A 221,094-nucleotide genomic window follows, 5' to 3' on the forward strand; every position below is an offset into this window, starting at 1 on the left:
CTGCGGCTGAATCCGCAGCTGTCCCAACCCAACCATCTGACTCCGGGGACCCTGGTCTATGGCTACGCCAGCTAATCACACCGTCAGCCTGCAGATAGGCGGCCGCCAGCACGGCGACTGGACCCACTACTCGGTCGACTCCGACCTGGTCGTCGCCGCCGATGCCTGGCAGGTGTCGCTGGGCCTGCCCGGCGGCATCTTCCCGCCCGACGTAGAGCCGGGCGCGCTGGTCAAGGTGCTGGTCGGCGACGAAACGGTGCTGATGGGCCGCATCGACGACATCAGCCACAGCGTCGCTTCCGGCAGCCACCAGCTGGCGCTGTCCGGCCGCGACCTGGCCGGCATGCTGCTCGACTGCAGCGCGCCGCTGTTCACCGGCAAGGGCATGACGCTGCAGGACGTGCTGGACAACGTGGTGAAGCCGCTGGGCATCGCCAGCATCCGCGTCGACGCCAAGGCCAAGGGGCAGATCGAGAAGATCAACGTCGACCCCGGCAACAGCGCCTGGGACGTGCTCACCCGCGCCGCCCAGGCCAACGGCCTGACCGCCTGGTTCGACCCGGACGGCACCCTGGTGGTGGGCGGCCCGGACTACAGCCGGCCGGCCAGCGCGCGGCTGATCCTGCGCCGCGACGGCAAGGGCAACAACGTGCTCAGCCTGGCGGAGACCCGTTCCCACGCGCAGCGCTATTCCGAGCTGACGCTGCTGGGCCAGGGCCACGGCCAGTCGCTGACGCCTGGCCGCCACGCGATGCAACACCACGTCTTCGATTCCGACGTCTGCTACCACAAGCCGCGCATCCAGGTGGAGCCGGACGCCGCCAGCCCGGCCGAGCTGGCCGCCCGCGCCGACAAGATGCTGGCCGACGCCCGCCTGGCCGGCTACACGCTAACCGCCACCGTGGCCGGCCACCGCGACAGCCAGGGCGCATTGTGGACGCCGGGCCAGCGCATCGAGGTGGAAAGCGAGCCGCACGGCATCAACGGCACCTATTTCCTGATGTCCCGCACTTTCGAGGGCGGCCGCGGCCAGGGCAGCGTCACCCGGCTGACGCTGAAGGAAGACAAGTGCTGGATTCCGGTGATGCGCGCCGGCAAGCAATAAGGAGAAAACACATGTGGCATGAAGTAGACCAACGCATCCGCCGCGCCTTCAGCAATGTGCGCCAGGGCTTCCGCGCGGTGCTCACCCACGTCGACAGCGACGGCGGCGTGCAGGCGGTGCAGGCCGACGCGCTGGCCGGCGAGCGGCTGCAGGACGCCGAGCTGTTCCAGCATTACGGCTACACCTCCAACCCGCCGCCGGGCAGCATGGCCATGGTGCTGCCGCTGGGCGGCCGCACCACCCACAGCGTGGTGATCGCCACCGAGCACGGCAGCTACCGGCTGCAATCGCTGCAACCCGGCGAAGTGGCGCTGTACAGCGACGAAGGCAGCAAGATCGTGCTCAAACGCGGCAGGATCATCGCCGTCGAGTGCGACACCTTCCAGCTCGACTGCAAGACCTGGCAGGTCAATGCCAGCGAACAGGCCAGCTTCGCCACGCCCAAGCTGAACGCCAGCGCGCAATTCATCGCCCAGGGCCAGATCAGCGGCAACGGCGGCCTGGCCATCCAGGGCGGCAGCGGCGCCAGCGTCAACGGCGACATCAAGTTGTCCGGCTCGATGAATGCCAGCGGCGACGTCAAAGCCAGCGGCAAGAGCCTGGCCTCCCACACCCATGACGCGCCGAATGGTCCCACCAGCCCGCCCAAGTAAGCCGCGCCACTGACCGGCGTCCTCTGATCCTCCAACCGCCAAACCCGGAAAATAACGCCATGGACCCACTATTGGACCCCATCACCGGCGACTACGCCGGCGGCTCCACCGACACCCTCGCCAACGCCGTCTACCTCCGTCTGATGACCCCGCTGGGCGGCTGGTGGGCCGACCCGACGCTGGGCTCGCGCCTGCATGAGCTGTCCCGCAGCAAGGACAGCAGCCGCATCGACCTGTTGGCCTGCCAATACGCCGAGCAGGCGCTGCAGCCGCTGCTGCAGGACGGCCGCGCCAGCCGCGTCCAGGTGTCGTCGCAACGGCAAGGCCCCGGCCGGCTGCTCCTGAACATCGAAGTCGCCGAAACCGGCGGCCACATCCGCCATTTCCAACACCAAGTGAGGATAGCCTGATGCCTCTGTCCACTCCCGATTTCGCCAGCATCCGCGACACGCTGCTGCGCGACCTGCAAAACCTGCGCGCCGATGCCGACATCGCGCCGGACAGCGATTACTTCGTCCGCGCCAGTTCGGTGGCCAGCGCGGTGGAGGGCCTGTACCAGCACCAGAGCTGGATCGCCCGCCAGATCTTCCCCGACACCGCCGACAGCGAATATCTGGAACAACACGCCCGCCTGCGCGGCATCGTGCGCAAGCCGCCTACCGCGGCCAGCGGCACGCTGCGCATCAACGGCACCGCCGGCGCCGTCGTCACCGGCAGCTTGCAGCTGCGGGTGGGCGAACAGCTGTACGCCACCCCGGCCACCAATCCCGACGGCAGCCCGTACTCGGTCCGGCTGGACGACAACAAGCAGGCCGAGCTGCCTGTCTTCGCCAGCCAGGCCGGCAGCGCCGCCAATCAGCCGGACAATCTGCCGGTGGAACTGATGCAGGCGCCGTCCGGCGTCGGCGCCAAAGCGCTGCTGCTCAGCATGCGCAACGGCGTGGACGTGGAGGACGACGCTGCCCTGCTGGACCGGCTGCTGGAACTGATCCGCCGCCCGCCGGCCGGCGGCAACAAGCACGACTACCGCCGCTGGGCGATGGAAGTGAAAGGCGTCTCCGCCGCCTACGTCTACCCGCTGCGCCGCGGCCTGGGCACCGTGGACGTGGTGATCACCGCCAACGGCGACCTGCCGTCGCAGGAAATCCTCGCCAATGTGCAGAGCCACATCGAAGACCTGCGCCCGGTCACCGCCAAGAGCTGCCTGGTGCTGGCGCCGACGCCGCGCCCGGTGGACATCGACGTGGCGCTCAATCTGGGCGGCGCGAACCTGGACGCGTTCACGCCGCTGTTGCAGCAAACGCTGCAAGCCTACTTCGCCGGCCTCGCCCCGGGCGAGCGGCTGGTCAAGAGCCGGATCGAAGCGCTGATCTCCGACCTGCCCGGCGTGCAGGACCGCCAGCTCAACGGGCCGGCCGGCAATGTCGATCCGATCTCCGATGAGAAGGTGGTGGAATGGCTGCGGCTGGGCAAACTAACCGTGGGGCCGCTGAAATGACGCCGCAACCACCCTATCAGGATTTGCTGACCCGACTGCTGCCGCCGGTCAGCTACAGACCGGACGGCCCGCGGCTGCAGGCTGAACTGGCCAGCGAGGGCGCGGCGCTGGACCGTACCCAGAACTCCGCCCGCCAACTGGCCGGCGCCGTCACCCCTCAGCAGGCCGAAGCCATGCTGCCGGACTGGGAGCGGGTATGCGGGCTGACGCCGCCGCCCGACGCGCCCTACCAGCAACGCCAGCAGGCGGTGCTGGCCAAGCTGGCCGAAACCGGCGGCCTGTCCATCCCCTACTTCACCCGGCTGGCCGCCGGCATGGGTTACAAGATCCAGATCGCCGAGCCGCAACCGTTCCGCGCCGGCGTCAACCGCGCCGGCCAGCAGCTGTGGAGCGCCGACATCCCTTGGGTATGGCAGGTGACGGTGTTCGGCAGCAAGGTGCGCCCCTACCAGTTCCGCGCCGGCCAGTCGCTGGCGGGCGAGCGCTTGTGCGCCTTCGGCGACCCCAGGCTGGAAGAGCTGTTCAACGATCTCAAGCCGGCTCATACCTTCGTCTACTTCGCCTACCAGCCGTAAACCGTCTCCCGACGCGCGCCTCCCGCGCGTTTCTCCCCGCCTTTTCCCTCCCCGGCGCCGATCCTCAATCGGCCGTCCCTGTTCCATCCTTTTCCAGGAGCGCCTCATGCAAGACCCGATCAAGCCCGTTCCCACGCCGGACCAGAAGTTCCACGACGGCAACCCCTCCACCGGCGAGCTGGGCACCATCGTCTCCGCCAGCTGGCTGAACACCGTGCAATCCGCCATCCAGGCCACTCAGCAGGAAGTACTGTCCGTGATCGGCAGCAACAACGGCCAGCCAGCCGATCCGGCGCGTCAGGACCAGCTGCTGCAGGCGATCAAGCAACTGGCCTGGGGCGGCAACGCCAAACCGACTACCCTGGCGGGCTACGGCATCGCCGACGGGCTGGCCATGCGGCCGCAGCTAGGCGACAAGGTCGACTTGAACAACATCACCGACGACGGCCTGTATCACAATCCCGCCAACGCTTACGCCGCCAACGGCGCCAATTACCCGGCGCCGTACGCCGGCTTGCTGTTTGTCTTTGCCGATGGCGAGATGGTCTACCAACAGTATCAGTGCTACAACAACGCCGGTTGCTGGTACCGCTGCCGCTACCGCGGCAACTGGAGCCAATGGCAGAAGCTGGCCGACGCCGCCACCACGCTGGCCGGCTACGGCATCACCGACGGCGCGACCAAGGCCGAGCTGAAGGCGGCGGTGGACGGCTTGGTCAGCGGCGCGCCGGGCGCGCTGAACACGCTGCAGGAACTGGCGGCGGCGCTGGGCAACGACAACAACTTCGCCTCCACCATCACCAACAAGCTGGCCGGCAAGGCCGACAAATCCAGCTCGCTGGCCGGCTACGGCATCAACACGCTGGCGCTGTCCACCGCGCAAACCTCGCAGATCATCAAGACCACGCCCAACGTCTACGACAACAATCTCTACACCAGCGGCACGCTGGAACTGCGCTCCACCGGCACCGACTTCCCATCGCTGGGCCTGCATCGCCCCGGCAACAGCGCGGTGGCGCTGGTTCATAAGGGCTATGGCGACGATACGCTGATGCTGAAGGAAGCTACCGGCGGCGAATATCGCGTCTGGCATTCCGGCAACGATGGCTCCATCATCAAGAAACGCCGCTATCGCATATGCGTCGACGACAAGACCTCTCTCGACAACGATGTCACCGCCGGCGAGATGGGCTTCAATTACGCCACCTCCAGCGGCGTCAACGGCCCCTATATCGCCTTCGGGGGCTTGGGCGGCAATAGCGACTACTCCTGCCAGTTGACTGCCGACTACATCAACGGCTACGTGATGCGCTTCCGTACCCGCAACGATGATCAGGCAAAGCGCTGGAACCCCTGGTATACGCTGATCCATGAAGGGCATCTGACCGGCCAGGTCGCTTTCTTCGCGATGTCCGCTCCGCCGCTGGGCTGGCTGAAGGCCAACGGCGCGGCAGTGAGCCGCAAGGACTACCCGTCCCTGTTTGCGGCGCTGGGAACCTACTATGGCGCGGGCGACGGCTCCACCACCTTCAATCTGCCGGACCTGCGCGGCGAGTTCGTGCGGGGCTGGGATGATGGACGCGGCGTGGATGGCGGACGCGGCTTCGGAACTCGGCAAAACCCCACCGCCATTCGCCATCTGATCGATAGGCTGAGCGGGCCCTATGCTCCGGGAACCTCCGCCATTGGGGCATGGAACATCGAGCCAGACTGGACCAACATGAACATAGAAGGCAATAGATCCCCTACCGATCTAAATAACTCTATCTTTTTTGTAGCCAATGCCACGTCTACAAACGGCGCAGGAGATAACGGTGCCTTCTCCACCCGCCCCCGCAACGTCGCTCTGCTCGCCTGCATCAAATACTGAGGAACCCGCCATGTCTGACAACAACAAAACCGTCTACGCCTACCACCCGCAAACCGGCGAATACCAGGGACCGACTGCGGCCGATCCGTCGCCGCTGCAACCCGGCGTCTGGCTGCTGCCCGCCTACAGCACCGAGCTGCAGCCGCCGGTCGCCGCCGAGCGCCAGACCGCCGTCTTCCGCGACGGCGGCTGGACCGTGTCGCCGGACTGGCGCGCCGTCAAACTGTGGAGCATCGACACCGCTCAACCCATCCAGGCGCGCCTGGGCGACACGCCAGACAGCCTGCGCGCCACGCTGCTGCCGCCCTGCGAATTCCCCGCCTGGGACGGCAAAAACTGGAGCATCAACAAAACCGCCCAGGCCGCCGCGCTGGTGGAAAAGACCAACGCCGCATTGAAGCAACGACTGGCCGATGCCTACTCCGCCCGCCGGCCGCTGGAAGACGCCGAGTCCATCGGCATCGCCACCGCCGACGAGCTGCAAAAACTGGCCGCCTGGAAACGCTACTGCGTCGACCTGTCCCGCCTACCGGACCTGGCGATGTGGCCGCGGCTGGTGGACGCCGACTGGCCCAAGCAACCCGGCTAAGCGCAGTTCCAGCCTCCCCCCGAAACGGCAGCCCCGCGCTGCCGTTTTTCGCGCTTGCCACACTGACATCCGTCCACTGAGCCACCGCGCCCGCCTGCCGCACAATCACCGTCATTCCGAATCAGCGACATCTGTCATCGGCCCCGGCGGCCGATTTCTCTTTACCAGCGGGAGGCGCCTCACATGCAAGACCAGCTCAAACCCATCAATAGCCCGGACGGCCTGTTCCACGACGGCAACCCCTACACCGGCGAACTCGGCACCGTGGTCACCTCCGAGTGGCTGAACGGCATGCAGTCGGCGGTACAGTCCGCCCAGCAAGAAATGCTGACCCTGCTCAAGACCAGCGGCCAAAGTCCCGACCCCACGCGCCAGGATCAGCTACTGCAGGCTGTACGCAACATCGCCTGGGGCGGCAACAGCAAGCCCACCACGCTGGCCGGCTACGGCATCGCGGTCGCCAGCCAGGCCGAGGCCGAAGCCGGCACCGACAACATCAAGGCGATGACGCCGCTGCGCGTCGAACAGGCGCTGAACGCCGCCGGCCTGTCCGGCTACGCCAAAAACATCACCAGCGGATCGCTGCAAACCGTGCGTCCCAACGGCATCTATCACGTCGACGCTTTCGGTCAAGTCAGCGGCGCGCCGGAAAAAAGCAACGGCATGCTGCTGGCCAGCTTCCTCAGCGACAAATGGGGCAGCCAGGTCTACTGGATGTGGGGTGGCGCCACTTACGAACAGCGGCTGCAAGACGGCAACTGGCAGCCGTGGGTCAAACTGCTGAAAACAGGGCAGCAAAGCACCCTGGCCGATTACGGCATCACCGATGGCGCCAGCAAAACCGACCTGCAAATCGCGGTCAACAATCTGGTGGCTGGCGCGCCCGGCGCGCTGAACACCTTGCAGGAACTGGCGGCGGCGCTGGGCAACGACCAGAACTTCGCCGCCACCATCACCAACCAGTTGGCTGGCAAGGCAGGCAAGGCCACCACGCTGGCCGGCTACGGCATCGCCGATGCCGCCGCCAAGAACGGCGACGCAAGCCAGGCATTCAATGTCGCGCCTGCCACTCAGGGCCAGCATGCGGTTCAGATGAGCCAACTGTTCGGCGGCCTCAGGGGCATGCAGCAGTTTGCCAACAGCGGCACATTCACCGTGCCGCCTAGCGTGACGCGGATATACGTGACACTGGTCGGCGGCGGAGGCGGCGGCGCAGGGGCAATCTCTGGCGCGCCCTATACCCCCGGCGGCGGCGGGGCTGGAGGCGTCCTTTTCAGAAACCCGCTCACCGTCACCCCGGGACAGGCCATTCCACTGACGATAGGCGCCGGCGGGGCCTGCGGCATCGGCTCCGGCAACGGCGGCACCTATGCCAATAGCACGGGCGGAACCGGCGGCACCACTACCTTCGGCAACCTGAGCATTGGCGGCGGCGGCGGCGGCGCTTGCCAACCCTCTCACTCAAACGGAGGTGCCCCCGGCAGCGCATCGCTGGCCGGCTATGGCGGCCCCGGCAGCGATCTGCCGAATACACGGCCCGACGGCGGCGCGGGCGGCTCCAATATCTTCAGCGCGCCGTCATTTGCCGGCCATGGGCCGCAACCCAGTGTTTTGTATGGCGGCGGCGGCGGCGGCGGTCGAGCTGCCACATATAACTACAATGGCCAGATCGGCGCATCCGGCTTAGTCATCGTTGAATGGTAGGAGGAATCATGAACAACGCGCAGCGCTATATGCTGATCGACCAAAACAGCAACGTGGTCAATGTGGTGATGTGGGACGGTGGCGATGGCTGGCAGCCTCCCAGCGGACTCCAAGCCATACCTTCGGATAACGCCGGCCCTGGCTGGACCTACAAAAATGGGACATTCACGCCTCCCACCCCGCCGACACCTAAGGCTCTGACCGCGGAACAAACCTGGGCCATATACCAACTTCAAGCCCAGTCGGCCCTTGCCGATTCAGACAAAACCATCCTGCGCTGCTATGAGGCCGGCGTATCGGTTCCGTCTCCATGGGCAAGCTATCGCAAAGCTCTGCGCAACATCATCAGCGCAGGCGCAGGCGATGCATCCAAACCGCTTCCCGCTCGGCCAGAGTATCCCGCCGGGACATAGCTTGGCCCCACAAGTAATCGCCTGGCCCGTCACATGGGCTAGGCGGATGCGGCCCGGCGGTTGGACGGCATCAAACAACGACATACAAGTTGGCATTTGATGCAGAAAAACCAACGGGCTGCATTGCCTTCCCCCTGCCATACCACATGCCTTCCCTGACGGAGCCCACTGAAATCCGTCCACTGATTCGATCATGCGAGCTCCCGCACAATCACCGTCATTCTCAAACAGCGACATCCGTCATCGGCCCTGCGGCCGATTTTTCTTTACCCAGCGGGAGGCGTTTTCCATGCAAGAACAACTCAAGCCCATCAATAGCCCGGACAGCCTGTTCCACGACGGCAACCCGGCCACCGGCGAGCTTGGCACCATCGTCGCAGCCGATTGGCTGAACAGCATGCAGTCCGCCATGCAATCCACCCAGCAGGAACTGCTGGCCGTGATCAACAGCAACAACGGCCAGAAAGCCGACCCCGCGCGCCAGGATCAGCTACTGCAGGCTGTGCGCAACATCGCCTGGGGCGGCAACAGCAAACCCACCACATTGGCCGGCTACGGCATCGCCATCGCCAGCCAGGCCGAGGCGGAAGCCGGCACGGACAACGTCAAAGCGATGACGCCGCTGCGCGTTGAGCAGGCGCTGAACGCCGCCGGCCTGTCCGGCTACGCCAAAAACATCACCAGCGGCTCGCTGCAAACCGTGCGCCCCAACGGCCTCTACCACGTCGACAGCAGCCTAGTCAGCGGAACCCCGGATAAAAGCAACGGCATGCTGCTGGCCAACTTCCTCAGCGACAAATGGGGCAGCCAGGTCTACTGGATGTGGGGCGGCGCCACTTATGAACAGCGGCTGGAAAACGGCAACTGGCAGCCCTGGGTCAAGCTGCTGAAAACCGGACAACAAAGCACGCTAGCCGATTACGGCATCACCGACGGCGCCAGCAAAACCGACCTCCAAACTGCGGTCAACAATCTGGTCGCCGGCGCGCCCGGCGCGCTGAACACCTTGCAGGAGCTGGCGGCGGCGCTGGGCAATGACCAGAATTTCGCCGCCACCATCACCAACCAGTTGGCTGGCAAGGCAGGCAAAGCCACCACGCTGGCTGGCTACGGGATTGCTGACGGCGCAACCTCGACTCAGGTCAACGCCGCCGCGCCGGCCGGCATGGTGGCCTACTTCGCGATGAAAGACGCGCCTGCCGGCTGGTTGATCGCCGACGGGCGGCCCGTTGCTCGCAAGGATTACCCGGCGCTGTTCGCCGCGATTGGCGGCCTCTATGGAAATGGCGATGGCTCGACGACGTTCGGATTGCCAGATCTACGAGGGGAGTTCCTGCGAGGATGGGACGCTGGCAGAGGAGTAGATACTGTCAACCGATCTTTTGGTTCTTGGCAAAAACCATCAGCCATGGCTCATGAACTAGGCAATGGCAATCTGGCCTACGGCATCGATGTAGCTCCTGGCAACCTTGAAGCAGCCGGCCTTGAGCCTGCGACTAAAAATGGCTACACCAATCAGTCGACCGGATTTGGCGTTATCGGCACATGGGATAACCAAAACAATGGCGCAGTCATCAGCAATGGCTTTGCGAATGCGCATCCGAGCCTACCCAGCTCCAATTTAAATCAATGGGCAGGAGCAATCGACTCTTGGCTAGCAACTATCCGCCCCCGCAACGTCGCCCTGCTCGCCTGCATCAAATGCTGATGTGACCATCTGCCACGTTCCACGTGAAACCGTGCCCTCAGGCGCGGTTTTTCATGGCTCAGCGCAACACCACCAGCGCGGTGCCAGCGCAGCTGACCGCCGCGCCCAGCCAGGCCAGAAGCGGCGGCGGACGGCGCAATACCACCCACAGCATGGGCAGGATCAACACCGGGCTCAGCGCCGACAGAATGCCCACCGTCGCGACGTTCGCATGCTGCAAGGCCAGCATGATCAGCGTCATGCCCAGACCCAGCGCCACCAGTCCATTGAGCGCGGTTTGGCCCAGCATCCGCGGCGTGTACGGACCACGGCTTTTCGCCAGCCTCCAGCCGCTGAGCCACAGCAAGTAATGCGCGCCGCAGCTGACGCCCATGCGCAGGGCCGACGCGGTCACCGGCTCCAGGCCGGCCGCCATCGCCGGCTTGGCGAAGAAAGTGCCCAGCGCCTGGCACAACCCAGCGGCGAGGCCCAGCGCGACACCGGCGGTCAGCTTGTCATTGCGCTCCCACACATGGGCGTCCACCTCGCGCCGGCCGAAGGCCACCGCCAGCAGCACGCCGCCGAACACCAGCAGGCTGCCCAGCATCGCCCCCGCGCTCAAGCGCTCCGCCAGGAACAGCACGCCCAGCAGCACCGAGAACACCGAATGGGTGGCGAACAGCAATCCGGTGCGGCGCGGCCCCAGCCGGTTCATCGACGCGAACATCACTGTGTCGCCGAGGAAAATGCCGGCCAGCCCCGACAACAGCGCCGGCCACAAGCTGGCCGCGCTGATGGAATGCCAGCCGCCGGACAGCAGGCTGACCCCGCCCAGCACCACGGTCAGCAGCGTCAGCCGCAGCCGGGTGAAAGCGAAGGGACCGAAATGGCGGGAAGGCGTGGCGCCGAGCAGTCCGCCCAGCGCCCAGCAGCCGGCGGCGCCGACCGCGGCAAGGTCATACAGCATCATTGATCCAGTAAATAGATTTCCACCCGTTCCTTGCCCTTGCCGATGTTGCGGCGCTTGAGGGCGATCCGTCCCACCTCGCCGCTGCGCTTGAGATGGGTGCCGCCGCAGGGCACGCGGGCGAAGCCGGGCAGTTCCCAGTAGCGCCGCCCGGCCGCTTGGTCGGAAAAAGCGCTGACGATGGGCAGGTCGTCGTCGATCAGCCGCTGCGCGGCGGCGGCGATATCGGCCAGCAAGGGCGTGATCGGCAGATCCAGCGCGAAGTCTATCCGCGCCTTGTCCTCGGCGATGTGGGCGCCGATCTTCTCCGCGTCTTCCATCTGTTGGCAGATCACTTCCAGCACCAGTTCGGCGGCGAAATGCAGCCGCATCAGCCGGTAGCGGCGCGGCCAGTCTATCTCCACCGCCACCGCGTCGCCGGCGCGCAAGCCGTGATCCGCGTCCAGCGTGTAGACGATGTCCGCCCCCTGCTTCTCCGCCAGCCGCACCGGATGGCCGGCGATACGGCCGCTGTCGCTCTCCTGGCCGCCGGAAAAAGCGTAGAAGATGGTTTCCTCCAACCACACCCGCTCGCCGTCCACCCGGCTGACGCGGGTGGCGAGCTCAGTCTGGTAGGGATCATCCCAAAACCGCTTGCGCGTCACCGCCCGCCGCCTTTCGCAGATACACGTCCTGATCCAGCCTCTCCATCATCCGCTCCGGCCGGTTCAGCGCGGTGAAACCGTATTGCGCGTACAGGCCGTGCGCGTCGGCGGTGGCCAGCATCATCCGGCGCAGGCCGGCCAGGTCCGGATGCGCCATCGCCGCCTCCACCAGCCGCTTGCCCACCCCTTGGCCCTGCCAGCCTTCCAGCACGAACACGTCCGCCAGATAAGCGAAGGTGGCGCGGTCGGTGATGGCGCGGGCGAAGCCGATCAGCTGGCCGTCGTCGGCATAGGCGCCGAAGCACAGCGAATGATCCAGCGAGCGCTCGAATACCTCGCGCGGCAAACCGCGCGCCCAGTAAGACTCGCCCGACAAATATTGGTAAATCCGCTCCCGGTCCAGCCTCGCCGGGTCGCTGTCTATCGCCACCGCCATCGCTATTTCTCGCCCCGATGAAAGTCCCAGCGTAAACAAATAGCCGCCGCCAAACAAGCGTTTGGCATATAAACGGCAAGCAAATAGCCGATGCGGGACGATTTATGGCATTTTCCGCCAGCATCTCGCGCATCCTCCCGTTGCCAGCCGCGGCAAAAACTCGCAGGATAAGGGTTTGTCCACGCTAAGCCGCGCCATGTCCCTGCCCTTGCTGAGAAACCTGCTGTTCGCCTTGTTGCTGACCGTGATCGCGCTGTGGTGCGCCGGCAGCTGGGGCCAGATGCCGCTGTTGACGGAAATCGCCATCTGGCTGGGCGACGCGCTGGTGATGGGCGGGGCCTACCTGCTGCCCACCGTCACCGCCGCGCTGGTGAAAAGCCCGCGGCTGAAGCTGGTGGCGCTGGTCAACGTGCTGGGCGGCTGGCTGATCGTGCCGTGGATCGCGGCGATGGCGCTGGCGCTGAAACGCGACGACCTGGCCTGATTTCAAGGCGACCCGCCGGACTACAGCGCGGGCGCCCGCAAACCAAGAGGAGAAGACTGTGTTCCAACATGTAGACGCCTACGCCGGCGATCCCATCCTGTCGCTGGTGGAAGCCTTCGGCAAAGATTCCCGCGAGACCAAGGTCAACCTCAGCATCGGCCTGTATTACGACGAAGCCGGCCGCATTCCGCGCCTGAAAGCGGTGGAACAGGCCGAGGCGCTGCTGTCCGGCCAGCCGCAGCCGCCGTGCACCTACCTGCCGATGGACGGCATGCCGGCCTACCGCAGCGCCATCCAGACGCTGCTGTTCGGCGCCGATCATCCGGCGGTGACAGGCGGCCGCATCGCCACGCTGCAGACGCTGGGCGGCTCCGGCGCGCTGAAAGTAGGCGCGGATTTCCTCAAGCGCTACTTCCCGGCATCCGGCGTCTGGGTCAGCGATCCGACCTGGGACAACCACGTCGCCATTTTCGAAGGCGCGGGCTTGGTTGTGGACCGTTATCCCTACTTCGACCCGGCCACCCGCGGCGTGGATTTCGCCGCCATGCTGGCCAAGCTGCAAACGCTGCCGGCCAAGAGCATCGTGCTGCTGCATCCGTGTTGCCACAACCCCACCGGCGCCGACCTCACCGAGGCGCAGTGGGACCAGGTGGTGGAAGTGGCCAAGGCCCGCCAGCTGATTCCCTTCCTGGACATCGCCTACCAGGGCTTCGGCGCCGGGCTGGAGAAAGACGCCTACGCGATCCGCGCGATGGCCGACGCCGGCATCGCCTTCCTGGTCAGCAACTCCTTCTCCAAGATCTTCTCGCTGTACGGCGAGCGCTGCGGCGGCCTGTCCGTGGTGTGCGAAACCGCCGCCGAAGCGGCGCTGGTGTCCGGCCAACTGAAAGCCACCGTGCGCCGCAACTACTCCAGCCCGCCGACACACGGCGCCAAGGTGATCGCCACCGTGCTGAACAATCCGGAGCTGAAGGCGCTGTGGGTGTCCGAGGTGAACGAGATGCGCGAGCGCATCCAGGCGATGCGCGGCGTGCTGGTGCAGGTGCTGAAGGAAGCGCTGCCCGAGCGCGACTTCGGCTACCTGGTGAATCAGCGCGGCATGTTCAGCTACACCGGCTTCAGCCAGGCGCAGGTGGACAAGCTGCGCGAGCAATTCGCCGTCTACCTGGTGGGCAGCGGCCGCATGTGCGTGGCCGGCCTCAATGCAGCCAACGCGCCCTACGTGGCCCAGGCCTTCGCCCAGGTGCAGTAAGCGCCGCGTCGCCGGCCCGCATCGCGGGCCGCGCGTTCCGGCACGGCGGGCCCGTCGCGATGCGGCGGCCCGCCGTTTTTCATTCAGGCCGCCACCCGCTCCGGCCAGCCATGGACCGCCACTTCGGTGGCCAACTCCAGCCAGGCGGCGTCGCCTTCCAATTCCGCCAGGCGCATGCAGCTGAGCGCCAGCTTGACGCTGTGGTCGTCCCGTTGTTCCCGCGCCAGCCGGCGGATATCGGCCAACGGCGGCAGAGAGTCCCGGCGCAGCGCCGGCAACGCCGGGCAGCCGTGGTAAATGAACGCCCCCAGCAGCGCCATCTGCATCTGCAAGACCGCGCAATCCGGCACTTCGCTCAAGCCTTGCCCGCGCGCCAGGCTCAGGCCGGCCTCCCAGGCAGTGAGCAGATGCAGGATATTGAATTTGCGCCTGGCCAGAAACAGCAGGCGGCACACGCGGCGCTGCTCGCGCGCTCCGGCCAGCAAACCGGGCGGCAGCCGCCACGGCAGCACAGACGCGGCCAGCGCGTGTTCGATGTCGTCGGCGATCAGCCTGCCCTCCTCGCCCGGCGGAATCGGCGCGCGATGCCAATCCCGCAGCAGCTCCGGCAAGGTCAGCGGCACCGCGCTGCGGCCCGGCGACGGCAGCAGCCGCCAGTTCGCCAAGGCATAGGCCAAGGCGGCGTCGATCTCAGCCGCCACCCCGCCGCGCGCCGCATAAGCCAGCCGGATCACGCCATGAAACGACGCCGAAGCCGGCGCCTCCAACACCAGCCGCAGCCGATGCGGCCAACAACGCTGCCATTGCTCGCTCTGCCGCTCCCAGGCCAAACGACGCCGCCAGGCGGCCTCGCTGGCCGAGTCGCCCAGCCAGCCGCTGGTCTCGGCGATGTCGCGGCCATCGTCGACCAGCGGCTCCAGATGCGCGCATGAGGCGGCGCGCCGACGCAGCTCGGACTCGTCCGCCCCCAGCTCGGCCAAGGCCTGCAAGGCCATAGGCACATGATTGGACAAGCCTTGCCGGTAACTGCCGGAATAGGCCAGCAATGGCGGCAGCAACTCTTGCAGCATCCGGGTCTCCTTCACGATGGGTTCCCCTCCACTCTGCGTGGAAGCGACACGCAATGCCAATTGGATTTCAGGATGCCGGCGATAGCAGATCGCTATCTGCCCGGCACGCGCGCGCCAGGACGGAAACAGCTGGCGCGGCGGCACACAAAAAACCGGCCCCGCGGGGCCGGTTTTTCGCTGAATCAAAGACTTACCACACCTCGCCGGGCCGCCAGTCGGTTTCCAGAGACGCGCTGATGTCCAGCGCCGACGGCGTATGGAATAAGCGATAGATCATGACCTCCTCCTCCGGCGTTTCCACCAGGCCTTCCCGGTCCTGGTAGGCCAACGGCCCCAGCCACAGTTCCCAACCGCGGCGGGCGTAGAAATCGGCCTCGGACGGCGACAGCGCGGCGATATCGTAGTCATCGCCGATCAAGGCCGGAATGGTGGAGAGCACCGCGCAGCCATAGCCCTTGCCCTGCCGCTCCGGCAGGGTGGCCATCGCCTCCACATAGGCGGAACGCAGCGGTGGCAGGCCTTCGGCGCGCAGTTCGCGCGGCAGCCAGGCGGCGTGGCTGACCAGCTCGCCCTCCTCGCTGACCATCAAGTGAGTGGCGTCGCCCAACAACTCCATATACGGCGAAAAATCCTCTTCGTAGGCCTGAGAGCACAAACTCAGGATGCGGTCGCGCTGCTGCGCGGTCAGATCGCGGTTGGGCACAACCGTGAAGCTGAGCGTGGACATATCGGTCATGGTGGGCTCCTATCGTCGAAATACAAGAGCGGCTGACGCAAACCTCCAAACCCGGCGCGCCGACGCAGGCAACAGCCTGCAACGAAGGCGACACGGCATCGGAATGTCTGGCCGGCCTCTCGAAAGAGGGCCAGGGGCACCAGCGGCTGAGACCCCGCCGCGCCGGCAGGGTTCAGCCCACCTGCCCTTCCATCCAGTCCGGCGGATACCGCCCGCCGGCCACATGGCGGTGGAAAGACGAGTACGGCCAATCCCGCACCCGCGCCGCCCAGCCGTGCCGGACCGGGCTGTAATGCAGGAAATCCAGGTGGCGGGCCAGCTCCTCCGCCCCGGCCACCCGCCGCTGTTCGTAGCGTAGTTGCCAGAGCGCGTCCCGTTCTCTCGGCCGCCCGTCCGCGCGCAGATAATGCGCGCCCACCAGCCGCGTCACCCGGCGCTTGATCTCGCGCCAGCGCGCGCCGTGATCGGCGTCGCCGGCCGGCAGCGTCCAGATCGCGTGCATCCGGTCCGGCAACAACACCCAGCCCTCGATCCGGAACGGCCGCGCCGCGCGCACGGCGACGATGGCCCGCCGCAAAGCGACGCGGACCATCTCGTCGGTGAGCACCGCATGCTGGCGCGTGGTGGCCACGGTGAAGAAGAAGCACGCGCCCGCCACCACTCCTGGCGGAAGGGGAGACATTCCTCGCCCCTGGCAAAAGAAGCCAGAGTAGCGGAAACCGGGAGATCAGGGGACCGGCCAAAAGCCGGGGGAAACAGCTTGAACCGGCAGACAAGCCGCCGACCCAGACTTCCCCCGCCATGCACACGCTACAATGGACGCACTCCATCCACCCAAGCCGCAATGAAGCCACGTTTCCCCTCAATCCAAACTAAGCCAAGCCGCCACATCCAGCTCGTCAGCCTGCTCGCCCTCGCCGGACTCAATGCCCCGGCCATGGCGGAAACGTTGCCTCTGATGGTCGACATCCCCGCGGGAGAATGGACAACCGACGCCTGCCCGGGAGTGCCGAATGGGCGCGTCTGCCCGCCGGAAACATACCTGCGGCAGACCATCCAGATCGCGCCGTTTCAACTATCGGCCACCGCGGTCACCTTCGCGCAATGGGATGCCTGCGTCGATGATGGCGGCTGCCAGGAGGCCGACACCGGCTGGGCATACCAAACTCGGCCGAACCAGCCGCCCTGCCAAGCCGACGCCCCTTGCAACTACCCCTATGACGAGGGTTGGGGACGTGGCGATCGACCGGTCATCCACGTTAGTTGGAACGACGCGCAACGCTACGTCGACTGGCTCAGCCAAAAGACCGGGCGGCGCTACCGGCTGCCGACATCGGAGGAATGGGAATACGCAGCGGCGGCGGGCTCCCCCGCCCGCTTTTCCTGGGGCGCCAAGCTGGGGAAAAACCGCGCCAACTGCAACGGTTGCGGCAGCCGCTGGGATGGCAAGCAAACCGCGCCGGTCGCGTCGTTCGCGCCCAACCGCTTCGGCCTCTACGACATGGTAGGCAATGTCAGCGAATGGGTGTCCACCTGCGTGCCCATCCGCTCCAAACGGGGCGAGGACAACCAGACCTGCATGGGTTACCTATATCGGGGCGGCGCTTGGTCGTATGACGCCAAGTCGGTGGGTATCGATACCTACAACTGGATATATCCGGATTTCCGCGCCAATTACATAGGTTTCCGCGTCGCACGCTGAGCATCCGGCACACGCCATGCAGACAAAAGGGCAAGCCTCCCGGCCTGCCCTCTCGATCCATCATTTGACGGTGCGTCGCCCTTTCGGGTGACGCACCCTACCCATCCACGTTACAGCGATGGCAACGCCTCGCCATCGATCAGACCGTTGAAGCGGCCGCTGGCCACCAGCGCCGCGGCCTTCTCGATATCCGGCGCGAAGTAGCGGTCTTTGTCGTAGAACGGCACCTGCTCGCGCAGCATGCCCTTGGCCGCCTCCAGCTTGTCGCTGGACTTGTTCGGCGCGCGGAAGTCTATGCCCTGGCAGGCCGCCAGCAGCTCGACGCCCAAGATGCCGGCGGTGTTGCCGGCCATGTCCTTCAGGCGGCGGCCGGCGAAGGTGGCCATCGACACGTGGTCTTCCTGGTTGGCGCTGGTGGGCAGGCTGTCCACCGAGGCCGGGTGGGCCAGCGACTTGTTCTCGCTGGCCAAGGCGGCCGACGTCACCTGGGCGATCATGAAGCCGGAGTTGACGCCGCCGTTGTTGACCAGGAAAGGCGGCAGCTTGGACAGATTGCTGTCGATCAGCAGCGCCATCCGGCGTTCGGACAGCGAGCCGATCTCGGCGATGGCCAGCGCCAAGTTGTCGGCGGCGAAGGCCACCGGCTCGGCGTGGAAATTGCCGCCGGACAGGATGTCGTTGTCGCCGGCGAACACCAGCGGGTTGTCGGACACCGCGTTGGCCTCGACGCGCAGCACTTCGGCGGCGTTGCGGATCTGGGTCAGGCAGGCGCCCATCACCTGCGGCTGGCAGCGCAGGCTGTACGGATCTTGCACCTTGCCGCAGTTTTCATGCGACTGCTCGATCTGGCTATGCGCCAGCAGTTCGCGGTACAGGCGGGCGGCGTCGATCTGGCCCTGATGGCCGCGCACCTCGTGGATGCGCGCGTCGAACGGAGTCCGGCTGCCCAGCGCGGCTTCCACCGACAGGCTGCCGGCCACGGTGGCCGACACGTACAGGTCTTCGGCGGCGAACAGGCCTTCCAGCGCGAAGGCGGTGGACGCCTGGGTGCCGTTCAGCAAGGCCAGGCCTTCCTTCGGCGCCAGCGTGATCGGTTCCAGGCCGGCGGAACGCATCGCCACCGCACCCGGCACCCGCACACCGTCGACAAAAGCCTCGCCCTCGCCGATCAGCACCGCGCTCATATGCGACAGCGGCGCCAGGTCGCCGGAGGCGCCGACCGAGCCCTTCTGCGGAATCACCGGGTAGATCTGGCGGTTGAACAGCGTCACCAGCGCGTCGATCACTTCGCGGCGGATGCCGGAGAAGCCGCGCGCCAGCGAGTTGATCTTCAGCGCCATCACCAGGCGCACGCTGCTGTCTTCCATCGGCGCGCCGATGCCGGCGGCGTGCGACAGCACGATGGAGCGCTGCAGCAGCTCCAGCTCGTCGGTGGCGATCTTGGTGCTGGCCAGCAGGCCGAAGCCGGTGTTGATGCCGTAAACGGTGCGGCCTTCGGACAGCACGCGCGCCACGGTGGCGGCGGAGGCGTCGATCTCCGCGTAGGCGGATGGATCGATCTTCAATTGCAGGCCGGTTTCACGTGAAACGCGGCGCAGGTCGGCCAGCGTCAGCCGGCCCGGTACGATGTTGAGGATGCTCATGGCTTCTGTCTCTCTATGCTTCTTATGTTCTTGCTGATGGGCGCTTACCGGTCACAAACGCGACCAGATCAGCGTCACCTTTTCTTTCAACCCTTGGCCGGACAGCTTCAGCCGCCCGTCCGGCAGCCGCTCCACTTCGCGGCGCATGGTCTGGCCGATTACCGCCGGCGCGTTCGACTGCAGCGCGGTGTGGTAGACCACGCCCGCCTCCTCGCCCAGCCGCCAGCGGCCGGTGTAGAAGTTGGACACCCGCTGCGCGTCTTCCGGGCTGGGATTGGCCAGCGGCTGGCGGTTCTGCGCGACGCTGACGTAGCCGCCGGCGGTGTAGATCAGCGTGCCGCTTTGCTCGCCGGGCCAATGAAAGGCCTCGCCGTTTTCGCGATGGACGATGAATTCGTCCAGCTTCCATTCGCCGATCAGATCGCTTGCTTGCACTTCCAGCTCTCCCATAACGAGGCAGGCGGAACGCCCTCGGGGGCTCCCGCCCTACGACGCTTACTTCAGCATCGGCAAATCCAGGCCCTGCGCTTTGGCGCAGTTCACCGCGATGTCGTAGCCGGCGTCGGCATGGCGCATCACGCCGGTGCCCGGATCGTTGCGCAGCACGCGGCCCAGGCGTTCAGACGCGGCGTCGCTGCCATCGCAGACGATGACCACGCCGGAGTGCTGCGAAAAGCCCATGCCCACGCCGCCGCCATGGTGCAGCGATACCCAGGTGGCGCCGCCGGCGGTGTTGAGCAAGGCGTTCAAGAGCGGCCAGTCGGACACGGCGTCGGAGCCGTCGCGCATGCTTTCGGTTTCACGATTGGGCGAGGCGACCGAGCCGGAATCCAGATGGTCGCGGCCGATGACGATGGGGGCCTTCAGCTCGCCGTTCTTCACCATCTCGTTGAAAGCCTGGCCCAGGCGGGCGCGGTCTTTCAGGCCCACCCAGCAGATGCGCGCCGGCAGACCCTGGAAGGCGATGCGTTCCTTGGCCATGTCCAGCCAGTTGTGCAGGTGCGGATCGTCGGGGATCAGCTCCTTCACTTTCTGGTCGGTCTTGTAGATGTCTTCCGGATCGCCGGACAGCGCTACCCAGCGGAAGGGGCCGATGCCCTCGCAGAACAGCGGGCGGACATAGGCCGGGACGAAGCCGGGGAAGTCGAAGGCGTTCTGCACGCCCTCTTCCAGCGCCATCTGGCGGATGTTGTTGCCATAGTCCAGCGTGGCCGCGCCGCGCGCTTGCAGCGTCAGCATCGCGCGCACTTGAACGGCCATCGATTTCTTGGCGGCAGCGGTGATCTCGGCGGCGGCGGTCTTCTGCTTGTCACGCCACTGGGCCACGGTCCAGCCTTGCGGCAGATAGCCGTGCACCGGGTCGTGGGCGGAGGTCTGGTCGGTGACCACGTCCGGCGTGATGCCGCGCGCCACCAGTTCGGCGAACACGTCGGCGGCGTTGCCGAGCAAGCCCACCGACACCGCGCGGCCGCTTTGCTTGGCGTCCTCGACGATGGCCAGCGCCTCGTCCAAGGTGGTGGCCTTGCGGTCCACATAACGGGTTTTCAGGCGGAAATCGATGCGGGTTTCATCGCATTCGACGGCGATCATGCTGAAACCGGCCATGGTGGCGGCCAAGGGCTGCGCGCCGCCCATGCCGCCCAAGCCGCCGGTCAGAATCCAGCGGCCTTGCGGCTTGCCGCCGAAATGCTGGTTGGCGACGGAGAAGAAGGTTTCATAGGTCCCTTGCACAATGCCCTGAGAGCCGATGTAGATCCACGAGCCGGCCGTCATCTGGCCGTACATCATCAGGCCTTTTTTATCGAGCTCGTTGAAGTGCTCCCAGTTGGCCCAATGCGGCACCAGATTGGAGTTGGCGATCAGCACGCGCGGCGCGTTTTCGTGGGTCTTGAACACGCCGACCGGCTTGCCGGACTGCACCAGCAGCGTTTCGTCGTCTTCCAGCCGCTGCAGGGTTTCCAGAATCTTGTCGTAGCATTCCCAATTGCGGGCGGCGCGGCCGATGCCGCCGTACACCACCAGGCTTTGCGGGTGCTCGGCCACTTCGGCGTCCAGATTGTTCTGGATCATCCGGTAGGCGGCTTCGGTCAGCCAGCTTTTACATGTGAGCTGGTTGCCGCGCGGCGCGCGGATGTGGCGGGAAGCGTCAAAACGCGGGTCGGTCATGGTTCTCTCTCCTCTGTTTTCCTTGAATCGCGCGATCGTCAACGGCGCAGGTGGCGGCTCAGGCTCCAGGCCAGCCGCGCCGCCGCCTTGGCGCCATGGCTGTCGATATCGAATGCGGGATTGAATTCCACCAGGTCGGCGCCGGCGAGCTTGCCGCTCTTGGCGATGCGCGAGGTCAGCGCCTCCACCACGGCGATGTCGACGCCGTAGCCAGCCGGGGCCGACACCGCCGGCATCTGCGCCGCCGGCAACACGTCCAGATCGATGGTCAGGTAGACGGCGTCGACGCTGTCGAGAAACTCGGCCAGCTGGCCGCGGATGTCGGCCAGCTGCCAACCATTCATGTCGGTGTCCAGCCGCCATTCGGCGTTCAGCGCGCGGGCGGTGTCGAACAGCGCCTGGGTATTGGCGGTTTCGGCCACGCCCAGGCACAGATAGCGGAACACGCGGCCGTGGCGGGCGCAGTCGGCGGCGATCTGCGCGAACGGCGTGCCGCTGGTAGCCTCGTCGGCTTGGCGCAGGTCGAAGTGGGCGTCGAAATTGATCACCCCGATGCGTTTGTCCGGATGCGCGGCGGACAGGCCCAACCAGTGGCCGTAGGCGGTTTCGTGGCCGCCGCCCAGCACCAGCGGCAGATGGCCGGCGGCGATCACTTGCGCCACGCGCTCGCCCAGGCGCTGCTGCGCGGCGGCCAGATCGCCGTCGGCGCAGGCGACGTCGCCTGCGTCGTACAAGGGCAAGGTCGGGTGCCAGGCCAGATTGGCCAAAGCCTTGCGCAGCGCCTGCGGGCCGCCGGCCGCGCCGACGCGGCCCTGGTTGCGGCGCACGCCCTCGTCGCAGGCGAAGCCGATGATGGCGATGCCGGGCGCGCCGCTTTCAGGCAGCGGCTGCACCGCCTGGTGCCAGCGTTTGGCCGCCTCGCCCTCGGCCGCGTCCACGCGGCCGGTCCAGATCTTCATGTCCACCATGAGCATGCTTCCTTTATTGCCGTCCCGGCCGGAAGCGCGCTGGCGTCCGGCGGGCCGAACGGTCATCAGTCGATATGTTGCGCCGCGCCGCGGAACACCCGCCGCTTCAACAGCGGCACGCCGACGCTGTAGGCCAGCTCGGCCGGATGGGCGATGTCCCAGACCAACAGGTCGGCGACGCAGCCGGCGGCCAGCCGGCCGTGAGTGTCGCCGCGCCCCAGCGCCCGCGCCGCGTGACGGGTGACGCCGGCCAGCGCCTCTTCCGGCGTCAGGCCGAACAGCACGCAGGCCTGATTCATCGCCAAGCGGATCGACGCGAACGGGCTGGTGCCGGGATTAAGGTCGGTGGACACCGCCATCGGCACGCCGGCGGCGCGCAGCTTGTCCACCGGCGGCTTTTGCGTCTCGCGCAGGAAATAGAAGGCGCCGGGCAGCAGCACCGCCACAGTGCCGGCGCGCCGCAACGCTTCCACGCCGGCGTCGTCCAGATATTCGATGTGGTCGGCCGACAGGCCGCCGAACTCCGCCACCAGCTCCGCGCCGTGGAGGTTGGACAGCTGCTCGACATGGCCCTTCACTTTCAAGCCATGCGCGCGCGCCGCCTCGAACACGCGGCGGGTCTGCGCCGGGGAAAAGCCCACGCTCTCGCAGAACGCGTCCACCGCCTCGGCCAAGCCCGCCCGCGCCGCCACCGGCAGGATGGACTCGACCACCAGATCGATATAGCCGTCGGCGTCGCCGGCGTATTCCGGCGGCACCGCGTGGGCGGCCAGCAGCGTCGTCGCCACTTCCACCGGCAGCGACGCCTCCAGCCGCCGCGCCGCGGACAGCTGCTTCAGCTCGTCGGCCTGGGTCAAGCCATAGCCAGACTTGATCTCCACCATGGTCACGCCCTCCGCCATCAAGGCTTTCAGCCGCGGCAGGCTGGCCAGCGCCAGCTCCTCCTCGTCCAGCCAGCGGGTGGCGCGGACGGTGGAGACGATGCCGCCGCCCTCGGCGGCGATCTGCTGGTAAGGCACGCCGGTCAGCCGTTTTTCCCACTCCGCCGCGCGGCTGCCGCCGTACACCAGATGGGTGTGGCAATCGATGAAGCCCGGCGTGACCCAGCGGCCTTGCAGATCGAACACTTCGCCGTCGAAAGCAGCGGCGTCGATGCCGGCCTGCGGCAGCACCGCCTCGATGTGGCCGTCGCGCAACAGCAACGCATGGCCTTCCAGCGCGCCGTAGGGCGCGTCATGGACCGGGTCCATGGTGGCCAGCCTGGCATTCAGCCATAGGCTGGGGCGGTGGGAATGGGGAGCGTTCATGGTCGTCCTGCCGGATTATTTGTATATACATTTAATCGCCCGGACTGCTGGTGTCAAGCGCAGGGGAAAATCTTTTCCCGGACTGTCTCATGCAAGGTACTGATGTTGCATGGCAATAAAAAGCGGCCGCTTGTCAGGCGGCCGCTTTTGTCTGCGATTGTCGTCTAATTGTATATACCGTTTACTTCTTCACTCGCGTCTGCGAACGCAGCTTGTAACGCAGCCCCGGATGGGTGAGCCGGGCGAAGCTGACCAGCTTCTTGTGCGACCAGGTGCGCCGCAGCACCAGCAGGCAGGGCTCGGCGGCGGCGATGCCCAGCAGCGCCTGCTCCGCTGCCCCCGGCAGCACCGCTTCCACGCTATGCTCGATATCGGTGAGCGGGCAACTCTGCATCAGGTAGTCGTTGGGCGTTCGCTCGGAGAAATCCTGCCGCAGATAATCGGGCGCGAAGGCCGGGTTGACGTAGCGGTCCTCCAGCTGGATCGGCACATCGTCCTCGCAATGGACGATCAGTGAGTGATAAACAGCGCCGCCGGCGCGCATGCTGAGCCGCAGCGCCACCTCTTCGCTGGCCGGCGCCGCCTCCAGCAGAATCACGTGGGCGGTGTGGCGATGGCCGCGCGCCTCGATCTCGGCGGCGATATTGTTGATGTCCAGCAGCGGCGACTCCGCCTTGCGCTCGGCGACATAGGTGCCGTCGCCGGCGAAGCGCAGCAGGATGCCGGCCTCGGCCAGATCGCGCACCGCCTTGTTGACCGTCATGCGCGACACGCCGAACTGCCGCGCCAGCTCCAGCTCCGGCGGAATCTTGCAGCCGGGCAGAAAGTGGCGGTCGCGAATGCCGGACAGGATGTAGTCCTTGATGCGCTGGTAACGGGGTTGGGCGGCGTCTGACACCTTGGCTCCAGTCTTGACGGGAATGAGCGATTGTAGCGCGAGCGGCCGCATCGCTGGCTGATCCAGCGCAGATAAAGGGAGGCGAACCATGATGACCCTGCCGCAATGGCTGGCGGCCTACGACGAAAGCCACCGCCATCCGTTCAACATCGCCATGCACAAGCTGTGCGTGCCGCTGATCGCGCTGTCGCTGCTGGGCATGCTGATCGTGCTGCCCGGCCCGCTGCCCTGGGCCTGGCTGGCGGCGTTGGCCGCCGTGGCCTGGTACTGGCGGCTGTCGCGCGCGGCGGCGCTGGTGATGGCCATGCTCGGCGGCCTGGCGTTGCTGCTGCTGACCATCGCCCAAAGCCAGGGCCTGCCGCTGGGCCTCGTCTCGCTGCTGGTGTTCGCCGTGGCCTGGGCCGGCCAGTTCGCCGGCCACGCGCGAGAAGGCAAAAAGCCGTCGTTCACCCAGGACCTGCAGTTCCTGCTGATCGGCCCGCTGTGGACGCTGCGCTCGCTGTGGCGGCGGCTGGGCTTGATCGAATGACGCGCTGAACCGTCCCGCCGCGCGCTATCATCGGTCTTTTCCCGATTCCGATGGAGCGCGCGATGTTCCTCCCGCAAGGCCTGAGCCTGGCCCCCCTGGCGCCCGGCGTCGACCAGATACTGCTGGCCGGCGACGGCTTCTCCGCCCGCATCGCCCTGCTGGGCGGCCAGTTGATCGACTACCGCCGCGACGGCGAGCCGCCGCTGCTCTACCTGTCGCCGCAAACCGCCTGCCAGCCGGGCAAGGCGATACGCGGCGGCGTGCCGGTGTGCTGGCCGTGGTTCGGCCCGCATCCGTCCGATGCCGGCCAGCCGGCGCACGGCGTCGCCCGCCAGCAGCTCTGGACGCTGCGCGACGCCAGCCGCGACGGCGAAGTGTTCCACGTGAAACTGGATGGCCCGCGCCACGGCGATCTGGCCGCCGAGCTGGATTTCCGCATCGGCCCCGACGGCGCCGCCATCGCGCTGGCCACCACCAATCATGGCGATGCCGCGCAAACCGTCAGCGCCGCGCTGCACAGCTATTTCGCGGTGTCCGACATCGACAGCGTCGAGCTGCTGGGCCTGGAAAACGCCCCGGCGCACGACAAGGTGGCCGACGCCCGCACCGCCCTGCCGGCCGGCCCGTTCCGTTTCGACGGCGAAGTGGACCTGGTGGTGTATTCCCGCCAGGCCGCGACGCTGCGCGACGCCGGCTGGCGACGCGACATCGCCATCCAGCCGGAAGGCTCGGCCAGCGCGGTGGTGTGGAACCCGGCGCCGGCCAAGGCGCGAAAGCTGGCCGATCTGCCGGACGGGGACTGGCGGCGCTTCGTCTGCGTGGAAACCGCCAACGCCGGCGACGACGCGCGCGCGCTGGCGCCGGGCGAGCGCCACCGGCTGGCTTGCCGCCTGCATTTCTCTTGTCACGGCTAGGGGTTATAATCCCCAGTTCGAGACGGCCGCCGCGACCCTCCGGTCCGGCGGCGCTTTCCAGGCTATCCGGACCTCAGCAATGGCACGACCAGACAAGATTTCCCGCTTCCTTCCGCTGACCTTCGCCAACGGCAACAGCGTGCGCCGTTTCGGCAAGCACTGCCCGCAGTGCCGCGCCATGGTGGGCGCCGAGCACATGGAAGGCCTGGCCAGCCTGATGCACGGCAAGATCTACCTGTCCGCCGAAGCCTGCTGTCCGCAATGCGAGCAGCGCTTCCCGGTGGCCTGCGTGATCACCGACGACAAGCGCGTGCACCGCGTGCTGCTGCCGCTGTGGATGTTCCGCCTGTGGATGAAGTCCGCCACCCGCCACGACCCGCAGCCGATCAACAATGACAAGTGGGACCTGGAGCAGGCCGACAGCGCGCCCAAGGGCCTGATGCTGCCGGCCGACGCCGACGTGCTGCGCTCCGAGGAAATCCTCGGCCGCTTCCAGGGCGAGCCGATCAGCGCCTGGATCGAATACCAGGGCCAACGCTTCGTGTTCGACCGCGCCGCCCCCGGCAACAATCTGGCCCTGGCCGCCAGCGAACTGCTGCTGGAAGGCCGGCTGATCTACCGCCAGCAATAAGGCCGAGCGCCGCCAAGCAGGCGCTAAAGCTTGTCCATGCCATTCGCGGTCCGGCCCATGCCTGGGGCCGGCGGCGGATTCGGCTGCTTCGGCTCCGCCGCGCCGCAGGCCAGCGCCAGCTTGTCCAACGCCTCCAGCACCTCCGCCATCGCCCGGTGCGAATCGACGGAACCCGCCGCGCCGCCGCCGGCCTGGCGCTTTTTGGCGTCGGCCCGCCATTTGCGGGTGATCAGATCGAGCCTCTGCCGCTGCGCCTGCAGAATCTCCAATACCTGCTCATCCGGCAATGCCCCCTCACCCTGCAGCATCGCCTTGTACGCCCGAACGCTCCTCACTTCGCTCCCGATCTGGCTCATTGCTCCTCCATGGCGCATTCGATGCCGGAACACGCGTTCCAGCAATCCAAAGGTCAATCATCCGTTCCGCTCCTGCCCGCCAGCCAATCCCGCAGCGCCGCCGCCTGCGGCGACGCCATGCCGGAAGCCGCCAGCGCGAAACGCCGCGGCGGCGCGCCCTCCAGCGGAAACACCCGCAAACCATGCCGCTTGTCCGGCAGCACCGACTCCGGCGCCACCGTCACGCCCAAGCCGCCCTTCACCATCGCCAGCGCGCTGTCCCAATCGCGCAGCCGCAGCCTGACATTGGCCGGCGCCGCGCCCAGCGCGCGCATCACGCTCTCGCCGTTCAGCTCGCAGCCGCCGCTGGCGGCGATGAAGGGTTGATCGGCCAATGCCGCCGGCGCCAGCGGCAGGCTGCTGGAGCGGCTAGCCAAGGGATGGTCGCCAGGCAGCGCCGCCACCCAGCCATCCTCGCCCAGCAGCATCGCGTCGCGCCCGGCGGCCGGATTCAGCACGATGCCCAGGTCCACGCGGCCCTCGGCCAGCCATTCTTCTATCTCGGCGTCGCCGCCCTCCAGCCACAACACGTCCATCCCCGGATGCAGCAGCCGGAAATCGTCCAGCCGCCGCGCCAGCCCCTGAGCAAACACCGATGGAAAGCCCGCCACCACCACCTTGCCCTCGCACAGTCCCCGGCCCTCGTTGGCCAGCCTCCGGATGGCGTCCAGTTCTTCCAGCATGCCGCGCGCGCGGCGCAGCACCCGCTCTCCCAGCGCCGTCGGCCGGGTGCGGCGGCGATCGCGCACGAACAGCTCGGCGCCCAGCGTCTGCTCCATCTGCCGGATCACCTGGCTGGCCCCGGACTGGGTGATGCCATGGCGGCGCGCGGCCTCGGTCACCGTGCCGCACTCCGCCACCGCCAGCATCAGCCGCCAGTGCATCAGGTTCATCATCGATCGTCCCCTCATGAAAACTACGCGCTGCAACCATTAGTACAGCTAATGACAGAGTGCTGAAATTCTTGTTTTACCGCAAGCGCCGCCAGGCGGCAGCATGGAAGCCTGAATCGCGTAGACATTGGCCGCCGTGAGCCATGCCGAACGCGGCACCACAATGGAGAACCTGATGAAGCTGTATTTCGCCCCCATGGCTTGCTCGCTGGCGCCGCACATCGCGCTGCGCGAACTCGGCCTGCCGTTCGAGCTGGTCCGCGTCGACAACCAGACCAAGCGAACCGGCGACGGCCGCGACTTTCTCGACATCAATCCCAAGGGTTATGTCGCCGCGCTGGCGCTGGACAACGGTGAGGTGCTGACCGAGGGGCCGGCCATCCTGCAATACCTGGCCGATCTCAGGCCGGACGCCGGGCTCGCGCCGGAAAACGGCGGCTGGCCGCGGGCCCGGTTGCAGGAGATGCTGAACTTCATCGCCACCGAGCTGCACGGCGGCAGCGCGCCGCTGTTCCGCTCCGACCTGCCGGAGGCCGCGTTGCAGATATTCCGCGACAAGCTGTTCCGGCGGCTGGACTGGCTGGAGGACAGGCTGCAAACGCAGCCCTGCCTGTTGGGCGACCGCTTCGGCATCGCCGACGCCTATCTGTACGCGGTGCTGGGCTGGCTGCCGCGCTTCGGAATAGACATCGCGCTCTGGCCGGCGCTGCATGCCTACTTCCAGCGCATCGACGCCCGGCCGTCGGCGCGGGCCGCGCATCAAGCCGAAGCGGCCGCGGCGCCGGCGCGCTGAGCCGGTTCCACCATGAAAAACGGCCGGGGAAACCCGGCCGTTTCGCGCCCCGGCAAAAACTCAGTGCACGCTGGCCGGGTAATGGCCGGCCACCCAGCTCTCGAAGCGGTCGAACATCGCCGCGTCGCCGGCCGCGTTGTCGGCGATCAGCTCCGCGCCGTGCACCAGGCGGATGCGCGCGTCCAGCGCGTCCGGATACTGCGCCGGATAGTCGCGGGCGGCGGCATCGGCGATCAACTTCTGCGCGCCGGCCCAGGCCTCGTCCACGCTCTGGTTGCAGCTGTCGGCCAGGTAGCGGGCGTTGAACGGCTCGCCGGTCAGGCTCAGCAGCGTGGCGTTGTGGTTGATGCTGTTGCCCGGGCCCCAGTAGTGCTCGGCCAGCAGCGGACCGATGGCCGGGTTGTCGGTCAGGTAGCCGAACTTGCCGATGAAGTAGGCGCGGGTCTGGTACACCGCCATATTGGCCAGCAGATAGCCGTGGTAGGCGGCGGCCGATTCCTGGTTCAGCAGGTGCGGAATGGCCAGCAGCGGGCGCGGGCTGACGGCGATGCCCAGAATGCGCCGCTCGCTGTCGCGCGCCAGCTGCAGAATGCGTTCGGCGGAGAGCTCGCTTTCCGGCAGCGCGTACAGCGCGCGCTCGAAATACGCGACCACGGCGATCGAGCGCTCGGCGTAGGCGGCGAAGGGCTGCGTCGCCTCGATGCGGGCGCGGATCAGCTCGTCCGGAATCGCCTCGCCCTTGCCGTTGCGGGCGTAGCGCTTCATCCAGTCGGCATCGTCCAGCAGGCTGTCGCAGAACATGCTCTGGGTTTCGGCGTAGGCCATCGACGTCGGCGCGAACTCCTGCGAGAAGCACGGCGCGTTCTGCGTGACGTTGGCGAAGTGGGCGGCGTGGCCGCCCTCGTGGAACAGCGTGTTGATCGCGCGCGCGCCGCTGCCCACCTGGTCCGGCTTGGCGTCGGCGGTGAAGTTGATCTGGCCGGCCACCCAGGTCTCGCCGTCGAAGAAGGACGGGATCGGACCGTGGCAGAAGCCGTTCTGGTACTTGCCCTGGCGCTCGACCAGGTCCAGCTGCATCGTCGCGCCGCGGTACTGGATGCCCAGGCGACGGAAGCTCAGCACCCAGCGCTCCACCGCCTTGGCGAACGGCAGGAACGGGTCCATCTGGCGGGTGACGTCGCCGCTCATGTGGAAGCGCAGATTGTGCGCCAGCAGCGCGCCGTCGCCGTGCCTGGCCTTCAGCTGGTCCAGCGCGCGCTGGTTGGCGTCGCGGGTGCGGGCCTCGAAGTCATCCAGAATCGCGAACAGCTGATCCGGCGTCATCTGCTCGTTCTTCTTCACCTTGTATTCGAAGTAATCGGCGTAGCCCAGGCTGCGGGCGAGCGCGTTGCGCTTGTTGACGATGGCGATGAAGCCGTTGTCCAGCGCCCAACGCTCCAGGCCCATCAACGCGTCGTGGGAGCTCTTGCGCGCCGCCTCGTCGCGGTTGGTGCCCATATTGGTGGACAAGCCGCTCAGCGTCGCCTCTTCCAGTTCGCCGGCCTCGTTGATGTGGCGCATCGTGTAGCCGCGGCGCTTGGAAAACAGCTCGGACTCCAGCGCCACCAGCTCGGTCATCAGCTGGCGCGCTTCGTCGCTTTCAATGATGTTGCTGTCGAACAGCGCCAGCCAGCCATTGAAGCCGTGCAGCAGCGCGTCGCGCTCGGCGCCGGCCGGCAACGCCTCCAGCCGGGCGATGGCGGCCTTGGTCCGCGCCAGCCGCTCCGGGCTGGAAATGAAATCCTTGAACGCGCCCTCGGCGCGGGCGAAGCCGGCGTCGTCGTCGGACACCGCCATATAGGTGTCCCAGAACAGGTCTTCCTTGGCCTTGTGGATGGCCAGGTAATCGCGGTTGAGCGCGTCGAACTCGCCGCGCAGCGCTGCCAATGCAATCATTTCCATTTTCTCCCGGGGATGTCGCCGCTCTATCGGCGGCATGGTTTGAGCGATGAATATCGCCACGTCATGGATGATTAAGTCTCATACCATATCCCCGCAAGGTCAAGATATCTCAATGCTATTTCACATGAATCCCCATTTTTTGCATGAGTAAATCAAAACTCGCGCCGTTTAAGGCAGCATCCGCCGCCGGTTCTCTGGCGGCGTGGCCGCAAACCGCTAGAACATCGACAGCGGGTAGGCGGTATTCACCCGCCATACCCCGCCGATCAGGTTCAGATAGCCGGCGATGCTGAACACCGCGCCGTTTTCGCCGGTGCAATAACCGGCGGCATTGATCGCCGGCGCCGACGGGCCGACGAATTGCTGGTTGCCGGCGTTGAAACTGGCGATATGGGTATAGGCGTAGCGGACCGACGCCACGATCTGCGCCCGGTTGCAAGCATCGGGATAGAAAGTGGAGCTGGCGGCCCCGCCCTTGGCCACCCATGCGCCGGCCGCCGCGTCATACACCTGGATGCCGCCGCCGACATAGCGATATGGCCCTGGATGGGCCGCGCCGGGCAGCACGATATAGCTCACGCCTGCGGTAATGCGGGCAGCCAGCGGCGCGTCGGGCTCGGGACCCAGCTGCGGATTGTGTCCGCCCGGCTGGGCATGAAAACCGACGGCATTGCCGGCGCCGTTGATCTCGCCGCAGAAGATATGCCGCAGATTGATCTGCGGGTTAAGCCGGCTATTGGCGGCAGGCGGAACGGCGTCTTGCGCCGGAACCGGCGCGACATCCGCCGATCCCGGCGCGCAATTGACCGCGGCGACGGACGGCAGCGCCGCGGCCAGCCCCAGCAGAAGCAGCAAAAAGGAACGCATGGGAAACTCCTTGCCTGACAGACAGCACATGCTGCCTAGCAGGCAAGACGAAACGGCTTCCCCTTTGTGAAAACCGTCTTCTCTCGCCGCAACCGCCCGGCCTCAGGCCGCAAACAGCAGATCCAGCCGACGGCCGTCGCGCAGCGGCTGCATGTCGAAGCCCAGCTTCTGCGCCAGCAGCAGCATCGCCACGTTGCCGGGCGCGCAATGCGCGCGAAAGCGCCGGCAGGCCAGACGCTCGCGGCCGAAGGCCAGCATCAGCCGGGCCGCCTCCCGCGCGTAGCCCTGCCGCCAGGCGGTCTCGGCCAGCTCGATGCCGAACTCGGCCTCGCCGCCGCCCGAGTCGCGCAAGCCGACCGAACCGATCAGCGCGCCATCGTCGATGCGCTCGATCGCCAGCTGCCAGTCGCAGCGCGGCGTCCGCCCTTGCTGCGCCAGAAAGTTTTCCAGCAGCCGCGCGCTGAAATCCGCGCTCATCTGCTCCGGCGCGTAATGGCGGCCGAAGGCCGCGCCCTTGCGCACCGCCAGATAGGCGTCGAGATCGGATCCGCGAAAATCGCGCAGCCTCAGCCTGCCGTCCGGCTCGGCCAGGATCAGCATGAGCAAACCTCCAGCCGGCGCTGATCGGCGCGCTGTTCCAGCCGCGATCGGCGCAAATGGTCGTCGTCGGCCAGCAGTTGCCGCGGCGGCGCTTCTGAGGAAAGTATGGATGGGAAAACGGGCTCGTCGCCGAGCATGTCGCGCAGCAAGTGGCGCGACAGGATAAAGATCGATGCCATGATGGCGGTACCTGTAAAGAGCGATGAAAGAGCGAGGAGTCCGATGCGCCGGGCGGCGAAACGGCTCCGATAATTCCCGCGGATGATGCGTTTTCAGGATGCGCAACGGCGGGAGCGCGAAGTCTGCTCCCGCCGCGGGCCATTCGTCAAGCATAAGGCCGCAGACGCGGCCTTATGCTCACCAGCGCCGGCTTGCCTGCCTGACCGGCGCGTGCGCCGCGCGCCAGCGGCCAAGTCCGGTGCGCAAGGCCGCATCCATCAGTCCCAGCTGCAGGCCGACCATCACCGCGTACAACAGCATGCCCCAGCCCAGCGGCATCCATGGCACCGCCCAATCGCTCAAATGCGGATACAGCAGCCAGGCCAGCAGCAAACCGGCCACCAGCGTCAACTCCACCGCGCGCCACGATCGAGTGCGCAACGCCAGCCGGACGCCGATGTCGGTCAGAAAGAAAACCAGGCAGAGCAGATAGAGTTCCATGATGAATTCCCCGCGACAAGGACAGCGGCGCCGCGGGCTGGCTCCAATTGTCCGACATTATACGGCGCTGGCAGCCGCCCGCGATTTCTGCGCCCTGCCCCCCTTTTCTTAAGGGGTTATAGCCAAACCCGTACCAAGTGTCAGGTACGTCTTTTATGTTTATGGTCTAGCCCCGCCGGTCAGATCCATTACATTGTCAGACAACATACATAAGGAGTCGGGTTTTATAGCGCTTCAGTACAATGTTTTTCTGGGTGGCGCGCCGCTATCCTGCTGAAATCAGCAAACTGTCATAAGGATTTCCATCATGGCCACCAGCACCCAGGGACAGGTTCTCTCGCTGCAAGGCAGCGTCAAGGCGATCGGCGTCGACGGCAAGGTACGCATCCTGAAAGTAGGCGACATCCTGCAGCCCGGCGAGCAACTGCAGCTGGAAAACGGCGCCGCCGTCAGCATCAGCCGCGCCGACGGCGAAGTGATGCACCTGGACGGCGACCGCCAGGTGACGCTGACCGAGGAGGTGCTGCACGCGCAGCATGCCGACGCCGCGGAGGCCAGCATCGCCCCGCTGGCGCCGGAAGCCCAACAGATCCTGGCGGCGCTGGACAATCCGGCGGCCAACCCCGGCAATCCTTTTGACAGCCTCGACCCGGCAGCGGCCGGCCTGAACGACGCCGGCGGCGAGAACAGCGGCCACTCCTTCGTCCGCATCGGTCGCATCTCGGAAAGCCTGACCGGGCTGCAGCTGGAGGCAGCGCAGGCAAGCGCGGCGCAAGTGCCCGAAAACCGGGCCGCCGATGTCCCGGCGCAGAACTCGCCGCCGTTCTTCACCGCCGCCAACGGCGCGCCGTTGGGCAGCGACATGAATGTCACCACCGACGAAGACACGCCGGTCAGCGGCACGCTGACCGCCAGCGATCCCAACGGCGACCCGCTGACCTTCGTCAAAGGCGCCGACCCGCAGCACGGCACCGTCACCGTCAATCCGAATGGCACCTGGACCTATACCCCGGCCCAGGACTACAACGGCAGCGACAAATTCACCGTCACCGTCAGCGACGGCCGCGGCGGCACCGCCACCGTAACCGTCAATATCGGCATCAATCCGGTCAACGACGCTGCGGTGATCACCGGCAACGACCAGGGCGCGGTGACCGAAGACGCCAATGTCTCGGCGGCGAATACGCTGGACTACAGCGGCAAGCTGAACGTGTCCGACCCCGACCAAGGCGAGGCGGTATTCAACACCACCCGCGTCGACAACAAGACCGCCAACCTGGGCAGCATCACCATCGACGCCAACGGCAACTGGCATTACAGCGTCGACAACAGCAAGGTACAGTACCTGGGCCAGGGCGACACCCGCACCGAGGTGTTCACCGTCTACTCCAAGGACGGCACCGCCCATGACATCACCGTCGTCGTCACCGGCGTCAACGACGCCGCCGCCTTCTCCGGCAACGACCAGGGCGCCGTCACCGAAGACCTCAACGTCTCCGCCGCCAACACCCTGGACTACAGCGGCAAGCTGAACGTGTCCGATGCCGACCAGGGCCAATCGGTGTTCAACACCAGCCGCATCGACAACAAGACCGCCAACCTCGGCACCATCACCATCGACGCCAACGGCAACTGGCATTACAGCGTCGACAACGCCAAAGTCCAGTACCTGGGCCAGGGCGACACCCGTACCGAGGTATTCACCGTCTATTCGCAAGACGGCACCGCCCACGACATCACCGTCGTCATCAATGGCGTCAACGACGCCGCCGCCTTCTCCGGCAACGACCAGGGCGCCGTCACCGAAGACGCCAACGTCTCGGCGGCGAATACGCTGGACTACAGCGGCAAGCTGAATGTGTCCGATGCCGACCAGGGCCAATCGGTATTCAACACCAGCCGCATCGACAACAAGACCGCGAATCTGGGGTCGATCACCATCGACGCCAACGGCAACTGGCACTACAGCGTCGACAACGCCAAGGTCCAATACCTGGGCCAGGGCGATACTCGCACTGAAGTCTTTACCGTCTACTCCAAAGACGGCACCTCGCATGACATCACCGTCGTCATCAATGGCGTCAATGATGCCGCCGACGTCGGCCACGGCGCCGGCGACATCGGCTCCGGCATCGTCAAGGAAGACACCGCGGCCCAGACCGTCGCCAACGGCAAGCTGACCGTGGTGGATGTCGACCAGGGCCAGGCCCAGTTGCAGCCTTACCAGCAGGTGACCGACTACGGCACCTTCCAGGCCAACGCCGACGGCACCTGGACCTTCACCATCGACAACAGCAGCGCCAAGGTTCAGGCGCTGGGCGAAGGCGACAAGGTTCCGCTGCAGTTCACCGTGTGGTCCAAGGACGGCACCGCCAGCTCGGTGGTCTCCATCCAGGTGCTGGGCACCAACGACGCCGCGATAATCACCGGCAACGATCACGGCGCGGTGACCGAGGACCTCAACGTCTCCGCCACCAACACCCTGGACTACAACGGCAAGCTGAACGTGTCCGATGTCGATCAGGGCCAGTCGGTGTTCAACACCAGCCGCATCGACAACAAGACCGCCAATCTGGGGTCGATCACCATCGACGCCAACGGCAACTGGCACTACAGCGTCGACAACGCCAAGGTGCAGTACCTGGGCCAGGGCGACACCCGCACCGAAGTGTTCACCGTCTACTCGCAGGACGGCACCTCGCACGACATCACCGTCATCGTCACCGGCGTCAACGATGCCGCGGTGATCACCGGCAATGACCAGGGCTCGGTGACCGAAGACACCAACGTCTCCAGCTCCAAGACGCTGGACTACGTCGGCAAACTGAATGTGTCCGATGTCGATCAGGGCCAGGCGGTGTTCAATACCAGCCGCATCGACAGCAAGACCGCCAACCTCGGCAGCATCACCATCGACGCCAACGGCAACTGGCATTACAGCGTCGACAACAGCAAGGTGCAGTACCTGGGCCAGGGCGACACCCGCACCGAGGTGTTCACCGTCTACTCGCAGGACGGCACCTCGCACGACATCACCGTGGTCATCAACGGCGTCAACGACGCGGCCATCATCGGCGGCACCGACCACGGCGTCGTGGTCGAGGACGATATCACCCAGGTGAACGGCACCCTGCTGGTCAAGGACGTGGACCAGAACCAGTCCGCCTTCCAGCCGATGGCCGACGTTCAAGTCGACTACGGCACCTTCCATTTCGACAGCGCCACCGGCCAGTGGACCTTCACGCTGGACAATGCCAAGGCACAGGAACTGACCAGCGCCGACCGCTTCGACCGCACCTTCACCGTGCACTCCGTGGATGGCACGCCCCACGTCGTCACCATCACCATCCAGGGCAAGGATGATCCGGCGGTGATCACCGGCAACGACCAGGGCGCCGTCACCGAAGATCTGAATGTGTCGGCGGCGAATACCCTGGACTATGCTGGCAAATTGAATGTCGTCGACCCAGACAAGGGCCAGTCGGTGTTCGATACCAGCCGCGTCGACAACAAGACCAGCAACCTCGGCAGCATCACCATCGACGCCAACGGCAACTGGCACTACAGCGTCGACAATGCCAAGGTGCAATACCTGGGCCAGGGCGACACCCGCACCGAAGTCTTCACCGTCTATTCGCAAGACGGCACCGCCCATGACATCACTGTCGTCGTCACCGGCGTCAACGACGCCGCGGTGATCTCCGGCAACGACCAGGGCGCGGTCACCGAAGACCTCAACGTCTCCGCCGCCAACACCCTGGACTACAGCGGCAAACTGAACGTGGCCGATCCGGACCAGGGCCAGTCGGTGTTCAACACCAGCCGCATCGACAGCAAGACCGCCAACCTCGGCAGCATCACCATCGACGCCAACGGCAACTGGCACTACAGCGTCGACAACGCCAAGGTGCAGTACCTGGGCCAGGGCGACACCCGCACCGAAGTCTTCACCGTCTATTCGCAAGACGGCACCGCCCACGACATCACCGTCGTCATCACCGGCGTCAACGACGCCGCGGTGATCTCCGGCAATGACCAGGGCGCCGTCACCGAAGACCTCAACGTCTCCGCCGCCAACACCCTGGACTACAGCGGCAAGCTGAGCGTGGTCGATCCGGACCAGGGCCAATCGGTGTTCAACACCAGCCGCATCGACAACAAGACCAGCAATCTGGGTTCAATCACCATCGACGCCAACGGCAACTGGCACTACAGCGTCGACAACGCCAAAGTCCAGTACCTGGGACAGGGCGACACCCGCACCGAAGTCTTCACTGTCTATTCGCAAGACGGCACCGCCCACGACATCACCGTCGTCGTCACCGGCGTCAACGACGCCGCCACCTTCTCCGGCAATGACCAGGGCGCGGTGACCGAAGACCTCAACGTCTCCGCCGCCAACACCCTGGACTACAGCGGCAAGCTGAACGTGGCCGATGCCGATCAGGGCCAATCGGTGTTCAACACCAGCCGCATCGACAACAAGACCGCCAACCTCGGCAGCATCACCATCGACGCCAACGGCAACTGGCACTACAGCGTCGACAACGCCAAAGTCCAGTACCTGGGCCAGGGCGACACCCGCACCGAAGTCTTCACCGTCTACTCTCAGGACGGCACCTCGCACGACATCACCGTCGTGGTCACCGGCGTCAATGACGCCGCGGTGATCACCGGCAATGACCAAGGCGCCGTCACCGAAGACCAGAACGTCTCGGCGGCTAAAACCCTGGACTACAACGGCAAGCTGGATGTCAGCGACCTCGATCAGGGCCAGGCGGTGTTCAACACCAGCCGCATCGACAACAAGACCGCCAATCTCGGCACCATCACCATCGACGCCAACGGCAACTGGCACTACAGCGTCGATAACAGCAAGGTGCAGTACCTGGGCCAGGGCGACACCCGCACCGAAGTCTTCACCGTCTACTCTCAGGACGGCACCTCGCACGACATCACCGTCACCATCAATGGCGTCAACGACCCTGCCATCATCGGCGGCACCGATCACGGCATCGTGGTCGAAGACACCATCCTGCAGGTCGGCGGCACCCTGCTGGTCAAGGATGTGGATCAGAACCAGTCCGCATTCAAGCCTATGGCCGACGTTCAGGTCGACTACGGCACCTTCCATTTCGACAGCGCCACCGGCCAGTGGACCTTCACGCTGGACAACGCCAAGGCACAGGAGCTGACCAGCGCCGACAGCCTGGACCGCAACTTCATCGTGTACTCGGTCGATGGCACAGCTCATACCGTTACCGTCACCATCCAGGGGCAGGACGATCCGGCAGTCATCACCGGCAACGACCAGGGCGCCGTTACCGAAGATCTGAATGTGTCGGCGGCGAATACGCTGGACTATGTTGGCAAATTGGATGTCGTCGACCCTGACAAAGGCCAATCGGTGTTCGATACCAGCCGCGTCGACAACAAGACCAGCAACCTGGGCAGCATCACCATCGACGCCAACGGCAACTGGCACTACAGCGTCGACAACGCCAAGGTGCAGTACCTGGGCCAGGGCGACACCCGCACCGAGGTATTCACCGTCTACTCCAAGGACGGCACCTCGCATGACATCACCGTCGTCGTCACCGGCGTCAACGACGCCGCCACCTTCTCCGGCAACGACGCCGGCGCGGTAACCGAAGACGCCAACGTCTCCGCCGCCAACACCCTGGACTACAGCGGCAAACTGAACGTAACCGATGCCGACCAGGGCCAGTCCTCGTTCGACACCTCCCGCGTCGACAACAAGACCGCCAACCTCGGCAGCATCACCATCGACGCCAACGGCAACTGGCACTACAGTGTCGACAACGCCAAAGTGCAGTACCTGGGCCAGGGCGAGACTCGCACCGAAGTCTTCACCGTCTATTCGCAAGACGGCACCGCCCACGACATCACTGTCGTCGTCACCGGCGTCAACGATGCCGCGGTGATCTCCGGCAATGACGCCGGCGCGGTAACCGAAGACGCCAACGTCTCGGCGGCGAATACGCTGGACTACAGCGGCAAGCTGAACGTAACCGATGCCGACCAGGGCCAGTCTTCGTTCGACACTTCCCGCGTCGACAACAAGACCAGCAACCTCGGCAGCATCACCATCGACGCCAACGGCAACTGGCACTACAGCGTCGACAACGCCAAGGTGCAGTACTTGGGCCAGGGCGACACCCGCACCGAGGTGTTCACCGTCTATTCGCAAGACGGCACGTCCCACGACATCACTGTCGTCGTCACTGGCGTCAATGACGCCGCGGTGATCTCCGGCACCGATCACGGCGTCGTGGTCGAGGACGATATCACCCAGGTGAGCGGCACCCTGCTGGTCAAGGATGTGGATCAGAACCAGTCCGCCTTCCAGCCGATGGCCGACGTTCAGGTCGACTACGGCACCTTCCATTTCGACAGCGCCACCGGCCAGTGGACCTTCACGCTGGACAATGCCAAGGCACAGGAGCTGACCAGCGCCGATCGCTTCGATCGCACCTTCACCGTACTGTCCTTGGACGGCACGACCCATACCGTCACTGTCACCATCCAGGGCAAGGACGATCCGGCAGTGATCACCGGCAACGATCAGGGCGCCGTCACCGAAGACCTCAACGTCTCCGCCGCCAACACCCTGGACTACAGCGGCAAGCTGAACGTGGTCGATCCTGACAAGGGCCAGGCGGTGTTCGACACCTCCCGCGTCGACAACAAGACCACCAATTTGGGCTCGATCACCATCGACGCCAACGGCAACTGGCATTACAGCGTCGATAACAGCAAGGTGCAGTACCTGGGCCAGGGTGACACCCGCACCGAAGTCTTCACCGTCTACTCTCAGGACGGCACGTCCCACGACATCACCGTCGTCGTCACCGGCGTCAACGACGCCGCCACCTTCTCCGGCAATGACCAGGGCGCGGTGACCGAAGACGCCAATGTCTCGGCTACGAATACCTTGGACTATAACGGCAAGCTGAATGTGACCGATGTCGACCAGGGCCAGTCTTCGTTCGACACCTCCCGCGTCGACAACAAGACCGCCAACCTGGGCAGCATCACCATCGACGCCAACGGCAACTGGCACTACAGCGTCGACAACGCCAAGGTCCAATATCTGGGACAGGGCGACACCCGTACCGAGGTATTCACCGTCTACTCCAAGGACGGCACCGCCCATGACATCACCGTCGTCGTCACCGGCGTCAACGATGCCGCGGTGATCTCCGGCAATGACGCCGGCGCAGTGACCGAAGACGCCAACGTCTCGGCGGCGAACACCCTGGACTACAGCGGCAAGCTGAACGTAACCGATGCCGACCAGGGCCAGTCTTCGTTCGACACTTCCCGCGTCGACAACAAGACCAGCAACCTCGGCAGCATCACCATCGACGCCAACGGCAACTGGCATTACAGCGTCGACAACGCCAAGGTGCAGTACTTGGGCCAGGGCGACACCCGCACCGAGGTGTTCACCGTCTACTCCCAGGATGGCACCTCGCACGACATCACCGTCGTCGTCACCGGCGTCAACGATGCCGCGGTGATCTCCGGCAATGACGCCGGCGCGGTGACCGAAGACGCCAACGTCTCGGCGGCGAACACCCTGGACTACAGCGGCAAGCTGAACGTAACCGATGCCGACCAGGGCCAGTCTTCGTTCGACACTTCCCGCGTCGACAACAAGACCGCCAACCTCGGCACCATCACCATCGACGCCAACGGCAACTGGCACTACAGCGTCGACAACGCCAAGGTGCAATACCTGGGCCAGGGCGACACCCGCACCGAGGTGTTCACCGTCTATTCTCAGGACGGCACCGCCCATGACATCACTGTCGTCGTCACCGGCGTCAACGACGCCGCCACCTTCTCCGGCAACGACCAGGGCGCGGTGACCGAAGACGCCAATGTCTCGGCGGCGAATACGCTGGACTACAGCGGCAAGCTGAACGTCAGCGACGTTGATCAGGGCCAATCCAGCTTCGATACCAGCCGCATCGACAACAAGACCGCCAATCTCGGCACCATCACCATCGACGCCAACGGCAACTGGCACTACAGCGTCGATAACGCCAAGGTGCAGTACCTGGGCCAGGGCGATACCCGCACTGAAGTCTTCACCGTCTACTCGCAAGACGGCACCGCCCACGACATCACCATCGTCGTCACCGGCGTCAACGACACCGCCGACGTCGGCCACGGCGCCGGCGACATCGGCTCCGGCATCGTCAAGGAAGACACCGCGGCCCAGACCGTCGCCAACGGCAAGCTGACCGTGGTGGATGTCGACCAGGGCCAGGCCCAGTTGCAGCCTTACCAGCAGGTGACCGACTACGGCACCTTCCAGGCCAACGCCGACGGCACCTGGACCTTCACCATCGACAACAGCAGCGCCAAGGTTCAGGCGCTGGGCGAAGACGACAAGGTTCCGCTGCAGTTCACCGTGTGGTCCAAGGACGGCACCGCCAGCTCGGTGGTGTCCATCCAGGTGCTGGGCACCAACGACACCGCCACCTTCTCCGGCAACGACACCGGCAGCGTGACCGAGGACCAGAACGTCTCCTCGACCAATACCCTGGATTACAGCGGCAAGCTGAACGTGTCCGATGTCGATCAGGGCCAATCGGTGTTCGACATCACCCGCGTCGACAACAAGACGACCAATCTCGGCAAGCTGACCATCGACGCCAACGGCAACTGGCATTACAGCGTCGACGACGCCAAGGTCCAATACCTGGGCCAGGACGTCACCCGCACCGAGGTGTTCACCGTCTACTCCAAGGACGGCACCTCCCACGACATCACCGTGACCATCAAAGGCGTCAACGATCCCGCCGTGTTCGGCGGCACCGACGGTGCCACCCTGGTGGAAGGCACCTTCCCGTCGGCCACCGGCACCTTGCTGGTCAGGGATGTGGATGCCGGCGAGGCTGGCTTCCGCCCGCAAGCCGACGTGCTGGTCAAATACGGCACCTTCCATTTCGACAGCGCCACCGGCCAGTGGACGTTCACCCTGAACGACGCGGCCCAGGAGCTGACCAGCCAGGACAAGATCAACTACACCTTCCCGGTCCAATCGCTGGACGGCACCTCGCACAACGTCAACATCACGGTCTACGGCACCGACAACTTCGCCGTCATCACCGGCAACGACAAGGGCGCCGTCACCGAGGATGTCGCCGTCGGCGCCGACGGCATGCTGGTCCACAGCGGCAAACTCGACATCGCCACGCCGGACAAGGGCCGCGCGGCGTTCGACACCGGCCGCGTCGACAGCCATGCCGGCAATTACGGCACGCTGACGATAGACAAGGACGGCCACTGGCAGTACCAGGTCGACAACGACAAGGTGCAGCACCTGGGCCAGGACGAAACGCGTACCGAGGTGTTCACCGTCTACGCCAAGGACGGCACCGAGCACAAGATCAGCGTCGACGTTCACGGCGCCAACGACGCGCCGGTCTTCGTCGGCGACCAGACCCACGGCTTCGCCAAGGACGGCGGCATTCAGGTCACCACCGCCGAGGACACCCCGGTCAGCGGCCAGCTGCACGCGCAGGACGTGGACGCCAACGACCAGCTGAGCTACGCCGCCAGCGGCAACCCGCAGCACGGCACCCTGTTGCTGGGCAAGGACGGCAGCTGGACTTACACGCCGAACCAGGACTACAACGGCAGCGACAGCTTCAAGGTGACGGTCACCGACAAGGCCGGCGCCACCGACACCATCACCATCCACGTCGGCATCACGCCGGTGGACGATCCGTCGGTGCTGAAGCCGGACAACGGCAACGTCGTCGAAGACAAGCCGCTGGCGGTCGACGCCGCCCACGGCCTGCTGGCCAACGACTACGACGTGGACAGCAAGCTCAGCGTGCAGAGCGTCACCGTGGCAGGCCAGACCTACCAGCTGGGCAAACAGGGCGTGGACGTGGCGCTGGACGGCAAGGGCGTGCTGCACGTCAACGCCGACGGCAGCTACAGCTTCGCCCCGGCGGCCCACTACGCCGGCGAGCTGCCGCAGATCGGCTACACCACCAATACCGGCAGCAGCTCGACGCTGACGCTGACCATGACCCCGGTCGCCGACGCGCCGATGGTCGGCGTGCAGATCGGCCAGGGCAGCTTCCAGCCGGGCAGCCCCTATGTCGGCGGTCGCAACTTCGAATCGTGGGAAAAGACCGCGGCCGAATACGGCAAGAACGCGATCACACTGGACGACGGCAACAACTCGTTCGCCGACCTGCGCGGCAAAACCGACACCGGCTTCGCCGTGCGCGGCATGGGCGGCAACGACGCCATCTATCTGGACACCAGCAAGGCCGACAACGTGCTGATCGGCGACGACGGCAACCTGAACCAGCTGAGCGGCAAGCCCAACGAAGTCAACGACACGCTGTACGCCGGCAAGGGCAACGACATCCTGATCGGCGGCAAGGGCGACGACAGCCTGTACGGCGGCGACGGCGTCGACACCGCGGTCTACGCCGGCAACTTCAAGGACTACACCGTCACCCGCCCGGTCATCGGCGCCGGCGGCAGCGTGTTCTTCGAGGTCACCGACAAGCAGACCACCGCGGCCAACCCCTACGCCGGCGAAGGCCACGACAGCCTGTACGATATCGAGCGGCTGCAGTTCAAGGACGGCACCTACTACTGGAACGGCAAGGACTGGGCCAAGGAAGGGCCGGACCTCACCCGCTACCCGATCGACATCAGCGCCTCGCTGGTGGACCGCGACGGCAGCGAAGTGCTGGACAGCATCGTCGTCCGGCTGGACGCCAAGTACGCCGGCTCGCAGCTGTTCGACAACCAGCACAACCTGATCGGCACCATAGGCAAGGACGGCTCGCTGACCATAGCCCAGGCCGGCCATTGGGACGCCAAAGCGCTGGACGTGAAGCTGTCCGGTCTGCAGCTGGAAGTGCCCGGCAACGTCAAGGGCGCGCTGTCCATCGGCGTCGACGCTGTTTCACGTGAAACCGGCAACGGCGATACCGCGACCGGCCATGCCGGCGCCAACGCCGCCAATATGGCGCCGGAGACCTTCGACGTGTCCGCGTCCGGCCAGGAAGACCAGCCGCTGATCAGCGTCGCGCTGTCCGGCAAGGACGGCGACGGCAGCGTCTCCGGCTTCGTGATCAAGGATCTGCCGACCAACGGCACGCTGTACAGCGACGCCGCCGGCACCCAGATCGTCAAGGCCGGCGACACCGTGGGCGGCGCCGTCTACTTCAAGCCGGCGGGCCACTGGAGCGGCGACACCGGCTTCGGCTACGCGGCCAAGGACAACCAGGGCGCGGTGGACGCCAGCCCGGCCAAGGCCTCCATCCACGTCGAAGCCGTGGCCGACGCGCCACAGCTGTCGCTGGGCGGCTACTCGTCGCTGGCCTCGCTCAACTTCGAGGACGTCAATCTGAACGGCCGCGAATGGCGGCAGGACGTGGCGGTCAACAAGATCGGCGGCGCCAACACCATCGGCGTGTGGAATACCGACAACGGCCGCGGCCTGATCGAAGTGGGCACCGAACGCACCTACACCGGCGGCAGCTCGACCAACAAGGTGCTGGAGATCGAGAACGGCCCCGGCGACCGCACGCTGTACACCGACATCCAGTGCGAAGCCGGCCGCTTCTACCAACTGGGCTTCGACATCGCCGCGCGTCCCGGCTGGGTCGCCAGCTCGCAGCTGCAGGTGAAGCTGATCGCGCTCGACGCCAGCGGCCACCCCACCGGCAAGGCCACGGTGCTGTACGACTTCAACCCGGCCAGCACCGGCTGGCTGCGCGACCAGCAAGTTGCGCTGCCGATCGCAGAAGACGGCAAATACCGGCTGATGTTCGAGGCCAAGGATGGCGACTCCTACGGCGCCATTCTCGACAACCTCAACTTCAAGGCGATGGACAACGCCGGCTATGAGGGCAACTTCATCAAGCTGAGCAGCATCAGCGCCTCGCTGGTCGACCGCGACGGCTCGGAAACGCTGAACGTCTCCCTGTCCGGCTTGCCCAGCGGCGCGGTGCTGAAAGACGCGTCCGGCCACCAGGCGACGGTGGACGGCTCCGGCCGGCTGGACGTCAGCAACTGGAGCCTGGACAGCCTGCAGCTGAAGGGCCCGGCCGGCTACCACGGCCAGCTGAACCTGACCGTCACCGCCACGGCCACCGAGCAATCCAACCACAGCCAAGCCAGCAGCAGCCAGAACCTGAGCGTTTCCATCCAGGCGGTAGACCATCCAGTCACCCTGTCTGGATTGCACGCGCTGGACGGCGGCGGCGACGCCATCGTGCTGGAAAGCCATCTGGCCGCCGGCACCGCGCCGGACGCCGCCCAGCTGACCCAGCAGGGCAGCTTCGTGGTGAACGCGCCGGACGGCGTGGCCAGCATCCGCATCGGCGGCGTGGAAGTGGTCGGCGCCGACGGCAGGCTCACCGGCAGCATTCTGAACACCGCCTACGGCGCGCTGAAGGTCACCTCCTTCGACGCCGCCAGCGGCAAGCTCGGCTACCAGTACACGCTGGGCCACGCCGGCGCCAACCCGGGCGAGCGCTTCAGCGACAGCCTCAACGTGGAAGTGCGCGACCGCGACGGCAGCAGCGCCAGCGACAAGCTGAACGTGGCCATCGTCAACGACGCGCCGCTGGCGGCCGACGACCGCGCCAGCCTGGCGGTGCTCAGCGGCGATCTGAAGATCAGCAGCAACGGCATCGTCGGCAACTGGGTGGACTGGGACGGCGGCCACCGCGTCAGCACCTTCAACCAGGGCGGCAACGACGACGGCCGGAACCAGCTGCGCTGGGGCGATACCTACGGCCAGCAGTCCGGCTACAGCTTCCGCGACAACGACCTCCAGCTGAACAACACGCTGCCGCTGAACCAGACCTTCAAGCTGGGCGATCTCACCCACCTGAACTACGAGATCAGCGGCAACTCCGGCATCAGCAACGCCACGCTGGGCCTGTCGTTCATGCTGGGCGTCCAGCCGCAGCAGTTCTTCGTCCACCTGAACCACCAGGAGACGCCGAACAGCCGCGACTACGAAGCCAGCAAGGACATCGTCACCATCGACAACGCCAGCCAGACCTTCGAGTACAACGGCCGGCAGTACATCCTGCAGATCCTGGGTTTTGACGATGGCAAGGGCCATATCGGCAACGAAATCCACACCGCCGAGAACGCCAACTCCACCTTCGGCATCATGGCGCGCATCGTCGAAGGCAGCGACTTCCACCATCCGGCCACCGGCGGCGACGTGCTGCAGAACGACGCCGCCGGCGCCGACGGCGGCCTGAAGGTGGTGGCTTGCGCCAGCGGAAACCAGGCCGGCAACGGCGGCGTGGAGGCCATCCTGCACGGCCAGTTCGGCGACCTGCTGATGCACGCGGACGGCAGCTACAACTACACCTTCACCGGCGACAGCAAGCTGCTGGGCAAAGGCCAGACGGACATCTTCACCTATACGGTGCGGGATGCCGACGGCGACTTGTCCAGCGCCAGGCTGCACGTCGACCTGTCGACGCTGGATCCGAACCAGCGCCTGATCCAGGGCGACGCCGGCGACAACCGGCTGACGGGCACCGACGCCAGCGAGCTGATCCGCGGCGGCGCCGGCAACGACATCCTGACCGGCGGCGCCGGCGTCGACACCTTCAAGTGGTCGTTGGGCGATCAGGGCACCGCGGCCAAGCCGGCGCGGGACGTGATCACCGACTTCGGCCAGCATGGCGAGAAAGACGTGCTCGACCTGAAGGACCTGCTGCAGGGCGAAAGCCACAACGCGGCCAGCCTGGAGGGTTACCTGAACTTCCACAAGGAAGGCGCCAACACGGTGATAGACGTCCATCACCAGGGCCAGGGCACGCCGGTCACCCAGCAGATCGTGCTGCAGAATGTCGATCTGACCCAGGGCGCGACGCTCAGCGACGCGCAGGTGCTGAAGAACCTGCTGAACCACGGCCAGCTGCATACCGATTGAGGCGCGCAGCCCGATGTCGGCAGCCCCCCGCCCGCGCGGGGGGCTTTTTTGCGTCCACGGCGGCATGACGGGCAGACGCCATCCATGTCCGCGTCGGCGGAGCGCGGCGCTGCCGTCCCCTGGCGGACCCGTGGAATGAAAGAAGAGGAAGGGAAATGTCGCGCCGGCAGAGATGTCCGGCATGAAAACGACCCGGCTGGCGGCGGCTGTCCGCCGCTGAACAGCGGCGGACGTTGCCTATCGCCCCGGCCGGAAAACCGGCGTCACGCCACGGCGGGACCGGTCAGGCCATCGACGCGCAGCTCCAGCAACCGTTTCGCGTCGGCTTCGCTGACCACGCCCTTGGCGATCAGCCTGGCGCCCATCAGCGATGTCATCCGCTGCACGCCCTTGACCAGCACCTGCCGGCCTTCGTCCTGATGGATGCCGCGCGTCAGCGCGCCGTCCAGCACCAGGTAATCGATGCCGGCCTGGTTCAATCGGGCGACCAGCTCCAGCCTATGGCCGCGGATCTCCACCGCCAGCCGGTGGCCAGCGCCTTTCACCGCCTCGCCGAAGGCCAGGAAGGCGTCCCAGTGTTCGTCCAGCCCCGCTTCGTCGAACTCGAACGACACCGTCGCCCGGCTGCCGCCCAGCATTTCCATCACCTGCGGCTGAAAGCCTTGGGCCGCCAGCGAGGCCGGCGACAGGTTCACCGCCAGCGCGAGGCCCGGCGCGTCGGCCAGCGCCAGCCGCAGCGCTTCCAGATCGGGCAGATGGCTCAGGCCCAGGCGCAAGCTGTGCGACACCAGCCGCATCGCGTTGATCGCCGGCAGGCCGCCGGCGGCCGGCCGATACAGCATGCCTTCCTGCCACAGCGGCGCGCGCTGCGCATCCACCACCGGGAACCAGCGCAGCCGTAAGCTGCGCTCGCGGCAGCTGGCTTCGATCAGCTCGCGCCAGTCCCATTCGCTGCCCACCTCCGGGCCGGCGCCGTCATCGACCCGCCACTGGTTGTCGCCGGCCGCCTCCGCCTCGGCCAGCGCCTGGCTGGCGCGCGCCAGCAGGCTGGCCAGCTCGTCGCCCTCGACAATGCCGCACACGCCGATGTGGCCGATGCCGTCCCGGTCGCTCAACGCCATCTGCCGGTACAGCGCCAGTTGCTCGCACAGCGTCTCCGCCAGTTGCCGGCCTCCGTCCATCCCCAGCTCCGGGCAGAACACGGCGAAGTCGGCGCCGCGCAGCCGGGCCGCCATCCAGCCCTTGCGCCGCGAAGCCAGGTCTTCCAGATCCGCCGCCAGGCGGACCAGCAGCGCGTCCGCGCGCTCGCCGCCCAGACGCTGGTTCAGCTCGGCCAACCCGGCCAGCCTCAGCAGCAGCAGGCAGCCGCGGACATCCTCCTCCTCGGCCAGCGTGCTGGACACCGCCTGCTCCAGCGCTTCGCGGTTGGGCAGGCCCGTCACCGGATCGGTATGGCGCTCGCGCCGCAGTTGCTCCACCTCCGCCGACTGCTCGCCCAGATAAGACTGCAGCCGCTCCACCATGTGGTTCATCGCGCCCACCATCCGCGCCAGCTCCGGCACCTTGGGCTCGGTCATGCGCTGGAAACGGCGTTCGCTGATCGCCCGCGCCTGGTTCACCACCCGCTGCAAATCGCGCCGCAGCTTGAAGATGTCGATGGAGCCCAGCAGACCGGCCAGCAAGCCGGCCCCCAGCAGCCACAGCATGGTCTGCAGCGCGCCCATCCACAGCGACTCGTAGGCGTAGCCCAGCGCGGCCTCGACGCGTATCTCTCCGGCCTGCAGCCAGCCTGCGGTGACCAGCGCGCTGCCCGGCTGCGGGGACAGCGGCAGCAAGGCCCGGAACCAGTCCGGCGCCGCCGGGAAAACCGCCTGGTTGACGCGGTCGACCACTACCTTGCCGTCGGCCCCCTGCCAGCGGATGTGATGAAAATATCCCTGGTCGAAAGTCGCGTTGATCAAGGTTTCGGCCATCGCCTTGTCCGCCTGGTTCTGGGTGATCATCAGCGCCAGCGAGTTGGCGGCATTGGCATTTTGGCCAGTCAGCTGCTGTTCCAAATAACTGCGGGCGTTGTACAGATTGGCCAGCAACGCGCCCGACAGCGACATGAACACCAACAGCAACAGCAATAGCCACAACCGCTGGATCAAGGAAAGGTTTTTCATCGCGTCGCCCATCTCAAAAAGTGAAGCCCTCGTTTTTCATCTTGTCCATCACCTGGCGCCAGCGGGTCAGCTTGGAGACATTGCTGCTGCGGTTGCCCACCCACAGGCCCTGGGCGTTGAAGCTGAACACCGGCAGCAGGTCGGTTCGCTGCGAAGCCGGCTCGATCGAGGTCACCAGGCTGTCCAGAATCTGCGGTTCCGCGCTGGGCGTGGGATAATAGGCCAGCACCATGTGCGCCTGGCTGATCGTGCTGTCCGGCCCGCCGATCCGCGCCTTGACGTAAGTGATGCGCAGCTTGTCCGGCGACACGCCGAGCACCAGCAGCGAGATGTACTTGCCTACGCTGAAGTCCTCGCAGTCGCCCGCCCCCTTGCCGAACATCTCCAACGGCGTCGCCCAGTAATCCTGAACGCCCCAGTTGTCTATGTCCTCGCGGTACAGGATGCGCCGGTTGAAAAACTGGTTAACCTCGGCCAGCTTTTGCCGCTCGTCCACGCCTTGCAGCCTGCCCAGCAGCTGGTTCCATTCGCGGAACAGCGCGACCGCGCGCGGGCCGTAGCGGGCGGCCGAACGCTCGGTCGGCAGGCTGGCGGCGGTGACGCACAAGCCGGCCAGCAACAGCACGACGGACATCAGGCAGCGCCGCAAACGCCGTCCCGAAACGAGCGAGGCAAGCTTCATGGTCATTCCATGCCGATCAATGATCGCAACTGTAGCAGATTGACGAATGATATTCGCTTGGCGCGGAATATTCACTTGCCATTTAAAGAAAAATTGTTTAATCTATTTATTGAAATATTTAATAATATCAGCCCCTTGCACCCGGAGACGATTAACCATGAAACGCTTAAAAAAATGCAGCGTTCGCCTGACCGTGGCCGCGTTGATGAGTTTAGCGGCCACATCGGCGCAGGCCACCGACCTGCGTCAAGTCGTGGAAAAAACCATCGCCAACAACCCAGAAGTCCGCTTCCGCTTCCATGAATTCCGCTCGTCGGCGGAAGAGGTCGGCATCGGCCGTTCCGGCTACCTGCCGACCGTGGACGTCTCCTACACCCACGCCCGCGAAGACAACAAGGAGCCGCTGGTCAATTACGGCCCGCAGATCACCAGCGACTTCAACCGCAAAGGCTGGTCCGCCGACCTCAGCCAGAACCTGTTCCAGGGCTTCCAGACCATGAACACGGTCAAGCAGCTGGAATCTGGCAAGCGCGGCAAGTACTACGAATTCGTCGACGCGTCCGAGCAGCTGGGCCTGGAAGCCACCCGTACCTATCTGGACGTGCTGCGCTACCGCCAGCTGCTGGATTACGCCAAGGAAAGCTACGGCGTCCACAAGGGCATCTACGATCAGATCGAACAAAAGGTGAAGGCCGGCGTCGGCCGCCGCGTCGACCTGGAACAGGCGGCCGGCCGGCTGGCGCTGTCCGAAACCAATATGATCAACGAGTCCTCCAATCTGCACGATGTGTCCGCCCGCTACGCGCGGCTGATCGGCGAAGAGCCGCCGACAGACCTGGCGCCGGCGCCGGCGATGCAGGACAAGCTGCCGCGCGACAAGGACCTGCTGGTCTCCGCCGTGCGCAGCAGCCCCGCCTACCTGGCCGCGCAGGAAAGCGTGCGCGCCGCCCAGAGCGACCTGAAGGTCAAACGCGGCGCCTTCTCGCCGACGCTGGATCTACGCGCCCACGCCGAGAAAACCGACAACCTTAACAGCGTCTACGGCACCCACGACAAGCAGTCGGTGGCGCTGGTGTTCAACATCAACTTGTTCCGCGGCGGCGCCGACAAGGCCCGCCTGGGCGTGGCCGCCGAGCGCTACAACTCGGCGCTGGACCTGCGCGACAAGGCCTGCCGCGACCTGCAGCAGACGGTGCGCATCGCCAGCAACGACGCCCACAAGCTGAGCGAGCAGATGGGTTATCTGCGCCAGCACGCGCTGTCCACCGAAAAGGCCCGCGACGCCTACCTGAAGCAGTTCGACATCGGCCAGCGCACCCTGCTGGACGTGCTGGACAGCGAGAACGAGCTGTACGACTCCAAGCGCGCGCTGGCCAACGCCGATTACGACAACAAGCTGGCCCAGGCCCGCGTGCTGGCCGCATCCGGCCTGCTGCTGCCCAGCCTGCAGCTGAAGCCGATCGAAGAGCAAAGCTTCGAATCCGACAGCGACGACTCGCAGCGCGACGCCTGCAATACCGCCTACACGCCGCCGCAGCCGTTCAGCACCGCCGGCATCCCCATCCATCCTTATGTGTCCACCACGATGGCGGAAGACGCCGCGCCATCGAAGAAGACTGGCAAGGCCAAGCGCTAAAACACCGGCCGCCGCAACCAGGCAAGACCCGCAATGCGGGTCTTTTGGCCATTGTGGCGCCTTGCCGGCGCCGGGGCTCGCGCGGAACGATGGCTGATCGCCGTTCGCGCGTCCCTGCGACGGACCGTACATAGTCAGACCCGGCACGATTGCCGACAATATCCATGGGAGTGGAAGCATGGCTTCCGAAATATCCAATCCTGAAACCGCGCAGCCGCTGAGCGAGCAAGCGACCCATCTCGACCCTCTTCTCGACTGCCTGTTCTCGCTGGCCCGCGGCTACGGCATCACCGCCACCCGCGAATCGCTGGTGGCCGGCATTCCGCTGGTGGACAACCGGCTGTCGCCGTCGATGTTCGCGCGCTCGGCGCGCCGCATCGGCCTGTCCACTCGCGTGGTGCGCCAGCCGCTGTCCAGCCTGCGCCAGCAACTGCTACCCGCCGTGCTGCTGCTGGAGAACAACACCGCCGGCATCCTGCGCGAGATCCGCGACGGCGTCGCCTTCCTCAGCATGTCCGAGCTGCCGGACGCCGTCGTCGAGATTCCGCTGGAAGATCTGGACCACAGCTTCGAAGGCATCGCCATCCTGGTGAAGCCGCGCTTCCAGTACGAGAAGCGCGCGCCGGAGCTGGCCGAGATCCGCGCGCGCCACTGGTTCTGGCGCACCATCTACGGCAGCAAGTCGCTGTACCGCGACGCGCTGATGGCCGCCTTCCTGATCAATGTCTTCGCGCTGGCGATGCCCATCGTGTCGATGGCGGTCTACGACCGCGTGGTGCCGAACATGGCGCTGGAAACGCTGTGGGTGCTGGCGATAGGCGCCGCGCTGGTGCTGGTGTTCGATTTCCTGCTCAAGCTGACCCGCGGCTATTTGATAGACCTGGCCAGCAAGCGGGTCGACGTCGCGCTGTCGGCGCTGATCATGGAGCGGGTGCTGGGCATCCGGATGGAGGCGCGGCCGGCCTCGGTCGGCGCGTTCGCCGCCAATCTGCGCGCCTTCGAAACCGTGCGCGACTTCATCGCCTCGGCGTCGATCACCGCGCTGATCGACGTGCCCTTCGTGCTGATCTTCCTGGTGGCCATCCTGTGGATTTCGCCGCTGATGGCGGTGCCGATGGTGATCGCCATCTTCATCATGCTGGCTTTCGCCCTGCTGGTGCAGGAGCGGATGCAGGCGCTGACCGAGACCACGCTGCGCGCCAGCTCGCAGCGCAACGCCTACCTGGTGGAAAGCCTGTCCGGGCTGGAAACCGTCAAGGTGCTGGCCGCCGAGGGCGTGCTGCAGGGCAAATGGGAGCAGGCCACGCTGTTCCTGGCCCAGGTCGGCTCGCGGCTGAAGATCCTGGCCGCCTCCACCATGAACTTCGCCGGCTTCATCCAGCAGCTGCTGTCGATCGCCATGCTGGTGCTGGGCGTGTACGAGATCATGGCCGGCAACGTGTCCATGGGCGGCGTGATCGCCGCGGTGATGCTGTCCAGCCGCGCGATGGCGCCGCTGAGCCAGGTGGTCAGCCTGCTGACCCAGTACCACAACGCCAAGACCTCGCTAGCCTCGCTGGACGGCTTCATGAAGATGCCGGTGGAGCGCGAGAAGGACGCCGCCTTCTTCCACCGCACCAGCTTCAAGGGCGAGATCGAGTTCCGCAACGTGTCGTTCAACTATCCGAACAATCCGATGGTGGCGCTGCGCGAGGTGTCGTTCAAGATCCGCGCCGGCGAGCGCGTGGCCATCATCGGCCGCGTCGGCTCCGGCAAGACCACCATCCAGAAGATGATCCTCGGCCTGTACCAGCCGACCGAGGGCGCGATCCGCATCGACGGCATGGACATCAAGCAGATCGACCCGGCCGAGCTGCGCCGCCAGATCGGCTACGTGCCGCAGGACCCGGTGCTGTTCTACGGCACCATGCGGCAGAACATCTCCATGGGCTCGCCGCACGCCTTCGACGCCAGTATCGCCGCCGCCGCCGAGCAGGCCGGGCTGACCGAGTTCGTCAACAGCCATCCGCAGGGCTTCGACATGCTGATCAGCGAGCGCGGCGAATCGCTGTCCGGCGGCCAGCGCAAGGCGGTAACCATCGCCCGCGCGCTGCTGAACGCGCCGCCCATCCTGCTCTTGGACGAGCCGACCAGCAATATGGACCACAGCAGCGAAGGCCAGATCCGCCAGACGCTGGCCCGGGCGTCGTCCGGCAAGACCATGCTGCTGGTCACCCACCACAACGCGCTGCTGGACCTGGTGGACCGGCTGATCGTGGTCGACCACGGCGCCATCGTCGCCGACGGTCCCAAGCAACAGGTGATCGAGGCGCTGCAACAGGGCAAGATCGGAAAGGCGGGCGTCTGAGATGGAAATGAACTGGAAACAACGCGTCAACGGCTGGGTGGAGCGCGGTCAGGAGCGCACCGGTCCGTACTGGGACAAACTGATGGACTGGGCCTCCGCCCGAGACCTGGCCGACCGCAACGACTTCGCCGCCGACGCCGACTGGGCGATCCTGCAGCAGAGCCCCGGCCGGCCCCGCATCTTCGTCTGGAGCATGCTGGGCGTGTTCATCGTCGCCTTCCTGTGGGCGGCCTTCGCCAAGGTGGACGAAGTCTCGCGCGGCGAGGGCAAGGTGATTCCGTCCAGCCAGAACCAGCACTTGCAGAGCCTGGACGGCGGCGTGGTATCGCAGATCCTGGTCAAGGAAGGCCAGGTGGTGCAGAAAGGCCAGCTGCTGCTCAAGGTGGACAACACCCGCTTCGTCTCCTCGCTGGAGGAAAACCAGGCGCAGTACCTGGCCTTGCAGGCCAAGACCGCGCGGCTGAAGGCGCTGGCCAACGGCACGCCGTTCACGCTGCCGCCCAAGGTGCTGGAGCTGGCGCCGGAGATCGCCAAGCAGGAAATGGACCTGTACAACTCCAAGCAGATGGAGCTGAACGCCAGCGTCGGCATCGCCCGCCAGCAGCTGGCGCAGCGCAGCCAGGAACTGAACGAGGTGCGCGCCCGCTATGCCCAGGCCCTGTCCAGCTACGATCTGACGATGAAGGAACTCACCGTCACCCGGCCGCTGAAGGAATCCGGCGCGGTGTCCGACGTCGACCTGCTGCGCCTGGAGCGCGACGTCGCCCGCTTCCGCGGCGAGCGCGACCAGGCCGCCGCCCAGATGCCCAAGATCCAGGCCGCCATCGGCGAAGCGCAGCGCAAGATCCAGGAGGTGGAGCTGACGATGCGCAACACCGCCAGCGCCGAGTTGTCGGACACCATGGCCAAAGCCAGCAGCCTGTCCGCCGGCAGCGTGGCGCTGGCCGACAAGGTGAAGCTGTCCGAGATCCGCTCGCCGGTGCGCGGCCAGATCAAGCGGCTGTTCATCAACACCATCGGCGGCGTGGTGCAGCCGGGCAAGGACATCATCGAGATCGTGCCGATCGACGACTCGCTGCTGCTGGAAACCAGGATCACCCCGCGCGACATCGCCTTCCTCCATCCCGGCCAGCGCGCCGTGGTGCGCTTCACCGCCTACGACTTCACCATCTACGGCGGCATGGAGGGCAGCGTGGCCGAGATCGGCGCCGACACCATCACCGATGAGAAGGGCAATGCCTTCTACATCGTCAAGGTGAAGACCCAGGGCTCGCTGCTGGGCAAAGAAAAGCTGCCCATCTTCCCCGGCATGGTGGCCCAGGTGGACATCATGACCGGCAAGAAGAGCATTCTGTCCTATCTGCTGAAGCCGGTGCTGCGCGCCAAGGCCGAAGCGTTGCGGGAGCGCTGACATGGTCCACCTGCTGTTCTCCGCCAGCTCGGTGCTGGCCGGCTACTGGCAGGAGGCGCTGGGGGAGGCGCGCCGTTGCGCGCGCCTGCCGCCGCCGGAGCGGGACGCCGTGCTGTGGCTGGATCTGGCCAGCCTGGACGCCGGCCAGCGCGACGCCGACTGGCCGACGCTGTGCCGCCACTACCGGGTGGTGGCGCTCAGTTCCTCGCCCAACGACGCCGAAGGCATGCACTGGCTGCAGCTGGGCGTGTCCGGCTACGCCCACGCCTACGCCGCCGCCGACGAGCTGCGCCAGATCGCCGCCAGCGTCGCAGCCGGCGGCACCTGGCTGGGCCGCAGCCTGCTGCTGCAGCTGTGCCAGCGCTTCGGCGCGCTGGTGCCGCCGCCCGAGCAGGCCGGCTGGCGCGAACGGGTGTCCGGCCGCGAGGCCGAGGTGATCGCCATCCTCAAACAGGGCCGCTCCAACAAGGAGATCGCCCGCGAGCTGGACATCACCGAGCGCACGGTCAAGGCCCATCTCACCGCCATCTTCCAGAAGTTCGGCGTCGAGGACCGTTTCCAGCTGCTGCTCAAGCTGACCCAGCCCGCGCACTGAAACAGCGCGTCGCGCATGAAAAAAACGGCCATCCTTCGGGATGGCCGTTTTGCTTTGATGGACCAGGCGGCTCAAGCCGGCTGCCGGCGCCTGCCGCGCCACAACTCGCGCGCGCCCACCGCCGAATACAACGCCAGCGCGCCCCAGATCAGCGCGAAGCCCAGCGCGCGGTCGGCGCCGAAAGGCTCGTTGTACAGCATCACGCCCAGCGCCAGCTGGATAGTGGGGCCGATGTACTGGATCAAGCCGACGGTGGCCAGCTTCAGCCGGCGCGCGCCGGCGGCGAACATCAACAGCGGCACCGCCGTCACCACGCCGGCGCCGATCAGCAAACCGTTGCGCAGCGCGTCGACATGGCCGAAAGCGCCCTGCCCGCTCCATTCGAACCACAGCAGCGCCGCCAACGCCAGCGGCGACATCAGGAAGGTTTCCACCGCCAGGCCCGGCAGCGACGGCAGCGGCGCCATCTTGCGCAGCAGGCCATAAAAACCGAAGGTGGCGGCCAGCGACAAGGCGATCCACGGCAGCGAGCCTGCGCTGAAGGTCAGCCAGGCCACGCCGGCCGCCGCCAGCCCCACCGCCAGTTTCTGCGGCCGGCTCAGACGCTCGGACAGCACCAGCCGCCCCAGCAGCACGTTGACCAGCGGATTGATGAAGTAGCCCAGGCTGCCCTCCACCACGTGGCCGGCGTTCACCGCCCAGATGTAGATCAGCCAGTTCAGCGACAGCACCGTCGACGACAGCGCGAAAACGCCCAACTGGCGCGGCTGGCGCAAGGCGGCGCGCACGTCGCCCCATTGCCTGAGCGCGGTCAGCACCAACGCGACGAACAGGGCCGACCACACGATGCGGTGGCACAGAATTTGCAAAGCCGGCACCTCGTGCAGCGGCTTCCAGTACAGCGGAAACAGGCCCCAGCAGATGAAGGCGCCGACGGTGTACAGCACGCCGCGGCTGTCGCCGGCGGAAGATGAGGAAGACATGCGATTCTCTGCGACACGGAATATTCCAACATCCAGCTTACCCGCTTTATTCCGCCGGAAAAATCATCATTACCTATACAGTCGGTTTACAAACACTTAACAAGCAATATTTTGCTGCACTGGCACATAAACCGCACCCGGACATGCCTTGTCGCGATCCCTTTGACGTTGACGTAAACGTAAACTATAGTCGGCGGCATTAGGGTTAACACTCTAAGCTGCGACAGCCGCGCATACCCAGGGCACAAGGTATAAAAATAAAGTGTCCCCGGCGCCCGCCAGCACAGCAAGCGCCCGGAACCAGCCGCCCACAAGGCAGCCGCGGGCTGATCGCCACAAGCGAGCACGACAGGAGGAGAAACCATGTCAATCCGCCACGCAGACCTGGAAGAAAAATACACCGCCCCCACCGGCCAGGTTCTGATGACAGGCATCCAGGCGCTGGTGCGCCTGCCCATGCTGCAGCAGGAACTGGACCGCGCCGCCGGCCTCAACACCGCCGGCTACGTCACCGGCTATCGGGGATCGCCGCTGGGCAATGTCGACCAGACCATGATCAAGGCCAAGAAGCATCTGGACGCCCACAACGTGGTGTTCCACCCCGGCCTCAACGAAGATCTCGCCGCCACCGCGGTATGGGGCACCCAGCAGGTCAATATCTTCGAAGGCGCCAAATACGACGGCGTCTACTCGCTGTGGTACGGCAAGGGTCCGGGCGTCGACCGTTCCGGCGACGTGCTCAAGCACGGCAACGCCGCCGGCACCTCCAAGCACGGCGGCGTGCTCTTGGTCTGCGGCGACGACCACGCCGCCAAGTCGTCCACCTTCCCGCACCAGTCCGACCACATCCTGGCCGCCAGCATGATCCCGGTCTTGAGCCCGTCCGGCGTGCAGGAAGTGCTGGACCTGGGCCTGCACGGCTGGGCGATGAGCCGCTATTCCGGCTGCTGGGTGTCGATCAAGGCGATCACCGACACCGTCGAGAGCTCGGCCATCGTCGACATCACGCCGGAACGGCTGGAATTCAAGATTCCCAAGGATTTCCCGCTGCCCGAGGACGGCCTCAACATCCGCTGGCCGGACACCCCGCTGGCGCAGGAAAAGCGCGTGCTGCACCACCGCTTGTACGCGGCGCTGGCCTACGCGCGCGAAAACAAGCTCAACCGCATCACGCTGGATTCGCCCAAGCCGCGCCTGGGCATCATCACCTGCGGCAAGAGCTACCTCGACGTGATGCAGGCGCTGGACGACCTGGGCATCAGCGAAGCGCAAGCAGCCGACATCGGCCTGCGCATCTTCAAGGTGGGCATGGTGTGGCCGCTGGAGCCGGAAGGCGTGCGCCAGTTCGCCCAGGGCCTGGAAGAAATCCTGGTGGTGGAAGAAAAGCGCCAGATCATCGAATACCAGCTGAAGGAACAGCTGTACAACTGGCGCGACGACATGCGCCCGCGCGTGGTGGGCAAGTTCGCCGAGAAAGGCGAATGGGCGCTGCCGCACGGCGACTGGCTGCTCCCGGCCGCCGGCGAGCTGACCCCGGCGATGATCGCCCGCGCCATCGCCAGCCGGCTGGCGCTGATCTTCGACAGCCCGGTGATCCACGACCGGCTGAAGTTCTACGACGATAAAGAGGCGCAGCTGGTGCAGCCGCGCGAATCCATCGCCCGCGTGCCGCACTACTGCTCCGGCTGCCCGCACAACACCTCGACCAAGCTGCCGGAAGGCAGCCGCGCGGTGGCCGGCATCGGCTGCCACTACATGGCGCACTGGATCAGCCCGGAAACCACCAAAACCTTCACCCAGATGGGCGGCGAGGGCATCACCTGGCTGGGCCAGGCGCCGTTCACCACCACCAAGCACATCTTCACCAACCTGGGCGACGGCACCTACTTCCACTCCGGCATCCTGGCCATCCGCGCCGCGGTGGCCGGCAAGGTCAACATCACCTACAAGATCCTGTACAACGACGCGGTGGCGATGACCGGCGGCCAGCACGTCGACGGCTACCTGGACGTGCCGATGATGACCCGCCAACTGGCGGCCGAGGGCGTCAAGCGCATCGTGATCACCAGCGACGACCCGGACAAGTACCAGAACGCCCAGGGCCTGGCGCCCGGCATCGACGTATTCCACCGCCGCGAGCTGGACCGCGTGCAGCGCGAGCTGCGCGGCATCGAGGGCGTGACCATCCTGATCCACGATCAGACCTGCGCCGCCGAAAAGCGCCGCCGCCGCAAGCGCAACGAGTTCCCGGACCCGGCCAAGCGCGCCTTCATCAACGAGCGCGTGTGCGAAGGCTGCGGCGACTGCAGCAAGAAGTCCGGCTGCCTGTCGGTGCTGCCGGTGGAAACCCCGCTGGGCCGCAAACGCAAGATCGACCAGTCCAGCTGCAACAAGGACTACTCCTGTGTCGAGGGCTTCTGCCCCAGCTTCGTCACCGTGGAAGGCGGCAAGCTGAGGAAGCCGGCCGGCGCCAGCGCCGACCTCGCCAAGATGCCGGCGCTGCCGATGCCGAAGATCCCGGAACTGCACGAGCCGTTCGGCATCATGGTCACCGGCGTCGGCGGCACCGGCGTGGTCACCATCGGCCAGGTGCTGGGCATGGCCGCCTACCTCGACAACAAGGGCGTGACGGTGCTGGACATGGCCGGCCTGGCGCAAAAGGGCGGCTCGGTATGGTCGCACGTGCGCATCGCCGACTCCCAGGACAAACTGCACGCGGTGCGCATCGCCGCCGGCGACGCCAACCTGGTGCTGGGCTGCGACCTGGTGGTGACGGCGGCCGAAGAGGCGCTGGCCAAGATGCGCGACGGCTTCAGCCACGCCATCGTCAACAGCTACGAATCGCCGACCAGCGGCTTCCTGAAGAACCCGGACCTCCGCTACCCGGCCAAGGCGATGAAGGACGCCATCGTCGAGGCGGTCGGCGCCGGCCGCTTCAGCGAAGTCAACGCCAACAAGCTGGCCACCGCGCTGATGGGCGACGCCATCGCCGCCAATATGTTCATGCTCGGCTACGGCTGGCAAAAGGGCCTGGTGCCGGTGTCGCTGGAGGCGATCATGGAAGCGGTGCGCTTGAACGGCGCCGCGGTCAAGTTCAACCAGGACGCCTTCACCTGGGGCCGCCACGCCGCCCAGGACCTGGCCCGCGTCGAAGCGCTGGTCAGCCCGACCGCTGTGGTGGCTTTCGTTCCACGTGAAACCCCGGACGCCGTGGTCCACCATCGCTCCACCCTGCTCGCCGCCTACCAGAACGGCGCGCTGGCCGAGCGCTACAAGGCGCTGGTGCAACAGGTGCGCCAGGCCGAGGAAGCCGCCCAGCCAGGCAGCACCGCGCTGACGCTGGCCGCCGCCCGCGCCTACCACCACCTGCTGGCCTACAAGGACGAGTACGAAGTGGCGCGCCTGTACAGCGACGGCGAGTTCCAGCGCGAAGTGGCCGCCCAGTTCGACGGCGACTACAAGCTGCGCTTCCACATCGGCGTGGCCTGGCTGACCCGCGGCCAGCCGCGCAAGATCGCCATCGGCTCCTGGCTGATGCCGGCGATGAAGGTGCTGGCCAAGCTGCGCTTCCTGCGCGGCACCGCGCTGGACCCCTTCGCCTGGCAGGACGACCGCAAGCTGGAACGGCAACTGATCGCCGAGTTCGAGCAGGAGCTGCCGGCGCTGCTGGCCAAGCTGTCGCCGGACGCGCTGCCGCGGGCGGTGGAATGGATGAAGACCTGGGAAGGCGTGCGCGGCTTCGGCCACATCAAGCTGGCCAACTACCGGCAAGCCAAGACCCGCCAGGCCGAGCTGCAAGGCGGTCCGGCCCAGGCCGGCAAGCCCGCCGCCAACGCCGCCGTGGCCTGATCACGATTGTTTCCGCAGCTTTGGGCGTCGACTCCGGTCGACGCCTTTTTTCCGTCCGCAGCTGAAAATGACATGCGTATCAACTATGTTTTCCAGTATGCGAACCGCTTTTCCACCGACTGGAGACTCGCCATGTCCGCCCTGCTGCGCCGCGCCGCCGTCGCTTCGTTCAGCCTGATCCTGATCGCCTGCTCCACCCCTCCCGCCAAACCCGGCCTGTCCGCCAACGGCTGCGTCGGCGGCGTGCTGCCGCCGCCGGCCGGCATGAGCGCGGCGCAGAATCCTGAGCTGCTGGCCAAGGCAGTCGGCGCGCCGGGCAAGGGCGGCCTGTGCGAGGGCGCGGTCTACCGCCAGGACGCCGCCGCCGACGTCATCGTCTACCGGGTGTGGGACAACGCCAAGCCGGGCTCCCGCCTGGGCCGCTGGTGGTCGTTCAGCCAGCCGCAGGGACCGGTCGCGCAATACCAGGCAGCCAACGCCATCTGCCCGGCCTGGAGCCAGCTCAACAGCGTGGTGCGCTGCCAGCTGAAAGCCGGCGTCCAGGTGGCGGTGGGCCCGGGCCAGAGCGCCGACTGCGCGCCCGATCCCGACTTCCCGCCGTCGCCGGTCAACCAGGTCTACGTGCCCAATACCAGCCCGGACGACATCCAGGTGGAAAACTGCGAAGACCAAGGGGCATTTCCGCCGGCGATGTAATGGTTTGCCGCGGAAGACCGCGGCGGGGCATAATCGAGAATTTTGCAAATAATTCTCATTACAATGCACCGCTTCGCCCGCACCTTCGCCTCCGCCCTGCTGCTCGCCGGCTGCGGCGGCGGCCCCGCCGCCTCGCCGCCGCAAACCGGCCGCTTCATCGACAGCGCCGTCAGCGGCCTGGATTACGAAACCCCCACCCGCGCCGGCAAAACCACCGCCGCCGGCGAATTCCAATACCTGAGCGGCGAAACCGTCGCCTTCCGCATCGGCAAACTGGAGATCGGCGCCGCCGCCGGCTCGCCGGTGCTGACGCCGCTCAGCCTGGCAGGCGCGCAAGACGCCGGCGATCCCGCCGCGCTGAAGATCGCCCGCCTGCTGCTGACGCTGGACAGCGACGACAACCCCGCCAACGGCATCCAGATAGCCCCGGCCGACGCCGCCCGCTTCCAGCAGCCGCAAAAACTGGCCGAGATCGGCGACGCGCAAGCCCTGCTCGACCAGCTGGGCATCGGCCGCAGCCTGGTCAGCGCCGAATACGCGCAGGCCCACCTGCAGCTGAGCCTGGCCGCGCTCGACGCCAAGCAAACCGCCCGCTTCCAAGCCCGCGACGCCGCCGACGGCCGCCCGCTGGCGTCCGGCGATGCCGCCGGCTGCGCGGACGACAGCCAGACCGGGCTCAGCTGGGAAGTGAAGGCGGAATCCGGGCTGCGCAGCCGCCTGCACAGCTATTACGCCAGCGCCAGCCGCGAAACCGAGCGCCCGGCCCAGTGCGAGCCGGGCCAGGAAGACTGCCTGGCCGTCACCTATGTCGACGCGGTCAATCAGCAGAAGCTGTGCGGCCACGACGACTGGCGGCTGCCCAGCGAGCGCGAGCTGAAAACGCTGCTCGACTGGAGCCAGCTCGACCCGCAACGCAATCTGCCCGCGATCGACCGCCACGCCTTCCCCGACGCCGAGCCGGCGTTCTACTGGACCGCCACCAGCCGCCAGGCGCGGGGTTCGCTGGCCGTCGCCTTCGACGACACCCACCGCACCCTGCCCCACGTCAGCCTCAGCCTGGGCATGCCGGCCAAGATACGGCTGGTGCGCGGCCCCGCGCTGCCCGACGCGCCCAATCCGGAAGACCTGCCGCAGACGATTCCGCCCTACATCCCGGTGGACCGCGCCGGCGAGCTGGCCAAGCCGGGCGACGCCGCCGCCTGCGTCGACGACGGCGAACATCCGGATGCCTTCCTCAATGTGGTGCTGTGGCAGGCGCGCCCGCGCGACATCCAGCCCGGACAAATCTCTTCCGCGCTAGGCGAGGCCAACGGCCAGGCCTGGTGCGGCCAGCGCGATTGGACCTTGCCCAATGCCGTGGACGGCAGCCGCTGGCTGCAGCTGCGCCTGGCGGGCGACGCCGCGTTCCGCGCGGCCTTCCCAACCGCCGCCGCGACGCAGGCGATCTGGGTGCGGGACAATGCCGGCAAGGCGCGCATCCTGCGCGCGGACGGCCAGTTCGCCGACACCGGCGCCGCAGCCTTGCTGGCCATCAGCAAACGCGCGGCCAAGCCGCCGATGCCGGACAACGACGACACGCCGCCCGACGCCGCCACGCTGGCCGACTGGCGCCAGCGCTACCTGCGCTACCGCCCCGGCCAGGCCGCGCAGCCGGATTGGCCGGCGCCGACGCTGGAAGCCGCCGCCCGCGACGGCTTCCGCGATCTGGGCCTGCTGCCGGCGATGCCGTTCCCGGCCGACAATCCCTATTCGCCGGCCAAGGCGGCGCTGGGCGAGAAGCTGTTCTTCGATGCGCGGCTGTCGCGCAACAACCGCATCGCCTGCGCCAGCTGCCACGATCCGCAGCATGGCTGGGCCGATCCGCGCGAAGTCTCCTCCGGCCACGTCGGCCAACTGGGCGGCCGCAACGCGCCGCCGGTGATCAACAGCGGCTACTTCGCCCGCCTGTTCTGGGACGGCCGCGCCGCCAGCCTGGAACAGCAGGCGCTGGGGCCTATCGCCAATCCGCTGGAGATGCACCAGCCGCTGGCCGCGGCGGTGGCCAAGATCGCCGCCGCGCCGAAGTACGCGCCGCTGTTCGCCGCCGCCTTTGGCGACGCCGCGGTGGACAGCGGACGGCTAGCGCAGGCGCTCGCCACTTTCGAGCGCGCGCTCATCAGCCACGACAGCGCCTTCGACCGCTTCCTGAAGGGCGATGCGCAGGCCTTGAGCGACCAGGCGCTATGGGGCCTGCAGCTGTTCCGCACCAAGGCGCGCTGCCTCAACTGCCACAACGGGCCGGAGCTGTCCGACCAACGCTTCCACAATCTGGGCCTGCACTTCATCGGCCGCGATCGCGAGGATCGGGGCCGCGGCACGATCACCGGACGCGCCGAGGACATGGGCGCCTTCCGCACGCCGGGCCTGCGCGAGCTGCTGTACACCGGCGGCTATATGCACAACGGCGACATGCCACTGTTCGCCGACGACGGCGGCGGCGTGCTGGAGTTCTACAACAACGGCGGCAACGAGGTGGCCGCGGCCGGGCTGGACAAATACACCCAACCCAAGCCGTCGCCGCTGCTCAAACCGCTGGGCCTCGGCGAGGCGGAAAAACAGGCGCTGCAAGCCTTCCTGCGGGCGCTGTCCGGCCCGCCGCGGCTGAAGCCGGCGGGGCTGGACGAGCTGTCGCGCCGCTGAGCGCCCGGCCAGGCCGGCGCCCTCAGCCCCGGCCTGGCTTGGCGGCGAACCACTGGGCGCAGAAATCGATCAGTGCCCGGGACTTGGCCGGCTGCGGCGTTTTCTTTGGATAGACGAGATAGACCGGCCGCGCCGGCGTCTCCCAGCCGGCCAGCACCCTGACCAGCCTGCCGCCGATCAAGTCGGCCTCGGCGACGAAATCCGGCAGCCGCGCGTAGCCGGCGCCGGCTTCGGCCAGCTTGCGGTTCAGGCTGTAATCGCTGACCTGCAGCCAATGCGGCACCTCCACCTCTTCCACGCGCCCCTCGCGCTCAAAACGCCAGCGCCCGCCGCCGTGGTAGCGGCTGTGCACCACGCACGGCAGCCGCGCCAGATCGGCCGGTTCGGCCGGCGCGCCGCGTTCGGCCAGCAGCGACGGCGCCGCCACCACCCAGTCGCGGGTCTGGAACAACGGGCGCGCCACCAGCTGCGGCGGCAGCTCCCGGCTGGAGCGGATGGCCAGATCGAAGCCGTCCTCCTCCAGGTCGCGCTCGGCCACGCTGACGTCCAGCTCCACCGAGATGCGCGGATACTGTTGATGAAAAGCCAACAATAGCTCGGCGCCGAACGCGCCGGCGAACATCTGCGGCACCGTCAGCCTCACCGTGCCGTCCGCATCGCTGCTCAGGCCGCGCACCGCCGCGGCCGACTCCCGCAGCAGCGTCCGCAACCGCCGGCAGTAGCCGAGATAGGCGTGGCCGGCCTCGGTCAGCGTCAGCTTGCGGGTGCTGCGAAACAGCAGCTGCGCGCCCAATAGCGCCTCCAGCCGGCTCAGCTGCTTGCTGACCTGCGACTTGGACGTGGCCAGCCGCTCGGCGGCGGCGGTGATGCTGCCGGCCTCCGCCACTTCGAGGAAGACCAGCGCCAGTTCGGATGAGGGTTCGATTGTTTCCATATTGGTTCCAATACTTCCACGTTTGCCCGGTTTTTCCAAGCCGCGCGCGCGCCTAAGCTGACGACTCCTCCACTCAAGCTGCAAGGAAGACGATATGAAAATCCTGCTGATAGGCGCCAGCGGCAACATCGGCCGCGCCATCGCCGCCGAGCTGTCCGGCCGCCACGAAATCATCGCCGCCGGCCGCCATCACGGCGACATGCGCGTGGACATCGAGGACGAGCAAAGCATCGCCGCCATGTATCAACAGCTGCCCCGGCTGGACGCGGTGGCGGTGGCCACCGGCGGCCGCAACGGCCACGTCGGCCCGCTGGCCGAGATGAACGCCGAGCGCTACCGCGTCGGCCTGGACTCCAAGCTGATGGGCCAGGTCAACCTGGTGCTGCGCGGGCTGGACCAGTTGGCCGACGGCGGCTCGTTCACGCTGGTGGGCGGCGCCTGGCAGCCGCAGGCCATCGTGCCGCTGCTGAGCAACGTCTACATGGCCAACGCCGCGCTGGAGGGCTTCGTCAACGCTGCCGCGGTCGAGCTGCCGCGCCGGCTGCGCATCAATCTGGTCAGCCCGCTGCTGCTGGCGGAATCGGAGGCCGAATACGGTCCGCTGTTCCGCGGCGTGCCGCTGGTGGAGGCGCGCCAGGTGGCGCGCGCCTACAGCCTGAGCATAGAGGGCGCGCAGACCGGCCAGACTTACCGGCTGGGCCGGCTGGATTAACCCTGGCGCACCACCATCGCCTGTTCCGGCGTCGGGAAGCCGGCCGCGCCCAGCGTCTCGCGAATCGCGCGGTTGGCGTCGAAATACACCTGCCAGTAGTGCTCCGGCGCGCAATAGGGACGCACCGCCAGCACCGGGCCCAGCGCGGTGAATTCCAGCAGGCCGATGTCCGGCGCCGGCGCGGCCAGCACATTGGGAATGCGGCCGATCGCGTCGCGCAGCAGGCTCATCGCCTGGGCGTGATCGGCGCTGCTGGCCAACTGCGCTTTCAGATCGACGCGGCGCACGGCGTTGGCGCTGTAGTTCTGGATGGTGTCGGAAAAGATCTTGTTGTTGCCCACCAGCGTCTGCACGCCGTCCGCCGTGTCCAGCGTGGTGGCGAACAGGCCGATCTCGCGCACCTGGCCGGTGACGCCGGCCACCGACACCGCGTCGCCCACCTTGAACGGACGCAGCACCACCAGGAAGATGCCGGCGGCGAAGTTGGCCAGCAAACCGCTCCAGGCCATGCCGACGGCGACGCCAGCAGCGGCGATCACCGCGGCGAAAGTGGTGGTCTGCACGCCGAAGAAGCCGAGGATGCCGATCACCAGCACCACGGTCAGCGTCACCGACAAAAAGGAATGCGCGTAGCGGCGCAGCGTCGGGTCCAGCTGGCGCGCGCTCAGCTGCTCGTCCAGCATCCGGGTGGACAGGCCGATCAGCCAGCGGCCGATCAGCCACAGCAGAATGGCGGCGACGATGTTGCCGGCGAAACCCGCGCCCAGGTCCAGCCAGTGATTCCAATTGATGCGATCCATTGCCTATCCCCTTGAAAGCCGCAAACGGCGGCCTTCTCAAAATAGGCGCTGGCCCGGAATCATGCCAAAGGGATCAGGAACGCAGCTGGCGGCAGGTGTCGCCGATGCCGGCGTGGACGCACAGATCGAACAAGGCGTCGAAACGGGTGGGCGTGTAGTTGATCAGCGCGCAGGGAATGCCGGCCCGCGCTGCCTCCACCGGGATCAGGTTGACCGGCGACACTTCCAGGGACGAGCCCATCACCAGCAGCAGCTCGGCGTTCAGCGCCGCCTGGAAGGCTACGTCTATCATCGGCACCGCCTCGCCGTACAGCACCACGTCCGGCTTCAACGCCGCGCCGCAGCGGCGGCAGGCCGGAAGCTCATGCCGCTGCACGTAATCCAGCGGATGCGGCGTGCGGCAATCGGGGCAACTGGCGGTCAGCAGCGTGCCGTGCAGCTCCAGCACGCGGCGGCTGCCGGCCCGGCCGTGCAGGCCGTCGATGTTCTGGGTGAGGATGGTGACTTCCTTTCCCTCCGCTTCCAGCGCGGCGAGGAAGCGGTGGCCGTCATTGGGCTGGTAATCGCCCACCAGCTTGATATGGAAGATGTCGCGGAAGGCCCGCCAGAAGGCGGCGGGATCGCGCCGGAAGTAGTCCACCGATACCGCGTCGGCCAGGCTCATGTCCCTGGACCACAAGCCGTCGGCGGAGCGGAAGTCGGGGATGCCGGATTCGGTGCTCATGCCGGCGCCGGTCAATACCGCGATGCGCCGCGCGCCGTCCACCAGTTGCCGCAGATACTGCAATTGCCTTTCCGTCACGCTCATCCACCGCTTCCTTGCCGCCGGGCCATGCCCCATGGCCACTATAGCGTAAGGGTCAAGACGCAGGATATTTTATTGCATTCTTGACCATCTTATCCCGAACCGCCTCGTCCAGATCGACGCCGGTCACCATCGCCAGCCGCGTCAGATACAACAGCACGTCGGCGATCTCTTCCTTCAAATGGGTGAACTTGGCCGGATCTTCGCGCAGCCGCATCGCCGCGTCGTCGTCCAGCCACTGGAAGATCTCGGCCAGCTCGCCCACTTCGCCCACCAGCGCCAACAACAGATTGCGCGGCGAATGATGCCGGTTCCAATCCCGCTCGTCGGCGAAACGCTGCAAGGCGGCGGTCAGCCCGCCGACATCGATCAGCTTGTCTTGAGTCATCGTCACTTTCTCGTTTCACGTGGAACGCCAGCCGCTGCCCGCGGCCGGCAAAACCGGGTTCGCGACCGCCTTACTCCGCCAGCTCCAGCGTCACCGAGCCGTCGCCATTGTCCCGCGCCAGCTTGAACTGCTTCTGCTCCGGCAGATAGCGCATCGCCCCCGCGCCAGTGGTAAACCGCAAGCCGACGCCGGCCACCGGCAGCACGCGCCAGTTCCGGCCCTGTCCCAGGTCGATCACCTTCTTGCTGGCGAGATAACTCGCCAGCGCGGCGCGGTTCTCGTCCGGCGCGTCCACCACGATCTTGTCGGCGGTGATGCCCGGGAAGTTGCCGCCGCCGCTGGCGCGGTAATTGTTGGTCACCACGATGAAGCGCTGGGCGGGGTCGATCGGCTTGCCCTTGAAGCTCAGGTTGACGATGCGGTGGCTGTCCGGCGCCGCCAGCTTGCCGTCGCCGTCGTAGCGCGCCGGCTGGGTGACGTCGACCTGATAGCTGACGCCGTACAGGCTGTCGAAGTTATAGGAGCGGAACTCCGGATTGATCAGCGCCTGCGCGGCCGGGCCCTTGGGGTCGATGCGATTGAACTGGCCGGCCGACATCTCCAGCCACTCGCGCACGTCGGCGCCGGTGATCTTCACCGCCTTGATGGTGTTGGGGTAGATGTAGAGGTCGGCCAGGTTGCGGATGGCCAGCTTGCCGGCCGGAATGTCGGTGTAGTAGTTCCAGCCCTGGCGGCCGCCGGCCTTGAACGGCGCGGCGGCGGACAGGATGGGCAGCTTTTCGTATTCGGTGCCCTGCAGCGCCCGCTGCATATACCAGCGCTGCGCCTCGGCGACGATGGCCACCGACGGGTCGTCGGCCACTTGAGCGAAGTAGCTGTAGATCGGCCGGCGGGTGGCGGCCACCTCGCCGCGCACGTAATCCAGCGTCGCCTGGTGCTCCGACCCGATCAGCGCCTTCACCCGCGGATCGATGTCCGCCAGCGGCTTCTTCGCCTGTTTGTCGAAAATGGGCCTGAGCGTCGCCCGCTTGCCGACCACCCGCCACTTGCCGTCCAACTGCTCCAGGGTCAAGTCGATCACGCCCAAGTGGTCGCCCCAGCGGCCCGGCATCGCCGCCGGCACGCCATGGATGGTGCCGGCCTGCAGGTCCACGCCGGGATAGCCGGCGAAAGCGGCGGACGGAAACTCGGCATGCGCGTGGCCGAACAGGATGGCGTCGATGCCCGGCACCTCGGCCAGCCCCGACACCGCGTTTTCGGCGAAGCGCGGCAGCTCGCCCTTCTCGAAGCCGGAATGCGGCACTGCGATCACCAGGTCGGCGCCGGCGGCGCGCATCTTGGGCACGTAATCGCGCGCGGTTTCCAGAATGTCCCGCACCGTGGCCTTGCCCTGCAGATTGTTCTTGTCCCACTGCAAAATCTGCGGCGGAGCGAAGCCGATCACGCCGATGGTCAGCGCATGGGCCTTGCCCTCGGCGTCCTTCACCTCGCGCTTGAGCAGGACATAGGGCGTGAACAGCGGCTGCCCGCTCCTGGCGTCCAGCACATTGGCGTTGACGTAGGGGAAGGCCGCGCCCTTCAGCGATTGCTGCAGGAAAGGCAGGCCGTAGTTGAATTCGTGGTTGCCCAGATTGCCGGCGTCGTACTTCAAGGCATTGAGCACCTTGTAGGCCGGATGGGTGTCGCCGGCCTTCAGCGGCTTGATTTTGGCCACCAGATCACCCATCGGGCTGCCCTGCAGCAGATCGCCGTTGTCGATCAGCAGGCTGTTGGGCGACTCGGCGCGCGCCGCGGCGATCAGGCTGGCGGTGCGCTCCAGGCCGAAATCGGCCGCCGGCTTGTCCTGGTAATAGTCATAAGCCAGCAAATTCATGTGGACGTCGGAGGTTTCCAGTACCCGCAGTTGGACCGGAGCGGCCCAGCCAGTGGCGGCGAACACGGCGGCGAGAGAGGCGAAAAGCGGCGCGGATTTCATCACGGGAGGCCTTTTGAGTGTTTTTATCGCGTCCGCATTATACGCCCGGCCGGGCTTGCTCCAGGTAGCCGGCCCCCCACTCGCACATCGCGTCGATGATGGGCCGCAGAGAGCCGCCCAGCTCGGTCAGCCGGTATTCCACCCGCGGCGGCACCTCGGGATGCACGGTGCGCGAAACCAGGCCGTCGCGCTCCAGCTCGCGCAGCTGCTCGGTCAGCACCTTTTGCGACACGCCGTCCAACAGCCGGCGCAATTCGCCGGTGCGCAGCTCGCCGCCGTCCATCAGATGGCAAAGGATCGCGCATTTCCACTTGCCGCCGACCAGCCGCACCGTCGCGTCTATCGGAAAATTCAGTCCCGCCCGCTCCCGCATAGATTACCTTCAGGTTCCCATGAAACAAAAAAGTGCTTACTTATCAACCAATTGAAAAAACTCTAGCATGGCGGCTCACTTCTAGGAGATGCCATGAAAACGCTGATCATCGTCGCCCATCCCGACCTCGCCCTGTCCCGCGTCAACCGCCGCTGGATCGAGGCCTTGGAAAGACATCCCGAACGCTACGCCGTTCACTCGCTATACGGCGCCTATCCGGATGAGCGCATCGATGTCGCGCGCGAGCAAGCGCTGCTGGAGGCCCACTCGCGCATCGTGCTGCAGTTCCCCTTCTACTGGTTCAGTTCTCCGCCGCTGCTGAAAAAATGGCAGGACCTGGTGTTGGACGAGGGCTTCGCGGTGGGATCGCGGCCGGAGGACCGGCGGATGGCGGGCAAACGGATCAGCGTGGCGGTATCCACCGGCATCCGCGGCAAAGACTTCGCCGCCGACGGGCGTTACCGCTACCAGATGGACGAACTGTTGCGGCCATTCGAACTCACCTGCCGCTACATCCGCGCCCGCTGGCTGCCGGCGTTCACGCTGCACGGCGCGGAACATGATCTGAGCGACGCCGAAATCGATGCCAGCGCCGACGCCTATCTGCATTATTTGGATCAGGCAGCCTGAGCGGCGCGCCAAACAAAATGCCCGGCGCGGGCCGGGCATTGCGGCGAAACCAAGCCGGCTTACTTGAGCAAGCCTTCCGCCTTCAGCGCCTGCTGGGTCGCCGGCAGCTCGGCCACCCGCTTCAGGAAGGCCAGCAGCGCCGGATAGGCCGCCAGCGAGCGCTGCAGATATTGCGCCCAGGACAGGCAGGTGAACAGATAGGCGTCAGCCACGCTGAACTGGCCGCCCAGCAGATAGGGCGTCTTCTCCAGTTGAGCCTGCAGCAGCGCGAACCGCGGCTGCAGACGTCCCCAGGCGTCTTCCTTGATCTCGTCGGTCTTGCCGAAGAAGATTGGCGAGAAATTCTTGTGGACCTCGGTGGAGATGAAGTTCAGCCATTCCTGCAGCCGGTAGCGCGGCAGCGTGCCGTTGGCCGGCGCCAGCTGCTTGTCGGGAACCTGGTCGGCGATGTACTGCATGATGGCCACGCCCTCGGTCAGCAGTTCGCCGTTGTCCAGCTGCAGCGCCGGCACGTAGCCCTTGGGATTGATGGCGGAAAAATCGGCGCCGCCGGCGGTGGTGTGCGGCACGTCGCGCAGGCTGACCGACTCCGCGCTGAACGGCAAGCCGCTGGCGAACAACACGATGTGCGAAGCCAGCGAGCAGGCTCCGGACGAGTAATACAGTTTCATCGCAATGCTCCTGTGGGAAGGATGGGACAAACCGCAATCGCGCCAGCCTGATCCAAAACCATGCCGATTGCAACCCCCTTCCCGCCAGGGTTTCGCCGTCAGCCCAGCAGGCCGATCAGCCATTCGATGCGCAGGTTCCAGCCGGCGAAACCCGCCAGCCAGAACAGGATGCCGAGGGCGCCGAAGCCCCAGGACGCGAACAGCGGCAACAGGTTGGCCGACAGCGCCGCCACCGCCGCGCAAGCCACCGCGATCGACAAGCCGGCGTCGCTGATGTCGAACAGATCGTGCCGCGCGTTCAGCGGCTCGATCGAGCCTTCCTTGGCTTCGGCCTTGCCGCGCAGCGCCTCGCTCTCCGTCTTGTAGCGCGCCAGCTCATGCCGCAATTGCTCCTGCTGCGGCTTCAGCGCCGCCGCGCCGGCCGGGTTCGCCGCAGCCAGCAGCTCCGCCTGGCGCAGGCCGGCCTCGGTCAGGTGCAGCTTGATCTTCTTGGCCTGGTATTCGGACCAGGCGTCCGCCGCGTCGGCCTTCAGCAGCTGGCGCGCCTGCACGATATTGTCGTCCTTCAGCTTGCCCAGGCCCATCAGCACCGACAGCACCACCACGGTCAGCGCCACCCAGCTGTTCAGGCGCTTCTTCTCCGCTTCCACGCTGATTTCGACTTCCATATTGTTCCCCTTGGCCGGCGCCGGACCATCCGCCGCCTTGTTCAACATAACGCGGCAAGGGGCGATCGGATGTCAGCCGGCCTTCTTGCCGAACAAACGCGGCCGGGAATCCGCCGGCCGGCTCTTCATTTCGACGAACAGCGCCTCCACCTGCGCGCGCGCCCATGGCGTGCGGCGCAGGAACACCAGGCTGGACTTGATGCTGGGATCGTTGCGGAAGCAGCGGATGTCGACGCGCTCCGCCAGCCCTTCCCAGCCGTAATGCGCGTGCAGCTGGTTCAGCATCATTTCCAGCGTGACGCCGTGGGTGGAGTTATTGGCCTGGCCGCTCATCGAAAACATCCTGTAAAAGCAAAAGCGGCGAGTGTAAGCCGCCGCCCGTCCGCTGGCAAAGCTACTTGGCCGCCGTCTTCTTGCGGCTGCGCGTCGCGCGCGGCTTTTTCAGCACCACCGCCTCGCCGGCGTCCGGCACCTCGCCGGCCGTCACGCCCATCGCCAGCGCCACCCGGCCCAACCGCTGCTGCTTCTCCACGCTGATCGGCCCGGCCGCCGCCAGCAACAGCATCACCAGCTCCAGCGCCATCGCCCGCTGCGCCTCTCCGGGCAACAGGTCCTGGATGGTGGCCAGCGCGCGCTTCTCGTCGTTGCGCACCAGCCAGGTCTGGCGCCGCACCGCCTGCTTGAAGGCCTCCAGCGTCAGCTCCTCGCCCAGGCCGGTGTCCTGCATCACCCGGCGTATCGCGTTGAACGGCCGCACGTCGACCACGCCGTTGCCGATGGCGACGTAGATCAGCAGGCGCAGGAAACCGTCCACCGCGCCGCCCTCGGAATAGTGCTCCTCCAGCTCGCGCCGCTTCAGGCGCAGCATTTCTTCGCGCTCCCAGCCGCCGCCGTGGCTGCGCACCCGGTAGGGCCGGCGCGGATCCAGCCCCACCAGCGCGGCGGTCAGCGGCGCGTCGTAAACGGCGCGGAAGGTCATTTCCTTCATCGCGTCGCGTTGGTCGCGCCAGCCGTCCAGCATGCTGGCGGTCCAGTCGGACACGGTCTGCTGCCATTGCCAGAACGGGTTGTCGCCATCCACCGGCTTGCGCGCCTCCCTCACCTTGCCGGCCCAGTCGGACAGGCTGTTCAACAAGGGGTTGCGGCTGGAGAACCAGCGCCGCTCGAAGCGCGACGGGTGCATCTCCCGCATCAGGTGCGCGGTCCACGGCGTGGTGCAGGCCTGCAGCCAAGGCGACACGAAGCTGTCGTACAGCTGCTGGTTGATCTCCGCCACCCGCTTCACCACCTGGAACGCGCGCTCCCCGTCGCGGCCGTCGCCCAGCGCCAGGATGTCCGCCACCTCGCGCGGCTCGAAGCGGATCACGTAGCGGCCCTGCAGATACTGCAGGCCGGGCATTTCCGGGTAGGTGTCGGTGATCACCGCCTCATAGAGGCCGGGCGGCAGCACGTCGATCAGGTCCAGCGCGCTGGCCAGCTCGCTGTGCTCCTTGTTGGCGACGCCGGCGGACACGAAGATGCCGAGGTGGCCGATCTGCTCGTGCAGGCAGTAGACGATGGTCTGCTCGTTGCCGCGGATTTCCTCCACGTCCCGGTACAGGTCGGCGATCCAGTACAACGCCTGCTGCGGCGGCGTGATGTTGTCGCCCCAGGACGCGAACACGATGATGGGCGAGCGGATCTGCCTGAGGTCGATCCGCACCGCGCCGTCGTCCAGATACACCTCGCCGCGGCTCAGCCGGTTGCCGACGAACAGGTTCTGGCTGATCCACTCCATCTCTTCCTTGTTGAGCAGGTAATGGCCGCCCCACCAGCGCTCGAACTCCAGGAAGCGGCTGCGCTCCTTGTCGATGTTGGCGTACAGGTGGTAGCCCTTCTTCCAATAGGTGTTGGCCGGATCCATCTGCTCGAAATTGGAAACCAGGTGCGCGCCGTCGAACTGGCCGTGGCCCAGATCGCCGGTCAGCGAAGCCAGCCAGGTGCCGCCCAGCATGCCGCCCTGGTAGCGCATCGGATTCTTGCCGGCCACGCCGGCCCAGTAGGACAGCGGCGAGCCGGCCAGCAGGATGGGGCCGACGTCTTCCGGCGCCGAGGCCGCCACCATCGTCAACGCCCAGCCGCCCTGGCAGTTGCCGATCACGAACGGCTTGCCGGCGTTGCCCGGATGCGCCTCGCGCACCCTGCGCAGGAAAGCCTTTTCCGCCCGCCACACGCACTCTATGGTCTGGCCGGGCACCGGCACCGGGAAAAACATCACGAAATAGCAGGGATGGCCCTGGCGCAGCGCGATGCCGATCTCGCTGTCCATCTTGAAGCCGCCGATGCCGGGCCCGTGGCCGGCGCGCGGATCTATCACCACGAAGGGGCGCAGCTCCGGATCGGTCGGCGGGCAGTTGGCCGGCGGGCGGATCGCCGCCAGCGCGTAGTTGACCGGCTCGTCCAGCTCGCGGCCGTCGACGATGATGTCGAAATCGAACACCAGCACCGGCGGATTGCCGGACGCCTGGTGGTCCAGATAGGTGTCGCCGCGCTCGCGCAGCACATCGTAGAACAGCAGGCCGCGCTGGACCGCGTCAGTCCAGTAGTCGGCCCAGTGCTGGCCCAGCGACCACCATCCCCCCTTGTCGGTTTCCGCCATGCAGATCTCCCGGTTGTCCGCAGCTTTCACTGTAGCCCACCACTGCCGCCCCCACCTCTCGATGGCAAGAGTATCAACAAGTTATTGCAGATTAACAGTCATAAACACAAGCGATTTCCACGGCAAAACTCGCCTGACATTTGCATCCAATACTGCAGCCACCAACAGCTCATACGAAGGGAAACCGTCATGACCCAGCTGCTCAAACCCCTGCTCATCGCCGGCCTGCTGTTCGCGGGCTCCGCCGCCGCCTACGCCGACGATGCTCCGGCCCCGGCTTCCGCCCACAAGGGCTGGCATATGGACCCGGCCAAGCGCGAGGAAATGCGCGCCAAGCATCTGCAGGCGCTGCACGACAAACTGAAGATCCAGCCGCAGCAGGAAGCCGCCTGGCAAGCCTTCACCGCGTCGATGAAGCCGGAAAAAAGGGAAAAGCCGCCGATGGACGCCAACGCCACCGCGCCGGAGAAAATGGAAAGCATGATGCAACGCCAGCAAGCCCGGATGCAGCAGCACCTGGACGCGCTGAAAGCCTTCTACGCGCAACTGACGCCGGAACAGCAGAAGACCATGGACAATCTGCACGGCCCGCGCGGCAAGTGGCAGCATCATAAGAAACCGGAAGGCGCGGCCCCGGCCAACGGCTAATCCCGCGACTTGATTTGCGCGCGGCGGCGTCCATCGATCCCCGCGCGGCAACCGACCGAAAGAGGCCCATCATGAAAGCCTGCATCCGCTTGGGCGGCGCATTGCTAGCCGCTGCGCTGGCCGTGGCCGCCGTCGCCCCCGCCGAGGCGTACTACCACCACGGCGGGCCGCACATCAGCATCAACGTCTGGCGCGGCGGCTACTGGAACCACGGTTATTACCATGGCCGGATGGGTTGGTGGTGGGTGGTCGGCGGCGCCTGGTACTTCTACACCGCGCCCATCTATCCCTATCCCAGCCTGTACGCGCCGCCCGCCATCGCCGTGGCGCCGGCCGTGCCCGTCGTCCCCGCCGTGCCGATGGCTCCGCCGGCGCCGCCGGTCGCCGCCGCGCCGCAGGAATCAGCCCAGGTCTGGTACTACTGCAAGGCGGCCAAACAGTACTACCCGTATGTCAGCGAATGCCCGGGCGGTTGGAAGACCGTGCCGGCGCAGCCGCCCAGATAAGCCGGAAGGAAACACCATGAACGCACGCTATTGCATGATGCTGCTGCCGTCGCTGCTGGCCGCCTGCACCACGCTGCCCACCGGCCCGACAGTGGCGGTGATGCCGGCGCCGGGCAAGCCGTTCGACGTGTTCGCGCAGGAAGAGCAGCAATGCCGGGCCTACGCCGCCGGCAACAGCGGCGCGGCGGCCGCCGACGCGTCCAACGCCACGCTGGCCGGCAATATGGCGCTGGGCACCGTGGTGGGCGCCGCGGCCGGCGCGCTGATAGGCGGCAACCACCAAGGCGCCGGCGTCGGCGCCGGCATGGGCCTCTTGGCCGGCACCGCGGTGGGCGGCTCCAACGGCGCTTACGCCGGCTACGATACGCAAACCCGCTACAACATCGCCTACCAGCAATGCATGTACGCGAAAGGCAATCAGCTGCCGGGCCAATACCCGGCGCGGCGCGCCTACCTGCCGCCGCCGCCGCCCTATTGAGAGCATGCCATCCAGGCAAAATCACTCAAGCAACAAATCATTTAACATATTGAAACAAAAAGGGAATTGCCGGCAACATCTTCGGTCGAATTGGCATTAATAATGAAAGTACGCCCAATACATTTCCGGGGCCGCAACAGGAAAACCGAGGGCGATCCGTTCAACAACATCAAAGGATTCCGCCATGCTCAGACTGCTCATGACCTCGCTGGCGTTATTGCTGGCCAGCGCCTTCGCCAGCGCCCAGGACGCCAATGTCCGCCCCTTCGATAATCCCGCCGTGCCGCCCAGCGTGCCGCTGTCGCTGCAGGACATGAACCCGGCCCCGCCGGCGCCGGTCCAGGCACCGGCTCCGCAAGCGCCGTCCACCCAGCAGTAAACACCCCGCGATCCCGCCGGCCCGCCCGGCGGGATCGCATTTCAGCGACCGAACCAGCGCTCGCCAAAATTGACCAGCAACACGCCCGCCACCACCAGCGCCGCGCCAGTCAGCTTGGCCGCGCTCAACTCGCGCAAGGGCATCATCAGCCAGCCAAAACGGTCGAAGCACAACGAAGTGAACACCTGTCCCGCGATGATCAGGGAAACCATGGTCGCCACGCCCAGGCGCGGCGCCAGCAAGGTGGTGCCGAACACGAAACCCGCGCCCAACACTCCGCCCAGCAACATCCACCATTCGACGCGTGCCAGCGCCGCCAGATTTTGCCAACGCTGGCCAGTCGCCAGCGACAACAGCGCCAGGGTCAGGCAGCCGGTGCCGAACGACACCAGCGCCGCCAGCAAGGTGCTGTTGCCCAGCAACAAACGCAACTGGTTGTTGACCGCCGCCTGAAGCGGCACCACCACTCCGACCAGAAAGGCCAGCAAGGGAAAGATCACCTGCATCGCCGCGCTCCTCGATAACGATAGGCGGCCGCCGCCCGTGGCGGGGCCGATGCCATGCCGCTGTTCCACGTGGAACGCGGTCCAGTCCATGCCCGCTGCGCGACGCCGGCAGCAGGGCGACCAGCAATGATAAATGAATTACTTCTGACGCGGACGGCTGTCGCGGGTATAGGCGCAAAAACCTGGCTTGGGGCCGATCTTGGGATGGTTGCGGCAGGTATTGGGGCGGCGCTCGTAAATGGTGCAGCGCCGGGTCTGCGCATCCAGATACAGGCAGTCGCCGTTGGCGCGCTGCGCCAGCGTGAACAGGCTGTTCTTGAAATTGAAATGCTGGATCACCCGCTGCTTTTCCAGCCGCTTGGCGATGTTCTTGATCGGCTCTTCCAGCTCGAACTCGTCCACCACGCCGATGCGCACCAGATCCGGCAGCTTCACTTCCACCGGCATCGTGCAACAGGACGCCATGCAGTCGCCGCACAGGCCGTTCTTGTACTTGATCCAGGTTTCCAGGCGGTTGATGTCGGCCACGGCTCGTCCTTAACACATTGAATACGCGAAACTTTCCCCTTGCGGGAAAGCGCGCATTCTACGGACGATGGCTCACGCCGGCAAGATGCCCGCCAACAGCCGCCTGGCCTCGGCCGGGCTGCCCGGCGCCAGCCAAGCCGCTCCGGCATGGGCATCCCGCAAGTCAGACAGCGCCAGGCGGCGGCGGCCGTAGCCGCGCCACATCCACAGCAGCAGCGAGTCTCGCGAAAACAGCGCGCCGCGCAGCGTCTCGCGGTTGCCGTGCGCCAGCGCCTCCCGCCTCCAGGCCCGGCGCAGGCTGCGCCGGACGATGCGCCAGGCCAGCAGCGAGCGGGGATAATCCAGCCAGATCACCAGCTCGGCGCGCGGCAGCAAGCGCTCCAGCGCCGACGCGTAGCTGCCTTCCGCCACCCAGCGCGGCTGAGCCGCCAGCGTCGCCACATCGGAGGAGAACGCATCGCGCCGCGTCCAGCCCGGTCCCCAGAACAAGGCGTCCAGCTCGGCCAGCGGCGCGCCCGACGCGGCGGCCAGCCTGGCCGCCAGCGTGCTCTTGCCGGCGCCGCTGCCGCCTATGATCAACACCCGGCCGGGCAATGAAGCGGTCATTGGTAATGCGCCGCCGCGCGCTGGATTTTGCCTGCCTCGTCCAGCCACAGCACTTCGGCCGCCAGGCCGCGCGCGCCGCGGTAATGTATGGTCAGCGAATCGGTTCCGGTCAGCGTGGCCAGATGCTCGAAACGCAGGTCCGGCAGCCGCCGCAGCGCCTCCGCCCAGTAGGCGGCCACTGCCGGCTTGCCCTGCAGCCGGCCGGACGCTTCGCCGGCCATCTCGGCGATGTACGGCGAACTCATTTCGAAATCGTCGCGGTAATGCGCCAGGATGCGCGCCAGATCATGGCTGTTCCAGGCGTCTATCCATTCCCGCGCCAGCGCCTCGGCGAATGTCTTGTCCAGCATCGGCGTGACCTCTTCAGACGCGGGCTTAAGCGCCCAGCAGCGTGGATGGATGGGCGGCGCGCCTGGCGCGCGGCAGCACCTCGGGCAGATAGATGGTCTGGATCGCGTCCAGCTTGCCGTGCGCCTCCCAGTGCGCGCGGCTTTCCCAATGCTCGACCAGCACGAACACCTTGGGATCGGCCTCGGAATGGTAGGCCTCCCACAACAGGCAGCCGGGCTCGGCCAGGCACAGCGGCCGCATCCGCGCCAGCGCGGCGGCGATGGCCGGCGCATCGGCTTCCGTTATCGCCTCCAGGGTCACAATCAGGGGAAACATTGTTTTCTCCATTGCGATCAATCAATCTGGCCAAATCTCGGCGGCGAGATCAAACACTCAGACAGGCGGCAGCCCTCCGCCCATCTCAATAGAACTCCATCTTCACCTCGCGGCGCCACCCAGAAATCGTAGGCGCCCGGCTTGCAATGCCGGACCATCAGAATCCTGCCCTCATGCTCGACGATTACGCCTGCCGCGATCCTATGTTTCATAGCGCCTCCAAAACCGATCAGCATAACATCGGCAAAATCGCATTGGAATATTCAAGCCCGCCGCCGCACGTTTTTCCAAGATCGCCGGGCGAGGCGCCGCTTAAGCTCGGGCTTCCACACCCAACAAAGGAAACCGCCATGGCCCTGAAAGCCGCCTTCATCTTCATCGCTCCCCACGGCGACCCTCAACGCCATCGCGCCCTCACCGCGACGCCGGAAGTGGAGGTCATCACCCTCGCCGTCTCCAGCTACCGCCAGGCCGGCGAAGTCGCCCGCGAATTGGCCGAGCAAGGCTGCGCCGCCATCGAGCTGTGCGGCGGCTTCGGCCACCAGGGCGTCGCCATCGTCGCCGCCGCGGTCGGCGAACTGGCCGCGGTCGGCGCGGTGCGCTTCGATCCTCACCCCTTGCTCGGCCACCGCTCCGGCGACAAGCTGGCCTGAACGTCGGCCAACGGAGAATAAAACAGGGATAGCGCCGGATCGCGCAGCAAACGCGCCGGCGGCTGCCCGCCGAAGGCCAGCGCGTCGCGGTGCAGATGGGATTGGTCGCAATAGCCATGCTCCCAGGCCAGCCCGGCCAAGGCCGGCCGCGGCTGGAACGCCGCGTCGCGGAAAAACTTCTCGAACCGGCACAACCGGTGAAACAGCTTGGCGGTCACGCCCTGGCTGGCATGGAAGCGGCGGGACAGGCCGAACCGGTCCACGCCCTGCTCCGCCGCGTATTCGCCCAGCGCGAAGCCGGCGCTGTCGGCGAACATCCGCCGCGACAAGCGCCGCATCCGCTCCAACTCGGGCTCCGCCCGCAGCCGTCCGCGCAGGAAACGGCCAGCCAGCTCGCATTGCTCGTCGAAATCGGCCCGTTCGATTCCCGCCCGCAAACTGTGCGCCTCCGGCCACGCGCGCACCGGCGGCGTGACGCGGTCCACCAGCTGAGACAGGGGAAGCGAACAGAATTGCGGCAACGCGCCGGCGTGGAAACGGATCACGAATACCGGCCGCTCCGGCCGCGCGATCCGCAGCATCCGCCTGCGGGGACACAGCAAGCCCGCCGAGCCATCCGCGCCCAGCCACAGCTCCGCGCCGGTGCCCGGCAACAACGTCAGGACCGCGGGATCATCCGGCCCGAAACAATAGCGGCGGTAACTGTGTATCCATGGCTCCAGCCCTGGATCGGGCCTGCGTTGTTGCGACTGCATCGGCGATATCCAGAAAAAACCGCGGCCATTCTGCTACAGCCCCAACCGGCCCCGCTTGTATAAATGTGATGCTCAGGCCCGGTAGACGATCAGCGGAATCGCCTGTTCGTCCGGATGGACGCCGGCGTGCACGCCGGCGAGGCGCAGCGTCTCCTCTCCCGGCAGCGTGTCGCGCAGATTCCAGCCGGGCTTGGCGATCAGCGCCGCATCGCCGCAGCGGCGCGCCAGGTCCGGATGCGCCGGCCCCGGGCCGAACGCGCCGGATGTCCGCAGCTCGCGGCTTTCCACCACCCAACAGGCATGGCCCAGCCGCTCCCGCGCCAGTTCGATGAAGCGCGCGGCGCAACCCGGTTTCAGATGACAGTAAGCCAGCCGCGTCTCGCCGGACAGTGGTCGCGCCAGCAAGCCGTACAGTTCCGGGTCGGCGTCCAGGTCCAGCCATTGCGCGTCCGGCGCGGCGACGAAGCCATGATCGGCGATCGCGACCACCGCCGCGCCGCAACGTTCGGCCTCGCCCAGCAGCGCGGCGAAAGCGGCGTCGATTTCCGCCAGCAGCGTCCGCGCCGCGTCGGAATCCGGCCCCTGCTCATGCATCAGCGTGTCCAGCTGCGGCAGGTACAAGTAGTGGAAGGCCGGCTGCGGGTCGGCCAGCCGCCGCGCCAGCCGGGCGAAGCCGTCGGCCATTCCCCCGCGGTAGGCGACGCGCTCCGCGCCGCCGGCATGGTGGCAGCTGCATGGGGAATAGGCGATGAAGTCCGGCAAATAAAGGAACGCCGGCCGCGACAGCCGGTCGAACAGCGGCCGCGCGCGGTACAGGGTGGCCGCGCGCCGCGACTCCTGCCCGCCGGCGTCGGCCGGGTGGCGGGCGTACAGGGGCAAGGGCGCGATGATTTCCTCGCCATGCAGCTGATGCCAGCCAATCAGGCCGTGCTCGGCCGGCGAGCGGCCGGTCAGCACCGTGGTGACGGCCGCTGCGGTGGTGGGCGGAAACACGCTGCTGATCGTCGCGCGTTGCAATGCGCGCAGGCGGCTGTTCGGCCCCAGCCGCCGCAACTGGGCGTCGCCCAGCCCGTCGATCAGGATTAGGCAGACGTGGCGGTGGCCGCCGATGCCGGCCAGCGCGCCGGACGCCAACGGCGCATGGCCCAAGTCGGGTCCGCCCAACTCAAGGCTAAGCGTCTGCATCAGATTGAGCAGCCCGCCGCCCTGGTAGTCCGGCCATGCCGCGCCGGGGCACAAGGAAGCCAGATCGGCCATCGCAGCCCTTCCGGGAAAGGTAAGAAACCCCATTCTCGGCAGCACGCGGCGTCGCGTCAACGCGTTGCAGCAACAATTCGACAATTGTCATTAACATAGAATTTACATTCAATAACAATCTGATACAGTTGGCCGCCGCTCAAACCAGTATGCTGCAAGCCATCAGTTTTTTACCGGAGATAGCCGCATGAAGCGCGCATTTGTCATCATTTCCCTGAGCCTGGCTGGATTGGCCGCGACGGCTCAGGCAGACACGTCCACCATCGTCGGCGGCGCGCTGGGCGGCGCCGCGGGCGCGGCGGTAGGCGAGGCCGTGGGCGGCCGCAACGGCGCCATCATCGGCGGCGCGGTGGGCGGCGGCGCCGGCGCGGCCATCGGCCACGATTACGGCCGCAAGCCGGAACCGCGCGAAGAGCGCAGCTACCGCAAGCGCCAGCACCGTCATCACCACCATGGCCGCGGCTACCATTGCCCGCCGGGCCAGGCGAAGAAAGGCCGCTGCTAAGCGCGCCGCTGCAAAGAAAACGGGACGCCAAGCGTCCCGTTTTTCATTGTTCTCCCGCTATCCATCCCGGCCAGCTCCGGCATCATCCGCGCCGGGATCCGGCATGAACCAGTCGTCGCCGAAAATCTCCGCCGGGTGCTGGGTGCGGCTGCTGCCGTTGCCGCAAGCCATGTCCGAAGCCGGGCAATACTTGTCGCAACCCCAGCAGATGCGCTCTGGATGGCGGGGATGGAGGGGAAACTTCTTGGCGGTGCCGGGGACGGAGGGTCGCATGTTCGCATTGTGCGGCCGCTGCCATCCATCGGCATTGATCTGGAATAAGGCTAGCGCGCCGACACAATCGCCGGCTTCAAGCCCGCCAGACTGTAAGGCGCGGGTTGCCAGGCGTAGCCGGCGCCGTCGCGGCGGACATAGCCCAGGCCCGGAAAGCGGATGTGGGCGGCGCCCACCAGCCAGCCCTCTCGCGCGGCTTCGTCCATCCGCGCCAGCCGCTGCTTGGCGGCCGCCTTGGCCTCCACGTCGAAGCGTATGGTCACGCCGGGCTTGGCAAACTGCACGTCCTGCGCGTGGATCAAATCGCCCCACAGCACCATCTTCTTGCCTTCGCTCTGCACCTCGTACAGCGTGTGCCCCGGCGTATGGCCGGCGCCCGACACCGCGCGGATGCCGGGCAGCAGCTCCGTCTCGCCGTCGAACGGCTTGAGCCGGCCAGCCTCGATGTAGGGCCGCAGCGCCGCCTCGGAATCGGCGAAGGAGTGGCGCTCTTCCTTGGCCACTTTGCCGGCGTTGGCAGGATTCAGCCAGAAATCCACGTCCCGCTGGCTCACCCGGATGTCGGCGGAGGGGAACATCCGTTTGCCTTGCCGCGTCAGGCCGCCGGAATGGTCGGCGTGGATGTGGGTCAGCAATACCGTGTCGATGTCTTCCGGCCGGTAGCCGGCCGCGCGGATGCTGTCCAAGAGCTGGCCGCCGGCTTGGCCGAACAGGTCGCCGGCCCCGGTGTCCACCAGCGCCAGATGGCTGCCGGTATGGATCAGGAAGGCGTTGATCGAGGTTTCCGCCTGCGTGCCCAGATGGGCCTGCGCCAGCCGGCGCGCGGTGTCGGCCCGTGGATTGTGCAGCAACTGGTCCAGCGGAACGGCCACCGTGCCGTCGGACAGCGCGGTCACTTCAAAAGAACCCAGCATCATCCGGTAGAATCCCGGCGCCTGGACGCGCACCTGCGCCGGCGGGGACAGCTCGGCCGCCAGGGTCGGCGCGGCGGCGGCGCCGGCCAGGGCGATGGCCAGGGGCAGCAGGCGGATGGCGCGGGCGGCGGCATGGTATGGTGTGGACATGAAGCGCATGGGGTATTCCTTTCCGGGCGGGGAGTTCAAGTGTCCCGATGATGCAGCGCCCGGCCATGCCATTCAAATCGATTGGAATGATGATGAGTATCAGGGAAAAAGATTTCCGCGGCGTGGACCTGAACCTGCTGGTCACGCTCGCCGTGCTGCTGCGCGAGCGCAGCGTGTCGCGCGCCGCCGCCTGCCTGCATCTGGGCCAGCCGGCGGTCAGCGGCGCGCTGGCTCGGCTGCGGGAGCTATTCGACGACGAATTGCTGGTGCGGGTGCCGCAAGGCATGGCGCCCACCGCCCGGGCGCTGGCCTTGCAGGCCGAACTGACGCCCTTATTGGAGCAGCTGCAAACGCTGCTGTTCGCCGCGCCCGCGTTCGAGCCGGCCTCCGCCACCCGCTCGTTCTCGCTGGGCATGAGCGACTGGGTGGAAATCTGGCTGGCGCCCAAGCTGCTGCCGCGGCTGCGCGCGCTGGCGCCCAAACTGCGCGTCGCGCTGGAAACCACCGACCCGTTCACCGGCAGCGCGATGCTGGAACAGGGCCGGATGGAGCTGGGCGTATCAGTGTTCGTCCCCGGACCGGCCTGGCAGCAGACCCGGCCGCTGCGCTCGATGGGCTTCGCCGTCGTCTACGATCCCAAGCAACTGCCGCTGTCCGCGCCGCTGAGCCTGGACGACTACCTCGCCCACGAACACGCGCTGGTCAGCTACCGCGGCGCGCGCCAGGGCACCGCGGACCGGGCGCTGGCCGAGCGGGGCCTGTCGCGCGTGGTCAGCCACACCGCCTCCCGCTTCGCCTCGCTGCCGCCGCTGCTGAAAGCCCTGCCCTTGCTGGCCACCGTGCCGGAAGCGCTGGCCGACGAATGGGCCGCCAGCCACGGCCTGCGCGCCAGTCCGCCGCCGCTGGAACTGCCGCCGTTCACCGTCTCGCTGATCCGCCACGCCGCCAGCGGCGGCGACCCCGGGCTGGACTGGCTGGAAGCGCAGATACTGGACATCGCCGGCCGCTGAAAACGCCGGCCCGCTACAACGCCACCGCCAGCCAGCCCCACATCGCCAGCAGCAGGATATTGGACGCCAGGAAGGCCAGGAAACGGTGTATCGGGTGATTGTAGGAAAGATGGATGGCGGAATGCGCGACGCGCGCCGCCACGTAGCACCAAGCCAATCCCAGCGGGACGGGCCCGGCCAGATTCTTGGCGATGACGATGGCGCCGAACACGTAGAACAGCACCGGCGCCTCGAACAGATTGGAGAAATTCCGCGCCAGCTTCAGCTCGCCGTCCGGCGGCGCGTCGCCCTGCATCAGCCGGTAGTAGCTGCCCTTCACCCGCCCCGAGCGGGCGTTGGCGAAACGGCAGCCGCCGAGGCGAACGCCGACGAAAAAGGTCAGCAATACCAGCGCGAACATCGGATAGATCATCGCTCTCTCCTTGTGGAAACTGGCCGGCGTTTCAATCCAGGCGCGCCACCTCGCCGTTGTGCGGCGTAGCGTTCTCGTGAAACAGGTCTTCCAGGTATTGCCCCAGATCGCTGGCCGCCAAATCATTGGGAATGATGAAATCGGCCGGACGGCGCTTGCCGTCCCCGCCGCTCCAGAAGGCCCGCCAGCCTCCCTCTCGCCGCTCCACGGCCAAAACCTGGCCGTAGACATTGAAACGCAGCCGGCCCGGGGCCGCCTGATCGGCGCGCGCTGGGACGGGGGACGCCGCCGCCAAGCCGCTTTCTTGCGATCCTCGCCAGTGGAAACACAGCGTCTGGCTGCCGTCGTCTTCCCGCCATGCCTCGCCGCGCGCCATCCCGGCTTTGCACAACACCCGCTGCGAGGCCAGATTCTCCTCCGCCACGGTGGCGATGATGTGGCGCAGCCCCCACTCTGTAGCGGCATGCTCTATCATCGCCGCGGCCGTTTCGCTGGCCAGGCCCCGGCCCCAGTGGGCTGGCAGGAACGCGTACTTCAGCTCCGGCTCAGCTTTGCCGCCCGGGTGCACCAGACCGCAAAAGCCCAGCGTGGCGCCATCGCCGCGGCTGACGACGGCGAACATGCCATAGCCGCGCGCGGCGTAATTGCGCCGGGTCGTCTCCAGCCAACGCCGACAGTCCGCCCGGGTCAACGGATGGCCGTCGCCTACCCAGCGCATGGCCGCGGCGTCGCCATACACCGCCAGCAGCGCGTCCATGTCGAAATCGCGCCAGCGGCGGACGATCAGCCGCTCGGTATGAAACAGAATGTCTGATTGCGGATCCATCATGCCCCCATGATGCGGCGCCGGGTCAGAACAACGCCTTGGCCAGCGGCTGGAAACGGTCATTGACCTCGCCGGCCAGCTCTTCCTGATCCGGATTCAAGATGCGCGCCGTCTGTCCGGCCGAGAAATCGATCTTGGCCAGGTCGACCCGCAGCAGATTGGGGCTGCTGGCCAGCTCGAAGAAGTATTGCTTGTCCGAAAGATCCGCCACCGTGCGGTATTCGGTGTCGTAGGTGGAGCCCGGCGTCTTGTATGGCGCGTTGAACGGCACCGAGACATTGCGCGCGATGGACAGGATGGACGCCACCGCCTGGCGCTGGCTTTGCGGCTCGCGCAGCGTATCGAGGAAATAATTGGCGCGGATGAAGCGGTCCACCGGATTGACGTTGCCTGGCAGCGGCGTCTGGCGCGTGGCCTGGGAGAAGTCCCACTTCTTCAGCTCGGCCAGTTGCCGTTCGTAGGGCGGATCGTTGGTCAACACACGGTATTCACGGCCGTGGTAGATGCGCGGTTTGCCATCGACATACTGGATCAACGCCGAATCGCCGCTGGCGTCTTCAATCGCCAGATGCAGCGACGACTTGAAGCCGGCGTATTCCACCATCACCGGCTGGATGGCCTTCATCGCCTGCAGCGCCTCGCTCACCGTGGCCGCGTTGTCCAGCAGATACTGGCCCCATAACCCGGCTTGCACGCCCTGCTTGCCCGGCTCGCGCGCGCCGTAGTCGGTTGCGGTGAGAAACAGCAGATGCATGGCCAGGCCTTTTTCATTGACGCCATCCACCGCGCCGACGCCGTAGGCCGACGTCACCACGCTGCCGTGCTTCGATGTCCAGCGCGCCGGATTATCCTTGACCACGGTAGCCGGCCCCAGCTTGCCGCCGTCGCGCGCCATGCCGCGCGGCAGGATCAGCAGCCTGGGTTGGGTGGACTCGGACCAGTCCATGGAACGGCTGGCCACCACCGCCTGTTGGTTGGTATTCCACAAGGTGCGGGTACAGGCGTCCGCAATGGGCGACCACAGCGCCAGCGAAGCGGTCGACGAAATCAACAGGCCATGCAAAGCGGCTTTTCTTTTCATTTCATCCCCTATTCCATAAATTTATCAAAGTCTTATGGACAACACTGCGCCAATCAAGGTTCCGCGCGCGGCGCGCAGAAACGGCACGTGTTGTGGCTCGGACAGAAGGAAGAAACGTGGAAAGGCGCTGGCAGGATGAAAATCCGGCGGATGCGGCATTGCCCTCTATCCTATCAATACAATATGCCCATTGAGCGAAATAGAGAATCAGCTTGATAAAACAAAAGGGCAAGCCATCCTGGCTTGCCCTTGCTTGTCGGCGGTCGGCTATTTATTGCGGCCGCTGCTTGAAAAAGGTCATCGGCGCGGAAGCCGGGATCTCGCTCGGCGGCGGCGACTTCAGAATATGCTTCTTCATCTTGCCCATCACGTGCATCTCGCAAGGCCGGCACTCGAATTTCAACGTGTAGGTCTCATCGCCGGACTTCAGGATCATCGGATCGGCGCGCACCTGGCCCATCACACCCTTCACCCCCTTGGCCTGCTTCGGGCACAGGTTGTAGGAGAAGCGCAGACAGTGCTTGGTGATCATCAGACTGACCTCGCCCTCTTCCTGGTGCGCCTCGTAGGCCGGCTCGATCACTTCCACGCCGTGCTGCTTGTAGAAGTCCCAGGCCAGCGCGTTGTAGACGTTGGCCAGGTAGCTGAGCTCCTTCTGCGGGAAGACTGCCGGCGGCTCGACGGCGGCCTTGCGCTCGGGGCGGACCCAGGCGGCGGCGCGCGTGGCTTCCAGCTTTTCCGCCGCGTCGCGGCGCAGGCCGTTGATCACCGAGGCCGGCACGAACCACGGCTGGCTCAGATTCAGCGCGACATCGTGCGCCTGGAACATGGTGTTGCCCAGCTTGGCGGCGGCGTCGCGCAGGCTCTGCTCGGCGCGGGCGGCGTCCTTGGCCGGCTCCAACGCCAGCTCGGCACGGGCGCTGGCGGTACAGCCGTCGGCGTCGGTATACGTCAGCTCCAGCCCGTCGGCGGTTTCGGACAGCGAGGCCCAGACGCCGACGCGGCGCTCGGCCGATTTCTTCAGCAGCGCCAGCTCCCAGGCGTGGTCGCGGTTGCGGCTGATGTCGACGCCGGGCTTCAGCCCTTGCAGCGCCGCCGGGTCGTTAGGCTCGCAGCGCCACAGCAACAGCCCGCCTTCGGCCTTGCCCACCTGCTTGACGGTGTTGAGCTGCATGCCCACCACTTCGCGCTTCTTCATGAAGTTGATGCCGTCGCCGTTGGACATCTGCTCGCTGGTGGCAATCTCCAGCCAGGCGTCGCCGACCTTGTGCACCGTGCCTAGGCCGACGCCGACGAACTTGGGCGAATCGAAGGCGCCGATGTCCTGCTTGCGGCCGGTGGCGAAGTAGTCGGTGGCGCCGCGGTGGAAGGTCTTGTCCGGGTCCGGCGTGAAGTAGATTTCGCTGCTGCCGCTGGCGGCCGGCGCCAGTTCCGGGCGACGCTCGAAGATCTCATCCAGCAGCAGGCGGTAATGGGCGGTGATGTTCTTGACGTAGGACACGTCCTTGTAGCGGCCTTCTATCTTCAAAGACCGCACGCCGGCGTCCAGCAGCGCTTCCAGATTGGCGCTCTGGTTGTTGTCCTTCATGGACAGCAAATGCTTGTCGAAGGCCACCACGCCGCCCTTTTCGTCGGTCAGCGTGTACGGCAGCCTACAGGCCTGCGAGCAGTCGCCGCGGTTGGCGCTGCGGCCGTTGTCGGCGTGGCTGATGTAGCACTGGCCGGAGAAGGCCACGCACAGCGCGCCGTGGATGAAGTATTCGATGGCGGCGGAATCGGCCACCCGGTCGGCGATCTTCCGGATCTGGGGAATGGTCAGCTCGCGCGCCAGCACGATCTGGCTGAAGCCGGCGTCGGACAGGAAGCGCGCCTTGTCGGCGTCGCGGATGTCGCACTGGGTGGACGCGTGCAGCTGGATCGGCGGCAAGTCCATCTGCAGGATGCCCATGTCCTGGATGATCAACGCGTCGACGCCGGCATCGTACAGTTGCCAGATCAGCTTGCGCGCGCCTTCCAGCTCGGCGTCGTGCAGGATGGTGTTCAGCGTGGCGAAGATGCGCGCGTGGTAGCGGCGGGCGAAGGCGGTCAGCCCGGCGATGTCCTCCACGCTGTTGCAAGCGTTGTGGCGCGCGCCGAATGACGGCCCGCCGATGTACACCGCGTCGGCGCCGTGCAGGATGGCTTCGCGGCCGATTTCGGCGGTTTTGGCGGGCGACAGCAGTTCGACTTGGTGCGGCAGCAGGCTCATGGCGGTTCCGGGCTGATCGATGGGTACGATGCGTGGTTGGGTGGGGGCGGAATTATAACGGAATCATGGGCTTATAGATAGCAGCCGATTGCATTGCCCCGTTCTAGGTGCGACTACTTAAAATACTGTATCCAGATTGCTTGCCTTCGCGGCGGCTGCTACTCCGAAGAGTATCGGGGCACGGCCCCGTCCATAGCAGCGAGTCCCTCATGTTCAATTCCCTCACCATCGCCCGGCGCCTGGCTGTCATGGTCTGCGCGCTGCTGACCATTCCCCTGCTGGTCGGCTGGTACGGCCTGCACACCCAGGAAGGCATACTCGGCGACTTCGCCACCACCTACAACGACCGCGTGGTCTGCCTGAAGCAACTGAAAATCGTCGGCGACGGATATGCTGTAGGCATAGTCGACAACGCGCAAAAGCTGCGCAACCAGAGCCAGACCGCCGCCGGCTTCCTCGCCAATCTGCACAAGGCGCAACTCGATGTCAGGCAGCAATGGGGCGATTACCGCGCCACCTATCTGACCCCGGAGGAAAAGGGGCTGGCCGACCAGGCCGAGGCGGCGATGGCCAACGCCAACCGCAGCGTCGACAAGCTGCGGCAGATCGTGCAGAGCGGCGACGCGGCCGCGCTGCAGCATTACGTCGATCGGGAAATGTACCCGGCGCTGGACCCGGTGTCGCAGCGCATCGCCGCGCTGGTGGACCTGCAGCTGCGGGTGGCGGCGGAGGAATTCGCCCAGTCGCAGCAGCGCGCCGCCTTCAGCCACGCCGCCAATATCGCGCTGATCGCCGTCGGCGTGGTGGTGGGCTTTCTCTTGGCCTGGGTGATCGTGCACGGGCTGTTGTCCGAACTGGGCGGCGAACCGCGCGACGTGGTGGCGCTGGCCGAACGCATCGCCGAAGGCGACTTGGGCCAAAAGCTGACGGTGAAGCCGGACGATCATCACAGCGTCGTCGCCTCGATGGCGCGGATGCAGAGCGCGCTGATCCAGCTGGTGCGCAATATGCAGGACATCACGCTCAGGCTGTCCAACAGCGCGACCGAGCTCGCCGCCGCGTCGGAACAGGTGGCGACCAGCGCCGAGGAACAAACCCGCGCCGCGTCGTCGATGTCCGCCTCGGTGGAACAGCTGTCGGTCAGCATCTGCTCGGTAAACGACACCGCCTCCGACGTGGCCAAGGATTCGGTGTCCAGCGGCGAGCTGGCCCATCAGGGCGAGACCATCATCGACCAGACGCTGCAGACGATAGGCCGCGTCGCCGAGCAGGCGCGCTCCTCGCAGCAGCAGGCAGACCTGATGGGCAGCCGCTCGCAGGATATCGCCAATGTGATCCAGGTGATCCGCGACGTGGCCGAACAGACCAATCTGTTGGCGCTGAACGCGGCGATCGAGGCGGCGCGCGCCGGCGAGCAGGGCCGCGGCTTCGCCGTGGTGGCCGACGAGGTGCGCAAGCTGTCGGAACGCACCGCGCAGTCCACCACCGAGATCAGCGGCAGCATCCGCGAGATGCTGGACTGCAGCCAGCACGTGGTCGACAACATCCACCACACGGTCGACCAGATGGAAACCGGGCTGACCCAGGCTAGCAGCGCCCGTGAGGCGATCACCGGCATCGCCGGCAATGTGGACCGGGTCAAAGGCTCCTTGTCCACCATCTCGATCTCGCTGAACGAGCAGCAGCAGGCCGGCACCAGCATCGCCGCCAATGTCGAGCAAGTGGCGCAGATGTCGGAGGAAACCAGCGCCGCCGCGACGCAAACCGCCGAGGCCGCCGGCCAGGTGGAACAGATGGCCGGCGCGCTGCAGGCGGCGATCAGCCGCTTCAAGTTGCCAGCCGGCGGCCAGCCGCAAACCTCGGACCGGACGCCGCAATCGTTGACCGCCACCGCCTGGCAAGCCTGAGCGCGGCGGCCGGCCGCAATACTTGCTCGCGCAGCGCCAAGTGGCGCCGGGCGGAATCAAGCGACTTGCCGACAGCCGACGCACCTTTCCTCCGGGGAGGCCCGCCTCTCCTTTGAACCTTCCTCTCTCGTTTTGGCCCGCCTCGAGCGGGCGTCTTTCTTATTGCGAATGGTGCATTGCAACATCCGCAATCCGAACATCGCTATTCCATTCAGAACATTGATGACTGGTATTTCACTGGTTTATTTTCATAGTCAATCATCCATCATTCCAAACCCATCACCAACAAGACTTAAATTGCGATTATTTGCTAATTAACCTTTTATTTATTGCCAATAATTATCATTAATTGAATTTTTATTAAATTTATTACCTTGCATGGCAACATTGCAACGCCATGACATTCAATTTCAACCAGAATTGTCTCATACCAATTGAAGACCAATATAAGACCAGCTAACGTGCCTCCAGGACGTCCACCCCTGAATTCGGCAATCGGACCTGGAGCAATCTCATGCACAAGAAACGCATCTTATTCCTGGCAATCATGGCCGTGCTGTCCGGCCACGCCCTCGCGGCGGAAGAGTCATCCGTCCCCCCCGGCAGCGACGGCCCCGCGCTGAAAGGCACCGCGCAAGCCATTCCGGAAAGCGACGTCTACGACCTGCTGACCAAATCGGAAACCACCTTCAGCGCGCTCTACTACGGACGCGACCGGCAGGAAAAACAACCCAACAACAGCAATGGCGGCGACATCCGCGTCAACGCCTTGAACCTGGGGCTGAACTTCAAGTCCGGCTATGCCTGGAACCGGCTGGGCTTCGACGCCGCCGCGCATAGTTCAATCCGCCTGACCAAGGGCATAGGCTTCTCCGAAGTGCTGTACCACGACTACAACGACATGAGCGATCCGGCGGAAGGCGGCGGCGGCCGGGACAAGAGCGACGCGGTGCTGAGCCAGGCTGCGGTGAAGTTCCGCCAGAACCCGGACGGCCAGGGTTTTTCCGCCCGCGCCGGCTACACCCCGATCAGCATCGGCACCATGGGCACCTCCGGCGGGCTGCAATCCCACGCCTACCGGGGCATGGAGGCCAAGTACAAGATCGGCGACTTCGAAATCGGCTATGGCTGGGCCGATCAGTTCCGCAACGAGTGGGACAATCGCTTCCGCGACATGACCAACTCCTGGGAACAGGGCCGCACCAACGGCAGCGCCGCCAAACGCGTGGACTACGTCAACAGCTTGGGCCTGCGTTACGCGCCGGAAAACGCCTTCATCGACATCGGCTTCGGCGAAGGCAAGGACTATCGCCGCACCTCGCAGATCGCCGGCTCCTACACCTGGAAACTGCAAGGCGGCGACACGCTGACCGGCGTCGCCTATTACTTCCAGGGCAAGGACGAAGCGCCGCTGGGCCTGGCCAATTCCCAGACCGCCTGGCACAGCAGCGCCAGCCTGGCCTACGTCACCGGCGGCCTCACCGTGCAAGGTGGTGTGGGCAAGAGCCGCAACCCGGACGGCGGCGAAGTGAACTTCCGCCTGACGCCGTACGGCAACAGCGACAACCGCAACTTCATCCAGACCTGGGGCCAGGACGACGATTTCGTCTGGGACGGCACCCGGGTGGTCAAACTGGGCGTCAGCTACGACTTCGCCAAGCAAGGCCTGCCTGGCCTCACCCTGGGCGCCAGCGCCAACTACGCCACCGGCCTGAAGAACCCGAACGGCGCGCCGGACAGCAAGGCCCGCGAGATAGACCTGAGCGCCGGCTACACCGTGCAGAACGGCCCGCTCAAGGGCGCCAGCATCGGCGTCTATCCGGCCTGGTACCGTTCCGGCGACTTCTACGGCAAGAAGGACCGCAACGACGTGAAAGTGATCGCCTCCTACAGCAAGACCTTCTGACGCCCATCCACAAGTGGCCGGTCTGCCAGTGCCGGCCGCTTCGCCTATCGGTTCCGATAAGCGAAGCCGAAAAGGAGAAACCGCACGATGAAACTGAAAACCCTGAGCCTGTCGCTGCTGATCGCCGCCGCCCCCCTGTTCGCCCACGCCGCCGACAAGCCGGTGCTGGAAGTGTGGACCATGAGCCTGTCGCCCAAATTCGACGGCTATTTCAAGGAATTGGTCAGCAAGTACAACGCCCAGCACCCGAATGTGGAAGTGAAGTGGACCGACTACCCCTGGGACGTGATCCAGGCCAAATTCACCGCCGCCGTCGGCGCCGGCAAGCCGCCGGCGCTGGTCAACCTGAACGTGCCCTGGGCCTACGACTATCAGCAGGAAGGCCTGATCCAGCCGCTGGACGGCCTGATCGACAAGAACCAGTACGTGGCCGGCGCGCTGAAGGATGTCACCTTCAACGGCAAGGTCTACGCCTTCCCGCACTACAACGGCGCCAATGTCATCGCCTACAACGCCGCGCTGCTGAAGAAGGCCGGCCTGGACCCGAACCAGCCGCCCAAGTCCTTCGACGAAGAGCTGCGATACGCGAAGGCCATCAAGGCCAAGACCGGCGTCGCCGGCTTCGCGCCGACGCTGGGCCCGACCAAGATCGAGGCGCTGCTGATCCAGAACGGCCTGGACGTGGTCAAGGACGGCAAGCCGGCGTTCAACAGCCCGGCCCACGTCGCCTTCGTCAAGAAGCTGGCCGACGCCTACAAGTCCGGCGCGCTGCTGAAAGACAACCTGTTCGCCCAGGACAACTTCCAGGTGGCGATGGCGGCCTACAACAGCGGCCGGCTGGCGATGCTGGAGTCCACGCCCACCACGCTGACCCGCGTCCGCGACGAAGCGCCCAAGGTCTACCGCGACACCCGCGTCGCCGCCGCGCCGCTGGGCCCCACCGGCATCGCCGCCGGCGGCTGGATGTTCAACTTCGCGGTGGCCCGCAACGTGGACAAGGCGCTGCTGCCGGAGATCGGCAAGTTCGGCAACTACCTGACCAACGCCGACAACCAGCTGGCCTTCGCCAAGCTGGCCGGCACGCTGCCCACCGCGCGCAAGGCGGCGCAGGATCCGCACTTCCAGAAAGTGGCCGCCAACGCCGGCCCGGCCGAGCGCGCGGTCGGCATCGCCGCCGCCAATCTGGACAAGACCCGCACCCTGTTCCTGCCGCTGAAGAACGCCGACACGCTGTCGGCCAGGCTGTCCGCCGCGGTGGAAAAAGCGGTGACCGGCCGCCAGGACGCCAAGGCCGCGCTGGACGAGGCCGCCGCCTACTGGAGCGGCAAGCTGTAAAGCCCGGGCCTTTGTCCACGCCCGCCGCCCTCGCCGGCGGCGGGCCGCCTCTCTTCAGACACGGTGGCACTTCATATGCGCAAACCCCGCAAGACCACGCTGCAGGCCTATCTGTTCCTGGCGCCGGCATTGCTGCTGCTGGCCGCGTTCTCGTTCTGGCCGGTGGGCTTCGGCTCCTTTCTCGCCTTCACCCGCTACAACCTGATCGACGCGCCGCAGTGGGTGGGCCTGGACAATTTCCGCGACCTGTTCGGCGACGAGCTGTTCCTGTCGGCGCTGAAGAATTCGGCGCTGTACCTGCTGGTGGTGCCCATCATCCAGCTGTTGGCGATGCTGCTGGCAGTGCTGGTCAACAACAGCCTGCCCGGCATCAAGCTGTTCCGCGCCGCCTACTACCTGCCGGTGGTCACCTCGGTGTCGGTGATCGGCATCATTTGGAACTTCATGTACACCGAGGACGGCGTGCTCAACGCCGCGCTGCGCTGGCTGCACCTGGTCAACGATCCGGTGGGCTGGCTCACCGACGACCACATCGCGCTGTTCGCGGTGATGTTCATCACCGTCTGGCGCGGCATCGGCTGGTATATGGTGCTGTATCTGGCCGGTCTGCAGTCGATACCGGCCGACGTCTACGAGGCGGCGCAGCTGGACGGCGCCGGCCGCTGGCAGCGCTTCTGGCGCATCACCGTGCCGCTGCTGGCCCCCACCATCCTGCTGTGCTCGGTGATGTCGGTGCTGGCGGCAGTGAAGGCCTTCGAGGAAGTGCAGATCCTGACCAAGGGCGGGCCGATGCAGTCCACCTACACCGCGCTCTTTTACGCCTACGAGTTCGGCATCAAGTCGCTGAATTTCGGCCGCGCGCTGGCCGCCAGCCTGGTGATGTCGGCGTTCTGCATCGTGCTGGCCTGGCTGAACTTCCGCTACCTGCAACCGCGAGACCGCTGAGGAGACGCGATGAACCACTCCCACACTCTGCCCGCCCCCTCCGCGCGCGCGGACCGGCTGGCCGCGCGGACCATGCATTACCTGGCGCTGTCGGCGATCGCGCTGATCACCGTCTACCCGTTCTGGTGGACGCTGGTGACGGCGCTGTCCGGCGACGGCGAGGTGTTCGCCTTCCCGCCGCCGCTATTGCCCACCGCGCCGACGCTGGACCATTTCCGCGAGGCGGTGTCCAGCATCGACATCCTGGCCTTCTACCGCAATTCCTTCGCCATCGCCGCGCTGACGGTGGCCGGCACGCTCTTGGTCAGCGCGCTGGCCGCCTACCCGCTGGCGCGCATGAAGTTTCCCGGCCGCCGGCTGGTGTTCGGCGCCATCCTCGCCACCATGATCCTGCCCAGCGAGGTCAACTTCCTGGTCAACTTCATCACCGTGTCCAAGCTGCAGCTGACCGACAGCTACAGCGGCGTGGTGCTGCCGACGCTGGCCGGCGCGGTGGGCATCTTTTTGCTCAAGCAGGCGTTCGAGGCGGTGCCGCAGGATCTGATCGACGCCGCCCGCGTCGACGGCGCGTCGGAGTGGCAGATCTTCTGGCGCATCATGCTGCCGCTGGCGCGGCCGGCGCTGGCGGCGCTGACCATCCTGACCACGGTGTCGGCGTGGAACCAGTACATCTGGCCGTCCATCGTGATGTCCAGCCCGGACAAGTTTCCGCTGTCGGTCGGCGTGCTCTACCTGGCCGGCGCCTTCAGCTTCAAGACGCGGGTGGTGGCGGCCGGCGCGGTGCTGACCGTGCTCCCCATCCTGATCGTATTCCTGTTCACCCAGCGCTATTTCCTGCGCGGATTCGATGGAGCGGTGAAATGACCCTGAGCAAGGAACAACTGGACCAGCTGGCCGGCCGCTGCCTGATGGTGGACGTGGAAGGCCCGGCATTGAGCGAAGAAGAAGCGGCGCGGCTGCAGAGAATGCGCGTGCGCGCCGTCTGCCTGTTCCGCCGCAACGTGCCGGACGCGGCATCAACGCGCCGCCTGGTGGCGGACCTGAAATGCGCGCTGGGCGACGATATCCTGATCGGCATCGACCAGGAGGGCGGCGCGGTGATGCGCACCCGCTTCCTGCCGCAGGCGCCGGCGGCGATGGCGCTGGCCGCCGTCGGCGACGAGGAACTGGCGCGCCAGGTCGGCGGCGCGGTGGCGCGCGGCATCAAGAGCCTGGGCGTCAACTGGAACTTCGCGCCGGTGCTGGACCTGAACAACAATCCGGCCAATCCGGTGATAGGCGAGCGCTCGTTCGGCGCCGATCCGGCGCGCGCCGCCGCCCTGGCCCGCGCCTGGATGGAAGGCCACCTGGCCGAGGGCGTCGCCTGCTGCGCCAAGCATTTTCCCGGCCACGGCGACACCCACACCGACTCCCATCTGGACCTGCCGGTGGTGGACAAGCCGCAGGCCGAGCTCCGCGACTACGAGCTGGCGCCATTCAAGGCGCTGTCCGCCCACGCGCCGGCGCTGATGAGCGCCCACATCCGTTTTCCGGCGCTGGACGCCGAGTGGCCGGCCACGCTGTCGCCGGCCATCCTCACCGGCCTGCTCAGGCAGGAGCTGGGCTTCCAGGGCGTCGCCATCACCGACGCCTTGAACATGCGGGCGATACGCGAGCGCTGGGGCCAGCCGGCCGGCGCGGTGCAGACACTGAAAGCCGGGGCGGATCTCGCGCTGGTGCTGCAATTCGCCGACGAAATGGAAGCCAGCTTCGACGCGCTGCTCGCCGCCTTGCACAGCGGCGACTTGGTCGAAGCGCGCCTAGCCGAAGCCGCCGCGCGGGTGGACGCGCTGATCCGCCGCTATCCCAGCGTTGCCGATTACGACTACGCCGCCGAACAGCGCGCGGCCGACGAGGCGCTGTTCGCCGACGCCTGGACCCGCGCGCTGACCGCCCATGGCGAGGCGCCGACGCTGCCGGCCGGCCAAAGGCTGCGGCTGGTGGTGCAGGACCAGGCGCCGTCCGACGGCGTGTCCGAGGAAGGCCTGGCGGCGGACGCGCTGATCGCCGCGCTGTCCAAACGCCACGCGCTGGAAGTGGTGCGCTTCCAGCACCGCGCCTCTCTCGACTGGTCGACGCTGCCGCAAGACGGCCTGTTCACCGTGCTGGCCTCCACCACCCGCGAGCGCTACGGCCGGCGCGAGCAGGAAAGCTGGAAACCGGACTTGCATCTGGCATTATGGAACCCCTACGCCGCCGCCGACATCGCCGCGCCGGCCTTGATCAGCTACGGCTTCGCCGACGCCGCGCTGGACGCGGCCAGCCGCTGCCTGGCCGGCGAGATCGCCGCCGCCGGCCGGCTGCCGGTGGACCTGGGCCAACCCCATCAGGAGCAATGAGATGTCCCGACTCTCGCTGAAAAACATCCGCAAGGTGTACGACGACGGCAACGCCGTGATCCACGACGTCAGCCTGGACATCCGCGACGGCGAATTCATGGTTTTCGTCGGCCCGTCCGGCTGCGGCAAATCGACGATGATGCGGATGATCGCCGGACTGGAGGACATCAGCGCCGGCGAATTGTGGATAGACGACAAACTCTCCAACGACGTCGAGCCGGCCAAGCGCGGCCTGGCGATGGTGTTCCAGAGCTACGCGCTGTATCCGCACATGACGGTGCGCGACAATATGGCCTTCAGCCTGAAGCTGGCCGGCAAGAGCAAGGCCGAAATCGACGCCGCCGTGCGCCGCGCCGCGCAGACGCTGCAGATCGAGCACCTGCTGGAGCGCAAGCCCAAGGCCCTGTCCGGCGGCCAGCGCCAGCGCGTCGCCATCGGCCGCGCCATCGTCAGGAAGCCCGGCGTGTTCCTGTTCGACGAGCCGCTGTCCAACCTGGACGCCGCGCTCAGGGTGCAGATGCGGATCGAGCTGGCGCGGCTGCACCAGGAACTGGGCAGCACCATGATCTACGTCACCCACGATCAGGTGGAGGCGATGACCATGGGCCACCGCATCGCGGTGTTCAACGCCGGCCGCATCGAACAGGTGGGCACGCCGCTGGAGCTGTACAACCGCCCGGCCAACCGCTTCGTCGCCGGTTTCCTCGGCTCGCCCAAGATGAACTTCATCCCAGCGCGGGCGCTGGATCAGCACGCCGGCGGCGTGGAGCTGGAACTGCCGGGCGCATTCCGCCTGACATTGCCGCTGGCCGACGCCGGCGGCGGCCCGCTGACGCTGGGCGTGCGCGCCGAGCACCTGTACTTCGCCGAATCCGGCCTGCCGGCGACGGTGCAGCTGGTCGAACATCTGGGCGACCAGCAGATCGTCTATCTGCGCCACGAAGGCGAAGGCGAGACCATCGCGATGAAGCTGCCCGGCCACGAGGCCGAGCCGCGTCCCGGCGAGCGCCGCTTCCTGGCGCCGGACCCGCGCCATTGCCAGCTGTTCGGCGGCGACGGGCTGGCCCTGGCGCGGCTGGAAACTGCGGCGCGGCCGGAAACCGAACTGATCGCATGAAACGCGAGGGCGGACCGCCGTCCGCCCTTATCCACAACCAGCCTTAAACCATGAAGTTATTCACAGCTGCGACCCTATCCTTGCCCCGCCCCGCTTACCCACAGGCATCCGCGAATTCCATTCTTATCCACACCCCGCCTCACGCTCCATCAAACTCAGCCGGAAAAACAGAAGCCATTGAAATAATAAGTAAATATTCGTAAGACATCACGAACTGCCCTACAACTAGAACAGAATCGTTCTTGTCGGGAGCTTCACATGGAGCGCCAAACCTCTCTGGCCGGGCAGCTGGCCGCCATCGTCGGCCTGGTGGTCGCCATTCTATTGTGCGCGTCGCTGTTTTCCCTGTACCAGTTATGGGGCGGCATCCGCACTTTCCGCGACCAGGTGGCGGCCGACCAGCAGAGCGTGCGGCAGGTGCTGACCATGCAAGTGGACTTCAAGAAGCAGGTGCAGGAGTGGAAGGACACGCTGCTGCGCGGCCAGGACCCGGCCAAGCTGGCCAAGTACTGGGGCAATTTCGAGAAGAAGGAAAGCCAGGTCCACGACGAGGGCGGCGCGCTGGCGGCGTCGGTATCGGATCCCCAGGCTCAGCAATTGCTGCAGCAATTCGTCGCCGCCCACCAGAAAATGGGCGAAGACTACCGCCGCGGCCTGGAGGCGTTCAAACAGTCAGGCGGCGACGCGAAAGTCGGAGACAAACAGGTGGCCGGCATGGACCGCCCGCCGACCGACCTGCTGACCCAAGCCAGCGACCTGCTGGCCAAGCGCGCCCAGGCCGACGCGGCCGACGCGGAAGCCAGCGCCAACGCCGCGCTGTGGCGGGTAGGCTTCGCCATGGCCATCGGCACCGCGCTGGGGCTGGGCTTCTTCCTGTACTACGTCAACGCCACCATCATCCGGCGCGCCCGCCAGGTGGTCGCCGACCTCACCCGGCTGGCCGACGGCGACTTCACCCGGCCGTTCCAGCCCGGACGAATGGATGAAATCGGCCGCATCGCCGCCTGCAGCGAGAAAGTGCGCATCCATCTGGGCGCGCTGATAGGCGAGCTGATCCAGGCCGCCAGGCAGGTGGGCGACACCAGCCAGGAGCTGGGCCGCTCGGCCCGCGCGCTGGCCAGCGGCGCCGAAACGCAGAACGACGCCATCGCCAGCAATGCCGCCTCTCTGGAACAGATGGCCACCAGCATAGACACCATCGCCGATCAGACCTCGCGCATCAGCGAGGATTCGCACAACAGCGCGCAAAAGACGCGCGAGGGGCTGGAAGAAGTGGCGCGGCTGCGCCGCCAGGCGGAAACCATAGACACGGTGATGGGCCAGGTCGACACCGCCTCGCAGGCCTTCCGCGACAGCACCCAGGCCATCGGCCACCTGACCAGCCAGATCCGCGACATCGCCGAGCAGACCAATCTGCTGGCGCTCAACGCGGCGATCGAGGCGGCGCGCGCCGGCGAGATGGGCCGCGGCTTCGCGGTGGTGGCCGATGAAGTGCGCAAGCTGGCGGAAAACTCGGCCAAGGCGGCCAGCGAGATCAAGCTGGTGACGGAACGGCTGAGCCAGAACGCGCAATCGGTGGGATCGACGGTGCAAAGCGGCCTGGACGCCACCCGGCAAAGCCGCGGCACCATGGAAACGGTGATGTCCAATCTGCAGGCCGCCAACGACAGCGTGCAGGAAGCCAGCGGCGGGGTGGTGCAGATCCGCGACGCCATCGCGGAACAGAAAACCGTGTGCAACAGCATCGCCGGCAGCTTCGAGACGGTGTCGCAGATGGTGGCCGACAATACCCAGGCCGCCGGCGAGCTGCACGGCGCGGTGGTGAGCCTGAACGGGCTGTCCACGCACATGCAGGACATGGTGGGCAAGTTCCGCCTGTGAAGCGGCGCCGCGCGTCCGAAGCCGGGCGCGCGGAACGCGCTGTCAGGCCGAGAAAACCGGATCGGCGGCGTTCAGCCGGAACCGCAGCAGCCGGCCGGCATGCGGCGCCAGCCGCCGCTCCAGCCAGTCCATGCCGGCCTCGCCGGACGGAAAGCCGCCATCCGGCCGCTCGCTGACGAACACCGCGTTGCGGCTGGACTCGGTCAGCTTGAAGCGGTCGGACTCCAGCCAGTTCAGGCAGCGGCACACCACTTCGCGCCCGCCGTTCAGCCACGCCGCCTCGCCCGGCAACGCGCGCTCGGCGTCGGCGCGGCCCAGCGGCAGGAAAGCTTCGTCGCCGCGCGCCAGATCCAGCAGCAGCGTCCCGTCCAGCTTGTCGATGTCCTCGCCGCCGAACGGCGCCAGGCTGAGCAAGGAGGCCTGGTTGTACAGGTCCACCAGCGGCAGGATGCGGCGCAGCTTGCCCTTTTGCGCCGCTTTCGCCAGATACTCCAGCGAACAGCGCGCCTTCTTGTCGCCCGGCAGCGCGCGGTAGATTTCCTTCCAGCGCAGCAGCAGCGCGTCCAGATCGGCCTCATGAGCCGGCAAAGCCAGCTCCGCTTCCGGCAAGCCGCCCGCGTCCAGGTCCAGCGCCAGCAGCCCGCTGACTTCCATTTCCGGCATCCGGCCCAACAGGGCCTCACTCAAGGCAATGCGCATCTTCGCTCCCTTCATCGACATCCGCACCATGCTAGCCAATGCCGCCGAAGCCGTGAAACGAAAGCTTTTAATGAGGCATTAGCGCGCCGGCGCCGGAAACGAAACAGCCCGGCGAACCGGGCTGTATTTGGATCGGGAAAACCGCTCAGGCGCTCAGCGCCTCGCGCGGCGGCCGCGCGCGCGCGGCCAGCCAGGCGTCCACCACCTCGGCGGCGTTGGCCGGCAGATGCAGCTTGAGCTTGGAGCGCCGCCACAGGATGTCCTCGCTGCGGGTCGCCCATTCGGCGTCGGCCAGATAGGCCAGCTCGGCCTCGTACAAGCCCGGCAGCACTTCCTTGCCCAGGCCGGCCAGGCTGTCCGCCTTGCCGATCAGCTTGCCGACGCGGGTGCCGTAGGCGCGCGCCCAGCGCTCGACGAGCGCCTCCGGCAGCCACGGATGGCGCTGGCGCAGGCCTTGCAGGAAGCGGCCGAAATCGGCCTCCGGCATGTCGCCGCCCGGCAGCGGCGCGCCGGCGGTCCAGGTGGCCTGGCCGCAGCCGAGCAGCGGCGCGATCTTGTCCACCGCCTCTTCCGCCAGCTTGCGGAAGGTGGTGATCTTGCCGCCGAACACCGACAGCAGCGGCGCGCCCTTCAGGTCCATCTCCAGCGCGTAGTCGCGGGTGACGCTGGACGCGTTGTCGGACGCGTCGTCCAGCAGCGGGCGCACGCCGGAATAGGTGGACAGCACGTCGGCGGGCGTGATCTGGCTGTGGAAGTAGCGGTTGCTCATCTGGCACAGGTAGTTGATCTCGTCGCCGTCTATCGCCACCTGGGCCGGATCGCCGTGGTATTCGACGTCGGTGGTGCCGATCAGCGTGAAATCCTTCTCGTACGGAATGGCGAAGATGATGCGCTTGTCCGGGTTCTGGAAGATGTAGGCGAACGGGTGGTCGAACAGCTTCTTCACCACGATGTGGCTGCCCTTGACCAGGCGGATGGACTTGCTGGACGGCATTGCCAGCTTGTCCTCTATCAGGCTCTGCACCCAGGGGCCGGCGGCGTTGACCAGCGCGCGGGCTCGGACCTCGAAGCGGCTGCCGTCCTCGCGCTCCAGCGTGGCCAGCCAGTGCTCGCCGTCGCGGCGAGCAGCAACGCAGGCGGTGCGGACATGGATTTTCGCGCCGTGCTCGGCGGCGTCCATCGCGTTCAGCACCACCAGCCGCGCGTCCTGCACCCAGCCGTCGGAATAGACGAAGCCGCGCTTGAACGCGTCCTTCAGCGGCTCGCCGGACGGATGCCTGGCGAAGCTGACGGTTTCCGAGCCCGGCAGCACTTCGCGCTTCGCCAGATGGTCGTACAGGAACAGGCCGGCGCGGATCATCCACTCCGGCCGCTGGTCGCGCGCGTGCGGCATCACGAAGCGCAGCGGCCAGATGATGTGCGGGGCGGCCTTCAACAGCACCTCGCGCTCCTGCAGCGCCTTGCGCACCAGGCCGAACTCGTAATATTCCAGATAGCGCAGGCCGCCGTGGATCAGTTTGGTGCTGGCCGAAGACGTGTGCGAGGCCAGGTCGTCCTTCTCGCACAGCAGCACCGACAGGCCGCGCCCGGCCGCGTCGCGCGCGATGCCCGCGCCGTTGATGCCGCCGCCTATGATTACCAGATCGTAAGTTTCCACCGCATACCTCGCTAAAGTCCGGGCTGGCCCTGCCAGCTTTACTACCCAGAATAATTAATAACGAACCTTAATACAACACAAGATTTTCGTTTTACGTTTTATTTTGCGCGTTTTATGTACGCTAATGGTTTTTTGCGCGGCCGACACCTCGCCGGCCGCGCCCCTCACGCTCAAGCCGAAGCCAGCTTGCCCTGCTTATGGCCATGCCAGGTGGTCAGCGCCAGCAGCACGATGGCGGCGACGCAGGAGCCGATCAGCAGCGCGAAGCCGCCGTCCCAGCCGAAATGGTCGACGGTGTAGCCGACCGCGGCGTTGGCGGCCACCGAGCCGCCCAGATAGCCGAACAGGCCGGTGAAGCCGGCGGCGGTGCCGGCGGCCTTCTTCGGCGCCAGTTCCAGCGCGTGCAGGCCCACCAGCATCACCGGGCCGTAGATCAGGAAGCCGATGGCGATCAGCGCCAGCATGTCCACGGTGGGGTTGCCGGCCGGGTTCAGCCAGTAGACGACGGTGGCCAGGGTCACCAGCGCCATGAAGAACACGCCGGTGGCGCCGCGGTTGCCGCGGAACAGCTTGTCCGACATCCAGCCGCACAGCAGCGTGCCGGGAATGCCGGCCCATTCGTACAGGAAGTAGGCCCACGACGACTTGTCGACCGAGAAGTGCTTGACCTCCTTCAGATAGGTCGGCGCCCAGTCCAGCACGCCGTAGCGCAGCAGGTAGATGAAGACGTTGGCCAGCGCGATGTACCACAGCAGCTTGTTGGGCAGGATGTACTTGCGGAAGATCTCGCGCGCGGTCAGCTCCTGTTCGTGCGTGTCGCTGTAGTCTTCCGGATAGTCGTTCCGGTAGGCCTCCACCGGCGGCAGGCCGCAAGACTGCGGCGTGTCGCGCATGGTCAGCCAGGCGAAGACGGCGACGCCGATCGCGGCGGCGGCCGGCACGTAGAAGGCGGCGCGCCAGTCGTTGAACCAGCCCATGCCCAGGATGAACAGCGGGCCGATCAGGCCGCCGCCGACGTTGTGCGCGCAGTTCCAGATCGACACCACGCCGCCGCGCTCCTTCTGCGACCACCAGTGCACCATGGTGCGGCCGCAGGCCGGCCAGCCCATGCCCTGGAACCAGCCGTTGAGGAACAGCAGCACGAACATGATGCCGATGCTGGACGTGGCCCACGGCGCGAAGCCCATCAACAGGAACACGGCGGCAGACAGCACCAAGCCGGCGGACAGGAACACGCGCGGGTTGGAGCGGTCGGACACCGCGCCCATCAGGAACTTGGACAGGCCGTAGGCGATGGCGACGCCGGACATCGCGAAGCCCAGGTCGCCGCGCGAGAAGCCCTGCTCCACCAGGTAGGGCATCGCCAGCGAGAAATTCTTGCGGACCAGGTAGTAGCCGGCATAGCCGATGAAGATGCCGAGAAAGATCTGCCAGCGCAGCCGGCGATAGAGGCCGTGCTGCTGCGCGTCGGGCAGCGGAGGAAGGTGTGGCGCGGGTTTGAACAGACTGATCATGGAACTTCTTTCCGAGTTGAGGTGCGGACAACAGCCATCCACCATCCCGGGCGAAACCATAAGGCGTCGCCCAAGGGGCGGATCGCTCCGGCGGGCCGCGCGCTCTGTCGGCGGCGGTCCCGCTTGGGCCAGTCTTGCGCTGGCTTATGAAAACGCCGCCGTGCGGACACGGCGGCGTCGAAACAACTAGAACATCAAAGCGGCAGCGTGAAAGCCAGCGCCGCCAGCGCGCCGCCGATCAGCGAACCGACCACCGGCACCCAGGCGTAGCCCCAGTCGCTGTCGCGCTTGCCGGGAATCGGCAGGATGGCATGCATGATGCGCGGCGCCAGATCGCGCGCCGGGCTCATCGCGTAGCCGGTGGTGCCGCCCAGCGACACGCCGATGCCCAATACCAGCAACGCCACCGGCAGCGCGTCGATCGCGCCCAGCGACATCTTGGGGGCCACCATCGACAGGATGGCGAACACCAGCACGAAGGTGGCGACGATCTCGGACACCAGATTGCCCGGCAGGCTGCGGATGGCCGGGCCGGTGCAGAAAGTGGCCAGCTTGGTGTCGGCGCAGTCGGTGGTTTCGTAGTGCTTGCGGTAGATCAGCCACATCAGGCCGGCGCCGGCCATGCCGCCCAGCATCTGCGCGGCGATATAGCCCGGCACCTTGTCCCACGGGAACTTGCCGGCCACCGCCAGCGCCACCGAAACCGCCGGATTCAGGTGCGCGCCGCTGATCGCCGCCACGCTGAACACGCCGACGAACACTGCCATCGCCCAGCCGAAAGCCACCACGATCAAGCCGCTGTTGTGGCCCTTGGTGTTCTTCAGCAGCACGTTGGCCACCACGCCGTTGCCCAGCAGCACCAGCAAGGCGGTGCCGATGAATTCGCCCATCAAAGGATTCATGATTGTCTCTTTCCAACTTTATCTTGAGTTGCCCGCCGCTTGGCGCGGCGGGTCATGCCGTCATCGCTCGGGCACGGCCGGCAGCGGGTTGCGCCGGCCCGCGCGCCGTCAGTCCTGATCGTCGGCCCACACCTTGGCGGCGTTGACCGCGCGCTGCCAGCCCTTGACGTTGGCGGCCACTTCGCCGGCCGGCATCGCTGGCTGGAAGCGGCGGTCCAGCTGCCACTGGCCCTGGATGTCGTCCACGCTCTTCCAGTAGCCGACGGCGAGGCCGGCCAGATAAGCGGCGCCCAGCGCGGTGGTTTCGGTGATCTTGGGACGCACCACGTTCACGGCCAGGATGTCGGACTGGAACTGCATCAGCAGTTCATTGACGGTGGCGCCGCCATCGACGCGCAGCTCGGCGATGCTCATGCCGGCGTCGGCTTCCATCGCCTTCAGCACGTCGCGGGTCTGGTAAGCGATGCTGTCCAGCGCGGCGCGGGCGATGTGGGCGGCCTTGGTGCCCAGGGTGGCGCCGACGATGGTGCCGCGGGCGCTGGCGTTCCAGTGCGGCGCGCCCAGGCCGGCGAAGGCCGGCACCAGGTAGACGCCGTCGCTGTCCTTCACTTCCTGGGCCAGCGGGCCGACGTCGGCCGAGTGGCGGATGATGCCCAGGCCGTCGCGCAGCCATTTCACCACCGCGCCGCCGATGAAGATCGAGCCTTCCAGCGCGTACTGCACCTTGCCGTCCACTTTCCAGGCGATGGTGGTCAACAGATTGTTCTTGGATTCGATCGGCTTGTCGCCGGTGTTCAGCATCATGAAGCAGCCGGTGCCGTAGGTGTTCTTCACCATGCCCGGCGTGGTGCACTGCTGGCCGAACAGCGCCGCTTGCTGGTCGCCGGCCACGCCGGCGATCGGGATTTCGCGGCCCAGATGGGCGGCGTGGGTGTGGCCGTACACTTCGCTGGAGCTCTTCACTTCCGGCAGCATCGAGGCCGGGATGCCCATGATGTCCAGCAGCTCGGCGTCCCATTCCAGGGTGTGGATGTTGTACAGCATGGTGCGCGAGGCGTTGGACACGTCGGTCACGTGCACCTTGCCGTGGGTGAAGTTCCAGATCAGCCAGCTGTCGACGGTGCCGAAGGCCAGCTTGCCGTCGCGGGCGCGGTCGCGCGCGCCGGGCACATTGTCCAGAATCCACTTGATCTTGCTGCCGGAGAAATAGGCGTCCACCAGCAGGCCGGTTTTGGAGCGGATCAGCTCGGAGAGGCCGCGCGACTTCAGCTCGTCGCAGAACTCGGCGGTGCGGCGGTCCTGCCAAACGATGGCGTTGTACACCGGCTGGCCGGTTTCGCGGTCCCAGACGATGGTGGTTTCGCGCTGGTTGGTGATGCCGATGGCGGCGATGCTGCGGCCGTCGATGCCGGCCTTGGCCACCGCTTCCGCGGCCACGCCCACCTGGCCGCCCCAGATTTCCTGCGGATCGTGCTCGACCCAGCCCGGCTGCGGATAGATCTGGCGGAATTCCTTCTGCGCCAGCGACACGATGTCGCCGCCGCGGTTGAATAGGATGGCGCGGGAACTGGTGGTGCCCTGGTCCAGGGCCAGCACGTACTGATCGGTCATGACTTTCTCCTGTTTGCCGGTAAGGCGGCATGGTGGACATGCCTGGGTATCGACGTTGCGCGAATGTTTGTTTTTTTGCTTATGACGTTCGTTTTATTTGCGGACAATTCTAGGCCCGAACAGAACCTTGTCAATCTTCCGGTAAAAAAAAATACATTTTCCGCGCTGCAACCAGAGATCGCCATCAGCTCGATAAGAAATAAATCCTTTAATATCAATACATTGAAAGATGTAGCTACGCGCTACATTTTCACCCGAGACGACTTCCCCGCCCCCGCTCCGGAAAAACGGCGCGCCATGCCGGCCCGCGCGGCGAGAAAAGACGAGGCCTCAGGACAAATGGATGGTAAAACCGCCTATTTCGCACTGCAACAAGCATTTGCATGCGCTACAGCCGTCTGCTTGAAAACGAAAAAATAAGAAAATAACCGAAAATAAAAAGCGGGCGCTTCGATCAGACCATCGTCGCAAAACGTTGTTTCGCCAACAAACGGCCGCAAACACGTAATCCTGCCGCTACAACGCAGATATGGCAGCATGAACGGCAAGGCCGGCGCCGGTTCCGCACCAGCCGCGCGGCGCGAAACGCCGGGCATTCGACCCAGCGCAAGAAAGCGAAAACGGCGATATGGCATCATCGCCGCAACCGGATACGCGACGCGGCGCCCCGTCCGGCAACCGCCCGCCGCAAGAATTACGCAATGGTTCCAAGCTACTCGGCCGCATGGGCCGCAAAGGACTGTCATGCTTCGCAACACCAAAATACTCGCCACGCTCGGCCCCTCGTCCAGCACTCCGGAAAAAATCCTGGAACTGGCCCGCTCCGGGGTCAACATCTTCAGGCTCAATATGAGCCACGGCAGCCATGACGACCATCGCGCCCGCCTGGCGGCCATCCGCGCCGCGGAGAAAGCGCTGGACCGCCCGATCGGCGTGTTGGTGGACCTGCAAGGCCCCAAGCTGCGCATCGGCAAGTTTCCGCAGCCGGCCACGGTGAAAACCGGCGACCGCTACGAATTCACGCTGGATGAAACCGATGGCGGCGCCGAGCGCGCCACCCTGCCGCATCCGGAGGCGTTCGAGGCGCTGGAGCCCGGCCACCGCATCCTGGTCAACGACGGCAAGCTGGCGTTCGAGGTGACGGAAATACATCCGCGCCGCATCGTCACCCGCGTCGCCGTCGGCGGCGAGCTGTCCAGCAACAAGGGCTTCAACCTGCCCAACACCGTGTTGCCGCTGTCGGCCATCACCGACAAAGACCGCAAGGACGCCGAGTTCGCGCTGGAAGAGGGCGCCGACTGGGTGGCGATGTCCTTCGTCCAGACCGCGGCCGACGTCAAGGAACTGCGCGGCATCATCGGCAAACGCGCCGGCATCGTCGCCAAGATCGAGAAGCCGTCCGCGGTGGATGATCTGGAAGCCATCGCCACGCTGGCCGACGGCGTGATGGTGGCGCGCGGCGACCTGGGTGTGGAGCTGCCGCCGGAAGACGTGCCGGTGGCGCAGCGCCGCATCGTCCACCACTGCCGCCACCTGGGCCGCCCGGTAATCGTCGCCACCCAGATGCTGGAATCGATGATCACCGCGCCGACCCCGACCCGCGCCGAGGCCAACGACGTGGCCACCGCCGTCTACGAAGGCGCGGACGCGGTGATGCTGTCGGCCGAGACCGCCGCCGGCCAGTATCCGCTGGAAGCGGTGCAGATCATGGACCGCATCATCCGCCGCGTGGAAAACGCCCCCGACTACCGCAAGGTGATGGCGCTGGACTACAGCGCCGCCGACGAGCCGGACCGCACCGACGCCATCGCCGCCTGCGTGCGCAAGGTCAGCACCCTGCTGCCGGTCACCGTGGCCGTCGCCTTCACCACCAGCGGCGCCAGCTGTCTGTCGCTGGCGCGCGAACGCCCGTCCACCCCCATCCTGGGCATCTCGCCCAAGCTGGAAACCGCGCGCCGGCTGACGCTGGTGTGGGGCGTGGTGGCCTACCACGGACCGGACGCCGAAAACCTGGAAGACATGGTAGTGAAAACCACCTTCTGCGCGACCAAGCTCAGCCTGGCCGAGCAGGGCAAGCCGATGGTGATCATCGCCGGCGTGCCCTTCGGCACCCCCGGCTCCACCAATCTCTTGCGCATCGTCTATCCGTAAGACTCGGCCGGCATGGCAGCGACAACGGAACCCTCGGGTTCCGTTTTTTCTTGCCCGTCCGCCGCAGGTACTATGCTGCAACAGTGACCACCTCCAAGAGCCTGTCCCGATGCGGCCGACGTTTTTCCGCAAGGCGCTCGCGTCGCTGCTGTTGCTGGCGGCCAGCCTCGCCAGCCGCGCCGGCGAGCCGCCCGGCCTGATCGTCGATTTCGACGCCAGCAACCCGCCGTTGATGTACGCCGGCAAGCAGGGCGCGGCCGGGCTCTATCCCTTGCTGGTCGCCAAGGCCTGCGAACGCGCCGGCATCGCCGTCACCCTGCGCGCCGTCTCCTGGCGCATGGCGCTGCAGGAATTGCGCAACGGCAACGCCGCCGCCGGCGGCATCATCAAGACCGCCAGCCGGGAAAAACTGTTCGACTTCAGCCAGCCGCTGTTCACCGAACGGGTGGTGATGGCGTATCCCCGCGCCGGCGGCCAAGCCTACCGCCGGCTGGAGGATCTGAACGGCAAACGGGTAGGCGTGATGGCCGGCTGGAGCTACGGCGACGCGTTCGACCAGGCGCGCAAGGACGGCAAGTTCGCCGCCTTCGACGGCGACAGCGACCAGCAAAACCTGCAGCAACTGAAAATGAACCGGCTGGACGTGGTGCTGGGCATACGCGAACCGCTGCAGCTGGCGCTGCGGGAAGGCGGCTACCATGGCTTCGCGCTGTCGGCAGAAGCGCTGGCGGCCAACCACTCCCACCTCGCCATCAACAAGCATTCGCAGCAGCAGGCGCTGCTGACCCGCTTCGACCTGGCGCTGGAGGACATGCGCAAGGACGGCAGCTACGACAGGCTGGTGCGGGACTTCCTCAGCGCCCGCCGAGGAGACTGATCGCGCGCTCAGGCGCCGCGGATCTGGGCCAGCGCGCCGTAAAGGTCGGCGCAGCTCCAGTGCTCGGCATACTTGCCGTCGCGCACCACCACAATGTCCATCGCGGAAATCGCGATACGCTTGCCGCTGGCGGCCTGGCCGAAGAAAGCGCCGGTGTGGGTGGCTTCTATGGTCTTGCGCGTCACCACCTTGCCGTTTTCCTCGATCTGCTCGTGGATGTGCACGCGGATGTCGGACAAGGCCGGGTGCAGCATGCCGGTGAAGAAGCCGGCGAAACCATCCGGCCCCGAGGGGACGCCGGGCGGGGCCGAGTGATTGACGAAATCGGCCGCCACCAATTCGGCGAATGCCCCCATGTCGCGGTTTTCTATCACCTCGCGGTTAAAGCGTTGAATCACTGCCTTGCTGCTGTCCATGAAATCGCCCTGTGAGTGGGCGCCGGCACTCGTCCGGCGTCCGGGTTGAATCGCCGGCCGTCCGGCAATGACGTTGAATTAAACGACAAGCGCCATTTCATTTCAATAACATAAAAAAGACAGTATCCAAACCATTCGGCATCGTTCCTGTCACGCCTCAGCCATCTGCGCGGCCCCTGCTCCGGAAAGGTCAAAAACTGTAGCTGCTGACTTCCACCAGATTGCCGTCAGGATCGTTGAAATACACCGAGGTGATGGGGCCCATCGCGCCGCTGCGGGTGATCGGCCCCTCGACGATGGCCACGCCCTCTCGCTTCAGGTGCTCGATCACTTCGGGCAAAGGAATGGCGGCGATCAGACACAGGTCGCCGGAGCCGATCGCCGCATGATTGCGGGTCTCCTGGCCCAATGACTGCAGATTGATCTTCTGGTTGCCGAAACGCAGCGCGCGGCGGCCGTTGCCGAAGGTCACCGCCTCCAGCTTCAACGCGCGCTGATAAAACGCCGCCGCCGCCTCGATGTCGCGCACGGTCAGGACGATATGGTCGATATGGCTGATCATGGCCATTGCTCCGGGTGGAAAACGGACTGTCCACCCTGCCACAAGCGCGCCGGCTTGTCATGCCTTCGGCATTACACGGAGACGGTCGCCGCTGGTATAGTCGTTTTTCCCGTCGCTTCCCGGTTCGGCCATGACTCTCCACCTGTCGCTGCAACACGCCCGCCACCTGCAACTGGCCGCCCAGGGCCTGCTCGCCGCGCCGCGCCGCAAGGCGGCCAAGGCCGACGCGCTGGCCGCCATCCGCCGCATGGCGTTGCTGCAGATCGACACCATCAGCGTGGTCGCCCGCAGCCCCTACCTGGTGCTGTACAGCCGCATCGGCGCCTACGACCCGGCCTGGCTGGACCAGTTGCTGGCCGAGGGCGCGCTGTTCGAATACTGGGCGCACGAGGCCTGCTTCGTGCCGACGGAAGACTACCGGCTGCTGCGCCACCGGATGCTGAACGCCGAAAGCATGGGCTGGAAGTGCTCGCCGCGCTGGCTGGCGCAGCACCGCGCCGACATCGACGCCATCGTCGAACATGTCCGACGCAACGGCCCGGCGCGCTCGGCCGATTTCGAACGCAAGGACGGCAAGGGCGGCGGCTGGTGGGACTGGAAGCCGGAGAAGCGCCACCTGGAGGTGCTGTTCACCCAGGGCCGGCTGATGGTGAAAGAGCGGCGCGGGTTCCAGCGCGTCTACGACTTGGCCGAGCGGGTATTGCCCGGCTGGGACGACGCGCGCGACCTGCCGTCGCCGGAAGACGCGCGGCTGGACATGGTGCGCAACAGCTGCCGCGCGCTGGGCGTGGTCAAGGCCGGCTGGGCGGCCGACTACTACCGGCTGAAGCGCGCGCCCTACGGCGAGCTGCTGCACGCGCTGGCCGACAACGGCGAGCTGATCCCGGTGAAGGTGGAAGGCTGGAGCCACGACGCCTTCGTCCACGCCAGCCTGGCCGCCGAGCTGGAACAGGCCGCCGCCGGCAAGCTGAACAGCGGCAACACCGCCATCCTGTCGCCGTTCGATCCGCTGGTGTGGGACCGCAAACGCGCGCTGGAGCTGTTCGATTTCGATTACAAGATCGAGTGCTACACGCCGGCGCCCAAGCGGCGCTACGGCTATTTCACCCTGCCCATCCTCAACCGCGGCAAGCTGGTGGGCCGGCTGGACGCCAAGGCCCACCGCAAGGAAGGCGTGTTCGAGGTCAAGTCGCTGCATCTGGAGCCGGCCGTCCGCGTCAGCCAGCGGCTGGCCGACGACCTGTCCGCCGCGCTCTGCCGGATGGCCGCCTGGCACGGCGCGCCGCGGTTGGCCATCGGCCAGGCGCCGGGGGACCTGGCGGCGCGCATCCTGGCCTGAAAGCCTGTTCAATGCCCGCTGCGCGTCGGCGAGGCTTCGGAACAGGTTGCTAGCGCCTATTGCGCGTTGGCATACCAGCCGCTGATGCCGGGCTGGCGTTCCTCCCACAGCGCCACTTCGCTGAACTGGAGATCGGGCTGGATATCCGTGTAATTGGGAATGTCGCCCATGATGCGCGCCGCCACCGGCCCGAAGGCCTGCTGGAAAGCCTCCACCGACTCGCACAGCAGCAAGGCCTGCGCCACATAGCCCGGCGCGCTGCCTGCCTCGGTGCCGGACAGGCCGCGGTCCACCCGCACGCCTTTCAAGGCGGCGCCCAATAATTGCTGCACCATCGGCATGTGCTGCCGCAGGTAATAATCGAAATCGAAACGCGCGCCGGCGCGCTGGGGATAGATGACGCTGACGGTGATCATCCGGAACTCCGTGGCGGTAAAGGGGAGACCCCAACTTAAACCCAAACGCCCGCATTGCCAATGTCATTCCGGCCTGGCTGTCAGACAAAATGGAACTTGCGCCGCCTTATCCCGCTCTTTAACAGGATCTTTCACCGCTTAGGACAAAACCATGCGTATCGTGATGCTCGCAGCCGGCAGCGCGCTGCTGCTCGCCGGCTGCAACCAGCAACAAACCACCCAGCTGCAACAGGCCGCGTCGGCCGCCATCGGCAGCGTGCACCAGGGCGTGGACAACGCCAGCGCGCCGCTCGGCCAATTGAAGGACCAAGCCAGCGCCGCGATCGGCGCGGCCAAGCTGGCCGCCTCCGCCGCCGCCCAGAATCCGGAAGTGCAGCAGCAGGTGGACAAGCTGAAGGAGCAGGCGTCGGCGCTCAAGGGCGCCATCCTGCCGAAGAAGGAATAGCGTTAACGAGATTTTGATGTCCGGCCGCCGTTTATTTAGATTCAATTTAGACACGCCGACCTAGCATGAGCCTGCATCCACCACACAGGAGAAGGTCCATGCAAACCCTGGCCGACATCTGCCGCGGCAGCGACATCCTGCTGGACGTCGACATATCGGATAAACGCCAGCTGTTCGAATACGCCGCCCGCCAGTTGGGCCAGCGCCACGCGCTGAACGCGCCGGCGCTGCAAGCCGCGCTGCAGCAACGTGAGGAAACCGGCAGCACGGCGCTGGGCCACGGCCTGGCGCTGCCGCACGCGCGCATCGCCGGCCTGGCCGACGTGCGCGCGCTGTTCCTCGGCCTGAAGCGCGGACTGGATTTCGACGCCCTGGACGGAGAGCCGGTGCACAGCCTGCTGGTCTTGCTGCTGCCGCGCGACACCCGCGCCCCCCATCTGCAACTGTTGGCGGAGATCGCCCGCGTCTTCGGCGAGCGCCCATTCCGCGCCGAACTGGCCGCCTGCCGCCTCCCAGGCCAAGTCGACAGCCTGTTCCAGCGCTGGTCCGACCCCGAACCCAGCAACGATCCGCATTTCATGCTGGACAGCAACCGCTATTTCCTCGACGCCGAAGCCAGCCTGCGGCCCGATTACAGCGTGCGCCGCAAGGTGACCGCCCGCTTCTGACCGTGACAGCGGAAAAACGCCTTTGCTAGGATGAGACGATGGCTCCATCTTTACGCAACAGGCCCGCATGTCCAATTCCCTGCTGATCATGGTTTCGCTGGCGGTCGCCAGCATCGGTCTCATCACCTGGCAGCACAGCGTGCGCTCCGACCTCATCCGGGCGCGGCGCCGCTGGCTGCAGGCCTCGCTGCTGCTGGCCGCCGGCATGCTGGTGGAAGGCTATGTCGAGCCCGGCAAAGGCGAGATGCTGCGGCTGGCGCTGGGCAGCGGCATGAGCAACGCCGGCATCGCGCTGCAGCTGACCATCATCGCCCGCGTCACCGGACTGAAGCCGCCCAACTGGCTGTGGCTGGCCGTCGGCCTGGTTTCCACGCTGGACAAGCTGTTGCCCTACCGGCCGCTGATGCTGGTGCTGGAAAGCGCCGAGATTCCGCTGCTCTACCTGGCCGCGGCCTGGTTGTACCAGCGCGCCGAGCGGCTGGTCAGCCGCAACCGCTTCAGCCCCACCGCGCTGCTGTTCCTGCTGGGCGCGCTGCTGTTCGTCTGGCGAGACGCCAGCGATTTCTACCTCCGGCTGCAAACCTCCACCGCGCCTGACAGCCTGGACCAGCTGCACCAGCTGGCGCTGGCGTTCGCCGCCGCCGCCCAAGTGTGCGGCGCGGTGGGTTTTCTCAACATCGTGCTGCAGCGCCAGCACAACCGGCTGGAGGACGCGGCCAACTTCGATCCGCTGACCGGCGCCGGCAACCGCCGCGCGCTGCAATACTGGCTGCGCACGCTGGAGGCGTCGGTGGAGCGCGTCTGCGTGGTGATGCTGGACATCGACCATTTCAAGTCGGTCAACGACCGCTACGGCCATCCGGCCGGCGACGCGGTGCTGCAGGTGCTGGCCGCCGTGCTGCGGGGCGGCATCCGCGACAACGACATGCTGATCCGCTACGGCGGCGAGGAGTTCTGCCTGCTGATGCCGGACGCGGACATCGAGGACGGGATGCTGGCGACGGAGCGGCTGCTGCAGGCCTTCCGCCAACTGGCGCCGCTGCCCAAACAACCTGAATTGCGCTGCGCGTTCTCCGCCGGCGTGCATGAATGGCATTGCCGGCAGCAGGACTTCGCCGATGCCCAGCAGAAGGCCGACCAGGCGCTGTACCTGGCCAAGCAGTCTGGGCGCGGCCAGGTGCGGCGGCTCTAGCGGCCGACGACGGGCTGCTCCTCGCCGGCTTTTTCGCCGGCCTGGTCCGCAGCCTTGCTCGGCCCGGCGGCCAGATCCATCCGGTGGCGCTGCTTCATCTCGTACATGCGCTGGTCGGCCTTGCCCAGCAGCTCTTCCGGCAGCACGAAATCGTCAGGTCCGGTTTCAGAACAACCCGCGCTCAGGGTGAGGCCGGGCAGGACCTTGGCCAGCTCATCGCTCAGGCGGGCGAGAAAAACTTCCTCCGCCTGCTTGCGGTCGCAATTGGGCAGCACGATGCAGAACTCGTCGCCGCCGTAGCGGAAGCAGCCGTCCTCGAGGCGGGTGATGCGGCCGATGATTTCTCCCAGCATGCGCAACACCTCATCGCCGCGCTGGTGGCCTTCTCCGTCGTTGAGCAGCTTGAAATCGTCGACGTCCAGATACACCAACGCCACTTTTTCATGGCGCCGCTGCGCGCTGCGCAGCACCCGCGTCAGCGTCTCGTCCAGATAGCGGCGGTTGAGCAGGCCGGTCAGGGGATCGGTGCGCGATAGCTCCTCCAGCTGGCGGGTGCGCGTCGCCACCTTTTCCTCCAGCGTTCGCGCGTACTGCTCGGACTTGTTGCGCGAGGTTTCGATCTCCGCCACCAGGCTGCGGATATAGGTTTCGAACACCAGCGCCACGTCGAACATCATCAGCTTGTCCAGGGCCAGCAGCGTATGCAGCCGCACCTCGGACTCCGGTATCAGCTCGGTCAGCTTTTCCGCCAGCAGAAATTTCAGCGAATCCACCGCCGCCAGGTACAGCTTGGGTTCGACGCCGATGCGCTTGTGCACCAGGCCGATGCGCAGGCGGATGTTGACGTATTCCAGATCGTAGATGCCGCTGAACAGATCCACCACGTAGCGGCGCTGCGCCGCGCGCAGCCGCTGCAGGGTGTCGGCATCGCCGATCAGCAGCGCGATCTCCGGCGTGCTGGTCTGCAGCTCGTAGAAACGCGTCACCAGTTCTTCCAGATGCGACTCCACCAGGTTGCCGGCGGCGCGCAGCAGCATTTCGTCGCGCGGCTCCAGAGCGAACAGATGTTTGCGCTGCTCGATTTCGAACTCGGTGATGCGCAGCTGTTCCAGCAGGGTCTGATCGGTTTGTTTCATCCCGTTCCCCAGGACGACGGTATCCCCTTAAAGCTATATGCCGGTATGCCGCTATTCAATCCTGATAACTACCTTTTCCACGGCGAAACTGGCCATCTGTCCATGCAGGGCTCGCGCCAGCCGGCCGCGCCGCCGCATCGAAGCCCGGCTCGACAACGACGAGCGCGCCTGGGTCGACGTCGCCGCGGATTGAGGCAGGCGGCAAAAAGCGCGCGGCGACTCAGCGTCGCTGACAAAACCTCCCAGAGAACTTGAGCCAAGGCGCGCCGACGCAGGCGGTACTACAAGGAGGCGCAACGCAGGATCAGGGTTTTTGTTCGCGGGTCTTATCCACAAGCCGCCGCGCGCCTCCCTGTTTATCCACAACCGTCAGCCCTCGCCCTGCTGCAGCAGCACCGCCAGTTCGTCCGCCGCCTCGCTCCACTCGGCGTCGCACTCCAAAGCCTGGCGCAAGAAGGCGGCCTGGGCCGGCGTCCAGAACGGCGCCTCGGCCAGGGCGACGCGCGGCGGCAGCGGGTGGCTGGAGATGAAAGCCCGGATGGCGGCGGGCTCGTCCGGCAAGCCCAGCTGGCGAAACAGGCCGGGCAACAAATGATTGCTGGTGTCCATCCTCGACTCCCTAAACGGGTTCCATCCCCTCATGCTAGACCGCCGCCGCCGCCTCTGTTCCGCAACGAACGCCAAACCGGCCCCATCGGCCGGTTATCCGCGCTCACAAGCCCAGCCTGGCGCGAATCTCCGCCGTCCAGTCGACCGCCTCCCAACCCGGCTCCATCCTCAGGCTCAGGCAATAATCGCCGCCGCCGGCGATCTCCACCCACGCATGGACGATCCCGCGTCCATCGGGAACCAGGGTCAGCCGGATCTCGCTCCAGTTCCAGCCGGCGTCGCGCGGCCTCAGCCTGAATGCCTGATGACAGCCCAGCGGACCGGGGATGCCGGCCGCCATCCCCGCGCCCGCCAACTCCCAGCCCAGGCGGGAAAAAGCCTGCAACAGGGCATCCATGCGCGGCGGCGGCAGCACCTGCAGCCGGTCGCTGTCGCCGGCGTCCCGCGCCTGGCCCAAGGCCAGATCGGTATGGACCCACACCAGCGGCTCGCCGCCCAGGGCCGGGTGGCAATTGACCGGCGTCGCCTCCGGCAACGGCAGCAGAAACGGCAAGCGCCATTCGCAGCCGGCCGGAATCCGGCACGGGCCGCTGACCGGCAGGCTGGCCAGCAACAGGGTTTCCCCGCCCCGCTCGCCTGCGGCTTCGGCCAGCAGCAGCAGTTCTATTTTGGCGATGCGCTGGTCGACCGTTCCGCCGCAGACCCTCACCTCTCCGCGCAGCGTTTCGCCGGATTTCAGGCGCGGATTCGACAGACGGGTGGCCACGGTGGCGCCGCCCGTCTCCGCGGCGGCAAAAAACGATTTCAGCATGTATGGGCGATCCAAATGAAAAACGGGCCGGCTAATCAGCCGGCCCGCAGACATTTTATGCCTTTAAAATCGCAAAAAATACCAAAACACACCCATCAATCAGACTTTGTCATACAGCTTGCCGCCGCCTTTGACGAACTCGATCGACTTTTCCAGCATGCCCCGCTGCAGCGCGTCCTGCTCGCCTATGCCCTGGCTGGCCGCGTATTCGCGCACATCCTGGGTGATCTTCATGCTGCAGAAGTGCGGACCGCACATCGAGCAGAAGTGCGCAACCTTGGCGCTGTCTTTCGGCAGCGTCTCATCGTGGAATTCGCGCGCCTTGTCCGGGTCCAGCCCCAGATTGAACTGGTCCTCCCAGCGGAACTCGAAGCGCGCCTTGGACAGCGCGTTGTCGCGGATCTGCGCGCCGGGATGTCCCTTGGCCAGATCCGCCGCGTGCGCCGCCAGCTTGTAGGTGATGATGCCTTCTTTCACATCGTTCTTGTTCGGCAGGCCCAGGTGCTCCTTCTGCGTCACGTAGCACAGCATCGCGGTGCCGTACCAGCCGATCTGCGCGGCGCCGATGGCCGAAGTGATGTGGTCGTAGCCGGGCGCGATGTCGGTGGTCAGCGGCCCCAGAGTGTAGAACGGCGCTTCGCGGCACCATTCCAGCTCCTTGTCCATATTCTCCTTGATCAGCTGCATCGGCACGTGTCCCGGGCCTTCGATCATCACCTGCACGTCGTGCCTCCAGGCGATTTCGGTCAGCTCGCCCAGCGTCTTCAGCTCCGACAGCTGCGCCTCATCGTTGGCGTCCCAGGCGCTGCCCGGCCGCAGGCCGTCGCCCAGGCTGAAGGCCACATCGTAGGCCTTCATGATTTCGCAGATGTCCTCGAAATGGGTGTAGAGGAAATTCTCGCGGTGATGCGCCAGACACCACTTGGCCATGATGGAGCCGCCGCGCGACACGATGCCGGTCATCCGGCCGGCGGTCATCGGCACATAGGCCAGGCGCACGCCAGCGTGGATGGTGAAGTAGTCGACGCCCTGCTCGGCCTGCTCGATCAGCGTGTCCTTGAAGATTTCCCAGGTCAGGTCTTCAGCCTTGCCGTTGACCTTTTCCAGCGCCTGGTAGATGGGCACGGTGCCGATCGGCACCGGACTGTTGCGCAGAATCCACTCCCGCGTTTCGTGGATGTTCTTGCCGGTGGACAGGTCCATGATGGTGTCGGCGCCCCAGCGCGTGCCCCAGGTCATCTTGTCCACTTCTTCACTGATCGACGACGTTACCGCGCTATTGCCGATATTGCCGTTGATCTTTACCAGGAAGTTGCGGCCGATGATCATCGGTTCGCTTTCCGGGTGGTTGATGTTGGCCGGGATGATGGCGCGGCCGGCGGCCACTTCCTGGCGCACGAATTCCGGGGTGATCTCCTCCGGCAGATTGGCGCCGAAGCTGTGGCCCTTGTGCTGGCGCGTCATCAGATCCAGCAGGCGCTGGTTGCCGGCGGCCTTCAGCGACTCCACATAGGCGCGGCGGTTCAGATTCTCGCGGATGGCGACGAACTCCATCTCCGGCGTGACGATGCCCCGGCGCGCGTAGTGCATCTGGCTGACGTTGCGGCCGGCCTTGGCTCGGCGCGGCTTGCGCTGCAGGTTGAAGCGCAGCTCGGCGAGCTTGGGATCGGCCTCGCGGGCGCGGCCGTATTCGCTGGACAAGCCGTCCAGCCGCTCGCAATCGCCGCGCTCGGCGATCCAGGCGGCGCGCAGGGGCGCGAGGCCGCTCTGGATGTCGATGCGGGCGGCCGGATCGCTATAGGGGCCGCTGGTGTCGTAAACGAAGATGGGCGGGTTCTTTTCGCCGCCGAATTGGGTCGGCGTGTCGGCCTGGCGAATCTCGCGCATCGGCACTTGAATGTCCGGGCGGCTGCCCTCGACATAAATCTTGCGGGAATTGGGCAAAGGCTGGATGGCGGCGGCATCCACCACCATCTGCTTGTTCACGGGCGCGTTCATCGGGCGGGCTCTCCAAAAGCGATGAAGCGGCGCAAGGAGCGGTCCGGACGGGCCGGCTGCGGGTATGGCGTGGCCATGGCGGGCAGGTGACGCTTCCCTACGCCGGTATTATCCGGGTCAGGTTCCAAGGGTATTTCTCACCCGCGCTCCGTCATCCAGCCCGATGGCCTACACTTTGGTAGCCATCTACGCCGAACGCCAGGCACAGGACCCCTAGCGATGCCGTGTGAAGGTAAGGCAAATATGGGATAATCGCAAGTTATCGTCATGACTCGAGTCCTTGCCGCCGACGCTGTCCTCCATGGGCGGAGCGGACTCCCAGCCCTCCGGAGTTTAAGTTGATGGATTTCGAAAAAACCCGTTTCAACATGGTCGAACAGCAGATTCGTCCGTGGGATGTTCTGGATACCAACGTGCTGGATCTGCTGTTTCACGTGAAACGCGAGGACTTCGTCGCCGACAATCAGCGCCAGCTGGCCTTCGTCGACACCGAACTGCCGCTGCCCAACGGCAGCAAGATGCTGCAGCCCAAAATGGAAGCGCGCTTGGTGCAGGACGCCTCCATCCAGCCCTCCGACAAGATTCTGGAAATCGGCACCGGCAGCGGCTACCTGACCGCGCTGCTGGCCAAGATGGGCAAGCAGGTGGTGAGCGTGGAAATCGATCCGGCGCAAAAGGAACGCGCGGCCGCCAACCTGAAGAAGGCCGGCGTCGCCAACGCCACCCTGGTCGAGGGCGACGGCGTGCTGGGCCTGGCCGAGCAAGCGCCTTACGACGTGATCGTGGTCGGCGGCTCGCTGCCGGTCGTCCCGCAAGAACTGAAGGACCAGCTGGCCGTCGGCGGCCGTCTGATCCTGGTGGCCGGCGATCTGCCGGTGATGGCATGCAAGCTGATCGAACGCGAAACCGACACCAGCTTCCGCGAAACCGCGCTGTTCGAGACCTGTGTCGAGCGGCTGAAGAAATTCGAGGCGGTTGAACCCGCCCGTTTCAGCTTCTGATCATGCTGCGCGAAATCACCGCCCCGGCGCTCGCCGCGCAGCTGGCCGACCCGCAGGCCGCGCGCCCGGTGCTGCTGGACGTGCGCGAAGGCTGGGAATACCAGCTGGCCCACATCGACGGCAGCGTGCACATCCCGATGAATCTGATCCCGATCCGGATGAGCGAGCTGCCGGACGACGCGCCCATTGTCGCCATCTGCCACCACGGCATGCGCAGCGCCCAGGTGGCGCTGTTCCTGCTGAACGCCGGCTTCGAGAACGTGATCAATCTGCAGGGCGGCATCGACGCCTGGTCGACCCAGGTGGACCCGGCCGTCGCCCGGTATTGATGCTGGACTGGACGGCGCGTCTCCCCCTTGGGATGACGCGCCCCACAAACACCGCCCCCGGGCGGTGTTTTGTTTTGGAACGAATCGCGCAGCCATCTTTCCAAGCCACGTTAACCGCCTGGCGATCCATAGCAAAGAACCCGATATGTCTTCTCTGACCTACCTCGCTCCCGCCCTCGCCCGCGTCCATCCCGCCTGGGAAAAGGTGCTGGGCCAGCCCGCCATCGCCGCCCGCCTGGCCGAAATCGACCGCCAGCTAGTCCTGCAGCAAGGCGACGGCAAGACGCTGTTTCCGCCCCCGCCCCAGGTATTCAACGCGCTGACCTTCGCCGCGCCGGCCGACGTCAAGGTGGTGATCCTGGGCCAGGACCCGTACCACGGCGACGGCGAGGCGATGGGCCTGTCGTTCTCGGTGCCGGACGGCGCGCGCGTGCCGCCGTCCCTGCGCAACATCTACAAGGAGCTGGCGGCCGACCTCGGCCACGGCACTCCCGCCTGCGGCGACCTCAGCCACTGGGCGCAGCAGGGCGTGCTGCTGCTCAATAGCGTGCTCACTGTCGAGCGGGACAAGGCCGGCAGCCACGGCAAGTTCGGCTGGCAGACGGTCAGCGACGCGCTGATCGACGCCGTCAACCGCGACAACCCCGGCTGCGTGTTCCTGCTGTGGGGCAATTGGGCGCAGACCAAGGCCGAGCGCATCGACGCCGGCCGCCACCTGGTGCTGACCGCCGCCCACCCGTCGCCGCTGTCCGCCAGCCGCGGCTTCCACGGCTGCCGCCACTTCTCCCAGGTCAACGCCTGGCTGATCGCCCGCGGCCGCCAGCCGGTGCGCTGGGAAGCGGCTCCCGCGCAGAACGCCCTGTTCTGAAACGGCTCCGCCGCACCGCTTTGCGCGGCGGGCCGCTTGCCCTAAGCTAGTAGCTCCTCCACTCCCCCCATTCTCATCGTGGAAATCCTGCTGCTGCTGGGCCTGATCCTGTTGAACGCCGTGTTCGCGATGGCCGAGATCGCCATCGTCTCCTCGCGCAAGGTCAGGCTGCTGCAAAAGGCCGAAGACGGCCACAAGGGCGCCCGCGCCGCGCTGGCGCTGGCTTCCGAGCCCACCCGCTTCCTGTCCACCGTCCAGATCGGCATCACTTCGATCAGCATCCTGTCCGGCGTCTACGGCGAGGCGGCACTGTCCGAACATCTCCGCAGCGCGCTGCTGGACGTGCCGCTGCTGGCGCCGTACAGCAAACCGCTGTCGGTGGCGCTGATGGTGCTGTTCATCACCACGCTGTCGCTGATCCTGGGCGAACTGGTGCCCAAGCGGCTGGCGCTGCTGAACCCGGAACGGGTGGCGATGGCGCTGGCGCGGCCGATGCTGCTGCTGTCGCGCGCCAGCGGCCCGCTGGTGCAGGTGTTCAGCCGCGTCACCGACGGCCTGCTGCGCCTGTTGGGCGCCAAGAAGAGCGACGAGCCGTCGATCACCGAGGACGAAATCCGCACGCTGATGGAACAGGGCGCCGACGAAGGCGTGTTCGATCGCGCCGAGCAGGAACTGGTGGAAAACATCTTCCGCCTGGACAACCGCAAGGCATCGGCGGTGATGACGCCGCGCAAGGACGTGGTGATCCTGGACCTGGAAGACGGACCGGAACGTAATCGCGAGCTGTTGCTGGCCTATCCATTCAGCCATTTTCCGGTTTGCCGCGGCGACACCGACCAGGTGATAGGCGTGCTCAACGCCAAGACGCTGCTGGACCGCCTGCTGCGCGGCGAGCCGCTGGACTTTGCCGCCGAGCTGTCGCCGCCGTTGTATGTGCCGTCCACCTGCTCGCTGATGCAATTGCTGGAGCAGTTCAAGCAAGCGCGCAGCCACAGCGCACTGGTGGTGGACGAATACGGCGAGCTGGAAGGCCTGGTGTCGATCAACAATGTGATGGAAGCTATCGTCGGCGATCTTCCAGCCATTGACGGCGAAAGCGACGAAATCGTGCAGAGAGAAGATGGCAGCTGGCTGGTGGACGGCATGGTGTCGCTGGAGCATTTCCGCGAGTTCTTCGAGCTGGAAGCCCAGTTGCCCGGCGAGGCCGGCGGCAACATCCACACCCTGGCCGGCGTGATCCTGTACCAGCTGGGCCGCGTGCCCAGCGTCACCGACCGTTTCGAATGGAACGGTTTCAGCTTCGAGGTGGTGGACATGGACCGCACCCGGGTGGACAAGATCCTGGTGCAGCGCCATCACCTGCCGCAACCGGAGTTCGAGTCGATATGAGGGTCGTCCCCGCCGCCTCCCATCCCGACGCCTGGCTGGCCCTGCGCGCCGCGCTGTGGCCGCACTGCCCGCTGAATAGACACCAGGAGGAAATCGACGCCCAGAACGCCGATGCCGGCCGCTGCGCCGCCTTTGTCGCGCTCGACGGCCGCGGAGACGCCGTCGGCCTGATCGAGCTCGCGCTGCGCGCCGATTACGTCAACGGCACGTCCAGCTCGCCGGTGGCCTTCGTCGAAGGCCTGTACGTGGCGCCGGAACATAGGCGCGCCGGCATCGCGGCCCTGCTGCTGGCCGCGGCCAAGAACTGGGCCATCCGCCGCGGCTGCGCCGAACTGGCCTCCGACACCGGCCTCGACAATCTGGTCTCGCAGCAAGCGCATCTGGGCCTGGGCTTCGAGGAAACCGAGCGCGTGGTGTTCTACCGGATGGCGCTGTAAACGTCCTCAGCGCGCGGCGCGCTGCGCCAGCCTGGCCTCCCCCTCCCCGAACACCTCCAGCGTCGCCCAGGCGCCGTTGAGCAGGCTCCATTGCGGCGGCACGTGGCCGATGTCGGCATCCACCGCCACCGGATACGGCAAACCGTCCAAAGCGGCGCGCAACGCCCCCTCATAGCTCAAGGCATCGCCGTCGGCCGCGTCAGGGCCGCCGCTGCGGCCCAATACCAGTCCGGCGAGGCCATCCAGCGCGCCGGACAGCCGCAGGCCCGCCAGGGCCCTTAAAACGCCGCAGGGCGCGAGTTCGCAGTTTTCCAGGTACAGGATGGCCGACTCCGCCTTGAACGCGTCCAGATCGAAATACGGCGTGCCCTGCAGCGGCGCCAGCACGTCCAGGCAGCCGCCGATCAATCTGCCCTCCATTTTCCCGCTTCCGCCGCCCAGCAGCCTCACCCGATTGGCGAACTGTCGGCCCGGCTCGTCCCAGCGCCAGTAGCGGCCATGCTGCGCCTGCGCCGGCGGCATGCCGGTTTCCAGCGCCGCCAGCAACGCTTCGTTGCCGAATGCCCGATCCTTCAAGGGCAGATCCATCAGGTTGGGGCCGTGCAGCGTCGCCCAGCCGGCGCGCAGCGTCAGCGGCGCCATCAGCGTGGACACGTCGGAGAAGCCGGCCACCCACTTCGGCGGCAGCTCGGCCAGCGCGGCGAAATCCAGCCCCGGCAACAGCTCGATCGCCCGTTCGCCGCCCCAGGGCGGCAGGATGGCGCGGATATCGGGATCGAACAGGAAACGCCGCAATTCGGCCAGCCGCGCCGCGGCGGGCGCGCTGGCGTCGTGTTTCTCGCCGCGCAGGCACTCGCCCTGCACTACGCGGTAGCCGCGCGCGCGCAGCTCGTTCAGCGCGTCGTCCAGCCGGCCATGCAGCTGCGGATGGACGCCGGAGGAAAAAGCGGTGACGGCGATGGCGTCGCCGGGCTGGAGCGGCGCGGGAAAGCGGATGGGCATGGGTGTGGTCTCGAAGCGTGTGGATAGGTCTGCCGCGCTCAATCCCGCCGCGGCAGATCGAGCGCGAAGGTGATGGCAGTGCTTTTCTGCTGGTAGCCGATGCGGTGGTAGAAGGCGTGGGCCCAGTTGCGGTGGATGCCGGAGCGCAGCCGGATGCGCGGATAGCCGCGTTCATGCGCCCACCGTTCGCAGGCTTCCAGCAGCAGGCGGCCTATGCCCAGTCCGCGGCAGCCGGGATCGACGACGATGCCGCCGACTTCGACATAGCTATCCGCTTGCAGCAGATGGCCGCCGTGGCCGTGGATCCAGCCGACCACCTCCCCCTCCCGTTCCGCCACCCAGATCTCGTTGTCGACGGCGTCCCGCGCCGTGGCGTAGCGGGACGCCAGCTGCTCGGGGGTGGTCGGATAGTCGAGGTCGCCGCACAGCCGCGCCACTGCGTCGATGTCGGCTTCCGTCATGGTGCGGATGAGAATGGGGTTCATGTTGTCGGTTCCGAAGCAAAACCCCATGCTAAGGGAATCCGGCAGGAAAACCAAATGTCATTCCGCGCGGCGAACCAGGTTCGCGCCAGCCGCCCGTCGTTCAGAAGCTTGTCAGCCGTTCTTGTTCAGCCGGCGGAGTTCGATCAGCTTCGCGTACTTGATATAGCTGTTGAAGCAGCCGATCGAGATGTGCACCAGGCCCGGCAAGCCGTCCAGGAAGCCGCGGCGGACAAAATAGAACTTGAAGAAGCGCAGCAGCGGACTGAACAGCAGCTTGCCGGCGCCCACCTTCTTGCCGCGCTTGTACAGCTGCTCCGCCTGCAGCGAGGTATAGCGGTTCTGCTTGGACAAGTAGAGCGCGATGTCCTCGCCTGACTCGTGCATCAGGTCGCCCCCCAGTTTTTCCACAGGCCCGTCGCAGATCACGTACTCGTGCACCGCGTCGTCGGACCAGCGCGCGCGGCGGCGATCGAACAAGCGCAGCGACCAGTCCGGATAACCCTCGCCGTGTTTCAGGAAACGTCCCATGAAACGGTTGCAGCGCGGGAAGCGATAGGCGGCGGCCTGTGGATTCTCCAGCATCCTATTGATAGACAAGGACAATTCTTCGGACAGGTATTCGTCCGCATCCAGGCATAGCACCCAGTCGTGGCTGGCCTGGCTGACCGCGAATTGCTTCTGCGGACCGAATCCCAGCCATTCCTGGTGGATAACTTTTGCCTGATAGACGGAGGCTATTGCCAATGTGCTATCGCTGCTGCCGGAATCCACAACCACGATCTCGTCCACAAAGCTCAATTTCTGCAGACATTGTTCCAGTTGTTTGCCTGCATTCTTGGTGATTAGCACCGCGCTGACTGCTACTCGCATCTGTTCATGTATTCCCATTTATAAAATGATGAAACTGGTAGAAGGTTGCTTCTTCTTGTGGATAAGTACATTTATCCGTTTATTTTCAATGGATTGATTCTATCCAAAACCTGTTGTCAGCCGTGCTCGCAATCGGGTGAGCAGTTGTGGATAACTTTAGCGTTTTCTGCAGACTCATGGTTGTCCACAGTTGTTGATCCGGTTTTGCAGACTGGCTTGTGCACGACTTTTTTTGCGTCCAGCCTGGCCTACCTCAGCGGTTTTTCATTAACGCAACTATAAAATGATGAAACTGCTGAAGGTGGCACTTTGCTGTGGACAATTGCTAAAAAGGCCTTTGCTTCATAGGTTTGTCCTGTTGATAGGCATGGGATTATTGCATAGGGCAATGGCAGGGCAGATTGTGGATAAATCCGGCCGGACTTATTCACAGCCGCTTATCCACATCCCGTCACGAGGGATTTTACGTGGTTAACCACAGCCCCGCTCGGGTACAATGCGCGCCATGATGAATGTGCTGATTGTGCGCACCTCGTCGATGGGCGACCTTATCCACACTTGGCCTGCCATCACCGAGCTGAAGACGCATTACCCGAATATCCGCTTGAGCTGGCTGACCGAGGAAAGCTTCGCCGACATCGCCCGCCTGCACCCGCAGGTGGACGAGGTGCTGACGCTGAGCTGGCGCAGCTGGCGCCGCCGTCTATGGCAGCCCGCCGCCTGGCGCGAACTGAAGGCCCTGAAGCAGAAGCTGCGCGACGCGCGCTTCGATCTGGTGCTGGACAGCCAGGGGCTGGTCAAGAGCGCGATTCCCGCCCGCTGGGCGCGCGCGCCGTTGGCCGGCCTGGACTGGAGCAGCGCGCGCGAAGCCTTGGCCAGCCTGTTCTACGACAAGAAGCACAAGGTTTCGCGCAAGCTGGCGGCGATCGCGCGCAACCGGCTGTTGTTCGGCCTTAGCTTCGGCTACGCGCCGGAAGGCCAGCCGCGATTCGGCGTTCGCGCGGGCGAGCGGCCCAGCTGGATGCTCAGCGGCCGCTACGCGGTATTGCTGCACGCGACCAGCCGCGCGTCCAAGGAATGGCCGGAATCGCGTTGGGTGGCGCTGGGAGCGGCGCTGTCGGCCCATCACGACATGGTGACGGTGCTGCCCTGGGGCAGCGACAAGGAAAAGGCGCGCGCCGAACGCCTGGCCGCGCAGTTGCCGGCCGCGGTGGTGGCGCCCAAGATGGGCCTGGGCGAAGCCGCCGGGCTGTTGGGCCATGCCAGCGCGGTGATAGGCGTGGACACCGGCCTGGTGCACCTGGCCAACGCGCTGAACGTGCCGGTGGCCGCCATCTACACCGATACCGACCCGCAGCAGACCGGCGTGGTGGAAACGCCGTGGGCGACCAATCTGGGCAATGTCGGCCAGTGTCCCACCGTGGACGAGGTGCTGGCGGCGCTGCAATCGCGGCGGGATTGGACATGAGCTGGCAGCTGGCGCTGTACAACGGCCTGTGGCGCGCGCTGACGCCGCTGGTGCGGCGCTATCTGAGGAAGCGGGCGCGCAAGGCGCCGGCTTATCTGGAGCACTGGGACGAGCGTTTCGGCCAGGCCCTGTCGCCCAAGGCGGCGGGCGCGATCTGGATCCACGCGGTGTCGGTAGGCGAGACCCGCGCCGCGCAGCCGCTGGTTGCGGCGTTGCGCCGCGAATGGCCGGACGCGCCGCTGTTGCTGACCCAGATGACGCCGACCGGCCGCGCCACCGCCGAACAGCTGTACCCGGACGCTGAAATCCGTTATCTGCCCTACGATTATCCACAGGCCGCCGCCGATTTTCTGCGCGCCTACCGGCCGCGCTGCGGCGTGCTGATGGAAACCGAGATCTGGCCCAACCTGATCCACGCGGCGGCGGCGCAGCGCGTGCCGTTATTGCTGGCCAATGCCAGATTGTCGGAAAAATCGCTGAACGGCTATCGCAAGATCGCCGGCCTGATTTCGCCGGCTTTGGCGAAATTGACCGCAGTTGCCGCGCAAACGGCGGAAGATGGCGAGCGTTTGACGAAGTTGGGCGCGCGGAATGTTTCGATCTGCGGCAGCAGCAAATATGATATCGACGTGCCGGAAGCGCAACGTCATATGGCCGCCGACTTCCGCGCCCGGGCCGCCGGGCGGCCGACGCTGCTGTGCGCGAGCACCCGCGACGGCGAGGAAGCGCTGATTCTGGACGCCTGGCTGGCCGCCGGCGACGCGGTCGGCGACGCGCTGCTGGTTCTGGTGCCGCGCCATCCGGAACGCTGGGACCAGGTGGAAAGATTGGCTGCCGAGCGCGGCCTGAAGCCGCAGCGCCGCAGCGACGGCGCCGCCATCGCCGCCGATGCCCGGGTGTGGCTGGGCGACAGCATGGGCGAGATGTTCGGCTACCTGGGCGCGTGCGACGTCGCCTTCATCGGCGGCAGCCTGCTGCCCTACGGCTGCCACAATCTGATCGAGCCGGCCCAGATGGGCGTGCCGGCGCTATTCGGCCCGTCGGTGTTCAATTTCCAGCAGGCAGCGGCCGATTCGCTGGCCGCCGGCGCGGGCCGCCAGGTGGGCGACGCGGCCGAGCTGGTGTCGACGGCCTTGTCGCTGATGGACGATCCGGCCGCCGGCGAGGCGATGCGCCAGGGCGCCGCGCGCTTTCGCGACGCCCACCGCGGCGCCAGCGAACGGATGTTGGCGTTGATCCGCCAGGCGCTGTCTTGCTGACGGCCGCTCAAAGCCTTTCCCGGGCCGCGCGGCCTAAAAATGAAAAACCGCCCTTCCGGGCGGTTTTTTTCATGGCTGGCGTCATTGTCCCAGCCATTTGGCGGACAGTCTGGCGAAGCCGCCGTCCTGCATCCGCTGGCTCAGCCATTGATCGACCCAGGCCTTCCAGCGCCAGTCGTTGGGCAGCAGATAGGCTTTTTGCGAGAAATCGAACGGCTTGTCCGGATGGATGGCGCACAATTCCGGATGCAGCTTCTGCTGGTAACGGGTTTCCACCGCGTCGGTGACCATCGCGTCGGCCTTGCCATCGATGATCTGCTGGAAAATGCGGTTATTGTCGGGGAAAACCGTCAAATCGGCATCAGGCAGATGTTGGCGGGCGAAGCGCTCGTTGGTGCCGCCCGGGTTGACCACCAGCCGCGTTTGCTTGCGGTTCAGCTGTTCCAGCGTCTGGAAGCGGGCCGCGTTGTCGCAGCGGGCGATCGGCGTCTTGCCGTCGTTCAGGTAGGCGGCGGAATACAGCGCCTGTTTCTGCCGCTCCAGGCTGATGGAGATGCCGCTCATCGCGATGTCGAACTTGCCGTCGCGCTGGTCGCGCATCAGCGTCGGCCAGCTGGTGGCCACCAGTTGCAGCTTCACGCCCAGCGCGCGCGCCAGGTCCGCGGCCATGTCGATGTCCAGGCCGCGGTATTGGCCGCTGGCGGGGTCCAGCCGGCTGAACGGCAGATAGTCGCCGGTGGTGCCTACGCGCAGCTCGCCGCGGGCGAGGATGTCGTCCAGCCGGTCGGCCTGGGCGGCCGGGCTCAGCAGCAGCGCCGCCAGGCAGGCGGCGGCGATGGTTGGGGCTTTCATCGGCTGCCTTCGCGCGGGTTCAGGGGGAAGGCGAACAGGTCGCGGCGGTAGGTTTCCACCACCAGGCTGAACGGGGTATTGCCGTCCTTGTACAGCACGGCGCGGTGCTGCAGCACTTGTTCCGGGATGTCCAGGCCGCGCTTGGCGTCGCCGGCCGGCAGCGGGCGGGTTTCCCAGCCCTGCGGCAGCGGCGACCACAACAGCTTCGCGCTTTCGGTGCGGCGGGTGAAGTCCAGCGCCTTGACCGCGGCGCCGAACGGGGTGTCGGTGGTGTCCAGCAGGCGGTTCATCTCGGCGGTCAGCCGCGACGGCACGTACCAGTTGTCGGCCTCGGACAGCACGCGGTCGCCGCAGGCCAGCTGCACCCGGCGGTAGCCGATGGGCTCGTCGGCGCCCACCTTCAGCTGGCGGCGGATCTCGGCGTCGGCCGGCTTGCGGGTGGCGGTGTCGCGCAGCGCGCGGATGCGGGCTTCGGCGGCCAATTTGTGTTCGCCGCACCATTGCTGCAGCGTGCGGGTGGCGCTGGGATTGCTCAGCAGCGTGGCGTTCAGCGTCTGCAGCAGCGCTTGCGCCTTGACGCGGGTGTCGGCGCCGTCTTGCCAGCCGGGATAGGACCAGGCTTCGGCGCGGGCCTGGCCGGCCATCAGCAGCGCGGCGGGCAGCATCCAGGCCAGCGTCCGTTGGCGAAATCGTCCGGCATGGGTTTGGTGGGTGGCGTTATGCTTCATAGATTTTTACAAAAGTAGAACAAACATACTAATGAGGCCAATAGTAAACGCAAAGTTCCGCTAAGTTGAAAACAGGGTCGACCGCACTGGGCGGGCCGGCCCGTTTTCGCCTTTTCGAGTCGCCCTGCGAGGAGCCGTCATGGCTAAAGATTTTTCTCCCTTGCCCACTCTGACTCTGCCGCGCACCACCGACCTGGTGAGACTGGACCAGCGGCCCCATCCGCCGATAGGCGTGGACAGTCCGGCGTTGAGCGTGATGACTGACCTGAAGCTGGTCAATCCGATAGGCATACGCGCCGACGCCGATCTGCGCGAAGCCCACCAGCGCATGGTCAGCCACGGCATCCGCCTGCTGTTCGTCCACGACGACGACGGCAGCTTGCTCGGCCTGGTCACCGCCGTCGATCTGCTGGGCGAGCGGCCCATCCAGTGCATGAAGGAACACGGCAAGCATTACGCCGACATCCAGGTATCCGATGTGATGACGCCGCGCGGGCGGCTGGACGCGTTGAACCTGGGCGACGTGGCCGTAGCCAATGTCGGCCAGCTGGTCGCCACCATGCAGCATCTGGGCCGCCAGCACGCGCTGGTGGTGGAAGTGAATCCGTCCAACGGCCACCACGAGTTGTGCGGCTTGTTCTCCACCTCGCACATGGCGCGTTTGCTGGGACAGCCGCTGTCCTTCATCCGCGTGCCGCAGGCGCTGTCGGAAATCCAGTACTCGCTGCTGCACGCCGGCTGACGCTTTGCGCGGACGGCAAGAATCGGGTCGCCGCCGGACGCGGGCCGCCATAGACTTCGGACATCGCAATGATACGAAGGAGAGCGGCATGGCCTGGCAACTGGAAACCCTGGACCCGGTTTTCGTCGAACGCGCGCGGCGCGAAGGCGTCGATGCCCTCGGCCAGCCGGTGCGGCGGCGGCCGGCCGCCGGCGGCGAACCGTGCCGCGACGCGCTGCGCCGCGCGCGTCCGGGCGAGACGCTGATCCTGGCGGGCTACAGTCCGTTCCGCCAGACCGGTCCCTATCGCGAGTACGGTCCGGTTTTCCTGGCCGCCGAGCCGCAGCCGGAGCCCTTGCCGGGGTGGCCATCACTGCTGAGCCGCGCCGGCGAAGGCGCTTATCTCGGCGAAAGCGTGGCGCTGCGCGCTTATGACGACGAGCAGAGCATGCTGGAAGCCGTCTTGCTGCCGACGCGCGAGGCTGAGGCGACACTGGCGCGCTGGGAGGCGCGGCCGGAGATCGCGTTCGCGATGCTGCGTTTTCCCGCGCATGGCTGCTACGCGCTGCGGCTGAACCGGAGCGAGTGAAATGGACGCCATTCTGCATGCCGATGAGGAAGCCGGCCGCGATTACGCCCGCGTCCGCGACGCCATCCGCTATCTGGTCGCCCATGCCGGCGAGCAGCCGCAGCTGGCCGATGTGGCCGCCGCGCTTTACCTGTCGGAGTCGCGGCTGCAGCGGCTGTTCAGCCGCTGGGCCGGCGTCAGCCCCAAGCGCTTCATCCAGCAACTTACTTGCGAGGCGGCCAAGGCGCGGCTGGCGGCCGGCGCGCCGCTGCTGCCGCTGTCGCATGAGCTGGGCTTGTCCGGCAGCAGTCGCTTGCACGACCTGTTCGTCACGCTGGAGGCGATGACGCCCGGCGAATACCAGCAAGGCGGCGCCGGCCTGGACATCGCCTGGAGCGTCGAGCCCAGCCGCTTCGGTCCGGTCCTGTTGGCGCAGACCGCGCGCGGCGTGTGCGCGCTGCAGTTTCTGGCGGATGACGATGAGGCCGAGGCCTGGCTGCGGGCGCAATGGCCGCGCGCCATCCTGCGCCACGTTCCCGGCCAGGGGAGTGCGCTGTGTCGCCGACTGTTCGATCCGCTGGCCGAGGCGGACGGTTCGCCGCTGGCGCTCCGGGTGCAGGGCAGCAATTTCCAGATCCAGGTGTGGCGGGCGCTGCTGGCGGTGCCCTACGGCGGCTTGCTCAGCTATGGCCAATTGGCGGAAAAAATGGGGCGGCCCGGCGCGGCGCGCGCGGTGGGCAACGCGGTGGGCGCCAATCCGGTGGCTTGGCTGATTCCCTGCCACCGGGTGATCCGCGCCGAAGGCGCCTTGGGCGGCTACCGTTGGGGCGAGGAACGCAAACTGGATCTGATCGGCTGGGAGAGCGCGCGGCTCAGCCGCGAAGAGGCGACGGCATGAGCGGGCAGAAGCGGGAGTTCGCCTGGCTCGCGTTGCTGGCGGCGCTGTGGGGCGGGTCTTTCCTGTTCATGCGGGTCGCCGCGCCGGCTTTCGGCCCGCTGCCGCTGATCGCGCTGCGCGTCGGACTGGCCGCCTGCCTGTTGTTGCCGCTGCTGTTGTGGCGCGGACAATGGAAGTTGTGGCGCGACCACTGGCTGCCCATCGCCGTGGTCGGCGTGTTTTTCACCGCGTTTCCGTTCAGCCTGATCGCCTGGGCACAGCTATCCTTGTCGGCCGGCATGGCCTCGGTGCTGAACGCCACCACGCCGTTGATGACCGCATTGTGGGCGTGGCCGCTGGCCGGCGAGCGGCTGTCTGCGCGGCGGGCGGCGGGCCTGGTTTTGGGCTTGGCCGGCGTGTTGGCCTTGCTGGCCGGCCACGGCGCGCGTTTCGAGGTCCGATCGCTGGCGCCGGTATTAGCGATGCTGGGCGCCACCGCCAGCTACGGCTGGGCCGGGCATATGGCCAGGCGCTGGCTGCCCGGCATGCCGCCTCTGGTGACCGCCTGCGGCGGTTTGGCCAGCGGCGCGCTGCTGATGCTGCCGCTGGCGTGGCATGGCTGGCCGGCGAGCCCGCCGCCGCAGAAAGCCTGGATCGCTCTGGCGCTGTTGGCGGTGTTTTGCACCGCGCTGGCTTATCTGATTTTCTACCGGCTGATCAACCGGCTGGGCGCGACCCGCGCCAGCGGCGTCACTTACTTGGTGCCGGTGTTCGGCGTGCTGTGGGGCGCGTTGTTCCTCGGCGAAACCATCGGCGCCGCGATGCTGCTGGGCGCGGCGCTGATCCTGGCCGGCGTGCTGGCGCTGAACGGGCGGCGCTAGGCGGACAGCCGGCTCAACTCGTGGAAGAACAGGCGGCTCAAGCGTTCCAGGCCGGAGTCGTCGCGGCCTTCCGCTCGGCGATACAGGGCAAGCGGCACTGAGGGCAAGGGAGGCAGATAATCATCCGGCAACGGCGCCAGCCTGCCGCCGACAGCATTGGGCAACAAAGCGCCTACCCCCAAGCCGGCCTCCAGCGCGGCCTGGACGGCGAGCTGGCTCGCGCTTTCGAATACGATGCGGAATGGCCGCGCGCTCAGGCGCAGCGCGTCCAGCATGGCGTCGCGCCAGCTGCATGGCGCGGCGAACATCACCAGGGGCAATGTATTTCCTTCCGGCATGCGCCCGTCCAGCGCCATCCAGCGCAGTGGGCATTCCACCACCCATTTCGGCGTTTCCTTCAAGCCGCATTGCAACGGATTGGCTATCAGCAATCCAGATCGTTCCGGCGATAGGCCTCGCTGAGCTCGGCTTCCATCGCGGCCCGCACTTCCACTCGCAGCGATGGATGAACGGCGGAAAAATCGGCTAATACCTGGGGCAGATGATGACTGATCACATCTTCGATCAGGCCGACCCGGCAGCGTCTCGGCTCCATGGCCAGGGCGCCGGGCACCATCTGTTCGGCCAGAGAGACGATGCGCTCGGCGTAGGGGAGCAGCGCCTGGCCGGCCGCCGTCAGCGTCACGCCGCGGGTGGAGCGCTGCAGCAAGGTCTGGCCGCAGTGTTGTTCCAGCTTGCGCAGCTGCAAGCTCAGCCCCGGCTGGGTCCGTCCCAGTTCAAGGGCGGCGCGGTTGATGCTGCCGAGGCGGGCCACGGCGGCCAGCGCGCGCAGCAAGGCGGTATCGATGTCGCTGGTCATATGAATTGCTTATAACGATTGCCGGATTTTCCAGTCTACCTATAGCGGCGGCGAATGTTTAGCATGGGTCCAATGTGAATCGCCGCAAGGAGAGGAAAATGTTTTTCGCCGCATTATTGCTGGCGGTGGCCGGGTCCGTCGTCTATCACTTGTCGATCAAGCAGCTGCCGCAGGATGCGAACCCGTTCTTTTCGCTAGCGGTCAGCTATGGACTGGCGATGTCGCTGTGTCTGGCGGGCATGTGGTGGCTGCCGGCGGGCCAGCGCGGGATGTCGGGGCTGAACTGGAGCAGTCTGGGCGTGGCGTTGGGGATACTGGGAATCGAGATGGGCTTCCTGCTGGCCTACCGCGCCGGCTGGAACCTGGGCTACGCGGCGCTCAGCTCCAATGTGCTGAGCACCGCCTTGCTGCTGTCGATAGGCTATTGGCTTTTCCGCGAGAACCTGTCGCCGGGCAGGCTGGCCGGGCTGGGCCTCAGCCTGGCTGGCTTGTGGATGATGCTGCGCTTTCGCTGAGCGTCTCACCCAGCGGCAGGCGGATGGCCACTTTGAAGGCGCCGTCCTCGTCGGTCAGCTCCAGCGCGCCGCCGTGCTGCTTGACCACCCGCGAGACGATGGCGAGGCCGAGGCCGCTGCCGCCATCGGTGCCGCGGTGCTCGGCCAGCCGCTCGAACGGCGCCAGCGCGGTTTCGCGCAGCGCGGCGGGGATGCCGTCGCCGTGGTCGATCACGCTGAGCATGGCGTCGCCGGCGGCTTTCTCCAGCCGGATGACCACCGGCGGGCGGCCGTAGCGGCGCGCGTTCTCGAGCAGATTGCTCAGCAGCCGCTCCAGCGCCAGCGCGTCGGCCTTGAGTTCGATTTCGTCGCGGATGTCCAGCCGCGCGTCCATGTTCTCGCGGCGGAAGCGCGCCACCACGCTGGCGGCCAAATCGGCCAGCGCCACCGGCTCCAGCCGGCTGGTTTCCTCGGCGCGGGCGAAGTCGATGAACTGGCGGACGATGCGCGACAGCTCGTCGATGTCGGACAGCATGTCGTGCTGGTCGGTGCTGGCTTCCTGCATTTCCAGCGTCAGCTTCAGCCGGGTCAGCGGCGTGCGCAGGTCGTGCGACAGGCCGGCCAGCATCAGCCGACGCTCGCGCGCGGCGTTGTCCAGCGCCTGAGCCATGCCGTTGAAGTTGTGCGCCAAGAGCTGCATCTCGCGCGGACCGGTTTCCGGAATCGCCTGCGGCATCGAGCCGCTGGCCAGCTGGCGGCTGGCCTGCACCACCTGGCTGATCGGCCTGGTGATGCGCCAGGCCAGCAAGGACGCCAGCAGCGTGGCGAACAGCGCCGCCAGCAGCGAGGCCTGCAGCATCGGGCTGATCATCCGGTCGCGGTAGCGGCCGAAGGGGATCACCAGCCAGTACGGCTGGTCCAGCACATGGACGTGCACCCACAGCTCGCTGTGGTCGGCCCGGCGAGCGTAATGGGCCTGCACCGGCTCGTTCAGGTCATGCGACAGCCGCTGCGCCAGCATCGCGCCGATCTTGGGCAGATCCTCGCTGAACTGCTGGCCGCGGTCGGCGTTGAACGGCAGCAGGCTGGGCAGCCCGGGGCGGTTGTAGTTGTCGAGGAAGGCTTGCCGCTCCTCCTCGACCATGCCGGTCATCGAGTCCTCGAGAAAGGACAGCGTGTCCAGCACCTGGATGTACAGCTGCCGCTCCAGCAGCTTGTGGCGCTCGTTGTTGGCCAGCCAGATGGTGAACAGCTGCGTGGTGATCACCACGGTGACCACCAGCAGCGCCAGCCGGAAGAACAACGAGCCTAACAGCTTGCGTAACAAGACTTACTCCCTGGGCGAGCCGTCCGGCACGAACACGTAGCCGTAGCCCCACACCGTCTGGATGTAGCGCAGCTGGCTGTCGGTCTCGCCGTTTTCCAGCGCCTTGCGCAGGCGGGAGATGTGCACGTCGATGCTGCGGTCCAGCGATTCGCCGTTGCCCTTGCCCAGCGCCAGCTCCATCAGCTGCTCGCGGGTCAGCGGGCGGCGCGGATGGCTGACCAGCACCGACAGCACCGCGAATTCGGCGCTGGTCAGCGAAACCGGCAGGCCGCCGCGGCGCAGCTCGCGCTGGCCGAGATTGAGCACGAACTCGCCGAACTCCACCACATCGTCTGCGTCATGCAGCGCCGCCAGCGCCGGCGTGGTGTGATGGCGGCGCAGCACTGACTGGATGCGGGCGGTCAGCTCGCGCGGATTGAAGGGTTTGGGCAGGTAGTCGTCGGCGCCCATTTCCAGGCCCAGGATGCGGTCGATGTCCTCGCCGCGGGCGGTCAGCATGATCACCGGCAGCGATTCGCCCTGGGCGCGCAGCCGACGCACCACCGCCAGCCCGTCTTCGCCGGGCATCATCACGTCCAGCACGATCAGGTCGGGACGATTGCGCGCCAGTTTGCGGTCCAGATCCTTGGGATCGGGCAGCGTTTCCACGATATAGCCCTGCTGGGTCAGGTAGCGGGTCAGCAGTTCGCGCAGCTTGGCGTCGTCGTCGACGACCAGGATTTTATTGTGTTCCATATGCTGTTCCTTCAGTGTTCCGGCTGCCAGCTTAGCGCGGCGCGGCGCAAGCTGGGACGCCTTGTTTTTACAGATGTTAAGCGGACACGTCGCGATACAGTCGTTAACAATTGTGACGTTCCCATTGACGTCCGCGCAAATGCTTGCGCATAAGCTGGAACAAATGGCCGGCGCGGATGCCGTTTCAAGCGGGAAATATGCAGTATTTTCATAATGCTGGCCAAATCCGCCCTTGCCGAACAACGGGTCGCTGCGACGCCGACCCGCATCCGATGCCTTGCCGCGTCTGCGTTTCGCCGTTTGAAGCGGCGATGGCAGCGTGGTCAACAGACAGGATAGAATGCCGACATGAAGCGATATCTGATCATGCTGGCGCTGGGCGGCCTGCTGGCGCAGCAGGCCGCGCTGGCGCAGCACTTCCCCGGTCCGGGGCCCGGCAGGCATGCCGAAGGCCGGCCGTCGGCGCGCGAGTGCGACGGCGATCAGTCATGCAACCGCCGGCTGCGCAATCTGCGCCAGCGCGAAGCCGCGCGCAATGGCGACATCGGCTTCGATCCGGTCCAGCATCAATCCAGCCGTCTGTTGCCTCCGCCGGACGGCCATGTCAAATCAGTACCCAGCAAGCCCAATTTTTGGCAGGATAAACGTCGGCAGGAGCAGATGCAAAACCAATCCGATTGATTTGACGTCCGCTGGGGAAAGGACAGGACGATGACGCAAGGGGGAAAGCGCGGCGCAAGCCTGGGAAGGCGGGCCGCAACGGGCCTGCTGTTGTGCGGGCTGTTCGCTTTTCCGCTTGCCGGATGGGGCGCGACGGATGACTGCGCCGATGCGGTGGCGCCCCAGCGCTGCCAGGCGCATCTGCAGGGGCTGCGCAGCTGCCTGGATCTGCCGGAGGCCAGGCGCCGGACCTGCCTCGCCTATTACACCCCCCCTCTCAGCTGCCAGCGCCAGCGCGACGCCAAACGCTGCGAAGCGCTGCTGGCGGCGCAATCGTCGTGCGAAGGCATGCTGGGCGCTCAGCGCCGCGCCTGCGTGGACGAGCGCTTGCCGCCGGCGCCCTGCGCCGCCCGCGGCCAGCGGCCTTGCGCGGCGGACGACGCCGCCTGCGGCGCCGATCGCCGCCGGGGCGGCTGCGGCCGGACGCCGCTGCCGCTGGACGAATAGTCCCCGAAATCAGGGCAACAGGATGACGGAGCCGGTGGTGCGGCGCGCTTCCAGATCGCGGTGCGCCTGGGCGGCCTCCGCCAGCGGATAGCGGTGCGACGGCGCGAGCTTGATGGCGCCGTCCCGCAGGCGGCGGAACAGCGCGGCGGACGACGCTTCCAGCTCGGCGCGGGTGGCGATGTAATCGCCCAGCCTGGGCCGGGTCAGGAACAGCGAGCCGCGCTTGGTCAATTCCAGCGGCGCCACCGCAGGCACCGGTCCGGAGGCGTTGCCGAAAGTCACCATCATGCCGCGCGGGCTCAGGCTGTCCAGCGAGGCCTCGAAGGTATCCTTGCCCACCGAATCGAACACCACCGGCACGCCCTTGCCGCCGGTGATCTCGCGCACACGCGCCGCCACGTCTTCCTCGCGGTACAGGATCACGTGGGCGGCGCCCAGGCCGCGGGCGATCTCGGCCTTGGCTTCCGAGCCCACGGTGGCGATGACGTGGACGCCCATCGCCGACAGCCACTGCAGCGCGATCTGGCCGACGCCGCCGGCGGCGGCGTGCCACAGCACGGTCTGGCCCGGCTGCACCGGGAAAGTGCGCTGCACCAGGTATTCGACCGTCATCCCCTGCAGCATCGCGCAGGCGGCGGTTTCGTCGGACACGCCGTCCGGCAGCTTGACCAGATGCTCGGCGGCGATCAGCCGCTCGGTCGAATAGGCGCCCAGCGGGCCGCCGGCATAGGCGACGCGGTCGCCGGGCGCGAGTCCGGCCACGCCCTCGCCCACCGCTTCCACCACGCCGGCCGCCTCGCTACCCAGGCCGCTGGGCAACGGCAGCGGATACAGGCCGCTGCGCTGGTAGGTGTCGATGAAATTGACGCCGATCGCGGTATGGCGCACCCGCGCCTGGCCGGGGCCGGGCGGGCCGATTTCCCCGCTCTGCGGACGCAGCACTTCCGGGCCGCCGGTTTCGGCGAAAACGATAGCTTGGCTCATGGCGTTTCCTTTGCGAGTGGATGGCATAGTCTGCGCCCGGCCGCGCCGGGCCGGCAAGCGGCGGCGGCTCGACAGGCCGTCAAGCCTGGCTGGACAGTCGCCGCCGCGCCCAGGCCACCACACCCGGCAATACCTTGGGCCAGTTGTTCAGCCGGTGGTCGTCGCCGTTGAATACAGTCTGCCGGCTGTGGCGGTAATGGACGGCCGCTTCGCGCCAATCCAGCGTCTCGTCGCGGCTGCCCAGCAACAGCCAGTAGCGGCCGGCCGTCGGCGCCGCCACCCTCTGCGACTGCAGGGCCCGCAAGTCATCGTCCCCCAGCGTGTAGACCTCGCCGGTATAGGGGTTGGTCTGTTCGCCGCGGAAGCGTTCCAGGTCCCGGTCCGGACGCACCGCGGGATTGATCAGCGCGGCGGGACGGTGGTGCCGCTCGGCCAGGTAGGTGGCATAGAAACCGCCCAGCGAGCTGCCGATCAGCAGAGTGTCGGCCGGCAGGCCGGACACCAGTTCGTCGGCCTGGCGGATGGCTTCGGCCGGATGCGGCGACAGCCGCGGACAGTGCAGGACGATGTCGGGCGCGTGCTGGCGCAGCCAGGCGGCGGTTTCGCCCGCTTTCAGCGATTGCGGGCCGGAGTTGAAGCCGTGGAGATAGACGATGTGCATGATGGAGGCCGGTGTGAAGTGTGTCGATGGTACGACGCCGGCCGATGTTTGTCTTGGCTGCAAGTGCTTAATTTCGTTGTAAATCTCGAGTAAAAGCTTGCAACCAGCGGCGATGAGCCATTGTCATGCCTGTGGGTGCAATGCTCAAATAGCCGCAAAATCCAATTACAAGAGGAGAACCACAATGACCACCCTTCCGGTAGGCGGCCCCACCGTTGCTCCGCATTCGCTGGAAAGCCTGATCGTCGCCTGCGGCTATCTGCAGCACAGCGCGCTGCTGTTCGCCGAGGACATCAATGACGACCTGGCGCTGATCCGTTCCGGCTTTTGTCCGCGCCACCAGGTGCAGCTGGACGCGCTGGGCGACATGCGAGTCAGCCAGGTCGTGCACGAGGAAGTGGACGCGTTGCTGCAGGACAGCCATACCCTGCGTTTCGCGCTGCACGAGATGCTGATGCAGTTCGGCCCCACGGTGTGCAACGATCCGCTGGCGCGGGTCATCCTGCAAGGGGTGCGCAGTCTGGGCGATTGGCATCAGGTGTGCCGCTCGCTGGCCGATCTGGGACGCGGTCCGGTGCGGGTGGCGGCCTGAGCGCGGGTTCGCGCCCGCCGGGGGCGGGCGCATCGAAGCTTGGCGAGTCAAATTAATTGCTTGCAATTAAATAGTGCACTATTTAATATGCGGACATGGAGAAAGAAAACATTTGTCCGCCGCCGGACGCGCTGCTGAAGCTGGACCTGCAACTCTGTTTCGCGCTGTACTCCGCCTCGCTGGCGATGAACAAGGTGTACCGCGACAACCTGAAGCCGCTGGGCGTCACGTATCCGCAGTACTTGGCGCTGCTGGTGTTGTGGGAACAGGACGAGCGCTCGGTGTCCGACATCGGCGAGCGGCTGTATCTGGATTCGGCGACGCTGACGCCGCTGCTGAAGCGGATGGAGGCGGCCGGCTGGCTGGAGCGCAGGCGGCTGCCCAGCGACGAGCGGGTGGTGGTGGTCAAGCTGACCGAAGCCGGACGCGCGCTGCGCGGGCAGGCGGAGCGGATTCCGTTGCAGCTGTTGTGCCGCAGCGGCCTGCAGCTGGATCAGATCGCCGGTTTGCGGCAATCGCTGTGCGATTTGCGGGACCAGCTGCTGCAATGAACCCGTCAGGGTTTTGATAATTAAGTAGTGCACTATTTAATAGCATATTATTTCAATCGCAACGGCATCACGCCAAGGAGAGCCAGATGAATCCTCTGCAGAAAGTACTGTACACCGCCGAAGCCACCGCCACCGGAGGCCGCGACGGCCGGGCCGAATCCAGCGACGGCGCGTTGGTAGCGAAGCTGAGCACCCCGCGCGAGCTGGGCGGCCTGGGCGGCGACGGCACCAATCCGGAGCAGCTGTTCGCGGCCGGCTATTCCGCCTGCTTCATCGGCGCGCTCAAGGTGGCCGCGCAGCAGGCCGGCGTGCGTCTGCCGGCTGAGGTGTCGGTGACCGGCAAGGTGTCGATCGGGCCGATCGCCCACGGCTTCGGCATCGCCGCCAAGCTGGCGGTGTCGCTGCCGGGCGTCGAACGCGAGGCGGGTCTGAAGCTGATCGAGGCCGCGCACGGCATCTGCCCCTATTCCAACGCCACCCGCGGCAATATCGAGGTGGAGCTGACGCTGGCGTAATCGGACGTCGGAATGCGAACGCGCCGCCCGGACCTGTGCCCGGCGGCGCGTCCGTCATGGCGGCGGGCGCTAGTCCACGGTTTCGGAATGGCGGTTGGGAGATTGCTTGTTGCCGTACATTTTGCGGTCGGCCACCGCCAGCAGCTCGTCTATCAGCAGGCCGTCTTCCGGGTAGTAGGCGATGCCGATGCTGACGCCGACCAGCACCCGGTGCTGGTCGATCTGGTAAGGCATCTGTATCGCCTGCTTCAGCCGCGCCGCCACTTTGTCCGCCTCGCGGTTGGACTCGATGTCTTCCATCAGGATCACGAACTCGTCGCCGCCGATGCGGGCGACGGTGTCCTCATTGCGGATCACGTCGCGGATGCGGGCGGCGATCAGCTGCAGCACCCGGTCGCCGACCATGTGGCCGTAGGTGTCGTTGACCGGCTTGAAGCGGTCCAGGTCCAGGAACAGCAGGCCCAGGCGCTTGCCGCTGCGGTCTATTCGGCTGATCGCGTGCTGCAGCCGGTCGTAAAACAGGTTGCGGTTGGCCAGGCCGGTCAGGCGGTCGTGGTTGGCCAGGTGGAACAGCTGGTTCTCGCGTTGGCGGCGGCTGTCGCTGCTGCGCACGAAGCTGAAGCCGGCCAGGCCTATGCCCAGGCCCAGCAGTAGCGACAGCAGCATCCATACCGTCCATTCGAACAAGCCGATCTGCGCCCAGCCTTGCTGCCAGCTCAGCGTCAGCCGCAGCGGCTGGCTGCCGCCGCCCAGCAGCTGGCTGGTCTCCAGCCGCGGGAACAGCAATTTCTCCAACGCGCTGGGGTGGGCGCCGCCCAGATGCAGTGCCTGGCCTTCCGGCGGGCGCAAGGGGTCGTCGCGGTGGTGCAGGCTGACTTCCATGCCCGGCTGCAACGCGATGTCGGTTGGCAGCAGCGAATCGGCGCGGACGAACAGCATCACGAAATGCTGGGGCAGCAGGCCGATCAACTGGTCGTCGAGGCGGTCGTCCACGCCGCGCAGCAGCACATAGCCGGGATCGCCCTGCGGCAGCAGCCGCAATTGGCGCGACAGCGTGGCGCGGCCGCTGTTGATGCAGTCCTGCAACGCCTCGCGCAGCCGCGGCTGCTGCCAGGCATCCCGCCCGACCAGCCGCAGATTGGCTTGCGATTGCGGCTCGGCGTACATCAGCGGGAAATAAGCTTCCTGTTCCGGCAGGCGGACGCCGCCGCCGGAGAAGCCGCGCAGCCGGTAAGCGGCGCCGTAATCGCGCTGCAGCGCGCGGTCGTAGCCGGAGATCTGTCCGGCCGGCACGCGCTCGATATGGGCCAGCGTGGTGATTTGCGGATAGCGGCGCAGCAGTTGCGCGACGAAGGGGTGCTTCTGGCGGTGCTCGGTGCGGTGGTCGATGCCGCTGAAGGTGGCGTAGCTGTCGAGAATGGTTTCATTGGCGAGCAGGCGCTGCTTCAATTGCTCGGTCAGTTGCTGGAGCTGGCTATTGAATTGCTGTTCGGCGCCCAGCAGGGAGCGGCTGGCGATGGACAGGGCGGCAAGCGCGCTCAGTATCAGCCATAGGACGAGGCACCCAGCATAGACCAGTCTTGCGTGCATGTTAAAACCATCGACATATATTCAGCAGTGAACGATTCTATAAGAACAACGGGTCTATTTTTTAGCAATAAGCTGGGGAATGGCGGTTTTAAGTAGTAGTACGTAATCAATTGCCTACGCTGAGCGCGGCGCGCAGCGCATGGATCTGGCGGCGGCTGACCGGCAGCGGCATCGGGATGTCGCGCAGTCTGACAATCCACTGTTCGTCGTCGCCGTCGTCGCCCCGGCACAGCTCCTGCACCGCGTGGCGCATCACCAGGCAGTTGCGGTGGATGCGCAGCGCCGATTCGCCCAGCCGCTGCTCCAGCGCCACCAGCGCGTCGTCCAGCAAGTATTCGTTGTCGGAGGTGACCAGGGTGACGTATTTGAGCTCGGCCTTCAGGTAGCGCGCGTCGGCGAAAGGCACGTTGAGCAGGCGGCCGCGCTGGCGCACGGTGAAGCTGGGCTGCTGCCGGCCTTCCCGCCGCGCCTGGGCGCGTTGCAGCGCTTGTTCCAGCCGCTCGCGCCGCACCGGCTTGAGCAGGTAGTCGGCGGCGTCCAGTTCGAACGCCTCCACCGCGAAGTGGTCGTGGGCGGTGCTGAACACCAGCGCCGGCGCCAGCGCCTGTTGCCGCAGCTGGCGGGCCAGCGCGATGCCGTCCAGGCCGGGCATGCTGATGTCGAGCAGCAGCACGTCGACCGGATGGCGGGCCAGCCAGTCCAGGGCCGTCTTGCCGTCGGCGAGGCAATGGACCTCTGCGACGCCGCAATCGGCCAGCAGTTGGCGCAGCCGCTCGCAGGCCAGCGCCTCGTCGTCCACCACCAGCGCCCGCAGCGCGCTCACAGCGCCCATTGCGGCTTGTCCATCTTGTTCACCAGCGCGCGCCAGGAGTGCAGGATCTTCTGAAACTTGTTGTTGGTGGGCGCGATGTCGCGCACCTTGCCCAGCAGCTCGTAGGCGCGGCGCATATGGCTTTCGTGCCAGCCGTTCTGGCTGACGTAGGCCATCACCGCGTTGATCAGGTTGAGCATGATCTGCACGTTGTGCGGCATTTCGTCCAGCGCCTTGACGAAACGGTCGATCGCCGCGTCGAACTGGCCGGACTGCGCCTGGCGCACCGCCTGGTTGTTCAGCTCCAGCACCGATCTGACGTTCTGGGCGATCAGCTGGCGGCCGGCCTGGCCCAGGCCGATCTCCTCGAACATGTCGCCGAAGTGGGCCAGCATGTCCTCGTCGTCGTGGTGGTTGCGCACCAGGTATTCCATCACGTCGTTGCCCTGGCCGTCGCGTCCCTGCTGGTAGCAGGCGCGCGCGTATTCCAGCTGCGATTCCTGATCCAGCTTGGGGGCCAGCTGCTTGAAGCGCTCGCCGGCGGCCTCCAGCAGTTCGCGGGCCTTGTCGGCGTTGCCGTTCTTGGACTGAAGCTGGCTGTCCATCACGCCGGCCAGCCACTCGCCTTCCTCGTTGTAGCGGTAGTCGTGGCGCAGGCTGGCCAGCGTGCGGGCGGCGTTGCCGCTGTCGCCCCGGGCCAGCTGGACCCGAAGCAGCGCCGCGTAATGGGTGGGGCTGCGGTGCCAGGAGTACTTGGCGATGTCCAGCGTCTGCTGGCAGGCGGTTTCGGCGGTGGCGAGGTCGTGGTTGAGCAGCGCGATCTGGGCCAGCTGCTGCTGGCGGCGGAACACCACCGGCGACATTTCGGTCGCGGTCTGCAGCGTGTGCTGGGCGCGGCCCAGGTCGTGGCCGCGGTAGAGCCGGGCCAGCCAGTCGTAGGCTTCCATCACCTGGTTGTTGTCGGCCAGCACCGCCTCGAACAGCAGCCGCGCCTCGTCGTGGGACTTCAATCCGGCCAGCGATTTGGCCAGCCCCATCTTGGCCCAGGTGGAGGGACGGACGCGCAGCGCCTGCATATAGGCGTCGCGGGCGGTGTCGAAGTCGTTGATCTTCAGCGCCAGCGAGCCTCTCAGCCGCATGAAGTCGAGCGCGAACTCGCCGTTTTCTTCGATCTTGAGGCCGCAGGTTTCGATGGCGGACAGGTATTCGTGGCGCAGCACGCTCTCGTCCACCAGCCGCAGGGCCTCGCGCTTGCGCATCGCCCGCTCCAGCCGGTCGCGCAGGACCTCGCCGGTGAACGGCTTGAGCAGGTAGTCGTCGGGCGTCAGTTCGGCGGCGGAGATCACCCGCTGCGCGCGGCGTTCGCCGGTGACGATCATGAACACGCAGGACTGCTTGAGCAGGTTGCGCTCCCGGATCTCCTCGAACAGGTAGAGCCCGTCGTAGCCATTGCCCAGATCGTAGTCGCACAGCACCACGTCGAACTCGTACTTGGCCATCTTGGCCAGCGCGTCGCTGGCCTTGGCCGCGTATTCGACCGAGTTGGCGCCGAACGACGACAGGGTCATCGCCAGCGCGCGCTGCATCTGCGGCAGGCTGTCTATGATCAAAAACAGCCGTTTGGCGTAGGGATCGTCGAAGGCGGCGCTGCGCGTCGGCGCCGCCTTCACGTGGTGCACCGGCGCGGGCGCCGCTGCCGGGGAGGGAGTGGTTTCGCTCATGTCGCCTCGTCGGCTCGCTGTCCTGTGGTTGCGGATCGCAGTGTCGGCGGCGCGCGTCCCGGCTCAGGCCGGGCTCAGTTTCGCATAGCGCATATCCAGCCATTTGACGCCGTGTTCGGCGAAGTTGATTTGCAGCCGCACATCCTCCCCGTTGCCCTCGGCGTCTATCACCACGCCGATGCCGAACTTGGCGTGGTTGACCGCCTGGCCGATGGACAGGCCGTAGGCGTTTTCCGCCTGCCGGCGCGGCATGGCGGCGGCGCGCCGCGCCTGCTGCGGCGCAACGGGTGCTTTCACTGTAGCAGACAGCGAATGGATCAGTTCGCCCGGAATTTCGTCGATGAAGCGCGACGGGATCGGATAACGGCTCTGGCCGTGCAGCATCCGGCTCTGCGCGCTGGACAGATACAGCCGCTTGCGGGCGCGGGTGATGGCCACGTACATCAGCCGGCGCTCTTCCTGCAGGCCCTTGCCGTCCATCACGCTGTTCTCATGCGGGAACAGGCCTTCTTCCAGACCGCTGACGAAGACGGCGTCGAACTCCAGGCCCTTGGCCGCGTGCACCGTCATCAGCTGCAGCGCGTCGCTGCCGGCGTCGGCCTGGTGCTCGCCGGCCTCCAGGCTGGCGGCGGACAGGAATTCGGTCAGCGCCTGTTCCGGCTGGTCGGGCATGAAGCTGGCGGCGGCGTTGACCAGTTCGTCCAGGTTGGCCAGCCGCTCCTCGCCGTCCTTCTTGTCCTGCTCGTACATGTCGCGCAGGCCGCTGCGGTCTATCACCAGGCTGATGGTTTCGGCCAGGCTGAAGTCGCGGCTCTGCTCGCGCAGCCGCTCGATCAGCAGCACGAACTCGCCGATCTTGGCGGCGGTGCGGCCGCTGCCGGCGCCGCAGGCGGCCTGCCACAGCGAGATGCCCTGCTCGCGGCCGGAGGCCTGCAGGTTTTCCACGCTGCGCGCGCCGATGCCGCGCGCCGGCACGTTGATCACCCGCAACAGCGCGTTGTCGTCGTCCGGGTTGGCGACCAGCCTGAGGTAGGCCAGCGCGTGCTTGATCTCCTGGCGTTCGAAGAAGCGCAGGCCGCCGTAGATCCGGTACGGGATCTGGGCGTTGACCAGCACGTGCTCCAGCAGCCGCGATTGGGCGTTGGAGCGGTACAGCACCGCCATGTCGGACAGGGCCAGGCCTTCGCGGTGCAGGCTCTTGACCTCATCGATGATGAATTCTGCCTCGTCGCCGTCGCTGCCGGCCTGGTAGAAGCGGATCTTTTCGCCCTCGCCGGCGTCGGTCCACAGGTTCTTGCCCAGCCGGCCGTCGTTCCGCTCGATCAGCGCGTTGGCGGCGTTGAGGATGTTGCCCATCGAGCGGTAGTTCTGCTCCAGCCGCACCGGCTCGGCCACCTGGAAGTCGGACAGCAGCGCGCGCATATTGCCGACCTCGGCGCCGCGGAAGGCGTAGATGCTCTGGTCGTCGTCGCCGACGGCGAACAGCGCGCCGTGCTCGCCGGCCAGCAGTTTCAGCCACGCGTATTGCAGGCGGTTGGTGTCCTGGAACTCATCCACCAGGATGTGGGCGAAGCGGCCGCTGTAATGGGCGCGCAGCGCCTCGTTGCGCGACAGGAGCTCGTAGCTTCTCAGCAGCAGCTCGGCGAAATCGACCACGCCTTCGCGCCGGCACTGGGCGTCGTAGGCGGCGTACAGCTCCACCAGCTTGGCTTCATACGGGTTCAGCGCCGGCGGCAGCGACTCGGCGCGCACGCCGGCTTCCTTGTTGCCGTTGATGAACGATTGCACCGCGCGCGGCGGATATTTCTCGTCCGACAGCTCCAGGCTTTTCAGCAGGCGCTTGATCGCGGCCTGCTGGTCGGCGGAGTCGAGGATCTGGAAGGTTTGCGGCAGGCCGGCGTCCCGGTAGTGGATGCGCAGGAAGCGGTTGCACAAGCCGTGGAAGGTGCCGATCCACATATTGCGCACATTGACCGGCACCAGCGTCGACAGCCGCGTCTGCATTTCGCGCGAGGCCTTGTTGGTGAAGGTGACCGCCAGCACCCCGGCCGGCGAGGTCTGGCCGGTGGACAAGAGCCAGGCGATGCGGGTGGTGAGCACCCGGGTCTTGCCGCTGCCTGCGCCGGCCAGCACCAGCGCGCTCTTGGCGGGCCAGGTGACGGCGCGCAGTTGTTCGGGATTCAGGCCGGCTAACAGATCGCTCATGTCGGGACGCTTTTTCGCTGCAAAAACGCCATTTTAGCATGCGAGTCGAGCGGTCCGTCCCCGTCCGGCCGAGTCGGGGATCAGACGGAAGGCGTATTTATTCCTGCCACAGGTAGTGCGACATCAGCGCCTTCAGCCGGCCGCTCTTGTGCAGGCGGTCGATCGCGCGGTTCAGCTGGTCCAGCTTGACCGGCGAGCGCGGCGACAAGGCGCACATCGTCGGCTGCGACGACACCACCAGCGGATGGATCTTGAAGCTGGCCGCTTCCTGGGCATGGCCGCGCGCCCACCAGACATAGGTCAGCTCGGTGACGATGGCCACGTCGCTCAGCCGCTTGTCCAGCGATTTGGGCAGCAGGTCGAAGCGGGCCTCGGTGACGCGCTCGCTGCGGTTGCCGGACCACAGGTATTCCAGCGACGGGTAATGGTAGCCGTGGATGGTGCCGATGCGCTTGCCGGCCAGATCGTCCAGCTGACGCAGCGGGGCTTGGCCTTTCAGCGACAACACGCGCTCCACCAGCGGATAGATTTCATGGCTCCAGCTCAGCCGGGCGGAGTTGCCGTACCAGTCGGGATTGGCGTTGCAGATGATGTCCACCTTGCCGGTTTCTATCGACGGCTCCACCCGCCGCCGCGCCAGCAGCGTGAACTGCGGCTTCATGCCCATCTCGTCGGCCAGCAGCGCGCCCAGATCGCGAGCCAGCCCTCCAATCAAGGCATTGCCGTCTTCGGACAGCACGGCGATCGGCGCCGCGTCTGTATCCGATACCCCGACCCGCAACGGCGCGGGCTCCGCTTGGGCCATCAAGGAAAACAAGCACAACAACAGCCATTTCTTATGCAAACTGGCCATATGGGTACTCTCTCAATATTCTATTGCCGGAAGACTGACGCATCGAACGACGATGTTAAGATGGATTGAAGCCAGCCGGCATCAGCGTTTGCTTTCGTTTTAGACAAAATACCAGCCACCGCCATGACAAAGCCATTCCTTCATCCCGTTTATCAGCAGTTATCGCAACGCATCCTGATCCTGGATGGGGGCATGGGTACCATGATCCAGCGCCACCAACTGGACGAGGCCGATTACCGCGGCGAACGCTTCGCCGACTGGCGCTGCGACGTCAAGGGCAACAACGACCTGCTGGTGCTGACCCGCCCCGACGTGATCGCCGGCATCCACCAGGCCTATCTGGACGCCGGCGCCGACATCGTCGAAACCAATACCTTCAACGCCACCTCCATCGCGATGGCCGACTACCAGATGGAAGAGCTGGTGTGGGAGATCAACCGCGAGGCGGCCCGGCTGGTGAAGGAACTGTGCGCGGCGGAAACCGCGAACAACCCGGCCAAACCGCGATTCTGCGCCGGCGTGCTCGGCCCCACCAACCGCACCTGTTCCATCAGCCCGGACGTCAACGACCCCGGCTACCGCAACGTCAGCTTCGACGCGCTGGTGGAGAGCTATACCGAGGCGATAGACGGCCTGGTGGCCGGCGGCGCCGACCTGCTGCTGGTGGAGACGATATTCGACACGCTGAACGCCAAGGCGGCGGTGTTCGCCATCCACCGGTATTTCGACGAGCGTCCGGACGCGCCGCGCTTGCCGATCATGATTTCCGGCACCATCACCGATCAGTCGGGCCGCACGCTGACCGGCCAGACCACCGAAGCCTTCTACAACTCGCTGTCCCACGCCGACGCCGCCAGCTTCGGCCTCAACTGCGCGCTGGGTCCGGACCTGCTGCGGCCCTACGTCGAGGAAATGTCGCGGGTGTCGGCCACCTATGTGTCGGTGCATGCCAACGCCGGCCTGCCCAACGCCTTCGGCGGCTACGATCTGGAGCCGGAAGCGATGGGCCTGTACGTGCGCGAATGGGCCGAGAGCGGGCTGATCAACATCGTCGGCGGCTGTTGCGGCACCACGCCGGAGCACATCGCCGCCATCGCCCAGGCTGTGGACGGCGTCGCGCCGCGCGCGCTGCCGCAGATCGAGGCCAAGTGCCGGCTGTCCGGCCTGGAGCCGTTCAATATCGGCGACAGTGATTTATTTGTGAATGTGGGCGAGCGCACCAATGTCACCGGCAGCCGCGCCTTCGCCAAGCTGATCCTCAACGGCGACTATGCGACGGCGCTGGACGTGGCGCGGCAGCAGGTGGAGAACGGCGCCCAGGTCATCGACATCAATATGGACGAGGGCATGCTGGACGCCCACGCCGCGATGGTGCGCTTTTTGAACCTGATCGCGTCGGAGCCGGACATCGCCCGCGTGCCGATCATGATCGACTCGTCCAAGTGGGAGGTGATCGAGGCCGGCCTGAAGTGCATCCAGGGTAAGGGCATCGTCAACTCGATCTCGATGAAGGAAGGCAAGGAGAAGTTCGTCGAGCAGGCGCGGCTGATCCGCCGCTACGGCGCGGCGGTGATCGTGATGGCCTTCGACGAGCAGGGCCAGGCCGACACCTACGCGCGCAAGATCGAGATCTGCGACAAGAGCTATCGCATCCTGGTGGACGAGGTGGGCTTCCTACCGGAAGACATCATCTTCGACCCCAATGTCTTCGCCGTCGCCACCGGCATCGACGAACACGCTCGCTACGGCCTGGACTTCATCGAGGCCACCGGCTGGATCAAGCAACACCTGCCGCACGCCAAGATATCCGGCGGCGTGTCCAACGTCAGCTTCAGTTTCCGCGGCAACAACAAGGTGCGCGAGGCGATCCACGCGGTGTTCCTGTATCACGCGATCCAACGCGGCATGACCATGGGCATCGTCAACGCCGGCGCGCTGGAGGTGTACGACGAGGTCGACGCCGAATTGCGCGACCGCATCGAAGACGTGGTGCTGATGCGCCATCCCCAGGACGGCGGCGACGCCACCGAGAGGCTGATCGAGCTGGCCGAGAAGTTCAAGGGCGAGGCGGTCGGCGAGAAAAAGGGCGAAGACCTGGCCTGGCGCGCCTTTCCGGTGGAAAAGCGGCTGGAGCACGCGCTGGTCAAGGGCATCACCACTTTCATCGTCGAGGACACCGAGGAAGTGCGGCTGAAGTCGGCGCGGCCCATCCACGTGATCGAAGGCCCGCTGATGGATGGCATGAACGTGGTCGGCGACCTGTTCGGCGCCGGCAAGATGTTCCTGCCGCAGGTGGTGAAGTCGGCGCGGGTGATGAAGGCTGCCGTCGCCCACCTGGAGCCGTTCATCGAGGAAGAGAAGATCCGTCTGGGCCTAGCCGACGCGCCGGCCAAGGGCGTCATCATCATGGCCACGGTCAAGGGCGACGTGCACGACATCGGCAAGAACATCGTCGGCGTGGTGCTGCGCTGCAATAACTACAAGGTGATCGACCTGGGCGTGATGGTGCCGTGCCAGAAGATCCTGGATGCCGCCGTCGAGCACAAGGCCGACATCATCGGCCTGTCCGGCTTGATCACCCCCAGCCTGGAGGAGATGAGCCACGTCGCCAAGGAGAAGCAGCGCCAGGGCTTCGACATCCCGCTGCTGATCGGCGGCGCCACCACCTCCAAGGTGCACACCGCGGTGAAGATCGCGCCGCATTACCAGCACCCGGTCATCTACGTGCCGGACGCCAGCCGCGCGGTGGGCGTCTGCTCCAACCTGCTGTCCGACACCTTGAAGGACACCTTCGTCGCCGAGAACCTGGCCGAGCAGCAGCGAGCGCGCGAAGGCCACGCCAACAAGGCCAACCGCAAGGTGGTTTCGCTGGAGGCCGCGCGCGCCAACAAGGAAAAAATCGACTGGGCCGATTACGCGCCGCCCAAGCCGCGATGGCTGGGTGTGCGCCGTTTCGAGAATTATCCGCTGGCCGAGATCGCCGCCTACATCGACTGGACGCCGTTCTTCCAGAGCTGGGAGCTGGCCGGCCGCTTCCCGCGCATCCTGAACGACGAGATCGTCGGCGAGTCGGCGCGCGCGCTGTATGAAGACGCCCAGGTCATGCTGAAGCGGATCGTCGAGGAGAACTGGCTGGCCGCCAACGCGGTGATCGGCTTGTTCCCGGCCAATAGCGTGGATGGCGACGACATCGAAATCCGCGATCCGGACAGCAACGCCAGCCTGATGACCTGGGTCGGCCTGCGCCAGCAACTGCCGAAGACCGACGGCAAGGCCAACTGGGCGCTGGCCGACTACATCGCGCCCAAGGACGGCGGCGTCGACGACTACATCGGCGCCTTCGCCGTCACCGCCGGCATCGGCATCGAGCCGCACGTTAAGCGCTTCGAAGACGCCAACGACGATTACTCGGCCATCCTGCTGAAGGCGCTGGCCGACCGCCTGGCCGAGGCCTTCGCCGAGCTGATGCACGCCCGCGTGCGGCGCGAGTTCTGGGGCTACGCCGCTGATGAGCATATCGACAACGAAGGCTTGATCGACGAACTCTATCGCGGCATTCGCCCGGCGCCGGGTTATCCGGCCTGCCCGGACCATACGGTGAAGACCGAGCTGTTCCAGCTGCTGGACGCGCCGGCCATCGGCATGACGCTGACCGAGGGCTACGCGATGCTGCCCACCGCCGCGGTGTCCGGCTTTTACTTCAGCCACCCGGCTTCGCGCTACTTCGGCGTCGGCAAGATCGAGAAGGACCAGGCGCAGAGCTACGCCGAGCGCCGCGGCGTCAGCATCGAACAGGCCGAGCGCGATCTGGCGCCGAACCTGGGTTACGACGCCTAGGCGGCATCGATGAAGCTCTGGCTCAAACCCGCGCTCGCCAGCCTCGCCTTCGGCGGCTGGTGGCTGCTGCTGACCGTGTGCCGCGACCGCTGGGTGATGGTGACGCTGGCCGCCACCCTGCTGTTGTGGGAGGCCCTGCCGCGCGGCTTGCGCGGACGGGCCTTGCTGCTGGCCGGCATCGGCTGCCTGCTGGATCTGGCGCTGGCGGCCGCGGGCCTGCTGCGTTTCGTCGGCGTCGGCGCGCTGCCTTTGTGGATGATGGTGTGGTGGCTGGGTTTCGCCTGCTGGTGGGTGTGGCTGCTGCAGGCCTGGCGGCCGTCGCCGCGCGTGCTGACGCTGCTGGGCGCGATCGCCGCGCCGCTGGCCCGCTACGCGGCGTTCAAGCTGCAAGCCCTGCAGCCCGGCGCGGCATGGTGGCTGCTGCTGCCCTTGCTGGCGGTGTCGTGGGGTTTGCTGCTGCCGCAGACGCTGAGGCTGGCCGGCCGCCTTCCGGCAGAGGCGAGGACGGAATGAAGCGGGCGATGCTGGGTATGGCGCTGCTGTGGTGCCTGCCTTGGGCGGCGTGGGCCGCCGTCGACAGCGAGACCCGCTGCTTCAGCGCCGATAACGGCGGCAAGCCGGTCCATTTGCAGTTCACCGTGGTCGGCGACGCGGACGCCGGCTGGCAGGCGGCCTATGTCCGCTATGGCAAGCGCGGCCGGCCGATCACGCTGGCGTGGCTGCGCGGCGAACATGAAATGCTGGCCGAAGACCGGCCCTGGCAGTTCACCGATGAATGGCTGGAGATCGTCGATGGGAAAATCCATGGCCAGTACACCGCCATCCACCAGGGCGCCCGCTACTACGGTTTCCATTACCGCGGCGGCGACGGCCGCGAAGTCGAATTCGCCGAGGATTTGGCCGCGCTGGACGCGTCTGGGCGACGCTGCGCGTGGTAGCTGTGGGTAAGTCGGAGGATCGGGTGCCCGCTGTGGATAACGATCAGTTGACCGGTTCCAGATAGTCCAGCTGCGGCAAGCGCCGCGCCATTTCCTGACGGATGCTGCCGCGCAGCGCCTGCAGCCGTTCGCGCTCGCTGCCGTTGAACACTCCCGGCAGCACCGTCCAGATGTCGAAACGCACTTCCTGTTCCGATGCGAAGCGGTATTTCAGCCGCACGTTGGGCTGGCCGCCGCTGTAATAGCCATCGTCCTGCCTGGGATCGCAGCGCTCGCAGCGCAGCCGGTATTGCGCCGCGACCGTGTCCAGCGCCTCGATCACTTTGGCGCGGTCCAGCCGGGCGGCCGCGACGCGGGCGCGCACGCCGTATTGCTGGCTGTACGGAACGGCTGAGGCGGCGCAGGCCAGCACCGCCGCCAGCGCCAAGGGCGGCGCCAGCCAGCGGCGCGCGGCCGCCGGCATCGCGGCCATCCTCTCATGCCGCAGCCAGGCCAGCCGGCACAAGGGCAGCACCCACAGCGCGATCAGGTCGCCGTAGTCGACGGTGCGGGCGATGGCGAACGGCAGCGCGGTGTTGAAGGACTGGATCGCCGGCGTCGACATGGGGCTTTTCCACCACAGCCAGGCCAACGCCAGGCCGGCGGCGGACGCTAGAAAGCGGCGCGGCCAGGCCGCCTGCAGCAGCAGGCCGATCAGCATCAGGCCGGCGAAATCGGACAGTTTGCCGCTGAGCCAGCCCGGATGGCGTGGCTTCAGCCACCAGTCGTTGGCCAGCAACAGCAGAAGCGAGATCAGAAAGGGCCAACTGGCGATGACGGCGGAGAGGCGGCTGCGCATGGAGGGGACATGGAGAATCGAAGCCGCCATTCTAGCAGAGCGGCCGCGGCCGGCGGCATGCCGGCCATGACGGGGGACAAGGCGTCAGGAACAATCCGCGTTCAGCGACGGATAGGCGGTGTTCAGCAGCCATTTGCCGGCGGTGCCGCCGCTGCCGGGCGCGTTGTAATACCAGAAGCAGACCTTGACCGGGGTGAATCTTTGCCAGGTTTCGCACAAGCCGTTGTCGCCGGCCTTGGTGCATTTCCAGCCCTGGGTGACGCCGACCAGGCCGGCGTCGACGATGTCCTTGGGACCGCCGCTGGCGCCGCAGTTGACGTGCGGCTTGGTGGTGTCCTTGCTCCATTTGTCGAAGGACTGCTTGAACGCGGCCCAGTTTTCGAACACCGACTTGTCGATCTGGCTTTGCGCGCCGCTGGGCGGCAGCGGCAGCGCCGCGTTTCGCATGTGCAGGCCGACGTGGCCGCCCTTGCCGCCGGCGGCGCGGTTGTCGGCGTCGGACTTGGCGCTGGTCTGGACATTGGCGTTGGTGGTGCAGGCGGCGGCGTGGATCTGCGGCGCGGCGCTCAGCGCCAGCAGGGCGAGCATGGTGGAGCGGGACATGCGCATGGACGGTCTCCTTGGCCAGTCTGGGAGTGGCCTCATGCCATCGGCGATGGCTGTGGATAAACGAGAGGATTGGCGGGATTTGTGGATAAGCCGCCGTTTCTGTCAACGCGCATGATCGCGCCGCGTGAAGCCGCGCCGCGCAGGGCCTGGACTATGGGACTGGGGTGTCCTGGCTGAACAGGTTGCGCCACCGGCCGTCCCGATGCAGCCACAACGAGGAGATGTACATGGTTTCCTCCTGTTCGGCGTTGGGGCGCAGCCATTGCGCGCGGTAGCTGAGCAGGCCGGCGCCGGGGGCGGCCCAGACCAGACGCGCCTGGTCCAACTGGTAGCGGATGGCGGCGGGGCCGGCGCGCAGCGGCGCGACGTGCTCGGCCCGGTTGGAGAAGCCGCTGGCGTAGACGCCGACGAAGTCGTCGTCCAGCAGCGCGGCGTCGGCATCGGCGTCGCCGGCCACGAAGGCCCGCCACACGCCTTCCTCCAGCGACAGCAGCAGCGGCAGGGAGGGGGTAGGGATCGCGTTCATGCCTCAAGCATAGCTCATGGGGTCACGCGGCTTCCTCTTCTTCCCGCTCGATGAAGGCGAACACGTGGCCGTCCGGGTCCGGGAAGTAGCAGATCCGGCAGTGGTCGTCCTCGTACCTGGCGATGATGTCTATCTTGTCGCCCGCCTGGTCAAGCTTGGCGAAGATGTCGTCGACGCGCAGGTAGAAGATGGCGCTGGCCGGCGACAGGCTTGATGCCGGGCGCGGCAGGAAGGCGCAGGCGCCCGCGCGCGGCTGCACGGTGAACAGCGTGGCGCCGCCCTCGCGGACCGCGTGCACGGTTTCATGCCGGGAGAGGCTGTCGCGGACGACTTCGTAGCCGAGCGACTCGAAGAAGTCCAGCGTGGCGCCGGCGTCCTGCACGGCGAGCCGGACGCAGAAGGGATGGGAGGGCATGGTTTTCCTTTCGTTGCGGGCGGCGGAATGGCTCAGACTGCCGCGCCCATGCGACAGTTTAGAATGCCCCTGCTGACAGCGTATTGTCAGTGGCATGCTCGCGCCGCCACGCCTGCTGCTGCCGGCGCAGGTAGTCGGCCAGGCTGGCGTGCGATGGCGGCGGCGAGGACTCGGTCCGCCGCAGCGCCTGGATCAGGTCGACGCGGAAGCTGCGGTAGTCGCCGCGCAGGCCGCACCACGCCACCAGCGTCCATTTGCCGCCCCAGTACAGCAGGCCGAGAGGAAACACCGTGCGCCGGGTGCGGGCCTGGGCCAGGCTGAAGTAGTCGATGTCCAGCGCCGCGCGTTCGGCGATGGCCAGGCGCAGCTGGTCCCAGCGCGCCTTGTGCGCGTCGTCGAACGGCTCGGTGAAGGCCAGCACCGCGCCTTCGCCGTCGCTGGCGCGCGCGTCGGGCAGGCTGGCGTAGATCTTGGCCAGCAGGCTTTGCGCCGCCCGGCTCAGGTCGTTGCCCACCGCGCGCGACAGCATGTCCATCGCCAGCGTCAGCGCCTCCAGCTCGGCCGAGTTCAGCGTCAGCGGCGGCAGTTCGAAGTTCTCGTCCAGCCGGTAGCCGACGCCGGCCTCGCCGTACACTGGGATGCCGTTGACTGACAGATCGTCGATGTAGCGGTAAATGCTGCGCACCGACACGCTCAGGCGCTCGGCCAGCTCCGCCGCGGTGATGGGCTGGCGGGCGCGGATCAGGTTGACCAGTTGGAATAGGCGTTCGGCTTTGCGCATGGGGGTGATCGTCGGCTGCGGGGTTGCCAAGTGTAGCGCCAACGCGCGGGCGGCTACACTGAATCAAGGGCCCGCCGGGCCGTCACGCGGGAGGGGATCATGGACATGCTCAGTCGCGAAAGCCTGTTGTGCCTGGTGGAGGACGTGGAGTCGGAGGACCCGATCGATTACGCCGACCTGCCGTTCGATGAGCAGAACCTGCGCGAATTGATCGTCGATTCGCTGCTGGAGCGCGAGCTGGTGTTTCGCGCGGAAGAGCCGGACGAGGCCAAGCGGATGCTGGTCTATCTGGCCGCCACCGCGCGGCTGACGCTGGAGAACATGGTGCTGCACGCCCGGCTGCTGCGGGCGGGGCTGGAAGAGGCCTAGCGCCGGTTTTGAGGATATCTTGCGCGGCGGCTGCCGGCGAAATAATCATCCGGCATGAATCGGATTATACTGGCGGTTTTCCCACCGCGAGGAAGCCGCCATGCTCCGCATTCTCGGCCGCAGCAACTCCATCAATGTCCGCAAGGTGCTGTGGACCTGCCATGAAATCGGTCTCGACTACGAGCGCGAGGATTGGGGGCGCGGCGTGCGCCCGGTCGCCGATCCGGGATTCCTGGCGCTGAATCCGTTCTCCATGATCCCGGCGCTGGTGGACGGCGAGGTGGCGCTGTCCGAGTCCAACGCCATCTGCCGCTATCTGGCCGCCAAGCACGGCCGCCACGACCTGCTGCCGGCCGATCCGGCCGCCCGCGCGCAGGTCGAGCGCTGGATGGATTGGCAGGCCGCCGATCTGAACCCTGCCTGGAGCTACGCCTTCCACGCGCTGAGCCGCAACAGCCCCGAACACCGCGACCCGGCGCGCATCGCCGACAGCGTGGCGGCGTGGAAGAAGCAGATGGCGGTGCTGGAGTCGCAGCTGGGCGAGGGCTGGGCGCGGGGCGACGCGTTCACGCTGGCCGACATCGTGCTGGGGGTGTCGGTGCAACGCTGGCTGCTGACGCCGTTCGACAAGCCGGCGCTGCCCAAGACCGAAGCCTATTTCGAGCGCCTGCGCCGCCGCCCCGCCTATCTGGCTCACGGCGGCGAAGGCGTGGCCTGATGGAGAACCGGGAGATGACGATGCAAGCGCAATGGAACGAAGTGGACGATTATTTCTGCCAACAACTGGTCCGGCAGGACGCCGCGCTGGAGGCGGCGCTGGCGGACAGCGCGGCGGCTGGCTTGCCGGCGATCAATGTGGCGCCCAACCAGGGCAAGTTTTTGAACCTGCTGGCGCGCATCCACGGCGCGCGCCGGATCCTGGAGATCGGCACCCTGGGCGGCTACAGCACGATCTGGCTGGCGCGCGCGCTGCCGGAGAACGGCCGGCTGGTGACGCTGGAGTACGAGCCCAGGCATGTCGAGGTGGCGGCCGCCAATCTGGCCCGCGCCGGCGTGGCGGGTAAGGTGGACATCATCCAGGGCGCGGCGGCGGATTCGCTGCAGCGGCTGATAGACGACGGCGCGGCGCCGTTCGACCTGGTGTTCATCGATGCCGACAAGCCGAACAATCCGGTGTACCTGGAACTGGCGCTGCGGCTGTCGCGGCCGGGCACGGTGATCGTCGGCGACAACGTCGCGCGCCAGGGCGAGGTGGCCAATCCGGCCAATCCCGATCCGGCGATCGTCGGCACCCGCCGCTTCATCGAGATGCTGGGCGGCCATCCCCGGTTGTCGGCCACCGCGATCCAGACCGTGGGCGGCAAGGGCTACGACGGCTTCGCGCTGGCCATCGTCGAACGCTGAGCGCGGACGCGAAAACGGGCGGCGCCGCGAGGCCCCGCCCGTTTCGTTTTATTGCGTGGCCGTAGCGGCCGCGCGGCTTATTGCTGGGGTTCGAACACGTCGCGCCAGCCGGTGTAGGCGGTGACGAAGGCCACCGGAATCCACAGCAGCAGGCCCAGCCCCAGCGGCAGCAGCGCCACCAGGCAGCTGACGCCCAGCACCAGGCTGGCCACCAGCAGCGGCAGCCAGTTGCTCAGGCAGGCCCTCAGGCTGGCGCGCAGCGCCGGCCAAGGATCGACGCGGTTCAGCGCCACCATGGTGGGCGCGAACCAGTAGGCCATGCCCACCAGCACGCCGCCGATCAGGGCCAGCGCGCCCAGCGCGACGGCGGCGCCGCCGGCGGTGGTGGACGTGCTCGCCCCGGCCGCCTTGCCGAGCAGGCCGCCCATCAGGCCGCCGGACACGCCCATCGCCACCGCGGCCACGATCACCGCCAGCATCAGGCCGAAGATCATCGCGCCCAGCAGCAGCAGCGGGCCGGGCATCTGGCGGAAAGCGGCGAACAGGTCGGCCAGCTCCAGCTCTTCGCCGCGCTCGGACTTGGCGGCGGCCATCACGAAGCCGGCGGCGAACAGCGGGCCGATCAGCGCGCTGGCCAGGTCGCCCAGCACCGGCACCACGCTCAGCGCGATCTGGATCACCAGGTAGACCAGGGTCAGCAGCACCCAGGTCAACGGTTGCTGGCGCACGATCTGGAAGGCTTCCACGAACCAGCGCCAGCCTCGGCCGGCGCCGACTTTGCGATGGATGGGCGGACTGTTGGTTTGCTGCATGGGGTTCTCCGGAAAGGCGCGCTCAGGCGCGGAATGTTGATCGAATATGTCGAAAGAATGCGTTTGATAGCGGCTTATGCCTGATTGTACTCAATTTGCGCCGGGGCGGCCGGTTGCCGGGAAAGGGCAAAATCGGCGATAATCTCGCGGTTTTGCGACGGCGTGCCCCTGTCGCCAGCAGCATCGAGCGCGAGGGATGGACCGTCGTACCGGTTCCCAATAGTCTTGAGGTTTTACCTGCATGGTTACCCGCACCGAGCTTGCCAACGCTATTCGCTTCCTCTCCATGGACGCCGTGGAAAAAGCCAAATCCGGCCACCCGGGCGCGCCGATGGGCATGGCGGACATCGCCGAAGTCCTGTGGCGCGATCACCTGAAGCACAATCCGGCGAACCCGGACTGGGCCGACCGCGACCGTTTCGTCCTCTCCAACGGCCACGGCTCGATGCTGATCTACAGCCTGCTGCATCTGACCGGCTACGATCTCTCCATCGACGACCTCAAGAACTTCCGTCAGCTGCATTCCAAGACGCCGGGCCACCCGGAATACGGTTACGCGCCGGGCGTGGAAACCACCACCGGCCCGCTGGGCCAGGGCATCACCAACGCCGTGGGCATGGCGATGGCCGAAAAGATGCTGGCTGCCCAATTCAACCGCGACGGCCATGAAATCGTCAACCATCACACTTACGCCTTCCTCGGCGACGGCTGCCTGATGGAAGGCATCAGCCACGAGGCCTGCTCGCTGGCCGGCACCTGGGGCTTGAACAAGCTGGTCGCCTTCTGGGACGACAACGGCATCTCGATCGACGGCCACGTCGAAGGCTGGTTCAGCGACGACACCCCGGCCCGCTTCGAAGCCTACGGCTGGCAGGTGATCCGCAACGTCAACGGCCACGACCCGGCCGAGATCGCCACCGCGATCGCCACCGCCAAGAAGAGCGCCGACAAGCCGACGCTGATCTGCTGCCGCACCACCATCGGTTTCGGCGCGCCCACCAAGCAGGGCAGCCACGACTGCCACGGCGCGCCGCTGGGCGCCGCCGAGATCGCCGCCGCGCGCGAAGGGCTGAAGTGGCCGCACGCGCCGTTCGAGATCCCGTCCGAGATCTACGCCGAATGGAGCGCCCGCGACCAGGGCGCCGTCGCCGAGATCGAATGGAACAAGCGCTTCGACGCCTACCGCGCCGCGCACCCGCAACTGGCCGCCGAGTTCGAGCGCCGGATGGCGGGCGAGCTGCCGGCCGGCTGGGCCGAAGCCCAGGCCGCCGCCGTCGCCAAGATCGCCGACGCCGCCCAGACCGTGGCCACCCGCAAGGCCAGCCAGATCGCGCTGGAAGCGTTCTCCCCGTCCCTGCCCGAGTTCGTCGGCGGCTCCGCCGACCTGACCGGCTCCAACCTGACCAACTGGTCCGGCAGCAAGTGGATAGACGGCGAAGGCAACGGCAACTACATCAGCTACGGCGTGCGCGAGTTCGGCATGGCCGCCATCATCAACGGCATGACGCTGCACGGCGGCCTGCGCCCGTACGGCGGCACCTTCCTGATGTTCAGCGAATACGCCCGCAACGCGCTGCGCATGGCTTCGCTGATGAAGATCAATCCGATCTTCGTGTTCACCCACGACTCGATCGGCCTCGGCGAAGACGGCCCGACCCACCAGCCGGTGGAACAGACCGCCACGCTGCGCTACATCCCCAACCACCACGTCTGGCGTCCGTGCGACACCACCGAGACCGCGGTGGCCTGGGCGCACGCGATCGAGCAGAAAACCACGCCGTCCAGCCTGGTGCTGAGCCGGCAGAACCTGCCCTTCGTCGCCCGCGACGCCGCGCAGACCGCCGCGATCAAGAAGGGCGGCTACGTGCTGCGCGACGCGGCCGGCGCGAAGGCCGTGCTGATCGCCACCGGCTCCGAAGTGGAGCTGGCGCTGAAGGCGCAGGAAACGCTGGCCGCCGAAGGCGTGCCGGTGCGCGTGGTGTCCATGCCGTGCACCAATGTGTTCGACGCCCAGGACAAGGCCTGGCAGCAGAGCGTGCTGCCGGCGGGCCTGCCGCGCGTGGCGGTGGAGGCTGGCCATCCGGACTTCTGGCGCAAGTACGTGGGCTTGGAAGGCGACGTGGTCGGCATCGACCACTTCGGCGAATCCGCCCCGGCCGGCCAGCTGTTCAAGGAATTCGGCTTCACCGCGGAAAACGTGGTCGCCAAGATCCGCGCCGTTCTGCGTTAAGACGTAAACAGACCACCGGTTCTCCGGTGGTCTTTTTTTGCCGTGTCATGTAGTGACGCCGCTACATTCAGTGCCCTGGAGAAGAGAGAAGCATGACCATCCGCCTCGCCATCAACGGTTACGGCCGCATCGGCCGCCAAGTTCTGCGCGCCATCTACGAAAACAAGTTGCACGACGACTTCAAGGTGGTGGCGGTCAACGCCTCCGGCGACCTGAACATCAATGCCCACCTGACCCAGTTCGACACCGTGCACGGCCGTTTCCCCGGCAGCGTCGAGCAGGATGGCGAACACCTGATCCTGAATGGCGACAAGATTCCGTTCTTCAGCACCCGCAACCCGGCCGAGCTGCCGTGGAAGGCGCTGGAAGTCGACCTGGTGCTGGAGTGTACCGGCGCGTTCACCAGCAAGGAAAAGTGCCAGGCCCATATCGACGCCGGCGCCAAGAAGGTGCTGATCTCCGCGCCGGGCGGCGACGACGTCGACGCCACCATCGTCTACGGCGTCAACCACGACACGCTGACGCCGGAGATGACCGTGGTGTCGAACGCCAGCTGCACCACCAACTGCCTGGCGCCGGTGGCCAAGGCGCTGAACGACGCGATCGGCATCAAGAAAGGCCTGATGACCACCATCCACGCCTTCACCAACGACCAGGTGCTGACCGACGTCAAGCACAAGGACCTGCGCCGCGCCCGCTCCGCCACCGACAACATGATCCCCACCAAGACCGGCGCGGCCAAGGCCGTCGGCCTGGTGCTGCCGGAACTGAAGGGCAAGCTGGATGGCTTCGCGGTGCGCGTGCCCACCATCAACGTGTCGCTGGTGGACCTGACCTTCACCGCGATGCGCGACACCTGCAAGGACGAGATCAACGAGATCCTGCAAGGCGCGGCCAAGGGCAGCATGAAGGGCATTCTGGGCTTCAACACCCTGCCGCTGGTATCCGGCGACTTCAACCACACCGAAGAAGCGTCCACCTTCGACTCCACGCTGACCAAGGTGACCGGCGGCAACCTAGTCAAGGTATTGGCCTGGTACGACAACGAGTGGGGCTTCAGCTGCCAGATGCTGCGCACCGCGCGCGCGATGTTCGGCCGCTGAGGCGGACGGCGCGAAACGGCGGGGTGGGCGGCGATTTCATGCCATTCGCCCTGTTGTTTTGTTACACAGGGCGCGCAAAAAATTTGATTGGTGTTAAAGTGACGCCGCCTGATCGGCATACACTGCCGGATAGGGGCGATCACCGGTCCGCGCGTCCAGCGCGCCGGGTACGGCGGCAGCGGACGGGAAATTTTGCGACAGCCCGCGCGTCGAAAAAGGATTGCCCGTGGTTTCGTTCCAGCCTGTTCCGCAAGACCGGCGGCCCGCCGCTTGCCGGACCGTTCCGCATCCAAACCGAGTGAGTGAAACGATGAAATTCAACAAACTCTCCGAACAGAATCTTTCCGGCAAGCGCGCGCTGATCCGCGTGGACATGAACGTGCCGCTGAAGAACGGCGTGATCGGCGACGACACCCGCATCCGCGCCAGCCTGCCCACCATCGAACACTGCCTGAAAGCCGGCGCCGCCGTGCTGCTGATGACCCACCTGGGACGTCCGACCGAGGGCGAGCCGAAGCCGGAAGACAGCCTGGCGCCGGTGGTGGCCCGCCTGTCCGAGCTGTTGGGCAAGCCGGTGCGCCTGATCGCCGACTTCCACGCCGGCGTCGAGCTGGCCCCGGGCGAAGTGGCGATGCTGGAGAACGTGCGCCTGAACAAGGGCGAGAAGAAGAACAACGACGAGCTGGGCCGCGCCTACGCCGCGCTGTGCGACGTCTTCGTCCACGACGCCTTCGGCACCTCGCACCGCGCCGAAGCTTCCACCCACGCAGTGGCCAAGTTCGCGCCGGTGGCCTGCGCCGGCCTGCTGCTGTCGGCCGAGCTGGACGCGCTGTCCAAGGCGCTGCAGGCGCCGGCCCGCCCGCTGGTGGCCATCGTCGCCGGCTCCAAGGTGTCGACCAAGCTGACCATTCTGGAAGCGCTGGCCGACAAGGTGGATCAGCTGATCGTCGGCGGCGGCATCGCCAACACCTTCCTGTTGGCCGAGGGCAAGACCATTGGCAAATCGCTGGCCGAGGCCGACCTGGTGGAAGACGCGAAACGCGTGATCGCCAAGATCCGCGCCCGCGGCGGCGACGTGCCGCTGCCCGCCGACGTGGTGTGCGCCAAGGAATTCGCCGAGACCGCCGCCGCGGCCACCAAGAACGTGGCCGAGGTGGCCGCCGACGACATGATCCTGGACATCGGCCCGGACTCCGCCAAACAGCTGGCCGCCATCATCGCCCAGGCCGGCACCGTGGTGTGGAACGGTCCGGTCGGCGTGTTCGAGTTCGACCAGTTCGGCAACGGCACCAAGACGCTGGCCCAGGCCATCGCCCAGTCCAAGGCGTTCTCGATCGCCGGCGGCGGCGACACGCTGGCGGCGATCGCCAAGTACGGCATCACCGACGACATCAGCTACATCTCCACCGGCGGCGGGGCCTTCCTGGAATTCCTGGAAGGCAAGGAGCTGCCGGCGGTGGCCATCCTGGCCGAGCGCGCGGGTTAAAGAGAAGGATCGCATGGCGGCGTTGGCCGCCATGCGTTTGAGAATATGGATATTTTGACGAACAGCGGGCGCGCGATTGGCCGCCTGGAGCGGCTGCTCCGTTATACTGGCGGGTATCCCCCCAGCAGGAGAATGTGATGTCGCTGCAAACCTGGCTGTTGTTCGTCACCACCGTGTTCTTCGTCTCCGCCACGCCCGGCCCCAACATGTTGCTGGCGATGACGCACGGCATCCATTACGGCGTGCGCCGCACGCTGATGACCTGTTGCGGGCTGATGAGCGCGCTGGGCCTGATCATGCTGGGCTCGGTGGCCGGCCTGGGCGCGCTGCTGGCGACGTCCGAGCTGCTGTTCTCCATCGTCAAGTACGCCGGCGCGCTGTACCTGGTGTACCTGGGCGTCAAGACCTGGCGCAGCCTGCCGCAGCCGGTGGCCGAGCTGCGCGAGGACGACAGCGGCAAGCACGGCCCGTGGGCCTTGTTCCGCCGCGGCTTCCTGGTGGCGATGAGCAACCCCAAGGCCTTCATCTTCTTCACCGCGCTGTTCCCGCAATTCATGAACGCGCACCAGCCGCAGGGGCCGCAGCTGGCCATCCTGGCGGCCACGTTCTATCTGATCGAGTCCTGCTGGCAACTGAGCTACGCCAGCGGCGGGGCCCGGCTGGCGCGCTGGCTGAACAGCGCGCGCCGGCTGCGCCTGGTCAACCGCTTCAGCGGCGGGGCCTTCGTCGGCGCCGGCCTGTTGCTGACCGGCCTGTCTCGACAATAACCATCACGGCTGCCGATTCGCCATCGTCAGCCGTTTTTTTCGAACCGGCCCCGCGAAGCGCGGGGCTTCCCGAAGGAGAAACTCATGGCACTCGTTTCCATGCGCCAGCTGCTGGACCACGCGGCTGAATACAGCTACGGCCTGCCGGCCTTCAACGTCAACAACCTGGAACAGATGCGCGCCATCATGGAAGCCGCCGACAAGGTCGACGCGCCGGTGATCGTGCAGGCTTCGGCCGGCGCCCGCAAATACGCCGGCGCGCCCTTCCTGCGCCACATGATCCTGGCCGCGATCGAAGAATTCCCGCACATCCCGGTGGTGATGCACCAGGATCACGGCACTAGCCCGGATGTCTGCCAGCGCTCGATCCAGCTGGGCTTCTCCTCGGTGATGATGGACGGCTCGCTGAAGTCGGACGGCAAGACCCCGGCCGACTACGACTACAACGTCGGCGTCACCCGCACAGTGGTCAACTTCGCCCACGCCTGCGGCGTGTCGGTGGAAGGCGAGATCGGCTGCCTGGGCAGCCTGGAAACCGGCATGGCCGGCGAGGAAGACGGCGTCGGCGCCGAGGGCGTGCTGGACCACAGCCAGCTGCTGACCGATCCGGAAGAGGCCGCCCGCTTCGTCAAGGACACTGGCGTGGACGCGCTGGCCATCGCCATCGGCACCAGCCACGGCGCGTACAAATTCAGCAAGAAGCCCACCGGCGACGTGCTGCGCATCGACCGCATCAAGGAAATCCACGCCCGCATCCCCAATACCCACCTGGTGATGCACGGTTCCTCCAGCGTGCCGCAGGACTGGCTGAAGATCATCAACGAATTCGGCGGCGACATCAGCGAAACCTACGGCGTGCCGGTCGAGGAGATCGTCGAAGGCATCAAGCACGGCGTGCGCAAAGTCAACATCGACACCGACCTGCGTCTGGCGTCCACCGGCGCCATCCGTCAGTTCATGGCCAAGAACCCGGCCGAGTTCGACCCGCGCAAATACCTGGCCAAGACCATCGAAGCGATGCGCGACATCTGTATCGCGCGTTACGAGGCCTTCGGCTCCGCCGGCCAGGCCAGCAAGATCAAGGCCGTCAATCTGGACGCCATGGCCAATAAATACCTGAAGGGCGAGCTCGCGCAAATCGTGCGTTGAGCGCCGGATGACGATGAATGAGGCGGGGCAGGCTTTGTAAGCAAGATGTAAAAGCGCTTGCAAGGCTTTGCCTGGGAAGCAATAATTCATTTGTCATTTCAGGAATGGGATTCGTATGCACACTGGCCTAGCTCACCCGAGCGCCGCCGGTTGCCATGCCGACTGCCCTACCCGCCCTCGCGGCGGGTTTTTTTTTGCCAATGAACGATGTTTGCGCGCCGGCATTGGCCCGGCCCGGCGGTTTGCATACACTGCCGGTATTCGGATCAAGAACCAGGAGGGACCCATGAAATTGAGCCTGCTGTATTTCGCCCGGCTGCGCGAGACGCTGGGCGTGGAGAGCGAGCAATTGGACAGCGAAGCGGCCAACGTGGCCGAGCTGCTGGCCGAGCTGCGCCAGCGCGGCCAGTCCTGGGCGCTGGAGCTGGCCGCGGACAAGGTGTTCCGGGTGGCGGTGAACCAGGAGATGGCGGGGCCGGACACGCCGCTGGCCGACGGCGACGAAGTGGCGGTGTTTCCGCCGGTGACCGGGGGCTGATATGATCGTCAACCATATCCGGGTGCAGACCGAGGACTTCGATGTCGGCGCCGAGGTCAGGCGCTGGTCGGCCAATCCGGCTTGCGGCGCGGTGGTCAGCTTCACCGGCCTGGTGCGCGATTATGGCGACCGCCAGGATGTGGTGGCGCTGGAGCTCGAGCATTATCCGGGCATGACCGAGAAGGCGCTGGCCGACATCGTCTGCGAGGCGCGCAAGCGCTGGTCGTTGAAGGGGGTGACGCTGATCCACCGCGTCGGCCGGCTGGCGCTGGGCGACGACATCGTGCTGGTGGTGGCGGCCAGCGGCCACCGCCGCGACGCCTTCGAGTCCGCGTCCTTCCTGATGGACTATCTGAAGCGGCAGGCGCCGTTCTGGAAATGCGAAATCCTGGCCGACGGCAGCCGCCACTGGGTGGACGCCAAGGCCAGCGACGAGGCGGCGGCGGCGCGCTGGGACGATCCGGCCGGCCAAGCTTGATCGGAGATTGCAAAGGGGGGGCGGACATGACGATGGACGTGATCGACTACCAGGTGTTCGGCGACGACATGCAGTATGTCGAGGTGGAACTGGACCCGGGCGAGGCCGCGGTCGGCGAGGCCGGGGCGCTGTACTACATGCAGGACGGCATCGCGATGGACACCGTGTTCGGCGACGGCTCCGGCCGCGACGGCGGCGTGTTGGGCTCCTTGCTGGGCGCCGGCAAGCGGCTGCTGACCGGCGAGTCGGTGTTCACCACGGTATTCGCCAACCAGTCGCACGGCCGGCGCAAGGTGGCCTTCGCCGCCGCCACGCCGGGCAAGATCGTGCCGGTGCATTTGCTGGAGCTGGGCGGCGTGCTGTACGCGCAGAAGGACAGCTTTCTCGCCGGCGCCAAGGGCGTCAGCCTGGGCCTGGCCTGGCAGAAGCGCATCGGCACCGGCCTGTTCGGCGGCGAAGGCTTCATCATGCAGAAGCTGGAGGGCGACGGCTACGTGTTCCTCCATGCCGGCGGCGCGCTGACCGAGCTGCAGCTGCAACCGGGCGAGACGGTGCGGGTGGATACCGGCTGCGTGGTCGCCTACCAGCCCAGCGTCGACTTCGACATCGAATACGTCGGCAAGCTGAAGAGCGCGCTGTTCAGCGGCGAGGGTCTGTTTTTCGCCAAGCTGACCGGTCCGGGGCGGGTGTGGCTGCAATCGCTGCCGCTGTCGCGGCTGGCCGACCGCATCGTCGCCGCCGCGCCGCGCGCCGGCGGGGAATCTAAAGAACAGGGCTCGCTGCTGGGCGGCCTGTTCAGCGACAAGAACTAGGTTCGCGCCGCCAGCCGTCCAACCGGTAGTGGCGGGCGCCGTCGGCGCGCAGCTCGGACGCCAGCAGCGCCACTTCCGCCAATGGCAGCGCCAACGGCGGCAGCGTCTGTTCCGGCAGCGGCCGCGCCAGGCGGCGCAGCAAGGTCAGGTGCGGGCGGTAGGATTGCGTCTCGATGGCCAAACCCGCCGCGCGCAGCTCCGTTTTCAGTCGTTCCACCCACGCGGACAGCGCCGGCGGCGAATGGGCCGGTCCGCACCAGCCCACATCGCGCCAGCTGCCGCAGCCGTCCAGAACGATGGCGGGCGGTAGATTGGCCGCCGCCCGTTCGGCGCAGTCGGCGGCCTGTTGCAGCCGCAGCGGCGTCAGTTCTCCCAGGAAAACCAAGGTCAGATGCAGCTGGGCCGCGGCAAGCGCGCGGCCGCCGGCCTGTCGCCGCAAGCGCTTCTGCCATGCTTGCAGCCCGGCCAGGCATTCCGGCGGCGGCAGGCAGGCCAGGAAGGCGCGCATGCCGGCCTCAATCCTCGTGGCGGATCAGCGCCTGGCGGCGCTTGACGAAGCCGCGCACCCGTTCGTTGTCGTGTGGCAGCCAGTGCAGCAGCTCGCGCAGGCTCTGCATCTCGCCGGCGTAGTCCTGGCCGGCCTCCTGCCGGTTTTCGGCGATGCGCAGCAGCATCGCGCAGCCATATAGGCCCAGCCGGCAGTTCAGCGTCCGCATCGCGTCGGCGTGCAGCATCTCGGCGGCGGTCTCAAGCCGGCCCTGGTTGGCTTGGTCCAGCGCGGCGCGGCTCTTGTCCTGCAGCTCGGCGTAGGCGGCGCGCGCAGCGTCGCCGCAAGCCGGCCGCGGCGCGGCCACTTCCAGCAGGCTGCCCAGCTCGTGGCGGCTGTCGGCGAAACGCAGCGCGATCGCGCGCGCCCAGTCCGGCGCGCGCTCGGCGCCTTCGCCGTCCGGCAGCTTGGCGGCCGCCGACAGCAGGCGCAGCGCGCTGGCGAAGTCGGTTTCCGGCGCGGCGATCCATTCGGCGGCTTCGGCCAGATGGGTATGGGCCTGTTGCGGCCGCTGCTGGGCCAGCGCGGTCATCGCGCGGCACACCGCCATCGTCAGCGGACCGCCGGGCAGCTCGCCCTGGCGCGCGGCGATGTCGTGCTGCAGCCGGTCCAGCTGCTGGGTCTGGCCGCTTTCGCAGCGCGCCTGCAGCAGGTCCACCATCGCTTCCGGTCCGAAGAAGCTGTTGCCGCGGCCGATGTCCACCGCGCGCTGCAGCGGCTCCACCGCCCGCGTCGCCTCGCCGCTGCGCAGCAGCGCGGTGCCGTAGTGGTGCAGCCGGCTGAAGTTGCGCGGCGAGATCGCCACCGCTTTTTCCAGCGCGCCGGCGGCGTCCGAATAGTTGCCGTCGTCGGTCAGATTCTGCGCCAGCAGGTCGTAGGCTTCGGTGTAGCGCGGGGCTTCGGCGATCACCTGGTCCAGCAGCGCGTTGGCGCCGCCGCCGTCGCCCTGCTCGGACAGGATGCGGGCGACGCCCATCTTGGCCCAGGGCAGCTCGTCCTTGGACAATACCTCGCGGTAGAGCCGCAGCGCGGCTTCGTGCAGGCCTTCGCGCGCCAGCAGCTCGCCGCATAGCCGCTGCGCGTCCAGCCGCCGCTGGCGGCTGTCGGCTTCGGCGATCAAGCCGCCCAGGGTCTGGATCGCCTGTTCGGTCTTGCCCTTGTCCAGCAGCCGGTGCGCCGGAGAGAGGAAGGCCTTGCGCCGGGCGGCCGCCTCCAGCCGGTCCAGCAGCTGCTGGGTGGTGAAGGGCTTGAGGATGTAGTCGTCGGGAACCAGCTCGGCGGCGCTGGCCACCTGGCCGTAGTTGCGCTCGCCGGTGATCATCACCCACAGCGTGGACAGCGGCAGCGCGCCGGAGCGCCGGGTCGCCTCCAGCAGCTCCTGGCCATTCATGCCCAGGCCAAGGTTGTAATCGCACAGCACCACGTCGTAGCGGCGGCCGCGCAGCCGGTTCTGCGCCTCGCCGGCGTGGCTGGCGGTTTCCGATTGGGTGACGCCGCCCATGGCCAGGATGGCGCGTATGCCCTGGGACATGCTGTGGGCGTCGTCCACGATCAGCACCGTGGTGTTTTCGTCGAATGCCATATCGCCTCTCGCGTGGGCCGGCGCGCCGGCGGAAGGGTTGCCGGGCGGGTTTATTCGCAGTCGGGGTTCAGCGCGTGCAGCCGGCGCAGGAAGCCGCGCACGCGCTCGTTGTCTTCCGGCAGCCAGTCGATCAGCCGCTGCACCTGGCGCTGCGCCTCGGCGAAGTCGCGGTTCGCCTTGTGGAGGTTTTCGCAGTTGCGCAGCAATAGCGCGCAGGCGTTCATGCTGATGCGTTCGTTCAGGGTTTCCTGCGACAGCTGGTACAGCATCGTGGCGGCCTCTTCCAGCTTGCCGTTGCCGGCCAGCTCCACCGCCTTGTTGCTCTCCTGCTGCAGCGTTTCGTAGGCGTTTTCGATGGCGGCGTGGCCGGCTTCGTGCTTGTGGGAGATTTCCAGCAGCGTGCCCAGTTCGTGGCGGCCGTCGGCGAAGCGCAGCGCGATGCCGTGTCCCCATTGCTGCGGCAGCTCGTTGCTCAGTTCGGCCGGCAGCCGCACTGCGGCGGACAGGAAGCGCTGGGCGGAGGAGAAGTCGGTTTCGCGGGCGCGCAGCTCGCCGGCCACGCCCTGCAGCTGGGCCAGCGCGTCGCTGGGCCGCTGTTGGGCCAGCGCGGTCATCGCGCGGCAGACCGCCATCGTCAGCTTGCCGCCGGGCAGCTCGTCGATGCGGCCGGCGATCTCCGCCTGTAGCCGGTCCAGCTGCTGGGTCTGGCCGCTCTCGCTGTAGGCCTGCAGCAGGTCCACCAGCACGTCGGGGCCGAAAAAGTTGTTGTTGCGGCCGATTTCCACTGCCCGCTGCAGGTAGTCGGCGGCCTTGGTCGGGTCGCCGCAGCGCAGCAGCGCGGTGCCGCAGCTCTTCAGCCGGTTGAAATTGCGCGGCGAGATCGCCACCGCCTTTTCCAGCACCACGGCGGCGGTCTGGTACTGGCCGTCGTCGATCAGGTTCTGCGCCAGCAGGTCGTAGGCGTCGGTGTAGCGCGGCGCGTCGGCGATGATCTCGCGCAGCAGCGCGTTGGATTCCTGGCTCTCGCCCTGCTCGGCGACGATGCGGGCGACGCCCATCTTGGCCCAGGGGATCACGCGCTGGGTCAGCAGCTCCTGGTAGATGGTCAGCGCCTCGCCCTGGCGGCCCTCGTTGACCAGCAGTTCGGCGGCCAGGCGTTTGGCGTCCAGCCGGTACTGCGGGTTCTGCGTCTCGCGCGCCAGCTGCAGCAGCACCTGTATCGATTGCTCCACCTTGCCCTGGGCCAGCAGCTTGTGCGCCGGCGCGAGGAAGGTCTTGCGCTGGCCGGCGAGGTTCATCCGGTCCAGCAGCAGTTGGGAGGCGAACGGCTTGAGGATGTAGTCGTCGGGGGCCATCTCGGCGGCGGCCACCACCCGTTCGTAGTGGCGCTCGCCGGTGATCATGATCCAGATGGTGGACAAGGGCAGGTTGCCGCCCTTGCGCATCGCCTCCAGCAATTCCTGGCCGTCCATGCCCTCGCCCAGGTTGTAGTCGCACAGCACCACTTCGTAGGGCTTGCCGCGCAGCCGGTTGCGGGCCTCGCTGGCGTTGCTGACGGCGTCGGAGCGGGTGATGCCGGCCATGGACAGCATGGTGCGCAGCCCCTGGCGCACGGTGTGGGAGTCTTCGATGATCAGTACGGTGGTGTTGGCGTCGAATTGCATGGTGGGTGCCGGCGCGGGGCCGGTCTCAGACGATATCCAGGTGGTCTATGCCTTCCAGCGGGTCGCGGTTGCGCGCGCTCTCGCTGTACAGCTTGATTCTCAGGCGCAGGTCGTTGATGGAGTCGGCATTGCGCAGCGCGTCCTCGTAGGTGATCAGCTCGGCTTCGTACAGCTCGAACAGCGACTGGTCGAAGGTTTGCATGCCGGCCTCGCGCGAGCGTCCCATCACTTCCTTCAGTCCGGCGATCTCGCCCTTGAACACCATGTCCGACACCAGCGGGCTATTCAGCAGGATTTCCACCGCCGCTACCCGGCCGCTGCCGGACTTGTGCGGCACCAGCCGCTGCGAAATGATGGAGCGCATGTTCAGCGACAGGTCCATCAGCACCTGCTGGTGGCGTTCTTCGGGGAAGAAGTTGAGGATGCGGTCCAGCGCCTGGTTGGCGTTGTTGGCGTGCAGCGTCGCCAGGCACAGATGGCCGGTTTCGGCGAATTGCAGGCCGTAGGCCATGGTTTCCCGATCGCGGATCTCGCCCATCAGGATCACGTCCGGCGCCTGGCGCAGCGTGTTCTTCAGCGCGATTTCCCAGTTCTCGGTGTCCACGCCGATCTCGCGCTGGGTGACGATGGATTTCTTGTGGGTGTGCACGTACTCGATCGGGTCTTCGATCGTGATGATGTGGTCCTGGTTATGGGTGTTGCGCCAATCCACCAGCGCGGCCAGCGACGTGGATTTGCCCGAGCCGGTGCCGCCGACGAAGATCACCAGCCCGCGCTTGATCAGCGCGATGTCCTTCAGCACCTCGGGCAGGGTCAGCTGGTCGAAGGTGGGGATGTCGGTGTTGATCTTGCGCAGCACCATGCCCGCCATGCCCTGCTGGATGAAGGCGCTGACGCGGAAGCGGCCGACGCCGGGCGGGTTGATCGCGAAATTGGCTTCCTTCTTCGTCTCGAACTCTTCGGTCTGGCGGTCGTTCATCACCGCGCGCACCAGCTCCTTGCTTTGCTGGGCGGTCAGCGCCTGCGGCGCCACCGGCGTGATCTTGCCGTCTATCTTCATCGCCGGCGGAAATTCGGCGGAGATGAAGATGTCGGAGGCGTTCTTGCCTGTCGCGTGCTTGAGCAGGTCGTGGATGAATTTCGAGGCCTGGTCTTTTTCCATGGCGGCGTTTCCTGCGTAAGCTGCTGATACAGTCTAGCCCGCTATCGTCGCGGCGGGCGGTCGCGGCCGGCCCCCGCCGTGGCGGGGCTCAGAACGCGTCCTTGTTGCTGGCCTTGGCGCGCGCCTCGTTCGGCGACACCATATTGCGCCGGGTCAGGTCGGACAGACACTGGTCCAGCGTCTGCATGCCGTGCTGCTGGCCGGTTTGTATCATCGAATTGATCTGGGCGATCTTGTTCTCGCGGATCAGATTGCGGATGGCCGGCGTGCCTATCATGATCTCGTGCGCGGCCACCCGGCCCGAGCCGTCCTTGGTTTTCAGCAGCGTCTGGGCGATCACCGCCCGCACCGATTCCGACAGCATCGAGCGCACCATTTCCTTTTCGCCGGCCGGAAACACGTCGACGATCCGGTCTATGGTCTTGGCCGCGCTGCTGGTGTGCAGCGTGCCGAACACCAGGTGGCCGGTTTCGGCGGCGGTCAGCGCCAGCCGTATCGTTTCCAGGTCGCGCAATTCGCCGACCAGGATCACGTCCGGGTCTTCGCGCAGCGCGCTTTTCAGCGCATTGGCGAAGCTGTGGGTCTGCAGGCCCAGCTCGCGCTGGTTGATCAGGCTCTTCTTGCTTTCGTGGACGAACTCGATCGGGTCCTCCACGGTAAGAATGTGCGAGAAGGCGTTTTCGTTGACATAGTCGATCATCGCCGCCAGCGTGGTCGACTTGCCGGAGCCGGTGGGGCCGGTGACCAGCACTAGGCCGCGCGGGTAGTTGGCGATGTCCTGGAAGATGCGCGGCGCCGACAGCTGCTCCAGCGTCAGCACCTTGCTCGGAATCACCCGGAACACCGAGGCCATGCCGCGGTTCTGGATGAAGGCGTTGACGCGGAAGCGGGCGATGCCGGGCAGCTCGAACGAGAAGTCGCACTCGTAGGTGTCTTCGAAAGTCTTGCGCTGGTAGTCGTTCATGATGTCATACACCATGTCGTGCACGTCATGGTGGTCCAGCGGCGGCAGATTGATCCGGCGGATGTCGCCGTTGACCCGAATCATCGGCGGCAGGCCGGCCGACAGGTGCAGGTCGGAAGCCTTGTTCTTGACGGTAAAAGCCAGGAGCTCGGAAATTTCCATATAATTCTCCACTATGCATAGTCGCCCGCCGGTTTTCCGTTGGCATGGCCGGATCCGCAATCCATTGTATGCGCTTGCCGGGCGGCCGGATATCCCCGCCGCGTCCGCGCCGGGCGCTTCACGGAAATGAAAACGACATGACCGATTCCCTTTCTTCCCGACTGCAGCAGGTGCGGCTGCGGCTGGACGCGGCTTGCGCCGCCGCCGGCCGCGAGCCGGGCGCCGCGACGCTGCTGGCGGTCAGCAAGACCTTTCCCGCCGATGACTTGCGCGCCGCCTATGATTGCGGCCAGCGCGCCTTCGGCGAGAACTATGTGCAGGAGTTGCAACAGAAGTGCGAGGCGCTGGCCGGCCTGGATATAGAATGGCACTTCATCGGGCCCCTGCAGTCGAACAAGACCCGCGTCGTCGCCGAGCGCGCGCACTGGGCGCACTCGATCGACCGGCTGAAGATCGCCGAGCGGCTGTCGGCGCAGCGCCCGGACGGTTTGCCGCCGCTGAACGTCTGCGTGCAGGTCAACGTGTCCGGCGAGGACAGCAAGAGCGGCTGCGCGCCCGAGGAGGCCGCGGCGCTGGCGCGCGCGGCGGCGGCGCTGCCCAGGCTGCGCCTGCGCGGCCTGATGTGCATTCCGGAACCGACGCAGGACGCCGTCCGGCTGGCGGCGCAGTTCGCCAGGCTGCGCGGCCTGCAGCAGCAGCTGAACGCCGAGGGGCTGGCGCTCGACACATTGTCGATGGGCATGTCGGCCGATCTGGAGGCGGCGGTGGCCGAAGGCGCCACGCTGGTGCGGGTGGGCTCGGCCATCTTCGGCCAGCGCGACTACCAACATTGAACATCCCGGTTTCCGGCGCGCGCCGGAGCCGACGCATACACAAGGGGACGTTATGCGGATCACATTCATCGGCGGCGGCAATATGGCCGGCGCCATCATCGGCGGGCTGGCCCGCCAGGGCGGCCACCGCATCCACGTGGTGGAGCATCAGCAGGACAAGCTGGACCAATTGGCGGCCGACTACGGCTGCAGCGGCGGCCAGGCGCTGCCCGAGCGCTTTTCCGCCGACGACGTGGTGGTGCTGGCGGTCAAGCCGCAGCAGCTGCGCGAGCTGTGTCTGGCGCTGGCGCCTGTGCTTAACGGCGCGCTGACGGTGTCGATCGCCGCCGGCATCCGTCTGGACGCGCTGGCGCGTTGGCTGGGCAGTCGCCGCATCGTGCGGGTGATGCCCAACACCCCGGCCATGGTCGGCAAGGGCGTGTCCGGCCTGTACGCCGACGCCGCGGCGTCCGCCGCCGACCGCGAGGCGGCCGAGACTGTGATGCGCGCCGCCGGCCTGACCGTGTGGCTGGCCGACGAGGCCGGCATCGACGACATCACCTGCGTGTCCGGCAGCGGCCCGGCCTATGTGTTCTATTTCATTGAAAGCATGATAGAGGCCGGCGTGAAAGCCGGCTTCAGCGAAGCCCAGGCGCGCGAGCTGGCGCTGGCGACGTTCGACGGCGCGGTGGAGCTGGCGCGGCAGAGCCCGCTGCCGGTGGCCGAGCTGCGCCGGAACGTGATGTCCAAGGGCGGCACCACCGAGCGCGCGATCGCGCGCTTCGAAGCCGAAGGCGTCAAGGCGGCCATCGTCGCCGGCGCGATGGATTGCCGCGACCGCTCGATCGAGATGGGCCGCGAACTCAGCCAGGAGTGATGCCGCATCATGTTCGTTTCTACCTTGCAATCCCTGATCCAGATTCTGACCGACCTGTTCGCGCTGGTGCTGGTGCTGCGCTTCTACCTGCAGGTTGCCCACGCGCCGTTCAAGCACCCCTTGTGCCAGTTCGTGGTGGCGGCCACCAACTTCCTGGTGCTGCCGACGCGCAAGCTGGTGCCGTCGGTGCGCAGCTACGACACCGCCACCTTGCTGCTGGCCTGGCTGGTGTGCCTGCTGGCGCGGGTGCTGATGGTGCTGCTGTGGTGGCGGCCGGAGATCTTCGCGCTGCCGCAGGCCTGGATGGTGCTGTCGCTGTGGTCGGTGCTGGCGGTGTTCCAGCTGTCGCTGAAGCTGCTGTTGGGCGCGGTGATCGTCCAGGCGGTGCTCAGCTGGGTCAATCCCTACAATCCGCTGGCGCCGGTGCTGGACAGCCTAACCCGGCCGTTCCTGCGCCCGTTCCGCCGCGCGGTGGTGGGCGGGGTCGATTTGGCGCCGATGGCGTTGTCGGTGATCGTCTGGGTGATCCTGGCGGCGCCGGTCGCCTGGCTTGAAGCAGTGTTCTTGACCCAACTCAATGTCATGGGATGATAAAACAGGTTATTTGTCATACTTTTGACAATGGCCGCCCGTCCGGGCGGCCACGTGAAACGCGATAGGGAGAACCTCGATGAAAAAAACCTTGCTCGCCGCCCTGCTGCTGGGCGCAGCCGCCGCGCCGGCGATGGCGAACATGCAGCTGGCGCAGAAATACAGCTGCACCGCCTGTCACACGGTGGACAAGAAGCTGGTCGGCCCCGCGTACAAGGATGTGGCAAAGAAATATGCCGGCGACAAGGGCGCCGAGGCCAAGCTGATCGCCAAGGTGAAGAACGGCGGCTCCGGCGTTTGGGGGCCGATCCCGATGACCCCGCACCCGAATATTCCCGACGCCGACCTGAAGGCGCTGGTGAAGTGGGTGCTGAGCCAGAAATAAACACCGGCATCCGGCTGTAATGAGGCAAGTCCGCAACGGATTCGCCCGGATTCAAAGGCGGCTTTTGCCGCCTTTGAACTTGTCAGCGGACATCGGGTCGAAACCGGCATTCCCATTATATTTCTGCCAATTCGGGCGGACTTGTTATCGGTACTGAAACGGGCTATATAAAATGTTAGTGCAATCGGTGATTATTGGGATTCGCGCTGAATACAGTTGCGCAAACATTAGCCCGCCGGTAATCTTCTCCGCCTGTTGCCAACTCTATGCTGGAAGCACCAAACATGGCCAAGCTGACCGAACAGGATATCCTCAACTGGGAAGGCGATGATTACATGAACGCCGACCACCTTGAGTTTTTCAAGGACCGGTTGTTGCAAATGCAGCAGGAGTTGCTGGTAAACGCCAACGCTACCGCCAACCACCTGCAAGAACAGGAAGCCACGCCCGATCCGGCTGACCGCGCAACTCTGGAAGAAGAGTACGCGCTGGAGCTGCGCACTCGCGACCGCGAGCGCAAGCTGCTGCAAAAGATCCAGGCGTCCATCCGCCAGATCGATGACGGCTCCTATGGCTTCTGCGAAGACACCGGCGAACCCATCGGCCTGAAGCGCCTGATGGCCCGTCCGACCGCCACGCTGTCGGTCGAGGCGCAGGAGCGCCGCGAACGGATGAAGCGCCAGTACGCCGACTAAGCGTCGCCTCTTCCCGACATCAAGCGCCACCGCCGCCAGGCCGTGGCGCTTTTTGTCTGGCGGTTGTCACCCGCGGACAAATCCGGTTATCTTGCTGCTATGCAGAAAACGACATAGCCACAAGGGACTACCGCATGCAACGCCAGACCGACGACGTCAGAATCCGTGAAATCAAGGAACTGCTTCCCCCGATCGCCCACCTGTACGAACTGCCGATCAGCGAATCGGCGTCCGAGCTGATCTACAACACCCGTCGCGAGATCTCGGCCCTGCTGCGCGGCGAGGACGACCGGCTGCTGGTGGTGATCGGCCCCTGTTCCATCCACGACGTCGACGCCGCGGTCGAGTACGCCCAGAAGCTGGCGCCGCTGCGCGCCGCGCTGGCGGACGAGCTGGTGGTGGTGATGCGGGTGTACTTCGAGAAGCCGCGCACCACCGTCGGCTGGAAGGGCCTGATCAACGACCCGCACCTGAACGAGTCCTACGACATCAACGCAGGCCTGCGCATCGCGCGCCGCCTGCTGCTGACGCTGAACAGCCTGGGCATGCCGGCCGCCACCGAATTCCTGGACATGATCACGCCGCAGTACTTCGCCGACCTGATCAGCTGGGGCGCGATCGGCGCCCGCACCACCGAAAGCCAGGTGCACCGCGAGCTGGCCTCTGGCCTGTCCTGCCCGGTGGGCTTCAAGAACGGCACCGACGGCAACCTGAAGATCGCCGTCGACGCGATCCGCTCGTCCAGCGTGCCGCACCATTTCCTGTCGGTGACCAAGACCGGCCATTCCGCCATCGTCTCCACTGGCGGCAACCCGGACTGCCACGTGATCCTGCGCGGCGGCAAGGAGCCCAACTACTCGGCCGAGCACGTGCGCGCCGCCGCCGCTGAGCTGGCCGCCGTCGGCCTGCCGCAAAAGCTGATGGTGGACTTCAGCCACGCCAACAGCCGCAAGGACTACCGCCGCCAGATGGAAGTCAGTACCGATGTCGCCGGCCAGATCGCCGGCGGCGAGCGCGGCATCTTCGGCGTAATGGTGGAGAGCCATCTGGTGGAGGGCCGCCAGGACCAGAAGCCGGGCTGCGAGCTGAAGTACGGCCAGAGCATCACCGACGGCTGCCTGGGCTGGGACGATACCGAGAAGCTGCTGCGTCAGCTGGCAGACGCGGTCAAGGCGCGCCGCGCCGCCGCGTAAGCGCCAGCCGGTTTCGGCCGCCCGATGCCCCGCCTTGGCGGGGCATCGTCGTTTCCGCTTCGACTCAGGGCGCCGAAACCAGGCGGTCGGCCATCGCCTTCAGCGCCCGCATCTGCAGCCCGCTCTTCCAGGCGTAGGCCGGGCCGGTGTAACCGAACCAGTCCCAGCAGCCCTGGGGATTGACCGCCGAGGTGGTGGTCTGCGGATACAGCACCAGGATGCGGTTGCTGTCGGCCCAGTTGTTGTAGCCGGCATGGGCGTAGAAGGCGTCGCCCACCTTGCCGGCGTACTGCTGGCAGCCGTGGAGCGCGATGTGAACGCGGCAGGCCTCGCCCTCGGCGCAGGCGCGCGGCACGTAGACGAAGCCTTCGTCCGCCAGGCTGCTGCCGGCGGCGGCGTAGGGCTTCTGGTTGAAGCGGACGATGCGGCCGGTCAGCGCCTGGGATCGGGCTTGTAGTCCGTCGTAGATGTGCTTCAGGATCAGGCCGGCCTGGTCGTAACCCTGGCCCTGCCAAGTGCAGTGGTTGATGTAGGGAGACGCGGTGGCGCTGCAGTCGTTGCCGTAGGCCGGGGTGATCTGGGCGTGGCCGGCCGGCAGCTGTTTCTGATAGGCGATTTGCGCCGCCGGCATGCCGGCCAGGCGAAAGAACTCGGCCGCCTCGTCCACCACCTGGGTTTTCACCGTGTTGTCCTGGCTGCCGCTGAACAGATAGACGCGGCGTTGGGCCAGCTGGTCCAGCGGGTCGATCTGGCGCTGGGCGGCGAACTGCCGGGCGTATTTCAGCAGTTGCGCGGCGGCGGGAGGCTGGCCGGCGTTCATGCAGGGGCCGGCGCCGGCCAAGGCGCCCTTGGCGCAATAGTACGGTCCGCCGGCCACCACGCCGGCGCCGACCACCGATGCGGAATAGGCGACCTGGTACTGCGCCGCCATGAAGGCGCCGGACGACAGGCCGGAAACCGACGATTGCCTGGCATCGCCATGGAAGGCGGGCAGCGGATCGGCGGCCCAGGCCGCCAGCGGCAGCGCGGCGGCCAGGCACAGCAAGGATTTGAGTTTCATCAACGCTCCTCGGAAGCATGCCGGCGCGGCCGGCGGGATGGGAAGGCGGAAAACAGCGAGCGGGTGTTCATGATGAAAATGGCAAATCATCGCGCAAATGGCAATGACAATTGTCGACTTTTCGTCGGCGAGGCGAAGCGGACTGCCCGGCAAGGCGCCGCGCGGCCTGCTTTCCAGGCCGGGGCCGCGCGGGCCCCGGCGGACGCGGCTTAGCGCGCGGAGGCGGCGGTGGCGCCGCCGATCAGCTTGGCGACGGACTGCGCCAGCGCGGCGTTGGGCAGCGCGAAGAACAGGCCGCCGCGGCCGTTCTGGGCGCTGGCGCAGTTGCCGGACAACGCGCCCTCCTGGTTCATGTCGCCGAAGATCGCGTAGGCGGTGCCGCCGCCGGTGCTGACGCCGATCTTGGCGTGGTTGAAGTTCTTGCCCAGGCCGCCCTTCAGCGAGAAGGTCTGGCCGCCCCAGCTGCCGGAGGTGGCGATGGCCACCGGGCCCGGCGTCGGCAGGCCGCTGTCCCAGCAGGCCGGCGCGCCGGACTGGGTGGTGGAGGGGATGGCGTAGCTCTTGCTGGCCTCCCACCAGGTGGCGGCGCGCAGCGGGATGCCGCCCAGTTCGGCCGACACCAGCTGCCAAGGCGGCACCTGCAAGGCCGACGGCTTGGAAATCAGCGTGACGCCGCTGGACAGTTTGCTGACCTGAGGCGTCGCGCTGGCGGATTGCTGCCCCAGCTGGCCGACTGCGGCCTGGATGTCGGCCGGCCCGCCGTTCCTGACGATCTGCGGGTTGCCCGGATCGGTGACCGCGCTGGCGTTGGCCAGGCCTTGCAGCAGCGCCAGCACGTCGTCGTGGCTCAGCTTTAGCGAGAAGAAGTGCTGGCTGACTTCCACGTCGTTGTCGGCCACGCAGCCCAGGGTGTTGCCGTCGCTGGTGCGGGGGTAATGCGCGTTGCCGGAAGCCGGCCACGACGGCGTGCTCACCTGCATCACCACGCCGTTGCCCTGGTCGTCCCAGGCCAGCACGCCCTTGGAGTGGCCCCAGGGCGCGTTGCAGGCGTTGCCGGAGCAGGAGGGGATGGCCGGGTCATCGTAGAACTGGTCGTTCCACACCACGTAGTTCAGCGCGCCGTTGTAGATCTGGCTGAAGGTGGCGCCCACCGGATCCGCCGGCGTATCGCCGACGCAGCCGCCGCCCTGGCTTAGGCTGGGCTGGCTGCTGCTGGCGTAGACATACTGCTGGCTGAAGCTCTTGCCGCTGGCGTAGCTCTGCGGGCTGCCGCCGAACTGGCAGCTGTTCACCTGGGCCGAATTGCCGCAGCCGGGAAAGGAGGCCGCGTTGAATTTGAAGGCGAACCACCAGTTGACGGGGTGGCTGGCGTCCAGCAGCGGCGACGGGGCGGCGTGGCTTTGCAGCGCGGCCGCGGCGAGCGCCAGGCTCAGGCAGGCGCGGCGCCAAGAAGGCAGGGTGGGCATGGCATTTCTCCTTTGATCGATATTGTTAAGTACGAGCCGCGAGTGCGGCCGCGCCATGCTGATTGAATATTATGTAGGGAGTTTTAAGCCGGTTGTCACTGCAACACTCATTAACCAAGTGCTGATTTATCCACAACTTTCCGCGATGCCAAAAGTTATCCACATCCCGGCAAGCGACAAGAAAAACGGGTAAAATGGACAAATGCGCGAACTCGACACCCTGATCGTCTCCAGACCCGGCGTCACCCCATCGCGGGGTGAGGGGGAGGAGTGCGCGCGCATCCCGGGAGCCTAGCTCCGTCCCCCTCAAGCCCCGCCGCACGCGGCCGGGCTTGTCTTGTTGGCATCAAACGCCCAGCCGTCGGCATGTCTCGACATGGAGTTTTTTGACAATGACGCAAAACATCTACGACACCCCTGAGTTTTTCCATGGCTACAGCCAGTTGAACCGTTCCGTCCATGGCCTGGCCGGCGCGCCGGAATGGCCCAGCCTGCAAACGTTGCTGCCTGAGCTGGCGGGCCGCGCGGTGGCCGATCTGGGCTGCGGCTACGGCTGGTTCTGCCGCTGGGCGCGCGAAGCCGGCGCCGGCTCGGCGCTGGGCCTGGATGTCTCGGAAAAAATGCTGGCCCAGGCCGCGGCGATGACGGCCGACGACGCCATCGAATACCGGCGTCAGGACCTGGAAAGGCTGCAATTGCCGTTAGCCGCCTTCGATCTGGTCTACAGCTCGCTGACCCTGCATTACATCGCCGACCTGGCTGGCCTGTTGGCCGCCTGCCATCAAGCGTTGAAGCCGGGCGGCCGCCTGGTGTTCTCGATCGAGCATCCGATCTTCATGGCTGCCCGGCAGCCGCAATGGCTACAGGACGCGCAAGGACAGCGGTGCTGGCCGGTCAGCGGCTACCAGGACGAGGGCCCGCGCGTCACCCACTGGCTGGCCGACGGCGTGATCAAGCAGCACCGCACCATCGGCACCTTGCTCAACCAGGTGATGGCGGCAGGCTTCACGCTGCGCCACGTCGAGGATTGGGGGCCCAGCGCCGGGCAAGTGGCGGCGATGCCGGAGCTGGCGGAGGAAAGGGAACGGCCGATGCTGCTGCTGGTGGCCGCGCAGCGTTAGAGCCTGTGCAATGTCTGCTGCGCGTCGTGAGAGGTAACACGGCGAGTACTGTTTCAGAATGCTCATGCACCGTATGTGCACTCCGCTTCTTCAGCTGTTTTCGCCTTGTTTCGCCTTTGCTCGCGAGCCTTTGAACAGGCTCTCGGATCGGTCCGCATGCAGACAAAAGCCCCCGCAAAGCGGGGGCTTGGTCATGGGGCGGCGGAAGGGTCAGATGGCCGAGGCCAGCCTCGAGCCCTGGTCGATGGCGCGCTTGGCGTCCAGCTCGGCCGCCACGTCGGCGCCGCCTATCAGGTGCACCGGCTTGCCGGCGGCTTGCAGCGGCGCCTGCAGTTCGCGCAGCGGGTCCTGGCCGGCGCAGATCACCACATTGTCCACCGGCAGCACTTGCTGCTCGCCCTTGACGGTGATGTGCAGGCCGGCGTCGTCGATCAGGTCGTAGCTGACGCCGGACAGCATCTTCACCCGCTTCATCTTCAGGCTTTCGCGGTGGATCCAGCCGGTGGTCTTGCCCAGGCCTTCGCCCACCTTGCTGGTCTTGCGCTGCAACAGGTAGACCTCGCGCGGGCTCGGGTGAGGCTGCGGTCCTTGCGGCGCCAGGCCGCCGGCGGTGTCGCCGCTCATGTCCACGCCCCACTCGCGCATGAAGGCTTCGGCGTCCAGCGAGGTGGAGCGGCCCTCGTGGCACAGGTATTCGGCGGTGTCGAAGCCGATGCCGCCGGCGCCGATGATGGCCACTTTCTTGCCCACCGGCTTCTTGTGTTTCAGCACGTCCAGGTAGTTGAGCACCTTGGGGTGGTCGACGCCGGGGATGGCCGGCAAGCGCGGCGCGATGCCGGTGGCCAGCACTACTTCGTCGAAGCCGGAAAGATCATCAGCGGCGACGCGGGCGCCCAGCTTGAGCTCGACGCCGGTGGTTTCGATGCGGCGCTTGAAGTAGCGCAGCGTTTCGTAGAACTCTTCCTTGCCCGGAATCTGCTTGGCGACGTTGAACTGGCCGCCGATCTCGGCCGCGGCGTCGAACAGCGTCACCGCGTGGCCGCGCTCGGCGGCGACGGTGGCGAAGGCCAGGCCGGCCGGGCCGGCGCCGACCACGGCCAGCTTTTTCGGCGCGGCGGTTTTTTCGTAGTTCAGCTCGGTTTCGCGGCAGGCGCGCGGATTGACCAGACAGGAGGTCAGCTTGCCCTGGAAGATGTGGTCCAGACAGGCCTGGTTGCAGCCGATGCAGGTGTTGATCTCGTCGCCGCGGCCCTCGGCCGCCTTGTTGACGAAGTCCGGATCGGCGAGGAAGGGGCGAGCCATCGACACCATGTCGGCGCAGCCGCCGGCCAGGATCTCTTCGGCTACTTCCGGCGTGTTGATGCGGTTGGTGGTGATCAGCGGGATCTTCACCGCGCCCATCAGCTTCTTGGTCACCCAGGCGAAGCCGCCGCGCGGCACCATGGTGGCGATGGTGGGCACCCGCGCCTCGTGCCAGCCGATGCCGGTGTTGATGATGGTGGCGCCGGCCTTTTCGATCTCGCGGGCCAGATGCACCACCTCGTCCCAACTGCTGCCGTCCTGCACCAGGTCCAGCATCGACAGCCGGTAGATGATGATGAAGTCGCTGCCCACCGCCGCGCGCACCGCCTTGACGGTTTCGATGGCGAAGCGGATGCGGTTTTCGAAGCTGCCGCCCCAGTCGTCCGTCCGCTTGTTGGTGGCGCGGGCGATGAACTGGTTGATCAGATAGCCTTCCGAACCCATCACCTCAACCCCGTCGTAGCCGGCTTGCTGGGCCAGCTTGGCGCAGTTGGCGAAGTCGGCGATGGTTTGCCAGACGTCGGCGTCGGACAGCTCGCGCGGGGTGTAGAAGTTGATCGGCGCCAGCAGCGGCGAGGCCGACACGCACTTTTCCTGGAAGCTGTAGCGGCCGGAGTGCAGGATCTGCAGCGCGATCTTGCCGCCTTCGCGGTGCACCGCGTCGGTGACCAGGCGGTGGTTTTCCACCTCGTGCGCGTCGGACAGCTGGGCCGCGCCCTCGGCCACGCAGCCTTCGGCATTGGGGCCGACGCCGCCGGTGACGATCAGCGCTACCCCGCCCCGCGCGCGCTCGGCGTAGAAGGCGGCCATTTTTTCGAAGCCGTTCGGGGATTCTTCCAGGCCGGTATGCATCGAACCCATCAGCACGCGGTTTTTCAGCGTGGTGAAACCCAGGTCCAGCGGGGCCAGCAGGTGCGGGTAAGCGCTCATGTTTCTTCCTCGTGTCCGTTATGTAGCGGTTCGGGCGGGGCGCGCCCAAGCCTTTGATTCGTCTGGCGATGTCAACCCTGTGGCCAAGATACTTACTGGTAAGTAAGTTGTCAATGGAATCGCCGGCTGCCGGCCGCGGCTGCCGCTATAATCGGCTGGATGGCCATTCGAATATGACAAAGGAGAACAATATGTGCGAAACATCGCGCCATGAGCGCGCCGATTGCCTGGCCTCGCTGGAGGAGCGCCCGCTCGGCCGCCGCGGTTTTCTGAAATTGGCCAGCCTCGGCGGCGGCGCCGTGCTGCTGGGCAGCTTCCTGTCCCGGACCAGCTGGGCGGCGGGCGGCACCGACGCCCTGCTGCTGTCTTGCATGGATTACCGGCTGGTCCACGCTGTCGGCGAATTCATGGACGGCCTGGACCTGCGCGGCAAGTACGACCACATCGTGCTGGCCGGCGCCTCGATGGTATCGATCACCGACAAGTTTCCCGACTGGAACGCCACTTTCTGGCAGCACCTGAGCGTGGCGATAGACCTGCACCACATCAAGCGGGTGGTGCTGCTGGACCACCGCGACTGCGGCGCCTACAAGGTGGCGTTCGGCGAGGATTTCGCGCAGGACCCGGGCAAGGAAACCCGCATCCACGCCAAGGCGCTGCTGAAGCTGCGCGACGAAATCCTGGACAAGCATCCGGCGCTGGCGGTGGAAACCTATCTGATGGCGCTGGACGGCAAGGTGGAGGTCATCGCGGCCTGATGCTCCAGCTCCCGCCCGCGCCGGCCGGTCTTGGAGCCGCTAACAAACCTCGCAGAGAACCTGAGCCAAGGCGCGCCGACGCAGGATCAGGGGTTTGCTTAGCGGCTCTTATTCGCCGTGCTGGTCGGCGGCGCGGCGGTAGGCCAGGCGCGCTTCGATCATGTCGACGAAGCGCGCCAGATTGGGGTAGCGGCCGCGGCCATCGCCCTTCACCGCGATCTGGGCGACGAAGGACAGCTGCACATCGGCGCCGGTGAGGCCGTCGCCGACGAAGTAGTCGCGGCCCGCCAGTTCGCCGTCCAGATAACCGAGGTGGTTTTGCAGCTCGCCGTGGATGCGGGGATGCAGCGGCGCGCCGGCCTCGCCCAGCCGGCCGACGTAGAGCTGCAGCAGGATGGGCAGCATCGCCGAGCCTTCGGCGTAATGCAGCAGTTGGACGTAGCGGTTGTAGTCGGGCGAGGCGATGTCCGGCGCGAAGCGGCCCTGGCCATACGTGCGGATCAGGTAGTCGATGATGGCGCCGGACTCGATCAGCACCGCGTCGCCGTCGCGCAGCACCGGCGCCTTGCCCAGCGGGTGGACGGCTTTCAGCTCCGGCGGCGCCAGCCGGGTCTGAGGGTCGCGCTGGTAGCGGATCACCCGGTAATCCAGCCCCAGCTCTTCCAGCAGCCAGGTGACGCGCCGCGAGCGCGATTCATTCAGGTGGTGCACTTCTATCATGGCGAAACTCCAGTCGAAATGGGGAACAGGCGGCGCTCAGGCGGGGACGATCCTGGCCAGCCAGGCCAGGATATCGCCTTCCACCTCGGCGCGGTTGCTTTCGTTCAGCATCTCGTGCCGTCCGCCGGGGTAGACCTTGCTTTGCAGGTCCAGCACGCCGGCGTCGCGGTAGCGGATTTCCAGTTGCCCCAGCGCCAGCCGGCCCAGGCTGACCGGGTCGCGGCTGCCGGCGAACAGCAGCACCGGGCAGCGGCGGTTGATGCCCTGCCCCGCCGCCTCGCCTTGCTCCATGGCCACGATGCCGGCGAACAGATCGGCCCACAGGCCCGGCGCCGGATCGAAGCCGCAGTCCGGATCGGCGAGGTAGGCGTCCACTTCGGCCGGGTCGCGGCTCAGCCATTCCATCTTGGTCCGCCACGGCGGAAAGCCCAGATTGAAGCTGCCGAACACCAGCGCGGCCATCAGCCGGCTGGGCCGGTCCCAGCCCTTGCGCCGTCCCAGGAAGCGGGCGACGGCGCCCAACAGCCGCGCCAGCGGCCGCTGGCGGTAGCCGGTGGACGACAGCATCAGGCCGGCCAGCTGGCCGCCGTAGCGCAGGAAGTGGGAGCGGGCGATGAAGCTGCCCATGCTGTGGCCGAACAGGATGACCGGCAGGCCGGGATGGCGCTCCGCCGCGTGGCGGCGCGCGGTCTCCACGTCGTCTACCACCTTGCGCCAGCCGTCGTCGGCGGCGAAGAAGCCGCGCGGCGCGGCCGAGGCGCCGTGGCCGCGGTGATCGTGCGCGTACACCGCGTAGCCGGCGGTCGTCAGCGCCCCGGCGAAGCGCTGGTAGCGCGCCGCGTATTCGCTCATGCCGTGAGAGATCAGCACTGCGGCGCGCGGCGGGCCGTCCGGCAGCCATTCGCACAACGGAATGGCTTCGCCGTCGGCGGCGGTCAGAATGGTACGGTGCATGCGCTTGCCCTTGCGTTGGTGGAGCGGGTTTTCCAGGCCGCGGCGGGCGGCCGTCGCGTCAGCCAAGCAGCGGCCGGCTGTCGAAATGCGGATTGGTCAGCGAAGTCAGTACGTGGTCGCGCCAGGCGCCGTCGAGAAACAGGTAATCCTTGGCCTGCCCTTCGACGGCGAAGCCCAGCCTTTGCAGCAGCGCGGCGCTGCGGACGTTGTGCGGCTGGTAATTGGCCTGAATGCGGTGCAATAGCAACTCGTTGAAGGCGAAGGCGATGGCCGCCTGCAGCGCCTCGCGCATCAGGCCCTGCCCTTCGCGCGCGCGGTCGATGCCGTAGCCCAGGTGGCAGGCCTGGAACACGCCGCGGACGATGTTGCTGAAGCTGACGGTGCCGATGATCCGTTCCGGCTCGGCCGGCGTCGTCAGCAGGAAGCGAGCGCTGGCGCCCTCGTCCCAGTTGCGGGCGGCCTGGCGCAGCTGCATCGTCCAATGGGATTCGGTATAGAACAGCGGTCCGGCGGTCGGGTTCCACGGCTCGAGGTGGGCGCGGTTGCGCAGCTGGTAGTCGAGCACGGCGGCCGCCTTGTCCGGATGAGCCGGCAGCAGCCGCAGGCGGGGCGTGTCGAGTATCGGTTGGGCGACGGTCATGGCATGGCGTTTTTATGACAAGGCAGTAGATAGTAGTCGCAACGCCGGGCAATGCTCAAGCCATGCCGCCGGCGAGAGGCCGGCGGCGGGAGGCTCTGGCGGCGGAATCGCTGGCATAAGCTTGCCAGGCTGCCGCCTGGTTTCAGCCGGTCAGCCGTTCCAGCGCCTCGCGGTACTTGGCGGCGGTCTTCTCGCGCACGTCCAGCGGCACGCTTGGGGCCGGCGCCTGCTTGTTCCAGCCGGAGGCCTCCAGCCAGTCGCGGACGAACTGCTTGTCGAACGACGGCGGGTTGCTGCCCGGCTGGTAGCTGTCGGCCGGCCAGAAGCGGCTGGAGTCCGGCGTCAGCGCCTCGTCCATCAGCGTCAGCGTGCCGTCGGCGTCCAGGCCGAACTCGAACTTGGTGTCGCAGATGATGATGCCGCGCGTCGCCGCGTAGGCGGCGGCGGTCTGGTACAGCAGGATGGCGGTGTCGCGCACCTTGGCCGCCAGCTCCTTGCCGACGATGGCCTCGCATTGGGCGAAGCTGATGTTCTCGTCGTGATCGCCCACCGCCGCCTTGGTGGACGGGGTGAAGATCGGCTCGGGCAGCTGGTCCGCCTCGCGCAGGCCGGCCGGCAGCGCGATGCCGCAGACCGAGCCGGATTGCTGATATTCCTTCCAGCCTGAGCCGGCCAGGTAGCCGCGCACCACAGCCTCGATCGGCACCGCCTTCAGCCGCTTGGCGACCACCGCTCGGCCCTCCACCTGCGGCAGGTCTTCCGCCGCCACCACGTCTTCCGGCTGGTCGCCGGTCAGGTGATTGGGCACCACGTCCTTGAGCTTGTCGAACCAGAAGTTGGAGATCGCGGTCAGGATCTGGCCCTTGGCCGGGATCGGGTCGTCCAGGATCACGTCGAAGGCGGACAGCCGGTCGGTGGCGATCATCAGCATGCGCTGGTCGTCGATCTCATAGAGGTCGCGCACCTTGCCGGAGTAGATCTTGCGCAGGCTTTTCAGGTGGGTGGTGTTCAGTCCGGTCATCATGCTTCCTTCGCGGGCAGGGGTTTCTGTTGGATTCGTTTCAGCGCTTCGCGCCGCGACAGCGGCGACAGCGCGATGGCGGACGCGACGAAGCCGCGCACGGCCTCGGCGTCGGTGTAAGCGTATTCGCGCAAGGCCCAGCCTATCGCCTTGCGGATGAAGAATTCAGGGTCGGCGGCGTTGGCCGCGCAGTAGCGGAACAGCCGCTCGACGTCGGTGTCGCGCTTCCAGTACAGCTGGTGCAGGATGGCGATGCGGCGCAGCCAGAAATCGCCGTCGCCGGACAGCCTGTCCATGTCGGTTTGGAGATCGCGCCGGGCGCGGACCAGCTCGCCTATGATCCAGGCCGCCAGGCCGTCGACGGTGTCCCACCACGATTTGTCGGCGACCAGCGCTAGCAAGCGAGGCAGGGCGGCCGCCGGCAATTCGGCGGCATGGCGGGCCAGCAGGTCCACCGCCACGTACTGGAATTCGCGCTCCGGCTGCCGCCACAGCGCGTCGGCCAGTTCCAGCCAGCCGTCGGGGCCGGCCGCGTCCTGCGAGCGGATCCACGCTCCGGCGGCTTTGCGCCTGGCCGGCGCGGCGACGCCGAGGAAGTCGAACCGGTCGCGCATATAGGCGCGCATCGCCGGCGCGCGCGCCGGATCGGCGGCGGCGGCCAGCGCGTCACGCAGATCGTCTATCGCGCCCATCAGCAGGCCTCCTGGTCGAAGAACACCATATCCCGGTAAGGCTGGGCGCGGCAGGCGGCGAGGCGGCTTTGCAGCGAGCCGACGTGCAGCTCCAGCCGGTGGCCGTCCGGGTCCAGAAAATAAAACGAGTCGCCCTCGCTATGGTTGTCTTTCCACATGCCGACGCCGGCCGCGCTGAGCCGTTCGGCCCAGGCCGGGAAATCGGCGGGCGCGACGTCGAACGCGTAATGGGTGTAGCCGCTGCCGGGTTCGGGCGCGTCCAGCGACAGGCACAGCCACAGGCCGCCCAGGCTCAGGTAGGCGCCGCCGGCCCAGCGCGCGTGCGGACGGGCGCCGAGCAGGCCGTGGTAGAAGTCCCAGGACCGGTCGAGGTCGGCGACCGCCAGGGTCAGATGGTTGAGTCCGTTCAGCTTCATCGGGATGAAAAATGGCGAAGCCGCCGGCCTCGCCATTTCTTTCGCTACAGGGTGTCCTTCAACGCCCTGGCCTGGTCCAGCGCCTCGTCGGCGCTGGCGGCCATCACGTTGAAGTGGCCCATCTTGCGGCCCGGCCGCGCCTGCTTCTTGCCGTACAGGTGCAGCTGGGCGTTGGGGGCCTCGGCCAGCACGTCCCAGTTGGGCTCGTGGCCGTTGTCCTTCCACACGTCGCCCAGCAGGTTCACCATCACCACCGGGCTGAGCAGGTCGGTGCGGCCCGGCAGCAGGCCGCACATCGCGCGCACCTGCTGCTGGAACTGGTCGGTCAGGCAGGCGGTGAGCGTGTAGTGGCCGGAGTTGTGCGGCCGCGGGGCGATCTCGTTGACCACCAGGCTGTCATCGGCCAGCACGAAGAATTCCACCGCCAGCACGCCGACGTAGTCCAGCGCCTCGGCCAGTTTCCGGGCCATCTCCTGCGCCTGCTTGGCCAGCGCCGGGGCGATGCGGGCCGGCACGATGGATTCGTCGAGGATGCCGTTCTTGTGGATGTTTTCCGCTACCGGGAACACCGCGCTTTGCGCCGAGCTGACGCGGGTGACGATGGCCGACACTTCCAGCTGCAGGTCCAGCATCTTTTCCAGCACGCAGGCCTGGCCGCCCAGATTGGCGTAGGCGGCGCGCGCCTCGGCCGCGGTCTGCACCCGCACCTGGCCCTTGCCGTCGTAGCCCAGGCGGGCGGTTTTCAGGATGCCGGGCAGGTAGGGCGCCAGGTCCACCTGGATGTCCTCGACGCTTTCGATGGCCAGGTAGGGCGCGGTCGGCAAGCCGGCCTTGTTGATCCATGCCTTCTCGGCGATGCGGTCCTGGGCGACGGCGACGCAGTCGCCGGACGGGGATACGCGGGTGCGGCGCGCCAGCTCGCGCATCGCGTCGGCGTTGACGTTCTCGAATTCGGTGGTGACGGCGGCGCAGCTGTCGGCCAGTTCGCGCAGCGCGGCCGGGTCATTGTACGGCGCGCGGATGTGGCGGTCGGCGAAGGCCGCCGCCGGCGCGTTCTCGTCCGGGTCCAGCACGGCGACGCGGTAGCCCATGGTCTTGGCGGCGACGGCGAACATGCGGCCCAGCTGGCCGCCGCCGAGTATGCCCAGCATCGCCGGCGGCAGGATGGCGGCCATTATTCGACCTCCGGCAGCGTCATCGCCAGCACGGTTTCTTCCTGTTGCTTGCGGAAGGCCACCAGTTTCTCGGCCAGTTCCGGACGGGTGGTGGCCAGCATCGCCACCGCGAACAGCGCGGCGTTGGCGGCGCCGGCCTCGCCGATGGCGAAGGTGGCCACCGGGATGCCCTTGGGCATCTGCACGATGGACAGCAGCGAATCCTCGCCGCGCAGGTATTTGGACGGCACCGGCACGCCCAGCACCGGCACGTGGGTCTTGGCCGCCAGCATGCCCGGCAGGTGGGCGGCGCCGCCGGCGCCGGCGATGATGGCCGCGAGGCCGCGCGGCGCGGCTTCTTCGGCGTACTGGAACAGCAGGTCCGGGGTGCGGTGGGCGGAGACGACGCGGGTTTCGCAGGCGATGCCGAAGCTTTTCAGCACGCGGGCGGCGTGCTGCATCACTTCCCAGTCGCTGTTGCTACCCATCACGATGCCGACTTCAATCATGGCGGTGCTGCTCGCGGATGGTGAACGAAGAACGCGATTTTAACCGATGCCGCAGGCTACCCGTTATGGTTTTTTATTTTCAGATCAAGACAGTTAGCGAATAAAGCTGTCCTGAATCGGCGGCTTCAAGCCAGTTTCGGATAGGTGAACAGCAACAGGTGCAGCGTGTTGAAAGCCAGGTGGGCCAGCACCGCCAGCCATAGCTGGCGGCGCGCGGCGTAGATCAGGCCGTAGCCGATGCCGGCCAGCGTGGCCAGGCCCATCCAGGACCAGCCGCCGGCCAGGTGGGCCAGGCCGAACAGCAGCGACGCCGCCATCAGCGCGGCGAAGGGTTCGGTGCGCAGCTCCAGCCAGCGCTGGACGCCGGCGCGGAAGAAGGCTTCCTCCACCAGCGACACCAGGAAGCAGTTGGCCAGCAGCCATGGCAGCAGCCAGGCCGGCCATTTGGGCGCGAAGCCGATCACGCCGACGGCGCAGGCGATGCCGAGCACGAACAGCAGCGCCAGCGCGCCGACCGCCGCAGCCGGCCAGCCCAGTTGCCGCTCCGGCAGCGGCGCGCGGCATAGGTTCAGCAGCAGCAGCAGGCCGGCGAAGCCCTTGTCGTAGCTCCAGAACAGCCGGTACGGCGCGCTGTCCGGGCTGGCCCGGCCTTGCCACAGCAGCGGATTGTCGAAACCGGGCAGCGCGTGCACCGCCAGAGCCAGCAGCGCGGCGATCCACACCAGATACAGCTCCGGCCGAGGATAGCGGCGCAGCGCCAGCGTCAGCCCGGCGACGGCGGCCGCGCTCACCACGCCCAGCGGCTGCAGCACGCCGGCGGCCAGCGCCAGCATCGCGCTGGTGATCAGGGCGATCCAGCCGGGCGCCTCCTGGCGCAGGCTGGCGGCGAGCAGGCCCAGCGCCAGCAGGCCGTAGGCGGCCAGCGTCAGGGAGGGAAGCGTGAACATGGCGGCTCCGTCGCGGGATGGGCAAGCGTCCGATGATAAGGCTTGGACGCGGCGAGGCCAAACGCTTCCTCAGGGCTTGGGCGGATGCGGCCGCAGCAGCCGGCGGCGCTGGGCGTCGGCCAGGTAGGCGGCGATCGGCGCCACTTCTTCCGCCGGGATGGGCGCCTTGAACGCCTGCCGCATCTTGTCGACGACGGCGCGCCAGCGCGCTTCGTCGAAGTCCGGCTGCAGCGCGATGTAATCGACGGAATGGCAGATCAGGCAGCGCTGCAGCGCCGGCAGATAGCCGGGGCGGCCGCTGTCCGGCAGCATCGCCGTCTCGTTGGGCAGCGCGATGCTGGCCGCGCCGGCGGGGGCGGTCAGCAGGGCCAGGACCAGCAGCGCGGCCCTCATCGCTTCCCCTCCGCGACCATGATTTCCAGCCGCTCGACCACGTTGCGGGCGTAGCCGCCGGGGTTCCACGGCTGCGCCAGTGGCTGGACCTGGCCGTCGTTGGCGGCGGCGCGCGCCATCAGCGTCAGCGGCCCCGGCTTCACGCCGTCCAACGTCAGCGTCCATGGCCGGAAGGCGAAGCGCCCGGCGTCCGGCCCCAGCTCGGCCTGCCGCCAGCTGACGCCGCCATCGGCGGAGACGTCCACCCGGCGGATGCCGCTGCCGCCGTCGAAGGCGATGCCGCGCAGCGCCAGCCTCCCGTCCGGCACAGCGTCGCCGCGGGCGAGGTTGGTGATGAAGCTGCGCACCTTCATCCGGGTCAGCCGCGTCGTCTTGTCCGGCTTGGTCCCGGGCGGCACGCCGTTGTCCGGCGTGTCGGGCACGGTGTAGGCCTGGCTGGCGAACCAGCCGTCGAACACGTGGTCCAGCACTTCGATATGCGACAGGTGTTTGATCCAGTAGGCGGCGTAGAAGCCGGGAATCACCAGTCGGATCGGGTAGCCGTTCAGCACCGGCAGCGGCCGGCCGTTCATCTCCCAGGCGATCATCGCTTCCGGCCGCCGCGCGTCGGCGAGGTCCAGCGAGCGGATGAAGGCCGGCGTTTGCTCCAGCGCCGGCTGATCGGTGCCGCGGCAGGCGATCTGGCGCGCGCCGTCCTGCACGCCGGCGGCCGCCAGCACGTCGGATAGCCGCGCGCCGGCCATCTCGACGCAGGCCATCGAGCCGTTGCCCAGCTGCGCGCCCTGCACCCGCGGCTGCGACAGGCCGCGGCCGTTGCCGGCGCATTGCATCACCACGGTCTGGCGCACCGTTTCGAAGCGTTTTTGCAGGTCGGCCAGCGTCAGCGTCAGCGGTTGCTTCACTTTGCCGTCTATGGTCAGCGTGTGGGCGGCGGGGTCGATGTCCAGCGGGTGGCCGGCCAGGTGGTAGCGGACGAACACCGCCTCGTTGGGCGTGATCAGCCCGCGGTCGAATTGGGAAAATGGCGTTTCCAGATGCACCGGCCGGGTGGTGATGCGCATCAGCGGCATCTTCTGCGGGTAAGGCACCAGCTCGCGCCAGCCGTTGTCGAAACCCTGGTCCAGCCAGGCGCCGGCGCGGGTCCGGCCGGCCAGGCCCAGCAGGCCGGCGGCGAGGCCGGCTTTCAGCAAGGCCCGGCGAGTTGCGGCATCATCCATGTTCGCGCCCTTTGGGCATGGGAATGAAGGCGATGCTAGGAGCCGCGCGGGCGGCCGTCTACCGGGGAAAGGGACAGGCGCTCAGCCGTGGCGCGCGCGCCAGCGCCGCGTCAGCGCGCCGGCGGTGGTGGCGAGGATGCCCAGCCCGGCCACCCACACGCCCAGGCCGAAGCCGGGCGGCATTTCGCCGGAGTCGGTCGCGGCGGGCTCGGCCAGCAGCATCATCAGCAGGCCGCCGACCAGCAGCAGCGCGCAGCCCAGCCAGTACAGCCGGCGCTGGTGCCAGCCCTGGAACAGCGAATACAGCAGCGAGCCCAGGTACAGGCCCAGCAGCGCGGCGGCGGGAATCCATTCGGAGGAAGGGGTGGACATCTATCGGCGTGAATTCGGATCAAAAGACGATAGACCCGGCCGGACGGGACTGGTTCGTCCGGCCGGGTCGTTTTACCAGCTGCCGTAAGGGTTCTTGGACAGGTAGGCGTTGGTGTAGCGGCCGTCCTCGGTCACTTCCTCGCCCACCCAGCCGGGCTTGGCGAAGGGCGTGTCTTCGCCGGGCAGTTCGATCTCGGCCAGCACCAGGCCGGCGTTGTCGCCGAAGAACTCGTCCACTTCCCAGACAAAGCCGCCGTGCTCGATGCGGTGGCGCAGCTTGTCCACCACCATCGGGCACATCGCGGCCATGATGGTTTGCGCGTCGGCCAGCGGGATGGCGTATTCGAACTCGTGGCGGCTGACGTTGCTGATATTGCTCTTCAGCGTCAGCCAGGCCTGCTCGCCCACCACCCGCACCCGCACCGTGCGTTCCTTTTCCACCGACAGATAGCCCTGCCGGTATTGCACGGCCGGGGCCAGGCCGCGCCAGTCGTCGCCGCTCACCACGAAACGGCGTTCGATTTCCAATGCCATCGATCAAATCCTCAAGCGAATTCAGGGTTAGGGGCGCGTCAGAACGGCTTGACCACCACCAGGATCACCACCGCCAGCAAAATCAGCACCGGCAGCTCGTTGAACACGCGGAACCAGACATGGCTCTTGCGGTTGCTGTGGGTGACGAAGTCGCGGCCCAATTTGGCGCAGTAGCCATGGTAAACGGCCAGCAGCGCCACCAGCGCCATCTTGGCGTGCAGCCAGCCGCCGGAAATGCCGAAATCCAGCCACAGCAGCAGGCCGGAGCCTATCGCCAGCACGGCTAGCGGCGTCATGAAGCGGAACAGCTTCCTGGCCATCAGCAGCAGGCGGTCGTATTCCGCCGGCTGGCGCGCCATCGCCAGGTTGACGAACAGCCGCGGCAGGTAGAACAGCCCGGCGAACCAGGACACCACGAAGAAGATGTGGAAGGCTTTCAGGTACAGATAGCTCATCGACTTTCCTATTGAGGCGGGATGGGGCGATGGACCGGACGCCGCCGGCCCGGTTCCCGCCGGATCAGGACCAGGCCTGCCGTTGCGCCTTCGGCAGCTTGCCCAGCACCAGCTCGCGCGAGCGTTCGATGCCGCGGCGGATGTCGTCCGGCGCCAGCGCTTCCAGCGAGGTCGCCTGCACCCAGCGGGCGCGGGCCAGATACGGCGCCGGCCGCATGCCGGGCAGGCCGGACAGCGCCAGGAAATCGCCATCGTCGACCTTGTAGCTGATGCCGGCCTCGCCGCAGACCAGGAACATCTTGCCGCCGATGGAGACCACGCGCGTCCCGCCCCATTTGACGTCGTACTCGGCGCCCGGCAGCGCGCGGGCGTGGTCCAGCATCTCGTCGAACAGGGCGGCGGGCAGCGGCATCGCTCAGCCTTTCTTGGGCGCGGCCTGGTACAGCGGCCACACTTGCGGGATATGGGCCTGCAGGTCGCGGATGCGGGTGGGCCCGGACGGGTGGGTCGACAGGAATTCCATGCCGTTGCCGCCGCCGGCCGCCTGCATCTTCTGCCAGACGTTGACCGCGGAGTTGGGGTCGTAGCCGGCGCGGGCCATCAGCTCCAGGCCCATGACGTCGGCCTCGGACTCCATCGCGCGGCTATGCGGCTTGGACAGCGTCACGTCGCCCACCAGCGAGGCCAGCTTCAGCTGGCTGTCGTTGAGGCCGACCAGCGCGCCGACCAGGCCGAGGCCCATTTGTTGCGCGTAGGCCTGGCTCATGTTCTCGCGGGTGTGCTCGCGCAGCGCGTGCGAGATCTCGTGGCCGATCACGGCGGCCAGCTCGGCGTCGGACAGCTTCAGCTGCCTGACCAGGCCGGTGTAGACCATGATCTTGCCGCCGGCCATCGCGTAGGCGTTCATGTCGTCGGTGGTCAGCACGTTCACCTCCCAGCGCCAGTTGCGGGCGTCGGGGCGGAAGGACGGCGTCTGGGCGATCAGCCGCTGCGACACGCGGCGCACGCGCGATGTCAGCGCCGGATCGGTGTTCAGGCGGCCAGCGGCGCGGGCCTTCTGCAGCTCGCCGGCGTAGGACTTGGCCGACATCTGCTCCACTTCCTGGCTGGACAGCAGCATGCTCTGGCCGCGGTTGACGCCGACCGCGCCGCCGGCGGTGGTGTTCACCTGGGCACAGGCGGCCAATAGCGTGGCCAGCAGCGCGCCGCCGATCCAGCGGGCCCGTCTTCCGGCCATCAGATTTCCACCATCTGGAAATCGTCTTTGCGGGCGTCGCAGTCGGGGCAGGTCCAGTTGGGCGGCAGGTCTTCCCAGCGCGTGCCCGGCGGGATGCCGTCTTCCGGCCGGCCGGCTTCTTCGTCGTAGATGAAACCGCAGATCAGACACATCCAAGTACGCATCGCTTCGCCCTCGTGTTCGGATAAAATGGGTATTCTAAATCGTGCCACCGCAATAAAACAGAAGAGGTTCGCCCTTGACCACTCCTCCCCCCCCTCCCGTGGTGCTGACCCTGGCCGGTTCCGACCCTTCCGGCGGCGCCGGCATCCAGGCCGACATCCTGACGCTGGCCAGCCTGGGCTGCCATCCGCTGTCGGTGATCACCGCGATCACGGTGCAGGACACCGTGGGCGTCAACGACTTGATGGTGCTGGACGCGGACTGGGTCAATGACCAGGCCCGCTTCCTGATGGAAGACATGCAGGTGGCGGCGTTCAAGATCGGCATGCTGGGCAGCGTGGAAAACGTCGCCGTGGTGGCGCAGCTGATCGCCGACTATCCGGACATCCCGGTGGTGCTGGACCCGGTGCTGGCCAGCGGCGGCGGCCACGAGCTGGCCGACGAGGATCTGATCGGCGCGATGCGCGACATGCTGATTCCGCAGGTATCCATCCTGACGCCCAATAGCCTGGAGGCGCGGCGATTGGCCAGCAACGATCCGGACGACGATGAGGAGCTGACGCTGGACCAGTGCGCCGAGCGTCTGCTGGGGCTGGGCTGCCCCTATCTGCTGATCACCGGCACCCACGAAAACACCAAGGAAGTGGTCAACAGCCTGTACGGCCAGGACGGCGTGGTGCGCGCCGACCACTGGGAGCGGCTGCCTGGCAGCTACCACGGCTCCGGCTGCACGCTGGCCTCGGCCATCGCCGGCATGCTGGCCACCGGCCTGTTGTTGCCGGAGGCGGTGCGCGAGGCGCAGGAATACACCTACCAGACCCTGGTCAACGGCTTCCGTCCCGGCATGGGCCAGTTCCTGCCGGACCGGATGTTCTGGGCGCGCGGCGACGACGAGGAAGACGGCGATGCCGCCAAGGGTTGAGGGTTTGTACGCGGTGACGCCGGACGGCCTGGACGACGCCCGGCTGTTCGCGCTGGCCGGGGCGGCGCTGGCGGGCGGCGCGAAGGCGCTGCAGTACCGCGACAAGAGCGGCGACGCCGAACGCCGGCTGCGCCAGGCGGCGGAGCTGCGCCGGCTGTGCCGGGTCCACGGCGCGCTGTTCATCGTCAACGACGACGTCGAATTGGCCGAGCGGATCGGCGCCGACGGCGTCCACCTGGGCCGGGACGACGGCGACATCGCCGCCGCGCGCATCAGGCTGGGCGCGGATGCAGTGGTAGGCGCGTCCTGCTATGACCGCATCGAACTGGCGCGGGCGGCGCGGGCCGCCGGGGCCAGCTACGTCGCCTTCGGCGCGGTGTTTCCGTCGCGGACCAAACCGCACGCGGCCGCCGCGCCGCTGTCGCTGTTCGCCGAGGCGGCGGTGCTGGGCGCCAACGCGGTGGCGATAGGCGGCATCGCGCCGGACAACGCGGCGCGAGTGGTCGAGGCCGGCGCGGACGCGGTGGCGGTGGTGGGGGGGATATTCGAAGCGGCCGACGCGGCGGCGGCCGCGCGGGCGCTGGCGGGCCTGTTCACAGCACGGTGATGTCGGCCAGCCGGTAGCTGCCGGCGCGGTCTTCCTGGCAGAAGACGCGGGCGCGCACGGTGACGGCGCGGCCCTTCAGCCTGGCCATGTCCTCTTGGCTCAGCGCCAGGCTGCGCATTTCCTGCTCGCCGCAGGCGGCGCCGTCGTCCAGCCGCAGCGGGTGGTCCAGCTTCAGATGATAGGCTTGGAACAGCGTGCCCTCGGCCTTGCTGCCGGAGCGCACGGGGCCGATCACGGTGCCGCTCAGGGTCAGGGGGGCGGCGGAATCGCCGTTTATGCGGAAAACCTGGCCGGCGGCATGGCCGGCCAGGCTGCTCGCCAGCATGAAGCCGGCCAGCGCGGTACTGCAGAGCTTACTCATCCCGATGAATCTACCAGTCCATTATTTTTTTCAGACTTGTGACGCCATTTCATCAGCGATTCATCTGTCCGACAATCAGGGATATCCCGACGTTGGCCAAATAAAAACGCCCCCGCCTGATGACGGGGGCGTTTTTCGATGCCGGGAATGGCTCAGCCGTTGACCTTGCGGTACAGCTGGATCAGCCGGCGGGTGGAGCTGTCGTGCTCGGCCTGCTCCAGCTTGCCGGTCAGCTCGGCGTGGATGGTCTTGGCCAGCTGCTTGCCCAGCTCCACGCCCCATTGGTCGAAGCTGTTGATGTGCCAGATCACGCCCTGGACGAAGATCTTGTGCTCGTACAGCGCGATCAGCGAGCCGAGGTTGCGCGGGTCCAGCCGGCTCATCAGCAGGGTGTTGGTCGGACGGTTGCCGTCGAACACCTTGTGCGGCACCAGATCGTCCAGCGCCGCGCCCTTCAGCCCCTGCTCCGCCAATTCGGCGCGCGCCTCGTCGGCGGTCTTGCCGCGCATGAAGGCTTCGGCCTGGGCGAACACGTTGGCCAGCAGGATTTCGTGGTGGCCCGGCAGGCTGGAGCGGTTTTCCAGCGAGGCGATCAGGTCGATCGGCGAAATGTGGGTGCCCTGATGCAAGAGCTGGAAGAAGGCGTGCTGGCCGTTGATGCCGGTCTCGCCCCAGATGATGGGCGCGGTTTCAAAGTCGACCGGCTGGCCGTCCAGCATGGTCTTCTTGCCGTTGGACTCCATGTCCAGCTGCTGGATGAAGGCCGGCAGCCGGTGCAGGTACTGGTCGTACGGCGCGATGACGTGGCTGCCGCCGCCGTAGTAGTTGATGTACCAGACGCCTATCATCGCCAGCAGCACCGGCATGTTCTGCTCGAACGGCGCGTTCATGAAGTGCTGGTCCATGATGTGGGCGCCGTTGAGCAGCTCGGTGAAATTCTCTTCGCCCAGGTAGAGCATGATGGGCAGGCCGATGGCCGACCACAGGCTGTAGCGGCCGCCGACCCAGTCCCAGAATTCGAACATATTGGCCGGGTCGATGCCGAAGTCCGCCACCGCCTTCTGATTGGTGGACACGGCGACGAAGTGCTTGGCCACCGCCTTTTCGTCGCGGGCGCGGGCCAGGAACCACTCGCGCGCGGTCAGCGCGTTGGTCAGCGTCTCCTGGGTGGTGAAGGTTTTGGATTCCACGACGAACAGCGTGGTCTCCGGGTGCACCTTCTTCAGCGTTTCCTTCAGCTGCGCGCCGTCGACGTTGGAGACGAAGTGCATGTTCAGCCGCGGATGGCCGAAGGGCTTCAGCGCGCTACAGACCATCAGCGGGCCGAGGTCCGAGCCGCCGATGCCGATGTTGACGATGTCGGTGATCGGCTGGTTGGTGTAGCCCAGCCAGTCGCCGGAGCGCACCGCGTGGGAAAACTTGCCCATCCGCTCCAGCACCGAGTTGACCTTGGGCATCACGTCCGCGCCGTCGACGCGGATCGGCGAGTTGGTGCGGTTGCGCAGCGCCACGTGCAGCACCGCGCGGCCCTCGGTGCGGTTGATCTTCTCGCCCTTGAACATGGACTTGATGCGCGCGGGCAGGCCGGCTTCGCGCGCCAGCTCCATCAGCCCCAGCAGCGTGGCGTCGGTGATGCGGTTCTTGGAATAGTCGAGGAACAGTCCGCCCACTTCCAGCGAGTAGCGTTCGGCGCGGCCGGGATCGGCGGCGAACAGCTCCCGCATGTGCAGGTGCTTGGCCTCGGCGAAATGGTCCCACAGGGATTGCCAGGCCGGCAGTTCGGTCAGTTCACTCATGATGTCTCGTCCTATTCCTGTTGTTTATTGTCCAGCCTGCGGTTCTTCAGGCTGTGCTTGGTCTTTTCCAGCTGGCGGATCAGGCCCGGGCCGCGGCGCAGCGCCACGCTGACCGTCAGGATGTCGATCTGCACCAGGTGCACGATGCGCGAAATCATCGGGCTGTAGGTTTCGTTGTCTTCCAGCGTGTCGGCGATCAGCGACACCGTGGCGCGGCGCGCCAAGGGCGAGCCGCTGGTGGTCAGCGCGATCACCTTGGCGCCGGAGGCCAGCGCCACGTCCACCGCGTCCAGCAGCTCCATGGTGCGGCCCGAGCTGGAGATCGCCACCAGCACGTCGTCCGGGCCCAGCACCGACGCCGCCATCATCTGGATGTGGGTGTCGGAATAGGCGACGGTGGGGATGCCGAAGCGGAAGAACTTGTGCTGGGCGTCGGCGGCGATGATGCCGGAGTTGCCCAGGCCGTAGAACTCGATGCGGTTGGCGTCGGTCAGCAGCCGCACCGCGGCTTCTATCGCCTGCGGATTGACGTCGTTGCGGCACTTGAGCAGCGCCGACACGGTGTTGTCGAACACCTTGGCCACGATCTCGGACGTCGGGTCTTCCGGCCGCACGCTGGAATGGACGTAGGGCACGCCGGTCACCAGGCTGCCGGCCAGCTTCAGCTTGAAGTCGGGCAGGCCGGAGCAGCCGACGGTGCGGCAGAAGCGGATCACGGTGGGTTGGCTGACGCCGGCGTTCTTGGCGATCTCGGCGACGGCGGCCTGGATCACGGTGTACGGCTGCTCCAGCACCAGATCGGCCACCTTGCGTTCGGCCGAGGACAGCTGTTCCAGCTGGCCGCGAATGCGATCAAGCATGCATGTCTCCTGCGGTGCCGCCGCGAGGATGGGTGGTCGTGTCCACCGGGGCCGGGTCGCGCGGCGCCAGGTGGTCCGCCAGATGGGCGGCCACGCCCGGCAAGGCCGGATAGGCGCTGGTGATCAGGTAAACCGGAATATCGGCCAGGTAGGCCGACATCCGCCCCTTGTCCTCGAAACGGCGGCGAAATGGGGATTGTTCAAAAAAACCGCTCAAACGCGGCACAATACCACCACCTATGTATACCCCGCCACGGGCACCGAGGGTCAAGGCCAGGTTCCCGGCCGCGGAACCCAGCAGTCCGCAGAAGATTTCCAGCGTTTCGCGGCAGCGCGAGTCGGCGCCGGACAGGCCGCGGGCGCTGACTTCGGCCGGCGCCAGATCGAGCTCCGCCGCGCCGTCCAGCGCGCACAGCGCCTGGTGCAGCAGGCTGAGGCCGGAGCCGGACAGCAGCCGCTCGTGGGACACGTGGCCGAAGCGGGACGAGACGTAGCGCCAGACGCCGATCTCGCGCTCGTTGGCCGGCGCGAACGAGGTATGGCCGCCCTCGCCGGACAGCGCGCGCCAGCCGCCGGCGTGCGGCACCAGCGCCGACACGCCCAGCCCGGTGCCGGGGCCGATCAGCGCCAACGGCGAATCCGGCCGCGGCTCGCCGCCGCCTATCCGCGAGAGCTCGCCGCGCGGCAGCCTGGGCAGGGCCAGCGCCAGCGCGGTGAAGTCGTTGAGCAGCAGCAGCGTGGTGAAGCCCAGCGCGCGGCGCGTCGCTTCGATGGAAAACGTCCAGTGGCAATTGGTCATCGTCACCTGGTCGCCGTTCAGCGGATTGGCGATGCCGATCGCGGCGTGGGCGACGCGGCGCGCGCCGACCTGGGCCAGGTAGTCGCGCAGCGCATCCTGCAGCGTCGGGTAGCGGGCGTTGGACAGCGCCAGGATGTCTTCAATCACCCCGGGCGCGGTTTCCAGCGCGAAGCGCGCGTTGCTGCCGCCGACGTCGCCGAGCAGCCGCGGCCAGGCTTCAGGCAGACCAGTAGACATCGAACGGCACCTTGTCCTGGGCCAGGAAATGGCTGATCGGCAGCGCGTCGTCGGGTCCGCGGGCGGCGGCTTCCAGCACCTCGCGCTTCTTGGCACCCTGGATGGACAGGATCAGGCAGCCGGCTTGCAGCAGCGCGGCGTAGCTCAGCGACACGCGGCGGTGCGGCGCGGTTTGCGGCGTCACCGCCAGGAAGGGCGCCGGATTGGCCGGGTCCAGGCCGGCGGCCAGTTCCGGCGCGCCGGGAAACAGCGAGGCGGTATGGCCGTCCTCGCCCATGCCCAGGATGGCGACGTCCGGCGCGATGAAGTCGCGGTTGTCGGCCGCCACTTCGGCATCGATGTTGGCGACGGCGCGCACCAGCGGCAGGAAGCGGGCGGTCGCGGCGCGGCCCTGCAGCAGATGCTCGCGCACCAGCGCGCCGTTGCTGTCGGCGTGGTCGGGAGCGACGAAGCGCTCGTCCACCAGGCTGACGGTGACGCGCGCCCAGTCTATCGCCATCTCGGACAAGAGCTTGAACAGCGGGATCGGCGACTTGCCGCCGGACACCGCCAGCGCCGCGCTGCCGCGGCTTTCGATGGCCGCCGCCAAGCGGGCGGCGATGCTGTTGGCCAGCGCGTCGGTCTGTTGCGCGGCGTCGGGGAATTCCAGCCAGTTCATGTCAGCACTCCTCGTGCCAGCTGATGCCGTCGCGCGACAGCAGCGCGCTGGACGCGGCCGGGCCCCAGCTGCCGGCGGTGTACTGCTTGGGCGGGCTGTTGGTGCTGGCGGTCCAGGTGTCCATGATCGGCTCCACCCAGCGCCAGGCCTCGATCAGCTCGTCGCGGCGCATGAACAGCGCCAGCTTGCCGCGGATCACGTCCAGCAGCAGGCGCTCGTAGGCGTCGGCGCGGCGCACCTTGAACGCCTTGTAGAAGTCCAGGTCGAGGTAGGTCGGCTGCAGGCGCATGGTGTCGCCCGGCTCCTTGGCCAGGAAGTGCAGGCGGATGCTTTCCTCCGGCTGCAGGCGGATCACCAGCCGGTTGGCGTGGTGGCTGCCGCCCAGCGGGCCGGAAAACACCTGGTGCGGCACGTCGCGGAAATTGATGACGATCTCGGCCAGGCGCTCCTGCATCCGCTTGCCGGTGCGCAGGAAGAAGGGCACGCCGGCCCAGCGCCAGTTGTCGATTTCGGCCTTGATGGCGACGAAGGTCTCGGTCTGGCTGCCGGCCGGGATGCCGTTCTCCTGCTGATAGCCGACCACCGGCTGGCCGCCGCTGGCGCCGGCCTTGTATTGTCCGCGCACGGTTTTGGCGGCGACATCCTGCTCGGCGAACGGGCGCAGCGCCTTCAGCACTTTCAGCTTCTCGTCGCGGACGGCGTCGGCCTCCAGATTGGCCGGCGGCTCCATCGCCACGATGCACAGCAGCTGCAGCAGGTGGTTCTGCACCATGTCGCGCAGCGCGCCGGTGCCGTCGTAGAAATCGCCGCGGCTGCCGACGCCCAGCTCTTCGGAAATGGTGATCTGCACGTCGTGTATCCATTCGCGGCGCCACAGCGGCTCGAACAGCGCGTTGGCGAAGCGGATCGCCATCAGGTTCTGCACCGACTCCTTGCCCAGGTAGTGGTCGATCCGGTACAGCTGCTCTTCCTTGAAGAAGCGGGCGACGTCGTCGTTGATCTCGTTGGACGAGGCGAGGTCGGTGCCCAGCGGCTTCTCCAGCACCACCCGCACATTGGGGCGGTTGAGGCCGACGGCGGCCAGGTTCTCGCAGATGCCGGCGAACAGATTGGGCGCGGTGGCCAGGTAGCACACCACCACCTTGCCGGCGTCGTCGCCGATTTTCTCGGCCAGGGCCGGGAAGTCGGCGGCCTGGGAGGCGTCGACGCGCAGGTAGTCGATGCGGCTACAGAAGCTCTGCCAGGCGGCATCATCGAAATGGGTCTTGATGTGGATGCGGGACTGCTCTTCGACGGAAGCCAGGTAGTCGTCGCGGCTCAGATCCTTGCGGCCCAGCGCCAGGATGCGGCCCTGCTCGTTGAGCAGGCCGGCGGCGTGGGCCTGATACAATGAAGGCAGCAGCTTGCGCATCACCAGGTCGCCGGCGCCGCCGAACAGCACCATGTCAAAGGCCGGAGTAGGGGTAGAACGAGTCTCCATCCTGATCTTCCATCTCGTTAAGTGTATTAGATGTAGTTATATTACCATTCGCCATCGAGCTGTCTACGTCGGTACAGACGATGTGGCCGCTTTTGCAACACCATTTGCCTTGGCGCAAAAATCGGCTATTTCCGCTGGAAATCCTTGAGAAGAAATAGGATAGTCGCCTTGGGCCGCCGCGCGGGGCGCGTAGCGAACCTTGCATTTTGAGTGTAGTAAAACTACCATCAGTTTCAAATCCAATTACGGAATGTCATCATGGCCTTGCATCCCACCCTGTCCGCCGTCACCGACCGCATCGTCGCGCGCAGCCGCGCGCGCCGCGACGCCTACCTGGCGCGCGTGCGCGCCGCCGCCCAGCAGGGCCGGGTGGAACGCGCCCAGCTGTCGTGCACCAACCTCGCCCACGCCTTCGCGGCGATGCCGGATACCGTCAAGATCCACCTGAAGGAAGAGCACCGGGCCAACCTGGCGATTGTATCTTCCTACAACGACATGCTGTCGGCCCACCAGCCGCTGGCGGCCTTTCCGGCCTGGCTGAAGGAGGCCGCGCTGGCCGCCGGCGCCACCGCTCAGTTCGCCGGCGGCGTGCCGGCGATGTGCGACGGCGTGACGCAAGGCCAGCCGGGCATGGAGCTGTCGCTGTTCAGCCGCGACGTGATCGCGATGAGCACCGCCGTCGCGCTGTCGCACCAGATGTTCGACGCCGCGCTGTATCTGGGCGTGTGCGATAAGATCGTGCCGGGCCTGATGATAGGCGCCCTCACCTTCGGCCATCTGCCGGCGCTGTTCGTTCCCGCCGGCCCGATGACCACCGGCATCGCCAACGACGAGAAGGCCAAGGTGCGCCAGCTGTACGCCGAGGGCAAGGTAGGCCGCGACGCGTTGCTGGAGTCCGAGTGCCAGTCCTACCACGGCCCCGGCACCTGTACCTTCTACGGCACCGCCAATTCCAACCAGATGCTGATGGAGATCATGGGCCTGCACCTGCCGGGCGCCGCCTTCGTCAATCCGAACACCGCGCTGCGCGAGGCGCTGACCCGCGCCGCCGCCGTCCAGGGCAAGAAGATCGCCGCCCAGGGCGAGCAGTTCACCCCGGTGGGCGAGATGATCGATGAGAAATCCATCGTCAACGCCATCGTCGGCCTGCTGGCCACCGGCGGCTCCACCAACCACACCATGCACATCGTCGCCATCGCCCGCGCCGCCGGCATCGACGTCAACTGGGACGATTTCGACCAGCTGTCCGCGGTGATTCCGCTGTTGGTGCGCGCCTATCCGAACGGCAAGGCCGACGTGAACCACTTCCACGCCGCCGGCGGCATGGGCTTCGTGATCCGCGAGCTGCTGTCGGCCGGCCTGCTGCACGAGGATGTGGGCACGGTGATGGGCCGTGGCCTGTCGCATTTCACCCGGGAGCCGTGGCTGGACAACGGCGAGCTGAAATGGCGCGACGCGCCGGCGGTCAGCGGCGACGACAGCGTGCTGCGCCCGGCGTCCAATCCCTTCTCCGCCGACGGCGGCCTGAAGCTGATGGCCGGCAACATCGGCCGCGCGGTGATCAAGGTGTCGGCGGTGAAGCCGGAACACCGCGTGGTGGAAGCGCCGGCGGTGGTGTTCCACGACCAGAACGACATGCTGGCGGCGTTCAAGCGCGGCGAGCTGGAAAAAGACTTCGTCGCGGTGATCCGCTTCCAGGGCCCGCGCGCCAACGGCATGCCGGAGCTGCACAAGCTGACCCCGGCGCTGACCATCCTGCAGGAGCGCGGCTTCAAGGTGGCGCTGGTCACCGATGGCCGCATGTCCGGCGCGTCCGGCAAGGTGCCGGCCGCCATCCACGTGTCGCCGGAAGCGCTGTCCGGCGGCGCCATCGGCAAGGTCCGCGACGGCGATTTGATCCGCGTCGACGCGCACACCGGCGAGCTGTCCGCGCTGGTGGACGCCGCCGAGTGGGCGGCGCGCGAGCAGGTCCAGGCCGATCTGTCGCACAACGATTACGGCATGGGCCGCGAGCTGTTCGCGGTGTTCCGCCACGGCGCCGACGAGGCCGAGGCCGGCGCGATGAGCTTCCGCCACCCCGCCTGGAACTGAGCGCGGGCGGCACAATATTCAGCAGGGCGGCGCAGCGTGAGTCTGGCCGTCCGCCAACAGGAGATGGAAATGGATGCATTGTCTGTACTGCGCCAGGGCCCGGTGGTTCCGGTGATCATCGTCAACGACGCCGCGGTGGCGGTGGACCTGGCCCGCGCGCTGGTGAACGGCGGCATCAAGGTGCTGGAAGTCACGCTGCGCACCAAGGCCGCGCTGGCGGCGATGCGCCGCATGCGCGACGAAGTGCCGGAAGCCATCGTCGGCGCCGGCACGCTGCGCAACCGCGCCCAGTTGGAGGCGGCGGTGGACGCCGGCGCGCAGTTCGGCATCAGCCCGGGTTTCTCCGGCGAGCTGGCCTCGGCCGCGCGCGCGTCCAATCTGACGCTGATCCCCGGCATCGCCACCCCGTCGGAAGCGATGTGGGCGCAGGACGAAGGCTTCAACACGCTGAAACTGTTCCCGGCCGAGGCGGTGGGCGGCGTCAAGCTGTTGAAGTCGCTGGCCAGCCCCTTCCCCGACCTGCGTTTCTGCCCGACCGGCGGCATCGACATCAAGAAAGCGCCGGAATACCTGGCATTGCCCAATGTGCTGGCCGTCGGCGGCAGCTGGCTGACGCCGGACGACGCCATTGCCGCCCGAGACTGGGACCGCATCACCGCGCTGGCCCGCGAGGCCTGCCAGCTGAGCGCCGGCTAAGCGCCCCGCTGCCGCTGCATCGATGCCGCCCATGGGCGGCATTTTTCATGGCCGCGCTTGGGTTTGGCGGCGCAGGCAAAACCTCGCAGAACCCTGAGCCGAGGCGCGCCGGCTCAGGACCAGGAGTTGAGCGGGCTCTAGGGCGCGAACACCCGCTCGGCCATGTGGTCGATGAAGGCGCGCAGCCGCGGCGGCATCGCCGGCGTCGCCGGCCACAGCAGATACAGGTTTCCGCTGCGCGCCACCGCGGGCGCGTCCAGTTGCGCCAGCGCGCCGGCGGCCAGCTCGCGCCGGACGGAGAAGTCCGGCAGGCAGACGATGCCCATGCCGCGCGCGGCCAGTTCGATCAGCGCCTCGCCGGTGTTGCAGCTGGCGCTGACCGGCGGCGAGGCGTCCTCCCCCTCGGCGTCCAGCAGCGGCCATGGCAGCAGCTTGCCGCTGTGGGGCAGCCGGTAATGCAGGCAGCGGTGGTGTTGCAGATCGCGCGCGGTCCGCGGCGCGCCGTATTCGGCCAGGTAGCCGGGCGAGGCCAGCAGCCGCATGTGGTAGCTGCCCAAGCGCCGCGCGGCCAGCCGGGAATCGCCGGGCTCGCCGCCGCGCACCACCACGTCGAAGCCCTCGCCTATCACGTCCACCAGCCGGTCGCTGTAGTCCAGGTCCAGCGCCACCTGCGGATAGCGGCGCATGAAGTCGGCCAGATGCGGCGTCAAAAGCCCGCTCTCGTGGGGCACCCCCACCTTCAGCCGGCCGCTGGGCGCGGCCAGGCCCTGCTGCAGCTCGCGCTCGGCCGCTTCCGCCTCATCCAGGATGCGCAGGCAGCGCGCCAGGTATTGCTGGCCTTCGGCGGTCAGCGCCAGCCGCCGCGTGCTGCGGTGGACCAGCCGCGCGCCCAGCCGTTGTTCCAGCCGCGCCAAGCCCTTGCCCACCGCCGACGCCGACAGGCCCAGCTGCCGTCCGGCCGCCACCAGGCTGCCCTGGCGCGCGATCTGGGCGAACAGCTCGATTCCGCTCATTCTGTCCATGGTTTTCTCTGAATTGCGGAAATAATTTCCATTATGAGCGGCATGCTAACCCATTTATCCGTCATGGACGCGCTTTTAGCATCGGGGTTTCAACCCATGCAGGAGCTTTGCCATGCCGACGACGACAGCGCATCCCGAACCCAATGGCGCGCCGCCGCTGCCCGCCGCCATCTATCTGCTCAGCCTGTGCATTTTCGCGATGGCCACTTCGGAATTCATGGTGGCCGGCATGATGCCGTCGCTGGCGGCGGCCTTCCGCGCCTCGCTGGCCGATGTCGGCAATCTGGTGTCCGCCTTCGCCGCCAGCGTGGTGGTCGGCGGGCCGCTGCTGACCTGGCGGCTGCGCGCGGTCCGGCGCAAGCCGGCGCTGCTCGGCCTGCTGGCGGTGTTCCTGGCCGGCCAGCTGATCGGCGCGACGGCCGACGGCTATCCGCAGATGCTGGCGTCGCGCATCGTCTGCGGCGTCGCGCAGTCGGCCTTTTTCGGCGTGGCCCTGGCGCTGGCCGGCGAGCTGGTGGGCATGGACCGCATCGCCCGCGCCGCGGGCCTGGTGTTGAACGGCCTGATGCTGGCCTCGGTGGCCGGCCTGCCGATGGCGACGCTGTTGGATCAATACTGGGGGTGGCGGCCGGCGTTCTGGCTGGTGGCGGCGCTGGTGGGGCTGGCGATGCTGGGCATCGCCGCGGCGGTGCCGGCCGGGGACAAGCCCGCCGGGCAGGAGGCGGGCGAGGAATGGCGGGCGCTGGCGCGGCCGGCCTTGTGGGCCGCCTATCTGTCCAGCGGCCTGATCATCGGCGCGGTGTTCGCCGCCTTCACGTATCTCGCGCCGCTGTTGCTGCGCGTCAGCGGTTTTTCCCCGGCGATGGTGCCGCTGCTGTTCGGCGTCTACGGCGCGGCGACGGTGCTGGGCAATCTGGTCACCGGCCGGCTGGCCGACCGCCACACCCGACGGGTGCTGCAGGGCGGCGTCCTGACGCTGTTTTGGGTGATGCTGGCCTTGGCGCTGGGCGCGCAATGGCAGGCGCTGGCCGTGGCCGGGGTGGGCTTGCTGGGGCTGGCCGGCTTGCCGATGAATCCGGCGATGGTGGCGCGGGTGGTGCGCGCCGGCGGCGCGGGGCCGATGGTGAACAGCCTGCACATGGCGGTGGTGAACCTGGGGCTGATGTTCGGCGCCTGGGCCGGCGGCCTGTGCCTGGACGCCGGCTGGGGCCTGCGCGCGCCGCTGTGGCTGGGCGCGGCGCTGGCGCTGCTGGCCTGGCTCAGCCTGGGGCTGGACCGGAGCGGCTACAGCTGGCGGACCACCGCCAGCTCGCCCGGCCTGCCCAGGTGATAGCCCTGGTATAGCTCGACGCCGAGCGCGCGCATCGCTTCCAGCTGCTCGGCGGTTTCTATCCCTTCCACCAGCATCCGGCTGCCGATCTGCCAGCCGAATTCCAGCAGCGCCGGCAGCCTTTGCGTCTGGCCTGCCATGTGGTCCAGCAGCAGGCTGCGGTCGATCTTGATGATGTCGGGGCTCAGTTCGCCCATCCTGTCGCGGCGGGAGGGCAGCGCGCCGAAATCGTCCACCGCCAGGCCGAAGCCCATTTCCGCCGCGTGGCGCATGCCGTTCAGCAGCGGCTGGCCGTGGTGCTCCACCTCGAATTCCGGCAGCTCGAAGATCACGCCGCCGCTGTCCAGCTCCACGCTCTGCAGCATGCTGCTCAGCAGCGGCAGGTGGGTGCGGCCGCTCTGGTCTTGTTGCACGGTGGCGGGCATCAGGTTCAGGCACAGGCAGCCGCCCTGGCCGCTCTGGGCGAAGTTGCGCACGTGGATCAGCCGGGCCAGGCGGTCGGCCTCCAGCGCCATGTCCGGCGCCAGCGAGGCGAGAAAACGGTCTGGCGGCAGCCATTCGCCGCCCTCGTCCACCACGCGCAGCAGCGCCTCGTGGCCGAACAGGCTGCCGCCCTTGTAGAAGATGGGTTGGAACGCGCTCAGCAGGCGGTAGCCGGCCAGGCTGGCGCAGTAGCGGCCGGAAGCGTCGCGGAACAGCATGCTGCCCGCCTGCGCGCCAAGAGTGGGCTGCATGGCGCACCTGCCTTGGAGAGGAATCGACGTTTCAGCATAGCAAAATCACGTAGCGGAATAAGACGCGCTAACAAAATCTTGCAGAGTATTCCGGCCCGCGGAGCCGTTATCTTTCTGGCCTGGAGCCCGGCGGCGGAAACCGTCGGCAGGCATTCATTCCGCCAGATGCAGCTGGGTGCCGGACTCCTGGATGACGCGGGCGATGGCCGGCGGCACCGGCTTGTCGGTGAACAGCGCGGCGATCTGGGAAAGCCGGCCCAGCTCCACCAGCGCCGGGCGGTCGAACTTGCTGTGGTCGGCGGCCAGGAACACCTGGCGCGATTGCTGGATGATGGCCTCGGTGGTGCGCACTTCGCGGTAGTCGTAGTCGCGCAGCGTGCCGTCGGACTCGATGCTGGACACGCCGATGATGCCGTAGTCGACGCGGAACTGGCGGATCATCTGCACCGTCGCCTCGCCGGTCAGGCCGCGGTCGCGCTTGCGCAGCGAGCCGCCCAGCACGATCACCTCGCAGTCCGGGTAGTCGCACATCTGCTCGGCCACGTGCAGGTTGTTGGTGATCACCCTCAGGCCGCGGTGGCGGTGCAGCGCCTTGGCCACCTCTTCCGTGGTGGTGCCCAGGTTGATGAACAGCGAGGCGTTGTCCGGGATGTGGCGGGCCAGGCAGGCGGCGATGCGGCGCTTTTCGTCGATGCACAGCACCTGCCGCGCCTGGTAGGCGACGTTCTCGACGCTGGACAGCACGCTGGCGCCGCCGTGGTAGCGCTGCAGCAGCTGGTGTTCGGACAGCAGCGAGATGTCGCGGCGTATGGTCTGGCGGGTGACGGAGAAGTGGTCGGCCAGCTTCTCCACGCTGACGTAGCTCTCGCGCTTGACCATGTCCAGCAGCTCTTGTTGACGTTGATTCAGAATCAGCATTCTTGTTGTTTCTCCGCGTATTGCGGCTGATTGTAAGCGATTTGCATCCGCGCCCGTCAACGCCCGGCCCGGCTAGCCTAGCAGCCGCGCGCGGGTCTCCTCGGCGATGGCGAGGCAGCTGGTCAGCCCCGGCGACTCAATGCCGAACAGGTTGACCAGGCCCTTCGCGCCGTGGACCGCCCGGCCCTGGATGACGAAATCGGCGTCCGGCTCGCCGGGGCCGGCGATCTTGGCGCGGATGCCGGCGTAGCCGGGCGTCAGCGAGCCGTCCGGCAGTTGCGGCCACCAGGCGCGCACCGCGTGGTAGAAGGCGGCGGCGCGCGCCGGGTCGACGTGGTAGTTGACGCCGTCCACCCATTCCACGTCTGGGCCGAAGCGCGCCTGGCCGCCCAGGTCCAGCGTCAGGTGGCTGCCCAGGCCGCCGGCTTCCGGCAGCGGGTAGATCAGCCGCGAGAAAGGCGCCAGGCCCTGCAGCGAGAAGTAGACGCCGCGCGCGTAGCGGGCTTTCGGAACCGCATCGACGGGCAGGCCGGCGATGGCGCGGGCGAGGTCGGGCGCGAACAGGCCGGCGGCGTTGACCACCTTGTCCGCCAGCAGCTCCATGCCGGCGACGCGCAGCACGATGCCGTCGGCGGTGACCGCGCCGCCCTCCACCGGAGATTCCAGCGCCAGCTGCGCGCCGGCGGCTTCGGCGTCGCCCAGCAAGGCCAGCATCAGCGCGTGGCTGTCGACGATGCCGGTGGACGGCGACAGCAGCGCGGCCGCGCAGCCCAGCGCCGGCTCCAGCGCGCGGGCCTCGGCGGCGGAGAGCCGCCGGATGTCGTCCACGCCGTTGGCGAGGGCCTGCTTCTCCAGCGCGGCGAGCTTGGCCAGCTGGCCGCGGCGGCTGGCGACGATCAGCTTGCCCAGCCGCCGGTGCGGCACCGCTCGCTCGGCGCAATAGCGGTACAGCGCGTCCCGTCCGGCCACGCACAGCTTCGCCTTCAGGCTGCCGGCCGGGTAGTACAGGCCGGCGTGGATCACCTCGCTGTTGCGGCTGGACGCGTGCTGGCCTATCGCCCGCTCCGCTTCGACGATCACCACCTCGCGCCCGGCCTCGGCCAGCGTTTTGGCGACGGCCAGGCCGACCACGCCGGCGCCGATCACTACCGTGTCTATCCTGTCCATCGGCTTGTCCTCATTCCTGCGTATGGCGCATCGCGACGCGGTTGCGCAGCCCGGCCGCCGCCTCGGCGCGCAGCTGGTCCGCCAGTGCGCTGCCGGCCGGCGGCTCGAATTCGATAAAGCCGTGGCGGCGGTAGAACGGCGCGTTCCACGGCAGGTGGGCGAAGGTGGTGAGCGTGACGGCGGCGCAGCCGCGCAGCCAGGCCTGGGCCAGCGCGTGCCGCAGCAGCGCGGAGCCAATGCCGCGGCGGGCGTGGTCCGGGTCCACGTCCATCTCGGCCAGATGCAGCTGGCCGTCGACGATCTCCGCCAGCGCGAAACCGACCGCCCGGCCCGCGTCGTCCGCCACCCACAGCAGGCCGGCGTCGCGGGCGGCGCTCAGGGTCTCGGCCGGAAGCGTGTGCTCGGCCAGCGCGGAGGGCAGGTCCGCGGGGGAAAACAGCCGCGCGGCGCGGCGCTCTATCCGCGCCAGCAGCGGCAGCTCGGCCGCCTCGGCCGGGCGGATCAGCAAGCCGTTTTCTATCATGTGGTCCTCAGTTGTTCGGCGGCCAGCCGGCCCAGCCGGGCGATGGCGGCCTGCTGCGCCGCGTCCCAGGGCTGGCCGAAATTCAGCCGCAGGCAATGGCGGAAGCGGGGCTCGGCCGAGAACAGCATGCCCGGCGCGAAGCTGATCGATTCCTTCAGCGCCGCCTCCAGCAGCCGGCCGCTGTCCAGGCCCTCCGGCCCTTCCACCCACAGCAGCAGGCCGCCTTGCGGCCGCCGCACCCGGGTGCCGCGCGGAAAGGCGGCCAGCACCGCGTCGGCCACCCGCTCCATCTGTTCGGCCAGTCGCGCGCGCAGCCGCTGCGAGATGCGGGCGTAGTCGCCGCTGGCCAGCAGGTCGGCCAGCGTGCCCAGCAGCAGCGCCGGGCTGACCAGGCTGCTGCTGGCGCGCAGCCGCTCCAGCGCCGCGTGGTGGCGGCCGCCGGACAGCCAGCCCAGCCGGAACGACGGCGCCAGGCTCTTGGTGAAAGACGCGCAGTAGATCACGTCGCCGTCGCGGTCCCAGGCTTTCAGCGGCGTCGGCCGGCGCTTGCCGAAGTACAGCTCGCCGAACACGTCGTCCTCGATGATGGATACGCCGTGGCGGCGCGCCAGCGCCAGCAGCCGTTTCTTGTTGTCGTCCGGCATCAGCGCGCCGGTGGGGTTCTGGTAGTTGGTCACCGTCACCAGGCAGCGCACCGGCGGGCCGTAGCGCAGCGCGAACTCCAGCGCCTCCAGCGACAGGCCGGCGTCCGGCGTGCACGGAATCTCCAGCGCCTTCAGCCCCAGCGCCGCCAGCGTCTGCAGCAGGCCGAAATACACCGGCGTCTCCACCGCCACCGTGTCGCCGGGCCGGGTCAGGTGGCGCAGCGCCAGGCTGATGCCCTCGGTGATGCCGTTGCAGAACAGGATCTCGTCCGGCCGCACCGCCAGCTGCCAGGACGCGGCCATCTGCTGCAGCTTCAGGCACAGCCGCTCGTGCTGCGCGGCCGGCAGGTAGGCGCCGATCAGCTCCGGCTGGCGCAGCAGCGTCTGTTGCAGCCGCCGCGCTAGATCGGCGGCCGGATACAGGCTGTGGTGGGCCTCGGCCATGTGCAGCTGCACCGCCACGTCCGACGCCGACAGCGCCACCAGCTGCGACATGCGGCTGTCCACGTCCACCAGCGTGGCCGGAGACGGCAGCGCGCGGGCGGGCGGCTGGCCGTCGGCGCGGGCCGGCAGCGCGGCGTAGAAGCCGGCCCGCGGCCGCGCCACCACCCGCTGCTTCTGCTCCAGCCAGCGGTAGGCGGCCAGCGCGGTCAGGCTGTTGACGCCGTGGTGGGCGGCCAGCTGCCGCACCGAGGGCAGCTTGCCGCCGGGCGGGAATTCGCCGGCGTCCAGACGGGCCTGCAGCAGCCGGGCGATGTCCTGGTATTGCGGCATGGGCTTAGTCGACGATGAACAACTTGGCGCCTTGCGGCGCGCGGGAGCGATGGGCCTCGGCCCGGTCCGCCACCTGGTAGCTCATGCCGGGCGTGAGGACGAAGACGCGGCCGTCGTCCAGCTCGGTGTGCAGCTCGCCCTCCAGGCACAGCAGGATGTGGCCCTTCTCGCACCAGTGGTCGGCCAGGTAGCCGGCCGTGTACTCCACCATCCGCACCCGGATGTCGCCGAACTGGCGGGTGCGCCAGTAGGCGCGGCCCTGTTCGCCGGGATGCTCGGCGGCGGGGACGTCCGCCCAGTCGGTGACGCCGAAGGGAATGCCGGTCAGCTGCATGCGGGGCTCCTGAGGATGGCTGTTATATAGAACAGATGCGGTCCAGCATAAACTGTTTGGCGCGCTTGTGGGAGTCCGCGGCGCGCAGGCCGTGGCACGCTGGCGACATTGGTTTTCATCAGGAGAGTCGCCATGTGGCAAACCTTGCGGCGCGACGCCGCCCCCTCCGCCTTGCTGGCCGCCGTTCTGGCCCTGCTAGTCGGTTTTTCCGGCCCGTTTCTGATCATCGTCCACGCCGCGCAGTCGGCCGGGCTGTCGCAGGCGCAGCTGGCGTCCTGGGTATGGGCGGTGTCCATCGGCTCCGGCGCGGCCGGCCTGTGGCTGAGCCTGCGCTGGAAAACGCCGGTGATCGCCGCCTGGAGCACGCCGGGCGCGGCGCTGCTGCTGGCCGCCCTGCCCGGCGTGCCGTATCCGGAAGCGGTGGGCGCCTTCCTCGCCGCCGCCGCCATCGTCACGCTGGTGGGCGTCAGCGGCCTGTTCGACCGGCTGATGGCGCTGTTCCCGCCGGCGCTGGCGGCGGCCTTGCTGGCCGGCATCCTGTTTCATTTCGTCGGCGAAGTGGTGACCGAGGCGGCAGGCCATCTGGGCCTGGTGCTGACGATGGCGGCGCTGTTCTTCATCGGCCGCCGCTGGTTTCCGCGCTGGGCGTTGCTGGCCGCCATCGCGGCAGGCGCGGCGCTGTCGGCGGGCGAGCTGCACGCGCCGGCGGCCGCGTCGTTGCATGCCGTCGCCGCGCCGCTGTTCACCTGGCCGGCCTGGTCGTGGTCCGCTTTCATCAATCTGGCCCTGCCGCTGGCGCTGCTGGCGCTGACCAGCCAGTTCCTGCCCGGCATGGCGGTGCTGCGCGCCTTCGGCTACCAGGTGCCGGCGCGCTCGCCGGTGACGGCGCTGGGCCTGGCGTCGATGCTCACCGCGCCGTTCGGCGGCCATGGCGTGACGCTGGCCGCCATCATCGCCGCCATCTGCACCGGGCCGGAAGCGCATCCGGACCGCAGCCGCCGTTACGTGGCCGGGGTGTTCTGCGGGCTGATCTACATCGTCATGGGGGTGATGGGCGGCGCGCTGGCGGCGCTGGCGCTGGCCTTGCCCAAGCCCTTGTTGGTGACGGCGGCCGGCCTGGCGTTGTTCGGCACGCTGGCGTCGTCGCTGGGCGCGGCGCTGGCCGATGCCGAGCACCGCGAGTCGGCGTTGCTCACCTTTGTGGTGGCGGCCTCCGGCGTCAGCTTCGCCGGCCTGGGCGCGCCGCTGTGGGCGATGCTGGCCGGCGGCCTGCTGTGTCGGCTGCTGAGCCCGGTCAAACCCGCGCCGGAAAAGGCCGTGGAGGCGCCTGCGCGCTGAGGCCGCGGCTGGCCGGCGGGGGCCGCGCGTGATAACTTAGGCGGTTGAATATACCCGCAGCGGCGCCTCCCGCCGGCATGCGGCAAAAGGAGAAAACATGTTCGCCCCTTCCGTTTACGCCCAGCGCCGCGCCGGCCTGCAAGCGTCCGGCCTGTCCGGCCTGCTGCTGTTTGTCGGCAACGTCGACTCGCCGATGAATTACCACGACAACACCCTGCCCTTCGTGCAGGATTCCAGCTTCCGCTACTTCTTCGGCCTGAACGAGCCCGGCCTGGCCGGCGCGATCGACGCCGACAGCGGCGAGGCGACGCTGTTCGGCAATGACCCGGACGTGGCCGACATCGTCTGGACCGGCCCGCTGCCGAGCCTGGCCGAGCGCGCCGCCAAGGTTTCGCTCTCGCGCAGCCGCCCGTACGCCGAGCTGGCGCAAGCGGTGGCAGAGGCCCGCGCCGCCGGCCGTCCGGTGCGTTACCTGGCGCCTTACCGCGGCGAGACGCTGATCGAGATGGGCCGCCTGCTGGACACCCATCCGGCCCAGGTGAAGGCGGGCTTCTGTCCCGAGCTGACCCGCGCGGTGGTGGCGCTGCGCGAGATCAAGGGCGAGGAAGAGATCGCCGAGATGGAAGCCGCGCTGGGCGTCACCCACGCGATGCACATCGCCGCGATGCAGAACGCCAAGCCCGGCGTGGTGGAATACCAGGTGGTAGGCATCATGGAAGGCATCATGCGCCGCCACGACTGGCAGCTGGCCTACCCGTCCATCTTCTCCAAGCGCGGCGAAGTGCTGCATAACCACCATCATGATCACGTGCTGCAACAGGGCGACCTGGTGTTGAACGACACCGGTTGCGCCAGCGGCGGCGGCTACGCCAGCGACATCACCCGCACCTTCCCGGTGGGCGGCAAGTTCTCCACCCGCCAGCGCGAGCTGTACGACATCGTGCTGGAGATGCAGGAGGCCGCCATCGCCGCGGTCAAGCCGGGCGTCAAATACCAGGACATCCACAAGCTGTCCGCCGCCGTGATGGTGGAGCGGATGGCCGCGCTGGGCTTCTTCAGCGGCGACGTGGACGCCATCGTCGAATCCGGCGCCTACGCGATCGCCTTCCCGCACGGCCTGGGCCACCAGATCGGCATGGACGTGCACGACATGGAAGCGCTGGGCGAAGACCTGGTGGGCTACGGCGACGGCACCGAGCGCAGCAAGCTGTTCGGCCTGGGCTACCTGCGCCTGGGCAAGACGCTGAAGGCCGGCATGGCGCTGACCGTGGAGCCGGGCGTCTACTTCATCCCGGCGCTGATCGAAGCCTGGGAAAAGGAAGGCCGCCACAGCCAGTACATCAACTTCGCCAAGTTCCGCGAATACGCCGACTTCGGCGGCATCCGCATCGAGGACAACGTGCTGGTGACCGAAACCGGCAGCCGCGTGCTGGGCGAGCCGATCCCGAAGACGGTGGACGAAGTGGAAGCGGTGATGGCTGTGTAAGCCAGCCGGTCCCGCGCCATGAAACGCCCCGCCTGCGCGGGGCGTTTTCGCATCCGCCGCCCGGATTGACCGGCCGGCCGCGGCGGCGACACAATGACGACAGTCTATTTCGCGCCGGTTTGCCACGACCTTTCCGCTGCCGTCTGTCCCGCGCGCCAGACCCCTGCAAGACCAAGCGGCAAGCACTGCACTCAGGGAGACACCGATGACCACCCAGCCTGATTTTTCCGCCATCCCGCTGCTAAACGACGCCGCCAGCCGCTACCCCTGGCAGGACTGCCGCAGCCGGCCGCTGCCGCCCGGCGCGCCGGAAGCCGACGCCGCCAGCCTGCTGCGCGCCTTCTCCGCCGCGATGCCGCCCTGGGCGCGCGCGCTGATGTTCCTGCGCGACCGGCTGGTGTCGCCTTTGGGCCTGAAAACCGCCCAGACAGCCTCTGCTTCCGTTGAGCCTTTTCATGTCGGCCAGCATCTGGGCGTGTTCGGCGTGCTGCACCTGGGAGAGCGCGACGCGGTGCTGGGCGAGGACGACCGCCATCTGGATTTCCGAGTGGTTTTGCAGTGGCAGGCGGGGCGGTTGCAGGTGAGCACGCTGGTGCGGCCGCACAATTGGTTGGGGAGGACGTATCTGGCGCTGGTGACGCCGTTTCATCATTTGATCGTGGCGGCGAGCATGAGGCGGATGGCGGAGGCACTGGGGAAATAGTGGCTAGGCGACGAATATATCTTTGGCCCAGTGTTGTTCCACTTTACCCTATTATCCGTAGCCCTATGTCGGGATACCTAGATTCAGGTATTCTATAAGATTTTGTCAGCAGCACCTTGATGCGATATGCAACAGTTTGAGTGGCTGATGATGTCTCTCGGGTTTGGCTTATGTTTTCTTAACTATCTATGTTGAGTGAATTGCCCGGGTGTGGTCTGAATTCAATGTTGAAAAAGTCGCTTACTGAGCTCTTGATGTGCAAGTGAAGTTATTAATTCAAAAATTAAAGCAGAGCGCTTTCTTTTTGTGGGAGTTTTTGAATGGATATGAGTGCTTTGTAGGTCCGCAAAGAAGTCATTAGTTTTGAAATACAAGCAAGTTGTCTATGCGCAAACCTCATATGGCGCTGTGGTAATAAATAATAGGCTGGCCTGTTTAGCGTAAGCGTGGATTTATTGGGGATTGCTTGTTTTTCCAATTTTGACTGTAAAAGAATGGCGACATGCTTAAATCTCATCGTGGATGAGATATTCGAGACATGAAGCAGTATTTCATCGATTCTAATTTAAAAATCAATTGCTATTATATGAAGTCATTGTCATCGTTTACTTTGCCATCAATCAGCCGTCCCGTAACATTAAACGAAGTGAAAAAGACAGTTCAATATCGTGCAGACATTGATGGGTTGCGTGCAATTGCAGTTCTGTTTGTGTTGTCTTTTCATGGCGGATTAAGTTTATTTCCTTCCGGATTTATCGGGGTTGATATATTCTTTGTAATTTCAGGCTTTTTAATAACATCTATTTGCTATTTGAGAATAAAAGATAATAATTTCTCATTGGCTGATTTTTATGTAAGAAGACTGTGGCGGTTACAGCCTAGCCTGATAGCCGTAATTTTATTTACTACTATTTTGGCGGCATTATATTATTTGCCAGAGGATCTAATCAATTATACAAACAGCACGAGATATGCGACATTATTCATATCTAATCAGCACTTTTCACGAGTTGTGACAAGTTATGCTGCAACAGATTCATCATTTTTACTTTTATTGCATACATGGTCATTGTCAATTGAATGGCAGTGGTATTTAATCTTGCCAATTGGCTTAGTGCTTCTATTTAAAAGACTCTCTCATCAAAATGCTAAGCGTGTAATATTGGTTTCTACTATCGGGGCAGCGCTACTATCTCTTTATCTTTCCAAGAAGTACCCGGATAAGAGTTATTTTCTTCTGACCTCTAGAATGTTTGAGTTCTTAATAGGAAGCTGTATTGTTTTTCTTGGTGAGAATAAAAAGGCACTCAATAACAGTCTGGCAACAGTGCTGGGAGCGGTTTCTTTTTGTGCAATAATCGCGGTTGCGACACTGGAAAATATAGATATCGGTTTTCCAGATTATCATGCATTAATAGTATGTTTTTCAGTTGCAGTGTTGATATTTGTTGGTGATGGAAATGGTGGCCTTGTTAATAAGATGCTATCTAACCCCATTTTGGTTTACATAGGAAAATTATCCTATTCACTATACTTGTGGCATTGGCCCATTTTTGCAGCAGGAAAGTATATTGGTTTTGAACAAGATTTAAAATTTAAGATTTTTTGCTATCTTGCAACATTCTTTACAGCCTTTGTTTCTTACCTGTTAATTGAAAAGCCGTGTAGAGGAGTAAATTGGAAGCTAAAGAAAACTGCATTCTGTATGATTTTCTTGCCTATTATCGTGTCTGCTGCATTGTACTCGTTAAGCAGCTACCTAAATGGACTTCCTGAGCGGTTTGGCACAGAGTACTCACGAATTGATTCGACAATCAGAGCGTACTCTTCGCAAGATAGAAAATCTTGTATTGATGGCGATGCATCAATAATAAGCCCTAACTGTATTATCGGTGATAAGCCATCGAAGAAAAGGGCGCTTTTGATTGGTGATTCCCATTCAAATCATTTTTGGGGATTTTTCGATGTATTAGCCAACGATGCTAATTTATCTATTTCCGTCCAAGGAACATCTTCTTGTTTGACTTTGCCAAATATTTACTTATTTGATTGGTGGACCTTCAGGAATACTGTGTATCAAGATTGTTATAATAATACACAGCAGTATTATAAAAGAATCAAGGATGGTAATTTTGACTACGTCATTATTGGCCAGGTCTGGATGAATTATGCTGGAAATAATGTAGTTAATAAGCCAGGCGATTCACAATCTATTGAATTGTCTCGAATGAGAATTGAAGCCTCGATCCGAGATGCATTGGGGATTATTGAGGCAACAGGAGCCAAGCCTGTTATCGTTAAAACAATTTATGCCATGCCGGTGAATTATTTTGCATGCTATTATAAGCATATAAAACTTAGGCAGAGTTATGGCGATGATATGTGCGGCTCTATTGCTTGGACAGGAGATGGATCAGAATGGTTTTCTGAATTGTTTTCTAGACTTAAAAAAGAGCATCCTCGGCTGATAATTATCGACCCGAAAGATATTCAATGCAAAGGTGGGGTTTGTAAGACTGAGATTGATGGTGTGCCAATCTATAGAGATGTTGGCCATTTGAATGATTATGCATCATATAAATTTGGCAAAGAGTATTTGCAGAATTTTCAAAATCCATTCAAGTGAAGTAATGAAATGGACCGCCCGCCAATAGAAGCGAGCACCATTCAGCGGCTTAATCTTTGATGACGCAAGGCGACTCCCTGAGCAGTCGAGCAGGGAGTTTCGTTGTTGAAACTAATTGTTTGCGAATGCCCTCCTCCTAGAGACGGGGGCATTCGGAGGCAATTCAGGCCTTGGGGTGTAACAAAGCTACTTATCCACAGTCTCTCGCCAAGTCATTTTCTTATCCACAGCCAACTTGTGCTTGGCTAAAACCCCGCGCATAACAAAACGGGCAACAGCTCCATCGCCATTGCCCGTTCTCGCCTTCCCGCTCCACGAAGGCGGAGCCGGCGGATCGCCCGGCCATGCCGGGCTTCAGCCCTACATCACAACAACACCACGTCGAACTGCTCCTGGGTGTAGCTGGACTCCACCGACAGCGACACCGGCTTGCCGATGAAATCCACCAGCATCGCCAGGCTCTGCGACTCTTCGTCCAGGAACATGTCGATCACCGACTGCGCCGCCAGGATGCGGTAGCCCTTGGCGTCGTACTGCCGCGCCTCGCGCACGATCTCGCGCTGCACCTCGTAGCACACCGTCTGCGCGGTCTTGATCTCGCCGCGGCCCTGGCAGGTGGGGCAAGGCTCGCACAGGATGTGGGCCAGGCTCTCGCGGGTGCGTTTGCGGGTGATCTCCACCAGGCCCAGGCTGGTGAAGCCGTTCAGCGTCACCCGGGTGCGGTCGCGCGCCATCGCCTTGGCCAGCTCGGCCAGCACCGCCGCCTGGTGCTCGTCGTTGTCCATGTCGATGAAATCGACGATGACGATGCCGCCCAGATTGCGCAGCCGCAGCTGGCGGGCGATCACCTGGGTGGCTTCCAGATTGGTCTTGAAGATGGTTTCGTCGAAGTTGCGGTTGCCGACGAAGCCGCCGGTATTGACGTCTATCGTCGTCATCGCCTCGGTTTGGTCGACGATCAGATAGCCGCCGAACTTCAGATTGACGCGGCGGGCCAGCGCCTTCTCGATCTCGGCCTCGATGCCGTGCATCTCGAACAGCGGCCGCTCGCCGGCGTAGCGCTCGATCTTGTCGACGGCGATCTGCACGTACTGCTCGGCGAACTCCACCATCCGGCCGTAGTTCTCGTTGGAGTCCACCAGCACCTTGTCGGTGTAGCCGCTGACCATGTCGCGCAGCACCCGCACCGCCAGCGGCAGGTCGTCGTACAGCAGGCTTTGCGCCGGCAGCGTTTGCGACTTCTGCTTGATGTCGGACCACAGCTTGGACAGGTATTCGATGTCGGCGGACAGCTCGTCGTCGCGCGCGGTCTCGGCGCTGGTGCGGA

At 66.4% G+C, this 221,094-nt stretch carries 216 protein-coding genes and 1 riboswitch (2 of these 217 only partly in view); of the genes, 98 read left to right on the forward strand and 118 right to left on the reverse strand.

The annotated features are described in order from the left end of the window. The 11 genes from ACX17K_RS14010 to ACX17K_RS14060 form a co-directional block, all read left to right on the forward strand. Positions 1-75, forward strand: partial view of a DNA circularization protein gene (locus tag ACX17K_RS14010; RefSeq protein ID WP_493775274.1) — the final stretch only. The gene continues 1,230 nt to the left of window position 1, outside the view; the window shows 75 of its 1,305 coding nt (coding positions 1,231-1,305); its start codon lies off the left edge, out of view; its stop codon occupies positions 73-75. Beyond that, the gene (locus ACX17K_RS14015; protein WP_231150484.1) at positions 59-1,105 is read left to right on the forward strand and encodes a phage baseplate assembly protein; all 1,047 of its coding nucleotides are present in this window, start codon (positions 59-61) and stop codon (positions 1,103-1,105) included. The genes ACX17K_RS14010 and ACX17K_RS14015 overlap by 17 nt, the downstream gene beginning before the upstream one ends. Before the next feature lie 11 nt (positions 1,106-1,116). Then, entirely contained in the window at positions 1,117-1,758 is a 642-nt protein-coding gene (locus ACX17K_RS14020) for a phage baseplate assembly protein V (RefSeq protein ID WP_493775275.1), read from the forward strand. Between the two features lie 59 nt (positions 1,759-1,817). After that, on the forward strand, positions 1,818-2,168 hold the full coding sequence (locus ACX17K_RS14025; protein WP_031295414.1) for a phage GP46 family protein: 351 nt from the start codon (positions 1,818-1,820) through the stop codon (positions 2,166-2,168). Beyond that, a complete protein-coding gene (locus tag ACX17K_RS14030; RefSeq protein WP_493775276.1) occupies positions 2,168-3,256 on the forward strand; it encodes a baseplate J/gp47 family protein in 1,089 nt (362 codons plus the stop codon). The genes ACX17K_RS14025 and ACX17K_RS14030 overlap by 1 nt, the downstream gene beginning before the upstream one ends. Next, the gene (locus ACX17K_RS14035) at positions 3,253-3,831 is read left to right on the forward strand and encodes a YmfQ family protein (protein ID WP_031295412.1); all 579 of its coding nucleotides are present in this window, start codon (positions 3,253-3,255) and stop codon (positions 3,829-3,831) included. Before ACX17K_RS14030 ends, ACX17K_RS14035 begins: the two co-directional genes overlap by 4 nt. A gap of 106 nt (positions 3,832-3,937) precedes the next feature. Further along, positions 3,938-5,701 (forward strand): tail fiber protein, encoded by a 1,764-nt coding sequence (locus ACX17K_RS14040; RefSeq protein WP_493775277.1) that lies wholly within the window; start codon positions 3,938-3,940, stop codon positions 5,699-5,701. A 10-nt stretch (positions 5,702-5,711) separates the two neighbouring features. After that, positions 5,712-6,290: a tail fiber assembly protein gene (locus ACX17K_RS14045; RefSeq protein ID WP_493775278.1), complete on the forward strand. Its 579-nt coding sequence runs from the start codon at positions 5,712-5,714 to the stop codon at positions 6,288-6,290. Positions 6,291-6,473: 183 nt separating this feature from the next. Further along, on the forward strand, positions 6,474-7,994 hold the full coding sequence (locus tag ACX17K_RS14050; protein WP_493775279.1) for a glycine-rich domain-containing protein: 1,521 nt from the start codon (positions 6,474-6,476) through the stop codon (positions 7,992-7,994). 8 nt (positions 7,995-8,002) lie between these two features. Continuing rightward, positions 8,003-8,407, forward strand: a complete 405-nt coding sequence (locus ACX17K_RS14055; RefSeq protein ID WP_493775280.1) for a hypothetical protein — start codon at positions 8,003-8,005, stop codon at positions 8,405-8,407. Between the two features lie 289 nt (positions 8,408-8,696). After that, complete coding sequence (locus tag ACX17K_RS14060) at positions 8,697-10,115, forward strand: phage tail protein (protein WP_493775281.1); 1,419 nt, start codon at positions 8,697-8,699, stop codon at positions 10,113-10,115. Positions 10,116-10,173: 58 nt separating this feature from the next. Here ACX17K_RS14060 and ACX17K_RS14065 read toward each other — a convergent pair whose 3' ends face one another. The 3 genes from ACX17K_RS14065 to ACX17K_RS14075 are packed head-to-tail and all read right to left on the reverse strand — an operon-like array spanning position 10,174 to position 12,141. Continuing rightward, a complete protein-coding gene (locus ACX17K_RS14065) occupies positions 10,174-11,061 on the reverse strand; it encodes a DMT family transporter (protein WP_493775282.1) in 888 nt (295 codons plus the stop codon). Continuing rightward, positions 11,061-11,705 (reverse strand): alanyl-tRNA editing protein, encoded by a 645-nt coding sequence (locus tag ACX17K_RS14070; RefSeq protein ID WP_493775283.1) that lies wholly within the window; start codon positions 11,703-11,705, stop codon positions 11,061-11,063. Before ACX17K_RS14070 ends, ACX17K_RS14065 begins: the two co-directional genes overlap by 1 nt. Next, positions 11,680-12,141, reverse strand: a complete 462-nt coding sequence (locus ACX17K_RS14075) for a GNAT family N-acetyltransferase (RefSeq protein ID WP_231150454.1) — start codon at positions 12,139-12,141, stop codon at positions 11,680-11,682. Before ACX17K_RS14075 ends, ACX17K_RS14070 begins: the two co-directional genes overlap by 26 nt. 175 nt (positions 12,142-12,316) lie before the next feature. Between ACX17K_RS14075 and ACX17K_RS14080 the strand changes: the two genes are divergently transcribed. Together ACX17K_RS14080 and ACX17K_RS14085 are read left to right on the forward strand one after the other, a co-directional pair. Then, positions 12,317-12,625 (forward strand): superinfection immunity protein, encoded by a 309-nt coding sequence (locus ACX17K_RS14080; RefSeq protein WP_493775284.1) that lies wholly within the window; start codon positions 12,317-12,319, stop codon positions 12,623-12,625. A 58-nt stretch (positions 12,626-12,683) separates the two neighbouring features. Then, complete coding sequence (locus tag ACX17K_RS14085) at positions 12,684-13,877, forward strand: amino acid aminotransferase (RefSeq protein ID WP_493775285.1); 1,194 nt, start codon at positions 12,684-12,686, stop codon at positions 13,875-13,877. Between the two features lie 83 nt (positions 13,878-13,960). Here ACX17K_RS14085 and ACX17K_RS14090 read toward each other — a convergent pair whose 3' ends face one another. The 3 genes from ACX17K_RS14090 to ACX17K_RS14100 all read right to left on the reverse strand — a co-directional run bounded on the left by ACX17K_RS14090 (position 13,961) and on the right by ACX17K_RS14100 (position 16,365). After that, positions 13,961-14,947: a hypothetical protein gene (locus ACX17K_RS14090; protein ID WP_493775286.1), complete on the reverse strand. Its 987-nt coding sequence runs from the start codon at positions 14,945-14,947 to the stop codon at positions 13,961-13,963. A gap of 190 nt (positions 14,948-15,137) precedes the next feature. Then, entirely contained in the window at positions 15,138-15,683 is a 546-nt protein-coding gene (locus ACX17K_RS14095) for a GNAT family N-acetyltransferase (protein ID WP_052729351.1), read from the reverse strand. Between the two features lie 172 nt (positions 15,684-15,855). Further along, complete coding sequence (locus ACX17K_RS14100) at positions 15,856-16,365, reverse strand: REP-associated tyrosine transposase (protein ID WP_046157989.1); 510 nt, start codon at positions 16,363-16,365, stop codon at positions 15,856-15,858. A 162-nt stretch (positions 16,366-16,527) separates the two neighbouring features. Here ACX17K_RS14100 and ACX17K_RS14105 point away from each other — a divergent pair, with 162 nt between their 5' ends. Continuing rightward, complete coding sequence (locus ACX17K_RS14105; RefSeq protein ID WP_493775287.1) at positions 16,528-17,385, forward strand: formylglycine-generating enzyme family protein; 858 nt, start codon at positions 16,528-16,530, stop codon at positions 17,383-17,385. Positions 17,386-17,495: 110 nt separating this feature from the next. Here the strand turns inward: ACX17K_RS14105 and hutH are convergent, their stop codons facing one another. From hutH to hutC, 6 genes are all read right to left on the reverse strand, one after another. Continuing rightward, on the reverse strand, positions 17,496-19,028 hold the full coding sequence (gene hutH / locus ACX17K_RS14110; RefSeq protein ID WP_493775288.1) for a histidine ammonia-lyase: 1,533 nt from the start codon (positions 19,026-19,028) through the stop codon (positions 17,496-17,498). Positions 19,029-19,079: 51 nt separating this feature from the next. Continuing rightward, on the reverse strand, positions 19,080-19,463 hold the full coding sequence (locus ACX17K_RS14115; RefSeq protein ID WP_493775289.1) for a lipocalin-like domain-containing protein: 384 nt from the start codon (positions 19,461-19,463) through the stop codon (positions 19,080-19,082). 60 nt (positions 19,464-19,523) lie between these two features. Further along, positions 19,524-21,194: a urocanate hydratase gene (gene hutU / locus ACX17K_RS14120; RefSeq protein WP_493775290.1), complete on the reverse strand. Its 1,671-nt coding sequence runs from the start codon at positions 21,192-21,194 to the stop codon at positions 19,524-19,526. 38 nt (positions 21,195-21,232) lie between these two features. Then, positions 21,233-22,162, reverse strand: coding sequence for a formimidoylglutamase (gene hutG / locus ACX17K_RS14125; RefSeq protein ID WP_493775291.1), 930 nt, complete (start codon positions 22,160-22,162; stop codon positions 21,233-21,235). 65 nt (positions 22,163-22,227) lie between these two features. Further along, positions 22,228-23,469 carry an imidazolonepropionase gene (gene hutI, locus ACX17K_RS14130; RefSeq protein ID WP_493775292.1) on the reverse strand — a complete coding sequence of 414 codons (1,242 nt, stop codon included), beginning with the start codon at positions 23,467-23,469 and terminating at the stop codon, positions 22,228-22,230. Positions 23,470-23,650: 181 nt separating this feature from the next. Then, positions 23,651-24,367: a histidine utilization transcriptional repressor HutC gene (gene hutC / locus ACX17K_RS14135; protein ID WP_493775293.1), complete on the reverse strand. Its 717-nt coding sequence runs from the start codon at positions 24,365-24,367 to the stop codon at positions 23,651-23,653. 88 nt (positions 24,368-24,455) lie between these two features. Here hutC and ACX17K_RS14140 point away from each other — a divergent pair, with 88 nt between their 5' ends. From ACX17K_RS14140 to ACX17K_RS14150, 3 genes are all read left to right on the forward strand, one after another. Further along, entirely contained in the window at positions 24,456-24,896 is a 441-nt protein-coding gene (locus ACX17K_RS14140; protein WP_214759573.1) for an Mpo1 family 2-hydroxy fatty acid dioxygenase, read from the forward strand. A 62-nt stretch (positions 24,897-24,958) separates the two neighbouring features. Beyond that, positions 24,959-25,810, forward strand: a complete 852-nt coding sequence (locus ACX17K_RS14145; RefSeq protein WP_493775294.1) for a D-hexose-6-phosphate mutarotase — start codon at positions 24,959-24,961, stop codon at positions 25,808-25,810. Positions 25,811-25,889: 79 nt separating this feature from the next. Further along, entirely contained in the window at positions 25,890-26,441 is a 552-nt protein-coding gene (locus ACX17K_RS14150) for a hypothetical protein (protein ID WP_021475197.1), read from the forward strand. Positions 26,442-26,464: 23 nt separating this feature from the next. Here the strand turns inward: ACX17K_RS14150 and ACX17K_RS14155 are convergent, their stop codons facing one another. After that, positions 26,465-26,797, reverse strand: a complete 333-nt coding sequence (locus ACX17K_RS14155) for a hypothetical protein (RefSeq protein ID WP_493775295.1) — start codon at positions 26,795-26,797, stop codon at positions 26,465-26,467. 53 nt (positions 26,798-26,850) lie between these two features. Next, positions 26,851-27,732, reverse strand: coding sequence for a LysR family transcriptional regulator (locus ACX17K_RS14160; RefSeq protein WP_493775296.1), 882 nt, complete (start codon positions 27,730-27,732; stop codon positions 26,851-26,853). A gap of 172 nt (positions 27,733-27,904) precedes the next feature. On the opposite strand from ACX17K_RS14160, the gene gstA (ACX17K_RS14165) reads away from it, so the two are divergent. After that, positions 27,905-28,522: a glutathione transferase GstA gene (gstA, locus tag ACX17K_RS14165; RefSeq protein ID WP_493775297.1), complete on the forward strand. Its 618-nt coding sequence runs from the start codon at positions 27,905-27,907 to the stop codon at positions 28,520-28,522. 60 nt (positions 28,523-28,582) lie between these two features. Here the strand turns inward: gstA (ACX17K_RS14165) and ACX17K_RS14170 are convergent, their stop codons facing one another. From ACX17K_RS14170 to ACX17K_RS14190, 5 genes are all read right to left on the reverse strand, one after another. Beyond that, complete coding sequence (locus tag ACX17K_RS14170; RefSeq protein WP_493775298.1) at positions 28,583-30,457, reverse strand: M3 family metallopeptidase; 1,875 nt, start codon at positions 30,455-30,457, stop codon at positions 28,583-28,585. 222 nt (positions 30,458-30,679) lie between these two features. Then, on the reverse strand, positions 30,680-31,330 hold the full coding sequence (locus ACX17K_RS14175; RefSeq protein WP_493775299.1) for an EndoU domain-containing protein: 651 nt from the start codon (positions 31,328-31,330) through the stop codon (positions 30,680-30,682). A gap of 102 nt (positions 31,331-31,432) precedes the next feature. Then, positions 31,433-31,930 carry a GNAT family N-acetyltransferase gene (locus tag ACX17K_RS14180; RefSeq protein WP_493775300.1) on the reverse strand — a complete coding sequence of 166 codons (498 nt, stop codon included), beginning with the start codon at positions 31,928-31,930 and terminating at the stop codon, positions 31,433-31,435. Further along, complete coding sequence (locus tag ACX17K_RS14185) at positions 31,924-32,109, reverse strand: hypothetical protein (protein ID WP_493775301.1); 186 nt, start codon at positions 32,107-32,109, stop codon at positions 31,924-31,926. Before ACX17K_RS14185 ends, ACX17K_RS14180 begins: the two co-directional genes overlap by 7 nt. 178 nt (positions 32,110-32,287) lie before the next feature. Next, positions 32,288-32,590: a hypothetical protein gene (locus tag ACX17K_RS14190; RefSeq protein ID WP_493775302.1), complete on the reverse strand. Its 303-nt coding sequence runs from the start codon at positions 32,588-32,590 to the stop codon at positions 32,288-32,290. Positions 32,591-32,897: 307 nt separating this feature from the next. Between ACX17K_RS14190 and ACX17K_RS14195 the strand changes: the two genes are divergently transcribed. Further along, entirely contained in the window at positions 32,898-46,565 is a 13,668-nt protein-coding gene (locus tag ACX17K_RS14195) for a retention module-containing protein (RefSeq protein ID WP_493775303.1), read from the forward strand. 263 nt (positions 46,566-46,828) lie between these two features. On the opposite strand, the gene ACX17K_RS14200 is transcribed toward ACX17K_RS14195, so the two are convergent. Together ACX17K_RS14200 and ACX17K_RS14205 are read right to left on the reverse strand one after the other, a co-directional pair. Then, complete coding sequence (locus tag ACX17K_RS14200; RefSeq protein WP_493775304.1) at positions 46,829-48,730, reverse strand: bifunctional diguanylate cyclase/phosphodiesterase; 1,902 nt, start codon at positions 48,728-48,730, stop codon at positions 46,829-46,831. Positions 48,731-48,743: 13 nt separating this feature from the next. Beyond that, positions 48,744-49,364 (reverse strand): transglutaminase-like cysteine peptidase, encoded by a 621-nt coding sequence (locus tag ACX17K_RS14205; RefSeq protein ID WP_493775305.1) that lies wholly within the window; start codon positions 49,362-49,364, stop codon positions 48,744-48,746. A gap of 205 nt (positions 49,365-49,569) precedes the next feature. On the opposite strand from ACX17K_RS14205, the gene ACX17K_RS14210 reads away from it, so the two are divergent. The 4 genes from ACX17K_RS14210 (at position 49,570) to ACX17K_RS14225 (ending at position 55,401) form a co-directional block, all read left to right on the forward strand. Further along, positions 49,570-51,048 carry a TolC family outer membrane protein gene (locus ACX17K_RS14210; RefSeq protein ID WP_493775306.1) on the forward strand — a complete coding sequence of 493 codons (1,479 nt, stop codon included), beginning with the start codon at positions 49,570-49,572 and terminating at the stop codon, positions 51,046-51,048. A gap of 178 nt (positions 51,049-51,226) precedes the next feature. Continuing rightward, on the forward strand, positions 51,227-53,395 hold the full coding sequence (locus ACX17K_RS14215; protein WP_493775307.1) for a type I secretion system permease/ATPase: 2,169 nt from the start codon (positions 51,227-51,229) through the stop codon (positions 53,393-53,395). A gap of 1 nt (position 53,396) precedes the next feature. After that, positions 53,397-54,806 carry an HlyD family type I secretion periplasmic adaptor subunit gene (locus ACX17K_RS14220; RefSeq protein WP_493775308.1) on the forward strand — a complete coding sequence of 470 codons (1,410 nt, stop codon included), beginning with the start codon at positions 53,397-53,399 and terminating at the stop codon, positions 54,804-54,806. Position 54,807: 1 nt separating this feature from the next. Continuing rightward, positions 54,808-55,401 carry a helix-turn-helix transcriptional regulator gene (locus ACX17K_RS14225; protein WP_493775309.1) on the forward strand — a complete coding sequence of 198 codons (594 nt, stop codon included), beginning with the start codon at positions 54,808-54,810 and terminating at the stop codon, positions 55,399-55,401. A gap of 71 nt (positions 55,402-55,472) precedes the next feature. Here ACX17K_RS14225 and rarD read toward each other — a convergent pair whose 3' ends face one another. Then, entirely contained in the window at positions 55,473-56,384 is a 912-nt protein-coding gene (gene rarD / locus ACX17K_RS14230; RefSeq protein WP_493775310.1) for an EamA family transporter RarD, read from the reverse strand. A gap of 363 nt (positions 56,385-56,747) precedes the next feature. Between rarD and ACX17K_RS14235 the strand changes: the two genes are divergently transcribed. The 3 genes from ACX17K_RS14235 (at position 56,748) to ACX17K_RS14245 (ending at position 63,608) form a co-directional block, all read left to right on the forward strand. Beyond that, the gene (locus ACX17K_RS14235) at positions 56,748-60,233 is read left to right on the forward strand and encodes an indolepyruvate ferredoxin oxidoreductase family protein (RefSeq protein WP_493775311.1); all 3,486 of its coding nucleotides are present in this window, start codon (positions 56,748-56,750) and stop codon (positions 60,231-60,233) included. 132 nt (positions 60,234-60,365) lie between these two features. After that, the gene (locus tag ACX17K_RS14240; protein ID WP_493775312.1) at positions 60,366-60,929 is read left to right on the forward strand and encodes a hypothetical protein; all 564 of its coding nucleotides are present in this window, start codon (positions 60,366-60,368) and stop codon (positions 60,927-60,929) included. A gap of 63 nt (positions 60,930-60,992) precedes the next feature. Next, positions 60,993-63,608 carry a cytochrome c peroxidase gene (locus tag ACX17K_RS14245; protein ID WP_493775313.1) on the forward strand — a complete coding sequence of 872 codons (2,616 nt, stop codon included), beginning with the start codon at positions 60,993-60,995 and terminating at the stop codon, positions 63,606-63,608. Between the two features lie 22 nt (positions 63,609-63,630). On the opposite strand, the gene ACX17K_RS14250 is transcribed toward ACX17K_RS14245, so the two are convergent. Further along, on the reverse strand, positions 63,631-64,542 hold the full coding sequence (locus ACX17K_RS14250) for a LysR family transcriptional regulator (RefSeq protein ID WP_493775314.1): 912 nt from the start codon (positions 64,540-64,542) through the stop codon (positions 63,631-63,633). Positions 64,543-64,636: 94 nt separating this feature from the next. On the opposite strand from ACX17K_RS14250, the gene ACX17K_RS14255 reads away from it, so the two are divergent. Continuing rightward, positions 64,637-65,254, forward strand: coding sequence for a short chain dehydrogenase (locus ACX17K_RS14255; RefSeq protein ID WP_493775315.1), 618 nt, complete (start codon positions 64,637-64,639; stop codon positions 65,252-65,254). Here the strand turns inward: ACX17K_RS14255 and ACX17K_RS14260 are convergent. The 5 genes from ACX17K_RS14260 to ACX17K_RS14280 all read right to left on the reverse strand — a co-directional run bounded on the left by ACX17K_RS14260 (position 65,251) and on the right by ACX17K_RS14280 (position 69,595). Continuing rightward, a complete protein-coding gene (locus ACX17K_RS14260; RefSeq protein ID WP_493775316.1) occupies positions 65,251-66,054 on the reverse strand; it encodes a mechanosensitive ion channel family protein in 804 nt (267 codons plus the stop codon). The two genes, ACX17K_RS14255 and ACX17K_RS14260, sit on opposite strands and share 4 nt — an antisense overlap. Before the next feature lie 73 nt (positions 66,055-66,127). After that, the gene (locus tag ACX17K_RS14265; RefSeq protein ID WP_493775317.1) at positions 66,128-66,862 is read right to left on the reverse strand and encodes an NAD-dependent protein deacylase; all 735 of its coding nucleotides are present in this window, start codon (positions 66,860-66,862) and stop codon (positions 66,128-66,130) included. A 52-nt stretch (positions 66,863-66,914) separates the two neighbouring features. After that, on the reverse strand, positions 66,915-67,247 hold the full coding sequence (locus tag ACX17K_RS14270; protein WP_493775318.1) for a nucleotide pyrophosphohydrolase: 333 nt from the start codon (positions 67,245-67,247) through the stop codon (positions 66,915-66,917). Positions 67,248-67,317: 70 nt separating this feature from the next. Then, positions 67,318-69,222, reverse strand: coding sequence for a bifunctional 2',3'-cyclic-nucleotide 2'-phosphodiesterase/3'-nucleotidase (locus tag ACX17K_RS14275; protein ID WP_493775319.1), 1,905 nt, complete (start codon positions 69,220-69,222; stop codon positions 67,318-67,320). Between the two features lie 37 nt (positions 69,223-69,259). Further along, the gene (locus tag ACX17K_RS14280; RefSeq protein WP_343480620.1) at positions 69,260-69,595 is read right to left on the reverse strand and encodes a winged helix-turn-helix transcriptional regulator; all 336 of its coding nucleotides are present in this window, start codon (positions 69,593-69,595) and stop codon (positions 69,260-69,262) included. A gap of 93 nt (positions 69,596-69,688) precedes the next feature. Here ACX17K_RS14280 and ACX17K_RS14285 point away from each other — a divergent pair, with 93 nt between their 5' ends. Further along, positions 69,689-70,225 carry an NAD(P)H-dependent oxidoreductase gene (locus ACX17K_RS14285; RefSeq protein WP_343480621.1) on the forward strand — a complete coding sequence of 179 codons (537 nt, stop codon included), beginning with the start codon at positions 69,689-69,691 and terminating at the stop codon, positions 70,223-70,225. A gap of 59 nt (positions 70,226-70,284) precedes the next feature. Here ACX17K_RS14285 and gstA (ACX17K_RS14290) read toward each other — a convergent pair whose 3' ends face one another. The 4 genes from gstA (ACX17K_RS14290) to ACX17K_RS14305 all read right to left on the reverse strand — a co-directional run bounded on the left by gstA (ACX17K_RS14290) (position 70,285) and on the right by ACX17K_RS14305 (position 74,202). Then, a complete protein-coding gene (gene gstA, locus ACX17K_RS14290; RefSeq protein WP_343480623.1) occupies positions 70,285-70,896 on the reverse strand; it encodes a glutathione transferase GstA in 612 nt (203 codons plus the stop codon). Between the two features lie 98 nt (positions 70,897-70,994). Continuing rightward, entirely contained in the window at positions 70,995-71,564 is a 570-nt protein-coding gene (locus ACX17K_RS14295; protein WP_493775320.1) for a DUF4337 domain-containing protein, read from the reverse strand. Between the two features lie 72 nt (positions 71,565-71,636). Then, positions 71,637-71,897 (reverse strand): VF530 family DNA-binding protein, encoded by a 261-nt coding sequence (locus ACX17K_RS14300; RefSeq protein ID WP_166438651.1) that lies wholly within the window; start codon positions 71,895-71,897, stop codon positions 71,637-71,639. 61 nt (positions 71,898-71,958) lie between these two features. Continuing rightward, entirely contained in the window at positions 71,959-74,202 is a 2,244-nt protein-coding gene (locus ACX17K_RS14305; protein WP_493775321.1) for a DUF3141 domain-containing protein, read from the reverse strand. Positions 74,203-74,391: 189 nt separating this feature from the next. Here ACX17K_RS14305 and ACX17K_RS14310 point away from each other — a divergent pair, with 189 nt between their 5' ends. The 4 genes from ACX17K_RS14310 (at position 74,392) to ACX17K_RS14325 (ending at position 76,213) form a co-directional block, all read left to right on the forward strand. After that, on the forward strand, positions 74,392-74,850 hold the full coding sequence (locus tag ACX17K_RS14310) for a Spy/CpxP family protein refolding chaperone (RefSeq protein ID WP_493775322.1): 459 nt from the start codon (positions 74,392-74,394) through the stop codon (positions 74,848-74,850). A gap of 71 nt (positions 74,851-74,921) precedes the next feature. Next, positions 74,922-75,356, forward strand: a complete 435-nt coding sequence (locus ACX17K_RS14315) for a hypothetical protein (RefSeq protein WP_493775323.1) — start codon at positions 74,922-74,924, stop codon at positions 75,354-75,356. A gap of 16 nt (positions 75,357-75,372) precedes the next feature. Next, the gene (locus ACX17K_RS14320; RefSeq protein ID WP_493775324.1) at positions 75,373-75,834 is read left to right on the forward strand and encodes a glycine zipper family protein; all 462 of its coding nucleotides are present in this window, start codon (positions 75,373-75,375) and stop codon (positions 75,832-75,834) included. Positions 75,835-76,018: 184 nt separating this feature from the next. Continuing rightward, entirely contained in the window at positions 76,019-76,213 is a 195-nt protein-coding gene (locus ACX17K_RS14325) for a hypothetical protein (protein ID WP_021476107.1), read from the forward strand. Between the two features lie 41 nt (positions 76,214-76,254). On the opposite strand, the gene ACX17K_RS14330 is transcribed toward ACX17K_RS14325, so the two are convergent. From ACX17K_RS14330 to ACX17K_RS14350, 5 genes are all read right to left on the reverse strand, one after another. Next, positions 76,255-76,809, reverse strand: a complete 555-nt coding sequence (locus ACX17K_RS14330) for a DMT family transporter (RefSeq protein ID WP_493775325.1) — start codon at positions 76,807-76,809, stop codon at positions 76,255-76,257. A gap of 48 nt (positions 76,810-76,857) precedes the next feature. Beyond that, complete coding sequence (locus ACX17K_RS14335) at positions 76,858-77,247, reverse strand: YkgJ family cysteine cluster protein (protein WP_046158500.1); 390 nt, start codon at positions 77,245-77,247, stop codon at positions 76,858-76,860. Positions 77,248-77,319: 72 nt separating this feature from the next. Next, on the reverse strand, positions 77,320-77,853 hold the full coding sequence (locus ACX17K_RS14340) for a P-loop NTPase family protein (RefSeq protein ID WP_493775326.1): 534 nt from the start codon (positions 77,851-77,853) through the stop codon (positions 77,320-77,322). Then, on the reverse strand, positions 77,850-78,203 hold the full coding sequence (locus tag ACX17K_RS14345) for a nuclear transport factor 2 family protein (RefSeq protein WP_493775327.1): 354 nt from the start codon (positions 78,201-78,203) through the stop codon (positions 77,850-77,852). Before ACX17K_RS14345 ends, ACX17K_RS14340 begins: the two co-directional genes overlap by 4 nt. A gap of 25 nt (positions 78,204-78,228) precedes the next feature. Then, positions 78,229-78,519, reverse strand: coding sequence for a putative quinol monooxygenase (locus ACX17K_RS14350; protein WP_493775328.1), 291 nt, complete (start codon positions 78,517-78,519; stop codon positions 78,229-78,231). A gap of 350 nt (positions 78,520-78,869) precedes the next feature. Here ACX17K_RS14350 and ACX17K_RS14355 point away from each other — a divergent pair, with 350 nt between their 5' ends. Further along, positions 78,870-79,172: a DUF6506 family protein gene (locus ACX17K_RS14355; protein WP_493775329.1), complete on the forward strand. Its 303-nt coding sequence runs from the start codon at positions 78,870-78,872 to the stop codon at positions 79,170-79,172. Here the strand turns inward: ACX17K_RS14355 and ACX17K_RS14360 are convergent. Together ACX17K_RS14360 and ACX17K_RS14365 are read right to left on the reverse strand one after the other, a co-directional pair. Continuing rightward, a complete protein-coding gene (locus ACX17K_RS14360; protein ID WP_493775330.1) occupies positions 79,130-79,927 on the reverse strand; it encodes a helix-turn-helix domain-containing protein in 798 nt (265 codons plus the stop codon). The two genes, ACX17K_RS14355 and ACX17K_RS14360, sit on opposite strands and share 43 nt — an antisense overlap. Before the next feature lie 72 nt (positions 79,928-79,999). Beyond that, complete coding sequence (locus tag ACX17K_RS14365) at positions 80,000-81,184, reverse strand: alkaline phosphatase family protein (protein WP_493775331.1); 1,185 nt, start codon at positions 81,182-81,184, stop codon at positions 80,000-80,002. 187 nt (positions 81,185-81,371) lie between these two features. Here ACX17K_RS14365 and ACX17K_RS14370 point away from each other — a divergent pair, with 187 nt between their 5' ends. Continuing rightward, positions 81,372-81,689 carry a YMGG-like glycine zipper-containing protein gene (locus ACX17K_RS14370; protein WP_231150369.1) on the forward strand — a complete coding sequence of 106 codons (318 nt, stop codon included), beginning with the start codon at positions 81,372-81,374 and terminating at the stop codon, positions 81,687-81,689. A 57-nt stretch (positions 81,690-81,746) separates the two neighbouring features. Here the strand turns inward: ACX17K_RS14370 and ACX17K_RS14375 are convergent, their stop codons facing one another. Further along, positions 81,747-81,962 (reverse strand): DUF3079 domain-containing protein, encoded by a 216-nt coding sequence (locus tag ACX17K_RS14375; protein ID WP_493775332.1) that lies wholly within the window; start codon positions 81,960-81,962, stop codon positions 81,747-81,749. 50 nt (positions 81,963-82,012) lie between these two features. Then, on the reverse strand, positions 82,013-83,035 hold the full coding sequence (locus ACX17K_RS14380) for an MBL fold metallo-hydrolase (RefSeq protein WP_493775333.1): 1,023 nt from the start codon (positions 83,033-83,035) through the stop codon (positions 82,013-82,015). An 83-nt stretch (positions 83,036-83,118) separates the two neighbouring features. Between ACX17K_RS14380 and ACX17K_RS14385 the strand changes: the two genes are divergently transcribed. Further along, positions 83,119-84,036 carry a LysR substrate-binding domain-containing protein gene (locus ACX17K_RS14385; protein WP_493775334.1) on the forward strand — a complete coding sequence of 306 codons (918 nt, stop codon included), beginning with the start codon at positions 83,119-83,121 and terminating at the stop codon, positions 84,034-84,036. A gap of 13 nt (positions 84,037-84,049) precedes the next feature. On the opposite strand, the gene ACX17K_RS14390 is transcribed toward ACX17K_RS14385, so the two are convergent. The 4 genes from ACX17K_RS14390 to ACX17K_RS14405 form a co-directional block, all read right to left on the reverse strand. Next, positions 84,050-84,448, reverse strand: a complete 399-nt coding sequence (locus ACX17K_RS14390) for an MAPEG family protein (RefSeq protein ID WP_493775335.1) — start codon at positions 84,446-84,448, stop codon at positions 84,050-84,052. Positions 84,449-84,479: 31 nt separating this feature from the next. Next, the gene (locus ACX17K_RS14395; protein WP_493775336.1) at positions 84,480-85,274 is read right to left on the reverse strand and encodes a GNAT family N-acetyltransferase; all 795 of its coding nucleotides are present in this window, start codon (positions 85,272-85,274) and stop codon (positions 84,480-84,482) included. A 25-nt stretch (positions 85,275-85,299) separates the two neighbouring features. After that, entirely contained in the window at positions 85,300-86,355 is a 1,056-nt protein-coding gene (locus tag ACX17K_RS14400; protein ID WP_493775337.1) for a linear amide C-N hydrolase, read from the reverse strand. A gap of 271 nt (positions 86,356-86,626) precedes the next feature. Next, positions 86,627-88,603 (reverse strand): peptidase U32 family protein, encoded by a 1,977-nt coding sequence (locus tag ACX17K_RS14405; RefSeq protein ID WP_493775338.1) that lies wholly within the window; start codon positions 88,601-88,603, stop codon positions 86,627-86,629. Between the two features lie 209 nt (positions 88,604-88,812). Here ACX17K_RS14405 and ACX17K_RS14410 point away from each other — a divergent pair, with 209 nt between their 5' ends. The 8 genes from ACX17K_RS14410 (at position 88,813) to ACX17K_RS14445 (ending at position 100,072) form a co-directional block, all read left to right on the forward strand. Beyond that, positions 88,813-90,510 carry a methyl-accepting chemotaxis protein gene (locus tag ACX17K_RS14410; protein ID WP_493775339.1) on the forward strand — a complete coding sequence of 566 codons (1,698 nt, stop codon included), beginning with the start codon at positions 88,813-88,815 and terminating at the stop codon, positions 90,508-90,510. A 514-nt stretch (positions 90,511-91,024) separates the two neighbouring features. Then, the gene (locus ACX17K_RS14415; RefSeq protein ID WP_493775340.1) at positions 91,025-92,416 is read left to right on the forward strand and encodes an OprD family outer membrane porin; all 1,392 of its coding nucleotides are present in this window, start codon (positions 91,025-91,027) and stop codon (positions 92,414-92,416) included. Positions 92,417-92,503: 87 nt separating this feature from the next. Further along, positions 92,504-93,751 carry an ABC transporter substrate-binding protein gene (locus tag ACX17K_RS14420; RefSeq protein WP_493775341.1) on the forward strand — a complete coding sequence of 416 codons (1,248 nt, stop codon included), beginning with the start codon at positions 92,504-92,506 and terminating at the stop codon, positions 93,749-93,751. A 75-nt stretch (positions 93,752-93,826) separates the two neighbouring features. After that, positions 93,827-94,696 carry a carbohydrate ABC transporter permease gene (locus ACX17K_RS14425; protein WP_493775342.1) on the forward strand — a complete coding sequence of 290 codons (870 nt, stop codon included), beginning with the start codon at positions 93,827-93,829 and terminating at the stop codon, positions 94,694-94,696. Positions 94,697-94,705: 9 nt separating this feature from the next. Next, positions 94,706-95,560: a carbohydrate ABC transporter permease gene (locus ACX17K_RS14430; protein WP_493775343.1), complete on the forward strand. Its 855-nt coding sequence runs from the start codon at positions 94,706-94,708 to the stop codon at positions 95,558-95,560. Next, entirely contained in the window at positions 95,557-97,074 is a 1,518-nt protein-coding gene (nagZ, locus tag ACX17K_RS14435) for a beta-N-acetylhexosaminidase (RefSeq protein WP_493775344.1), read from the forward strand. Before ACX17K_RS14430 ends, nagZ begins: the two co-directional genes overlap by 4 nt. Position 97,075: 1 nt before the next feature. Continuing rightward, entirely contained in the window at positions 97,076-98,191 is a 1,116-nt protein-coding gene (locus ACX17K_RS14440) for an ABC transporter ATP-binding protein (protein ID WP_493775345.1), read from the forward strand. A 258-nt stretch (positions 98,192-98,449) separates the two neighbouring features. Further along, positions 98,450-100,072 carry a methyl-accepting chemotaxis protein gene (locus ACX17K_RS14445; protein ID WP_493775346.1) on the forward strand — a complete coding sequence of 541 codons (1,623 nt, stop codon included), beginning with the start codon at positions 98,450-98,452 and terminating at the stop codon, positions 100,070-100,072. Positions 100,073-100,114: 42 nt separating this feature from the next. On the opposite strand, the gene ACX17K_RS14450 is transcribed toward ACX17K_RS14445, so the two are convergent. The 5 genes from ACX17K_RS14450 to glpK form a co-directional block, all read right to left on the reverse strand. Further along, a complete protein-coding gene (locus ACX17K_RS14450) occupies positions 100,115-100,771 on the reverse strand; it encodes a B3/B4 domain-containing protein (protein ID WP_343480660.1) in 657 nt (218 codons plus the stop codon). A gap of 145 nt (positions 100,772-100,916) precedes the next feature. Continuing rightward, complete coding sequence (gene glpD, locus ACX17K_RS14455; protein ID WP_493775347.1) at positions 100,917-102,428, reverse strand: glycerol-3-phosphate dehydrogenase; 1,512 nt, start codon at positions 102,426-102,428, stop codon at positions 100,917-100,919. Positions 102,429-102,598: 170 nt separating this feature from the next. Continuing rightward, a complete protein-coding gene (gene glpT, locus ACX17K_RS14460; protein WP_343480664.1) occupies positions 102,599-103,942 on the reverse strand; it encodes a glycerol-3-phosphate transporter in 1,344 nt (447 codons plus the stop codon). Positions 103,943-104,136: 194 nt separating this feature from the next. Then, complete coding sequence (locus tag ACX17K_RS14465) at positions 104,137-104,844, reverse strand: MIP/aquaporin family protein (protein ID WP_231150338.1); 708 nt, start codon at positions 104,842-104,844, stop codon at positions 104,137-104,139. Positions 104,845-104,952: 108 nt separating this feature from the next. Then, entirely contained in the window at positions 104,953-106,455 is a 1,503-nt protein-coding gene (gene glpK, locus ACX17K_RS14470; RefSeq protein ID WP_493775348.1) for a glycerol kinase GlpK, read from the reverse strand. Positions 106,456-106,518: 63 nt separating this feature from the next. Here glpK and ACX17K_RS14475 point away from each other — a divergent pair, with 63 nt between their 5' ends. From ACX17K_RS14475 to ACX17K_RS14485, 3 genes are all read left to right on the forward strand, one after another. Further along, positions 106,519-106,875, forward strand: a complete 357-nt coding sequence (locus tag ACX17K_RS14475; protein ID WP_493775349.1) for a hypothetical protein — start codon at positions 106,519-106,521, stop codon at positions 106,873-106,875. Positions 106,876-107,199: 324 nt separating this feature from the next. Next, entirely contained in the window at positions 107,200-108,606 is a 1,407-nt protein-coding gene (pyk, locus tag ACX17K_RS14480) for a pyruvate kinase (protein WP_493775350.1), read from the forward strand. Between the two features lie 109 nt (positions 108,607-108,715). Next, complete coding sequence (locus tag ACX17K_RS14485; RefSeq protein WP_493775351.1) at positions 108,716-109,483, forward strand: substrate-binding periplasmic protein; 768 nt, start codon at positions 108,716-108,718, stop codon at positions 109,481-109,483. 8 nt (positions 109,484-109,491) lie between these two features. On the opposite strand, the gene ACX17K_RS14490 is transcribed toward ACX17K_RS14485, so the two are convergent. Both ACX17K_RS14490 and ACX17K_RS14495 read right to left on the reverse strand, forming a co-directional pair. Next, entirely contained in the window at positions 109,492-109,899 is a 408-nt protein-coding gene (locus ACX17K_RS14490) for an ester cyclase (protein WP_493775352.1), read from the reverse strand. Between the two features lie 190 nt (positions 109,900-110,089). Then, positions 110,090-110,461: a VOC family protein gene (locus ACX17K_RS14495; protein ID WP_343480667.1), complete on the reverse strand. Its 372-nt coding sequence runs from the start codon at positions 110,459-110,461 to the stop codon at positions 110,090-110,092. Positions 110,462-110,591: 130 nt separating this feature from the next. On the opposite strand from ACX17K_RS14495, the gene ACX17K_RS14500 reads away from it, so the two are divergent. Next, positions 110,592-111,800, forward strand: coding sequence for a winged helix-turn-helix domain-containing protein (locus ACX17K_RS14500; RefSeq protein ID WP_493775353.1), 1,209 nt, complete (start codon positions 110,592-110,594; stop codon positions 111,798-111,800). Between the two features lie 56 nt (positions 111,801-111,856). Here ACX17K_RS14500 and ACX17K_RS14505 read toward each other — a convergent pair whose 3' ends face one another. Continuing rightward, positions 111,857-112,216 carry an EthD family reductase gene (locus ACX17K_RS14505; protein WP_493775354.1) on the reverse strand — a complete coding sequence of 120 codons (360 nt, stop codon included), beginning with the start codon at positions 112,214-112,216 and terminating at the stop codon, positions 111,857-111,859. A 151-nt stretch (positions 112,217-112,367) separates the two neighbouring features. Here ACX17K_RS14505 and ACX17K_RS14510 point away from each other — a divergent pair, with 151 nt between their 5' ends. The 3 genes from ACX17K_RS14510 (at position 112,368) to ACX17K_RS14520 (ending at position 114,521) form a co-directional block, all read left to right on the forward strand. Then, complete coding sequence (locus tag ACX17K_RS14510; RefSeq protein WP_493775355.1) at positions 112,368-112,661, forward strand: hypothetical protein; 294 nt, start codon at positions 112,368-112,370, stop codon at positions 112,659-112,661. Between the two features lie 98 nt (positions 112,662-112,759). Then, entirely contained in the window at positions 112,760-113,329 is a 570-nt protein-coding gene (locus ACX17K_RS14515) for a PTS sugar transporter subunit IIA (protein WP_493775356.1), read from the forward strand. A gap of 67 nt (positions 113,330-113,396) precedes the next feature. Continuing rightward, the gene (locus ACX17K_RS14520) at positions 113,397-114,521 is read left to right on the forward strand and encodes a GGDEF domain-containing protein (RefSeq protein ID WP_493775357.1); all 1,125 of its coding nucleotides are present in this window, start codon (positions 113,397-113,399) and stop codon (positions 114,519-114,521) included. Here the strand turns inward: ACX17K_RS14520 and ACX17K_RS14525 are convergent. The 4 genes from ACX17K_RS14525 to thiC form a co-directional block, all read right to left on the reverse strand. After that, on the reverse strand, positions 114,518-115,657 hold the full coding sequence (locus ACX17K_RS14525; protein ID WP_493775358.1) for a GGDEF domain-containing protein: 1,140 nt from the start codon (positions 115,655-115,657) through the stop codon (positions 114,518-114,520). The two genes, ACX17K_RS14520 and ACX17K_RS14525, sit on opposite strands and share 4 nt — an antisense overlap. A 369-nt stretch (positions 115,658-116,026) precedes the next feature. Beyond that, positions 116,027-116,266 carry a DUF2789 domain-containing protein gene (locus ACX17K_RS14530; protein ID WP_493775359.1) on the reverse strand — a complete coding sequence of 80 codons (240 nt, stop codon included), beginning with the start codon at positions 116,264-116,266 and terminating at the stop codon, positions 116,027-116,029. 103 nt (positions 116,267-116,369) lie between these two features. Beyond that, positions 116,370-117,077 (reverse strand): sporulation protein, encoded by a 708-nt coding sequence (locus ACX17K_RS14535; protein ID WP_493775360.1) that lies wholly within the window; start codon positions 117,075-117,077, stop codon positions 116,370-116,372. A gap of 99 nt (positions 117,078-117,176) precedes the next feature. Further along, the gene (gene thiC / locus ACX17K_RS14540) at positions 117,177-119,051 is read right to left on the reverse strand and encodes a phosphomethylpyrimidine synthase ThiC (protein ID WP_493775532.1); all 1,875 of its coding nucleotides are present in this window, start codon (positions 119,049-119,051) and stop codon (positions 117,177-117,179) included. A 101-nt stretch (positions 119,052-119,152) separates the two neighbouring features. After that, positions 119,153-119,300: riboswitch (TPP riboswitch) on the reverse strand. Between the two features lie 116 nt (positions 119,301-119,416). Between thiC and ACX17K_RS14545 the strand changes: the two genes are divergently transcribed. From ACX17K_RS14545 to aac(6'), 5 genes are all read left to right on the forward strand, one after another. Continuing rightward, positions 119,417-120,076, forward strand: a complete 660-nt coding sequence (locus tag ACX17K_RS14545) for a protein-L-isoaspartate O-methyltransferase family protein (protein ID WP_231150314.1) — start codon at positions 119,417-119,419, stop codon at positions 120,074-120,076. 2 nt (positions 120,077-120,078) lie between these two features. After that, on the forward strand, positions 120,079-120,405 hold the full coding sequence (locus ACX17K_RS14550) for a rhodanese-like domain-containing protein (RefSeq protein ID WP_021474947.1): 327 nt from the start codon (positions 120,079-120,081) through the stop codon (positions 120,403-120,405). Between the two features lie 145 nt (positions 120,406-120,550). Further along, positions 120,551-121,273, forward strand: coding sequence for a uracil-DNA glycosylase (locus ACX17K_RS14555; RefSeq protein WP_493775361.1), 723 nt, complete (start codon positions 120,551-120,553; stop codon positions 121,271-121,273). A 78-nt stretch (positions 121,274-121,351) separates the two neighbouring features. Next, positions 121,352-122,662 (forward strand): hemolysin family protein, encoded by a 1,311-nt coding sequence (locus ACX17K_RS14560; RefSeq protein WP_493775362.1) that lies wholly within the window; start codon positions 121,352-121,354, stop codon positions 122,660-122,662. Then, positions 122,659-123,099 carry an aminoglycoside 6'-N-acetyltransferase gene (aac(6'), locus tag ACX17K_RS14565; protein ID WP_493775363.1) on the forward strand — a complete coding sequence of 147 codons (441 nt, stop codon included), beginning with the start codon at positions 122,659-122,661 and terminating at the stop codon, positions 123,097-123,099. Before ACX17K_RS14560 ends, aac(6') begins: the two co-directional genes overlap by 4 nt. A gap of 6 nt (positions 123,100-123,105) precedes the next feature. On the opposite strand, the gene ACX17K_RS14570 is transcribed toward aac(6'), so the two are convergent. The 3 genes from ACX17K_RS14570 to ACX17K_RS14580 all read right to left on the reverse strand — a co-directional run bounded on the left by ACX17K_RS14570 (position 123,106) and on the right by ACX17K_RS14580 (position 125,456). Further along, a complete protein-coding gene (locus ACX17K_RS14570; RefSeq protein WP_493775364.1) occupies positions 123,106-124,101 on the reverse strand; it encodes a S66 family peptidase in 996 nt (331 codons plus the stop codon). A gap of 38 nt (positions 124,102-124,139) precedes the next feature. Further along, positions 124,140-124,586: a GNAT family N-acetyltransferase gene (locus ACX17K_RS14575; protein WP_493775365.1), complete on the reverse strand. Its 447-nt coding sequence runs from the start codon at positions 124,584-124,586 to the stop codon at positions 124,140-124,142. A gap of 111 nt (positions 124,587-124,697) precedes the next feature. Beyond that, positions 124,698-125,456, reverse strand: a complete 759-nt coding sequence (locus ACX17K_RS14580; protein ID WP_493775366.1) for a glycosyltransferase family 2 protein — start codon at positions 125,454-125,456, stop codon at positions 124,698-124,700. Between the two features lie 508 nt (positions 125,457-125,964). Here ACX17K_RS14580 and waaC point away from each other — a divergent pair. After that, on the forward strand, positions 125,965-126,924 hold the full coding sequence (gene waaC / locus ACX17K_RS14585; protein WP_493775367.1) for a lipopolysaccharide heptosyltransferase I: 960 nt from the start codon (positions 125,965-125,967) through the stop codon (positions 126,922-126,924). After that, on the forward strand, positions 126,921-128,183 hold the full coding sequence (gene waaA / locus ACX17K_RS14590) for a lipid IV(A) 3-deoxy-D-manno-octulosonic acid transferase (protein WP_493775368.1): 1,263 nt from the start codon (positions 126,921-126,923) through the stop codon (positions 128,181-128,183). Before waaC ends, waaA begins: the two co-directional genes overlap by 4 nt. 81 nt (positions 128,184-128,264) lie before the next feature. Here the strand turns inward: waaA and ACX17K_RS14595 are convergent, their stop codons facing one another. Together ACX17K_RS14595 and ACX17K_RS14600 are read right to left on the reverse strand one after the other, a co-directional pair. Then, complete coding sequence (locus ACX17K_RS14595; protein WP_347370447.1) at positions 128,265-129,035, reverse strand: transporter substrate-binding domain-containing protein; 771 nt, start codon at positions 129,033-129,035, stop codon at positions 128,265-128,267. Beyond that, positions 129,032-129,763: a chorismate--pyruvate lyase family protein gene (locus tag ACX17K_RS14600; protein WP_343480691.1), complete on the reverse strand. Its 732-nt coding sequence runs from the start codon at positions 129,761-129,763 to the stop codon at positions 129,032-129,034. Before ACX17K_RS14600 ends, ACX17K_RS14595 begins: the two co-directional genes overlap by 4 nt. Positions 129,764-129,902: 139 nt before the next feature. On the opposite strand from ACX17K_RS14600, the gene ACX17K_RS14605 reads away from it, so the two are divergent. From ACX17K_RS14605 to ACX17K_RS14620, 4 genes are all read left to right on the forward strand, one after another. Next, complete coding sequence (locus ACX17K_RS14605) at positions 129,903-130,505, forward strand: CBS domain-containing protein (protein WP_493775369.1); 603 nt, start codon at positions 129,903-129,905, stop codon at positions 130,503-130,505. 88 nt (positions 130,506-130,593) lie between these two features. Further along, positions 130,594-131,073: a DUF1203 domain-containing protein gene (locus ACX17K_RS14610; RefSeq protein WP_493775370.1), complete on the forward strand. Its 480-nt coding sequence runs from the start codon at positions 130,594-130,596 to the stop codon at positions 131,071-131,073. 1 nt (position 131,074) lies between these two features. Then, complete coding sequence (locus tag ACX17K_RS14615; protein WP_493775371.1) at positions 131,075-131,950, forward strand: methylated-DNA--[protein]-cysteine S-methyltransferase; 876 nt, start codon at positions 131,075-131,077, stop codon at positions 131,948-131,950. After that, on the forward strand, positions 131,947-132,810 hold the full coding sequence (locus ACX17K_RS14620; RefSeq protein WP_493775372.1) for a DMT family transporter: 864 nt from the start codon (positions 131,947-131,949) through the stop codon (positions 132,808-132,810). The genes ACX17K_RS14615 and ACX17K_RS14620 overlap by 4 nt, the downstream gene beginning before the upstream one ends. Here the strand turns inward: ACX17K_RS14620 and ACX17K_RS14625 are convergent. After that, positions 132,807-133,241 (reverse strand): LysR substrate-binding domain-containing protein, encoded by a 435-nt coding sequence (locus ACX17K_RS14625; RefSeq protein WP_493775373.1) that lies wholly within the window; start codon positions 133,239-133,241, stop codon positions 132,807-132,809. The two genes, ACX17K_RS14620 and ACX17K_RS14625, sit on opposite strands and share 4 nt — an antisense overlap. After that, positions 133,235-133,669 carry a LysR family transcriptional regulator gene (locus ACX17K_RS14630; RefSeq protein ID WP_493775374.1) on the reverse strand — a complete coding sequence of 145 codons (435 nt, stop codon included), beginning with the start codon at positions 133,667-133,669 and terminating at the stop codon, positions 133,235-133,237. Before ACX17K_RS14630 ends, ACX17K_RS14625 begins: the two co-directional genes overlap by 7 nt. A gap of 98 nt (positions 133,670-133,767) precedes the next feature. On the opposite strand from ACX17K_RS14630, the gene ACX17K_RS14635 reads away from it, so the two are divergent. Further along, complete coding sequence (locus ACX17K_RS14635; RefSeq protein WP_493775375.1) at positions 133,768-134,184, forward strand: EamA family transporter; 417 nt, start codon at positions 133,768-133,770, stop codon at positions 134,182-134,184. Here the strand turns inward: ACX17K_RS14635 and ACX17K_RS14640 are convergent. Together ACX17K_RS14640 and ompR are read right to left on the reverse strand one after the other, a co-directional pair. After that, complete coding sequence (locus ACX17K_RS14640; protein WP_493775376.1) at positions 134,144-135,490, reverse strand: ATP-binding protein; 1,347 nt, start codon at positions 135,488-135,490, stop codon at positions 134,144-134,146. The genes ACX17K_RS14635 and ACX17K_RS14640 overlap by 41 nt on opposite strands. Before the next feature lie 3 nt (positions 135,491-135,493). Further along, a complete protein-coding gene (gene ompR / locus ACX17K_RS14645) occupies positions 135,494-136,225 on the reverse strand; it encodes an osmolarity response regulator transcription factor OmpR (protein ID WP_343480702.1) in 732 nt (243 codons plus the stop codon). 348 nt (positions 136,226-136,573) lie between these two features. Here ompR and ACX17K_RS14650 point away from each other — a divergent pair, with 348 nt between their 5' ends. Both ACX17K_RS14650 and ACX17K_RS14655 read left to right on the forward strand, forming a co-directional pair. Further along, on the forward strand, positions 136,574-136,906 hold the full coding sequence (locus tag ACX17K_RS14650; RefSeq protein ID WP_493775377.1) for a hypothetical protein: 333 nt from the start codon (positions 136,574-136,576) through the stop codon (positions 136,904-136,906). A gap of 30 nt (positions 136,907-136,936) precedes the next feature. Next, positions 136,937-137,392: a hypothetical protein gene (locus ACX17K_RS14655; protein WP_493775378.1), complete on the forward strand. Its 456-nt coding sequence runs from the start codon at positions 136,937-136,939 to the stop codon at positions 137,390-137,392. 9 nt (positions 137,393-137,401) lie between these two features. Here the strand turns inward: ACX17K_RS14655 and ACX17K_RS14660 are convergent, their stop codons facing one another. Both ACX17K_RS14660 and ACX17K_RS14665 read right to left on the reverse strand, forming a co-directional pair. Next, positions 137,402-138,376 (reverse strand): quinone oxidoreductase family protein, encoded by a 975-nt coding sequence (locus ACX17K_RS14660; protein WP_493775379.1) that lies wholly within the window; start codon positions 138,374-138,376, stop codon positions 137,402-137,404. 79 nt (positions 138,377-138,455) lie between these two features. Then, positions 138,456-139,037, reverse strand: coding sequence for a YqiA/YcfP family alpha/beta fold hydrolase (locus ACX17K_RS14665; protein ID WP_493775380.1), 582 nt, complete (start codon positions 139,035-139,037; stop codon positions 138,456-138,458). Between the two features lie 184 nt (positions 139,038-139,221). Here ACX17K_RS14665 and ACX17K_RS14670 point away from each other — a divergent pair, with 184 nt between their 5' ends. From ACX17K_RS14670 to ACX17K_RS14680, 3 genes are all read left to right on the forward strand, one after another. Next, complete coding sequence (locus tag ACX17K_RS14670) at positions 139,222-139,629, forward strand: hypothetical protein (RefSeq protein WP_493775381.1); 408 nt, start codon at positions 139,222-139,224, stop codon at positions 139,627-139,629. A gap of 95 nt (positions 139,630-139,724) precedes the next feature. Continuing rightward, positions 139,725-140,180: a MarR family winged helix-turn-helix transcriptional regulator gene (locus ACX17K_RS14675; RefSeq protein ID WP_493775382.1), complete on the forward strand. Its 456-nt coding sequence runs from the start codon at positions 139,725-139,727 to the stop codon at positions 140,178-140,180. Between the two features lie 86 nt (positions 140,181-140,266). After that, positions 140,267-140,695, forward strand: coding sequence for an organic hydroperoxide resistance protein (locus tag ACX17K_RS14680; RefSeq protein ID WP_493775383.1), 429 nt, complete (start codon positions 140,267-140,269; stop codon positions 140,693-140,695). A 69-nt stretch (positions 140,696-140,764) separates the two neighbouring features. On the opposite strand, the gene ACX17K_RS14685 is transcribed toward ACX17K_RS14680, so the two are convergent. From ACX17K_RS14685 to ACX17K_RS14705, 5 genes are all read right to left on the reverse strand, one after another. Next, a complete protein-coding gene (locus ACX17K_RS14685) occupies positions 140,765-142,285 on the reverse strand; it encodes a diguanylate cyclase domain-containing protein (protein ID WP_493775384.1) in 1,521 nt (506 codons plus the stop codon). 106 nt (positions 142,286-142,391) lie between these two features. Next, positions 142,392-143,117 carry a LytR/AlgR family response regulator transcription factor gene (locus ACX17K_RS14690; protein ID WP_493775385.1) on the reverse strand — a complete coding sequence of 242 codons (726 nt, stop codon included), beginning with the start codon at positions 143,115-143,117 and terminating at the stop codon, positions 142,392-142,394. Then, a complete protein-coding gene (locus tag ACX17K_RS14695) occupies positions 143,105-144,817 on the reverse strand; it encodes a response regulator (protein WP_493775386.1) in 1,713 nt (570 codons plus the stop codon). The genes ACX17K_RS14690 and ACX17K_RS14695 overlap by 13 nt, the downstream gene beginning before the upstream one ends. A 63-nt stretch (positions 144,818-144,880) precedes the next feature. After that, positions 144,881-147,022, reverse strand: coding sequence for a UvrD-helicase domain-containing protein (locus tag ACX17K_RS14700; protein ID WP_493775387.1), 2,142 nt, complete (start codon positions 147,020-147,022; stop codon positions 144,881-144,883). Between the two features lie 97 nt (positions 147,023-147,119). Beyond that, positions 147,120-147,875, reverse strand: coding sequence for a substrate-binding periplasmic protein (locus ACX17K_RS14705; RefSeq protein ID WP_493775388.1), 756 nt, complete (start codon positions 147,873-147,875; stop codon positions 147,120-147,122). A 123-nt stretch (positions 147,876-147,998) separates the two neighbouring features. Here ACX17K_RS14705 and metH point away from each other — a divergent pair, with 123 nt between their 5' ends. Genes metH through ACX17K_RS14720 form a run of 3 tightly spaced genes read left to right on the forward strand, consistent with a single transcriptional unit; the run spans position 147,999 to position 152,650 of the window. Next, positions 147,999-151,712: a methionine synthase gene (gene metH, locus ACX17K_RS14710; protein ID WP_493775389.1), complete on the forward strand. Its 3,714-nt coding sequence runs from the start codon at positions 147,999-148,001 to the stop codon at positions 151,710-151,712. Positions 151,713-151,721: 9 nt separating this feature from the next. Further along, a complete protein-coding gene (locus tag ACX17K_RS14715; protein ID WP_493775390.1) occupies positions 151,722-152,225 on the forward strand; it encodes a DUF2878 family protein in 504 nt (167 codons plus the stop codon). Continuing rightward, a complete protein-coding gene (locus tag ACX17K_RS14720) occupies positions 152,222-152,650 on the forward strand; it encodes a hypothetical protein (RefSeq protein ID WP_493775391.1) in 429 nt (142 codons plus the stop codon). Before ACX17K_RS14715 ends, ACX17K_RS14720 begins: the two co-directional genes overlap by 4 nt. A gap of 43 nt (positions 152,651-152,693) precedes the next feature. Here the strand turns inward: ACX17K_RS14720 and ACX17K_RS14725 are convergent, their stop codons facing one another. The 5 genes from ACX17K_RS14725 to ACX17K_RS14745 all read right to left on the reverse strand — a co-directional run bounded on the left by ACX17K_RS14725 (position 152,694) and on the right by ACX17K_RS14745 (position 155,819). Continuing rightward, positions 152,694-153,488 carry a hypothetical protein gene (locus ACX17K_RS14725; RefSeq protein ID WP_493775392.1) on the reverse strand — a complete coding sequence of 265 codons (795 nt, stop codon included), beginning with the start codon at positions 153,486-153,488 and terminating at the stop codon, positions 152,694-152,696. A gap of 84 nt (positions 153,489-153,572) precedes the next feature. Next, on the reverse strand, positions 153,573-154,097 hold the full coding sequence (locus ACX17K_RS14730; protein ID WP_493775393.1) for a hypothetical protein: 525 nt from the start codon (positions 154,095-154,097) through the stop codon (positions 153,573-153,575). Between the two features lie 151 nt (positions 154,098-154,248). After that, positions 154,249-154,623 carry a DUF4440 domain-containing protein gene (locus ACX17K_RS14735; RefSeq protein WP_493775394.1) on the reverse strand — a complete coding sequence of 125 codons (375 nt, stop codon included), beginning with the start codon at positions 154,621-154,623 and terminating at the stop codon, positions 154,249-154,251. A gap of 22 nt (positions 154,624-154,645) precedes the next feature. Beyond that, positions 154,646-155,038: a VOC family protein gene (locus ACX17K_RS14740; protein WP_231163017.1), complete on the reverse strand. Its 393-nt coding sequence runs from the start codon at positions 155,036-155,038 to the stop codon at positions 154,646-154,648. Between the two features lie 58 nt (positions 155,039-155,096). Next, entirely contained in the window at positions 155,097-155,819 is a 723-nt protein-coding gene (locus ACX17K_RS14745) for a helix-turn-helix transcriptional regulator (protein WP_021475439.1), read from the reverse strand. Between the two features lie 99 nt (positions 155,820-155,918). Between ACX17K_RS14745 and ACX17K_RS14750 the strand changes: the two genes are divergently transcribed. The 3 genes from ACX17K_RS14750 to ACX17K_RS14760 all read left to right on the forward strand — a co-directional run bounded on the left by ACX17K_RS14750 (position 155,919) and on the right by ACX17K_RS14760 (position 157,592). Beyond that, a complete protein-coding gene (locus ACX17K_RS14750; protein WP_046156047.1) occupies positions 155,919-156,188 on the forward strand; it encodes a hypothetical protein in 270 nt (89 codons plus the stop codon). Positions 156,189-156,288: 100 nt separating this feature from the next. Next, positions 156,289-156,906, forward strand: a complete 618-nt coding sequence (locus ACX17K_RS14755; protein ID WP_493775395.1) for a glutathione S-transferase family protein — start codon at positions 156,289-156,291, stop codon at positions 156,904-156,906. A 20-nt stretch (positions 156,907-156,926) separates the two neighbouring features. Beyond that, the gene (locus tag ACX17K_RS14760; protein ID WP_493775396.1) at positions 156,927-157,592 is read left to right on the forward strand and encodes an O-methyltransferase; all 666 of its coding nucleotides are present in this window, start codon (positions 156,927-156,929) and stop codon (positions 157,590-157,592) included. Positions 157,593-157,669: 77 nt separating this feature from the next. Here the strand turns inward: ACX17K_RS14760 and ACX17K_RS14765 are convergent, their stop codons facing one another. Then, positions 157,670-158,404 carry a BPSS1780 family membrane protein gene (locus tag ACX17K_RS14765; RefSeq protein WP_493775397.1) on the reverse strand — a complete coding sequence of 245 codons (735 nt, stop codon included), beginning with the start codon at positions 158,402-158,404 and terminating at the stop codon, positions 157,670-157,672. A 241-nt stretch (positions 158,405-158,645) separates the two neighbouring features. Here ACX17K_RS14765 and tkt point away from each other — a divergent pair, with 241 nt between their 5' ends. From tkt to ACX17K_RS14805, 8 genes are all read left to right on the forward strand, one after another. Next, the gene (tkt, locus tag ACX17K_RS14770; RefSeq protein ID WP_493775398.1) at positions 158,646-160,634 is read left to right on the forward strand and encodes a transketolase; all 1,989 of its coding nucleotides are present in this window, start codon (positions 158,646-158,648) and stop codon (positions 160,632-160,634) included. A 92-nt stretch (positions 160,635-160,726) separates the two neighbouring features. Beyond that, complete coding sequence (gene gap, locus ACX17K_RS14775; RefSeq protein WP_493775399.1) at positions 160,727-161,737, forward strand: type I glyceraldehyde-3-phosphate dehydrogenase; 1,011 nt, start codon at positions 160,727-160,729, stop codon at positions 161,735-161,737. A gap of 310 nt (positions 161,738-162,047) precedes the next feature. Further along, complete coding sequence (locus ACX17K_RS14780) at positions 162,048-163,223, forward strand: phosphoglycerate kinase (RefSeq protein WP_493775400.1); 1,176 nt, start codon at positions 162,048-162,050, stop codon at positions 163,221-163,223. Between the two features lie 137 nt (positions 163,224-163,360). After that, positions 163,361-163,990 carry a LysE family translocator gene (locus tag ACX17K_RS14785; RefSeq protein ID WP_070980358.1) on the forward strand — a complete coding sequence of 210 codons (630 nt, stop codon included), beginning with the start codon at positions 163,361-163,363 and terminating at the stop codon, positions 163,988-163,990. 84 nt (positions 163,991-164,074) lie between these two features. Next, positions 164,075-165,139: a class II fructose-bisphosphate aldolase gene (gene fba, locus ACX17K_RS14790; RefSeq protein WP_493775401.1), complete on the forward strand. Its 1,065-nt coding sequence runs from the start codon at positions 164,075-164,077 to the stop codon at positions 165,137-165,139. A gap of 286 nt (positions 165,140-165,425) precedes the next feature. Then, positions 165,426-165,677, forward strand: coding sequence for a molybdopterin converting factor subunit 1 (gene moaD / locus ACX17K_RS14795; RefSeq protein ID WP_493775402.1), 252 nt, complete (start codon positions 165,426-165,428; stop codon positions 165,675-165,677). 1 nt (position 165,678) lies between these two features. After that, complete coding sequence (moaE, locus tag ACX17K_RS14800) at positions 165,679-166,155, forward strand: molybdopterin synthase catalytic subunit MoaE (RefSeq protein ID WP_493775403.1); 477 nt, start codon at positions 165,679-165,681, stop codon at positions 166,153-166,155. Between the two features lie 26 nt (positions 166,156-166,181). Next, complete coding sequence (locus ACX17K_RS14805; protein WP_493775404.1) at positions 166,182-166,967, forward strand: TIGR00266 family protein; 786 nt, start codon at positions 166,182-166,184, stop codon at positions 166,965-166,967. On the opposite strand, the gene thpR is transcribed toward ACX17K_RS14805, so the two are convergent. The 5 genes from thpR to ACX17K_RS14830 all read right to left on the reverse strand — a co-directional run bounded on the left by thpR (position 166,951) and on the right by ACX17K_RS14830 (position 173,048). Next, entirely contained in the window at positions 166,951-167,475 is a 525-nt protein-coding gene (gene thpR / locus ACX17K_RS14810) for an RNA 2',3'-cyclic phosphodiesterase (RefSeq protein ID WP_493775405.1), read from the reverse strand. The genes ACX17K_RS14805 and thpR overlap by 17 nt on opposite strands. Positions 167,476-167,482: 7 nt before the next feature. After that, complete coding sequence (locus ACX17K_RS14815; protein WP_493775406.1) at positions 167,483-169,096, reverse strand: response regulator; 1,614 nt, start codon at positions 169,094-169,096, stop codon at positions 167,483-167,485. 50 nt (positions 169,097-169,146) lie between these two features. Next, complete coding sequence (locus ACX17K_RS14820) at positions 169,147-170,760, reverse strand: response regulator (protein WP_493775407.1); 1,614 nt, start codon at positions 170,758-170,760, stop codon at positions 169,147-169,149. Positions 170,761-170,785: 25 nt separating this feature from the next. Then, the gene (locus ACX17K_RS14825; RefSeq protein WP_493775408.1) at positions 170,786-171,922 is read right to left on the reverse strand and encodes a PilT/PilU family type 4a pilus ATPase; all 1,137 of its coding nucleotides are present in this window, start codon (positions 171,920-171,922) and stop codon (positions 170,786-170,788) included. Between the two features lie 88 nt (positions 171,923-172,010). Then, positions 172,011-173,048: a type IV pilus twitching motility protein PilT gene (locus ACX17K_RS14830; RefSeq protein WP_347370408.1), complete on the reverse strand. Its 1,038-nt coding sequence runs from the start codon at positions 173,046-173,048 to the stop codon at positions 172,011-172,013. Between the two features lie 137 nt (positions 173,049-173,185). Between ACX17K_RS14830 and ACX17K_RS14835 the strand changes: the two genes are divergently transcribed. The 6 genes from ACX17K_RS14835 (at position 173,186) to aroG (ending at position 177,601) form a co-directional block, all read left to right on the forward strand. Further along, positions 173,186-173,881: a YggS family pyridoxal phosphate-dependent enzyme gene (locus ACX17K_RS14835; protein ID WP_493775409.1), complete on the forward strand. Its 696-nt coding sequence runs from the start codon at positions 173,186-173,188 to the stop codon at positions 173,879-173,881. A gap of 52 nt (positions 173,882-173,933) precedes the next feature. Further along, complete coding sequence (gene proC, locus ACX17K_RS14840; protein WP_493775410.1) at positions 173,934-174,737, forward strand: pyrroline-5-carboxylate reductase; 804 nt, start codon at positions 173,934-173,936, stop codon at positions 174,735-174,737. 9 nt (positions 174,738-174,746) lie between these two features. After that, the gene (locus ACX17K_RS14845; RefSeq protein WP_166438753.1) at positions 174,747-175,328 is read left to right on the forward strand and encodes a YggT family protein; all 582 of its coding nucleotides are present in this window, start codon (positions 174,747-174,749) and stop codon (positions 175,326-175,328) included. 79 nt (positions 175,329-175,407) lie between these two features. Then, complete coding sequence (locus ACX17K_RS14850; RefSeq protein ID WP_046156063.1) at positions 175,408-175,713, forward strand: c-type cytochrome; 306 nt, start codon at positions 175,408-175,410, stop codon at positions 175,711-175,713. Between the two features lie 284 nt (positions 175,714-175,997). Then, positions 175,998-176,408 (forward strand): RNA polymerase-binding protein DksA, encoded by a 411-nt coding sequence (dksA, locus tag ACX17K_RS14855; RefSeq protein WP_021478430.1) that lies wholly within the window; start codon positions 175,998-176,000, stop codon positions 176,406-176,408. Positions 176,409-176,542: 134 nt separating this feature from the next. Continuing rightward, entirely contained in the window at positions 176,543-177,601 is a 1,059-nt protein-coding gene (gene aroG / locus ACX17K_RS14860; protein ID WP_231150211.1) for a 3-deoxy-7-phosphoheptulonate synthase AroG, read from the forward strand. 64 nt (positions 177,602-177,665) lie between these two features. Here the strand turns inward: aroG and ACX17K_RS14865 are convergent, their stop codons facing one another. Beyond that, a complete protein-coding gene (locus ACX17K_RS14865; RefSeq protein WP_493775411.1) occupies positions 177,666-178,661 on the reverse strand; it encodes an extracellular catalytic domain type 2 short-chain-length polyhydroxyalkanoate depolymerase in 996 nt (331 codons plus the stop codon). A gap of 209 nt (positions 178,662-178,870) precedes the next feature. Further along, positions 178,871-180,127 carry a deoxyribonuclease II family protein gene (locus ACX17K_RS14870; RefSeq protein ID WP_493775412.1) on the reverse strand — a complete coding sequence of 419 codons (1,257 nt, stop codon included), beginning with the start codon at positions 180,125-180,127 and terminating at the stop codon, positions 178,871-178,873. 392 nt (positions 180,128-180,519) lie between these two features. Here ACX17K_RS14870 and ACX17K_RS14875 point away from each other — a divergent pair, with 392 nt between their 5' ends. Further along, positions 180,520-181,248: a class I SAM-dependent methyltransferase gene (locus ACX17K_RS14875; RefSeq protein WP_493775413.1), complete on the forward strand. Its 729-nt coding sequence runs from the start codon at positions 180,520-180,522 to the stop codon at positions 181,246-181,248. A 210-nt stretch (positions 181,249-181,458) separates the two neighbouring features. On the opposite strand, the gene ACX17K_RS14880 is transcribed toward ACX17K_RS14875, so the two are convergent. Then, positions 181,459-183,480, reverse strand: a complete 2,022-nt coding sequence (locus ACX17K_RS14880) for a 2,4-dienoyl-CoA reductase FMN-binding domain-containing protein (RefSeq protein ID WP_493775414.1) — start codon at positions 183,478-183,480, stop codon at positions 181,459-181,461. 191 nt (positions 183,481-183,671) lie between these two features. Here ACX17K_RS14880 and ACX17K_RS14885 point away from each other — a divergent pair, with 191 nt between their 5' ends. Further along, the gene (locus ACX17K_RS14885) at positions 183,672-184,238 is read left to right on the forward strand and encodes a carbonic anhydrase (protein ID WP_493775415.1); all 567 of its coding nucleotides are present in this window, start codon (positions 183,672-183,674) and stop codon (positions 184,236-184,238) included. A 108-nt stretch (positions 184,239-184,346) separates the two neighbouring features. On the opposite strand, the gene ACX17K_RS14890 is transcribed toward ACX17K_RS14885, so the two are convergent. From ACX17K_RS14890 to ACX17K_RS14970, 17 genes are all read right to left on the reverse strand, one after another. Beyond that, positions 184,347-184,958, reverse strand: a complete 612-nt coding sequence (locus tag ACX17K_RS14890; protein WP_493775416.1) for a glutathione S-transferase family protein — start codon at positions 184,956-184,958, stop codon at positions 184,347-184,349. 36 nt (positions 184,959-184,994) lie between these two features. Then, positions 184,995-185,912, reverse strand: coding sequence for an alpha/beta hydrolase (locus ACX17K_RS14895; protein WP_493775417.1), 918 nt, complete (start codon positions 185,910-185,912; stop codon positions 184,995-184,997). 58 nt (positions 185,913-185,970) lie between these two features. After that, on the reverse strand, positions 185,971-186,552 hold the full coding sequence (locus ACX17K_RS14900) for a GNAT family N-acetyltransferase (protein WP_493775418.1): 582 nt from the start codon (positions 186,550-186,552) through the stop codon (positions 185,971-185,973). A gap of 142 nt (positions 186,553-186,694) precedes the next feature. Next, a complete protein-coding gene (locus ACX17K_RS14905) occupies positions 186,695-187,573 on the reverse strand; it encodes a phosphoribosylaminoimidazolesuccinocarboxamide synthase (protein WP_493775419.1) in 879 nt (292 codons plus the stop codon). Beyond that, positions 187,573-188,265, reverse strand: coding sequence for a DNA alkylation repair protein (locus ACX17K_RS14910; protein ID WP_493775420.1), 693 nt, complete (start codon positions 188,263-188,265; stop codon positions 187,573-187,575). Before ACX17K_RS14910 ends, ACX17K_RS14905 begins: the two co-directional genes overlap by 1 nt. Then, complete coding sequence (fos, locus tag ACX17K_RS14915; protein ID WP_493775421.1) at positions 188,265-188,681, reverse strand: fosfomycin resistance glutathione transferase; 417 nt, start codon at positions 188,679-188,681, stop codon at positions 188,265-188,267. Before fos ends, ACX17K_RS14910 begins: the two co-directional genes overlap by 1 nt. Positions 188,682-188,725: 44 nt before the next feature. Next, positions 188,726-189,856: a 5-(carboxyamino)imidazole ribonucleotide synthase gene (locus tag ACX17K_RS14920; RefSeq protein ID WP_166438760.1), complete on the reverse strand. Its 1,131-nt coding sequence runs from the start codon at positions 189,854-189,856 to the stop codon at positions 188,726-188,728. Further along, positions 189,856-190,344, reverse strand: coding sequence for a 5-(carboxyamino)imidazole ribonucleotide mutase (gene purE, locus ACX17K_RS14925; protein ID WP_493775422.1), 489 nt, complete (start codon positions 190,342-190,344; stop codon positions 189,856-189,858). The genes ACX17K_RS14920 and purE overlap by 1 nt, the downstream gene beginning before the upstream one ends. 125 nt (positions 190,345-190,469) lie before the next feature. After that, positions 190,470-191,291, reverse strand: coding sequence for a CPBP family intramembrane glutamic endopeptidase (locus tag ACX17K_RS14930; RefSeq protein ID WP_493775423.1), 822 nt, complete (start codon positions 191,289-191,291; stop codon positions 190,470-190,472). Positions 191,292-191,360: 69 nt separating this feature from the next. After that, a complete protein-coding gene (locus ACX17K_RS14935) occupies positions 191,361-191,684 on the reverse strand; it encodes a cytochrome c (protein ID WP_493775424.1) in 324 nt (107 codons plus the stop codon). After that, entirely contained in the window at positions 191,681-192,901 is a 1,221-nt protein-coding gene (locus ACX17K_RS14940; protein WP_493775425.1) for a molybdopterin-dependent oxidoreductase, read from the reverse strand. The genes ACX17K_RS14935 and ACX17K_RS14940 overlap by 4 nt, the downstream gene beginning before the upstream one ends. A gap of 81 nt (positions 192,902-192,982) precedes the next feature. Continuing rightward, on the reverse strand, positions 192,983-193,273 hold the full coding sequence (locus ACX17K_RS14945; protein WP_493775426.1) for a hypothetical protein: 291 nt from the start codon (positions 193,271-193,273) through the stop codon (positions 192,983-192,985). Positions 193,274-193,345: 72 nt separating this feature from the next. Next, positions 193,346-193,807 (reverse strand): CYTH domain-containing protein, encoded by a 462-nt coding sequence (locus ACX17K_RS14950; RefSeq protein ID WP_493775427.1) that lies wholly within the window; start codon positions 193,805-193,807, stop codon positions 193,346-193,348. A 38-nt stretch (positions 193,808-193,845) separates the two neighbouring features. Beyond that, complete coding sequence (locus ACX17K_RS14955) at positions 193,846-194,262, reverse strand: CopD family protein (RefSeq protein WP_347370392.1); 417 nt, start codon at positions 194,260-194,262, stop codon at positions 193,846-193,848. Positions 194,263-194,326: 64 nt separating this feature from the next. Then, positions 194,327-194,674: an MmcQ/YjbR family DNA-binding protein gene (locus ACX17K_RS14960; RefSeq protein ID WP_231150185.1), complete on the reverse strand. Its 348-nt coding sequence runs from the start codon at positions 194,672-194,674 to the stop codon at positions 194,327-194,329. A 3-nt stretch (positions 194,675-194,677) separates the two neighbouring features. Further along, the gene (locus tag ACX17K_RS14965) at positions 194,678-195,499 is read right to left on the reverse strand and encodes a M48 family metallopeptidase (protein WP_493775428.1); all 822 of its coding nucleotides are present in this window, start codon (positions 195,497-195,499) and stop codon (positions 194,678-194,680) included. Then, positions 195,499-195,663 (reverse strand): rubredoxin, encoded by a 165-nt coding sequence (locus ACX17K_RS14970; protein WP_011133707.1) that lies wholly within the window; start codon positions 195,661-195,663, stop codon positions 195,499-195,501. Before ACX17K_RS14970 ends, ACX17K_RS14965 begins: the two co-directional genes overlap by 1 nt. Before the next feature lie 74 nt (positions 195,664-195,737). On the opposite strand from ACX17K_RS14970, the gene thiD reads away from it, so the two are divergent. Both thiD and thiE read left to right on the forward strand, forming a co-directional pair. Continuing rightward, complete coding sequence (gene thiD, locus ACX17K_RS14975; RefSeq protein WP_046156085.1) at positions 195,738-196,583, forward strand: bifunctional hydroxymethylpyrimidine kinase/phosphomethylpyrimidine kinase; 846 nt, start codon at positions 195,738-195,740, stop codon at positions 196,581-196,583. Continuing rightward, a complete protein-coding gene (gene thiE / locus ACX17K_RS14980; protein ID WP_493775429.1) occupies positions 196,567-197,190 on the forward strand; it encodes a thiamine phosphate synthase in 624 nt (207 codons plus the stop codon). Before thiD ends, thiE begins: the two co-directional genes overlap by 17 nt. On the opposite strand, the gene ACX17K_RS14985 is transcribed toward thiE, so the two are convergent. The 6 genes from ACX17K_RS14985 to zwf all read right to left on the reverse strand — a co-directional run bounded on the left by ACX17K_RS14985 (position 197,177) and on the right by zwf (position 203,381). Further along, entirely contained in the window at positions 197,177-197,551 is a 375-nt protein-coding gene (locus ACX17K_RS14985) for a hypothetical protein (protein ID WP_493775430.1), read from the reverse strand. The genes thiE and ACX17K_RS14985 overlap by 14 nt on opposite strands. Positions 197,552-197,703: 152 nt before the next feature. Next, on the reverse strand, positions 197,704-199,347 hold the full coding sequence (gene pgi, locus ACX17K_RS14990) for a glucose-6-phosphate isomerase (RefSeq protein ID WP_493775431.1): 1,644 nt from the start codon (positions 199,345-199,347) through the stop codon (positions 197,704-197,706). An 11-nt stretch (positions 199,348-199,358) separates the two neighbouring features. After that, positions 199,359-200,207 (reverse strand): transcriptional regulator HexR, encoded by an 849-nt coding sequence (hexR, locus tag ACX17K_RS14995; RefSeq protein ID WP_021478900.1) that lies wholly within the window; start codon positions 200,205-200,207, stop codon positions 199,359-199,361. Further along, entirely contained in the window at positions 200,200-201,243 is a 1,044-nt protein-coding gene (locus tag ACX17K_RS15000) for a glucokinase (protein WP_493775432.1), read from the reverse strand. The genes hexR and ACX17K_RS15000 overlap by 8 nt, the downstream gene beginning before the upstream one ends. Continuing rightward, entirely contained in the window at positions 201,224-201,901 is a 678-nt protein-coding gene (pgl, locus tag ACX17K_RS15005; protein WP_493775433.1) for a 6-phosphogluconolactonase, read from the reverse strand. Before pgl ends, ACX17K_RS15000 begins: the two co-directional genes overlap by 20 nt. A gap of 1 nt (position 201,902) precedes the next feature. Then, positions 201,903-203,381, reverse strand: coding sequence for a glucose-6-phosphate dehydrogenase (zwf, locus tag ACX17K_RS15010; RefSeq protein WP_493775434.1), 1,479 nt, complete (start codon positions 203,379-203,381; stop codon positions 201,903-201,905). 258 nt (positions 203,382-203,639) lie between these two features. Between zwf and edd the strand changes: the two genes are divergently transcribed. Both edd and ACX17K_RS15020 read left to right on the forward strand, forming a co-directional pair. Continuing rightward, positions 203,640-205,472 (forward strand): phosphogluconate dehydratase, encoded by a 1,833-nt coding sequence (gene edd, locus ACX17K_RS15015; RefSeq protein ID WP_493775435.1) that lies wholly within the window; start codon positions 203,640-203,642, stop codon positions 205,470-205,472. A gap of 69 nt (positions 205,473-205,541) precedes the next feature. Then, a complete protein-coding gene (locus ACX17K_RS15020; RefSeq protein ID WP_046156094.1) occupies positions 205,542-206,168 on the forward strand; it encodes a bifunctional 4-hydroxy-2-oxoglutarate aldolase/2-dehydro-3-deoxy-phosphogluconate aldolase in 627 nt (208 codons plus the stop codon). Positions 206,169-206,305: 137 nt separating this feature from the next. Here ACX17K_RS15020 and ACX17K_RS15025 read toward each other — a convergent pair whose 3' ends face one another. Next, the gene (locus ACX17K_RS15025) at positions 206,306-207,190 is read right to left on the reverse strand and encodes a LysR family transcriptional regulator (protein ID WP_493775436.1); all 885 of its coding nucleotides are present in this window, start codon (positions 207,188-207,190) and stop codon (positions 206,306-206,308) included. 112 nt (positions 207,191-207,302) lie between these two features. On the opposite strand from ACX17K_RS15025, the gene ACX17K_RS15030 reads away from it, so the two are divergent. Further along, the gene (locus ACX17K_RS15030) at positions 207,303-208,520 is read left to right on the forward strand and encodes an MFS transporter (protein ID WP_493775437.1); all 1,218 of its coding nucleotides are present in this window, start codon (positions 207,303-207,305) and stop codon (positions 208,518-208,520) included. Here ACX17K_RS15030 and ACX17K_RS15035 read toward each other — a convergent pair. From ACX17K_RS15035 to ACX17K_RS15060, 6 genes are all read right to left on the reverse strand, one after another. Continuing rightward, positions 208,475-209,254: an EAL domain-containing protein gene (locus tag ACX17K_RS15035; RefSeq protein WP_347751565.1), complete on the reverse strand. Its 780-nt coding sequence runs from the start codon at positions 209,252-209,254 to the stop codon at positions 208,475-208,477. The two genes, ACX17K_RS15030 and ACX17K_RS15035, sit on opposite strands and share 46 nt — an antisense overlap. 153 nt (positions 209,255-209,407) lie before the next feature. After that, a complete protein-coding gene (locus ACX17K_RS15040) occupies positions 209,408-210,172 on the reverse strand; it encodes a DeoR/GlpR family DNA-binding transcription regulator (protein ID WP_231163262.1) in 765 nt (254 codons plus the stop codon). 72 nt (positions 210,173-210,244) lie between these two features. After that, positions 210,245-211,339 carry an NAD(P)/FAD-dependent oxidoreductase gene (locus tag ACX17K_RS15045; protein WP_493775438.1) on the reverse strand — a complete coding sequence of 365 codons (1,095 nt, stop codon included), beginning with the start codon at positions 211,337-211,339 and terminating at the stop codon, positions 210,245-210,247. Between the two features lie 10 nt (positions 211,340-211,349). Further along, a complete protein-coding gene (locus ACX17K_RS15050) occupies positions 211,350-211,862 on the reverse strand; it encodes a GNAT family N-acetyltransferase (protein WP_493775439.1) in 513 nt (170 codons plus the stop codon). Next, positions 211,859-213,280, reverse strand: a complete 1,422-nt coding sequence (locus ACX17K_RS15055) for an aminotransferase-like domain-containing protein (protein WP_070980401.1) — start codon at positions 213,278-213,280, stop codon at positions 211,859-211,861. The genes ACX17K_RS15050 and ACX17K_RS15055 overlap by 4 nt, the downstream gene beginning before the upstream one ends. Positions 213,281-213,284: 4 nt before the next feature. Further along, a complete protein-coding gene (locus tag ACX17K_RS15060) occupies positions 213,285-213,614 on the reverse strand; it encodes a DHCW motif cupin fold protein (RefSeq protein ID WP_493775440.1) in 330 nt (109 codons plus the stop codon). A 132-nt stretch (positions 213,615-213,746) separates the two neighbouring features. Here ACX17K_RS15060 and ACX17K_RS15065 point away from each other — a divergent pair, with 132 nt between their 5' ends. The 4 genes from ACX17K_RS15065 (at position 213,747) to ACX17K_RS15080 (ending at position 219,767) form a co-directional block, all read left to right on the forward strand. After that, positions 213,747-214,952, forward strand: coding sequence for a benzoate/H(+) symporter BenE family transporter (locus ACX17K_RS15065; RefSeq protein WP_493775441.1), 1,206 nt, complete (start codon positions 213,747-213,749; stop codon positions 214,950-214,952). 97 nt (positions 214,953-215,049) lie between these two features. Then, positions 215,050-216,438 carry an aminopeptidase P family protein gene (locus tag ACX17K_RS15070; RefSeq protein ID WP_493775442.1) on the forward strand — a complete coding sequence of 463 codons (1,389 nt, stop codon included), beginning with the start codon at positions 215,050-215,052 and terminating at the stop codon, positions 216,436-216,438. Positions 216,439-216,643: 205 nt separating this feature from the next. Next, positions 216,644-217,141 carry a DUF2867 domain-containing protein gene (locus ACX17K_RS15075; RefSeq protein ID WP_493775443.1) on the forward strand — a complete coding sequence of 166 codons (498 nt, stop codon included), beginning with the start codon at positions 216,644-216,646 and terminating at the stop codon, positions 217,139-217,141. Positions 217,142-217,679: 538 nt separating this feature from the next. Beyond that, on the forward strand, positions 217,680-219,767 hold the full coding sequence (locus ACX17K_RS15080; protein WP_493775444.1) for an acyltransferase family protein: 2,088 nt from the start codon (positions 217,680-217,682) through the stop codon (positions 219,765-219,767). Positions 219,768-220,132: 365 nt separating this feature from the next. On the opposite strand, the gene rng is transcribed toward ACX17K_RS15080, so the two are convergent. Continuing rightward, a protein-coding gene (gene rng / locus ACX17K_RS15085) for a ribonuclease G (protein WP_493775445.1) crosses the window boundary here: on the reverse strand, positions 220,133-221,094 show its 3' portion. It continues 535 nt past the right edge of the window; 962 of the gene's 1,497 nt are visible here — the last part of the coding sequence; its start codon lies beyond the right edge, outside the window; the stop codon is at positions 220,133-220,135.

The sequence above is a fragment of the Chromobacterium sp. INPA-IVC genome (assembly GCF_059047085.1).

What these genes read in the sequence shown, in the direction of transcription:
- ACX17K_RS14015 (WP_231150484.1), top strand. Translation starts at nt 59, where the DNA reads ATGGCTACGCCAGCTAATCACACCGTCAGCCTGCAGATAGGCGGCCGC.
- ACX17K_RS14020 (WP_493775275.1), top strand. Translation starts at nt 1,117, where the DNA reads ATGTGGCATGAAGTAGACCAACGCATCCGCCGCGCCTTCAGCAATGTG.
- ACX17K_RS14025 (WP_031295414.1), top strand. Translation starts at nt 1,818, where the DNA reads ATGGACCCACTATTGGACCCCATCACCGGCGACTACGCCGGCGGCTCC.
- ACX17K_RS14030 (WP_493775276.1), top strand. Translation starts at nt 2,168, where the DNA reads ATGCCTCTGTCCACTCCCGATTTCGCCAGCATCCGCGACACGCTGCTG.
- ACX17K_RS14035 (WP_031295412.1), top strand. Translation starts at nt 3,253, where the DNA reads ATGACGCCGCAACCACCCTATCAGGATTTGCTGACCCGACTGCTGCCG.
- ACX17K_RS14040 (WP_493775277.1), top strand. Translation starts at nt 3,938, where the DNA reads ATGCAAGACCCGATCAAGCCCGTTCCCACGCCGGACCAGAAGTTCCAC.
- ACX17K_RS14045 (WP_493775278.1), top strand. Translation starts at nt 5,712, where the DNA reads ATGTCTGACAACAACAAAACCGTCTACGCCTACCACCCGCAAACCGGC.
- ACX17K_RS14050 (WP_493775279.1), top strand. Translation starts at nt 6,474, where the DNA reads ATGCAAGACCAGCTCAAACCCATCAATAGCCCGGACGGCCTGTTCCAC.
- ACX17K_RS14055 (WP_493775280.1), top strand. Translation starts at nt 8,003, where the DNA reads ATGAACAACGCGCAGCGCTATATGCTGATCGACCAAAACAGCAACGTG.
- ACX17K_RS14060 (WP_493775281.1), top strand. Translation starts at nt 8,697, where the DNA reads ATGCAAGAACAACTCAAGCCCATCAATAGCCCGGACAGCCTGTTCCAC.
- ACX17K_RS14065 (WP_493775282.1), bottom strand. Translation starts at nt 11,061, where the DNA reads ATGCTGTATGACCTTGCCGCGGTCGGCGCCGCCGGCTGCTGGGCGCTG.
- ACX17K_RS14075 (WP_231150454.1), bottom strand. Translation starts at nt 12,141, where the DNA reads ATGGCGGTGGCGATAGACAGCGACCCGGCGAGGCTGGACCGGGAGCGG.
- ACX17K_RS14090 (WP_493775286.1), bottom strand. Translation starts at nt 14,947, where the DNA reads ATGCTGCAAGAGTTGCTGCCGCCATTGCTGGCCTATTCCGGCAGTTAC.
- ACX17K_RS14095 (WP_052729351.1), bottom strand. Translation starts at nt 15,683, where the DNA reads ATGACCGATATGTCCACGCTCAGCTTCACGGTTGTGCCCAACCGCGAT.
- ACX17K_RS14100 (WP_046157989.1), bottom strand. Translation starts at nt 16,365, where the DNA reads ATGTCTCCCCTTCCGCCAGGAGTGGTGGCGGGCGCGTGCTTCTTCTTC.
- ACX17K_RS14105 (WP_493775287.1), top strand. Translation starts at nt 16,528, where the DNA reads ATGAAGCCACGTTTCCCCTCAATCCAAACTAAGCCAAGCCGCCACATC.
- hutH (WP_493775288.1), bottom strand. Translation starts at nt 19,028, where the DNA reads ATGAGCATCCTCAACATCGTACCGGGCCGGCTGACGCTGGCCGACCTG.
- hutU (WP_493775290.1), bottom strand. Translation starts at nt 21,194, where the DNA reads ATGACCGACCCGCGTTTTGACGCTTCCCGCCACATCCGCGCGCCGCGC.
- hutG (WP_493775291.1), bottom strand. Translation starts at nt 22,162, where the DNA reads ATGGTGGACATGAAGATCTGGACCGGCCGCGTGGACGCGGCCGAGGGC.
- hutI (WP_493775292.1), bottom strand. Translation starts at nt 23,469, where the DNA reads ATGAACGCTCCCCATTCCCACCGCCCCAGCCTATGGCTGAATGCCAGG.
- ACX17K_RS14140 (WP_214759573.1), top strand. Translation starts at nt 24,456, where the DNA reads ATGATGACCCTGCCGCAATGGCTGGCGGCCTACGACGAAAGCCACCGC.
- ACX17K_RS14145 (WP_493775294.1), top strand. Translation starts at nt 24,959, where the DNA reads ATGTTCCTCCCGCAAGGCCTGAGCCTGGCCCCCCTGGCGCCCGGCGTC.
- ACX17K_RS14150 (WP_021475197.1), top strand. Translation starts at nt 25,890, where the DNA reads ATGGCACGACCAGACAAGATTTCCCGCTTCCTTCCGCTGACCTTCGCC.
- ACX17K_RS14155 (WP_493775295.1), bottom strand. Translation starts at nt 26,797, where the DNA reads ATGAGCCAGATCGGGAGCGAAGTGAGGAGCGTTCGGGCGTACAAGGCG.
- ACX17K_RS14160 (WP_493775296.1), bottom strand. Translation starts at nt 27,732, where the DNA reads ATGATGAACCTGATGCACTGGCGGCTGATGCTGGCGGTGGCGGAGTGC.
- gstA (WP_493775297.1), top strand. Translation starts at nt 27,905, where the DNA reads ATGAAGCTGTATTTCGCCCCCATGGCTTGCTCGCTGGCGCCGCACATC.
- ACX17K_RS14170 (WP_493775298.1), bottom strand. Translation starts at nt 30,457, where the DNA reads ATGATTGCATTGGCAGCGCTGCGCGGCGAGTTCGACGCGCTCAACCGC.
- ACX17K_RS14175 (WP_493775299.1), bottom strand. Translation starts at nt 31,330, where the DNA reads ATGCGTTCCTTTTTGCTGCTTCTGCTGGGGCTGGCCGCGGCGCTGCCG.
- ACX17K_RS14180 (WP_493775300.1), bottom strand. Translation starts at nt 31,930, where the DNA reads ATGCTGATCCTGGCCGAGCCGGACGGCAGGCTGAGGCTGCGCGATTTT.
- ACX17K_RS14185 (WP_493775301.1), bottom strand. Translation starts at nt 32,109, where the DNA reads ATGGCATCGATCTTTATCCTGTCGCGCCACTTGCTGCGCGACATGCTC.
- ACX17K_RS14190 (WP_493775302.1), bottom strand. Translation starts at nt 32,590, where the DNA reads ATGGAACTCTATCTGCTCTGCCTGGTTTTCTTTCTGACCGACATCGGC.
- ACX17K_RS14195 (WP_493775303.1), top strand. Translation starts at nt 32,898, where the DNA reads ATGGCCACCAGCACCCAGGGACAGGTTCTCTCGCTGCAAGGCAGCGTC.
- ACX17K_RS14200 (WP_493775304.1), bottom strand. Translation starts at nt 48,730, where the DNA reads ATGAAAAACCTTTCCTTGATCCAGCGGTTGTGGCTATTGCTGTTGCTG.
- ACX17K_RS14205 (WP_493775305.1), bottom strand. Translation starts at nt 49,364, where the DNA reads ATGTCCGTCGTGCTGTTGCTGGCCGGCTTGTGCGTCACCGCCGCCAGC.
- ACX17K_RS14210 (WP_493775306.1), top strand. Translation starts at nt 49,570, where the DNA reads ATGAAACGCTTAAAAAAATGCAGCGTTCGCCTGACCGTGGCCGCGTTG.
- ACX17K_RS14215 (WP_493775307.1), top strand. Translation starts at nt 51,227, where the DNA reads ATGGCTTCCGAAATATCCAATCCTGAAACCGCGCAGCCGCTGAGCGAG.
- ACX17K_RS14220 (WP_493775308.1), top strand. Translation starts at nt 53,397, where the DNA reads ATGGAAATGAACTGGAAACAACGCGTCAACGGCTGGGTGGAGCGCGGT.
- ACX17K_RS14225 (WP_493775309.1), top strand. Translation starts at nt 54,808, where the DNA reads ATGGTCCACCTGCTGTTCTCCGCCAGCTCGGTGCTGGCCGGCTACTGG.
- rarD (WP_493775310.1), bottom strand. Translation starts at nt 56,384, where the DNA reads ATGTCTTCCTCATCTTCCGCCGGCGACAGCCGCGGCGTGCTGTACACC.
- ACX17K_RS14235 (WP_493775311.1), top strand. Translation starts at nt 56,748, where the DNA reads ATGTCAATCCGCCACGCAGACCTGGAAGAAAAATACACCGCCCCCACC.
- ACX17K_RS14240 (WP_493775312.1), top strand. Translation starts at nt 60,366, where the DNA reads ATGTCCGCCCTGCTGCGCCGCGCCGCCGTCGCTTCGTTCAGCCTGATC.
- ACX17K_RS14245 (WP_493775313.1), top strand. Translation starts at nt 60,993, where the DNA reads ATGCACCGCTTCGCCCGCACCTTCGCCTCCGCCCTGCTGCTCGCCGGC.
- ACX17K_RS14250 (WP_493775314.1), bottom strand. Translation starts at nt 64,542, where the DNA reads ATGGAAACAATCGAACCCTCATCCGAACTGGCGCTGGTCTTCCTCGAA.
- ACX17K_RS14255 (WP_493775315.1), top strand. Translation starts at nt 64,637, where the DNA reads ATGAAAATCCTGCTGATAGGCGCCAGCGGCAACATCGGCCGCGCCATC.
- ACX17K_RS14260 (WP_493775316.1), bottom strand. Translation starts at nt 66,054, where the DNA reads ATGGATCGCATCAATTGGAATCACTGGCTGGACCTGGGCGCGGGTTTC.
- ACX17K_RS14265 (WP_493775317.1), bottom strand. Translation starts at nt 66,862, where the DNA reads ATGAGCGTGACGGAAAGGCAATTGCAGTATCTGCGGCAACTGGTGGAC.
- ACX17K_RS14270 (WP_493775318.1), bottom strand. Translation starts at nt 67,247, where the DNA reads ATGACTCAAGACAAGCTGATCGATGTCGGCGGGCTGACCGCCGCCTTG.
- ACX17K_RS14275 (WP_493775319.1), bottom strand. Translation starts at nt 69,222, where the DNA reads ATGAAATCCGCGCCGCTTTTCGCCTCTCTCGCCGCCGTGTTCGCCGCC.
- ACX17K_RS14280 (WP_343480620.1), bottom strand. Translation starts at nt 69,595, where the DNA reads ATGCGGGAGCGGGCGGGACTGAATTTTCCGATAGACGCGACGGTGCGG.
- ACX17K_RS14285 (WP_343480621.1), top strand. Translation starts at nt 69,689, where the DNA reads ATGAAAACGCTGATCATCGTCGCCCATCCCGACCTCGCCCTGTCCCGC.
- gstA (WP_343480623.1), bottom strand. Translation starts at nt 70,896, where the DNA reads ATGAAACTGTATTACTCGTCCGGAGCCTGCTCGCTGGCTTCGCACATC.
- ACX17K_RS14295 (WP_493775320.1), bottom strand. Translation starts at nt 71,564, where the DNA reads ATGGAAGTCGAAATCAGCGTGGAAGCGGAGAAGAAGCGCCTGAACAGC.
- ACX17K_RS14300 (WP_166438651.1), bottom strand. Translation starts at nt 71,897, where the DNA reads ATGAGCGGCCAGGCCAATAACTCCACCCACGGCGTCACGCTGGAAATG.
- ACX17K_RS14305 (WP_493775321.1), bottom strand. Translation starts at nt 74,202, where the DNA reads ATGGCGGAAACCGACAAGGGGGGATGGTGGTCGCTGGGCCAGCACTGG.
- ACX17K_RS14310 (WP_493775322.1), top strand. Translation starts at nt 74,392, where the DNA reads ATGACCCAGCTGCTCAAACCCCTGCTCATCGCCGGCCTGCTGTTCGCG.
- ACX17K_RS14315 (WP_493775323.1), top strand. Translation starts at nt 74,922, where the DNA reads ATGAAAGCCTGCATCCGCTTGGGCGGCGCATTGCTAGCCGCTGCGCTG.
- ACX17K_RS14320 (WP_493775324.1), top strand. Translation starts at nt 75,373, where the DNA reads ATGAACGCACGCTATTGCATGATGCTGCTGCCGTCGCTGCTGGCCGCC.
- ACX17K_RS14325 (WP_021476107.1), top strand. Translation starts at nt 76,019, where the DNA reads ATGCTCAGACTGCTCATGACCTCGCTGGCGTTATTGCTGGCCAGCGCC.
- ACX17K_RS14330 (WP_493775325.1), bottom strand. Translation starts at nt 76,809, where the DNA reads ATGGACTGGACCGCGTTCCACGTGGAACAGCGGCATGGCATCGGCCCC.
- ACX17K_RS14340 (WP_493775326.1), bottom strand. Translation starts at nt 77,853, where the DNA reads ATGACCGCTTCATTGCCCGGCCGGGTGTTGATCATAGGCGGCAGCGGC.
- ACX17K_RS14345 (WP_493775327.1), bottom strand. Translation starts at nt 78,203, where the DNA reads ATGCTGGACAAGACATTCGCCGAGGCGCTGGCGCGGGAATGGATAGAC.
- ACX17K_RS14350 (WP_493775328.1), bottom strand. Translation starts at nt 78,519, where the DNA reads ATGTTTCCCCTGATTGTGACCCTGGAGGCGATAACGGAAGCCGATGCG.
- ACX17K_RS14355 (WP_493775329.1), top strand. Translation starts at nt 78,870, where the DNA reads ATGGCCCTGAAAGCCGCCTTCATCTTCATCGCTCCCCACGGCGACCCT.
- ACX17K_RS14360 (WP_493775330.1), bottom strand. Translation starts at nt 79,927, where the DNA reads ATGCAGTCGCAACAACGCAGGCCCGATCCAGGGCTGGAGCCATGGATA.
- ACX17K_RS14365 (WP_493775331.1), bottom strand. Translation starts at nt 81,184, where the DNA reads ATGGCCGATCTGGCTTCCTTGTGCCCCGGCGCGGCATGGCCGGACTAC.
- ACX17K_RS14370 (WP_231150369.1), top strand. Translation starts at nt 81,372, where the DNA reads ATGAAGCGCGCATTTGTCATCATTTCCCTGAGCCTGGCTGGATTGGCC.
- ACX17K_RS14375 (WP_493775332.1), bottom strand. Translation starts at nt 81,962, where the DNA reads ATGCGACCCTCCGTCCCCGGCACCGCCAAGAAGTTTCCCCTCCATCCC.
- ACX17K_RS14380 (WP_493775333.1), bottom strand. Translation starts at nt 83,035, where the DNA reads ATGCGCTTCATGTCCACACCATACCATGCCGCCGCCCGCGCCATCCGC.
- ACX17K_RS14385 (WP_493775334.1), top strand. Translation starts at nt 83,119, where the DNA reads ATGAGTATCAGGGAAAAAGATTTCCGCGGCGTGGACCTGAACCTGCTG.
- ACX17K_RS14390 (WP_493775335.1), bottom strand. Translation starts at nt 84,448, where the DNA reads ATGATCTATCCGATGTTCGCGCTGGTATTGCTGACCTTTTTCGTCGGC.
- ACX17K_RS14395 (WP_493775336.1), bottom strand. Translation starts at nt 85,274, where the DNA reads ATGGATCCGCAATCAGACATTCTGTTTCATACCGAGCGGCTGATCGTC.
- ACX17K_RS14400 (WP_493775337.1), bottom strand. Translation starts at nt 86,355, where the DNA reads ATGAAAAGAAAAGCCGCTTTGCATGGCCTGTTGATTTCGTCGACCGCT.
- ACX17K_RS14405 (WP_493775338.1), bottom strand. Translation starts at nt 88,603, where the DNA reads ATGAGCCTGCTGCCGCACCAAGTCGAACTGCTGTCGCCCGCCAAAACC.
- ACX17K_RS14410 (WP_493775339.1), top strand. Translation starts at nt 88,813, where the DNA reads ATGTTCAATTCCCTCACCATCGCCCGGCGCCTGGCTGTCATGGTCTGC.
- ACX17K_RS14415 (WP_493775340.1), top strand. Translation starts at nt 91,025, where the DNA reads ATGCACAAGAAACGCATCTTATTCCTGGCAATCATGGCCGTGCTGTCC.
- ACX17K_RS14420 (WP_493775341.1), top strand. Translation starts at nt 92,504, where the DNA reads ATGAAACTGAAAACCCTGAGCCTGTCGCTGCTGATCGCCGCCGCCCCC.
- ACX17K_RS14425 (WP_493775342.1), top strand. Translation starts at nt 93,827, where the DNA reads ATGCGCAAACCCCGCAAGACCACGCTGCAGGCCTATCTGTTCCTGGCG.
- ACX17K_RS14430 (WP_493775343.1), top strand. Translation starts at nt 94,706, where the DNA reads ATGAACCACTCCCACACTCTGCCCGCCCCCTCCGCGCGCGCGGACCGG.
- nagZ (WP_493775344.1), top strand. Translation starts at nt 95,557, where the DNA reads ATGACCCTGAGCAAGGAACAACTGGACCAGCTGGCCGGCCGCTGCCTG.
- ACX17K_RS14440 (WP_493775345.1), top strand. Translation starts at nt 97,076, where the DNA reads ATGTCCCGACTCTCGCTGAAAAACATCCGCAAGGTGTACGACGACGGC.
- ACX17K_RS14445 (WP_493775346.1), top strand. Translation starts at nt 98,450, where the DNA reads ATGGAGCGCCAAACCTCTCTGGCCGGGCAGCTGGCCGCCATCGTCGGC.
- ACX17K_RS14450 (WP_343480660.1), bottom strand. Translation starts at nt 100,771, where the DNA reads ATGCGCATTGCCTTGAGTGAGGCCCTGTTGGGCCGGATGCCGGAAATG.
- glpT (WP_343480664.1), bottom strand. Translation starts at nt 103,942, where the DNA reads ATGATCAGTCTGTTCAAACCCGCGCCACACCTTCCTCCGCTGCCCGAC.
- ACX17K_RS14465 (WP_231150338.1), bottom strand. Translation starts at nt 104,844, where the DNA reads ATGAATCCTTTGATGGGCGAATTCATCGGCACCGCCTTGCTGGTGCTG.
- glpK (WP_493775348.1), bottom strand. Translation starts at nt 106,455, where the DNA reads ATGACCGATCAGTACGTGCTGGCCCTGGACCAGGGCACCACCAGTTCC.
- ACX17K_RS14475 (WP_493775349.1), top strand. Translation starts at nt 106,519, where the DNA reads ATGTTTGTTTTTTTGCTTATGACGTTCGTTTTATTTGCGGACAATTCT.
- pyk (WP_493775350.1), top strand. Translation starts at nt 107,200, where the DNA reads ATGCTTCGCAACACCAAAATACTCGCCACGCTCGGCCCCTCGTCCAGC.
- ACX17K_RS14485 (WP_493775351.1), top strand. Translation starts at nt 108,716, where the DNA reads ATGCGGCCGACGTTTTTCCGCAAGGCGCTCGCGTCGCTGCTGTTGCTG.
- ACX17K_RS14490 (WP_493775352.1), bottom strand. Translation starts at nt 109,899, where the DNA reads ATGGACAGCAGCAAGGCAGTGATTCAACGCTTTAACCGCGAGGTGATA.
- ACX17K_RS14495 (WP_343480667.1), bottom strand. Translation starts at nt 110,461, where the DNA reads ATGATCAGCCATATCGACCATATCGTCCTGACCGTGCGCGACATCGAG.
- ACX17K_RS14500 (WP_493775353.1), top strand. Translation starts at nt 110,592, where the DNA reads ATGACTCTCCACCTGTCGCTGCAACACGCCCGCCACCTGCAACTGGCC.
- ACX17K_RS14505 (WP_493775354.1), bottom strand. Translation starts at nt 112,216, where the DNA reads ATGATCACCGTCAGCGTCATCTATCCCCAGCGCGCCGGCGCGCGTTTC.
- ACX17K_RS14510 (WP_493775355.1), top strand. Translation starts at nt 112,368, where the DNA reads ATGCGTATCGTGATGCTCGCAGCCGGCAGCGCGCTGCTGCTCGCCGGC.
- ACX17K_RS14515 (WP_493775356.1), top strand. Translation starts at nt 112,760, where the DNA reads ATGCAAACCCTGGCCGACATCTGCCGCGGCAGCGACATCCTGCTGGAC.
- ACX17K_RS14520 (WP_493775357.1), top strand. Translation starts at nt 113,397, where the DNA reads ATGTCCAATTCCCTGCTGATCATGGTTTCGCTGGCGGTCGCCAGCATC.
- ACX17K_RS14525 (WP_493775358.1), bottom strand. Translation starts at nt 115,657, where the DNA reads ATGAAACAAACCGATCAGACCCTGCTGGAACAGCTGCGCATCACCGAG.
- ACX17K_RS14530 (WP_493775359.1), bottom strand. Translation starts at nt 116,266, where the DNA reads ATGGACACCAGCAATCATTTGTTGCCCGGCCTGTTTCGCCAGCTGGGC.
- ACX17K_RS14535 (WP_493775360.1), bottom strand. Translation starts at nt 117,077, where the DNA reads ATGCTGAAATCGTTTTTTGCCGCCGCGGAGACGGGCGGCGCCACCGTG.
- thiC (WP_493775532.1), bottom strand. Translation starts at nt 119,051, where the DNA reads ATGGTGGTGGATGCCGCCGCCATCCAGCCTTTGCCCAATTCCCGCAAG.
- ACX17K_RS14545 (WP_231150314.1), top strand. Translation starts at nt 119,417, where the DNA reads ATGGATTTCGAAAAAACCCGTTTCAACATGGTCGAACAGCAGATTCGT.
- ACX17K_RS14550 (WP_021474947.1), top strand. Translation starts at nt 120,079, where the DNA reads ATGCTGCGCGAAATCACCGCCCCGGCGCTCGCCGCGCAGCTGGCCGAC.
- ACX17K_RS14555 (WP_493775361.1), top strand. Translation starts at nt 120,551, where the DNA reads ATGTCTTCTCTGACCTACCTCGCTCCCGCCCTCGCCCGCGTCCATCCC.
- ACX17K_RS14570 (WP_493775364.1), bottom strand. Translation starts at nt 124,101, where the DNA reads ATGCCCATCCGCTTTCCCGCGCCGCTCCAGCCCGGCGACGCCATCGCC.
- ACX17K_RS14575 (WP_493775365.1), bottom strand. Translation starts at nt 124,586, where the DNA reads ATGAACCCCATTCTCATCCGCACCATGACGGAAGCCGACATCGACGCA.
- ACX17K_RS14580 (WP_493775366.1), bottom strand. Translation starts at nt 125,456, where the DNA reads ATGCGAGTAGCAGTCAGCGCGGTGCTAATCACCAAGAATGCAGGCAAA.
- waaC (WP_493775367.1), top strand. Translation starts at nt 125,965, where the DNA reads ATGAATGTGCTGATTGTGCGCACCTCGTCGATGGGCGACCTTATCCAC.
- waaA (WP_493775368.1), top strand. Translation starts at nt 126,921, where the DNA reads ATGAGCTGGCAGCTGGCGCTGTACAACGGCCTGTGGCGCGCGCTGACG.
- ACX17K_RS14595 (WP_347370447.1), bottom strand. Translation starts at nt 129,035, where the DNA reads ATGAAAGCCCCAACCATCGCCGCCGCCTGCCTGGCGGCGCTGCTGCTG.
- ACX17K_RS14600 (WP_343480691.1), bottom strand. Translation starts at nt 129,763, where the DNA reads ATGAAGCATAACGCCACCCACCAAACCCATGCCGGACGATTTCGCCAA.
- ACX17K_RS14605 (WP_493775369.1), top strand. Translation starts at nt 129,903, where the DNA reads ATGGCTAAAGATTTTTCTCCCTTGCCCACTCTGACTCTGCCGCGCACC.
- ACX17K_RS14610 (WP_493775370.1), top strand. Translation starts at nt 130,594, where the DNA reads ATGGCCTGGCAACTGGAAACCCTGGACCCGGTTTTCGTCGAACGCGCG.
- ACX17K_RS14615 (WP_493775371.1), top strand. Translation starts at nt 131,075, where the DNA reads ATGGACGCCATTCTGCATGCCGATGAGGAAGCCGGCCGCGATTACGCC.
- ACX17K_RS14620 (WP_493775372.1), top strand. Translation starts at nt 131,947, where the DNA reads ATGAGCGGGCAGAAGCGGGAGTTCGCCTGGCTCGCGTTGCTGGCGGCG.
- ACX17K_RS14630 (WP_493775374.1), bottom strand. Translation starts at nt 133,669, where the DNA reads ATGACCAGCGACATCGATACCGCCTTGCTGCGCGCGCTGGCCGCCGTG.
- ACX17K_RS14635 (WP_493775375.1), top strand. Translation starts at nt 133,768, where the DNA reads ATGTTTTTCGCCGCATTATTGCTGGCGGTGGCCGGGTCCGTCGTCTAT.
- ompR (WP_343480702.1), bottom strand. Translation starts at nt 136,225, where the DNA reads ATGGAACACAATAAAATCCTGGTCGTCGACGACGACGCCAAGCTGCGC.
- ACX17K_RS14650 (WP_493775377.1), top strand. Translation starts at nt 136,574, where the DNA reads ATGAAGCGATATCTGATCATGCTGGCGCTGGGCGGCCTGCTGGCGCAG.
- ACX17K_RS14655 (WP_493775378.1), top strand. Translation starts at nt 136,937, where the DNA reads ATGACGCAAGGGGGAAAGCGCGGCGCAAGCCTGGGAAGGCGGGCCGCA.
- ACX17K_RS14660 (WP_493775379.1), bottom strand. Translation starts at nt 138,376, where the DNA reads ATGAGCCAAGCTATCGTTTTCGCCGAAACCGGCGGCCCGGAAGTGCTG.
- ACX17K_RS14665 (WP_493775380.1), bottom strand. Translation starts at nt 139,037, where the DNA reads ATGCACATCGTCTATCTCCACGGCTTCAACTCCGGCCCGCAATCGCTG.
- ACX17K_RS14670 (WP_493775381.1), top strand. Translation starts at nt 139,222, where the DNA reads ATGACCACCCTTCCGGTAGGCGGCCCCACCGTTGCTCCGCATTCGCTG.
- ACX17K_RS14675 (WP_493775382.1), top strand. Translation starts at nt 139,725, where the DNA reads ATGGAGAAAGAAAACATTTGTCCGCCGCCGGACGCGCTGCTGAAGCTG.
- ACX17K_RS14680 (WP_493775383.1), top strand. Translation starts at nt 140,267, where the DNA reads ATGAATCCTCTGCAGAAAGTACTGTACACCGCCGAAGCCACCGCCACC.
- ACX17K_RS14685 (WP_493775384.1), bottom strand. Translation starts at nt 142,285, where the DNA reads ATGCACGCAAGACTGGTCTATGCTGGGTGCCTCGTCCTATGGCTGATA.
- ACX17K_RS14690 (WP_493775385.1), bottom strand. Translation starts at nt 143,117, where the DNA reads ATGGGCGCTGTGAGCGCGCTGCGGGCGCTGGTGGTGGACGACGAGGCG.
- ACX17K_RS14695 (WP_493775386.1), bottom strand. Translation starts at nt 144,817, where the DNA reads ATGAGCGAAACCACTCCCTCCCCGGCAGCGGCGCCCGCGCCGGTGCAC.
- ACX17K_RS14700 (WP_493775387.1), bottom strand. Translation starts at nt 147,022, where the DNA reads ATGAGCGATCTGTTAGCCGGCCTGAATCCCGAACAACTGCGCGCCGTC.
- ACX17K_RS14705 (WP_493775388.1), bottom strand. Translation starts at nt 147,875, where the DNA reads ATGGCCAGTTTGCATAAGAAATGGCTGTTGTTGTGCTTGTTTTCCTTG.
- metH (WP_493775389.1), top strand. Translation starts at nt 147,999, where the DNA reads ATGACAAAGCCATTCCTTCATCCCGTTTATCAGCAGTTATCGCAACGC.
- ACX17K_RS14715 (WP_493775390.1), top strand. Translation starts at nt 151,722, where the DNA reads ATGAAGCTCTGGCTCAAACCCGCGCTCGCCAGCCTCGCCTTCGGCGGC.
- ACX17K_RS14720 (WP_493775391.1), top strand. Translation starts at nt 152,222, where the DNA reads ATGAAGCGGGCGATGCTGGGTATGGCGCTGCTGTGGTGCCTGCCTTGG.
- ACX17K_RS14725 (WP_493775392.1), bottom strand. Translation starts at nt 153,488, where the DNA reads ATGCGCAGCCGCCTCTCCGCCGTCATCGCCAGTTGGCCCTTTCTGATC.
- ACX17K_RS14730 (WP_493775393.1), bottom strand. Translation starts at nt 154,097, where the DNA reads ATGCGCATGTCCCGCTCCACCATGCTCGCCCTGCTGGCGCTGAGCGCC.
- ACX17K_RS14735 (WP_493775394.1), bottom strand. Translation starts at nt 154,623, where the DNA reads ATGAACGCGATCCCTACCCCCTCCCTGCCGCTGCTGCTGTCGCTGGAG.
- ACX17K_RS14740 (WP_231163017.1), bottom strand. Translation starts at nt 155,038, where the DNA reads ATGCCCTCCCATCCCTTCTGCGTCCGGCTCGCCGTGCAGGACGCCGGC.
- ACX17K_RS14745 (WP_021475439.1), bottom strand. Translation starts at nt 155,819, where the DNA reads ATGCGCAAAGCCGAACGCCTATTCCAACTGGTCAACCTGATCCGCGCC.
- ACX17K_RS14750 (WP_046156047.1), top strand. Translation starts at nt 155,919, where the DNA reads ATGGACATGCTCAGTCGCGAAAGCCTGTTGTGCCTGGTGGAGGACGTG.
- ACX17K_RS14755 (WP_493775395.1), top strand. Translation starts at nt 156,289, where the DNA reads ATGCTCCGCATTCTCGGCCGCAGCAACTCCATCAATGTCCGCAAGGTG.
- ACX17K_RS14760 (WP_493775396.1), top strand. Translation starts at nt 156,927, where the DNA reads ATGCAAGCGCAATGGAACGAAGTGGACGATTATTTCTGCCAACAACTG.
- ACX17K_RS14765 (WP_493775397.1), bottom strand. Translation starts at nt 158,404, where the DNA reads ATGCAGCAAACCAACAGTCCGCCCATCCATCGCAAAGTCGGCGCCGGC.
- tkt (WP_493775398.1), top strand. Translation starts at nt 158,646, where the DNA reads ATGGTTACCCGCACCGAGCTTGCCAACGCTATTCGCTTCCTCTCCATG.
- gap (WP_493775399.1), top strand. Translation starts at nt 160,727, where the DNA reads ATGACCATCCGCCTCGCCATCAACGGTTACGGCCGCATCGGCCGCCAA.
- ACX17K_RS14780 (WP_493775400.1), top strand. Translation starts at nt 162,048, where the DNA reads ATGAAATTCAACAAACTCTCCGAACAGAATCTTTCCGGCAAGCGCGCG.
- ACX17K_RS14785 (WP_070980358.1), top strand. Translation starts at nt 163,361, where the DNA reads ATGTCGCTGCAAACCTGGCTGTTGTTCGTCACCACCGTGTTCTTCGTC.
- fba (WP_493775401.1), top strand. Translation starts at nt 164,075, where the DNA reads ATGGCACTCGTTTCCATGCGCCAGCTGCTGGACCACGCGGCTGAATAC.
- moaD (WP_493775402.1), top strand. Translation starts at nt 165,426, where the DNA reads ATGAAATTGAGCCTGCTGTATTTCGCCCGGCTGCGCGAGACGCTGGGC.
- moaE (WP_493775403.1), top strand. Translation starts at nt 165,679, where the DNA reads ATGATCGTCAACCATATCCGGGTGCAGACCGAGGACTTCGATGTCGGC.
- ACX17K_RS14805 (WP_493775404.1), top strand. Translation starts at nt 166,182, where the DNA reads ATGACGATGGACGTGATCGACTACCAGGTGTTCGGCGACGACATGCAG.
- thpR (WP_493775405.1), bottom strand. Translation starts at nt 167,475, where the DNA reads ATGCGCGCCTTCCTGGCCTGCCTGCCGCCGCCGGAATGCCTGGCCGGG.
- ACX17K_RS14815 (WP_493775406.1), bottom strand. Translation starts at nt 169,096, where the DNA reads ATGGCATTCGACGAAAACACCACGGTGCTGATCGTGGACGACGCCCAC.
- ACX17K_RS14820 (WP_493775407.1), bottom strand. Translation starts at nt 170,760, where the DNA reads ATGCAATTCGACGCCAACACCACCGTACTGATCATCGAAGACTCCCAC.
- ACX17K_RS14825 (WP_493775408.1), bottom strand. Translation starts at nt 171,922, where the DNA reads ATGGAAAAAGACCAGGCCTCGAAATTCATCCACGACCTGCTCAAGCAC.
- ACX17K_RS14830 (WP_347370408.1), bottom strand. Translation starts at nt 173,048, where the DNA reads ATGGAAATTTCCGAGCTCCTGGCTTTTACCGTCAAGAACAAGGCTTCC.
- ACX17K_RS14835 (WP_493775409.1), top strand. Translation starts at nt 173,186, where the DNA reads ATGACCGATTCCCTTTCTTCCCGACTGCAGCAGGTGCGGCTGCGGCTG.
- proC (WP_493775410.1), top strand. Translation starts at nt 173,934, where the DNA reads ATGCGGATCACATTCATCGGCGGCGGCAATATGGCCGGCGCCATCATC.
- ACX17K_RS14845 (WP_166438753.1), top strand. Translation starts at nt 174,747, where the DNA reads ATGTTCGTTTCTACCTTGCAATCCCTGATCCAGATTCTGACCGACCTG.
- ACX17K_RS14850 (WP_046156063.1), top strand. Translation starts at nt 175,408, where the DNA reads ATGAAAAAAACCTTGCTCGCCGCCCTGCTGCTGGGCGCAGCCGCCGCG.
- dksA (WP_021478430.1), top strand. Translation starts at nt 175,998, where the DNA reads ATGGCCAAGCTGACCGAACAGGATATCCTCAACTGGGAAGGCGATGAT.
- aroG (WP_231150211.1), top strand. Translation starts at nt 176,543, where the DNA reads ATGCAACGCCAGACCGACGACGTCAGAATCCGTGAAATCAAGGAACTG.
- ACX17K_RS14865 (WP_493775411.1), bottom strand. Translation starts at nt 178,661, where the DNA reads ATGAAACTCAAATCCTTGCTGTGCCTGGCCGCCGCGCTGCCGCTGGCG.
- ACX17K_RS14870 (WP_493775412.1), bottom strand. Translation starts at nt 180,127, where the DNA reads ATGCCCACCCTGCCTTCTTGGCGCCGCGCCTGCCTGAGCCTGGCGCTC.
- ACX17K_RS14875 (WP_493775413.1), top strand. Translation starts at nt 180,520, where the DNA reads ATGACGCAAAACATCTACGACACCCCTGAGTTTTTCCATGGCTACAGC.
- ACX17K_RS14880 (WP_493775414.1), bottom strand. Translation starts at nt 183,480, where the DNA reads ATGAGCGCTTACCCGCACCTGCTGGCCCCGCTGGACCTGGGTTTCACC.
- ACX17K_RS14885 (WP_493775415.1), top strand. Translation starts at nt 183,672, where the DNA reads ATGTGCGAAACATCGCGCCATGAGCGCGCCGATTGCCTGGCCTCGCTG.
- ACX17K_RS14890 (WP_493775416.1), bottom strand. Translation starts at nt 184,958, where the DNA reads ATGATAGAAGTGCACCACCTGAATGAATCGCGCTCGCGGCGCGTCACC.
- ACX17K_RS14895 (WP_493775417.1), bottom strand. Translation starts at nt 185,912, where the DNA reads ATGCACCGTACCATTCTGACCGCCGCCGACGGCGAAGCCATTCCGTTG.
- ACX17K_RS14900 (WP_493775418.1), bottom strand. Translation starts at nt 186,552, where the DNA reads ATGACCGTCGCCCAACCGATACTCGACACGCCCCGCCTGCGGCTGCTG.
- ACX17K_RS14905 (WP_493775419.1), bottom strand. Translation starts at nt 187,573, where the DNA reads ATGACCGGACTGAACACCACCCACCTGAAAAGCCTGCGCAAGATCTAC.
- ACX17K_RS14910 (WP_493775420.1), bottom strand. Translation starts at nt 188,265, where the DNA reads ATGGGCGCGATAGACGATCTGCGTGACGCGCTGGCCGCCGCCGCCGAT.
- fos (WP_493775421.1), bottom strand. Translation starts at nt 188,681, where the DNA reads ATGAAGCTGAACGGACTCAACCATCTGACCCTGGCGGTCGCCGACCTC.
- ACX17K_RS14920 (WP_166438760.1), bottom strand. Translation starts at nt 189,856, where the DNA reads ATGGCCGCCATCCTGCCGCCGGCGATGCTGGGCATACTCGGCGGCGGC.
- purE (WP_493775422.1), bottom strand. Translation starts at nt 190,344, where the DNA reads ATGATTGAAGTCGGCATCGTGATGGGTAGCAACAGCGACTGGGAAGTG.
- ACX17K_RS14930 (WP_493775423.1), bottom strand. Translation starts at nt 191,291, where the DNA reads ATGTTCACGCTTCCCTCCCTGACGCTGGCCGCCTACGGCCTGCTGGCG.
- ACX17K_RS14935 (WP_493775424.1), bottom strand. Translation starts at nt 191,684, where the DNA reads ATGAGGGCCGCGCTGCTGGTCCTGGCCCTGCTGACCGCCCCCGCCGGC.
- ACX17K_RS14940 (WP_493775425.1), bottom strand. Translation starts at nt 192,901, where the DNA reads ATGGATGATGCCGCAACTCGCCGGGCCTTGCTGAAAGCCGGCCTCGCC.
- ACX17K_RS14945 (WP_493775426.1), bottom strand. Translation starts at nt 193,273, where the DNA reads ATGTCCACCCCTTCCTCCGAATGGATTCCCGCCGCCGCGCTGCTGGGC.
- ACX17K_RS14950 (WP_493775427.1), bottom strand. Translation starts at nt 193,807, where the DNA reads ATGGCATTGGAAATCGAACGCCGTTTCGTGGTGAGCGGCGACGACTGG.
- ACX17K_RS14955 (WP_347370392.1), bottom strand. Translation starts at nt 194,262, where the DNA reads ATGAGCTATCTGTACCTGAAAGCCTTCCACATCTTCTTCGTGGTGTCC.
- ACX17K_RS14960 (WP_231150185.1), bottom strand. Translation starts at nt 194,674, where the DNA reads ATGCCGCTGCCCGCCGCCCTGTTCGACGAGATGCTGGACCACGCCCGC.
- ACX17K_RS14965 (WP_493775428.1), bottom strand. Translation starts at nt 195,499, where the DNA reads ATGGCCGGAAGACGGGCCCGCTGGATCGGCGGCGCGCTGCTGGCCACG.
- ACX17K_RS14970 (WP_011133707.1), bottom strand. Translation starts at nt 195,663, where the DNA reads ATGCGTACTTGGATGTGTCTGATCTGCGGTTTCATCTACGACGAAGAA.
- thiE (WP_493775429.1), top strand. Translation starts at nt 196,567, where the DNA reads ATGCCGCCAAGGGTTGAGGGTTTGTACGCGGTGACGCCGGACGGCCTG.
- ACX17K_RS14985 (WP_493775430.1), bottom strand. Translation starts at nt 197,551, where the DNA reads ATGAGTAAGCTCTGCAGTACCGCGCTGGCCGGCTTCATGCTGGCGAGC.
- pgi (WP_493775431.1), bottom strand. Translation starts at nt 199,347, where the DNA reads ATGAGTGAACTGACCGAACTGCCGGCCTGGCAATCCCTGTGGGACCAT.
- hexR (WP_021478900.1), bottom strand. Translation starts at nt 200,207, where the DNA reads ATGCTTGATCGCATTCGCGGCCAGCTGGAACAGCTGTCCTCGGCCGAA.
- ACX17K_RS15000 (WP_493775432.1), bottom strand. Translation starts at nt 201,243, where the DNA reads ATGTCTACTGGTCTGCCTGAAGCCTGGCCGCGGCTGCTCGGCGACGTC.
- pgl (WP_493775433.1), bottom strand. Translation starts at nt 201,901, where the DNA reads ATGAACTGGCTGGAATTCCCCGACGCCGCGCAACAGACCGACGCGCTG.
- zwf (WP_493775434.1), bottom strand. Translation starts at nt 203,381, where the DNA reads ATGGAGACTCGTTCTACCCCTACTCCGGCCTTTGACATGGTGCTGTTC.
- edd (WP_493775435.1), top strand. Translation starts at nt 203,640, where the DNA reads ATGGCCTTGCATCCCACCCTGTCCGCCGTCACCGACCGCATCGTCGCG.
- ACX17K_RS15020 (WP_046156094.1), top strand. Translation starts at nt 205,542, where the DNA reads ATGGATGCATTGTCTGTACTGCGCCAGGGCCCGGTGGTTCCGGTGATC.
- ACX17K_RS15025 (WP_493775436.1), bottom strand. Translation starts at nt 207,190, where the DNA reads ATGGACAGAATGAGCGGAATCGAGCTGTTCGCCCAGATCGCGCGCCAG.
- ACX17K_RS15030 (WP_493775437.1), top strand. Translation starts at nt 207,303, where the DNA reads ATGCCGACGACGACAGCGCATCCCGAACCCAATGGCGCGCCGCCGCTG.
- ACX17K_RS15035 (WP_347751565.1), bottom strand. Translation starts at nt 209,254, where the DNA reads ATGCAGCCCACTCTTGGCGCGCAGGCGGGCAGCATGCTGTTCCGCGAC.
- ACX17K_RS15040 (WP_231163262.1), bottom strand. Translation starts at nt 210,172, where the DNA reads ATGCTGATTCTGAATCAACGTCAACAAGAGCTGCTGGACATGGTCAAG.
- ACX17K_RS15045 (WP_493775438.1), bottom strand. Translation starts at nt 211,339, where the DNA reads ATGGACAGGATAGACACGGTAGTGATCGGCGCCGGCGTGGTCGGCCTG.
- ACX17K_RS15050 (WP_493775439.1), bottom strand. Translation starts at nt 211,862, where the DNA reads ATGATAGAAAACGGCTTGCTGATCCGCCCGGCCGAGGCGGCCGAGCTG.
- ACX17K_RS15055 (WP_070980401.1), bottom strand. Translation starts at nt 213,280, where the DNA reads ATGCCGCAATACCAGGACATCGCCCGGCTGCTGCAGGCCCGTCTGGAC.
- ACX17K_RS15060 (WP_493775440.1), bottom strand. Translation starts at nt 213,614, where the DNA reads ATGCAGCTGACCGGCATTCCCTTCGGCGTCACCGACTGGGCGGACGTC.
- ACX17K_RS15065 (WP_493775441.1), top strand. Translation starts at nt 213,747, where the DNA reads ATGTGGCAAACCTTGCGGCGCGACGCCGCCCCCTCCGCCTTGCTGGCC.
- ACX17K_RS15070 (WP_493775442.1), top strand. Translation starts at nt 215,050, where the DNA reads ATGTTCGCCCCTTCCGTTTACGCCCAGCGCCGCGCCGGCCTGCAAGCG.
- ACX17K_RS15075 (WP_493775443.1), top strand. Translation starts at nt 216,644, where the DNA reads ATGACCACCCAGCCTGATTTTTCCGCCATCCCGCTGCTAAACGACGCC.
- ACX17K_RS15080 (WP_493775444.1), top strand. Translation starts at nt 217,680, where the DNA reads ATGAAGCAGTATTTCATCGATTCTAATTTAAAAATCAATTGCTATTAT.